Below are 230,686 nucleotides of genomic sequence, written 5' to 3'. Positions count from 1 at the left end.
AACCGCGCGGGTGCGGTGGTTTACTTCAAGGCGCCGAGGGACAGCCCCTTGATCAGGTACTTCTGGAGGAACGGCAGCAGCACCAGCACCGGCGCGAGCGCCAGCAAAGTGGCGGCGGCCAGCGGCGCGATATTGACGCCGGCATGGGTTTCAAGGCTGGCGAGCCCGACCGCCAGGGTCTGGCTGCCATGGTCGCTGAGGATCAGCGCGTAGAGGAACTCGTTCCAGCTGAGGATGAAGCCCAGCAGGCCAGCCGCCAGAATGCCCGGCACAGCGACCGGAATGGTGATGCGGGTGAAGGCCTGCCAGCGCGTCGCGCCATCGGTGCGGGCAGCTTCCTCGAGCGAGCGGGTTTCGCCCTCGAAGAAGCTCACCATCATCCACGCCATGAAGGGAAGGTTGATGGCGATGTGGGCGATGATGATGGAGACATGCCCGCTCACCGGCAGCAGCGTGGTGAAGACGAGGAACAGGGGCAGCACCAGCACGATGGGCGGCAGCATCTGGCTGGCCAGCACGGCGATCAGCAGCGGCGAGCCGCCTGTGCGGAAGCGGGCCGCCGAATAGGCCATCATGGTGGCGGCGGGCAGCGACAGCGCCGTGGAAACGAAGGCGATGAACAGGCTGTTGGAGAACCAGGAGGTGAAGTCGTAGTTCGTGAACACCTCGACGTAATTGTCGAAGCTCACGCGCCCGATCTCGGGTGGAATCTTGTAGGCCGTCAGCTTGTCCGTCAGGCTGACCCTCAGCACCCAGAGCAACGGCAGGACGATCGCGGCGGAAAAGCCGATCAGGATCGCGTGCCGGAGGATGGTGCCGAGCCTTGGCATGGGCCTAGTCCATCCTCACGCCGCCGGTGACGTTGACGCCCTGCCCGGTCATGAAGCGGGAGGCGTCCGAGGCGAGGAACAGGACGACATCGGCGACGTCCTCCGGCTCCTCTATGCGGCCCAGCGGCGTCAGGGAGACATACTCCGCGAACACCGCCTCCGGCGTCATGTTTCGCAGTTCCGCCTCCCAAAGGATTTCGCGGTCCTGCATGGAGGTGCGCACGAAGCCGGGGCAGACGGCGTTCACGCGGATGCCGTGCGGCGCCATCTCGCGGGCCAGTCCCTGCGTCCAGCCCAGCACGGCGAACTTGGACGCCGAATAATGTGCCAGCAGCGGCGCGCCCACCTTCGCCGCCAAGGAAGCCGTGTTGACGATGACGCCCTTGCGCCCGGCGGCGAGGAAGCCGCGGCAGGCGATCTGGTTGGTCAGGAACACGCCGCGCGCGTTGACGTCGAAGTTGAAGTCCCAGTCCGCGTCGGTCAGGTCCAGCGCCGGACGCATGGACGAGACGCCGGCATTGGCGATGACGATGTCCAGGCCGCCCAGCGCGGCCTCCGCCTCGGCGAAGGCAGACTCGACCGATTGGCGCTTCGTGACGTCGACGGTGATGCCGACCCCGTCGGTCAATTCGAGGGCCAGGGCATCTGCCTTGGCGCGATCGATATCCGCCACAGCCACCCGCACGCCGGCCTTGTTCAGGGCACGCGCGATGGCAGCGCCGATGCCGGTTGCGCCACCCGTCACGATGGCGGTTTTTCCTGAGAGATCGAATACGCCGGACGTCATCGGAACCCCATTTCGATGCCGGATGCTTCCACGAATATGACCAAACTGCAACACGAAATCTCACATTCTTGTTGCGAGTATGTGCGGCTTTGTGCGACTTTCTTGGGCAGGGTTGATCGGGAACAAGCGTGAAGCCACAGGAAATCCCCACCGAAGAAGCTGCATCGAGCCGTGTTCCGGCGCAGGTGCGCCGTGGCCAGATCCTGGAGATCGCCACCCGTAACGGCTTCGTTTCGGTGTCCGGCATCGCCGAGACCCTCGGCGTCTCGGAGATGACCGTGCGGCGCGATCTGGAAGCCCTGCAGGAGCAGGGCCTCGTGGACCGCACCTTCGGAGGCGCCGTGCGGCGCGAGGTCTATGAAGCCGAGGAACCGGCCTTCGACCGCCGCCGCCGGGACCATGGCTCAGCCAAGGCCGCAATTGCCCGCGCAGCCGCCGCTTTGGTGAAGCCGCGCGAGACGGTGGGCGTCGACGTCGGCACCACGGCCCTCGCACTGGCCGAGGAACTGACGAGCCGCGCCGACCTGCGCCTCTTCACCAACAATCTGCGCGCCGCCATGCAGCTCGGCTCGGGCCGCAGTCCGGTCTATGTGCCGGGCGGGCAGGTGCGCGATGTGGAGATGTCCATCGTCGGAGCCGCCGCCGTGGCGCAGCTCCGCACCTATTTCCTCGACCGCGTGTTCATCGGCGTCTCCGGCATCACGGAGAAGGGCCTCTACGACTATTCCGTCGAGGACACGGAGGTGAAGCGCACCTTCATCGAGCAGGCGGAAGCCGTCGTCGTGCTGTGCGACAGCAGCAAGTTCGACCGCCGTTCGCTGGCCTTTGTCGGCGCGCTCGACGAGGTCGACGTGCTCATCACCGACAAGGCTCCCCCACCCCATCTCGCGGCGGCTCTCGAGGCTGCCAAGGTCCAGATCATCGTTGCAGGCGCGGCTCCGGCCGCCGACAGGAGGTAATCCCATGCCATTCGACTTCTTCGGTTCGCGCAAGAAGGGCGTCATCTCCATGGCGCATATCGGAGCACTCCCCGGCTCCCCGCTCTATGACGCCGATGGCGGCATGGAGAAACTGATCGACGGCGTGGTCTCGGACATCGAGAAGCTGCAGGCCGGCGGCGTCCACGCGATCATGTTCGGCAACGAGAACGACCGTCCGTATCAGTTCAAGGCCCCGCCGGAAGCGCTGGCCGCCATGACGGCGGTGGTGATGGCGGTGAAGCCGATGCTGAAGGTGCCCTTCGGCGTCAATTATCTGTGGGATCCGCAGGCCAGCGTGGCTCTTGCCTGCGCCACCGGCGCCAGCTTCGCCCGCGAGATCTTCACGGGCCTGTTCGCCTCCGACATGGGGCTGTGGCAGCCGAACGCCGCCGACGCGCTGCGCCTGCGCCGCAATCTCGGCCGCGACGACCTCAAGCTGCTGTTCAACATCAACGCCGAGTTCGCCTCCTCCATCGACACGCGGCCCATCGAGCTGCGCGCCAAGAGCGCGGTGTTCTCCTCGCTGGCCGACGCCATCCTCGTCTCCGGCCCGCTGACGGGCCAGCCCGCAGAAACCTCCGACCTGCGCAAGGTGCGCGAGGCGGTGCCGGACGTTCCGGTGTTCGCCAATACGGGCGTGCGCATCGAGAATGTGCGCGATGTGCTGGGCATCGCGGACGGCTGCGTCATCGGCACCCATTTCAAGGTCGACGGCAACACCTGGAACGCCGTGGATGCGGACCGCGTGAAGCGCTTCATGGACGTGGTGGAGACGCTGTCCTGACATGAGCACGCCCGCTTACGTCATCGGCCTCGACATCGGCACCACCTCGACCATCGCGATCCTGGTGGCCCTGCCGGACCGCGTGGTGTCCGTGGCCTCGCGCCCGGTGGTCCTGTCGTCGCCGCATGTGGGCTGGGCGGAAGAGGACCCCGGCGAATGGTGGGCCAATGCCGGCGATGTGCTGCGCGAGGTCATGGCCGCGGCGCCCGAGGCCCGCGAAAGCCTTGCCGGGATTTGCGTCACCGGAATGCTGCCGGCTGTCGTGCTGCTCGATGATGATGGACAGGTTCTGCGTCCCAGCATCCAGCAGAGCGACGGCCGCTGCGGCGCCGAGGTGGCGGAGTTGGCGTCGGAAGTGCCGGAGCGGGATTTTCTCGCCCGCACCGGCAACGGCATCAACCAGCAGCTCGTCGCGGCCAAGCTGCGCTGGATCGAGCGGCACGAGCCCGATGTGTTCGGCCGCATCGCAACGGTGTTCGGCTCCTATGACTACGTGAACTGGCGGCTCACCGGCGTGCGCGCCGTGGAGCACAATTGGGCGCTGGAAGCCGGCTTCGTCGATCTGGCGGACCACCAGATCAGCGACAGCCTTGTAACGCTGGCGCACATCCCCCGCTCTGCGGTGCCGGAGAAATATGTCTCGCACGCCGCGTTGGGCCATGTGGCGGCGGAAGCCGCCGCGCACACGGGCCTGCCGGAGGGTCTTCCTGTGTTCGGTGGCGCGGCCGACCACATCGCCTCCGCCTTCGCGGCCGGTCTCGTGGCGCCGGGCGACGTGCTGCTGAAGTTCGGCGGCGCGGGCGACATCATCGTCGTGTCGGACACCGTGAAGCCGGACCCTCGCCTGTTCCTCGATTACCATCTGGTGCCCGGCCTCTACGCGCCGAACGGCTGCATGGCCTCCTCCGGCTCCGCGCTGAACTGGCTGGGCGCGTTGCTGCGGCCCGATGCGGCGGGCGAGCGCCCGCACAAGGAGCTCGACCGGCTGGCCGAAGCCGTGCCCGCCGGCAGCGACGGCATGCTGTGCCTTCCCTACTTCCTCGGCGAGAAGACGCCGATCCATGATCCGCTGGCGCGCGGCACCTTCACCGGCGTCAGCCTCAGCCACGGCACCGGCCATTTCTGGCGCGCGCTGCTGGAAGCCGTAGCCTATGCGTTCCGCCACCATCTCGACGTGCTGAACGAGATCGGCCACCGCACCGAGCGGCTGTTCGCCTCCGATGGCGGTAGCAACAGCCGGGTGTGGATGCAGATCATGGCGGATGTCGCGGGCCGCCCCGTGCACACGCTGAAGGACCATCACGGCTCCAGCGTCGGCGCCGCGTGGGTGGCGGCCATCGGCTCCGGCCAGGACGTGCGCTGGGACGAGATCGGCCGCCTCGTCGGTTACGGCGAGGTGTTCGAGCCGAACCCCGCCAATGTCGCTGTCTACGAGAAGGGCTACAGCGACTTTAGAGCGCTCTACGAGACCCTGAAGCCCTTCTTCCATCGGGATGCCGCGCAATGACCCCGCTTGCGGTGGCCTGGGATATCGACGGCACGCTGCTGGACAGCGAGCCGGTCCACCTGGCCGCCCTCGTCGCGGTCTCCCAGCGCTATGGCCTCGATCTTTCCGGCGATCCCCCGGACCGATTCCTTGGGCAGCATCTCGGATCGGTCTGGACCGCACTGAAGCCCTCCTACCCCACCTCCCTGACGCAGGAGATCTGGGTTCAGGACATTCTCGGCGAATATTCGAGTCGCGCGCGTGATCTTGTCGTTATCGCGGAGATGCTCGACGCCATGCACGCCCTGCACAGGCTCGGCGTTCCACAGGCCTGCGTCTCGAATTCGGAACGCTTCATCGTGGACACGAACATCGACGTTCTGGGGATCGGCGACCTGATCCAGTTCTCGATCAGCCGCGATGACGTGTCCGCGGGCAAGCCCGACCCGGAACCCTACAGGCAGGCGTGCCTGCGCTTCGGCCTCCTGCCCTCGCAAGTGATCGCCGTGGAAGATAGCGACACCGGCGCATCATCGGCGATGGCTGCCGGGCTGCACCTCGTGCGCTTTCACCCGGAACGCACCACGACAGTGGCAGAGGAACTGCTCGGTCGGTTCGCTGCGACAGCAGGCTAGACGCAGCCTACGCCATTCGCCCGATTGCGGCTTTCGCAACACGCGCCGCACCCTCCAGCCAGCAAAATGGGAGACGAGAGATGTGGCGTGACATGGAGCCGGACGAGGTCGTCGAGGTCACCATCGCCGGCGGGCATAAGGTGGTCGCCTATTCCTTCGGCTCGGGACCGGAGGTGGTGTTCTGCCTCAACGGCGGACCCGGCCTGCCCTGCGATTACCTGCGGGACTCGCACTCCTGTCTTGTCGATCAGGGCTTCCGCGTCGTCGCATTCGATCAGCTGGGCACCGGCCGCTCCGACCGCCCGACAGACACCGCGCTCTGGACGATCGGGCGCTATGTTGAGGAGACCGAAGCGGTGCGGCAGGCGCTGGGCCTTGGCGCGGTACATCTTGTCGGACAGTCCTGGGGCGGCTGGCTCGCCATCGAATACGCCCTCACCCATCCGCACGCGGTCAAGACGCTAATCCTCGAGAACACTGCCGCCGACCTGCCGCATCTCGCTCGGGAGCTCGACCGGCTGCGCGGGGCGCTGGGCTCCGAGACGGTGGCCATGATGCTCGCCCACGAGGCCGATGGCAGCATCGATCATCCCGAATATCAGGCCGCCGTCACACTCCTGAACTACCGCCATGTCTGCCGGCTGCAGGAATGGCCGGCGCCGCTGAAGCGTTCCCTCGACGACTGGAACATGGGGCCATACGGCACGATGCAGGGGCCGAACGAGTTCCTCTACATCGGCAACCTGAAAGACTGGGACCGCACGGCGGACCTGCACCGCATCACGGTGCCTGTGCTGATCACGGTGGGTCTTCACGACGAGATCACACCCGCCTGCGCGGCCCGCATGAAGGCCGGCATGCCGCAGGCCGAACTCCACGTTTTCCCCAATTCCAGCCACATGCCGTTCTACGAGGAGCCTCACCTCTTCTACCCCATCCTCACAAACTTCCTTGAGCGCCATCGCAGCTAGTAGCGCATCACGTCGGGTTTTTTTGTTGCACTTGCCACATTTTTCGCGGCATTTACCACGAAGACGGCGGGAGGTGGCGGATGCTGTATGACGATGCGTTCCTGAGCCGGCTTGAAGGGGGATTGCGTGAAAAGCTCCCGTCCTGGGGGCTGGACGAGGCCTCCCCGCTACGGCTGCTCACGATCTCGGAGAACGCCACCTATCTGGCAGAGGATGAAGCACGCGGGCGCAAGGTCGTGTTCCGGGTGCACCGGCCCGCCTATCACAGCGAAGCCGAAATCCGCTCGGAACTGGCGTGGACGGAAGCGCTGCGAGCAGACGGTGTCGTGGACACGCCCCACCTCGTTCCGGCTCTCGATGGCACGCAACTCTGTTCCTTCGTGGATGGCGGGCAGACTCGTTTCGTCGCCGCCTTCGAGTTCATGAGCGGGCGAGAGCCCGACACCACGGATGATCTGGTGAAATGGTATGGCCGGCTCGGCGCCATCAACGCCACGCTGCACCACCACAGCCGCGCCTGGACGAGACCCGCCGGTTTCACCCGCAAGATCTGGGACACCGCCACCACCATTGGACCGGACGCCTATTGGGGCGACTGGCGAGACGGGCTCGGCCTGACCGAAGACGGACGCGCAGTGCTGGCGCGGACGGGCGCGCTGCTGGAGCGGCAGATCGCCGGCTATGGCCGCACATCGGAGAACTTCGGCCTCATCCATGCCGATATGCGCCCCGCCAATCTGCTGGTGGACGGCGAGCGCCTCGGCGTAATCGACTTCGACGATTGCGGCGAGAGCTGGTTCATGTTCGACTTCGCGGCAGCCGTGTCGTTCCAGGAATCCGAAAGCTACATCCCTGACCTGATGGCCGCATGGGTGGAGAACTATCGCCGTGTGGCCCCCCTCAGCGCGGCCGACGAGGCCATGCTGCCGGTTTTCGTCATGCTGCGGCGCATGCACCTGACGGCCTGGATTGCCTCGCACGCGGAGACGCCCACCGCGCAGTCCATGGGTGAGCCCTATACGGCTGCGACCGTCGACCTTGCCGACAGCTATCTCTCCACTCACGCCTGACGCGTCCGAGGCACCTGTGACCCAGATCAGCGAAATCCTGTCGCTCAACCGGTTCGATTCCAGCAAGGCCGAAGGGCTGGAGCCGGATGTCGCTTCCCTCGTGGCGCGGCGCGCATCCAGCTTCGGCGCGTCCTCGGTGCTGTTCTACGAGCAGCCGTTGCACATCGTGCGGGCAGAGGGCGTGTGGATGCATGACGCGCACGGCCGCAAGTTCATGGACGTCTACAACAATGTGCCGTCCGTCGGGCACTGCCACCCGCATGTGGTCGAGGCCATCGCCCGCCAGGCGGCAAAGCTCGCGACCAACACCCGCTATCTCTACGACAACGTGCACGATTATGCGGAGCGCCTGCTGGCGACCTTCCCGGCGGCTTTGAGCAATGTTGTGTTCACCTGCACCGGCAGCGAGAGCAACGACCTTGCCCTCCGCATGGCGAAGAAGTTCACCTGCGGCGGCGGCTTCATCGTCACGAACACCGCCTATCACGGCAACACGGAAGCGGTGATGGCGATCTCGCCCTCCTCCTTCCGCGACCGCGTCGTGCCGGCCCATGTGCGCACCGTGGCACCGCCGGATGGCTACACCGATCCGACTGGCGATGTCGGCGCGCGGTTCGCCGCCGACGTCCAAGCCGCCATTGCCGACCTTGAGGCGAACGGCATCCGCTTCGCCGCCCTGATCGTGGACTCGATTTTCTCGAGCGACGGGATCTTCGCCGACCCGCCGGGCTTCCTGAAGCCTGCGGTGGACGCGGTGCACGCAGCCGGAGGCGTGTTCATCGCCGACGAGGTCCAGCCGGGCTTCGGCCGCACCGGGCTGAACATGTGGGGCCACCAGCACCATGGCGTGGAGGCAGACATCGTCACCATGGGCAAGCCGATGGGCAATGGATTTCCCATGGGCGGGGTCGTCACCCGGCGGGAGATCCTCGATCCGTTCTGTCAGGAGACAGGCTACTTCAACACGTTCGGCGGAAATCCGGTGGCCGCCGCCGCAGGCATGGCCGTGCTGGACGTCATCGAAGGCGAGGGCCTGATGCGGAACGCGCATGAGGTGGGCGGGCATCTTCGTGCAGGGTTGCGCGCGCTGATGGCCGACTTTCCGGGCGTGGGCGATGTCCGCGGCGCGGGCCTGTTCACGGGCATGGAATTCAGCCGCCCGGGAACGCGCGAGCCGGACCGCGACACCGCCACCTATGTGATCAACGCCATGAAGACGCACGGCGTGCTGATCGGTGCGGCGGGCGCGCACGGCAACACCCTGAAGGTGCGCCCGCCGCTGTGTTTCAGCCGCGACAATGCCGAGCATTTCGTGGACGTGATGCGAACCGTGCTGGCGGCGCGCTGAGGTCCGTCAGGCCAACGCAACGCGAAGGCTGCGGGGCTGCCGCTTCCCCTCACCCCATCGCGTCGAGCGCACCGGGCGATTCCGGCAGGATCTGGCCGCCATCGACCACGATGGTCTGGCCTGTGACGTAGTTCGCTTCCTCGGAGGCGAAGTAGAGCGCCGCATTGGCAATGTCTTCGACCGAGCCCATCCGCTTCATCGGCACGCACGCTGCGGTCTGGGCGATATATTCCTCGCCGATGAGCTCCATGCCCTCGGTCAGGATATTGCCGGGCAGGACCGCATTCACCGTGATGCCGTAGGGCGCGAGTTCGATGGCCGCGGTGCGCATGAAGCCGAGTTGCCCCGCTTTGCTGGCCCCGTAATGCGACCAGCCGGGATAGCCTGTGATCGGCCCGGTGATGGATGAGGTGATGACGATGCGGCCCGCCGGGCTGCGCTTCAGGGCCGCAAGGCAGGCCTGAACCGCCAGGAACGTGCCCTTCAGATTGGTGTTCATCACGAGGTCGAAATCGGCCTCGGTCATGTCGGCCAGCTTGGCGGCGGGGAAGATGCCAGCATTGGCGCACAGCACATCCACGCTGCCATAGCGATCAAGCGCCGCGGCTGCCATGGCCGCGCACCCGTCCGCGCTCGACACATCGGCCGCGAAGCCGGAGGCATGCGGCCCGATCTCGGCCGCCACCAGATTGGCCTCGTCCAGCTTTCGCGACACGACAAGGACGTTCAGCCCCGCCTCTCCGAAACGCCGGGCGATGCCGCGCCCGATGCCCTTGCTGCCGCCCGTGACGATGACGGTGCGGCCCTGTAGCGACTTCAACATGTGACCCTCGGCGGTTTGGCACGATTTAAGCAAGGAGGCGGATGCAGCACGCACAAAGGCGCCTGACCACGCCCGACCATGCCGTACCAACAAAATGTTGTAAACCTGGCATCTTGATGCAAGACTTACAACATCGTGGGCGGAGCCGATGCTGGCCTGCACGGATCGGACTTGGAGACAGGCGATGAGAGGCTATTCCCGACGTAATGTCCTTCAGCTGATGGGTGCAGGCGCCGTCGCGCTCGGCGCGCCGCTGGCCGCCACGGGATCCGCCTTCGCAGCCCGCGAGAAGGAGCTGAACATCCTGTGCTGGGAAGGCTACAATTCGGCCGAGGTGCTCGACCCCTTCCGCAAGACTACGGGCGCCACCGTCAAGGCGGAGAGCCTGACCAACGATCCCACCATGATCAACCGCCTGCGCGCGGGTGAGACCGCCGTCTGGGATCTGATCAATGTGAACAATCCGTGGGCACGAAAGGTCATGCACCCGGCAGGCCTCATCAAGCCGCTGCCCAAGGCCGAGTTCGAGCCCTACTTCGAAAAGATGCTGCCGCAGTTCAAGCCGCCCTACCGCTGGGCCATGAGCGACGACGGCAAGGACCTGCTGGGCATGGCGCAGCGCTTCGGGCCCTACAGCTTCGTGGTGAACACCAAGAAGATCAGCCGCTCCACCGCCGAGGAGCAGGGCTGGGACCTGTTCAACGATCCCTCGCTTGCCGGCAAATACGGCATCCAGGAATCCGACGACTGGAACGTCTTCAACATCTTCCTCGTGGCGGGCATCGACCCGTTCAAGGAGCACACCCCCGAGGAGATGCAGAAGTTCAGCGACACGGCGGTGCGCATCTTCAAGGGCGCCAAGCTCGTGGGCGACATCGCCAGCATGAACCAGGCGCTGGTGGCCGGCGAAATCGACCTCCAGTTCACCGGCGGCACCTATTCCGTCTCCCCGGCGCGGGCCGATGGCTATCCCGAACTGCGCGCCATCACACCGCTGAAGGGGCCTCTCAACGGCAAGGGCGGACTGTCCTGGATCGAGATCACCTCCACGGTCAACAATCCCAATCTGTCGCCGATGGCTGTGGAGTTTCTGAAATACGTCCAGGCTCCCGATATCGCGCACAAGGTCGCCTTCGCGGAGGGCACCTTCAACCCGGTGTCGCAGATGGGCGATCCGAAGTGCTTCGGGCTGTTCACCAAGGAGGAGCTCGACGCCATCCAGTGGGACAGCCTGGAGGAGGAGATGTCCCGGTGCGCCGAGTACGACATCGTTCCCGACTACGACAAGGCACTCGACCTGATGACGGCCGCAAAGCGCCAGCGCGGCTGACGCGCCAAGGCCGGGGCAGCATGCGCCGCCCCGGCTCCCCGGAAGAGCAGTGGAACAGTCCAGTATGACCCTAGCCATGGCCGCACCGGATCCCGCCACCGTTGAGGCGGTGCCGGTCCCCACGCCGCGCCCCGTGCTGCAACTCGTCGGCGTGCGCAAGACCTTCGGCGCCTTCTCCGCGGTGGAGCGCATCGACCTCGACATCCGCGAGGGCGAGTTCCTGACGATCGTGGGGCCTTCCGGTTCCGGCAAGACCACGCTGCTGCGGATGCTGGCCGGCATGGAGGCGCCGAGCGAAGGCAACATTACCCTGCGCGGCGAGCTCATCAACGACCTGCCCGCCAACAAGCGCCCGACCTGCCTCGTCTTCCAGTCGCTGGCGCTGTTCCCCCACAAGACCGTGGGCCAGAACATCGAGTTTCCGCTGAAGGTGAAGGGCGTGCCGCCGGCGCAGCGCAAGGAGCGTGCGCTGGAACTGCTGCGCATGGTGCGGCTGCCGGAGGCCTATTACGGAAAGAACGTCATGAAATGCTCGGGCGGCGAGCGGCAGCGGGTCGCACTGGCACGCGCCTTCGCCTACGACCCGGACGTCCTGTTCTTCGACGAGCCTCTTTCCGCACTCGACTACAAGCTCAAGAAGGTGCTGGAGAAGGAGCTGAAGGATCTCCACAAGGAGAGCGGCAAGACCTTCATCTACATCACGCACTCCCTCGAGGAGGCCATGGTGATGTCGGACCGCATCGGGGTCATGCAGGCCGGGCGGCTGGTCCAGGTCGGCACGCCCGAGGAGATCTACACCCGTCCCGCCAACCGCTTCGTCTCGGAGTTCGTCGGCGAGGTGAACGTCGTCGGCGTCTCGCGTGAGGGCATGCGTTGGACCGCGGACGACAGCGGGCAGGAGATCAGGCTCGCTCTGCCCCGGCAGATGGCAGACGCCGCACGGGCGGCCGTGGTGATCCGTCCCGAGTTCATGCGCTTCGTGGACGCCGCCTCCACTGCCGACAACGTGCTTCGCGGCCGCATCTACAACGAATACTCGCTGGGCTCCCGCATCCAGTACCAGGTGCGTGTGGGCGAACGCACGGTGCTGCTGGAGCTCTCGCGTGCACAGGCCTGGCGCGGAGCCCCGGACGCCGACGTGCTTGTCGGCTGGGACGCCGCCGATGCCATCGTGGTCGAGGCCTGAAATGGCCGACATCGCGCTCGTGGATCACGCCTCGGCCGCCGGGGAGCAGCCGCCACGCTCGTTCGCCATCCCCGCGGGGCTGCGCTGCGCGAGCCCCGTCATCCTGTTCCTGCTGCTGGGCTTCGTGGCGCCGCTCGTCACCGTCGCGGCCTATGCATTCGCCACCCCGCGCAGCTTTGATGTCTTCCGCTCCTTCACCCTCGCCAACTTCGCCGAGATCCTCGACCCGGCGAACACCGTGTGGATGTCGTTCGCATGGGCGCTGGCCTTCGCCTTCGCCACCGTCGTGGTGCTGGCGGTGGTGGCGTATCCCATCGCCTATGGACTGAACCGGGTGTTCGGGCGCTGGGCAGGCTTCGTCAGCGTGCTGTTCGTCTTCCCGCTTTTCGTTTCGGAGAATGTGCGGCTCTACGGCTGGGTTCTGTTCTTCCTCAAGAACGGGGTGCTGGACGGCACGCTGAAGCTGCTCGGCTTCGCCGGCGGTCCCGAGGTGCTCTACACACCCGGCATCATCCTGTTCGGCATGGCCTATGTTTACCTGCCCTTCATGCTGTTCCCGATGACGCTTGGCCTCGCGATGGTGCCGCGCGACCTCGTGGACGCGGCGCGCGATCTCGGCGCGTCCCGCACGATGATCTGGCGCGAGATCGAACTGCCGCTCGCCATGCCGGGCATCCTCATCGGCATGCTGCTCACCTTCGTACTGGCGGCGGGTGCGGTGGCCGAGAGCAAGATCCTGGGCGGGCAGTCCGTCATCATGATCACGCACGATATCGAGATCGCCTTCACCTACGCGCAGAACTGGCCGCTCGGCTCGGCGCTGGCCGTCCTGCTGATGATCATCGTGAGCGGGCTGGCCTTGCTGGTGATGTCGAAGCTCGATCTCGACCGCATCCTCGGGCGCAGGTAACGACGATGGACACGCCCGGCGCACGCCGCACCCGCTTCTTCATCGCAGCCTGGACCGCCTTCGTCGTGCTGGTGGTCTATCTTCCCATTGTCTGCGGCGCGCTGGCGGGACTGTCGAAAGGCCGGTATTTCGCCTTTCCCGTCCGCGCCTTCACCGTGGAGTGGTGGCAGAAGACGAAGGACAGCTTCGAGATCGGCGTCCTGGTCCAGAACTCGCTGACGATCGCCGCCATCGTTACCGTGATCTCGGTGCTGCTCGCCTTCTTCGGCGCGCTGGCCTTCGCCCGCTACGACTGGAAGGGCCGGCGGCTCTACCAGAAGCTGATCCTGCTGCCGATCTTCTTCCCTCAGCCGGTGCTCGGGCTGGCATTGCTGCTGTGGTTCAACGCCATCGGCGTGATGCCAAGCTGGCAGACCGCCGCCATCGCGCATCTGGTCTGGATCGTGCCCGTGGTGACGCTCGTCATCGCCATCCAGGTCTACAGCTTCGATCCGGTGCTGGAGGAAGCGGCGTTCGATCTTGGCGCCAGCCGCCTGTTCATCCTCCGTGAGATCACGCTGCCCATCCTGTGGCCGGGAATCTGGTCGGGCGCCTTGTTCGCCTTCCTGCTCTCGTGGGGCAATTTCCCGCTCTCGCTCTACACGGCCGGCGCAGACTCCACGGTGCCGAAATGGCTCTATTCCAAGATGGTGGCGGGCTACTCGCCGATGGTGCCCGCGCTGGGAACGATGAGCACGCTGGCCGCCGCCGTCCTGCTCCTGACTGGCGGATTGGTCGTCATGCTGCTGCGGCGCCGCTCCGCCGCCACGCAGTAGGGTTCAGGCCACCACCACGTCCACGCCTTTCGGCACGATGCTGCGCGACAGGCCCTCGCTGAGCGGCCGATCCGTGACGAGATGGCCGATCTCGCGCCAGCCGGCGTAGCGCGCGGGGAAGATGCGGTCGAACTTGGAATGGTCAGCCACGATCACGGTGGTCGCCGCACGCTGGGTCATCGCCGCGTAGACGGCGCCGGCCTCGATCAGCGCGTCGGTCGGACCTTCTCCCGTCAGTCCGCTCGCGCCGAGGATGGCGAAATCGGCATAGAAGCTGCTGAGGAATGTAACGGTCTGCACGCCCACCGTCGCGCCTTCGGTCGCGTGGTAGTCGCCGGGCAGCATCAGGATCTTGATGGTGGGATTGATCGCCAGCACCGTCGCCACCCCGAAGGAATGCGTGATCACGGTGATGTTCTTGGTGATCGCCGCAATGCGCCGCGCCGTGTGCACCGTGGTGGAGCCGGAGCCGATCATCAGCACGTTGCCGGCCTTCACGAGATCGGCCGCCACCCGCCCGATGCGCTCGCGCTCCGCCACCAGCAGGCTGTGACGTTCCGTGACGTTCGGCTCGGTGGAGAGCGTCCGCACCGCGCCGCCATAGGTGCGGCTCAACAACCCCTGCCCCGTCATCTCGTCGAGGTCGCGCCGTATCGTTTCCGTCGAGACCTGCATTCGCGCTGCCAGTTCGGCGATGCGGAGGCTTGGGCTGCCATTGAGCTCGGCAAGGATCAGCGCCTGCCGCCGTGACTTGGCGGCCGTCATGCTGCGTCGGCGTTCTGTGTCGTCATCGCGCAAGGATAAGCCCTACCTTCTTCAGAGGGTAGGTGGAGCCTGTCACTTCGGTCAGCGGCCCGTCCCCGCACACGGTATATGGCGCGTCGCTCAGGCCCTGAGCGGCGCCAGCACGTCGAGATCAAGAGCCGAATGGCGGTCGAGCCGTCCTTCGGCGGGCGGAAGCGGGTATTTCAGGCCCGTCGCGCAATTGAAGAGAACGACCCGTTCCCCGCGCTCGACGAGGCCGTCGGTAACAGCCTTGCGATAGGCTGCCAGCGTCGCCCCGCCTTCAGGGCAGAGCAGCAGCCCGTCCTGGCGCGCGGTGTCATCGACCGCGTTGAGGATCGCGTCGTCGTCGACGGCCAGGGCACGACCGCCCGAGGCGCGCACCGCCCGCAGGATCAGGAAATCGCCGACTGCGCGGGGCACGCGGATGCCCGCCGCCACCGTGGCCGCATTCTCCCAGCGCTCGGCATGCTCCTCGCCTGCCTCGAAGGCCCGCACAATGGGTGCGCAGCCGGAGGCCTGCACCGCATACATGCGCGGCCGTGCCGAGCCGATCCAGCCAAGGGCTTCCAGCTCATCGAAGGCCTTCCACATGCCGATCAGCCCCGTGCCGCCGCCGGTGGGATAGAAGATCGCGTCCGGCAACTGCCAGCCGAACTGCGCCGCCAGTTCGAGGCCCATCGTCTTCTTGCCCTCGATGCGGTAGGGCTCCTTCAGGGTCGAGAAATCGAACCACCGCCCTTCCGCCGCACCGCGCCCGACGATGGCTCCGCAGTCGTCGATCTGGCCGTTGACGCGCCAGACACGAGCGCCCTGCGCAGCAATCTCGCGAACGTTCACCTCGGGCGTTTCCTCCGGGCAGAGCACGATGGTCTCGATGCCCGCGCGCGAGGCGTAAGCCGCCAGCGCGCCGCCGGCATTGCCGTTGGTCGGCATGGCGATGCGCTTTACGCCAAGCTCGCGAGCCATCGCCACGGCCAGCGCAAGACCGCGCGCCTTGAAGGAGCCGGTCGGCAGGCGTCCCTCATCCTTGACCAGAACCCCCGCGCCTCCCGAGACGGGGATCGGGATGAGGGGCGTCTCGATCTCGCCCAGCGCGATGATGTTCTCCGCATGGCGCACCGGCAGGAGTTCGCGCCAGCGCCACAGATCCGTCTGGCGGGAGGAGAGCTCTTCACGCTTGAGCGTGCGGGCAAGGGCCTCAAGGTCGTAGCGCACGAGAAGAGGGCGTCCGGCTCGCGACAGGCCATGCAATTGGCCGGCCTCGTAGCGCTCGCCTGTCAGGGAGCATTCCAGATGGCTGACGAAGTTGGGCCGCTCGGCCGTCACGTTCTGGTTGATCGTCATATGCGTCTCCCTGCCCTACCGTATCTGCGGTTCAGCTCTTCGCGGCCAGTTGCGCATCCATGAGAATGGGAGCGCGCTGTGAGACGATGGCGCGCTCAAGAAGATCGAGGCGGTCCTGCCCCCAGAACGGCTCGTCACGATAGAAATAGTAAGGGGCCCCGAACATCTGCCGATCCTTGGCCTCCCGCGTCAGCGCAAGTTCACGGGCGCGGAGGTCCTCGTCGCCCTCAGCCGCCAGAAGGTCGCGCCCCGGGAGGCCGCTCCTGTCCGCAAGCTGCACGAGCGTGTCGGGGTCCGCGATATCCAGTTCGTCGCCCCACACGGCCTTGAGGCCGGCATGCGCAAAGGCTGCCACATCCAGCCCCTCGCGCAGGGCGGCCAGTAGCATCCGATGACCCAAGGAAGGGTCTGCCGGGTAGAATCTTGGATGAAGGTTGAGCGGAATACCCCGGATCTCGCGCCAGCGCTGCATCTCGACAAGCCTGTAGGCCTGCCGCTGCAGCGGCCTTTCCTTCACCGGCTTGCCGCCTGCATGGGCGAACACCTCCATCAGATTGATGGGGCGGTACGACACCTCGACGCCGTGCCGCGTCACGAGATCCTGAAAGGCAAGGCTGCCGACATAGGACCACAGCGAGATGAAGCTGAAATAGTAGTCGATCCGGGGGTGCTGCGGGTCGGTCATGGCATTAGCTCCCGATATAGGCTTCGCGGATGCTCGGCTCGTTCGCGATCAGGGCCGAGGGGCCGTCGAGCACGGTACGGCCCTGGTCTATCACATAGACATGGTCCGCCAGTTCGAGCGCGATCTCCACATCCTGCTCGACGAGGAGAAGGCTGGTGCCGCCGTTGCGGACGGTCTTCAGGGTTTCGGCCAGCTGGTCCACGATCGCGGGCGCAAGACCCAGCGACAATTCATCGATCATCAGCAGGCGGGGAGCGGCCATCAGCCCACGCGCGATGGCGCACATCTGCTGCTCGCCGCCCGACATGGTGGTGGCGTCCTGCCGCCGCCGTTCCGCGAGGCGCGGGAACAGCTCGTACATGCGTTCGATATCGGCCCGGATCGCCGCGCGGCCGTCGCGGCGCAGATAGGCGCCGAGCATCAGATTGTCCTCGACATTGAGGCCCGTGATGAGGCGGCGGCCTTCCGGCACGTGGGACAAGCCCAGCTGCACCGCAGTTGCAGGCGGCGAGTCCGCAATGTCCTCGCCGCCGAACGTGATGCGCCCCGCAAGGGGTCGCAGCAGCCCGGACAGGGTGCGCAGGATCGTGGTCTTGCCCGCACCGTTGGAGCCTATCAGGGCCACGGCCGCACCGGGCTGGACGGCGAGGTCCACGTTCCAAACCACCTGAACGTCGCCGTATCCGGATTGCAGGCCGGAGACCTGGAGCAGCGGAGCGCTCATATCCCGGCTCCTGCGAGGCGGGCGGCATAGCGGCGGCCAAGATAAGCCTCCACCACCGCCTCGTCGGCCATCACCTCGCGCGTGGCGCCGTCGGCGATCAGACGGCCATGATGCAGCACGACGATGCGGCTGGCCGCACGGGTGACGACTTTCATCAGGTGTTCGATTAGCAGGACCGTGACCCCTCGTGCCGCGATGGACAGGATGAGCTCCAGCGCATGGTCGATCTCGGCGGTGTTAAGCCCTGCATTCACCTCGTCCAGCAGCAGGAGGGTGGGGTTCAGGGCAAGGCTCTTCGCCAGCTCGAGCCGCTTGCGGCCGGCGAGCGTCAGGGAGGCGGCCGGCTTGTCCGCCTGATCCGACAAGCCGCAGAAATGGAGATGCTCGGCGGCCTTGCCGCGTGCGGAGGCCAGGCTTGTCTCGCCGCCCGCGAACAGGGCGGCGGCCGCAACGTTCTCCAGCACCGTCATGGCGGGAAAAGGCTGCACGATCTGGAAGGTGCGGGCGATGCCGCGCCGTGCGATGCGGTCCGGCCGCATGCCGGCGATGGATTCCCCCCGGAAGTGGATGGTGCCGGCGCTTGGCTTGTGCACGCCGGTAATGACGTTGATCAGGGTCGTCTTGCCGGCGCCGTTCGGACCGATCAGGCCGACGACCTCGCCCTGCTTCAGTTCCAGCGTCACGTCGTCCAGAGCCTGAAGGCCGCGGAAGCGCTTGCCGAGATGCTCGATGCTGAGAAGCGGCTCGGTCATCGTGCAAACCTCCCCTTGAGCCAGCCGACGAGCCCGCGCCCGCGCAGTTGCCGAAGGCCGCCCGGCAGGAACAGGACCAGCAGGACCACGAGCAGCCCGAGAATGCCGGCGTGAAAGTCGAGAAGATTGCGCCAGAGCAGCTCTTCCAGCCCCAGATAGACCAGCGCGCCCAGCACAGGCCCGGACACGGTGCCGACGCCGCCCAGCAGCGCCATCAAGATCGGCTTCACGGAAAGTGCGCCGTCGTAGACATCGGTCGGGTCGATATAGGTCACCCAGGATGCATAGGCTCCGCCGGCCAAGCCTGCGAACAGGCTGGACAGGACCAGAGCGATGGTCTTCGCCCGGCGTGTATCGATGCCGATGATCTGTGCGGCGTCCTCGTTCTGCGCGATGCAGCGCAGGGCGACGCCCAGCTTCGAGCGATCGAGCCAGAGGCTTGTGCCGAATGTCGCGGCGGCCAAGATGAGCATGGCGGCCAGGTAGACATAGGCATCGTCGACGACCGAGCCTCCGATCAGCGGCAGGTTCATGCCCATGCCGCCGCCGGTCACATCGGTCCAGGAATTGGTGAGTTCGCGCAGCACGTCGGCCACGACAAGGCTTGCGATGGCGAAGTAGCGTCCCCGCAGGTGGAGGATGGCCGATCCAAGAAGCGCCGCGAAGCCTGCGGCGAGCAGGCCCGCGCAGCCCCAGGCGAGAAGCAGCGGCACGCCATTGGTTTGCGCCACGCCCGTGGCATAGGCGCCAAGGCCGAAGAAAGCGGCCGTCGCGAAGGATGGATAGCCCGCGAAACCGCCGATGATGTTCCATGCCATCGCGAGCGTGGCGTACATGCCGAACATGGTGGCGAGGCGCAGCACGTAATTGTCGGCCTGCAGCGCGACGAGCGCGAGCACCGCCAGCGCAGCAATGGCAAGGACGGCGTTGCGCGGGTTCATGCGAAGCCCCTCCGGCCCAGCAGGCCCGAAGGGCGCACCATCAGCAGCACGATCAGCAGCATGAAGGCCACCGTGACGGCGTGCTCGGGTCCGAGGAACAGCGCGCCGTAGCTTTCGATGACACCCAGGGCGAACCCGCCAAGCACCACGCCGGGAATGCTGCCGAGACCGCCCAGCACGCAGATGGCGAACGCCTTGCCGAGATAGCCGGCCGATGCCAGCGGCGAGATGGGGAAGATGGCGCTCAGCAGGGCGCCGGCGCTGCCGGCCATGAAGGCGCCGAGCCCGAAGGCGATGGCGTAGGTTCCCGAGACGTTGATGCCCAGCAAGGCGGCCGCGTCACGGTCCATGCGAACGGCAATGATGGCGCGGCCAAGCTGGGTCGAGCGCAGCCAGATCCAGAGCGCACCCACGATGACGAGCCCAGTGAGCGTCGCGTAGACGCGGTCCACAGGCAGGATGATGCCGCCAAGCTCGAAGACGCCGAGCGGCGGATCGAGGATGACCTTGCGGAAGTCCGCGCTGAACAGCGCGATCATCGCGTTGTCGAGAAACAGGTTGAGGCCGAAGGTCAGCAGCAGCGTGATGAGGAAGGGCCGCGACATCACGGGATTGATGGCGAGGCGCTGCAGGGCGTAGCCGAAGACGAAGAGCACGAGACCCGCGACCGGCGCGAACAGGAAGGGGTTGATGCCCCATTGCTGGTGCGCGAAGAAGGCGAGGTAGCCGCCCAGCACGATCATGGAACCGTGCAGGATGTTGATGACGTTCAGCACGCCCCAGACAAGGGAGAACCCGGCGGCGATGCAGGCGTAAAGCCCCCCGATCGCAAGCCCGTTGACGAGAACCTGTAGCCAGAGCATGCGGGACATATCCTGCGGCCGCGATCCAGGGGATCACGGCCGCGACCTGATTGTTGATGGTTACTGGGCCAGCCCGGCCTTGAATTCGCCGGTGGCAATCTCCGCCGGATAGATCACCTGCACCTTGCCGCCCTGGAGCTGGAGAACCGGCGGGACATAGGAGTTGGCGATGCCGGAGGGCGCGAAGGAGATGGGACCGAAGAAGGTCTTGAACCCGCCCTTCTTCAGCTCAGCGCGCACCGCGTCACGATCCGTGGACCCCGCGCGCTCGATGGCAAGCTGCAGAACGACACCGACAGCCGAACCCGAAGCCTGGGTGAAGTCGGGATCGCCGTTGTACTTGGCCCGGAAAAGCTCGACGAATTTGGCCGACGATCCGAACACGTCCTCGCTCTGGTACTTCACCACCGGGTGGAACCAGCTTGCGGTGGTTACATTCTCGGCCAGCGGACCGACAGCGTTGATCCATTCCTGGTAGGCCGGGCCGTTGATGAGCGTCAGCGCCTTGCCGGTGACGCGCAGCTCGGCCGCCTGCTTTCGGACGGTGATGAGGTCGTTGATGTAACCCGTCACCACGATCCAGTCCGGGTTTGTGGCGCGCAGCTGCGTCAGCGCGGAAGAATGGTCGAGCGTCCCGATGGCGTACTTCTCGAAGAAGACCACCTCGAGGCCGCGCTTCTTGGCGCTCTTCTCGAATTCGTTCGCCAGCGAGAGCGGATAGAGGTCGTTGCGGGCCAGGATGGCCACACGCTTCACATCCGGGATCTTGGAGGTGATGACATCGGCCAGCGGCTCGCTGAAGGTGCTGTTGTCGGTGTAGACGCCGTAGAGGTTCTGATAGCCCTGGTTGAACACCTCGGCCGACGAGGCGGAGGAGGCGATCATCGGCACCCCGTACTTCTCGGCCACCGCGCTCGTCGCCTTCGCGGCTCCGGAGCCGAACGGCGAGAACAAGAAGTCCACCTTATCGTCGGTGATCAGCTTCTCGGCCAGCTGCACGGCGCGTGGCGTCTGCGACTGGTAGTCGTAATAGCGCAGCTCGACCTTCAGCTGCTTGTCGCCGACCTTGATGCCGCCGGCATCGTTCACCTGCTGCTGCCAAAGCTCATAGCCCTGCTTCAGCTTGGTGCCTTCCGGCGAGAGCGCGCCGGTCACCGGCAGCGGTGCTCCGATTTTCAGAACATCCTGGGCCTGTGCCACCGAAAGACCGCCGACGAGGCCAATGGCCATCAGCAGGTTACCTAGCAAGAGCTTCATCACGCATAATCCCCGCAATTTCAGGGCCCTTCCGTATACCCACAGACAACGTATGTGAAGTCTTGATAATATCATTTTTGATCTGTGTTTTTTCGTTGCGAGCATGTCGCGTCGGTCATCGAGCGTTACGTCCGTCCCACATTGGTGACGTGCACAACGACCGGCAGCATCGCCACCACGAAAATGAACCGGACGATGTGGTGCACAGAGATGAAAGCCGGGTCCAGGCCAAGGATAAAGCCCAGGATCGTCATGCCTTCCATCGCGCCCGGCAGATAAGCGAGGAGCACAAGCTCCAGCGGCTGGTCGAAGAGCGCCGAAGCTGCCGCCGCGGACACCAACGAGACCGCCACGCCTATGCCGAACACGACGGTGACCGCACGCATCGAGCCGACGAGTTCTCGCAGGGTAAGCCTCGAAACCTGCGCACCGATCATGATGCCGACCACCAACATCGCGGCGTTCAGGATCACGGCGGGGATTTCGCCTTGCACGCTCGCCGTCGCGTAAAGCCCGCCGCTTGCCGCGAGAGATCCCACCATGAGGCCGGCCGGCAACCGGCACAGCAAGGCCAGCACCCCACCCATTGTGGAGACCGCTGCCAGCAGGGCGAGATCACCCGGCGTGATCGACGCATGGTAGGTCGGCAGGGCATCCAGCCCGGCAGGTGGATGAGGGAAGATCAACGGCACCGTGGCCATCAGCGTGACCAGCCGGACGGTCTGCGAGAGGATGATCTTCTTGTGATCGACAGGGAAGTCTGCCGCCGTCGCGATCACTGCCGGCAGCGCACCGGGAGCCGTCGCGAAGAAGGCGGTGCGGACGTCCCACTTCTCGACGCGCCACAGATACCATGTGGCCCCCACCATCATCACACCGAGCGAGATGATCGAGACGGAGATCGTGCCGAGCCACACCGCAGCATGCCCGACGACCTCGGCGGTGATCGCCGAGCCGAAGGTCATGCCGAGAATGACATAGGACGTGTTGATCGCCGCTGATGGCAGTGCGAACCGCCCTCCAAAGGCAGCGACCAGCGCCGCTCCGGCGAGGCCGCCGTTGAGCCATGCGGCCGGAAAGGCCACGAGGTCCAACGCAAGGCTGATCGCACAGGACACGAGTACAGCCGCAGCAAGCCAGAGCCATCTCCGCACCGAAACCGCATCCATGCCGTTCAACCGGCGCGTACAGGCGAGGACCGGCTGGTCCGGATCATCCGACGAGCAGCTTTGGATTGTTCATCAGGCAAGTGCCGCACCCATCGACTCGATCAATTTCTGACACGCCGCGAGTTCATCGACATAGACGAATTCGTTCGGCTTGTGCGCTCGCCCGATATCTCCGGGTCCGCAGATGATCGAGGGTAGGCCGGCCTTCTGGTAGAGCCCCGCCTCCGTCCCGAAGCTGACGGCACCAAGCGTCGGCAGACCCGTGAGTTGCTCTATGAGGGTCGCGAGCGGAGCGTCGGACGGAAGCGACAGCGCGGGGTAATCGCTCAAGGGCTCCCAGGTCACGTCGATCTTGTCCGTTCTGAGGGCATCCGCGACAGCACGAACCTGCTCAAGAAGCGATGCCGGATCGATGCCGGGAATGGCGCGGGCCTCGATCTCGGCCACGCAGAGGTCCGGGACGATGTTGAGCGCCTGCCCTCCCCTCAAGGTGCCGATCTGCATGGACGAGTAAGGCGGCTCGAAGACTGGATCGAAAGGCCCTTCGGCGAGGCTTTCCGCAGTCGCAACGGCACGCGAGAGCACCTGCACCATCGCGTGGATCGCGTTGGCCGCCTGGTCGGGACGCGCCGAATGACCCGACTGGCCGTGCACGACAACGCGCGCCGCCGCCTTGCCCTTGTGGGCGCGCACGCCCCTCATTCCGGTCGGCTCGCCGATGAGCGCGCCGAGGGGCGGTGCGCAAAGCTCCGGCAGGTGGCGGATGAGATGAGGCACGCCGCGGCAGCCCGCCTCCTCGTCATAGGAGAAGGCGAGGTGGATGGGCCGCTCCAGCCGCTGTGCGCGCAAAGCGGGGACGCTGGCGAGAACCGCTGCCAGGAAGCCCTTCATGTCCGACGTGCCGCGCCCGTACAGCGTCCCGCCGTCCTGCCGTAGCTGGAACGGGTCGGAAAGCCAGCCCTCTTCGCCGGCTGGAACGACGTCCACATGGCCTGAGAGGATGTAGCCCGGGCGCTCAGCCGGCCCGATCGTGGCGAACAGATTGGCACGGTCGCCTTCGGGCCCCGGCAGCACCGAAGCCGCGACCCCATGGCTTGCAAGGTACCCGACAATCCAGTCCAGGATTTCGCCATTTGGCGTTCCGACAACAGAGGGAAAGCCAATCAGGCGTTCCAGGATCTGGACCACGTTCATCTGCAAGCTTCCCCAAAGTCGAAGATGAAGGGGACGAACAAGACGTCGCCCCTCCCGGACGGCGGCTCTGCTATCGTGCCGCCTTGCCCTCGAAATAGTCGGCGCGCACAGCGGCGCCGATCAGGTTCACGATCAGCCGTCCTGCCGTGATACAGGTAATTTGGTTAACGTCGGTCGCCGGCGTGATTTCGACGACGTCCATTCCCAGCACGCGCCCCTTCTTCACCAGCCCATGGATGAGGCTGCGGGCCTGCATGAAGGTCATCCCGCCGGCACACGGCGCCGCGACGCCCGGCGCGATGCCCGGCTCGAACGCATCGAGATCGACCGTGATGTAGTAGCGGCCGCCGTCCGGGATCATGTCCAGCACATGCTGGATGCCGCGTTCATGGAGATCGTAGGCCGAGATCAGGTGCGCACCATAGGCCTTCGCCGCATCGAACTCCTCCTGACGGCCGCTGCCGCTCGCGTGGAGGCCGATCTGGAAGATCTCGCCGACATGGCTCATTTCCGATGCGCGGCGGATGGGGCTGGACAGCCCGTGCGTCACCCCGTTCACCTCCTCCCGCCAGTCGAGATGCTGGTCGATCTGGATGAGCGTGATCGGGCCCTGATCGTCCAGTGCCTGGATGATCGGAATGGGGATCGAATGATCGCCGCCAAGCACGATGGGCATGGCACCGGATGCCACGATCTTGCGCACCGCCGCCTCGGCCCGCGGAATGTGGCTCTTCAGCTCGCGCGGATCGGCATAGACGTCGCCACAATCGACCGCACGGATCGGCCGGTTGTCGTAGAGCGGGCCGCCCACGTCGAAGTCGTAGCGTTCGATGGAGCGAAGGATGCGGTCGGTGGCCCGGCGCATCGCAAGCGCTCCACGGCTCTGGTCATTGGCGATGTCGGCGAAGGTGTAGGACTCGCCATAGGGAATGCCGAGGAACGCGATGTCCGCGTTGATGGTGTCCAGGTCCGCGCACGGCTCCGAGTACAGGAACGTCGTGTGTTCGGGCCTGGCGGGGATCGTCAGTGGCATCTTTGCCTCCTTGAACAAGTGCGGATTTCGTCGCGCGCGAACGCCGACTGCGGTTTCGGAGAGTTGAGAGGGCCTTCGGCTGTGATGCGAGCTTCAAGGCTCGTCAGTGGCCGAGCACCTGGGACAGGAACAGCTTGGTGCGTTCATGCTGCGGATTGCGGAAGAACTCTTCCGGCGGCGCCCGCTCCACGATCTGACCGGCATCCATGAAGATCACCTGGTCGGCCACCTGACGGGCAAAGCCCATCTCGTGCGACACGCAGATCATCGTCATGCCCTCTTCCGCGAGGCCGACCATGACGTCGAGGACTTCCTTGATCATCTCCGGGTCGAGCGCCGAGGTGGGCTCGTCGAAGAGCATGACCTTCGGGTTCATGCAGAGCGAGCGAGCAATGGCCACGCGCTGCTGCTGACCGCCCGAGATCTGGCTGGGATATTTGTTCGCCTGCTCGGGGATCTTGACGCGGGTGAGATAGTGCATCGCGATCTCTTCCGCTTCCTTCTTCTTCATCTTGCGCACCCAGATCGGCGCAAGCGTGCAGTTCTCGAGAATGGTGAGATGCGGGAACAGGTTGAAGTGCTGGAACACCATGCCGACTTCGCGCCGCACGACATCGATGTTCTTGGTGTCTCCAGTCAGTTCGGTGCCATCGACGACGATCCGGCCCTTCTGGTGCTCTTCGAGCCTGTTGATGCAGCGGATCATCGTCGACTTGCCCGAGCCTGACGGTCCGCACACCACGATACGCTCACCGCGCCTGACGCTGAGGTTGATGTCGCGCAGGACGTGGAAATCGCCGTACCACTTGTTGACGTCGACGAGTTCGATGATCTCCCGAGCGTCCTCGGAAGAAAGCTGGCGTTCTGTGCCCGGCAGGGATGGAGAAGGATGTGGCATCTTCAGACTAGAGCCTTCCTGTGGCGGGCATGAACCCGGACGATGGTGAAGCGTGGCACGCCACGCGCAATGTCGGCACGGTCAAACCACCAGCCTGCGCTCGAGCCAGCGGCCGCCCAGCGAAATCGAGAAACAGATCACGAAGTAGATGAGCGCCACCGCGCCGTAGGCGACGAAGGGCTGGAACGTCGCATTGGCGATGACCTGGCTGGCCCGTGTCAGTTCGACGAAGCCGACAATGCTTGCCAGCGAGGTGTTCTTGACGATCTGCACCATGAGGCCGATCGTCGGCGGCACCGAAAGCCTCAACGCCTGCGGCAGGATGACCAGCCGCAACTGATGCCAGCGGTGAAGGCCGACGCTCGACGAGGCCTCCCACTGGCCGCGAGGCACGGCCAGAACGCAGCCATACCAGGTCTCCGTGAGATAGGCGCTGCTGTAGACGGACAGGCACAGGCTGGCAGCCACGAGCGGCGATGTCTGGAAGCCGACAAGCGCCAGGCCGAAATAGACAAGGAAGAGCTGCATGAGCAGCGGCGTTCCCTGGAACACCTGCACATAGACCCGGATCGGCCCGGCGGCGAAACGCGGGAAGAACAGCCGGAGAACCAGCAGAAGGAGGCTGACGCTTGCGCCGCCCGCGAACGCGATCAGCGAAAGATAGATCGTCCACGGAACGGCATAGAGCAGGTTCCGGAACACGTCCCATGTCGTGAAGTCGTTCATGCCCGGCCCGCCGCTGCAAAGTTCCCGAACAGGAAACGACGGCCCATCCAGACCAGCATTTCGCGGAACAGGATGGCCAGGAAGAGATAGAGGATCGTCACGACGATATAGGCTTCGAAGTTCCTGAACGTGCGGCTGGCGATGACGTTCGCCGCATAGGAAAGCTCGGCCACGGAGATCTGGCTGCAGAGCGCCGAAGCGAGAAGGATGATGACCAGCTGGCTGGTCATGGCCGGCCAGACGCGCTGGAAGGCCGGCGGTATGATGACGAGGAAGAAGGCGTGCGCCGGCTTCAGGCCCAAGGCGCCCGCCGCCTCATACTGTCCGCGAGGCGTCGCCTCGATGCCGGCACGGATGATCTCGCAGGCATAGGCGGTCAGGTTGATTGTCAGCGCCACGATGGCCGCCGTGAAGCTGTCCATCCGCAGGCCGAGAGTCGGCAGGCCGAAGAAGACGAAGAAGATCTGGCCGAGGAACGGTGTGTTCCGGAAGAACTCGACATAGGACCGGATGATCCAGCGCAGCCATCTGGGCGCACGCAGGCTTCCCCATGCGCACAAGGTGCCGAGACCTACGCCGAGGAAGGACGAGATGAGCGTGAGGGTCACGGTCATCATCAGGCCGTTCAGCAGGCTCGGCCAGGCGGCAAACACGTCCTGAAACGCGGCTAGGGTCATGGGCGGATCATCCCAGCGTTCGGCATGTCAGGTGACACGGGTCAGGAGATCGCGGACCGGCTTGTCCGCATCCACTGCGTCCAGGGAGTCCAGCAGCCTCCGGGCGCCGTCGCTTCCAAGCGAAGGCTCCGCGCACGCCATGAACTTGGCACGCAGACCTTCCGGCGTCAGCGGATTGGCCGCGGCGCCAACCGCATGCGAGAGATAGTCGGTGTGAGCGCGCCCATCGCGGGTCAGCACAGCCACGGCGGCGCCTTCAGGTGCCGCGGCACATCTCTCGGCGTCCCACATCGGCCCGCTGACCATGCGCACGCGCTCCATCATCGCGCGCAGAGACGCGCTGTTGACCACCTCGTCGCCGAGTTGGTCGAGGCCCGGCGCGCCGCAGCAGATCGTCGCCGCGATGGCGAACTCCATGCTGAACTGAGCTTCCCGCGACGTTGCCGGCCGAGAGTGCTTCAGATTCGCCACCACCACGGGGGGCACGTCGCACAACACGGACTCGATGTCGTCCGCCGACAGTCCTTCGCGCCTGACGATGGCGGCCACGGCATCGACGGCCGCATGCGAGGACAGGCATATCGGGTACTTCTTGACGTCGATGCCGGGATGCTCGAGCCGCCAGGCGCGGCCCAGATCGCGGAAGGCGGTCTCGTCGAAGACGCCTTCGGTGTGAAGGGCGGCAAAGCCGGTCGGGTGCGAGAATACATTGCCGGGGCCGGTTGCACCCGCCGCAGCGAGGCAGGCCCATTTCACGCCGGCTTCGGCGGCTCCGCCCGCGTGCAGCGCCTTGGCGTCGGTGCCGAAGCAGGCCTTGCTTCCGCCCGCTCCCACTGTGACGAGGCCGATGCAGGAGCGCATCTGCGCAGGCGACATCTTGAGAAGATAGCCGGCTGCAACGCCAGCACCGATGGGTCCGAGCAGGCCGGTCGTCCACCAGCCCTTCTGGTAAAGGTCGAGCCCTGCTGCGGCGCCGACGGCGTATTCGCACTCCGCCCCGACGGTGATCGCCGTGATGAGGTCGGCGCCGGTGGCGTCCAGTTCCTGGGCCAGCGCCAGAGCGGCTGGAATGATGACGGCCGAGCCATGCACGAAGCCGGCATAGCAATTGTCGTCGAAGTCCAGCGCGTGGGCCGCCACGGCATTGCAGAATGCCGCAGGGGCGGCGGACAGCTTGGCGCCCGATCCCAGCACGTCGGCTGGGCCGGGACGTCCCGCCCGTTCGACATAGCTTCGGGCGGTGCCGGCGACATTGGTGCCGGCACCGGCCACGGCGACACCCAACGTGTCGATCACGCAGGCCTTTACGATCTCCCGGATGCGGGCGGGAACGTCGTCATGGGCCAGATTTCCTGCCCATTCCGACAACGCCGCCGACCCGTCCTGCACATCGTGCTTCATCGCTGATTGCCTGTATCTTCCACGCAGGACCTGCCGCGACGTTACTCGGGAAGATCGCCGGCAGGTGCGCCCAGCCACTTGCGGGACAAGCGGTCGATCTCGTTGCTGGCCTTCGCCTCGCGGATGATCTCGTTCACCTTCGCCAGCAGCCTGGTCTCGCCCTTCACCACGCCGACATAGCAAGGCGCGTTCGCCAGAACGATCTTCAGTTCCAGATCGAGGTTCGGGTTGCGCTGCTTGATGGCGGCCGCGACTGCGGTGCCCGATGCGAACATCTCCGCCTGGCCCGACATGAATGACGCGATGGTGCTGTTGTTGTCCTCGAACCGCTGGATCTTGGCAGCGGGCGCAAGGGTCTGCAGTTCCTGATCCTGCATCGAGCCGCGGGTCACGGCGATCGTCTTGCCGCCGAGGTCCGAATGCTCCTTCACCGGCGGCTCCTTCTTGCCGAACACGGCGTCGAAGAACGGCGAATAAGCGATGCTGAAGTCGATGACCTTGGCGCGTTCCTCGGTCTTGCCGAGCGAGGAGATCGTCAGGTCGGTCTTGCCGGACTGCAGGTAGGCGACGCGGTTCGGCGCCGTCACCGGCACCAGCTCGAGCTTCACGCCGAGCTTGTCGGCGATCAGCTTGGCGACATCGATGTCCATGCCGCGCGGCTGCATGTCCGGGCCGACGGATCCGAAGGGCGGATAATCCGTCGGCACCGCGACGCGAATGGTGTTGCGGCTGGTGATGGTGTCCAGCGCATCCGCCAGAGCGGGAGCAGCTGCCGCGAACGAGGTCATAAGCCCAATGGCCGCGGCGAAAAGAAGACGTGCTTTCATGACTGCATCCTCGTCGTTGTCTGATGGATCTGCTGGAACTGCACCGTGAATTAAGCGGCCTAGTCGGGGATCACCGCCGTTGCGTCGACCTCGACCAGGTACTCCGTGCGAGCGAAGGCCGTGACGACGATGCCCGTGGAGACGGGGTACACGCCCTTCAGCCAACGGCCGACGACGCGGTAGACGTCCTCGCGATAGCGGGGATCGGAAATGTAGATCGTCAGCTTGCAGATGTGGTCGAGCTGGCTGCCGCATTCCTTCAGCAGCATGTCGATGTTCTGCATCGCCTGCTCGGTCTGGCCGGCCACGTCGCCGATGCAGACGCACTCCGACGTATCAAGATTCTGACCGATCTGGCCACGCAAATAGACCGTCGTCCCACGCGCAATAACAGCCTGGCAGAGATCGTTGTCGATGCTCTGCTCCGGATACGTTTCCTTGGTGTTGAACTTGCGTATTCTCGTATGGGCCATGTCACCGATCCTGGGGGCAGACGTCATGAGCGATCCAGTGCTTGCCGAGGCCCGCTATTAGCTCGCTGCTCCAAAAATGTTACGGAAGGTTCAAACTTCCGAAAAGCGCTTTTTTTGCCACGGAGGTTTCGTTTTTTGATACCTTTAGGCCATGCTCAAGCTCGACTTCGATGAACGTGATCTTCGCTCGCTCCGCGTGTTCTGCGCTGTCGCGGAGGCTGGAGGCTTTACGGCCGCCGAGAAAAAGCTCGCGATGTCCAAGCCCTCGATCAGCCGCCACGTCCGCGACGTCGAGAAGAGGCTGGGGGTAAGGCTCTGTGAACGGGGACCAGGCGGTTTTAGCCTGACGCCGGAAGGCGTCGTGGCCCTCGACCTGGCATCGGCAGCCTTCCAGGCTCTAGGGCGAATTCGGCCCGAGATCGACGCCGTTCACGGTGTCCTGTCGGGGAAATTGGCTATCGGGATTGGGGAACACACGCTCACCCATCCCGACTGCAAGCTGCCCGAGGCGCTGACGGAGATCAGGCGTCTGGCTCCCGGAGTGGAGCCGCAGGTGCTGGTGATGACTTTTGCTGAACTTCGGCAGTCCTTGAACGACGGTCGGGTCGATCTCGTCATCAGAGGGCGGTATCCGGATGACCGCAACGTCTTCCACATACCGTTGTACCGCGAAACCCACAAAATATACGTCAAGGCGGGCCTGAAGGATGCAGATACCACCAAGCTGCCTCTGGTCTACAGGCAGCATCCCTACGTGGAGCGTGCGATACAATCGGGCCGTTACTATCGCGGCCCCAGCGTAATGGGCCTGGACTCTGTCGCGGCAATGGTCGCAACAGGTTTCTACCAGGGCTTACTGCCCACCCATTACGGCGACTCGATCAGCAAGAGGTTCGATATCATGATCGATTCAAAAGGGCCGGTCTACGAACATACGGGATGCGCGATCTTTTCAACCTCGCGCCCCCTCACCCAGCGAACCAACGCGTTCATCCGAATACTGAAGAAGCTTCATCCTTTCAGTGAAGTTTCCTGAGACTTCGGCACGGTTAACGGCTTCCAGGGCGGTATCGGAAGAGGATGTAGAAGCGGCGCCGCTTGACGATCGCCCCACCGATGAAGGGGGTTGCGGTCCTGCCGTGGTGCAGGCATCGATTTTCGGAAATGATGGCTCTGTTCAGCGTACTCCATCTTATCCAAGCATCGTGAGCAAACACCTGAAACATATCTTCGGCATCGAGAACGGCGCCTTTGCCGCCGCAGAACCCAACCTGATCGTGCTGCAACCATGAGCGTTCGATCGGACGGGCCGTGGCGGATCGGCGTGCTGTTTTCCAGCACGGGCGTGACGGCCGGAGTCGAAACGGCGCAGCTGCGCGCGACCTTGCTTGCCGTCGATGAGATCAATGCTGCGGGCGGCGTGCTCGGCCGTTCCGTGGAAGCCGTCGTTCGCGATCCGGGATCGGACCCCAAGCGCTTTCGCGCGCTGGCCGAACAGCTCCTGACGCGAGACGGCGTCCGCCTGATTTTCGGCTGCTACATGTCGAGCGCGCGCAAGCTCGTCCTGCCGGTCGTGGAGCAGCACCATGGGCTGCTGTTCTACCCCACGTTGTACGAGGGGTTCGAGTTCTCGGCGTCCTGCATCTACACCGGCGCGGCACCGAACCAGAACGCCCTGCAGCTTGCCCGCTACCTGCTCGACACCGGGCGGCGGCGGCTGCTCCTGATCGGCTCGAACTACGTCTATCCCTACGAGTCGAACCGCATCATGACCGATCTGGTGACCGGCGCGGGCGGCACGGTGGTGGACGAGATCTATGTGCCGGTGGACGCAACCGCCCGCCACTTCGAGCGCGCCGTGCAGCGCATGCGCGACACCGCTCCCGACGCCGTGTTCTCGACCGTCGTCGGGGCGCCGACCACCCTGCTCTATCGCGCCCACCGCGATGCCGGCTTCGATCCCGCCGCCATGCCGATCGCCAGCCTGACGACCGGCGAGGCGGAAGTCGCCGACATGGGCGCAGCCTCTGCGGAAGGGCACATCACCGCCGCGCCGTTCTTCGAAACCTTGACCAGCCCGGCCGCGCAGGCCTTCGTCTCCGCATTCAAGGCGCGGCACGGCGCAGAGGCTCCAGTACCCGCAGCCGCAGAAGCCGCATATCTCCAGGTGCATGTCGCGGCCGACGCGCTGCTCCGCGCCGGCAGCGACGATCCGCAGGCGCTGCTGCCGCAACTCCGCGATCGCGATTTCCCCGCGCCGCAGGGCCGAATCCGCATCAGCGGCGAGAACAACCATACGCATCTCTGGCCGCGGGTCGCGAAGGTCGACGCCGCCGGGCGCTTCCGGGTGGTGTGGGACCCCGGCGTGCGCGTGAAACCCGACCCCTATTGCGTGGTCCAGACGCTCAACGACTGGTCCGCCGACGCCTTGCCGGCAACCTAGGGGCTCCGCGGTGGCACTCGAGATCCTCAAGGAGTTGCGGGGCCTCAAAGTGGCCGTCATCCACCCGCCCGACGAGGACGGTGTCGGACTTGTCGATCACCTGCGCCGGATCGGCTGCGCGGCCGAGGCGCAATGGCCGCTTCCCTCCAGCTTTGCGCCGGGCACGGACGTGGCCCTGCTCGCCATCGACGCGGACAACCGGCTTGCGGTGGAAAGACTGCTGAAGAGCCACGATGCAGGTGGTCCGACACTCATCGCCATCGTGTCCTATGAGGATCCGCGCACGCTGCAGATGGTGATCGAGAGCGGCGCGCAGGCTGTCGTGGAGCGGCCGGTACGCCCTTTCGGCGTGCTGACGAGCCTGATCCTCGCCCGCAGCCTGTGGCTGAAGCGCGCCGAGGCCGAGAAGCGGATCCGCCAGTTGGAGCGCAAGATCGCGGGCATGCAGAAGACGCAGAAGGCCAAGACCATCCTGATGACGAGCCAGGGCCTGAGCGAGGATGAGGCCTACGCCACCATCCGCCGTCAGGCCATGACCAAGCGCGTCTCCATCGAGGACATGGCCGCGTCGATCATCAACGCATATGAGCTGTTGAACGGCCGCCCGAAAAATGATTAGGCTTTAGCCATGCTCAAGCCGCGTGCACTTGCATGCGGCGGGCGTCGGCCCACCAGAGTTGTTGGCCCGACCCGCGCTCCGGCGCGTGCACGTTTCCGGCGACAGAGCGGTCTGCCCTTTTCCAAACCATCGGGACGGTGATCCCGCCCAATCCATGCCGCTGCGCATGGTGGGCCATGACCGCTGTTCCATGTCTTCAACGCCTGAGAAGAGACGAGGACAAGCATGTTTCACGGAGACGTTTCGTCCAGCAAGGACACAGTCGGCGTCGCGGTCGTCAACTACAAGATGCCAAGCCTGCATACGAGGGCGGAAGTTCTTGCGAACGCCAAGAACATCGCCAAGATGATGAAGGGCATGAAGCGCGGCCTGCCGGGCATGGACCTGTGCATCTTCCCGGAATACTCGACCCACGGCATCATGTACGATGCGGGCGAGATGTATGAGACGGCCTCCACCATTCCCGGTGACGAGACCGAGGTCTTCGCGGAAGCCTGCCGCGAGACAAAGTGCTGGGGCGTGTTCTCGCTGACGGGCGAACGCCACGAGGAGCACCCCCACAAGGCGCCCTACAACACCCTCATCCTGATGAACGACAAGGGTGAGATCGTCCAGAAGTACCGCAAGATCATGCCGTGGGTGCCCATCGAGGGCTGGTATCCCGGCAATTGCACCTATGTCTCGGAAGGCCCCAAGGGCCTCAAGATCAGCCTCATCATCTGCGACGACGGCAACTACCCGGAGATCTGGCGCGACTGCGCCATGAAAGGCGCCGAGCTCATCGTCCGCTGCCAGGGCTACATGTACCCGGCCAAGGAGCAGCAGATCATCATGTCGAAAGCCATGGCCTTCGCCAACAACTCCTATGTGGCCGTGGCCAACGCCACCGGCTTCGACGGCGTCTATTCCTACTTTGGCCATTCCGCGATCATCGGCTTCGACGGCCGCACGCTGGGCGAATGCGGCGAGGAGGAGATGGGCGTGAACTATGCCCAGCTCTCGACCTCGCTGATCCGCGACGCCCGCAAGAACATGCAGTCCGAGAACCACCTCTTCAAGCTGGTCCACCGCGGCTACACCGGCATGATCAACTCCGGGGACGGCGACAAGGGCCAGGTGGCCTGCCCCTACGACTTCTACCAGAAGTGGATCAACGATCCCGAGGGCACCCGCGAGATGGTGGAAAGCTTCACCCGCAAGACCGTGGGCACCGAGGAATGCCCGATCGACGGCATTCCGAACGAGTCGACCAGCCACCGATGAGGATGAGGCGGCGCGGGAGCGATCCCGCGCCGCTCCCCTATCGCCGCGCCAGCCGGAAGTAGAGGTCGGACAGCCGCGCCGGCAGGTCGGCGATGCGGCGCACCGGCATGTGGCGGGCACGGCCAAACACGGCATCGCCCGCTCCTTCCGCGCCACCGAGCGTGACGCCGAACACATCCACGCCGGCAGACTTCAGCCCGAGAATGGCGTGGCGCGCATCGGCCACCAGGTCGAGCGGGTCCGGCACGTCCACGTCGGAAGGTTCGCCGTCGGTCAGCACGAGGACGAGCTTGCGATGGGTGCGCAGAGCGGTCATCTCAGCCCCCGCATGGCGGATGGCGGCGCCCAGCCGCGTCGAGAGGCCGGGCGTCAGGCCGGCCAGACGGGCGCGCGCGGCGGCATCGTAGCGGGTGCCGAAGTCCTTCAGCCGCATCACGCGCACATCGTCGCGCCCGGATGACGTGAAGGCCCGCACCGCGAAGGGGTCACCCAGCGCCTCCAGCGCTTCCGACAACAGCCCGACGGCGAGCCGCTCCACATCCAGAACCGACTGTCCGGACGGGGTACGGTCCCCTGTCGAGCGCGATACATCGACAAGGATGAGAACACCGAGGTCACGCGTGAGCTGGGCGCTGGTGCGGAACACGCGCTCGTCTGGCATCAGTTTTCCGCGCAGAAGGATCGCGGCGTCCAGCGCGGCATCGAGGTCGAGCTCCGGCCCCTCAGCCTGGCGGCGCAGGCGGGTGGGACGGCCAAGCTTGGCCGCCTTCACCAGCCGCAGGATATTCGCCCGCAGGGGTGCCGCACGCTCCAGTTCGGTATCGAAGGCACGGCAATTCGCGGCGGCGGTCTCGACTTCGCGCACCGACGTCCAGTCCGGGCGCTCCAGCCCCGCCGCGCGGTCCCACTCCGGATATATCGCGATGACGGGCGCCCGGTCGCCTGCCGGTGCCGTGCGGGCACGGCCGACATCCTGCCGCTCAGGCGGCGCATCGCGGTTTTCCGGGCCAAGCTCTTCCTCGCGCTGATCCCGGCGCGAGGCATCGACAGGAAGATCGATCTCGGTGGGCGGGGCATCGGCACGGTCGCCAAAGTCCCACAGACCAAGCGTGTCGTCGCGATAGACGGGCTCGACCACGTGATCGACTGCATTGAGTCCGATGCGCATCTGGCCAAGATCGCGGCCGAGGATTTGCCCAAGTTCGTGGCTGATTGCGGGATCGTTCATGCGCGGCGCCGCTTCCGCGAAAAGGCGGCGGCCCTTCGCCACCCAGTAATCACCGTCGTCATAGGCGGGATCGATGAGCGCGCGGGCAAGGCGCGCCATCAGGCTTGCTGCGTTGGACATGCCGTCGGCCGCGCGCGCGGTGTGAAACGGCAGCCAGAGGCGGCACAGACCGGGCATGGATCGGATGGCCAGCGTCTCCACGCGGGCATCCTCAATGACCGAGATCAGCGCGATGGCCAGCGGCTTGTACTTGCCCACCGGGAAGCGCGGACCTCCGAAGGCGATGTGCGCACCGGCATGGGCCACTGCCGCGCGGTACACAGCGGGAGCATCCTCCGCGCTGACCCCGGGATAAATCTCCGGCAGGCGGATGACGTGGCCTGCGAGATTGCTGCGCCGCATGGGAGGCCCGTCGTCCGCCGGCACGCCTCGCAAATCCGGCACGCCGCCCCAGAGGGCCGTGGCATAGGCCTTCACCCCGCGCTCGACGTCGGAAAACGCCTTCGCACCACCGGCGCGGGCGATGAGGTGACGGGCACGCGGGTCCGCAAGGCTGAAGAAGGCGATCTGTTTCCGGGCGTCCCGTCCGCTGGCGCGCAGCCCGGCGGCGATGAAATCGTCGAAGCCCTGCGCTCCGGTACCATCCAGGATTGCGGCGGTGTTCTCCACGATGGGGCTGATCGCGCCGGGTGCGACGCGGGCCAGCTTCACCAGCCCGGGAAGCCAGAGCGCAAGGCTGCCGGGCACCAGAAGCGCGGCGGCCGGCAAACGCTCGGCAGCCGCCTGCGCCGGCTTCGCGCCCGCCTCCCGACAGATCTCCGCCAGCAGCACGCCGGCCTCGGCAAGCTGGGCGACCGGCACGCGCCCGGCGCACTCCAGACAGGCGCGCCAGTATGCGCCGAGGCAGGCCGTGCCGGCATTGACGTTCAGCAGCCGCAGCGAGGCCGAAGTCCACGCGCCAAGTGCCGCGGCATCGGCCTGGCGTGCGAACACGTCCTCGATACGGTCCAGCAGAGGCGGGAGGCCGGCGCGCTGTGCCACCATCCGCCTCAGTTCGGGCATATCCGACGAGGAGCGCAGAACAGGCGCCGCCAGCGTCATATCAGGCGATGCATGCCGCGACGGCACCCGACAGGGCCTCACGCATATCGGCGTCATCGGTGATGGGCAGCACGATGGCCGAGCGTGTGGCGGTCTCGATGGGCATGCCCGCCCGCACCAGCCGCCCGGCATGGATCAGCATGCGTGTGGAGGCGCCTTCATCGAGCCCCTGCCCGCGCAGGTTCCGCGAGCGCGCGCCGATCGCCACCAGCACATCGGCCAGCCCGCTTTCGACACCCGCCTCGCGCGCCACGATGGCGGCCTCCACGTCCCTTTCGGGATAGCTGAACTCGATGGCGACGAAACGCTGCTTGGTGCTCTCCTTGAGATCCTTCACGGCGCTCTGGTAGCCGGGATTGTAGGAGATGGTCAGCGCGAAATCCGAGTGCGCCTGGATGACCTCGTTGTGCTTGTCGAGCGGCAGGACGCGGCGGGCATCGGTCAGCGGGTGGATGACGACCGTGGTGTCCTGCCGCGCCTCCACGATCTCGTCGAGATAGCAGATGGCCCCGTGCCGCACGGCGGTGGTCAGGGGGCCGTCGTGCCAGACCGTGCCCTCGGGCGAGAGCAGGAAGCGGCCCGCGAGGTCCGATGCCGTCATGTCCTCGTGGCAGGCGACCGTGATGAGCGGGCGACCGAGCCGCCACGCCATATGCTCCACGAAGCGCGTCTTGCCGCAGCCGGTCGGCCCCTTCAGCATCACGGGCAGACGATCGCCGTAAGCTGCCTCGAACAGGGCGATCTCGTCCGCGACGGGCCGGTAGAAGGGCTCATCAGCTATGCGGTAGTCGTCAAGGTTCATCACGCGCACCCATCGCAGCAGGCAGAAACGCAAAAGGACGCCCGGCCCTTGCGGGCCGATGGCGTCCTTGCCAATCCTCGGGACGGCGCGACATCCTCGGCGCGCCGTCATTTCCCGTAAGTTCCGCCTTATTCCCCGCCGCCGTCAAGCCTGCCGGGCCCGGCGCTCCACTACCCTGAGCAGCCGGCTTCTGTGGTAGTGTCGACACCAGCCTTGATGACGACCGGGTTCCGGCGAAGCCGTAGAACCGCTCGCCGGGTCAGGATCCAGTCGCAGAGGGCTGGCGGCGACCCTCTCACGCGGAAGGCTGGTCCTCGCGCGAGCGGCTGCAAGGCCGAATGAACTTCTTTCGACGATCGGGGAAAAGATGCGTATTTTAGTCGGCTGCGAGATGACCTACGAGTTCACGCAGGCCACGCCGATGATCGCGATGCTCAATGTGCATGCATCCCGGTTCTCCGACCTTGAGCGGCCGGACTATATCGTCACCACTCCGTCCGTTCCTCTTGAGGGCTATCGCGACATCTTCGGCAATTGGTGCACGCGCATGACGGCACCTGCCGGTCGCTTCACGCTCCGCACGGAAACTGTGGTCCGCGATTCCGGAACCTGGGATCCCACCAGTCCCAATGCCGAACAGGTATCGGTCGAAAGGCTTCCGACCGATACCCTGCTCTACCTTCTGGGCAGCCGCTACTGCGAGACGGATCGCCTGTCGGACACGGCATGGACCCTGTTCGCCAACACGCCTCCCGGCTGGGCTCGGGTGCAGGCGATCTGCGACTTCGTGCATGACCACATCACTTTTGGCTACGCGCACTCACGTCCCACCAGGACGGCAGCCGAAGCATTTGATGAAAAGATCGGGGTCTGCCGCGATTTCGCGCATCTGGCGCTGACCTTCTGCCGGTGCCTCAACATCCCGGCCCGCTATTGCACGGGATATGTCAGCGATATCGGCCTACCCCTGCCCCACGCACCTGGTGACTTCGCCGCCTGGATAGAGGTGTTCCTGGACGGTGCATGGCACATGTTCGACCCGCGGAATAACGATCCCCGGATCGGACGCATCCTGATGGCATATGGCAGGGACGCCGCCGATGTCCCACTGACCCTGACCTTCGGGCCGAACGCGCTGGTGGAGTTTCGCGTCACCACGGAGGAAGCGGCGGATGCCATGTGAAAGGCGCGGCTGCGCTCCGCGAACCAGCCTCGCTTCCTTGCAACATGAGCGCATTGCCGCGAGACTCCCGGCGACCCGCGCCGCTTGACGCCTGCCTCGCGAAGGCAGATGCGGCACAGCACAGGATGAAGCGATGAAGATCTGCAGGTTCGGCGAGGCTGGCCTTGAGAAGCCGGGGTTGATCGACGCCGAAGGGGCCGTTCGGGATCTTTCCGGCATCCTGGAGGACATCACACCCGGCACCCTCTCAGCCGCCGGGCTCGCCGCTCTGCGTCAGGTGGATCCGGCAAGTCTGCCCGTCGTCGTCGGATCTCCCCGCCTCGGCGTTCCCTTCACGGGAACACAGAAATATGTCGGCATCGGCCTGAACTATCGCGATCACGCCCGCGAAGCGGGTCTGGCCGTGCCGAGCGAGCCGATCATCTTTCTCAAGGCTCCCAGCGCAATCTGCGGGCCGAACGACGACACCCTGATGCCGGTCGGCGGAGAGAAGCTGGACTGGGAGGTGGAACTCGGCGTCGTCATCGGCACCACGGCCCGAAACGTCGCGGAGGACGACGCCCTCGACCATGTGGCGGGTTATTGCGTGCTGAACGACGTCTCCGAACGCGCTTTCCAGATGCAGTCCGCCCAATGGGACAAGGGCAAGGGCTGCGACACGTTCGGCCCCACCGGCCCGTGGCTTGTCACGCGCGACGAGGTGGAGGACCCGCAGGATCTGGAGCTTTGGCTTGAGGTGAACGGACAGCGGATGCAATCGAGCTCCACCGCGCAGATGATCTTCGGCGTGGCGGCCCTGATCTCCTATGCGAGCCGCTACATGACCCTCGTTCCCGGTGACATTATCGCCACCGGCACGCCGTCGGGTGTTGCCTTGGGCAGGCCGGATGCCTGGCTGAAGCCCGGTGATATTGTGCGGCTCGGCGTTGCCGGGCTCGGGGAACAATGCCAGCGGGTGATCGGCTGACGCGATGCGGCTGGCCGGCTGCCAGCCGGCCAGCCTCGGTTACCTCGGTCACCGCTCCGTTTCCAGAAGATCACCGAGGCGCCATCGGGTGATCGTGGCGATCTGGCGAAGCGCCTCCGCAATCTCTTCGTCGCGGCTTGCCGTCATGCGCCGCCGCAAGGCCTCGATGATACTGTCGATGGTGTTCTCGCGCGCGGCGATGATGAACGGGAACCCGAACCGCTCTTCATACTGCCGGTTCAGGAGGTCGAGCAGCTCGCCCTTCTCCTCTTCCACCCCATCGAGGCCGGCAGCCTTTTGCTCGGCCTGCGATTCCACTGCCAAGGCGGCCTCGCGCCTGCTGCGCGAGGCGAGCCTGGGATGGGCGCGCAAGAATGCGATCTGGTCGTCCACAGAACGGGCCAGCACCACACTCATCATCGCAGCATGGGCCGCGTCGAAGTCGGCAAAAGGACGTGCGGCACCTGCTCCTTCGGCCACCCACGGCGAGTGCTCGAACACGGAGCCGAGCCGCCGCACCAGTTCGTCGCCCGGCAAGGCGTTCAGTTCTGTCAGGGACATACGGCGCCCATCAGAAACGCTCATGCCTCCCTCTTCGTCTTGCGGCGCCGGCCTTGTGGCGCCTCTGCCGCCGAGATGCGGGCGAGCGCACGCGCCATCGCTTCCCCCGTGAGCCTGTTGTGGTCTTCCAGACGCTCCGCGAGGTCGAGCCGGGTCCGCGCCCGCAGGGCGATCATGATGCGCTCGTGCTCGCGGTAGGATTCGGCGAGCCGGTCGGTCACCTCGTTCACCGCGAAGCGATAGCGCCAGATCTTGTGCTGGAGCGCCTCATAGCTTTGCGCCAGCACCGGATTTCCCGCCGCCTGCGCAAGCCTCTGGTGGAACGAGAAATTCAGACGGGTATAGGCTGCGTGATCGTCTCGCTGAAGGGCCGCGCCGAGCGCCGCATGCAGGGCATCGAGCTCCGCCACGTCGGAATCGCTCGCCCTTTCACCGGCCAGAAGCCCGATCAGGCGTTCCAGCGCACCCTTGGTCTCGAAGATCGGCCCAAGTGCGCCCCGGTCCACCGGCGCCACCACCGCCCCCCTGTTGGGGCGAAGGGTGACGAAGCCCTCGGCCGCCATGACCTTGAGGGCTTCGCGCAGGGGGGTGCGCGACACACCGAACCGGGCGCATAGCTCCGCTTCGGGTATGCGGGCGCCGGCGGGTAATTCGCCGTCCAGGAGAATCGCCCGTAGCTGGGGCACCACGATGTCGTGCAGCGTGGCCGCCGACCTTTCGTCGTCGAAACCGGTGGCGTCCGATGTATCCGTGGTCGGAAGGCGTTCCATGGCTTGTCAGTCCCGGACGCGCGGCGCGGCATCCCCTCCCGGTATGGAGAACATGCGGCCGTACTGCGCAAGCGGCTCCATCGGGATGCCGAGCTTCCTCAGGCAAGCCCAGAGCGTGAAGGCCACGGAGTCGAGGACCGGGATGCCAAGACGCTGCTCCAGCGCCGGCGCGATCAGCGGCCCCCGCATATTGGTGCAGACAATGGCGATGGCGTCCGGCTTCGCTGCGCCGACTTCCAGGCACATGGTCTCGATCTCCGCTTCGGACACCTCTGCGAAGGAGTGGTTGTCCGACCGGCCGCTGTGCCGCTCCGCAACTGTCTCGATGCCGATGGCCTGGTAGTTCGCGATGATCTTGCGCTGAACGTCCTCGGTATAGGGGGTCACGAGACCGAGCCGGCGGACGCCGGTTTCCTGCAGCAGCTCGTTCAGGCCAAGGATCGCGCTCGTCGCCGGGATCCCGGTGCGTTCGGTGATCGCGGCGCAAAGGCGCCGGTCGGTCTCGAACCCCAGCCAGCTTGCCGAAGTCCCGTTCCAGGCGATGACGTCCGGCCGGGCATCGGCGAGCAGATCCGCTGCCTGAAGGATCGGCTCAAGGGCGAACTGCTGGTTCGAGTGGGCATCGAGCGCGATCTTCGTGACCTGGAAGCGGCCGAAGTGGACGCTGACGTCCGGGAAGAGCGGCCAGGCCATGGCGCTGGTGAAGGGCTCCACCACCGTGTTGGACGACGGCGTGAGCATGGCGATGACGCCGCGCGCCCGATTCTCGCTGTTTTGCATTCAAAATGTCTCTGCTTAGAAGAGATTCATGTGATGGATCGATGATCGTCTGATCAGCTTTATGCGCCCGCGCCTTGTGTCCTGACAAGCCGAAGATCGTGTACGCAAAGCCGGATTTAACGGGTACACCACTCTTGAAAGTGCCTAAAGATGCATCTGTCGGCAAAACTTTTAGTCACGCGTCCTGAGCCGGCACCTCGGCGGGCCGTGCTTAAATTTTCCTGTTTCAGTCCGTGCAAAGCTCTGCAAGTATGCAGCCATTATGAATTCAAAAAGCGCGAGGTCTGATTGATGAGAAGGGCTATACCGTTCGCCGCGGCTGCCGTGGCCTTGCTTGCTGCCACCACATTCGCCTCGGCCCAGACGCCGTTGCGCGTTGCCGGCAATTTCTCCCAGAACAACAAGCAGGTGGACATCGAGCGCGCCTTCTTCGGTGAGCTCGGCGAGAAGTCCGGCGTGCCGATCCAGATGAACTACAACCCCATGGACGTCGTGGGCGTGAAGGCTCCGGATGCGCTGCGCATGCTGCGGGGCGGATCCTTCGATGTCATGTCGGTGCAGATCGGCATGGCCTCGCGCGACGATCCCTTCTTCGAAGGTGTGGACCTCATCGGCGTGGCTCCCGACATGGCCTCGCTGCGCAAGGTCGTGGACGCCTATCGCGAGGCGTTCGACGAGCGGCTCCAGAAGCGCTTCAACGCCAAGGTGCTCACCCTGTGGCCGTTCGGACCGCAGGTGTTCTACTGCAATCACCCCATCACGACCTTGGCAGACCTCAAGGGCCTGAAGGTGCGCTCCTTCACCCCGTCCATGTCGGCGATGCTCGAAAATCTCGGCGCCACGCCTGTCACCCTGCAGTTCTCGGAGGTCTATCCGGCCCTGCAGCGCGGCGTCGCCTCCTGCGGCGTGACTTCGCCGACATCCGGCAACACCGGCAACTGGCCGGAAGTGACCACGCATCTCCTGCCGCTGGCCGTGTCCGGCTCCGTGCAGGGACACTTCATCAACCTGAACACCTGGAAGAAGTTCTCGCCTGAGCAGCAGCAGAAGCTGACCGAGCAGTTCAAGGCGCTCGAGGACCAGTTCTGGCAGCTCGCAACATCTGCGAACGACGATGCAATTGCCTGCAATACGGGGCAGGACAGCTGCTCCGGCCACAAGAAGTTCTCGATGAAGCTTGTCGAGATCTCCGACGCCGACCGCCAGAAGATCAAGGAAGTGGCGGAGAGCACGGTCCTCCCGATCTGGAAGAAGACCTGCGACGCAGTCGACCCGCAGTGCTCAGAGAACTGGAACAAGACGGCCGGCGCAGCCGCGGGCCTGACCATCAAGTGACATGGGGGGCGCCGCCCAAGAAGCGGCGCCCCTTTTTTCCGCGGGACGAGCCATGAACGCAGACAATCCTGTCCTGAAGACCCTGACGCCGATTGCCCGGCTTCTGGCCCTGCTCGCCGGCTACCTCCTGCTGGGACTGGCCATCCTCGTCACCGCCGAGATCCTTCTGCGGCGCTTCATGAACATCTCGCTTCAGGGCGGCGACGAGTTCGGCGGCTATGTGCTGGCGATCCTCGCGGCCTTCGGCTTCTCCTACGCCCTGATCGAGCGGGCCCACACCCGCGTCGAGATCCTGGTGGAGCGCGTCGGCTGGCGCACGCAGTCGCTGCTGAACCTTGTCTCCTCGTGGTGCATCGCCGTGATGGCCGCGTTCATGGCGTGGCGCGCCTATGCGACGCTGGACGAGAGCCTCGAGTTTCAGTCGCTCTCGGGCACCCCGCTGATGACGCCCCTGTGGCAGCCGCAGGGGATCTGGTTCGTCGGCCTTCTGTTTTTCGGCGTGGTCGCCACGGCCATCGCGGTGCACAGCACCCTTCTGATCCTGCGCGATCCCCGCCGCCTCAACCGCCTCTACGGCATCAAGACGCTCGACGAGATCATCGAGGAAGAAACCGTGATCACCGAGGACAACACGGGAGCGATCAAGCCATGATCGGCGTGACCGGAGCCGGCATCGGCTTCCTGATGATGCTCGGATTGATGATGATCGGCCTTCCGGTCGCCATCTCCCTGTTCCTCACCGCCTTCGTCGGAGCCTGGGCATTCCTGGGCTGGCCGACCCTCATGGGGTTCGGCAACCAGATGTGGAGCGGGCAGAACGACTTCATCCTGACGGCCATCCCGCTCTTCGTGTTCCTCGGCGAAATCCTGGTGCGTTCCGGCGTCGCCAACGGCCTCTACCGCTGCCTGTCCGACTGGCTGAACCGGCTGCCGGGCGGGCTGCTGCACTCCAATATCGGCGCCAGCGCCATCTTCGCCGCGGTCTCCGGCTCGTCGGTCGCCACCGCCGCCACGATCGGCACGGTCGCCCTGCCGATCATGAAGGAGCGCGGATACGATGCGCGCCTGACCACCGGCTCCATCGCCGCCGGCGCCACGCTCGGCATCCTCATCCCGCCTTCGATCAACATGATCATCTATGGCTCGATGACGAACACCTCCATCGGCCAGCTGTTCGCGGCCGGCGTCGTTCCGGGCCTGCTGCTGACCGCGCTGTTCATGATGCTGATCGCCGTGATGTGCGTTCTGCGGCCGGAACTCGCGGGTCCTGCCCTCCCCTCGCGGTCCTGGTCGGAGAAGATCGCGAGCCTCGGCGACATCTTCCCGCCCTTCGTGATCTTCGTCGTCGTCATGGGCACGATCTATCTTGGCTGGGCCACGCCCACCGAGTCGGCGGCCATCGGCGTCATCTGCTCGCTGCTGGTCGCGGTCGCGAAGCGCCGCTTCTCCATGGCGCTGCTGCACGAGAGCATGATCGCCACCGTGCGCATCTCCTCCATGATCCTGCTGATCATGGTGGGCGCGCAGTTCCTGAACTTCGTGATCGGCGTGCTGGGGATTCCGCAGGCGCTGACCACTATGGTCTCGCAAACCGGCGCAGGGCCCATCGAGATCATCCTGCTGCTGATCGTGTTCTACCTGATCCTCGGCTGCTTCATGGAAACCCTTTCCATGATGATCGCAACCTTGCCGGTGGTGTTCCCGCTGGTCGTGCATCTCGGAATCGATCCGGTCTGGTTCGGCATCTTCCTGGTGCTGATGATGGAAGTCGGCCTCATCACGCCACCCATCGGCATGAACCTCTATGTGGTGCAGGGCGTGCGCGGCACCGGCTCGATCATGGACGTGATCTACGGCTCGATCCCCTTCGTCGTCCTGATGCTGGCTTTCACCGGCCTGCTGATCGTCTGGCCGCAGATCGCGCTCTGGCTGCCGCAGCAGTTGTTCCAGTAAAGCGATGCACATCCTGGAAGCCGCATTCCTGATCACCGACGCGGATGCGCCGGTGATTGAGAACGGGGCCGTAGCCGTGGAGCACGGACGGGTCGTGGAGACCGGGTCCGTCGACCATCTACGCCGGCTTTATCCAGACAGCACCCGCACCCTGCTCGGCGATGCCCTGATCCTGCCCGGCTTCGTCAACGCCCACCAGCACGGACGTGGCCTTAGCCAGATCCAGCTCGGCTATCCGGACGACGCGCTGGAGCCGTGGATCGCACGCCGCCGTGGCCGCGGGAGCCCCGATAGCTATGCCCTCACAAGGCTGGCGGCGCTGGAGATGCTGGCGAACGGCGTCACGGCGACCCTCCATGCCAATTACAGCTACGCCACGGGTGACTACGAGGCCGAACTCAGGGGCTCCATCCGGGCCTATGAGGAAACGGGCCTGCGGGCCACGATCTGCGTCGGCTATGCCGACCGTGGCGGACTGGTCTATCCGCCGGCTGATGAAGCAGCTTTCGCGGCGGGGCTGAGCCATGACGCCCGGTCCCTGCTGCAGGCGGCGCCCCCGGCCTATCTGCCGCTGCCCGAAACGCTGGACCTGATGGCCCGGCTGCGCGCCGAATATCGCGGCCATCCCACACTGCGCTTCGCCTACGGCCCTGCGGGACCGCAATGGGTCAGCGACGAGGCGTGGCGTGCGCTGGCACGCGACGCGGCCGAGATCGGGGTCGGCCTGCATTTTCATCTGCTGGAATCTCCGGTGCAGTCCGCCTGTGCCGGGAGGCTGTACCCCGGCGGCTCCCTCGCCCACCTCAAAACGCTTGGTGTCTTCACGGCTCCGGCAAGTGCGGCGCACTTCGTACACGCGGGCCCACGCGACATCGCAGATGCAGCGAGGCTCGGGCTTGTCGTGGTGACCAATCCCGGTTCGAACATGCGGCTCTTCAATGGTGGGCCGCCTCTCGGCGCCATGCTGGACGCCGGCGTCGAACTCGCGCTCGGCACCGACAATTGCGCGCTGGACGACAACGAGGACTACCTTTCGGAACTGCGGCTTGGTGGGCTCTTGATGCGGAGACCGGGAGCCGATGCCAAGCACGCAGCCCGGCGGCTCCTGCGCACCGGGACCGAGGCAGGAGCGGCAGCTGCGTTCCTGAAGGAGGAGATCGGCGCTCTCCGGCCAGGCATGAAAGCGGACCTGATCGCTCTCGACCTCGCCAATGTGCGCGGTGCCTATCTCGAAGCCGAGGCCGATGTGCTGGATGCGGTTCTGGCACGCGGTTGCGGACGCGACATCGCTCTGACGATGGTCGAGGGTCAGGTCTGCTACCGGCGCGGTGCATCCAGCGAACAACTAGACGCCGCACGCACCGATGCCGCCGTCACGGCCATGCGTGCACGAAGCCGGCACCCAACCGCCAGCAGCGCGGCCGAGACCATCGTCGATGCGGTCCGCAAGCATTACGCGGCAGAGACGTGATGGGCCGCGTCCTCGTCACCGGCGCGTCCGGCTTTGTCGGGCTTGCAACCTGCGAGGCGCTGGTCGCCGAAGGCCACGGGGTCATCGGCTATGACCGCGCCCGGCCACCTTTCCATGCGGATTGGATGGACGGCGTCACATTTGTCGAGGGAGACATCCGGGATGCGGACGCCTTGAAGCGCGCGTTCTCGGACCACGATGTCACGCATGCCGTGCATGGTGCCGCCGTCACGCCGGATGCGCTGAGGGAGCGAACCTCCCCGGGCGAGATCCTCGAGATCAACGTCATTGGCTCCTGCCGGCTGATGGAAGCGGCGGCGGGGCACGACCTTCGCCGCATCGTCTATCTGTCCTCCATCTCGGCCTACGGAGACGCCGCGCCGGCAGCCAATGGGCGCTTCGATGAGGCCGAAAACGCCATGCAGCCCTCGGCGCTGTACGGCATCAGCAAACTGTCCGCAGAACTCGCAATGCGCAGGCTGGCCGTGCTGAACCAGCAGGATCTGCGCATCCTGCGCCTTGGTCCCTTGTTCGGACCCTGGGAACGCGCGTCCGGCACACGCGACGTGCTGAGCCCACACCACCAGATCGCCCGGGCAGCCCGGACGGGAGCACCCTGCGTGCTGCCGCGCGAGATGCGCGGGGACTGGCTCTATGCGCCGGACGCTGCCCGCCGCATCGCCGGCGTCCTGTCCTGCCCCGATCTCGCTGGCGATGTCTTCAACCTTGGCGGCGGCGACATCAGCACGCTCGTTGACTGGTGCCGGGCTTTGCAGGATCTGATCCCCGGCTTCGCGTGGTCTATCGATCCAGAACGCTCCACCCTGCGCACCAACTACGCAACCGACCGGCCGGCGCTCGACAATGCCCGCCTCGACGCGGCCTGTCCGGCACACCGCACCCCGATCCTGCGCGCCGCACGCGAAACCTTGACCTGGCTCGATGCCTTCGAGCCCATCTGAGCTGAAAGCACATCACCATGACCAAGCGTCTTGAAGGCCGTAGCGCGATCATCACGGGAGGATCCTCCGGCATCGGGCGCGCCATGGCCCGCCGCTTCGCCCGGGAAGGGGCTCATGTCGTCGTGGCGGACATCACCACCGAGGCCGTCGAGGGAGGTGCGCCGGTCTGCGACGTGATCGTGGAGGAAGGCGGCAGCGCGCTCTTCCTCAAGACCGACGTCTCCAGCAAGGCCGAGGTGGACGCGCTCGTTGGTGAAACCGTCGGGCGCTTCGGCCGACTCGACATCCTCGTCAACAACGCCGTGCTGCGTGCCGGCAAGCCGCTCGCGGAAACCGAGGAAGAGGACTGGGACCGCGTGATGGATGTCAGCCTGAAGGGCGCCTATCTGTGCGCCCGTGCCGCCGTGCGGCAGATGCTGACGCAGGAGATCGTCGGCGAAGCGCGCGGGCGGCTGATCAACATCTCATCGCAGCATGGCCATATCAGCGCGCCCGAAGACTTTGCGTATGGCGTGAGCAAGGCCGGCAATGCCTATATGACCCGCCAGATCGCAGCCGATTACGCCCGCGATTACATCATCTGCAATGCGGTTGCGCCGGGCAAGATCCTGACCGGCAAGGGCGGCCGTGCCGTAGAGCCCAAGTGGATCGAGTATTCCCATCAACGCACGCCCTGGCCCCGGCTGGGAACGCCCGAAGATGTTGCGAATGCCGCACTGTTCCTGGCCAGCGACGAGGCGACCTTCCTGACGGGCCACACGCTGTTCGTCGACGGCGGATGGATGGCTGCCTGACCATCCTGCTTTTCAGGCGCGAGCGTTTAGCCAGCGTTCTCGCATCCGACCTCTCCCGGGCGCCAACTCGAAGAAGGCTCATTCCTGCAGCCTTCCTAACTGCGCTCGAATTGCATACATATCGAACACGGGCCGCTAGGGAGTTTTGAACGTGTATGATCTCGTCATCAGCAACGGTGTGGTTGTCACAGCAGGAGATCGCACCCGGTGTGACGTCGGGATCCTGAACGGCAAGGTCGCTGCGCTGGGCACGGACCTCAAGGGTCGCGAGATGATCGACGCGGAGGGCAAGTTCGTGCTGCCCGGCGGCGTCGATTCCCATGTCCACATCGCCCAGCCCAGCGGCGGCGGCATTGTCATGGCGGATGACTTCGAGACCGCCACTCGCTCGGCGGCAGCCGGCGGCACGACGACCGTGATGCCCTTCTGCATGCAGGAAAAGGGAACGCCGCTCCGGGAAACGCTGAAGGCCTATCACGCCAAGGCCGATGGCCAGTCCTATGTGGATGTCAGCTTCCACCTGATCATCAGCGAGCCGGACGAGCAGCTCCTGGGGCAGGATCTGCCGGCTTTGGTCGAGGACGGCTATACCAGCTTCAAGATCTTCATGACCTACGACGATCTGAAGCTCAACGACCGCGAGATCCTCGACGTCATGGGCGTGGCACGCGAAACCGGCGCGCTCGTCATGGTGCATGCCGAGAACCATGATGCCATCCGCTACATGACGGAGCAGTTGGAGAAGGCGGGCCGGACGGCTCCTAAATATCACGCGACCTCGCGCCCCTCCGTCGTCGAGCGCGAGGCGACCCACCGGGCGATCTCGCTGGCGGAACTGGTCGACGTGCCGGTCATGATCGTCCACGTCTCCAACCGCGAGGCCATGGAGCAGATCCGCTGGGCGCAGCAGAAGGGCCTGCGGGTCCTTGGCGAGACCTGCACGCAATACCTCGTGCTCACCGAAGACGATCTCGACGGTCTCGGCATGGAGGGCGCCAAATATGTCTGCTCGCCACCGCCGCGCGATGTCGCAAGCCAGGAAGCGTGTTGGGAAGGCCTTCGCACCGGCGTGTTCTCGGTGTTCTCATCGGATCACTGCCCCTTTCGCTATGACGACGAGCAGGGAAAGCTGACGCCGAAGGGACGGACGAGCTTCCGCTGGGTGCCGAACGGCATTCCCGGCGTGGGCGCTCGCCTTCCCGTCCTGTTCTCGGAGGGCGTGATGAAGGGGCGCATGACGCTGGAGCAGTTCGTGGCCGTCACCGCCGCGAACCCCGCGAAGACTTACGGGCTCTATCCTCGCAAGGGCACCATCGCGGTCGGAGCGGACGCGGACATCGCGATCTGGGATCCCGAACAGCGCGCGACGCTGCGCCACGAAATGCTGCAGGATGGCGCGGACTACACGCCGTATGAAGGACGTGAAATCGTGGGCTGGCCTGTCACCACGTTGGTGCGCGGACGTGTGGTCATGCAGGGCGGTGAGCTTGTAGGCGACAAGGCGCACGGCCAGTATCTTCCGCGTGAGCGTTCGCCCTTCGCCGTCCGCCCGGATGAAAGTTCAGCCCGATGACGGAGGCGCCCGGCGACTGGAGTGCCGGAGGCCGCACCGAGAACCTCTCGAACCTCGCCTACAAGTCGGTGGCCGAGCTTATCCGCGGGCGCCGGCTGCGCGGCGGCGAGACCATCGTGGAGTCCCGGCTGGCCGACCAGCTGAACATCTCGCGCACGCCCTTGAGAGAGGCCCTGCAGCGGCTGGAGGGCGAAGGTCTTGTCGTGAAAGGCAATGGGCGCTCCTTCAAGGTGCGCCATGTCGACCTCGGCGAATACCTGCAGAGCCTGCGGGTCCGTGAGATCCTGGAACCCGAGGCTGCGTCCATGGCCGCCGGGCACATTCCGCTTCAGCAACTGGCCGAAGTGCGCGCCGAGATCAATTCACTGCGCGACGCGACCGGCTACCACACCGATGCCCATTGGCGCTCCGACGACAACCTGCACGAATTGTTCAACAGGCACAGCGGAAACGAAGTTCTCGCCGGAGTCGTGCGCAGCCTGCGGGTGACCACGCGCCTCTTCGAGATCGCCCGCCTCGCCGATCGTGTCGAGCCGGACTCGGCCGAGCATCTTGCGATCCTCGAGGCGCTGGAGGCGGAAGACGCGAAGGCTGCCCGCCGCGCCGTGCAGAACCACATCCGCAGCATCGGCGACTTCGCCATCGCCACCGTGCGCTGAGCGCGCAACGCGGAGGTGCGGCGCTCCTCAGTGCCGCAGGATCTTGGAGACGAAGTCCTGGGTGCGGGGCTGCGTCGGTGCATCGAAAATCTGCGCTGCGGGCCCGGTTTCGACGATCTTGCCGCTGGCCATGAACACCACCCGAGATGCCACTTCGCGGATGAAGCCCATCTCGTGCGAGACGATCATCATCGTCATGCCCTCGTTCGCCAGCACGCGGATCGAGTCCAGCACTTCGGAGACGAGCTCCGGGTCGAGCGCCGCCGTCACCTCGTCGAGCAGCAGGATTTCAGGGCGCAGCGCCAAGGCGCGCGCGATGGCGACGCGCTGCTGCTGGCCGCCTGAAAGCTGGTCGGGATAAGAGTCGAGCTTGTCGCCGAGGCCGACCTTCGCCAGCAGCACCCTCGCCTCCTCCTCGACCTCGGCCTTCGGCCGCTTCTTGATCTTGGTCGGCGTGATCGTGACGTTCTGCAACACGCTCATGTTCTGGAACAGGTTGTACTGCTGGAACACGATGGCGATGCGGTCGCGCAGGCGGCGCACATCCGCGGCCTTTGCATAGTCCACCGGCTGACCGTCGAGCTTCACCGAGCCGCTGACGGGCGGCAGAAGCCCCATCACCACCCGCAGGATCGTGCTCTTGCCGGAGCCGGAGGGCCCGATGAGCCCGATCACATCCCCACGGGCGACACTGAGATCGATGCCGGAAAGAACGGTGTTCTTGCCGTAGCGGGCTTCAAGGCCGGTGATGTCGAGATGGTGCAAGGCGGATCTCCAGCGCAGCGCCGAGGCGCGCGAGCGGATAGGAAATGGCGAAGTAGATGAGCAGCACCACCCCGAAGGCGAGCGCGGCGGAGAAGCCCTTGTTGTTCAGCACCTTGGCCGCATAGGTCAGCTCCACCACGCCGATCTGCGACGCAAGTGCCGTGTCCTTGATGAACATGACGAAGAAGCCGAAGGCCGGTGGCAGGATCACGCGCCATGCCTGGGGAAGGATCACGTGGCGGATGGTCTGAAGCTGCGAGAAGTTCATGGCTTCCGCCGCTTCCCACTGATTGCGGTGCACGGAATTCAGCCCGCCGCGGATGATCTCGGACAGGAAGGCGGACGCGATGAACGTGGTCGTCACCGCCGCCACCACGAAGAGCGGCACATCGCTGAAGAAGATCTGAAAGCCGAAGAACGCCAGCATCAAGGTCACGAGGAACGGGACGCGGCGGAAGATCTCGGTGAAGGCAAAGGCCAGCACGCGCAGCGGCAGCAACAGCCGCCCATCAGAGATGCGCGCCACGGCCAAGAGCAGGCCGAACACGCTTCCGAGGATGACGCCCAGCGCGGAGAGCGCGAGCGTGGTGCCGGCCGCCCCCGCCAGGAACACCCAGTTGTAGTAGGTGGCAAATTCCGGCCACTCATAGGCAATCTGCGACAGCATCAGATCAGCTTTGTCCGTGCGCGGAAGGCGAACCGTCCGAACGCCGCCAGGAGGACCGAGGCGATCAGCGTGAGAACCACATAGATCCCGGCCGTCACGGTGAAGACCTCGATGGACCGGAACGTCATCGAATTGATGTTCAATGCCTGCCCCGTCAGTTCCTCGACGCCGAAGACGGCGGCCATGGAGGTGCCGAGCGTCATGATGATGAAGTGGTTCGACAAAGGAGGGAACAGCACCTGCGCCACATGGGGCAGGATGACGTAGCGGATCTGCTGGAGCCGGGAGAAGCCAAGCACTTCCGAGGCTTCAAGTTCCGAGCGGCGGGAGCTTTCGAAGCCGGCGCGCTGGATCTCTGTGAGGTAGGCGCCGGCGTTCAGCGTCATGCCAAGCAGGACGGCATTGAACGAGGACAGCAGGATGCCCGCGTCCGGCAGCGCGAAATAGAGGAAGAAGATCTGGACGAGCTGCGGCGTGTTCGTGAAGAAGGTCACGTAGGCGCCCACGATCATGGACAGCCAGCGCGGCCCGAAACTCTTGATCGCCGCGCCCAGCGTGCCGATGAGCAGTCCGCCGCAGAAGGCCAGCACGGCGATCTGAAGAGCAAGCCATGCCCCGTCCAGCAGGCGGGGCAGGTAGGGCCATATCTGGCCATATTGCAGGACATAGCCCATCACGCGGTCCGCTCAGCTTGAGACGTGCCGGCCAGTACGACCGGCCGGCACGCATCCACCATCCAGGGATCAGAAGTACGGGGAGACCTGGACGGGCTCGATCATGTCCATGCCGAACCACTTCTTCCACATCTCGGCCGTCTTGCCGCGCCGATGCATCTCGAACACCGCGACGTTCAGCCAGTCCTTCAGGCCCGTCGAGTTCTTCGCGACGCCGAGACCGCAATAGTAGACGTCGACAGGCGTCTCCACGATCTTCCACTTCGTGTTGCGGTGCTTCTCCATGTGCTCGCCCATGAAGTCCATGACGTCGATCATCGCCGTGCCACGGCCCTGCGCCAGCGCACGGACCGCATCGGGATAATTGTCGAGCAGCGTAACCTTTGCGTTCTTGAGGTTTTCCTCGATGAACTTGACCGGGGTGGAGCCGCGGACCTGCACGAAGGTGACCTCCGGCTTATCCATCTCCTTCCACTCTTTGTATTCCTGACCTTCGGTCGTCAGGATGCCGAGAACTTCCGTGTGCGCGGGCACCGTGAAGTCGATGACCTTGGCGCGCTCCGGATTGCGCGTCATCGCGCCCATCACGAAGTCGATCTTGCCTGAGACCACGAAGGGGATGCGGTCCGGCGACCCGACCTGCACGACCTCGAGTTTCACACCGAGCATCTTTGCGATCTCGGTGGCGAAATCCACATCGAAGCCGACGATCTGGTTCTTCTCGTCGAACTTGCCGAGCGGCGGCAGCGTGGGGTTCACGCCCACGCGGATGGTGCCGGAGGAGATCACTTCATCCAGCGTGCGGGCGGAGGCTGGCGCCAGTGTGGTGGCGAACGCCGTGAGGGCAATAGCGCCGAAAAGGGCAAGCTTCTTCAGCATCGGTCCGGTTCTCCTCGCCACACAGTGGTGGGCACGCCATCCAAAGTTCAAGCTCAGGCCGTTGCCTGACCGTCCACAATCTGTATACATATTGCCGCCGTGTAAAGTGCAAAAGAAATGCGCGCCGCCGCTTTCCTGGGCAGTCCGCCTCTGGCTGGCCATGCATCTTGCACCTTCTTCGAGGACCTGACCCACATGCCGCAACCGTTTACGGACCGCATCACAGGCATTCACGCAGCGACAATCGTGCCGATGCGCCCCGACTTCTCGCTGGACGAGGAAGGCCTTGCCCGGCACATCGCGGATGTGACGCAGGTGAAGGGCATGAACGGCCTTCTGCTCAATGGTCATGCGGGCGAGAACTTCGTGCTCACGCGCGCCGAGAAGCGCCGGGTGGTGGAGATCGCGCGCGAGATCGCGCCCGGCACGCTGATCGTCTCGGGCGTAAACCAGGAATCGAGCCTTGAGGCGGCCCATGAGGCACGCGAACTGGAAGACGCCGGTGCCGACGGGCTCCTGGTGTTCCCGCCGAACAGCTGGGCGCTCGGGCACGACGAAGACTGCGTCATCCTCCATCATCAGCACGTCCGCGACGCCAGCACTCTGCCCCTGATGCTTTACGGCGCCCCGGTGGGGGCCGGTGCCCTCGCTTATTCGGCCGGGCTTCTCTCCCGCCTCTCCGAGGATCCGCGCATCGTGGCGATCAAGGACGGCAGCTGGGAGGTCGCGGCCTACGAGGCCAATCTGCGCCTTCTCCACGCCCAGAGGCCGGATTTCAAGGTGCTGGGCTCCGGCGATGAGCACCTGCTGACCTGCTACATGATCGGGAGCGCGGGCAGCCAGGTCTCGCTTGCCGCCGTCATCCCTGAGCTGACGATCGCCCTTTGGACAGCGGCACAGGCCGGCGACTGGGCGGAAGCCCGCCGCGTGCATGAGCGGCTGTACCCGCTATCGGTCGCGATCTATCGGGATGCTCCGGGCGGACGCGCGACCGCACGCCTGAAGACCTGCCTGAAATTGCTCGGCAAGCTGGACAACGACGTGCTCCGCCCTCCCCAGTTCGTATCGACCAGGCGTGAAGTCGACGCACTCGAAAAAGCGCTCGATCACGCACTCGCGTGACCTCCATGCCCGCATACGGAGAATGAAGATGACCCAGATCCGCATCACTGCAGGCCCCTTCGAGTTCGAGGGACGGCTTGAGGAAGAGGCCGCGCCGAAGACCTGCGCGCTGTTCCTGAGCCTGCTGCCCTACAAAGAGCGCATCATCCATGTGCGCTGGAGCGGCGAAGGCTGCTGGATTCCCCTCGGCGAGACTGATTTCGGTCTTGGCTTCGAGAACGCGACCAGCTTCCCGGCCCCCGGCCAGTTCATCCTCTATCCCGGCGGCTTCAGCGAGACGGAACTGCTGCTCGCCTATGGCGGCGTCTGCTTCGCGAGCAAGATGGGCCAGCTCGCCGGCAACCACTTCCTGACCATCACCAAGGGCGGGGAAAATCTCGAGAAGCTCGGCAAGATGACGCTCTGGAACGGCGCGCAGGATATCCTGTTCGAGCGCATAGGCTGATCGTCACTTCAGAAAGAACCGGCGTGTCCAAGATCCACGACGTCATCATCGTTGGCGGCGGCATAGGCGGCCTCAGCGCCGCCTGGCGGCTGCGGCACCGCGACGTGCTGCTGCTGGAGGCCGACAGCCGGGTCGGCGGACGCCTGAAGTCCGAACAGCGCGGCGAGTACTGGCTCAACTTCGGGGGACATCTGTTCGGCGAGGCGTCCTCACCGGCTGGCGGACTTGCCGATGAACTGGGCCTTGACGCGCGGCCGATCCCGGGCGACCGGATGGGCATCGCCATGCACGGCAAGCTGGTGGCTGGCGGGCGCTCCGAGACCTTTCCGTTGCGGCTGCCTCTGGGGCTCCGCTCCCGGCTATCCTTCATCAAGATGGGCTTGAAGCTGCGCACGGGGGTGATGCGCCTTCTGGCGGTTCAGCAGAAGGTCCCCGGCGAGGATCCCGCCGCCCGCCGTGTCCGGCAGTTGTCCTTCGACAATGCCCGCACGCTTGCGGATTATGTCGGGACGCTGACGCCCGAGGTGGATCTCATGCTGCGCACCATCACGGAGCGCACGGCCGCCGATCCCACCGTCATGGCCGCCGGATATGGCCTCACCAGTTTCGGGCAGGTCTGGTCCAAGCATTCCTTCGGCCGCAACCTGTTCGGCGGATCGTCGCGTCTGCCTGAAGCCATCGCGCGAGAGCTCGGCGACAGGATCGTCACCTCAGCCGAAGTCACGTGCATTGAAGCCCACGGCGGACACGTCGTTGTCGATTATGTACGCGGCAGCGAAACCTGCAGGGCCATGGCGCGCCATGTGATCGTCGCGACCACCGCGAACGTCACGCACCGCATTGTGCGCGGCCTTCCGGAAGACACCCGAAGCGCTCTCGGCCAAATCCGCTACGGCGCCTTCCTCTCGGCCGCCGTCCTGACCGATGAAACCGGCCCCATGCCGTGGGACAACAGCTACGCCATCGCCACGCCCGGCCTGTCCTTCGGGGTCTTCTTCAACATGGCGAGCACGCTGCGCATAGGCACCCGCAAGAGGGGCGGCAGCCTGATGCTGTTCCGGGGCGCGCGCGGCGCCGAGGAACTGATGAAGGGCAGCGACGAGGACATCGCGGCCGCATTCCTCACCGATCTCGACCGCCTCTTCCCCGGCACGCGTGCGGTGGTGCGCGAGATAAAGGTGCAACGCTGGCCCCTCGGCGCCCCTTACTCGTTCCCGGGGCGCGCCGAACTGCAGCCCGCCCTCACCCGTGATCTCGGCCCCGTGCATCTGGCAGGCGACTATCTCGAATTCCCATGCATGGACGCGGCGATCGCAACAGCAGGTGAGTGCGCCGATCGCATTCTTGCGCTCCTCCGCGAGGACGCGGGCGCCTTAGCCCCTTAAGAATGGCAGGAGCCCATCGGCGTCCGTTGTTCAACCCGCTTCGCGCCAGCTATATTCACCCTGTTCAAGGAGTTCGATATGGCGAAGTTTGCGGGACTGCGGATCATCGAGGACGATGATGAAGGATTCATCTTCATGTTCGAAACCGATGACGGAAAGACGCTTCGCTTTAGCGCCTCCCCGGAAGATGTCGACACCATCGTCGATGCGATCGACGAGCTTTACGAAGATGAAGACGATGCGGCTGTGGGCGACGAGACTGAGCCCGACGACACCAACAACTAGCGCTCGTCGGGGCGTTGCTGAGAGCGATCGCCCATAAACCATACCGGGTCAGGAACGGCGAGGCTTCGAGGTCCAAGCTGAGCGTTCCTGACCCCAGGCCATGGGTCGCAGACCATTCCACGCAGAAGCAATGGTCATTTGCAGCCGCGAATTGCTATTTGTTATGGGCTTTTACTCCACCAGCCCTCTATCATCCCCTCATCGCCGCGCCCTTCCCCAAGCGTATGCGGCGACTGAGTGACAGGCGCACTCCCGCTAACAGGAGTGCGGTGATGGCTGCCAGTTCCGTCACGGATGTCCTGATCCGCAGGCTCGAGACGATCGTCAAGCTCCCGCAAGACGAACGTGACGCCCTTGCCACGCTGCCCTTCATGACCAGAGAAATAGGGGCCGGGCACGACGTCTTTCGGGAGCACGACAGCCCCATTCAATGCTGCCTGATCCTCGAAGGTCATGCCTTTCGCTACAAGATGCTGGATGAAGGGAAACGACAGATCCTCTCGTTCCACATCGCAGGCGACATACCCGACCTGCAGAGTCTTCATCTCGACGTGATGGATCATGGCCTGATGACCCTTTGTGCAAGCAAGGCGGCGTTCATTCCCCACAAGGTCCTGCGCCCGTTCCTCCACGCCCATCCTCGGATTGCCGACGCTTTCTGGCGCGACACGCTTGTCGACGCAGCGATCTTTCGGGAGTGGGTTGCGAATGTCGGGCGCCGGACGGCTTTCGGCCGGCTGGCCCACCTGCTGTGCGAAAGCTTTACGCGGATGAAGAGTGTCGGGCTTGCGGAAGCCCAATCCTTCGACATGCCGGTCACTCAGGAGCAACTTGGAGACGCGACCGGCCTTTCCGCCGTCCACGTCAACCGGACGCTGACAGATCTTCGCGACCAAGGTCTGGTCGAGTTGTCGCGACACCGGGTGATCGTAAAGGACTGGCAAGGCCTGCAGGATGCGGCAGGTTTCGACCCGGCCTATCTTCATCTACAAGGCGGATGAGGGGATGGGCTTCCAACATTCGTGGCCGGATACCTTGGGGACGGCCAGGTTTTTCTGAAAGCGTTCGCGCGAGGTGGAGCGCACCTTTGGCGGCGGTGAGACACCCCCGCTCCTGCGGGGATGTCTGATCTTTCGAGGACTCAGTCTTAGTTGGTACCGCCCGCTGCCGGTCCGGGCGGCGTAGCGCTGGTGGTGGCATCCTGATCGACGCCGCCGACCTCACCCGGAATCGTGCACCCACCGGAGCCGGCGGTGCACACGGTGCCCTGGCTGCCTGCTTCAGTCGCGGTCGACGCACGGCCCTGTTCCGTGACGGTTCCCGCACGACCCTGTTCCGAAGACGCCCGGGCGCCATCCTTGGTGGTCTGGCTGCGGCCGATATCGGAGTTGGCCGGGTTAGCGGCCGACGGGTTCTGCGCAAGGGCCGGAGCCGCTGCGAACATGGCAAGAGCAGGAATGAGGAGGAACTTCTTCATGGTCTGTCTCCTTGGAGGGTAGCTGGACAATCCCGTTAAGGAAGAGGAGTTCCCCAGGGTGCGAGCTGGCCGCAAGGCGTACAGAGGCGGCAGCGCGAACGGCATCCTGGAAGCAAACACCTCCACCCTCAGAGAGGTATCAGCATGAACAAGGGGGATCTGCTTCAGCCGGGCTGGCGTGAAAGCCTCCGGCGCGTGAACGATGTTGAACTACATGTGATCGAGGCGGGCACAGCGGGGGCGCCGCTGGTGATCCTGCTGCACGGCTTTCCCGAGTTCTGGTGGGCGTGGAGACATCAGATCACGCCCCTGGCGGAGGCCGGCTACCATGTGGTTGTTCCGGACATGCGGGGCTACAACAAGAGCGAGGCGCCACAGGACATCGCTTCCTACGATCTCGACACGCTGGCCGCGGATGTGATCGCCCTCGCCGAGGCTTACGGAGCCCGGCGCTTCCACCTCGTCGGCCATGATTGGGGTGCGGTGATAGGGTGGTGGACGGCTGCGCGATATCCCGACCGGCTGGACCGTGTCGTGCTGATGAACGGTCCGCACCCGGACGTCTTGGGAAAGCAGGCTCTTAGGCATCCGACGCAGGCGCTCAGGAGCAGCTATGTGGCGTTCTTCCAGCTGCCATGGCTGCCCGAGGCCATGCTGGGCCGCTTCGGCTTCGCCGGCCTTCTCTTGGCGATGAAGAGAAGCGCCAGAGCGGATACGTTCGAGCCGGGCGCCCTGAACCATTACGCCGAAGCCTGGGCGCATCCCGGTTCGCTGACGGCCATGCTCAACTACTACCGTGCGTTACGCAAACGGCCGCGCGCCCGCGAGCCCGCCCGTCTCGCTCCACCCACCCTGATCCTCTGGGCAGATCATGATCGCTTTCTGGAGCGGCATCTCGCGGAAGCAGGCCTGGCGATTTGCGACAACGGCAGGCTGGAAATCGTGGAAGACGCGAGCCACTGGCTTCACCTCGACCAGCCGCAGCGCGTCAACGCTCGCCTCATCCGTTGGCTGCGGGACGAGAACTGAAGAGATGCCTGATTCCAGTCGTGTACATTGCCGGACGGGCGTGCAATCTCGGCAAAAGCCGGTTTAACCCTGCCCGCGCAATCCGCCCTAGCTGGCAATATCCGGAGGGTCCGTGGCCGATACTTTCCCGAATGGCACGGTTCACCAGGCGCCTGAGGACCTTCAGGTCGCCGTGCGGGCAAACCGGGGCGCATTCCTCCTTTGGGACGGGCTGACGCCACTCGGCCGCAACGAATTCATCTGCTGGGTCGAAGATGCGAAACAGCCTGCGACACGCCAGCGCCGCATCCAGCGAACTTGCGAGGAGTTGCTGGAGGGAAAGAAACGGCCCTGCTGCTGGGCGGGCTGCATCCATCGAACGGACAAGCCGCCGAGCCGATGGCAGCAGGCGGTCTTGGTAGATCGGAAAAAGGGAAGCGGCGGCTAAATCGGGCTTGCTGACGTGCTCCATGGCGCGTGGGGCACGTCAGAAGATGCTCCCGACGAGCCAAGGCTTCGGCAGGCGAAGCACCGGGCCGAGCGCAAGAGGCCGCGGAGCTTACCGGCAGGGCAGCCGCTTCGGCACCCAGTTCCGGGCGAGATCCTGGGCGATGGCGATCTGCGCGCCGTTCATCTTCGTGGAAACGGAGTTCCGGATCCTGGAATAGGCGTCTCGCTCGTCACGTCCTGCGCCGGCTGCGGCAAGGTTCAGCCATTTGTACGACATGATCACGTCGGGGGGCACGCCTCGACCCTTGTCGAAGAGCAGGCCGAGCAGGTACTGCGCCGTCGGCTCGCTGGCCTCGGCGGCACAGGTGTACCAGTGCGCGGCGAGCACGAAGTCCTGCGGCACGCCCCTTCCATATTCGTGGAAGTAGCCGAGCAGCCCCTGCGCGCGCGCATCTCCCGCCTTGGCCAGGACCACCGTCTCGGCAACCGTTACGGCAAGCTCGCGCGCCTCGTAGGGGATGAACACGCGGGCAGCGGGGTCGGCCGCCCGCGCCGCACCGAGCGTGGAGCAGGCCGCAAGCACGGCAAGCAGGAGCAATCGGCAAAGCCGCGCGCGAGCGGGGGCAGGCAAGGACATGTTGTTGGCTGCGGCTGTCATGACAGTGGAAACCAGTTCTGCAGGCACCAGCCCGCCCAGATGGCCGGCGCGAGAAAAAGGCCGAAGGGCAACCGTCCGGCACGGCGCAGCCGCCGCCCGCCCAGCTTCTGGCGCAGCACATAGGCGACCAGCGCGGAACCAGCGGCGAGGTCGATGGCCCACGGCATCGCCGGCCAGTCGAGCCAGACGCCCATTGCGAAGGCGAGCTTCACGTCGCCAAGCCCAAGCCCCTCCCGGCCGCGCCAGGCGCGGTATCCCACGCGGAGGGCCAGGAACATCGTCGCCAGCACCGCGCCACGCAGCACTGCGAGCGCGATGCCCTCGCCTGCCGTCCAGCCCGTCGCCCCCGCATGGATCAAGCCGAGCACGACAGCGGCGAGCGTCAGTTCATCGGGGATGATGAAGCGCCGCCCATCGACAAGGGCGATGGCCGCGAGCACCGGAACGAGGCAAGCCGCCAGAAGGCCGGGCAGCCCGCTCGCCGTCGCGAGGCTCGCGCCCATCGCCACCAGGACGACGGCGGCCACCGGGCTCCAACGCAGAAATTCCTCCGCCGGCAGCCGCGGCAGGCGCACACCTGATGTGCCCGGCAGATAGGTCATCAGAAGCGCCCCGGGCCGCCGGCGTTCATCGTGCCGCGCAGCTTCGTCCTCAGTTCCTCGGCGACCGTGCTGGCATCGAACGCGTCGCGGATGATCTGCGGCCGGATGAAGATGATCAATTCGGTGCGCTGGCCCGAGCGGCTCTTGTGCGAGAAGGCGCTGCCGATGCCCGGCAGGCTGCCAAGCACGGGAATACCGCTGCGGCCGGAATTCTGGCGCTCGCTGATCAGGCCCGCGAGCAGCACCGTCTGTCCGTCGGTCACAGCCACCGTGCTCTTGACCTTCCGCTGCGAGACGGTCGGCGTCAGCGTGGATGTGCGCCCGCCATTGGCGACATTGCTGATCTCCTGCTCGATCTCCAGACGGACCTGGCCGTTCACGTTCACGCGCGGGACGACCTTCAGGATGATGCCGGTGTTCTTGTACTCGATGGTGCTGACGACGGTATTGTTGCCCGAGAGCACTGTGGCGCTGCCGGTGGAGACCGGCACCTCGTCGCCCACCTGAAGCACGGCGGTCTGGTTGTCGACGACCACGAGCGACGGGTTGGAAAGCACCTTCACGTCGGTGACGTCGTGCAGCGCATCCAGGATGAAGCGCGGCTGGCCGCGCGGCCCGGCCAGCAGGTTGAAGCCCGGCACGACCTGGCTGATGAACGAGCCCGAGACATCGCTCGCAAGCGTATTGCCGACGGAACCGTTGTTGCGCCCGAGCCCGAGATCCTTGCTGGTGAGGTAGAACTGCACGCCGTAGCTGAGATCGTCGTTCAGCGTCACCTCGGCGACCGTGGCTTCGATGGCTACCTGCAGCTGTGGCTGGTCGAGTTGCAGCAGCGTGCGCTCGATGGTGCGGTACTGCTCCTGGCTGGCATAGACCAGCAGGCTGTTATTGGCCGTGTCGGCCGTGATCCGCACGCCCGGCAGGGCTCCCGGGCCGCTTCCGCCGCCGTCGCCGAGATCGGCTTCCGCTTCCTCCGCCTCCGGAGCCACGCTGGCGCCGGAAGATTTCTTGCCCACGCCCAGCTTGTCCTCGGTCGTGAGCGGTCCGTCGCCGGATGCGCCGCTGGTGGTGACGTCCTCGCCCGAGCCCGGCGCGAACTGGTTCTCGGCCGTGTCGAGACCGCCGCTTCCGCCGACGAACAGGTTGCTCAAGAGCCTCGCCGTCTGCTTGGCGTCGCCATATTTCATGCGGTAGACGCGCACGCCGGTCGTGGCGTCGGCGCGGTCCAGCCGGCTGATCCATGTCGCGGCGGTGCGCAGCAGATCCGGCCTCTTGCTGACCACGAGGATGGAGTTCAGCCGCCCGATCGCCTGGAACTTGACGAGGCTCTGGCTCAGCCCGCCTTCGCGGGCATCGAGCAGGTTCTCCAGTTCCTTGACGATGGGGTCGGGCGCGCTGTTGCGCACGGGATAGATGCCGACCGATTGACCCCGCATCCAGTCGGCGTCGAACTGCAGCACGGTGTCGATGGCCGTGCGCCTCTCGGCTGCGGTGCCCTGGACGAGAAGAAGGTTGCGCGCCGGATCGGATCGCACGGCGCCGCTGCGGGTGGCGAAGGTGTCGAGCAGCGGCATGAGCGCCTGCGCAGAGGTGTAGCGCAGGGGAATGACGGACATGCCATGCCCTGGCTCCACTCGCGTTCCGTAATCGGTGGATCCGCTGCCGCTGGCTTCCGCCAAGGGCACGATACGGTAACCCGTCGCGTCGCTCAGCAAGGCGGCATTGCTGGTGCGGAGCGCGTTTTCGAGCACAAAGGGAAGATCCTGCTTCCGCATCGGGCGGCCGGAGCCGAGGCTGATCGTGCCCTGCACACGCGGGTCGATCATGTAGGCGGTGCCCATGATGTCGCCGAGCACCACCTTCACGACGGCAGTCAGGGGCGCGTTCTCGAAGGCAAGATTGTAGCCTTCGCCTTCAGCGCCGCTCGCGGGAGAGATGCCCTTGAAGACGGGCCCGCCCGAACCTGCATAGGCAAGGCTGGACGACTGGTATTCCACGGCCGTGCGATCGTCGCCTGGAGCGGACTGGACAGCGCCTCCACGCACCTCCCGTGGAGACAGATCGAGCGAGCGGATGCTGCCGAGAACTCCTTGGCCACTGGGTTCGCTGGCTTTGTGGGCGGTGCAGCCCCCCAACGCGAAGAGCGCAACGGCCAGGCAACCAAAGGTTAATGCCCCAGGCACTTGCCGGGGCCTGCTCGGCCACTGCTTCCCCATTTCAAGCCCGGCACCTGTCGTTCCCGGCATCTAGCCAGGGTCAGGCGCCGCCCCCCATACGCGAACGATCCATCTCCTTACCCGCGCTGTGTGACACATTTATTGGATCGAGCGCTCGCGTCCCCCGCAGGGCATTTGTGCTGAATCTGCAACGGAATGCGTTGTTGCCCGGGTGTCATCGATACGCCGCAAAAGCTTCATCGACGGAGCGGATTATGCCGGGCGTGGCACACCTCGCGAGTCCCGGAGCCTCTCCGGACACGCGGTACGGGCCCCATCTGTTTAGCGGGTCCGGCTTCGGCAGCACCCGGCTAATTAGTTAACGCACATCGCGTGGAAGCATCCGCGCCGGGCTGTCCAGACCGATGACGATCCACAGTGCCGGCACTTTCATGAGCTTCCTCGCTCAGACTGGCGGCTTGTCATCCGGGCAAGCTGGCACGTCGGAGGTACAGAGCCTGCGGGCGGCGTGGGAAGCGACGGAACTCCCGGCCGGCGACTTCGCCGATCTCGTTGCGCTCTTCTATGGCCTGCCCAGGATAACGCTGCCCCAGTTGATGGCGGCTACTCCGCAACTCGCGGGGTTTTCCACGCGCTTCCTGCGCGAAATGGGTGTGATGCCGTACCGCGCCGCGAACGGCACGCTCTGCCTTGCGACGGGTGATCCCAGCGATCTGGCCGCGACGCGCGCGGCAGAACTCGTGCTCGACTCCACGATTGCCCTGACAATCGCCTCCTTTGAGGACATCGCCTCGGTTCTTGCCCAGCGGCTGGGCGAGGCTGACGCCCCGCTGGAGGAGGCTGCGCCCTCCACGGTGGAGCCGCTGGTCGAGGATCTGGAAAACCTGCGGGACCTCGCAAGCGGCGCTCCCGTGGTCCGCGCCGTCAACGACATCTTCGAGAAAGCCATCGAACTTCGCGCCAGCGACATCCACATCGGGCCCTTCCGCAACGGCATCGAAGTCCGGATGCGGGTCGACGGCCTCTTGCGCACGGTGACGGCTCCTGCCGGCGTGCTACCGCGCGCCATCATCTCGCGCATCAAGATCCTGGCCGGCCTCGACATCGCCGAGCGTCGCCTGCCGCAGGACGGCGCGGCGCGCCTCAAGCTCAGCCGCGACGAGCTTGACGTGCGCGTGGCCATCATGCCGACCCAGCACGGCGAGGCCGCCGTCATCCGCCTCCTGCCCCGGGATCGCGGCCAGCTGTCCGTCGAGAAGCTTGGCCTCGCCGCGCACGACCAGGCCAAGCTGACGGACCTGATGACCCTGCCCCACGGCATGATCGTGGTGACCGGGCCGACCGGCAGCGGCAAGACGACGACTTTGGCCACCATCCTGTCCGCGCTGAACGAGCCCAGCCGCAAGATCCTGACCATCGAGGACCCCGTAGAATACGAGATCCGGGGCATCCACCAGTCGCAGGTGAAGCCCTCGATCGGCCTGACCTTCGCCACCGCCTTGCGCGCCTTCGTGCGCCATGACCCCGACGTCATCATGGTGGGCGAGGTGCGCGATGCCGAGACGGCCCATGTTGCGGTGCACGCCGCGCTGACGGGGCATCTCGTCCTGACGACGCTGCACACCGAGACCGCCGCGGCCGCCGTGCCGCGCATGCTGGATCTCGGCGTCGAAGCCTTCCTGCTGAAGTCGGTCCTCCGGGCCGTCATCGCCCAGCGCCTCGTGCGCCAGCTGTGCGAACGCTGCCGTCGTGCCCGCGTGCTGACCGGCTCCGACCTCGTCGCCGATCCACGCTATGCGGCGGTCGGTTTCAAGCCGGGAGAGACCGTCTACGAACCCCATGGCTGCGAGCGCTGCGGAGGCGCAGGCTATCGTGGCCGCGTCGGCGCCTTCGAGATCCTCGTCTTCGACGAGAGGCTGCGCGAGATGATCGAGGAAAAATCCGGCGGCACAGCGCTCGACCGCGCGGCCGTCGCCGGCGGCATGACGACGATGTTCGACGATGGCATGGCAAAGTGCCGGGCCGGCATCACCTCGCCGGCCGAAGTCCTGCGCGTCACCACGCTCAGGTGACGGCGATGGCGACCTTCACCTACCGGGCCCTGACGCAAGGCGGCGAGTTGGTCAGCGGCTCGATCCAGGCCGCGAGCGCCGACGAGGTGGCGCGCCGCATCGAATTCCTCGGCCTCGTACCTGTCGAGACGCAGGCGGCCGCCGCGCCTTCGGGCGAGCGGTTGGGGCTTTCCTTCGGCGGCACGCCCAAAGCCGGCGACGTGACCCTGTTCACCCGCGACCTTGCCCTGCTGCTCCGCGCTGGCGCCCGCCTGAACACGGCGCTGGAACTGCTGGGGGACGATTCCGACCTCGGCCGCATGAAGCGTGTCGCCGGGCGCATTCGTGCCGATGTCATGGGCGGCGGCACCTTCGCGGAGGCGGTTGCCGCGCATCCGCGCCTGTTCCCGCCCGTTTATGTGGCGCTGGTCCGCGTCGGCGAAACCTCCGGCACGCTGGACCGGACGCTCGAACTGCTCGCCGCCGAGCGCAAGCGGGCCGAGGAGATGCGGCGCAAGCTGGTGGAGGCGCTGCAATATCCGGCTTTCGTGCTGGTTGCCGCCGGAGGGGTGCTCGTCTTCTTCCTGCTGTTCGTGCTGCCGCAGTTCTCGACCGTGCTGCGCGACATGGGCGCAGAACTCGATGCCTCCGTGCAGATGCTGCTCGATCTGTCGGACCTGATGCAGGCGCATGCCACCGAAATGGGATTGATCGCGGCGGCCATTCCGCTGGCTTTGTTCGTGCTCCTGCGCCGGGCAGGCTCCCGGGCGGCGCTCATCGGCACGGCGGCCCGGCTGCCGCTCGTGCGGACGGTCTTCGCCTATCGCCGGTCCGCCGTGTTCTGCCGGAACCTCGGCATCCTGCTCGGCAATGGCGTCACGCTGACCAATGCCCTGCGCATCGTGGTCGAGGTTCTCTCCGCAAGCGACGACGCCTCGGCGTGGGCGGAAGCCACCGACCGCGTGCGCCACGGCGCTCGCCTGTCCGAGGCTTTCGCACAGGATTCCGTGCTGCCACCGATGGCGATCCGCATGCTGCGCCTCGGCGAGGAGACCGGGCAGTTGGCCGTGCTCTCCGACCGCATCGCCGACTTCTACGAGGAAAAGCTGCAGCGTTCGCTCGCGCGCATCGCCGCGATCATCGGGCCGGCAGCCATCGTCACCATCAGCGTGGTCGTGGGCGGACTGATCGTCTCCGTCATGACCGCACTGCTCTCGGTCAGCCAAAGCATCGGATAGGTACAGTGGACACGCCCGCACAGACCCTTGAACGCTCCCGCAGCCTTCGCCAGAAGCGCCGGCGCCGGCAGGCCGGCTACACCTTGGTGGAACTGCTGGTCGTCATCACCATCATCGGCCTCATCGTCGCGCTCGTCGGGCCGCGCGTGCTCGGCTATCTCGGCGACTCCAAGGTGAAGACCGCCCGCATCCAGATCCAGGGCTTCACCAGCGCGCTCGACCTCTACTTCCTGGACACCGGCCGCTACCCGTCCTCGTCCGAAGGGCTGACCGCACTGGTTCAGCGCGGCCCCACCGTCTCGAGCTGGAACGGTCCCTATCTGAAGGGCGGCTCCGTGCCGGCCGATCCGTGGGGCCGCCCCTATGCCTATCGTGCGCCGGGCGGCAGCGCGCCCTACGAGATCATCTCGCGCGGCTCCGACGGGCAGGAAGGCGGCACCGGCGACGCCGCCGACATCGTGAGCGGCACGCGCGGATGACGCATGGCTGCCAGCAACGGTGCGGCGCGGACGCGGATTCCCAGGCGGGGTTCACGCTGCTCGAAGTCGTGTGCGTGCTGGCGATCGTCGCGACCCTTGCCAGCCTGGCGCTGCCGGCCATGCCGTTCGGCACCTCGCGCCAGCGGCTGCAGGCCTATGCGCTGGAAGCCGCCGCGCTGCTCAAGGCCGACCGCAATGCGGCCATGCGGCGGCAGGAGGCTGTGGCGAGCCGCGTGGATGCGGGCGGCCGAACCATCCGTTCCGGTGCGGGCGGGCGCACCGTCCGGGTGCCGAAGGACGTCGCGATGCGTGCGATCCTGCCCCGGAACTGCGCCGAGCGGGCGGCGGCTTCCACCATCCGCTTCTTCCCGTCCGGCATGTCCTGCGGAGGGACGCTGCGGCTGGTCCGCAACGGCGCGGGCTATGAGGTTCGCGTCAACTGGCTGACCGGCGGGGTCGACGTTGTCGCTGCGAAAGGCTGACCTCGACGGGCCGTGCGCCGGTTTCACGCTTCTGGAAGTGCTTGTCGCGCTTGCGGTGATGGCAACCATGCTCGGCTCCATCGGCGCGCTGGCCGGATCGAACGCCCGCGCCTCCCGGTCGCTCGACGGGCGTGCCGCGCTTGTGGCCACGGCACGCGCCGTCGAGGCCGGCATCCCGCCACGCGCCGGCCTCGAACTCGGAAGCCTTGACGGCGAGGTCGACGGCCATCAATGGCAGGCGCAGGTGCGCCCCATGCCCGACGTGAAGCTGGCGCCGGACGCCCCTTGGGTGCCGCGCCGCGTTTCCCTCCGCGTCCGCTCGCCTTCCGGCGCGGTCATGACCCTGGAAACCCTGCGCCTCGTACGGAACGCTGCACGATGACGCCGCATCGTTCTCAAGCCGGCTTCTCGCTGGTGGAAGCGCTGGTCGCCACCGCGCTGATGGGGCTTGTCCTGACGGGGCTCACGCTCATCACATCGCAATGGATGCCCAACTGGCAGCGCGGCCTGTCGCGGGTTCAGGCAAGCGAAGCGCTGGGCTTGGCCGTGGACCGCATGGCCGCGGACCTCGCAGCCGCCGAGTTCGTGCCGGAGAACCGCGAGGCGAAACGCCCGATGTTCGAGGGCACCGAAACCGGGGTCACGTTCGTGCGCAGCGCTCTCGCCCCGAACGATCCGCCCGGTCTCCAGATCGTTCGGCTGGCCGACACCGGCACCTTGACGAGAAGTGCCATGGCCTATGTGCCACTCCGTCCGGAGGCACGCGCCCCGGCACCGGGCGAGCCTGTTGAACTGCTGCCGGCGACCTATCGCGTCCTGTTCTCATTTGCCGGGCGGGACGGTGTGTGGCGCAGCGCCTGGCGCGATCAGGACATGCTGCCACGTGCCGTGCGCATCGTGGTGCGCGACGCACGGTCGGGCCGCACGTTTGCCGCGTCCACCGCAGCGGTGATCCGCGCCGAGATACCGGCCGGCTGCATCGCCGACGAAAGCCGCGAGGGTTGCGGGCCCGGGCGGCAGGAGAATGCGCAAGGGGAAACCCCGTGAGCCGCCGCCCGAACGCCCTTCCGCGCAGGCACCGCGAGGGCTTCATCCTCGTCACGGTGCTGTGGATGCTGGGCGCGCTTGCGGCGCTTGTCTCCGTTTACACCGCCTACATCTCCGACACCGCCATGGCAGCCGCCGTCCGCGACGACGGATTGGCGGCAGACGGGCTGTTCACCGCCGGCATTGAGATGGCTGCACTGCAATTGGTGTCGGCTCCGAAGGACAAGCGGCCCTTGCAGGGCTCGGTGTCCTTCAGTCTCGGCGAAGCCCGGATCACGGCCGATTTCCGCAACGAGGCCGCACGCATCGACCTCAACACAGCCGAGCCCGGACTGCTGGCCGCGCTCTTCACAGCGCTCGGAGCGGAGGCAGATGCGTCAAAGGCCTACGCCGCGCGCATTGCAGCCTGGCGGTCGCCACAGCAGGGCGCTGGTAGCGAGGCGGAAGCGGCGGTCTATCGCGCCGCGGGATTGGGCTATGGACCGCGCGGCGGCCCTTTCGTCCATCCGGACGAGCTGTGGCTTGTTGCAGGCCTGCCGGCCGCCCGCGTCGAGGCCGCCCTGCCGCACCTCACGGTCTACAGCGGAGGGGCCGAACCGTCGGCCAGCGTCGCCGATCCCCTCGTCCTCGCGGCGCTCGATCTATCGAAGACCCCCACCAGCCGGACACCGGCCGGCGCAGGGGCGCAGGCTTCCGCTCCTCCTGCAGGGAGCGCCAGCGACGCCGTGCGCATCTCCATCAGCGTGCACCTGCGCGACGGCGAGCCAAGGCGGGCGAAAGCCGTCATTCTGGTCCGAGACTTCGGCGACGATCCCTATCGCGTGCTGTCATGGCGCGATGACATGAACCACCAGCCAGCCTTGCGGGCGGAGCCCAGCCGATGAGCGTGCGCATGATCGTGGACGGCTTCGCGGCCTGGCTCGACCTCGTGGCCGAGAGCGTTGTCGCTGGCCTTTCCCGCCTGCGGACTGGCGAGCCGGTGCAACTGGTCGAAACCGACGGCGCGGTGTTCAACCTCCGGGGCGCGGGCGGTGCGGACCTCCGGATGCCCCTCGACGGGGCGCCCGCGCCGGCTCTGCGGAACCGCGACATCGACCTCCTGCTGCAGCCCCGCCATTTCCTCTACCGTCCCCTCGAACTGCCGAAACGCGCCGGCGACTACCTTCAGGGGATCGTGCGTTCGCAGATCGACCGCCTGACGCCGTGGCCGCCCGAGCACGCCATGTTCGGATGGACGGTTCCGGAAGACGCTTCGGACGACCGGATCCGCCTCTCCGTGGCCGCAACGTCCCGCGCGAGGATCGAACCCCTTCTCCACGATCTGAAAACCATGGGCGCACGCTCGGTCCGCGTCTTCATGCAGAATCCCGATGGCGGAGCGCCGATCAAGGTTCATGAGCAGGCTGGATCCGGGGCGCTCGGCGTAGGGCATGTGCGGAACGCCCTCTTCGCAACCGTGGCCGGACTGGCCGTGGCCGCTGCGGTTGCGGCCCTTGCCTCCGACATGCTGGGCAGCCGGTTCGCCAGCGAGCTGGAGGAGCGCGAGCAGCAGATAGGCGTCCAGCGGCGCATTTTGGCGGCAAGTGCCCAGCAGGACGCGCCGGGCGTCCGCGAACTGGAGCAGCGCAAACACGAGGTGACGCCGACCGTCCTTGTGCTCGATGCGCTGGCCCGCGCGCTTCCCGACCACAGCTACGCGACAGAGGTCTCGATTGCCGAAGGAAAGCTCGATGTCCTCGGCATATCCAGCGACCCTCCGGCGCTCATTGCAATGCTGGAAAAGGTGCACGGCTTCTCGAGAGCCAGCTTCGCCGCTCCGACGACACAGGTAGACGACGGTGCCGGCGAGCGCTTCCACATCCAGATCGATCTCGCGAATGCAGCCGGGGCGGCGCAATGAGGCCGCGCATCCTCTCCGGCAGCACGGCCGGCCCTGCCGCGATTGCGGCCTTCGTTGCGCTGAGCGCCCTTCTGGCCTTCGTCACTTTCGGTGCGGTCGCCGACCTGTTGGCGCAGCGACGCGCGCTGGACGAGGCGTCCCACATCCTCACCCGGCTTCAGGAGCGGAGGGCCACCCCCGCCGCAGCTGCCGCGCTGCAGTCCGAGCGGCCCGAAGGATCGCCGTTCCTTCAAGGCCCCACCTTGACCACGGCCGGCGCGTTCCTGATGCAGCGAGTCTCCGAAGCGGTTCAGGCGGCAGGCGGCCGCATCACCTCCTCACAGGTGGACCTCGGCGGAACAGAGATCCAGGACGGCTTCGTCAGCGTCACGGCAAGTGTGGAACTGGCGCAGGAGCATCTACAGGCCCTGCTCTACGACCTGGAGGGAGGGATGCCCTTCCTCTTCGTGGATCGCCTGGACATGCGGGAAACCGGCACGCCGGAAGCCGTCGGTAACGCGACGTTGCGCGTGCAGTTCACGGTTTCGGGTCGCTGGGAAGGTGTGCGATGAGAACACACTTGTTCGCTCTCGCTGCGATTGCCGCCATTCTGCCGGCCTTGTCCGCTGTCGCCGTTGCGCAGGCGGTCGGTACCACGGGCGCCGTTTCGATCGAGCGCGGGGGCAATCCGCTCTGGGCGGTTCCGCTGGACGATCTCGAGGCCCAGAGAGAGCGCCCGCTCTTCTCGCCGACGCGCCGTCCGCCTCCCGCGCAGGAGATTGCCGCGCCGCCTCCCGCAGCGCCGCCCGCCGCGCCCGCTCCTCCTGCTTTGCCACCCCTCCAGCTCATCGGGACCATCAAGGTCGGCGGCGGAGGATACGGCCTCTTCACCAGCACGATCTCGCAGGTCACGATCACCCTGCGGCCGGGCGAGGCGTTCGGGGGCTGGACATTGCTCTCCCTGCTTCCGCGCAGTGCAGTGGTCGCCAGCGAAGGCCGAGAGGTGGTGCTGGCTCTGCCGGAGCCGGATATCGCCGCCGTGCCAGGGCCGCCCGGCGCACCGTCCGACAAGCCGGACCCGGTGAACGAGCCGATCTTCTATCCCGAACACTGAGCCGCGATCTGTGTCCGCAGGTCATCGGAGCGTCATGGGCCATGTGGAAAGTGCCGGCCAAAGCGGCCCCGTCCGCATCATCGATCAGGGCAGCGCGTCGTGAGTCAGACCCAGTTCATCGGATTGTTTCCCATACCTGTCGTGCGTGTGTCGGGATTGCTGGACGAGGACTTGATCCAGTCCATCGTCGCGAGGACCGACGCCACCCAGCAAAAAGAGATCAACGCCTATTCGGAGGGGCTGTCTCATTCGCCCATCAAGGGCACGGATGGCGATGACCTGCTCGCCCGCGTGGGTGATCTCGTGATGCCAAGTGTCGTGCAGTTCGGCGAGGTTCTTTTCGGCGAGGCACTGAACTGGCAGATCAAGGAGATCTGGAGCAATGTGCTGGAGACCGGCGGCCGTCAGGCGGTCCATACCCATGCCAACAGCTTCATCTCCGGCGTCGTCTACCTGACCGCCTCGCATCCGTCCGCGAACATCGTGTTCCACAAGAGCCTCGGCGGCACGGACTACATCTTCAGCAACCACAACAAGAACGCCGCCGTGAACGCCTATAACGGCAGCAAATGGGCGATGCCGGAGATCGTGCCCGGGGATCTTGTGCTGTTCCCGAGCTACCTTCTGCACGAGGTTCCGGTGAACAAGGGGCCTCGCCGCATGTCCGTTGCCTTCAATGCGATCCCGGACCGGCTCGACAACCTCGGCTATTCCGTCCGCTTTTCCTGAAACCTTTGCAACGAGAACAGTGATGAACCACCGGACCGTCCTGGCGGCTTTCGCCCTCGCAATCGTTGCCGGAGGCAGCGCCTCGGCACAATGCACCTTCGACCAGTCCTACCCCAATGCGAACGATGTCATCCAGGACGCGCAGGCGGCCATGTACCTGCAGTTCATGCCGGGCATCGACCTGCAGCAGGTGCGCATCATCGATCTGGAGAAGAAGGAATACCCGACCGACTGGAAGCCGACGGCGGACGACGAGGTCTTCCGGGCGGATTTCCGGCCTGCGGCGCCGCTGTCTCCCGGCAGCTACCTGATCGAATGGCTGGGAGACCACAAGCGCGGCGGGCATGTCGACAGCGGCTCGGTGTTCTTCACGGTCGCATCCGGGAACGGACCCTCCGGGCCACGGACACTTAGCCCCGCGGTAGGGTCAACAGTAAGCTCCGCGCCTCGGACCGGGCCGGGCTCACCCTATCCAGCATTTCTAGGAGCCGGCGCGCCGCGGCGGGATCCGTAGCGGCAAGCCGCCGGGCGATGGTGATCAAGGGCTGATAGGCCGGGCTGAACTCGGGGCTGATGGCGACAAGTTCAAACAGGCGCGGGGCGAGTACGGACATCAGGTCGGGCTGAGCCGGTGCAGCCAGCGTCTGAACGCCCATCTCAAGGTAGAGGTCGCGGGCCTGCCAATAGGCGGCGAGGCGGTCCTGATCCTCCTTGCCGGCGGCGAGCACATCTTCGGCTTTCGGCTTGAGCATCCGCAGAAGGGTCACCAGCCGGTCACCGGGCGTCTCGCGCGCGGCGTAGGCGATGCGCGGCGCTTCGGCGGCGACGAAGGGTTTGTCGTCGGTGTTGAGCGGCCCGGCACCGGCAAAGCCGCGCAGGTCCTTCGCCCCGGCAAGGTGGAGACCGAACAGCGACATCCCGTCATCGAGACCCAGTTCCGTCAGGCGTCCGCGCAGCGCGTCGCTGGTAACACGGCGGTTCAGCCAATCGGCCTCGAAGCTCTGGGGCTCCGCACGTCCGATCAGGGCGATCAGCGGGGTTTCCACGCTGAGCTGCGCCAGATAGGCGCTGGACTCGGGAAAGACATCGAGGAAGGTGCGCGTGATGAGCCGCAGGGTCTCGATGTCGAGCTGATGCAGCGGCAGCCATTGGCAGAAGATGCCGCCTGCGGCCAGTTTCGCCCGGATGGCCTCGAAATGCTCCCGGGCATAAAGGGCGCTCGAGCCGTCCACCGAGGGGTGGTAGAGGTCCGCGACCACCACGTCATAGTTCTTGTCGCTTGCGCGCACGAAGCGCCGGGCATCCGCCACATGCACGCTGATGTCCGGGTTCTTGCCGAGTTGCGGCGCGGTGCGCGTGAACATCGGGAACGACTCCACCACCTCCGGGACAAGCTCGACGCCTTCCGAGACGAGGCCGGGATAATCGCCCGCGGCCGAGAGCGTGGCGCCGGTGCCGAGGCCAAGGAACAGGGCCCGCTTCGGATCGGGGTGCAGCAGGAGCGGAATATGGGCCTCGCGGTGGTCGGAGCGGACCGACGCGCTGCCGCCCATCCGGAAATGATTGTTGACCTGCAGATGATGCTCGCCAGCGGCATTGCGGATCACGCTGACCGTGGCCATCACGCCGTCACGGTGCCAGACCACCTCGCCGCCCGGTGGCGTCCACACGAAACGCAGCGACAGCGGCGAGACAGCGAGCGCCAAAGCGGCGACTGAGACAGCACCGCCGGCCAGCAGTGAAGACCGCCGCAGATCCGGCAACACCAGCAGATAGGCTGCGGCGACCAGCGCGAAGCAAAGCTTTGCGCCGATCAGTGGAAGCAGAACCGGCCCGAAGATGATGGGCGCGAGAGCCGCCCCGAACATGTTCACGGCCAATGCGGTGCCGATCCCGCCTGCCCTGTCGCTGGCGGACTGCGCCAGTTGGGTGAACAGCGCTCCCATGGCGATGGTCGGGGGCAGGAAGACCACGACCGCGATCAGGAACTCGGCGGCGAGCCGCCCGCCAAGGGTCGCGGGGAGTGCCACTTTCAGTGCCGCCAGAACCTCGTCCGATATCGACAGGAGCACCGCACCTGCGGTGCAGGCCAGTGCGGTCGCCAGAACCAGCACGCGTGTCAGGTCCGGGCTGCGCGCCTTGGCCAGACGGCCGTGGAGCGCTGCACCGAAAGCGGTGCCCGCAAGATAGACCGCAAGCAGGATGGAGAAGGTGTAGACGGTGTTTTCGAGGATCTGGCTGACGACCCGGATCGTCAGAACCTCGTAGCCGATGCCGAGCAGGCCCGTCAGGAAGAGCGGCGCCAGGTAGGCCCGGCCGCCGGTGGCGACCCTCGGGCGGGCCCCGGCCGCGCCCTCACCGTCCTGGAACCACAAGGCCGCCGCGCAACCGAGATTTATCAGAGCGCACAAACCCAGAGTGCCGGACAGGCCGAGTTGGGGAATGATCAGGAAGGTCGTCGCCAACGTGCCGAGAACGGCGCCGGCGGTGTTGGCGGCGTAGACGCGGCCCACCGCACCGCCGGGCAGGCGAGCGGCCAGCACCGCCTCGAGCGCGGGCAAGGTGCCGCCCATCGCCATGGTGGCCGGCAGAAGCAGGACGAACGGAAGCCCGAAGGCGAACAGCCATTGATGGAGCGCGCCCGCATCGACGGGGAGAAGCGCCGCAATGATATGGCCGGCGAAGCCCGAAAGCGGGATGAGGGCAAGCGCCCAGGCGCCGATCACGACTTCCAGCGCCGCATACCACCGCCCGGGTACAGGGCTCCGGGAGATATGGCGCCCGGGTGTCAGGCTCCCGAGTGCGATGCCCGCGAACATGGCGGCGACGACACCCAGCACCGCGATAAATTCGTGGCCCAGCGACACGGCCAGCAGGCGGGACCACACCACTTCATAGCCCAGCCCAGCAAAGCCGGAGCATGCGGCAACTGCGGTGATGGCTAGCGCGCGGTTGCGAACCGGGGCCACCATGGCGGGCGTGGCGATCGTGTCGGACATGTTTGAACTGGACCTGCAGAAACAAAACAGACCGGGGGCACAGGGCCCCCGGTCGTTCTCAAAGGTTCACACGTTGCCGTGCGATCCCATCAGCGGCGGTTGGTGCCCGCCAGGCGAGTTGCCATCGCGTTGTTGGACTCGACCAGCAGTTCCGGCTGGCCGGCGACGCGGATGAAGATGGGGTTCGTGTAGAACCACAGATCAGCCCAGGCGGCGACGTCGTAGCTGGAGAGCTTCTGACCGTTACGCACTTCCATGTGCGGCGGGCAGGCAGCATCGAGGCAGGGGACGAACGGTCCCTGCGCCGAGTTCTCCGGATCCCAATCGTTCAGCGGATTGCCGCGTGCATCAGTCTCGGCCGGCGTGCCCGGGGGCAGGTTCGAGCCGCGGACGCGGATGTACTGGCTGGTCTGCACGCTCGGGATGTTGACGACCATGGTGCGCTTGTTGCCGCTCACCTGCCAGTTGCCCTGGTTGAAGGTGGCGAGCACGGAGGCCGACGGGTTGGTCCCGTTGGTGTAGTTCGCGCTGCCCGCTGCAATCGGACCCGTGACATTGCCGCGGATGAAGTCGACATGGCGGAGCGTCGGCTTGTTGAGAGGCTCCTGGATGCCGATCTGCGCCAGCGACGGGTTGTTGAAGCTGTAGGGAGAATGGTTGTTCTCCGTCGGCAGGTTCACCTCAAGGGTGAGGCGCACCGTGCGGCCGCGCGGCACCACCAAAGTCTGGCCCATCTTGGCAGTACCGGCGGCTGCATAGCCGACAACTTCCGCCTTGTAGGTCAGTTCGCCGGTGATCAGGTCACCCATGGTGGAGAACGAGTTGCCGGAACGAACGCCGTTGACGACAACCTGCGGACGCAGGGTCTCGCCCTGGGCCGGACGCGGCACGAACAGCTTCTGGTACTCGCCCGGGTAGAAGTCCGCCGTCGTGGAGGTCTCGTAGATGCTGAACGCACCACGATTGTGCCAATCGGAGGAGGCATAGAAGTACCAGTTGCGGCCTTCGCCCAGCATTGCGTCCCAGACGCCGCCGATCTTGGCGCCGTAGATACCCGTGCCGCCAAAGGTCGTCACGCCGACCGAGTCGCAGCCCGTGCCGCAGAAGCCGGCGCGGTATTCGCCGCGATTGTTGCTGGCCTGATGGCCCGGCTGCGTCTCGAAGCCAACGGCAACCGTCGGGCCCGCATTGTTGAAGTCACGGAAATGCTCGACGTTGAACCCGTTGTTGCCGTTCGGGTTGAACACGCCGGCGCGCTCCGTGTGAGCCGGCACGTAATAGCTGTCGAGCGGGTACTTGTCCTGAAGCCAGCGAACCGAAGGAACGGCCTTCTGGTTGTGGTTGATCGTGCCGGAACCCGTGCCTGTCGCGTTCGGAACCTTGTCAGTCCAATTGTGGCCCGCCTCGGCGCCCTTGCTGAAGTCGGTGTCGCTGCGATCGAAGCGGTATTCGAACTCCGCCACGCCCTTGGCATCGCCCGTGTCGCCCTTGTAGTTCTGCGGGCGCTGGTTGCCGATGGCCGCCATGCTGACGTGTTCGTGGCCGGGAACGTTGGTCTCGACGCCGGCATACAGCATCGGCTGCTGCATCTCGCGGGCAAGACGGACGAGCTCCGGATAGATGATTTCCTCCGCGCTCTGCCAGCGCCACATGGAGCGATGGCCGCTGGAGGTCGCAACGTCGCCCTTTACGACAGTGGCCGGAGCCTCGTCCCAGAACTTGCCGGCACTGCCGCCGGCGGAGCCATTGCCCTCCGGATCATCGACGCGGCAATCGCGCGGGCTGCTGCCGCCGTGATCGGCTGCGCCTAGCCATTCGAGGCCGTAGGTCTCGATGGACTTCTTGACGAGCGTCTCGACGGAAGAGCGACCATCGGAGCACGGCGTGTGGTTGTGGAAGTCGCCTGCCATGTAGCTTTCGGCTGCGGATGGCGTCGACGAGATGGACATCGCTCCGGCCGCTGCGGCCAGTATCGATGCGCCCGTAATCAGTTGATGGGCAGCGTTTTTCACTGGAGACCCCCTGTAAAGTATCCCAATGGGCGGTCAGTACCGGGCTTGTGTGACCTGCCGCTGTCAGTTCTGTGAAAGCCGCAGGACATCTCCCGAACGAGCGCGGATCGCGTTCTCCAAGTTCGGACGGGCAGTCGGGACAAGCATCCGCGACTGTCATCTGGACGACATTCCACGTGCTTAGTTCACCTGCCCGGGGCTGACCGGCGCTGCGATCGTCGGCGGCAGAGTCGATGGGGTAGAAGACGTGAACATGTCCGGGGCAGAGCCTGCTTCCACCACGCTTGCAGATAAGGGCGGAGGAGCGAGGGCGCGCTTTGTGTGGTCCTTCGGCAGCCTCGTGCGTGAGCCGCTGATCCAGTTCCTCGCCATCGGCGCGATCATCTTCGCCGTTCATGCGGCGGTGACGCCGTCGGTCAGCAAGGAACGCCTCATCGAGGTGACGCCCGAGGTGCGTTCCGACATCGTCAAGGCGTTCAAGGCTTCGAACGAGGGCCGCGATCCCGCGCCCGACGAACTGAAGAGCCTCGTCGATGTGTGGGTGCTGAACGAGATCACGTTCCGCGAGGCGCTGGCTCAAGGGCTCGACAAGGGCGACGAGATGATCCGGGACCGCATCACCCACAAGATGCGGCTGCTGATCTTCAACGGCATCGACATCAAGGAACCGACCGATCAGGAACTGGCGGCCTGGTATGAAAAGAACCGCTACCGCTACGACGTCCCGGACCTGGTCAGCTTCATCGAAGTCCCTTTCACCGGCGAAACGGCCGAGGCCGATGCGCGGCGGGTGCTGGAGGAGATCAAGGCGGAGCGCGAGCACGAGGACATTCGCAGCCGCGCGCATCTCTTCGCTGAACGCCCCCTGCTGTCGCTGGCAGATTCCTTCGGCACCGCCTTCATCGACAGCCTGAAGGCGATGATCCCGGGCGATTGGCAGGTGCTGGCCTCCGACGATGGCTGGCACATCGTCCGCCTCGACACCGTCAAGCCTGGCCGCAAGGTGGACCTCTCCGAGGTCGAAGCGCAGGTCGCACAAACCTGGAAGGACGAGCGGCGCCGGATCCTTGCCATCGCGGCAACGCGGGAGCTTGGCAGCAATTACGTGATACGGCGGCCCGCATCGTGATCCGCCACGTCGCCCTTGCCCTTCTTGCAGCCCTGACCGTCCTGACGACGCTGCTGCCCGCGCGCGCCCATGAAGCCAGCATGGCCGTGATGACGCTGCGCGAGGTGGAACCGAACCGCTATGTCGGCCACTGGACGATGCCGCCGGCAGACATCAGCGCGCATCCGATCTTCCCGGAGCACTGCACCTGGGAGATGCCGCAGCTGGATTGCGGCTCCCGTGGCCTGTCCGGGCCGCTCAGCTTCACCGGTCTCGGAAAGAACCAGTCGGTCGCCACCATCCGCGTGGTTCCGCGCGAGGGCGATACGCAGGCATACACGGTCAGCGTCGCGAAGCCGGTCGTCACCATGGCGCAGAACCCCGGCACCAACCCTGCCGTCTGGCTCGATCTCGCGGAGACCTATGTCAATCTTGGCATCGACCACATCCTGCTCGGCATCGACCATCTGATGTTCGTGCTGGGGCTGATCTGGCTTGTGGGTCGCGGATGGCCGCTGGTGCGGGTCATCACCGCCTTCACCATCGGCCACAGCCTCTCGCTTGGGGCGGCGGCCTTCGGCATCGTCGGCATTCCCGAGCGTCCGCTCAATGCCGCGATCGCCCTCAGCATCGTCTTCGTGGGCGTGGAGATCGTGAAGCTCCAGCGCGGCCAGATCGGGCTGACGGCGCGCTATCCCTGGACGGTCGCCTTCGGCTTCGGCCTGCTGCACGGCATCGGCTTCGCCACCGCGCTGACCAATCTGGGCATTCCGCAGAGCACGCTGCCGATTGCACTCCTGTTCTTCAATGTGGGCGTGGAGATCGGCCAGCTTGCCTTCGTCGCCGCGGTGCTCGCGCTGCTCTGGGCGCACCGACAGGCCAATGCGCTGCTTCCGCGCTGGGGTGCGGCCATGCCCGCTTATGTGATCGGCAGCATCGCCTCGTTCTGGTTTTTGGGCCGGCTTTAGGCCGGGGTTGAGAGAAAGAGAAGTCCATGAAGTTCGCGCCGTCAAAAGCCAGCCTTCAGCTTGCCTTGATGCTGGCCGCCATCCCGCTGGCACCTGCGTTCGCCCACACCGGAACGGGCGTGGCCGGCGGCCTGACCAGCGGTTTCCTGCATCCGCTGACCGGCCCCGACCATCTGGTCGCCATGATCGCTGTCGGCCTCTGGGGCGCGCAGCTCGGCAAGCCCGCCATCTGGGTGCTGCCGATCACCTTCCCCCTCGTCATGGCGATTGGCGGCCTGATCGGCTTGTCCGGCATGGAACTGCCGCTCGTCGAGTTCATCATCGCATTCTCGGGTCTGGCACTTGGCGCAATGGTCGCGCTGAACGTGCGCCCTCCCCTTGCCATCTCCTCTGCGCTGGTTGCGCTGTTCGCCATCTTCCACGGCTACGCACATGGCCGCGAACTTCCGGAAGCCGCGGACGCCACGGCCTATGCCGTCGGTTTCGTGGTGGCGACGGGGATGCTCCATCTCGTGGGCATCCTGATCGGTGCGCTGATCACCCGGCCGGCTGGCGCCGGGATCGTGCGCGCGTGCGGAGCCGCGATCGGCTGCGTAGGCCTGTACTTCATGCTCGCCGCTGCCGGAGTCGTTGGATGAACAACGGCCTCCGCTGGGCTACTGCCGCCGGCATGCTTCTGGGCATGCCGGGTGCGGCACAGGCCCACCTCGTCGATACCCGGCTGGGAGATTTCTACGGCGGCGCCCTGCACCCGCTGACGGATCTGCAGCAGATGCTGCCCTGGGTCGCTCTTGCGGCGCTCACCGCCTTGCAGAGGCCGGAACGGGCGCGATGGGTCGTGCTCTGCTTTCCGGTTTCACTTCTCATCGGCTGTGTGGCGGCTCTTGCCTTGCCCGAACCACCATTCGCGCAGTTGCTGGATGTCTCGCTGGTCGCCTTCACCGGCCTCGCCCTGGCCGCCGCGGTCGCCCTGCCGCTGCCGGCTCTGCTCGGGATCACGGCATTGATGGGCGTGCTGCATGGCTACGAGAACGCCCGGGCGATGGCCGCCGACACGGACCAGATCCTGTTCCTCTCCGGCGTCACCCTGATCGGCTACGCCGTGCTGACGCTGCTGATCGGCGCGGCCGCCGCCTTCCTGCGGGGCAAGGAAGGATGGCGCCCCATTGCCTTGCGTGCAGGAGGGAGCTGGGTCGCGGCCGTCGGCATCATGGTGCTGGGCCTGCAACTCTTCTCGCCGGGCGCCAACTAGAGCCACCTCGGATGGAGCTCGGAACGGCCGCCTCGGGGCGGCCGTTTTCGCGTGCGTAGGGACGCTGTTGACGGTCCGGCTCAAGCACCCAAGCCGCTACCCGCAGAGTTGCGGTGAGACCTGAGCGCCCGTCGGCCGAACGACGCCTTGGCCCACGCACATGAAAGAAGAGCTCCGGCTTTCACCGGAGCTCTTCGCTAGTCTGTTGAAGCTGCCGGCGAACCGGCACGTTCTCAGAAGTGGTAGTTGATACCGGCCTTCACGACGTGCAGTTCGTCCTCGGCGTCGCCGACCGCGCCGAATTCGCCGCCGTCGAACGAGAACTCAACTTCGTCTTCGAAGCGGATGTAATTGTATTCGATCTTCGCGGAGACATTGCTGGCGAAGGCGAATTCCACACCGGCGCCGACCGTCCAGCCGAGACGCGTGTCCTCGAAGGTATCGGTGGAGATGCCGGCTTCTTCGGCGCCTGCGGTGTACTCGGCCAGACCGAACGCAGCGCCGCCCTTGACGAAGAGGAGCGCACGATCGAACGCCACACCGGCCCGGCCGGTTACGGTGCCGAGAGCCTTGTACTCGGTGGTGCAATCGTCATCGAGGAGCAAGCAGCTCGGTGCGATTTCACCCGCGAGGCTGCCGCTGCCATCGATGTCGGCCCAGGTGCCCTCGGCCTCGATGCCGAAGACGAAGTTGTTGACCTGCCTGTTGAAGCCGAGGGTGAGGCCAACAAGGCCGCCTTCGATGTCATAGGTCGGAGCGTCGAAAGCGAAGCCTTGGTCTTCAAAGTCCGTCAAGGCGCTCTCGCCCGAAGCATAGCCGCCGTGGATGCCGGCATAGAAGCCGTTCCAGCTGAAGGCCTCTTCAGCGACCATGGCCGGAGCGGCCTCGACCGGATACGGCATGTCGGCGGCGTGAGCGGCGCCCGCGGACATGATCGCGAGCAGGACATTGGTAAGCAGTAGACGCTTGTGCATAACGCACCCCCTTGGATTACCCACGGGGTTCATAGCCCGAAGCCAGAGCCGTTACTGCAGCATTTCCGCAACAGGCCGATGTAGTGAAAATGTCATCTTTCTGACAACTCCGTCGTATACTTTAGGAACCCTCCACATACTAAAGTAGACTGTAGCTCGCGGGCTCGTGCGCAAGCTCGGAGACTCAGCCGCTGCGGAGGAACGCCTGCGAACTGTCTCAGCCCGATGACCTCTGCCCTGCGGGACAGCACTGCCCCACCCGCACCGGGCTATGTTGGGAAAGGCTCCCCCCGCGGGGTGATATTCACCTTTTACGCATCAGGGCGGCCAGTTGCCCGCCGGGGCTGACGATAGATCACCCGACTATACTTAAGTTGCGGCCTTCACCGCTCTATGTGCGCAGTCTACCATCATAATATTCACCGCCTCGCCCGCGCCAGAAACGTAAATACCACACCACGGGCCAGCATCCGCCTCTCGATGGCCGATCATCTTCTTCCACCGCGCGATAGATTAGACTTCTTCTAATGCTAATCTACGCCTCATCTGGTTGCCTCCGTGTCAGAACCTGTTATAGGGCCGCTGTTGCTGCAGACTTGGGATCTGTTTCTCCGTTTCGTGGACGGACCGGGTCGGGCAGCGCAAAGCGCCTTTCAGGGGATTGGGAACATGCATCGCGCCAAGGGTCGGGTTGAGCAGTTGCTCACAGCGGGCGGTCACCGCCACTTGCGGCAGACATTTCTGTCCGGCCTCAGCCGTTCGGCGCTCACGGCACCCTTCATTGGCGGTCTGCTGCTGGGTACGCTCCTCGCCTCGCCCGCTTCGGCTCAGACGGCCGCCGGGGCCGTGGACGTCGAACTGGAAACCATCGAGGTCCAGGGCGCCGAGCAGAGCGGCGAAGGAGCGGCCACGGGACGCCTCGGCGAGGTGCCTCCCGCCTATGCCGGCGGTCAGGTGGCGACAGGCGGTTCGCTCGGCATCCTCGGGACCCGCAGCGTGCTGAACACCCCCTTCAGCACCGTCAATTTCACGGAAAAGCTGATCCAGGACCAGCAGGCCCGGACCGCCGCCGACATCCTGATCAACGATCCCTCGGTGCGCCTGACGACGGGCAGCAACGGCTTCGACGATACGTTCCAGATCCGTGGCTTCGGCGTCTCGTCCGGCGATACGGCGTTCAACGGCCTCTATGGCCTGATCCCCTCCAACCGGGCGAACGCGCAGTACATCCAGCGCATCGAGCTCCTGAAGGGTCCGGCCGCCTTCATCAACGGCATTCCTCCGGGCGGCAGCGTCGGCGGCAGCATCAACATCATCAGCAAGCGCGCGGTCGACGAGCCGTTCACGATTGTAACGCCCAGCTTCATCAGCGAGGGCAATATCGGCACCGCCATCGACTTCAATCGTCGCTTTGGCGACAACAAGGAGTGGGGCATCCGCTTCAATGGTGTCGGCCGCACGGGTGAGGCCTCCATCGAGGACGGCGACTGGACGTCCGGCGTCGGCGCCCTGTCCGTCGACTATGACGGCGAGCGCTTCCGCTGGGCACTCGATGTCATCACCCAGAACGACTACACGGACAATTTCCGTCCGCAGATGACGATCCGCCCGACGGTGCCCTTCATCCCCCGTCCGCCGGATGCGCGCAGCAACTGGTATCCCGGTACGGAACTCGAGCAGCACGATCATACGATCGCGACCTTCGCCGAGTATGATGTCACTGACTGGCTGACGGCCTATGCCGGCTATGGCCATCGCTGGGGAACGAACGAGCAGGTCTTCCCGGACTCACGTACAGCTGCTGTTCCGGCCACGCCGACATCTCCTGCAATTCCGGCCTCCAACGGAATGGATGAGAACGGCAATTTCCGTGTTCTCAATGGTTTCTATGACTCCGAAACTTCAACCGACAGTGCCAATGCCGGACTGCGCGCCAAGTTCGACACTGGCGCCATCTCTCACTCCTTGAACGTCGGCTTCACCGGCTACTTCCAGAAAGCTGACAACGCCTACACACCTGGTGCGTTCTCGGTACCGTCGAACATCTACAACCCGTCGCCGCTCCCGCCGATCACGGCAGACCGTATCGATCCCTACGCAGCATCAGAAACGACGTTCAAGAGCTACGCGGCGTCGGACACCATGTCGTTCTTCGATGATTTGGTTCTGTTCACCGCTGGCGTCCGTCATCAGCAGATCAGGCAGCAGAACTTTCGCACGAACCCTCAACGAGATGACGAGACTGACGCCACCTCGCCGTTGTTCGGTATCGTGGTGAAGCCTCTGCAGAACGTGTCCATCTACGCCAGTTACGCGGAAGGCCTCAGCCAAGGCGCGGTGATTAACGCCCCTTACGCCAACGAGGGGGAAATCCTCGATCCTTTCAAGTCGGAACAGCAGGAAGTCGGCGTGAAGGTGGACTGGGGCCGCATCACGACCACAGCCGCCATCTTCCAGATAACCCGCCCGACGCTGATCACGACGGCAGACAACTTTCGGGCCTATGACGGCGAGGAGCGGCGCCGCGGCCTGGAGCTCTCGGCCTTTGGCGAGATCGTCCCGGGCCTGCGCGGCATCGCCGGTGTCACGTTCCTCGATCCCGAACTCACCAACCCGGCCAACGCAGCCCAGCGCGGAAACGACGTTGCCGGAGTGCCGGACTTCACGGCGTCCGCCAGCCTTGAGTGGGATACGCCCTGGGTTGACGGACTGTCTGTCAACGGTCGCGTCATCTACACCTCGGGCTCCTACCTCACCAACGACAATGGGTTGGAATTCCCGGACTGGACGCGTGTCGATCTTGGCGCACGCTACGAGACGGTCGTGCAAGACACTCCGGTCACTGTCCGCCTCAATGTCGAGAACGTCTTCGACGAGACCTACTGGCTCACCACCGGCAATTTCGTGACCGTGGCGTCGCCCCGCACCTTCGTTGGCTCCGTCGCGATGAAGTTCTGAGTGAAACTCCGAGGCCGGGTCTCCCAAGGGAGCCCGCCTCGGACCACGTCCAAGTCTCTGTCTACAGCCCCGCGCCGCCGGTGGCTTGCAGCCTCGCTCACTGACTCGTCAGTCAGCCAAGAACAGGCCCGGTCCGATGCTCTCTTTGAAAACCCTCATCCGCGCGGCGGTGCTGTGCCTGACACTCGGCGCATCTTCCGTTGTCATGGCGGAGGAAGCCTCCTACCCCATCACCATCAAGCACGCTCTCGGCGAGACCATCATCAAGAAGAAACCCGAGCGCGTGGCGACGGTCGCCTGGGCGAACCATGAAGTGCCGCTGGCGCTGGGCATCGTGCCGGTGGGCTTCGCACGGGCGCCCTTCGGCGACGATGACGGCGACGGGGTGCTGCCCTGGGTCGCGGCAAGGCTGAAGGAGTTGGGCGCGCCCACTCCGGTCCTTTTCAACGAGGGCGACGGCGTCGACTTCGAGGCCGTGGCGGCGACCCAGCCGGACATCATCCTCGCCACCTATTCGGGCATGAGCGCGAAGGACTACGCGACCCTGAGCCAGATCGCGCCCGTGGTCCCCTATCCCGAGGCGCCATGGTCGACCGAATGGCGCGACATGATCCGGATCAGCAGCACGGCGCTCGGCCGGGCGGCTGAAGGAGATGCGCTGGTCTCGAAGATCGAAGCGGAGATCTCTGACGCCGCGGCCCAGCACCCGGAACTGCGCGGCAAGTCCGCGATGTTCGTCACCCACCTCAGCGCGCGGGATCTGAGCAAGATCGGCTTCTACACGCCGAACGACACCCGCGTGAAGTTCTTCAATGATCTGGGCATGACATCGCCCAAGACCGCGCTCGATGCAACGGAGCCCGGCAAGTATTCCGGCTCCATCAGCGCGGAGAAGATCGACCTGTTCGACGATGTCGACATCTTCGTCACCTATGGCGGTCCCGACCTTCTCAAGGCGCTGCGCGACAATCCGCTGACCGGCAGGATGCCGGCCATCAAGAGGGGTTCGGTGGTCGTGCTCGGCAGGAACTCGGCCGGCACCGCCGCCAATCCGACACCGCTGGCGATCTCCTGGGTGCTGAAGGATTACGTGGCCCAGCTTGCGGAAGCCGCTCGCAAGGTTCCGTGAGCGGTCAGGTTCCGGGTCGATGTTCAGCAAGGTTCCCTCAGGTCGCCGGGGCGGCATCCGCAGCCTCGCGCTCATAGCCTTGCTGGCCCTGCTGGCCTTTCTCGCGGCTCTCTCCGTCGTCGTCGGCACGCGCGAGGTGTCGTTCGCCGATATTCTGGTCGCTTTGGGCGGCGGCACGGAAACGGTCGGGCAGTCGGCGGTTGCCACCCGCATCCCACGCATGGTGCTGGCCCTCCTCGCCGGTGGAGCGCTGGGCCTTGCCGGTGCCGTCATGCAGGGCGTCACCCGCAATCCGCTGGCCGATCCCGGCATTCTCGGCGTCAACGCCGGCGCGGCGCTGGCCGTTGTCGTCGGCGTTGCCTGGTTCGGCATCACCTCGTCCGAAGCCTATCTCTGGAGCGCATTGCTTGGCTCGGCGTGCGCGACGGTGTTCGTGTTCCGGATCGGCTCGCTGGGGCCGGGCGGAGCCACGCCGCTGAAGCTCACCCTTGCGGGCGCCGCCACCTCCGTCGCCTGCGCATCACTGCTCGTCGCTGTGATTCTTCCGCGAGGAGACATCGCGGGCAGCCTCCAGTCCTGGCAGAACTATGCCGGCAGCGTGGGCGGCGCGACCTTCGAGCGGATCGTCCCTGTCCTGCATTTCCTGGCGGCGGGCTTTGCGATCAGCCTGCTTTCCGCGCGCAAGCTGAACTCCCTTGCATTGGGCGACGATGTCGCGGCCGGGCTGGGCGAGAACGTCGCCCTGACCAGGTTCATCGCTTCGCTTGGGGCCGTTCTGCTGTGCGGCGCGACCACAGCCTTGTGCGGACCCATCGCCTTTCTCGGCCTTGTCGTGCCCCATCTGTGCCGGCTGCTGATCGGTGTCGATTACAGGTGGCTCCTGCCGTTTTCCGCAGTGGGCGGAGCGTGCCTGCTGCTCGCCGCGGACATCCTCGGCCGCGTCGTCGCGCGCCCGGGCGAAGTCGAGGTCTCCATCATTACGGCGCTGATCGGGGCGCCTTTCTTCATCTGGATCGTGCGCCGCCAGAAGGTCCGTGAACTGTGACGATGGACAGCGACACCATCCGGGCCATCGCGGGCCGGCGCCGGCAAAGGCGGGGCAGACGGCGCCTGACGCTGGGCGTTCTCCTCGCTCTCGTCGTGTCGCTGTTCATGCTGACGCTCACTTTGGGCCAGTCCTTCACGCCTCCGCTGACCGTGCTGCGCGTCCTGTTGGGCGAAGATGCCGGGGCAGCGAACTTCCTCATTGGAACGCTGCGCCTGCCACGGGCCGTGATGGCTGTCCTGGCCGGTTTGGCGTTCGGCCTCGGTGGCGTGGTCTTCCAGATCATGCTGCGCAATCCGCTGGCCAGCCCCGACATCATCGGCATCACCTCCGGGGCCAGCGCCGCCGCCGTGCTGGCCATCGTCGTGCTGTCGCTCAGCGGCCCGGTCGTCTCCGTCATCGCCGTGGTGGCCGGGCTCGCGGTCGCCTTGCTGATCTATGTCCTGGCCGTGCGCAACGGCGCCGCCGGCACACGTCTCATCCTTGTGGGCATCGGCATGGCGGCCATGATGAACAGCGTCATCGCCTATGTTCTGTCGAGCGCGCCCGCCTGGAACCTGCAGGAAGCGCTGCGCTGGCTCAGCGGCAGCCTCAACGGCACGCAGTTGTCCGACGCCCTGCCCCTGTTCCTTGTGCTCGTGGTGCTGGGCGGGCTGCTCTTCACCCAGCGGCGGGATCTGGAAGTGCTGCGTATGGGCGACGACACCGCCGCCGCTCTTGGCGTGAAGGTCGCGAGAACCCGCATCCTCGTCATCCTTGCGGCCGTCGGCATGATCGCCTCCGCAACATCGCTGACGGGGCCGATCGCCTTCGTCTCGTTCCTCTCTGGACCGATCGCCGCGCGCATCGTGGGGGGCGGCGGATCGCTGCTGCTGCCGGCAGCGCTGATCGGCGCCGTCCTGACGCTTGCCGCGGACTATACGGGGCAGTTCCTGCTGCCGAGCCGCCTGCCCGTCGGCGTCGTGACGGGCGCGCTCGGTGCGCCTTACCTCCTCTATCTCATCATCCGCATCAACCGGAGCGGAAGGTCGCTATGACGGATCACCCCCGCCACGTCCTCAAGGTCAGCCAGCTTTCGGCGAGCTATGGCGACACCGAGATCCTGCGGACGCTCGACCTCGACGTGCCGCCCGGCAAGATCACCGTGATCGTCGGCGCCAACGCCTCGGGCAAGTCCACGCTGCTGCGCACCATGTCGCGCCTCATTGTCCCCACGAAGGGGCAGGTGCTGCTGGACGGAAAAGCCATCCACCAGACGCCGACGCGCGAACTCGCCCGCACCATCGGCTTGTTGCCGCAATCGCCCATCGCGCCGGAAGGCATCCTCGTCGACGATCTTGTCCGGCGCGGCCGTCACCCGCATCACGGTCTCTTCTCCTCGTGGACCCGCGCGGACGAGGACGCTGTAGAGCATGCGCTGAGGGCGACCCACACGACCGATCTCGCAGAGCGCTCGGTGGACGAGCTCTCCGGCGGCCAGCGCCAGAGGGTCTGGATCGCCATGGCCCTGGCCCAGCAGACCGAGATCCTGCTGCTGGACGAGCCGACCACCTTTCTCGACATCAACCATCAGGTCGAGGTTCTCGATCTTCTGGTGGACCTAAACAGGTCGCGTGGAACGACGGTCGTGATGGTGCTGCACGACCTGAACCTCGGTGCGCGCTACGCCGATCATCTCGTTGCGCTGGCCGGCGGCAGGGTGCATGTCTCCGGCGCGCCGGGGGATGTCCTGACCGAAGACACGGTTCGCACGGTCTTCGGGCTGGAGAGCCGCATCTTGACCGATCCGACGGCGGGGCGGCCGCTCATGGTTCCAATCGGCCGGCATTGCATGCTGGATGGCCACGCATCGCAGAGGGGAGAGCAGCCATGAGTGATGTGCAGGAATTCAAGCTGGACGGCATGGCCCTGCCCATGGATCCCGACCACATGATGGACGAGATGGGCGAGCACTTCGTCGAGCACGCGGAGGTCAGCCGCACGGCCGATCTCCTGCTGATGACGAGCGATTACGGCCGCGTCACCATCGAGCGCGTGGACCAGAGGCTCGCGATCGCCCTCTCCTGCCCGTCGGAGGAGGCCCTGCAGGTGGTGCGCAACAGCATCGCCGAACACATGTTCTACTTCGCGGGCGAAGACCCTCTGGAACTGACCTGGGCGACGCCGGCCTCGCGGGACATTGTCCCAAACCTCCATGAGGTGACGGTGATCGGCGCCGAGGACGTCACGCCGCATATGCGCCGCGTGCGTTTCTCCTGCGCCGACGTCGCGCCCTTCATCGGCGGGGCCATGCATGTCCGCGTCCTGGTGCCGCCGAAGGGCCGCGCGCCGGTGTGGCCGGGCTATGGCGAGGATGGCCGCATCGCCTGGCCGACAGGCGAGGACAAGCTCGTGGTCCGCCCCTACACGATCAGGGGCGTCGATCGCGAACGCAGCGAGCTCTGGATCGACTTCCTGCAGCATCCGACACCCGGCGTCGCGACACCGGGCGCGGACTTCGCGCGTGATGCCAGGCCGGGAGATCTGATCGCTCTGCTCGGCCCCGGCTCCGGCAGCCTGCCCGAAGCGCGGTCGATCCTGATGATCGGCGACGAAAGCTCGGTGTCGGCCATCGCGCGCATCGCCGAGGAAGTTCCCGAAGGCACCAGCATCCGCGCCATCATCGAGGTCTCAGACGCAGACGAAGAGCAGCCGCTCATTTCAGACGGCAGGATCGACGTGACGTGGCTGCACCGCGACCGCTACGCCGCCGGAGCGACGAACGTCCTTCGGCAAGCAGCCACCGAGGCCATCACGGCGGCCGATGCCGGCACCTTCATGTGGGTTGCCTGCGAGAAGGAGGATGTTCGTGCCATCCGGACGCTGCTGAACAGCCGGGGGCACAACCGGAGCCTGAGATATGCCGCCTGGTATTGGGAGAAGTGAGCGGAGACCCCTCGGTCAACCGGTATTACTCGCGTCGGCGGGGCTGAGATCCATCATGATGCTTTGTTGCGGCCGCAGGGTGACCTTCATCATCGGCTGAGGCGAAGTGCTGCTCCCGTTCCGCAGGCGGAACGCTGGCAGCAGAACCGCGAGGACGGTCACGGCTTCCATCACCGCGAACGCGTTACCGATGCAGACACGGGGACCTCCGCCGAAAGGCATATACGCATAGCGATGGCGGGCTTTCACGGCATCCGGCGCGAACCGGCGGGGGTCGAACATTTCCGGATCCGTCCAGAGCTTTGAGTGTCGGTGCACGGCATAGATCGGCACGTAGAGGACGGCACCTTCAGGAACGGTGTGCTCTCCGATCCGGAAGTCGCGCAGTGCGGTTCGGGTGATGATCGGCGCCGGCGGATAGAGCCGCATGGCTTCGGAGAACACCTGCCGGGTGTAGACCAGATCAGCGACATGCTCGGCCCGCAGAGGCCCTCCACCTGTCACCGACGCAATTTCGCGAAGCGCCTCGGCCTCCACGTCCGGGTGCCGGGCGAGAAGGTGGAATGTCCAGGCAAGACCGAGCGCCGTCGTCTCGTGACCTGCCGTGATGAAGGTCATCAGGTTATCGACGATCTCGTCATCGATCATCGTTCGACCAGTCTCCGGATCCCTGGCGTGGAGGAGCATCGCCACGAGGTCCTGCCTTGGATCATCCTGCTGCCGGCGCTCCGCGATCATGGCGGCAAGACTGGAGCGCAGATAGTGCACGGCGCGTGCCGCACCTCTTCGCCCGGGGTGCGGCATCCATGATGGTGCTCCGAGGATCGCCAGTGCGAACATCCATCCGCTCGGCTTCAGGTAATCGGTTATGGCACGCTCGGCGCGCTCGACATCGATAGCCCCGCCACCGGACATCATGGTGTCCACGATGATGTCGAACGTCGTCCGCATCATCTCGTGTCCAATGTCGATCCGGCGGGCCCCATCGCGCAACCAGCGGTCCCGCGTCCGCTCGGCAACCGCGATCATGGCCGGCTGAAGCGCCAGCAGCATCTCGTGCCGGAAGGCACCCGCGACGGACTGGCGCTGCCACCGCCAATGCGGGCCATCCGAAGTCAGGAGCCCTTGCCCCAAAGCGGGGCCGAGGGCGCGCCTTACCTCCACACCTTTCTCAAGTGCGTCCGCGTTCTTGACCAGCGCCTCGTGGATCAGGGCGGGATCGGCGATGTGTATCCTGGTCTTCCCTGCGAGCCGCGAGAATACGATTGGTTCGCTGAAGATCTCCGGGGGCAACGCTTTCAACGGGTTGCGGATGATGGCGCCGAGCACGTTCAGCATGGTCGCAGGACCGGATCGGGCGACCGGGCGGTGCGGCCCGGCTACCGGCAAGGTGTCATCGCTCATCGCTCGCTCCATCATCGCTGAACGCGAAAACAGATTGAGTGTCTTCGACGGCAATCAACCGCCCTGAGTTCAACGCGGCCCACGGACGCCATGGCGCCAGACGTGTCATCGTGATTGCCGAGCAAGCCTCAACTCGTCGGCTGCATGTCATTGTCCGAAGCCTCACCCACCGACGGCAATGCTCCGGTCCCGGGAGTGTTGTCCGGATTGGTCAGTTCCGGTTTTGCATGCGGCCCTGCGGCGGGCATTTTCGGCTCGTCGCCGCCACTGCTTTCGTTTGCTTGATTGTCCCCGGCCATGACCAAGTCCTAACCCAATGGCGCACGTTGTTTGGGTGAACTGCGTTCATCTGGCAGCTGTTGCGGTACCGGACTGTACGTACGGCACCTCATCACAGCCGGCGGACGGCGCGACATCGCGCAGGGACAAGGCACGGATCTAGGCGGGCCGCTTCCTGAGCTCCGTCACGGCAAAGGTCTGGGCGATCAATTCCGCCTCCCCGAACACCGTCATGAATGCGATGTCGCCGGCGTCTCGTCCGGTGGCGACGCGGACGAGGCCTTCCACCGGAGCGCGTCCGGTCGGATCGATCAGCTGCCAGCGCCCGCCTACATACACTTCGGCGACGGCGTGCATGTCCGGCGGGTCAAGCTTCCATGCATAGGCGCTCACCGCACGCGCAGGGATGTTCGCGGCGCGGCAGAAGGTGATCGCGAGATGCGAGAAGTCGCGGCAGACGCCAGCGCGTTCGGTGAACGTGTCCAGAGCGGTCGAGCGACCGTCGCTGACGCCGCGCCGGTAGTCGATATTGGTCCACAACCAGTCGAGCATGGCCTGGATCTTGTCGCCGCCCGCCAGAGCCCCGAACTGCTGCTCGACAAATCCGCAGAAGCGGTCGGAAGGACAGTATCTGCTTGGCAGCAGATAATTGAGTGCTTCCGGTGGGAGGCTGCGTATCGGCGTCGCCTTCACGCCGGACAGGTGAAGCGGCGTGCGGGTAAGCTGGACAGCCGCGGAATACAGCACGTCCACATCGCCGATGGCCGTAAAGACGGCGCGCCGCTCGCCCGTGTGGAGATCATCGAGACGCGCCACCCCGTCGGTGCTGATGATCTGGAGTTCCTCGCGGCTGACCGATTGGCTGCGGGTGCGCGCGGCCTCGATCAGCAGGAGCACCTCGGCTGGCTGCGAAAAGCGATAGGCGAGGCTCGCCTGCACGAACAGATGTATAACTTCGACGCACACGGCCCGCCTCCGGATGGGGGAACAAAGCCGCCCGATTCCATCCGGGATGCATGTTACCGGGCCATGTGTGACAAAGGGGCGGGAATTCGATCCGGCCGGCGGATTTTTGTCGATCGGCGCCCGGTGCGGCTCCGTCCCCCACCATGCCGCGGCCTGCTTGCCCGACGCACACGCGGTGCCCGCAGGGTGCGGTTTCGTTCAATCCGGGTGTGACACTTATGGGTCCTGCCCTGCTCGGATATGGTCCGGGAGGGATTTCGGGCTGCCGGAGCAGGGGTCATGAAGCTTCCGCTCACCAAACCCGCTGATTGCGGAAGCTTTCATCACACATGCCAAACGCGTTCGTCAGAAAGTTGGGCCAAGGCACCAGGCTGAGCGCCAGCGACGAGAAGGTTCTCGAGCCGCTGCTTCAACACGTGCAAAGCGCCGAAAGCGGGCGCGATCTTGAGGTCGAGGGGCTGTCATCCCGTTCTCTCGTGCTCGTGCTGGACGGGTGGGCGTGCCGGTACAAGCAGCTTGAGGATGGTCGAAGACAGATCATCTCGCTCTTCGTTCCCGGAGACCTGTCGGAGCCGTTCGGAACATTGCCGTCTCTCAAGGACAGCTCGATCGGGGCCCTCACGCCGGTCACTTACGCAAGGCTGCAGCCGGAAGAGCTTCAGCGTATCGCCCGGGAGAATGCGGGCATTCACCAGGCGCTCTGGTGGGATCTGCTGGTGACGATGTCCATGCAGGATGAGCGCGTGGTAAGCCTTGGCCGGCGATCGGCATCCGAGCGGCTCGGCCACCTCTTCTGCGAACTTTGCGCAAGGCTTGATCTGGTGGGGCTTGCGGAAGGCAATACATTCGACATGCCGATGACACAGGCGGACCTCGGCGACCTGCTGGGACTTTCCACCGTGCACGTCAACCGGTCGCTTCAGGAGCTTCGTGGCTCCGGCCTGATATCGCTGCGAAACCGCCGCCTCATCATTCATGACGTTGAGGAACTAGGGGCGATCTCGCTTTTTGATCCCGCCTACCTGCATGTTGGCAATGGATTGCCCGCCAGCCAGCCGGGACGCTCCACATCGTAACCCTCAACCAGCCGCAGGACCCTTCGCATGGATGCGAATGACGCCACACGCATAGCGGAACTGGAAGCCGACAATCTTCGGCTACGCCGGCTGTTGGATGCGCGCGGTGCGCCGGAGGAGCTCAGGCACCGGCTGAGAAGCACGGTCGGCATGCTCCGCGCCATCATCCGCAGGTCAGCGGAAAGCCGCGCAGGCGACATCGAGTCCTATATCGCTCACATCGAGGACAGGATGGATGCCATTGCCCGCGCGCAATCGCAGGCCGACAGCCGCGGATGGATAGATCTGCATGACCTGATCGCCGAGGAACTGTTCCGCTATGGCGCGGGAGAAGGCGAAAGAGCCGTCCTTGATGGCCCGTGCGTCCGTCTTCGTCCGCGTGCAGGCCAGATCCTGGCGCTGGCGTTCCACGAGCTTGCCGTCAACGCCATCGAGCACGGCGTCCTCGGTCATGCCGAGGGCCGGGTGCGGGTTGATTGGTCGCTGCAGGACGGCGGTCAGCGGCTCGGGCTGCTCTGGCAGGAACAGGGAGCGCGGGTCCAGGCCGAGCCCGTGCGTTCCGGCTTTGGCACCGAGGTGCTTACCCGTATGCTGCGTTATGAACTGAAGGCGGAAACCGATCTCGCCTTCGAGCGTGACGGGCTGCGCTGCAGCATCACAATGCCCATGAGCGACGCCGTCGGCACGGTTCACGTGCCTTAAGGGGGCACGACGCACGATGGCATGGCGCTGCGCGGTGACGTGCCGGCTTCATACGCTTTGATGTGGACGATCGGCGCTTTCCATGGGTAGCTCGATTGAGGTGCGCCCGCGACCGGCGCTTTGAGGGGTCATGACCGAGAAAACCAAACAAGACCCCGCCTTTGAGGCGCTCCTGCACCACATCCAGGAGAGCCGTGGGCTCGATTTCCGCGGCTACAAGCGCACCAGCCTCAAGCGCCGTATCACGCTGAGGATGGAGGCCGTCGGCGTGGATGATTTCGGAGCCTATCAGGGGCGTCTGGAGGCCGATCCCGGCGAGTTCGAGAACCTGCTGAACACCGTGCTGATCAACGTCACGTCCTTCTTCCGGGACGCCGAGGCGTGGGACGTGCTGAAGACGCAGGTGGTGCCGCTGCTCATCGCCCGTGCCGAGCCGGACCGGGCCGATCCGCATCTGGAGCGTCGGCTGTGCGTCGGGTCAGGAGCCCTTCTCCATCGCCATGCTGCTGGCCGAGCAGCTCGGCCCCGTCGAGTTCTGCCAGCGGGTGAAGATCTACGCGACGGACCTCGACGAGGACGCGCTGAAGGCCGCCCGCGCGGCGACCTACAGCCCACGGGACGTGGAAGACGTGCCGGCGGGATATCTCGAGAAGTATTTCGAGAAGACCAGCAATCACTACGTCTTCGATCGCGCTCTCAGGAAATGCGTGATCTTCGGACGGCACAATGTCGTCCACGATGCACCCATCTCGCGGATCGACCTGCTCGTCTGTCGCAACCTGCTGATCTACCTGGAGGGCGAGACGCAGTCGATCGTGCTGCCCCGCCTTCATTATGCGCTCAGCGGCGAGGGCTTCCTCTTCCTCGGAAAGGCCGAGACCCAGTTGGGCCGCTCGCCTCTGTTCCGGCCCGTGGAAACCAAGCACAGGATCTTCAGCAAGGTCGCCCAGGAATGGCGAAGGCCGTCCCCGTCGGGCTTCGGCGGCAGCCGCATTTCCCGGGTAGAGGCCCAACTGCCAAGCACGCAGCTTCTCGAATCCGTGCTCAACGAATCCGGAACGGCCCTGCTCGTCGTGGATGAAAGCGGGGCGGTGGCAGTCGCCAACAAGCCCGCGCGCCACCTGCTCGGCATTGGCGACGTCGATATCGGACGGCCCTTCCAGGACCTGCCGATCTCATACCGCCCGATGGAACTTCGCGGCCCCATCGAGGAGGTGTTTCGCCAGCGGCGCAGCATCAAGCTCGAGGACCAGGAATACCGCCTCACCCAGACCGAGGTGATGCGGCTGACGATCGACATACGGCCTCTGTGCCGCCCCGATGGCAGCGCCCATGCGGTCGTGCTGCTGTTTGCCGACACCACGCGCATGTACGGGCTGGAGCGTGAGCTCGAGACGGCGCAGGAGAGCCTTGAGAATTCCATCGAGGAGCTTCAGTCCGCGAACGAGGAACTGGAGACCACCAATGAGGAGCTCCAGTCCACGAACGAGGAACTGGAGACCACGAACGAGGAGCTTCAGTCCACAAACGAAGAGCTGGAGACGCTGAACGAGGAGGCGCGCTCCAGCAACGAGGAGATGGAATCGGTCAACGAGGAACTGCGCATCCAGGCCGAACAGGCCACCAGCTACCGGATCTACCTGGAATCCGTACTGCGCAGCATGAACGGCGGGATCATCGTGCTCGACCGCAAGCTCAAGATCCAGAGCTGGAACCGCTGGAACGAGAACGCCTGGGGCCTGAGGGCGGACGAGGTGGTCGGAACCGCACTGAACGATCTGGACATCGGCATGCCCGTCCAGCAGCTGGTGGAAGAGCTCGCCTCTGTGAGTGCCACCAAGAAGGAGCAGGTGGAGCGTGAACTCGAAGGGGTGGACCGGCGCGGCCGCCGCATCCTGTGTCAGGTCACGATATCGCCCCTACGGGACGAGAACGAGGAAAGCCATGGCCTCGTCCTGCTCTTCAAGGACGTGACCGAGGAGAGGCACAGGGAGGAATATGTCCGCTATCTCGGCCGCGTCGTGGGGAAGTCCTTGAACGAGATCTACTTCCTGGATCCGGCCTCGCTCCGCTTCATGCTCGTGAATGAGGGCGCCAGCCAGAAGCTTGGCTACGGCAAGCAGAAATTGCTGCAGATGAGCCTGATCGACGTGCTGGAAGCGCCTGTTGCAGGGGCTTTGAAGACCATGCTGATGCCGCTGATGAACGGGCAGAAGTCGGAGGTCGTCTTCGAAACCACGTTGAGGGCAGCGGACCGGAACTACCCCGCCGAGATCTGCATGCAGTACTTCGCGGAAGAGCATCCGCCGATACTGCTTGCGATGGTGCACGACACGACCGAACGTCAGGAACTGGCGCAGGCCAGCGGCTGATCAGCCGACATCGTCGCCTGTGGCGGTCTTGCGCAAGGTCGACATCGCGTCCTCCAGCACCTCGATCATGCGCGATGACTCGTCTGCCGCCTCCTTCCAGCGTCCCTCGGCACGCGGGAGACCCCGCATGTGGGCGCTGGCCCCCATCTGCTCGAAAAGGCGGATGCGGTCGCGGTGCGTGCGTGCGGCGATGCCCAGAGCTCGTTCCAGCTCATCGCTCTGGGCGGCGGCGAGGCCCAGCGGCGTGAAGGCGTGGCCGACCTGACACCGGAAGCGGATTTCATCCTGGGTGTCGATGCGGTTCAGCACGCCGCCGCAATCGGGGCACGAGATGTGGCTGGGTTGACCCGGGGTGATGATTTCGCTGTCCATGACGGCAAACTCCAGAGCGGCCATTTGATCCTCGACCCTGTATTCGTCCGGCAGAGGAATGCTGGGGCCGGCTTCCTCCGCCACGAGCGATGTCAGGAGATCGCCAAGCCCCGACAGCGGCACGACATGGCTGACATGGTCCCGCTTCAGCGCGTTGCGCGGCATGGATGGCCATGCCGCGTCGTCGGGATCCTGCACCACCGACAGGCCGCCGGCGGCGGTGATCGCGATCAGCCCGTCCGTGCCGTCATCCAGAAGCCCGGTCAGCACCACGCCGATCACGCGCCCTCCATAGGCAAGCGCCGCCGAGCGGAAGAGCGCGTTCACGGCCGGCCGGGTGCGGTTCTCGTTCGGGCCGCGGCGCATGAGGATCTTGCCCTCGCGCAGCAGCATGTGGTGGTCCGGGGCCGCCACATAGATGGTGCCCGTTTCCACGGGGTCGCCATCGGCCGGTGAGCGCGCCGGCAGCGGACCCACACGGTCGAGCAATTGCGGGAGCACGCTTCTTGCAGACGGCGAAAGATGCTGTGTGACGAAGATGGAGGCCGGGAGGTCCGCCGGCAGGCTGGCGCAGAGACGCTGAAGCGCCTCGACCCCACCCGCCGAAGCGCCGATCACTATGATGTCTCTCGTCGTCATCGTGGCTCCTAGCTAAGTGAAACGAAGCAGGAGCTTCGAGAGTTGCATCCATGTTAGCCGCTTGTGGCGGAACAGGTTCTACAGGCTTCGAACGAACCGGGATGCTGGCATGGATTCGCGGGAGCTTACAGGTGCGACTGGCGAGATCCAGAGACTGCTCGACGAGAACGAGCAATTGCGCACATCCCTCGAATCGTCGCTCGATGAGAATTCACGGCTGGCCGAAGACCGGGACCGCCTGCTCCATCGGGTGACTGTCCTCGCGCGTGAGCTGCAATTGGCGAACGCCGCATATCAGCGGCCCTCACCCGCACCGAGCCCTCTGGACGACCTCGGCAGGGAGGCGCTGCAAAGCCAGACGGAGGAAGAACTGCGGGTCGCGTTCGAGGAGCTGCAGGTCGTGACCGAGGAACTGGAGGTCGCGAATGCCAGTCTCCAGCAGACCAACGCGCAGCTCGAGGCGAGGGTACAGGAACGCACCCGTGAGCTTGCCACCATCAACGCCGCCCTGCGCAAGAGCGAAGCTGCCTTCCGCACCTTGATCGAAGGCATCCCGCAGCTTCCATGGCGCTCCCGGCGCGGTGGCGACTGGACGTGGTCAAGCCAGCAATGGACCAGCTACACCGGGCGCTCCCGGGAAGAGAGCCTTGGACCGGGCTGGCTGCTCGCCTTGCATCCGGATGATCGCGCGCGCGCAGAGGCGGCGTGGGCCGCCGCCAATCCCGCGCAGCCGCTCGAGTTCCCGGCAAGGATCTACCACGCCCGGGAGGGCCGCTACCGGCACTTTCACACCCGCGCGGCGCCGGTGCTGACCGAGGATGGGGCGGTTGCCGAATGGCTCGGCACGTGCACCGATGTCGACGACATCCTGCAATTGCAGCAGCGCCAGCGCGTCCTGGTGGACGAGCTCCAGCACCGCACCCGCAACCTGATGTCGGTCGTCCAGGCCGTGATGCTGCGGACCATCAAGGGCAGCACGTCGCTGGAGGAATTTCAGCGGTGCATGGACGACCGGATGCAGGCGCTGGCCCGTGCCCAGGGCCTTCTCTCCCGCAGCGGCGGGGGCAAGGTCACGTTCGACGCGCTGCTCCACGAGGAATTGTCGGCTCATGTCGACATCGATGAGGAAGGCAATGGCGCGCAGGTTTCGACCAGCGGCGCGCGCGGCATTCCCCTGCCGTCATCCTCCGTACAGACGCTGGCCTTGGCGTTGCACGAGCTGGCGACCAATGCCACCAAGTATGGAGCCTTGGCGACGGCCGATGGCCGGCTGGATGTTCAATGGGACGTGCTGCCGGGCGGCGGAGACGCTCCGCGCCTGCGCATGGAATGGACCGAGAGTTCGGTCGGAGAGATGCCCTTGCTCGGTGCCGAGGCAAAGGGCGGCGGCTACGGCCGCGAATTGATCGAGCGCGCCCTGCCATACCAGCTCGGAGCGCGGACCAGCTACTCGTTCGGAGCGGATGGGGTGCGATGCATGATCGAGGTCCCCGTATCCGCCGGAGAAACGCGTCTGGAGGATCAGGCATGAGCGACGGCGCGCTGAAAGACCTTCGGATTCTCGTGGTCGAGGATGAGTACCTGCTCGCCGAGGATCTGCGGGACGTGCTTTCGGCAGCGGGAGCCATTGTCGTCGGCCCGTGCCCGACCGTTGCGGATGCCATTGCCTGTCTCGACGCGGAGACACCGCTCGACATCGCGATCCTGGACGTGAACCTTCGTGGCGAGATGATCTTCCCGGTAGCCGAGCTGCTGGATGCCCGCGCGATCCCGTTCATCTTCACCACGGGCTACCAGCAGGAGTCGTTCCCCGAGAAGTTCTCGCGGGCCGCGCATCTGGAGAAGCCCGTCGCGGCCGACAAGGTCGCCAGTGCCGTGATGGAACAGGTGCACCGCTCCGCCTAACCGGCGAGGGAATGGCTGCCGCGAGCACCTGGCTCGCGGCCTCCTGCAGCTAGTGCATGGCCGGCTGGTGCCGTCCCGCGCTTGAGTGGATCGTGGGGGACGGCACGTCCTTGGCTCCGGCCACGACGCCGTTTTCGACGATCGTCTTGTAGGCCGCTTCCGGAAGGCCGTAGCTCTCGCCGGCAATGGCCTGAAGCGCTGCCCGATCTCGGATCACCACCGTTCCACGGGTTGCCTTGATCAGCCTGTCGCCCTCGAGGACGTGGAGGGCCGTCGTCACACCTGCGCGCCGGACACCAAGCATCAGAGCCAGCGTCTCATGGGTGATGCGGATCTCGTCCTCGCCCAGGCGGTCCTGGCACATGAGAAGCCAGCGCGCGAGCCGGGGTTCGATGTTGTAGCGGCCATTCGCAAGAGCGGTTTGCTCCACCTGTATCGCGAAACATTCCCTGAATTTCAGGAACAGATCGCGCGCCTCGTTGCACCTCTCGATCAGATCGAGAAAGTTCTCCCGCTCGATGCGCAGGGCGGATGCGGGGATCTGCACAAGGACCTTGTGAGAGGACGTGGCCAGTCCGGAGAGGACCTGCAAACCGCTCATCGCCTCATTGCCGAGAAGCCCGACCTCGATCTCCTCATGGCCCGACGCCGCGATCACGGACGCGATGCCTCGCTCGAAGAAATGTATGTGCCGGATGGGGCTGCCAGGCTCCTGCAGAACGCTTCGAAGAGGCAATTCCACCCGCTGCAGGAAAGGGCGGAAGCGAGCAGCATCCTCATCGCCGAGAAGGTTGAGGAGCTTGTTCGTGGTGCCGAGATCGTCCATGGGAACCTCGCTGGAAACATTCGATGGCCCTGCACGAGCCACGACTTCTCCACCCATATTCCGGCTCTACGATCCCGGCGGCCTTAACAAAGGTTTAGTTCACCGCCCGATTTCAGATTCATCGATAGGTCCCGGTGAAGCTCAGGGACAACTTACCGCAGCGCCCGCTTAAGCTCGCTCTTCGACATCTTGGATCGTCCGGGAATGTTGCGGGCTTGTGCCTCGGCATAGAGGTCGGACTTGGTTTCACCGCCCTCTTTTGCGGCCTTCGCCGTGTCTCCATGGCGCTCCTTGGCTTTCGTCTTCTTCAGGCTCTCCCGGTTCTTCTTCGGGGTCTCCTGGTTCGAGGCGCCGGCTTCGCGAAGGCCGATGGCGATGGCCTGTTTCGGATTCTTGACCTTGGGCCCATCGCCGTTGATGCGCAGTTCGCCGTGCTTGAACTCGTGCATCACCCGGGCGACGGTTTCCTTCTGTGCCTTGCTTTGCTGCCGAGCCATGGTTCGCCTCCGCCTTCTGCCCTTCCAACGGTCAGGGCGGGCATCGGTTCAGAAGAGCCGGGCCAAGCGCCATCAGGGTTCCAAACCGCGCCGAGACGCTCGCATGCGCGGTGTTGATCCGGGAGCCGGCCGGACGTTGCCCGGGAGGATCACCAGCCGAGGTCTGCCGGATTTCCTGCCAGGCACTCGCGATCGGCTGTCGGCTTAACCTTCGTTAAGGCGGCACATCGCGCCGTGATCTCTCATGCCCGTCATAGGGAGGCCAGCATGGAAACACGAACCGCTTATATCCGAACCCTCGGGCAAGCCTGGGTGGTCCAGCGGCCGTCCGAGAAGCCGCAGCTCTTCGCGACACGTGACGCGGCCGTTCGAGCCCTGTTGATGTGGGCCAATTCCGCGCATCCGGCTCCGACCGTGATCCAGGTCCAGATTGCAGCAAAGGATGGGGCACCGACACGGGTGGCCTTCGAAGCCGTACCGGGCGCCCTGGTCTTCAGCGGCTCCCCTGCGGAGATCGAACGCACCTCATGATGAATGGCGGCCGACACCTTTCAGGCACCCGGCGACGTCTTCGCCTCAGAGGGGCATGTCGGCAGTTGTACTGCGGACCGGCCTGAACACCTGCGGCGCCGTCCTTGCGAAGGTTTGCCGGCCGGCCTTGAAGCCTGCCACGGGCGCCGCCCCTTCTGCGACCGCGGTGATCGCGTCCGCCGTCCGGAGCGCGACGAAATCAGCAGCGGCACCGACATGCACGCCGTAGTGCTCCAGGTTCATCAAACGTGCGGGGGCCGTGGTGACAAGATCGAGGCAGGTGCGGAAACCTGCCGGATCGACCTGTGCGACATTGGCGTAGAAGTTCGCCATCCGCATCAGCGAGGCATCGCCGAAGGGCGTGAACGGGTTCAGCACATTGTTCGTGGCCACGGAGCAGTTGACGCCGTGCGCCATCAGCCGATGGGCCGGCGTCAGCCCACGCGGCACATCGTGGCTGCATGCGCGCCCCATCAGGTACAGGTCCGTTGCCGGAAGCACCGTCACCGCGACACCGCATTCGGCAAGCCGCCGCGCGATCGCCTCGAGCATTTCAGGCGGCACGGCGGATAGCTTGGTTACATGCCCGATCGCCACCCGCCCGCCCCACTTTGCCCGTTCGGTTGCGGTGCAGATCAGGTCAAGATGCATCCAGGATGGATCGAGATCGAAGTCGAGATGAAAGTCGAGGTCGAGATCGTAGCGGCCCGCGAGGCTGAAAAGGATCTCGATCTGCCTTGCGGGATCGGTGTCCGTATAGGGACAGCCGCCGAGCAGGTCCGCGCCGGCCTCGATGGCCTGGATCAGCAGATCTTCGGTCCCGGGCAGGTTCGTCAGCCCCTCCTGCGGGAAGACGCAGATCTCAAGATCGAGCGCCCAGGCATAGTCGCGCTTGAGGCGCCGCACGGCTGCGAAACTTCGCAGGCCCACCGTGGGGTCGATCTCCAGATGCGTCCGCATATGGGTGGTGCCATGGACGATGGCGCTTTCGAGCACACGGGCGCCGCGCGCATAGACATCCTCCTCGGTGAACCCCTCCTTCAGGCGGGACACGGCGGCGATGGCTGCGGAAAGGTCGCCGAGCGCGGGATCGCAGCGGTCGAGAAGGCACGCCTTGTCGAGATGCACATGGCTATCGACGAAGGCGGGGATGATGAGCGCGCCACCGAGGTCGAGGTGCGGATGGTCGCCGGCTATGCCGGGAGCGATGTCCACGATGCGGCCGTCCGCGACGCCGATATCGAAGCGGCCGATGCGGTCCAGCAGGCAGACGTCGCGAAGCAGGAGTTGAAGCGGCATGTCCCGTCACGAGATTGCGGGTGGTGACGTCACAATAGCGGAACTCCCGGCAGCCACACCGCCCATAAATTGCGCAAACTTGCCGAATGAAAGTGCATGCATGTTACGGATGAGAAGCTAACCTCCGCCCAAAGGAGAGCCCCATGACCAGCAACACGCCAGACGCCGAAATCGTGCGCGCCTATCTCACCGCCAGCATGATCCCCGATCCGGATGCGGCGGCGGCCTATATGAAGCCGGGAACCGAGATCACCTTTACCGGAGGGCGGATTTTCGATCATCCCCGTGGCCCCACGGCGTTCAATGCCGGCCGCTACAAGTGGGTGAAGAAGCGCATGGATCGCTTCGATGTCGCTCCGGGCGATGGGGAGACGGTGGTCTACAGCGTCGGCACACTCTACGGGGAATGGCTGGACGGCACCCCGTTCGAAGGCAACCGGTATGTCGACCGCTTCGTCGTGCGCGACGGAATGATCGTCAAGATGGATGTCTGGAACGACAGCGCCGAACGCCTGTTGGTCGCCCACGGGCTGGTCGAGCCCTAAACCGCCTTCTGTCTGGATGGAGCCGCAGACATTCGTGCGTCCCGGCGCAGGCCGGGACCCATACGCCGTGAGGAAGCGGCTCCTTCCTCGCAGGGAGAGGCCCAGCGCAATCGAGGCTCAGAGCGTATGGGTTCCGGCCTCGCACGCTCGTTGGAATATCGCCTAACCCGCCGCTACCCTTCGGCTGTCCTCGGCGTAGGGGGCCAGGATGTCCATGATGTCCAAGTCCCGGGCCTTGCCGGACTGAAGCAGCGCGCGGTCGGCAACCGCCTCGATGTGGTGCTGCATCAACGTGATCGCGTGCTCGGCATTGCCCTCTTCCAAAGCGCGGATGATTTCGCGGTGTTCGTTCACCGCGCATTCCGATGAATGCGGCCGGCTGAACAGCGAAAGCGTCAGGCAGCAGCGGTAGGAGATTTCGCCGACATAGCGGATCAAAATGGGGCTCTGCGTCATCTCCGCCAGCAGGATGTGGAACTCTGTCGCGAGGCGGATCGAGATCGGGTTCGGGCCGCCATGCGCGGCCTCCTCCGCATCGACATGGGAATGCAGCGCGGCGATCTGCGCCTTGCTCAATTGTCCGGCAAGCTGGCGGACGACGAGGCGCTCCAGCTCAACGCGAACATCGAATGCGTCGCGCGCCTCCTGCCAGCTCGGCGTCGCGACCACCGCGATGCGGTTTCTCCGCAGTTCGACCAGACCCTCGGCCGCAAGCTGCCCCAGCGCATGGCGCGCGATGGTGCGGCTCACTCCGAAGCGCTCGCCGAGCGCATCTTCCGGCAGCTTGGTGCCCGGCTTCAGGGCCTGCTCGATGATGGCGCGGCGCAGCGCGCGACAGATAGGGCTGACGCGATCCCCCCTCTTGCCGTCGCCTTCGCGTTCTCCTGCCAATGCCCGGTCCCCTTCATTTCTCCTTTTAGATAGCGCCGCGAACGCTCCACCCGCAAGCGGCTCCGCGCAAACTGGCATCCTGCTTGCATGCACTTCTCGTCATGAGCAGCATGCAACATCAACAAACAGGCACCCCGCACCAGACCGCCATCGAACTGTCCGGCGCCGGCGTCACCTTCGGCCGTGGCAATGAGCGGGTTGCAGCGCTGTCCGCCACCACCATGCGCATCCCTGACGGGGAGTTTGTCGCGCTCGTCGGCCCGTCCGGCTGCGGCAAGTCCACCATCCTGCGGCTTGCGAGCGGCTTGATCCAGCCGACCGAGGGCGCCGTGATCGTGGGCGGGCGCGAAGTGGCGGCCAAGGCGCTGCGCATCGGCATGGCCTTCCAGAACCCGACCATGCTGCCGTGGATGACCATCGAGCAGAACATCATGCTGCCGCTCAAGATCGTGCAGCCGTTCCGCTCCGAGTTCCGGGCGAAGAAGCGCGGCGAGTTCCGCGACCGCGCACACGCCCTGCTGGAACAGGTCGGCCTGAAGGGCTTTGCCAAGAGTTATCCCTGGCAGCTTTCCGGCGGGATGCTTCAGCGCGCCAATCTCTGCCGGGCGCTGATCCACGAGCCACGCCTCCTTCTCCTCGACGAGCCGTTTGGCGCTCTTGACCAGTTCACCCGCGAAGAACTGTGGATGATCCTGCAGGATCTGTGGCTCACCCACCGGCCGACCGTTCTCCTGGTCACGCACGATCTGCGCGAGGCGGGCGTCCTCGCCAGCCGCATCTGCGTGATGAGCGCGCGGCCGGGCCGCGTCATCGACGACAGCCCCGTGGAGTTCCCGCGCCCGCGCACCGTCGCCCAGACTTTCGAACCAGATTTCGTGGCGCTCAACCTGCGCCTGCGTGCCCTCATCGTCGAGGCGCGCACCTCCTCCCAGCCAGCGGTGGCGTCATGAACGATCTTCGTCTGAAGCAGAAGGTCTGGGCCGGCCTGCTCATCGTCGGTTTCTTCGTCGCCTGGGAGGTGTTCTGCCTCGTATCCGGAATGTCCGACCTGATCTTGCCTCGCCCGACCCAGGTGTTCGACACGCTCATCGCGCGCCTGCCCATCCTGTGGCCGCACATCGTCCAGACGGTGATGACCACCATGGTCGGCTTCGTGCTGGGCGTGGCGCTGGGCGTGCTGCTCGGCGCGGTGATCGGCGTCTCGCGCGTTGCCTACGACACCGCCTACCCGCTGCTGATCGGCTTCTCGTCCATCCCCAAGGTGGCCGTCGTGCCTATCTTCGTCCTGTGGTTCGGCTCCGGAACGGTGCCGGCGGTGCTGACCTCGCTGTCGATCTGCTTCTTCCCCATCGTCGTCAACATCGCGACGGGCCTCGCCACCACCGAGCCTGAGATGGAGGACGTGCTGAAGGCGCTCGGCGCCTCCAAGCTCGATATCCTGTGGAATGTCGGGCTGCCGCGCACGATGCCCTTCTTCTTCGCCTCGCTGAAGGTCGCCATCACCTACGCCTTCGTCGGAACGGTGCTGGCCGAGACCGTCGCCTCCAACCGCGGCATCGGCAATGTGATGATGAGCGCGTCGTCCAATTTCGACGTGCCGCTGGTCTTCGCCGGCCTCTTCATCCTCGCGGCGCTGGGCGTCGCCCTCTACGTCGCCTTCTCGCTCATCGAAAGCCGTGTCACCGGCTGGGCCACCCGCAAGAACGACTTCGCGGCGGCCTGATCAAACCCGCCCCCGCCTCCACAGGAGAACACCGATGCTGAAAGTGCTGACCGCAGGCCTCGTCGCAACCGTCATGATGACGGGCGTTGCGCTGGCGCAGGAGACCACCATCCGCTTCACCCTGGGCTGGAAGACGCAAGGTTCGGACGCCGCCTTCTTCCTGGCCAAGGACAAGGGCTACTTCAAGGAAGAAGGCCTCAACGTCACCATCGACCAGGGCGAGGGATCGGGCGCCACCGTCACGCGCATCATGGGCGGCGCCTATGATGCCGGCTTCGGAGACGTCAACGCCATCATCCAGAACTCCTCGACACGGCCCGAAGACGCGCCGGTCATGGTCTACATGATGTGGAACCAGCCGCCTTTCGCCGTGGTGACCAAGACCACCAGCGGCATCGAGAAGCCGGAGGATTTCCAGGGCCGCACCCTGGGCGGCGCGCAGGGCACGCCCACCACGCGCCTGCTGCCCGTCTTTGCCAAGAAGAACGGTCTGGACATGTCCAAGATCAACGTCTCGAACATGGCGCCGAACCTGCAGGAGCCGATGATGATCCGCGGCGACATCGACGGCGCGCTGGTGTTCAACATCACGAGCTACTTCAACCTCGTGCTGAACCGTCAGGACCCGGACAAGGACTACCGCTGGTTCCAGTTCGGTGACTTCGGCCTCGATCTGTATTCCAATGGCCTCATGGTCTCGCGCAAGCTCATCAAGGAAAACCCCAAGGCCGTCGCCGGCCTCGTCCGCGCCACCAATCGCGCGCTGATGGAAATCGCGGGGGACCAGGATCTCGGCATGAAGGCTGCGGTGAACTTCGACAACCTCATAAATGTCGAGGTGGAGAAGCGCCGGCTGCAATTCTCGTTCGAGAAGCTGATCGTCTCCGACGAGATGAAGGAGATCGGCGTCGGCGATATCAAGGACGACCGCATGGCGCGTGCCATCGGCTTCGTGGTTGAAGGCTACGACCTCAAGCGCACGCCCACCCCGGCCGAAATCTTCTCGCGCGAGTTCCTGCCGGCTCGCGGCGAGCGCAACCTCGTCTACACGAAGAACTAATGCCCATGCCCGCCCCGCAGACACATACCGACGCTTCCGACGCCTTCTGCGGGGCGGGCGATCTTCGCGGAGGTGGTGTCCGGATCACCCAGACCGACGGCGTCATCACCGCTGTCGAGCCCTGTCCCGGAGCGGCCGAACACCGGCGGCTCCTCATCCCGGCACTGGTCAATGCGCACGACCATGCGCGTCCTGCCATGTCGTCCTTCGGCGCAGCCGACATGCCGCTGGAACTCTGGCTGCCCCGCGCCTCCTTCGCCACGCCGCCGGACCCACATCTCGCCGCCGCCGTGTCTTTTGCGCGCTCCGCACGCGCCGGCTGTGGCTCCGTCATGGTGCACTACACCCGCCCCAGCGGCCGCATGGACATGATCGGAGAGGCGCGCGAGATCGCCCGCGCCGCCGGCGATGTCGGCGTCCGCATCGCCTTTGCGCTCGCGGTGCGAGACCGCAATCCCCTCGTCTACGGTGACGAGAGCGGCGTGCTTGCCGAAATGCCCGATGACGCCCGGCACACGATCAACGCGCTCTTTCGCCGCCCCCCGCCGGAGCCGCGCGCCTATGTGGACCTCGTCGATGCCATCGCGGCCGAGATCGCGGGTCCGATGGTTGACGTGCAGTACGGCCCGGCCGGAGTGCAATGGTGCTCGCGCGCTTTGCTCGAAACCATCGCCGAGCGCTCGGCCGCCACCGGGCGGCGTGTGCACATGCATCTGCTCGAAACCGGCCTCCAGCGCGCCTGGGCAGACCGCGAATTCCCGGAAGGCGTCGTGGGTTACCTCCGCGACATCGGCCTTCTCTCGCCGCGCCTCACTCTGGCGCACTGCGTTCATGCGACCGCGGACGAACTCGACATGATCGCGGAGGCGGGTGCCACCATCGTCACCAACTTCTCCTCCAACCTCCACATCCGCTCCGGCGTCGCGCCCATCGCCGATGCGCACCGGCGCGGCTGCGCGATTGCGGTCGGGATCGACGGGCTCGCCTTCGACGAGGACGACGATGCGCTGCGCGAGATGCGCCTCGTCCAGGCCATGCATGGCGGCTGGGGCTTCGGGCGCACCTGGACGCAGGAGACGTTCCTCGAAGCGACGGTGGCCAATGGCCGCCGCTCGGTCGGAGCGCCGGGAGCGGGCCGCATCGCACCGGGAGAAGCTGCCGATTTCGCGGTGCTCGACCTTGACGTGCTCGACCGCGACCAGATCATGCCGGTGGACCCGGTGAAGATGCTCTTCGCGCGCGGCAACCTCTCCGCCATACGCGAGGTGGTGGTCGCGGGGCGGACGATCGTGCGCGACGGGCAACCAACCGGGGTGGACCTCGACGCCATGCAGGCCGATCTGCGGCGCCTGTTCAGGGCGGACCGCAATCCCGCGCTCGAAGCGGCGTGGCCATCCTATCGGGAGGCCCTCACCCGCTGGTACGGCGCCTTCGCGGGCTGCTGCTGATGTCCGTGCTCGCGCGTTCCACACGCGGCATGGTGACGAGCCCGCATGCGCTCGTCAGCGAGGCCGGCCGCCGCGTGCTGGCCGAGGGCGGCAATGCCATAGAGGCGGCCATCACCATGGCGGCGGCCATCGCGGTAGCCTATCCGCATTTCTGCGGCATCGGCGGAGACACCATCTGGCTCGTCTCGGACGCCGAGGGCGATGTCCTCGCCCTCACGGGGATAGGACAGGCGGCGCGCGACCTCCCGCAATTCGACGCGGCGATCCCCACCCGTGGTCCCGGCTCCGCGCTGACGACGGCCTGCGCCGTCGACAGTTGGGCGATGGCTCATGATCATTCGCAAAGCCGCTGGGGCGGAACGCGCAGCTTCGCCTCTTTGCTGGAACCGGCGATCACCCTTGCGGCGGACGGCATTCCGCTCAGCGCCTCGCAGGCCTTCTGGCTGGACTTCCGCCGCCACGAGGTGGAGGGCTGGCACGGGTTCGGCAACATTTTCATGCCCGGCGGGCAGCCACCGATCACCGGCGAGACTTTCCGGCAGCCTGATCTCGCGCGCAGCCTTGAGGCCATCGCCCGCCATGGCGCCCGCGAATTCTATGAAGGCGAGCTTGCCCGCCGCATAGCGCAGGGCCTTGCAGAGGCGGGATCACCGATCACCGCCGCCGATCTTGCGGCGACGCGAACGCGGCAGGAGGCCCCGCTCAGCCTCGACTACCGCGGACTGACCCTCCTCGCTCCGCCGCCGCCGACACAGGGCATCACCACGCTTGCTATCATGGGCGTTCTCGCGGAACTGGGGTTCGACGGCGTCGAGGAAGGCAGCGCCGCCTACTACCACCGGCTGGTCGAGGCGGTGAAGCAGGCCTTTCTCGACCGAGGCATGATCGCCGACCCCGATTTCGCACGCGTGGAGATCGACCGCCTCCTCTCGCCCGAGCAGCTGGCGGCGAAGGCGCGCGCCATCGATCCGGACCACGCGCTCGCCTGGCCCCAGCCCTTCCGCACCGGTGACACCGTCTATCTTGCCGCCATGGATGCCGAAGGGCGCGGCGTCAGCATGCTGCAAAGCACCTATTATGACTGGGGAAGCGGCGTCGTTGCCGGCGATACGGGCATCATCTGGCAGAACCGCGGGGCGGCCTTCAGCACGGACGCGGCCAGCTCCAACCTCATCGCACCGGGCAAGCGGCCGTTCTACACGCTCAATCCCGGCATGGCGCTACGTGATGGGCGGCCGCACATCCTCTATGGCACGCAGGGCGCCGACGGCCAGCCGCAGACGGTCGCCTCGATCCTGACGCGGTTGATCGACTACGGCATGGACCCGCTCGAGGCCCTGTCTCGTCCCCGCTTCCTGCTGGGCCGGACCTTCTCCGACAGCCGCGACAGCCTCAAGATCGAAGAGGATGTGGGCGAGGCGTGCGTGGAGCGGTTGGGGCAACTCCGGCACGAGATTTCGGTCATACCCGCGTCCAGTCCACTCAGTGGACAGGCGGGTATCATTCACCGGGATGCGCGCGGCACGATCACTGGCGCACATGACCCGCGAAGCGATGGCTGCGCGCTCGGGCTGGAGAGCTGACGCGGATCAGGAAGACCTGGAGCTCCGTACGATGTCACGCCCTCGCGGGTTTCGACGGGCGCCCAGGGCAAGGGCCGCAGCCGCAACGCCAACGCCCAGCGCTGCCGCGAGCAGCTTTCCACGGTTCATGGTCGCCCAGAGCTGCGGACTCCACGTATGGGATTGCGCATCGAAGCGACCATGCGCGCCGCGATCTCCCGGGACGGGTTCGTAGAGGTTGTCGCGGTATCCGGGCTCGCGCGGCTCCTCCGCCTGCTGACCCGACACCGCCGTCGCCGCGAGGTGATGGTCGAGCAGCGGCGATGCCAGATGGTCGCCCCAAATCGCCTGCAAAGCGGGGAAGCCGACGACCACCTCTTTCCTGCGGCTCGCGGCCGCGAAGATGATCGCGCGCGCCGCGATCTCCGGCTGGAAAGGCGGGCTCGCCGGCTGGGCCTTGTTCGGCAGATTGGTGCGTATCCAGTCGAACTGGGGCGTGTTCACGCCCGGCAGCTGGACCATGGTGATGCGCACATCGCTCTTCGCGTGGATCAGCTCCGACCTGACGGAATCCTGGAAACCCTGCAGCGCGTGCTTCGCGCCGCAATAGGCGGACTGGAGCGGTATCCCGCGATAAGCCAGTGCCGAGCCGACCAGGACGATCGTGCCGTGGTTGCGCGGCAGCATGCGCTTCAGGGCCGAGCGGGTTCCGTAGACCTGCCCATAATAGGTCACCTCCGTGACGCGACGGAAATCCTCCATGGCCATGTCCATGAAGCGCATCAGCACGCCGGCGAAGGCGCAGTTGATCCAGATGTCAATGGGGCCGAAACGCTCCTCGACCCTTGCCGCCGCGTGCTCCACGGCATCCGCATCCGCTACATCGAGGGGCAGGATCAGCGCCTCGCCGCCCGCGGACCGGACGTCCCGGGCGGCGCCTTCGAGCCCTTCGCGCCCCCGCGCGATCAGCCCGATGCGGGCACCCTGCGCCGCATAGGCCCGCACGACCGCGCGGCCGACGCCCGCCGAGGCTCTGGTAACGACCACCACGGGTCCGCGTCTGCCTTGCTCTCTCATCTGGCCTCCCGGAACGTCGCAGATGCCCCGTGCAGCGACCTGTTCATGAAGGGGAACGTTGCGAAGACGAGGTGGTCTCCGGTGCTCACGCCATTGTCATGAGCGGCGGGATGTCAGTCCCTGACTTCGCCGCCCACCTGATCCGCTTCCTGCGGAACGCGCTTCAGTGGCGTGAGCGCCTTGAGGGTGATGAAGGTCACCACAGAAAGAAGGATGGCGATGTCGTAGGCACCAAGCCCGATAGCCGTCCCGATGGCGCCCGTGCTCCAGAGGCTGGCTGCGGTCGCCGTGCCCCGCACGGAGTCCTTGAGCCGCAGGATGGCGCCGCCGCCGATGAAGCCCATTCCGGTGATGATGCCCTCCACCACGCGTGCCGTTCCCTCGGGGTGGCCGTTCAGGACCGTTTCCGCAGCCTGCACGAAGCCGCAGCTGGCAACCGCGACGAGCGGAAACGTGCGCAGCCCGGCGCTGCGCTCCTCCTTCTCGCGGTCCCAGCCAATCGGAAGAGCAAGCACATAGGCCGCGAACAGCGCCACGAAGTGGGGGACGAAGTCGAACGTTGCGGTGGCGAGGAATTGCTCGATCATCACGCCAGTTTGCCCCAGCCGGCCCGGGGGTCAATGACCCACGGCTAGTGGCAACTGGATGCGAGAAGTATCGGAAGCCCCGTGATGATGGTGGCGGCCAAGGCAGCAAGATTGGCGGCCGGCAACAGAACGCCCAGAAATGGCTTCACCGGCTCAAGTCCTTGCCGCACCCGCTGCCTGGCAAGCCAGACGACCACGCCCCCCAGCAGGATGAAGGCCAGCCAGACGATGGCCGTCGCGATCTTCTGGAGCGACGTCGGGCCGATCCCGACGCGGTCCCAGCCCAGCCAGCAGCCGAGCGAGAAGACGGCATAGACCGCCGAGAACGCGGCGCTCCAGACGACGAATCCGCTGATCGCCAGCAGAAGGTCGGTCGCCCGCGCGCCTCTCATCGCAGTGCCGCCGGGAGAACGTAGAGCACGATCAGCGACACCGCTCCCACCAGGGCAGCATGCATCTGCCAGAGAGCCGCGATGCGCAGGTCCGAGGCACGGCGGGCCGACACGAAGCCAGTGAGCATGCGGTAGACGCAGAAGCCCCCGAAGACCGCGCCCAGGCCGGCGTGGAAGCCCGCATAGGCGAGAAGGGCGCCGCTCGTCGCCGAATAGGCGTGGGCTGTCGGATCAGGCAAGGACACGTAGCCAAGATAGGCAAGCCCCGCCACCGCCATGACGCTGCTGGCTCCCGAGAGAGCGGCCCAGAAAACCGGCCGGCCATCCGTCCGGACAATCTGGGCAGCCCGTGCGGCGGCGACACCCGCGGCAACAAGCGCAAGGGCTGTCGCAAGGGCCGGCATTTCCCCGCTGGCGATCATTTCCGACGGAGGCCAGCCCGGAGCGGAGACGACGAGGAACAGGAACGAGAAGACAAGGCTGACAAAGAGGGTGCTGTCGGCGAGGAGCACGAAGATCATGGCCCATAGGGACGGTGCATCACCCGATTCCGCATGATGCGGAGCCGTTTCGCCGTGCCCGATGTCGAGCAGCCCGTGGTCCCGGCGTTCGCCGGTGCGCGTCCAGGCGAGCAGCAGCACGAGGACGGCCACTGCCGCCAGCGGCGTCAGCCAGTACTGCTTGAAGAGCAGCGACAGAAACACCACGCCGGTCGCAAGCGCGCTCCACAACGGGAGGAACGTGTTGTTCGGCAATACGATGAGTTGCTGCACGTCGGCGCGCACGATGCTGGTGCCGAGCGTCTCCATCCACCCATTTCGCGCGAACGGCAGATAGCCGCCGCCCGCCGCCAGCCGGCGCGGAAGATCGGGATCGGCCCGCAACGGTTCGCGGCTCGACACGCGCGGCAGGGACGCGATGCCGTAGCTCGGCGGCGGGGTGGCCGTGGCCCATTCCAGCGTCTCCGCCTTCCACGGGTCGCGCGGGCTGCGCGGTCCAAAGCGGCTTTGCAGCAGCACATCCATCGCGAACAGCGCGAAGCCCATGGTCAGCACGAAGCCGCCGAAGGAGGACAGCAGGTTCAGCATGTCCCAGCCATGTTCGGCGGGATAGGTGCTGATGCGGCGCGGCATGCCCCTGAGGCCCGTCAGGTGCATCAGGAAGAAGGTGAGGTTGAAGCCGATGAAGATCAGCGCGAAGGAGAAGTACCCCAGCCGGTAGACCGTGGTTCGGCCCGTGAAGTGCGGCAGCCAGTAATAGGCGGCGGCCAGCATGGGGAAGACGAAGCCGCCGACCAGCACGTAATGGAGATGGGCCACCACAAAGTAGGTGTCGTGCGCCTGCCAGTCGAACGGCACCACGGCCACCATGACGCCGGTCAGGCCGCCGAGCACGAAGACGAAGAAGAACCCGAACAGGAACAGCATGGGCAGCTTCAGCTGCGGCCGCCCGGCCAGCAGGGTCGCGATCCAGGAGAAGATCTGCACGCCGGTCGGGATCGCCACCAGCATGCTCGCGGCCGAGAAGAAACCCAGCGCAAGATGCGGGATGCCCGTCGTGAACATATGGTGCACCCAAAGGCCGAAGCTGAGGAAGCCCATGGCGATGATGCTGACGACGATCCAGCTGTAGCCCGTCAGCGGATGGCGGGCGAGCACCGGGATCATGGTCGAGATCAGCCCCGCCGCCGGCAGGAAGATGATGTAGACCTCGGGATGGCCGAACAGCCAGAACAGGTGCTGCCACAGCAGCGGGTCCCCTCCCCGCACGGGATCGAAGAACGGCCAGTCGAACACCCGCTCCACCTCCAGCAGGATGGAGCCCAGGATGAGCGGCGGGAAGCCCACCAGCATCATCATGGCGGTGACGAGCATGTACCAGGCGAAGATGGGCATGCGGTCCAGCGACATGCCGGGTGCGCGCATCTTCAGGATCGTGACCACGATCTCGACCGCGGCACCGATGGCCGAAATTTCGACGAAGGTGATGCCGAGCAGCCAGACATCCGAGTTGATGCCGGGCGTGTAGGTGCTGGACGACAGCGGCGTGTACATGAACCAGCCGCCGTCCGGCGCCGCGCCCGCAAGCAGCGCGACGATGAGGATCGAGCCGCCGAAGATGTAGCACCAGAAGCCGTAGGCGCTGAGGCGGGGGAAGGCCATGTCCCGCGCGCCCAGCATCTTCGGCAGCAGGTAGATCGCCAGTCCCTCGAACATGGGGATGGCGAACAGGAACATCATGATCGTGCCGTGCATGGTGAAGATCTGGTTGTAGATCTCCGGCCCGATGAAGGCGCTGTTCGAGGTCGCCAGTTGCGCGCGGATCAGCATCGAGAGCATGCCGCCGATGGCGAAGAAGATGAAGGCGGCGATGATGAAGCGGCGACCGATCACCGTGTGGTTGACGGCGGACAGGCGGCCCCAGCCGGGCGGCGTGTCCCAGATCGCGGACAGCGCCTTGTGCAGGGCTATGGGGGACAGGGGGGCGCTCATGGCGTCACCGCGCTTGCGCGGGCAGCATCCGCCACGTCGAAGCTTTCGGCAGCTACGGCCTCGACCGTGAGGAACATCGTGGAGTGGCCGACACCGCAGAATTCCGCGCAGACACCGCGATAGGTGCCCGGCCGGTCGGCCATCAGCCTGATGATATTGGTGTGGCCCGGAATGGCGTCCATCTTGCCCCCGAGCCGAGGGATCCAGAAGCTGTGGATCACGTCGGCGCTGGTGACATGGAGATCGACCGGCCGACCGGCGGGTATGCGCAGCACGTTCCGCGAAGGCGACGAGCCATCCGGTGCGCTGAATTCCCAGCTCCACATGCGCGCGGTGCCGTGGATTTCGAGCGCGTCCTCCGCCGGCTGAGGCCGCAGCCGGTCGCCCTGAAGCAAGGCGTAGACGAGCAGGGCCGACAGCACCACGGTCGGAAACGCCAGTCCGCCCCAGAGCGGCCAGCGTGACCAGTGGACCCGGGCCAACGGGCGCGAGGGCAGGAAGGCCGCGGCCACAAGCGTGAAGACGATGAGGGAAATGACAGCCGCGCCAGCCAGCATCACCCACCAGAGATCCGCAATGGCGCTGGCGGCAGGTCCGGCGGGATCCAGCGTCGACAGCGGCCCGTCGCAACCGCCGAGCCCAAGCGCGGCAAGCCCGGCACCTGCCCCCCGGAACCACACGGCCGCGGCGCGCGTTCGGCCAGCAGCGCCGAACATCCAGCGAGGGCCCGCATGACCGAGACCAATCCCGTCATCGAGGAAGTCACGAAGCACGACACGACCTCGGTGGTGGCGGTGGCCGGCCATCCCATTCATGCGATGTCGGTGTCCTTCCCCATCGCGCTGGTCATGGCGACGCTCGGCTGCGATCTGTTCTACTGGTGGACGGCCGACCCGTTCTGGACGCGCGTGGCGCTGTGGTCGAGCGGGTTCGCCTTCTTCCTCGGCATCGTTGCCGGCGTGTCGGGAACCGCCGAACTTCTCCTGGTCGCGGGCATCCGCAAGCGCTCCGCCAGCTGGACCCATGCCGTCGCCGCCATGACGCTGCTCTCGGTGGCGGGATTGAACTGGGGCTACCGGATCGAGGACCATGAAGCGGCCGTGCTGCCGATGGGGCTGATGCTCTCCACGCTCGCAGCGATCTTCGTCGGCATCGCGGGCTGGCATGGCGGCAAGCTCGTCTTCGATCATGGAATCGGGATCATGGTTTCGAACAATGACTGAAGCGCTCCCGGCTGGTGCATCACCGCCGGCAGGGCGTTGAGATCAAGGGCGGGCTTGGCCAGGACGATCAACAGGATTGCCGAGACCACGGCCATGGTGAGGCATGTGGCCACCACGTTCCGCGTGAGCGAATAACCGTTGTCGTCCTCGAAGACCCTCACGATGACGAAGCCATGGCGGACGTGGAGCAGCGCCAGCAGCCCGACCACGAGCAGCTTCAGCGCAAACCACGGCGTGAATACCTCCTGCACGAAGATCAGCGCCGTGCCGGTCCCGATGGCGGCGAATGCTGCGGGCGAAACCACGTAGGTGTAGCTGAATCGGACGAATCTCTGCAGCCGCCAGAGGTCGGGGCCGGCAGGATGGTTGCCGCGAAGCGCGAAAAGGCTCGGCAGGACGAGCAGGCCGCCGCACCAGATGACCAATGCACAGATATGAGCAGCCTTCAGCCAGACGCTCATTGCATACGGGATCCTGCCTGCCGCGAAGGCGCCTGAAATGAGTAACGCTTCCTACTAAGCGGGGCGCCGGCGGGGTGCCAACAACGTTCGTCAAACTTCTTTGTGAAGTGACGCCGCCTGAGAACGCAACACCACGCGCGCGCTCACTCCTCCCGGAAGGTCCGGGCGACCTGGTCGGTGAACGGCTTCGTCAGATAGCTTAGCGCGGAGCGCTGGTCGGTCGTGATGTAGACCTCGACCGGCATGCCCGGCACGAGCTTGCGCGCGCCCAGCCGGGCCATCTGCTCGGCACTGACCTCGATGTCGGCGACGAAGTACATCTCTCCCGTCACCGTGTCGCGGGTGGAGGCTGGGGAGACATAGGCGACCTCCCCGAGGATCTCCGGCGTCTCGTTGCGGTTGAATGCGGAGAACCTCAGCCGCGCCGGCTGGGCCAGCGCCACCTGGTCGATATCGGCGGGTGACAATCGGGCCTCGACACGCAACGCGGCGTTCTCCGGCACAAGCGTGATCAGACGCTCCGCCGGGCTGATCACGCCGCCGATCGTATGGACCGCCAGTTCATTGATGTAACCGGCAAGAGGCGCACGGATATTCGTGCGCGACAGCCGATCCTCGATGGCCATCTTGCGGTCCGTGAGTTCCGAGATCTTGGCGTCCACGGTGGAAAGCTCACGCTGCGCCTCCGTGCGGGCCGTCTGGTCCAGTGCCATGATCTGGAGCCGGATCTCGCTCGTGGAGGCGTAGGCACGCGCAATGCCGGCTTCCACCTCGCCCCGGCTGCCGAGAAGACGGGCGGCTTCGCGGTCGGTGTTGTAGACGCGCAGGCTTTCGACCAGCCCCTTCTGCAGGAGTTGCTTCAGCTTGCCGTGCTCGCTTTCGACAAGCTTGATCTCGTCGACCTTGGCAGTCCGCTGGGCCTCGAGGCCCGCAACCTCCTTCTCGATCTGGTTGATGCGGAGCTCGAGCTGTTCCTTCTGGCTGCGGCGATGAGCAAGGTTGCCGCGAAACAGGTTCGTCTCGCTCATGATGACGGCGGCCGCCTCGCCCCCCTGGTCCGCGAAGCCGGGAGGAAACTCCACCTCCGCCAGCATGTCGCGTTCAGCCCTGAGCCGGGCGCGCCGCGCGATGGCTTCGACCATCTGGGTCTTGATGATCGACAGTTCAGCCCGGGTCTGCATGTCGTCGAGACGCAGCAGCACCTGCCCCGCGGTGACGAAGTCGCCCTCCCGTACGGCAATCTCACTGATGATGCCGCCGTCGCGATGCTGGATCGCCTTGAGGTTGCGGTCCACCTTGACCGATCCTTGTGCGATGATCGCGCCGGAGAGCTGCGCCAGCACGGCCCAGGCTCCGCATCCGGCAATGAGCATGAGGGCGAAGACAATTCCCGTCCCGATCCGGCCGCGAAGGCCGAAGCTGCTTTCTGCAGCGGGTCTGGAGCGCATGTCTGCCATCGGTCGACCTCCTCAAGCCAGGTTTTCGGAAATGAAAAGAAGATGATGACCGTCCAGGTTGATGACGAGCTCGTATGAGGTGTCGCCATCGAGGTCGGCCTCGATCCGGGTCTGCTCGAGTTCGTTCACCCGCTCGCTGTGGTAGCGGATGCGGTCGCTGCTGCGATCGCGCTCGCCATAGATGTCCTGGAAGAGCTCGGCGACCTGCGGGGTCAGCTGGTAGCCGGGCAGCTGGATGCAGTCTCCGACCGCGAAGTCGTGGATGCTGGTTCCCGAGCCGCTGCTTCCGCCGGTGAACCTGTAGAGATCCTCACCGCCGCCGCCGCTCAGGTTCACGGCATCGCCGTTGACGACGAAGATGTCGTTGCCGGAGCCGCCGATGACCTCCTCGATGCTTTTCAGAAGATCCGCGCCGATCTCGACCCCCATGGCCTCGCCGGTCACAAGATCGACGATGATGCCCTGCGAGGTGGCGGAGTAGTCCATGACGTCATGGCCTTCGCCGCCGTCACAGAGGTCATCCGCCGCGTCGGCGCTTCCGACCAGCCGGTCGTTCCCGGTGCCGCCGAGCAGGGTGTCCGAACCCAGCCCGCCATCGAGCAGGTCATCGCCGGCCCCGGCCGAGAGAAGATTGCCACCCTCGTCTCCCGTCAGGCTGTCATTGCCGCTGCCGGTGAACACCGCCTCGATATCGTGGAGGAGATCGGCGCCGATCTCGACACTAACCGCTGTGCCGGACCTCAGATCGACCACGATCCCCATCGTGGCCGCCGACATGTCGGCGCTGTCCTTTCCGGCCCCTCCGTCGATCTGGTCGGCTGCGCCGTCCATGCTGGCGACAAGCACATCATCACCCTCGCCTCCGAGCATCCTGTCGGCACCCTCGCCGCCGTCGAGCACATCCTCGCCCGCTCCGCCCTGCAGAATGTCTGCGCCAGCGCGGCCCAGGAGCACGTCATCCCCGTCGCCTCCGACAAGCTGATCGTCTCCGTCGCCACCATCGAGAAGGTCGCGCCCCGCCGCGCCGTCCAGCATGTCATTGCCGGCTTCGCCATGGAGCAGGTCGTCGCCATCCTCGCCGAAGACGCGGTCATCGCCCGCCCCGGCCCACACCGTGTCATTGCCGGCGCCGCCGAAGATCAGGTCCCGGCCCTCTCCGCCGGAAATCACGTCATTGCCGAGGCCCGCGAGCACATGGTCGTCGCCGCTCCCCGCCCAGATAGTGTCGTGGCCCTCGCGCGCATCCACATTGTCGTCGCCGTCGCCGCCGGAGACGTGGTCCGCCGCGGCGGTGCCGAGGAGCACGTCGTCTCCGGCTGTACCCTCGACAGTGTGGTACGGAACGAGGCGGAGCTGGGCCGAATGCAGCACGCCGGACAGGCCGTCCGTCACCCGGTAGGTGAACTCGACGAAGCCGCTTGCGTCCTGCGCAGGCGTGTAGAGCCAGCCGCCCGGCACCGGGTTCAGCGTACCCGAGGATGCAGCAAGCCCGGCAACCGAGAGCTTGTCCCCGTCTTCATCGCTCGCGTTCAGCAGGAGGCTTGCGAAGGCGATGAAGGTCGCCTGTGCGCTGAAGAAATCGCCGAGATAAACCGTCCCGGTGGATCTGGGGGCGCGGTTGGCGGCGCGTGGATCGGGATCCTCGTCCTCCCCCGGCTCCACGCCCGGTGCAACGGGCATGTCGCCGCTTGGTCCTGCATCACTGCCACCTGTGCCGCCGCCGCCACCGGACCCGACGAGCCCGAGATTGTCGTTGCCGGCCCGGGACTTCACCTCGAACGATCCGTTGCGAAGAGCCACCGAAACCTCCGCGGCGCGGAAGGAGATCGGAGGCGAGTCGAGCATGACGAAGGCTGGTGCCTCGTGCTCGACATAGGCGCCGCCAGAGCGCGCGGAGGGCTCCTCCTCGTCGCGGTCCTCCTCGGCCGGCGGTTGGACGAGAGCCGGCCCGCCTGACGCAGCGGTTAGGACCCCATGCTCGTCCTCGGGGGCAGGCTGGCCTGCCTCCGCACTGCGCGCCTCCGGCGGCTCTCCGGCCACCAGCGTGCGGACGTACAGAACAAACGCCGCCAGAAGGAGGGCCACCTGCATCGGCACTTTCGAGAGGGCCGCAGCCTTGGTGATGTAGCGCTCGCGCAGGGAGGCGGGGCCGGTGTCCTGCGCCTTGGTTGCCTTGATCCCGATCATGCTGGCACCCTCATCTGAGTTCGCCGCGCAGCCGCGGGCTCGCTGACTGCGCCATTCACAGAGGAAATGATCTCGTCCTTCGGTCCGAAGGCAGCGAGGCGTCCGGCCTGCACGACGGCGACGAGGTCGACAGCCGCCAGCGCGCTCGGCCGATGCGCCACCACGATGACGATGCCGCCGCGGCGCCGCACGCCGAGGATCGCCTGGGTCAGCGCCGCCTCGCCTTCGCCGTCCAGATTGGAATTTGGCTCGTCGAGCACGATCAGGAACGGATCGTTGTAGAGGGCGCGGGCAAGGCCGATCCGCTGCCTCTGCCCGGCGGACAAAGACGTGCCCTGCGGCCCGATCTGCGTCATGTAGCCTTCGGGCAGGCGCACGATCATCTCATGCACGCCGGCGCCTCTTGCCGCCGCGACGATGGCGCGCGGGTCCGGGCTTTCCTCGAAGCGCGCGATGTTCTCGCCGATGGTCGCGTCGAGCAAGGCCACCTCCTGCGGGAGAAAACCGGTCCAGCGCCCAAGCTCCTGGTCGCTCCATTGGCCCAGTTCCGCGTCGTCCAGGCGCACGCTTCCGCGAAGCACCGGCCACACCCCCGTGAGAGCGCGCACAAGGGTGGTCTTTCCACCTCCGCTGGGTCCGATGACGCCGAGACCATCGCCCGCCTTCAACTCGAAGCCGACTTCGCTCAGCAGCACGCGGCCAGAGGCGGGCGCCGCAATCGTGATGCGCTCGACCTTCAGGGAAGAAACCGGCGCGGGCAGCGGCATGGGAGGCTTGGCCCCTGCCAGCGCAACGACGGTTTCCCGCAGCCGCTTCATCGCGGAGCGGGCGGCAACCACGCCCTTCCAGTTCGCGATGGCAAGATCAATGGGGGCGAGCGCGCGCGAGGACGCGACGGAGCAGGCGATGATGGCGCCGGCCGACAGTTCGCCCTTGATCGTCAGATATGCGCCGAGCCCCAGCAGCGCCGATTGCAGCAGCATCCGCAGCACGCGCGCGATGGCGCCGAACGTGCCGGTGATGTCGTTGGTGCGCGTCTGGAGAACGAGGTGCTCGTCGTTCGCGATGTTGAAGCGCTCGACGGCCCGATGGGCGAAACCCATGGCCTTGAGGATGTCGGCGTTGCGGGCGTTGGAATCCGCGATGGCGGACCGCGTGATGACCGCCTTGAGGGTTGCCGCGTTCAGGCGGCGCGTCATCAACTCCGTCACGAGGGTCAGGACGGACAGCACCACCGCTCCGGCCAGCGTAAGCCCGCCGAGGAAGGGGTGCAGCAGGTAGACGAAGGCGAGATAAATCGGGATCCAGGGCAGATCGAACAAGGCGATGGGAGCCTGACTGCCGAGAAAGCCGCGGACGGTATCCACATCGCGCCCGCGTTCCAGGGACTCAGCGGTCGAGAAGCCGAACCGGGGCATGTCGATGGCGACGCTGTGGGCCAGCGGCGCGATCTTCTTGTCCAGCCGCGCACCCACGCGCACCAGCACCTGCGAGCGGATGACGTCGAACACGCCCTGGAACAGGTAGAGCCCGATGGCGATGACGGAGAGCGCCACCAAGGTCGGCACGCTGCCGGCGGCGAGCGCCCGGTCGTAGATCTGCAGCATGTAAAACGAGCCGGTCAGCGCCAGCACATTGATCACGCCGGAGATCAGGAAGAGGAAGAGCACGACGCCGCGGAAGCCCGTGATCAGTTTCGCTGCGTCCTCTTTTCGCGAGGCTTTCGTGTTGGTGCGCATGGCACGTCTCTTGTGGCTGCTGGGGCGGTTGAGGGGCCGGTGCGGGACCGGCCCCTCGATGGGTCTGCGTCAACCGATCAGAACTTGAAGTCGGTTGCGTCCAACTCGTGCGTACCCTTGAGGCTGAGCTTGAACTCGGCCGCGGCGTCGCCGCCGGTATTGCCCTGCACCACGGTGTAGTCGCCGTCCGCGCGGGTCTCATAGGACACCATCAACTGCGCCGCCGCGGTGAAGCTCGGCCCAGCTACCAGGGTGAAGGCCTGGTTGCCGGCAACGCCCGCGTTCGCGTCCATGCCGGTCAGGTCGAGGACGTCCCCGGCCTGGAAGTTGAGGATGGTGTCGTTGTTGGCGGCTTCGGCGCTCAGGAAGCGGAAGACGTCATTACCCGCGCCGCCGTCCATGATGTTGACGGCATTGCTGGCTGTGATGTCGTCCGCGCCGGAGCCCGTGACCACGTTCTCGACGCCCCACAGGGTGTCGCTGCCAGTCTGCGAACTCCAGGCGCTGCCGCGACCGCCGAGGCCTGTCCCGAGATCGACCTTCGCCGTGGTGGTGACGGCCGACATGTCCAGCGTGTCCACGCCCGCGCCGCCATTCGGCTCGTCGCCGAAATAGGTGTCGTCGCCATCGTTCTTCGACGCCACCAGCAAGTCGTTGCCCGCGCCGCCCATTACGAGGTCGTTGCCGGCCCCGGCATCGATCAGGTCGTCACCGGCATCGCCGAACAGGCGATCGTCACCGGCATCGCCATGGATCATGTCGGCGCCTGCGCCGCCGAAGACGTGATCGTCGCCCAGGCCAGCCGAGATGACGTCCCTACCCTCGCCGCCATGGACGAAGTCGTTGCCGTCACCGGCCACGATTGCGTCGGCACCGGCATGGCCCATGATGACGTCGTCGCCGCCGAAGCCGATCAGGTTGTCGTCGGCTGCGGTTCCGGCGAGCACGTCGGCTGCCGGGGTGCCGACAACGGGCGGGGTGGTGCCCGTGCCGGTTCCGCCGCCATTGCCGGTGCCGGGACCGTCTGTGTCGTCGTCCTCGCCACCGTCTACTTCGTCGTCATCGTCGTCCTGACCGTTGCCATCGTCATCATCTTCGTCTTCGTCGTCGTCTTCGTCATCCTCGCCTCCACCGACCGGAGGCGTGTCATCTTCGTCGTCTTCATCTTCGTCGGTGTCATCATCGTCATCTCCGCCGACGGGCGGTCCGTCACCGTCATCCTCATCCTCGTCTTCATCGTCCGTGCCGCCCGTTGGGCCGTCATCGTCGAGATCGGCGCTGAAGATGTCCTCCGGCAGATTGGTGAGGCCGGTGTTGCGGGCGATGATGTCCGCAAAGTCCTGCCCATCCACGAAGTCCTCGTAGAAGTCGAAGTTGTCGAAGCGGTCGGTGTAGTAGAACCGATCGCCCTCCTGCAGACGGTCGAACTGTTCGTGCAGCACCACCCAGAAGGTCTGGCCGACCATGCCGCCATTGATGTGCTGCTCGGCAAGGCCACCGACCCAGAGATCCACGCGGTCGATCCCCTTGACGATCTTGGCGCCGTTCGTCCCGTCCAGCAGCGCAATGCTGGGATTGGCCGCCACGAAATCGGCGATCTCCTCAGGCGTATCCAGCACAAGGTCCGGATAGGCCTGCTTCATCTGTGCGATGACCGATGCGCTGAGACCGTTGCGGGCCTGGAAGTCTTCCCAGGAGGCGTAGGGGTCCATGTTCCCCGCGAAGCCGATGGCTTCCCTGATGTACGGACTTCCCGAAGCCTTCAGGTCGGCGCGGACCTGGTTGAGCGTGCCGAGCCCGACATCGCGTCCACGCGCCACGTTGAAGGAGAACAGGTCGGCGTTGATGCGCACGAGATCGTTGCGCACGGCGTCGACGATGTTGAAGTCCACCTCTTCCGCCTGCTGGGTGGCAATGCCGCCGAGGATCGAGCCCACGCCCAGCTGTGCATAGCCCGGCTGGGGCACGTAGCCCGGAGGCAGCGTGCCGGTGAACACCGAGGGATCGTTGCTCGGGTTCAGGAACGCATCGAACAAGGCCACCTGCTTCGGCTGCCCGTTCTCGTCCAGAACCGTCATGGTCTGGCCGATCAGGGAGTGCCCGACCCGGTACACGGCGGACGCGAACTCATGGGAGATCCGCGCATCGACATCCGGGTTGTAGCCGTCATGGCCATGGGTGCCGAGGCCGCGCATGCCACCAAGAAGCGCATCCGCGAACTCGTCGAAGACGACCCGCTGATACTCCGCCTCGTTCATCATCTTGGCGGCCTGGAACACCTCTTCCGGGGTGCCGTCGAACCCGGCTTCGACCAGATTCTCCACATGGTAGTTGTGGTTGCGGGCCCAGACCGTGTGCATCGCCGTCAGCGCGAAGTTCTCATTGGCCCGTCCGTCGCCCGCCACGTAATGGTCGAGCAGGCTGACGAATGGATTGGTGTCGAGCAGCAGCGGGAAACCGCTGCCCATGAAGTTCGACACAGCCGCGTTCAGCACGTCCGGATCGAAGCTGCCGGTCGCCTCGTCGAAGAGGTTGCCCGTCGCCGTCTCGGAAATCGGGAAATTGCTGTAGTAATCGTGGAAGCTGATCGCTCCGTTTGGCAGCGATGCATCGTGGAAGACGGTGTTCGCCTCCCAGTGATGCTGGATCATCTCGCGCAGCGTGGGCAGCAGCTTGAAGCCGGGGCTGGAGGGATCGTCCGCTCCCGCGAGCAGCCGCATCCCGACACCGCCAACACCATCGCTTTCGCGCAGGAACTGGCCGACCAGTTCGTTGGAGCCATAGGCCTGGTTCTGGTCCACATAGGGCGAGGTCTTGTTGACGTGCTGCGGGATGCCGTTGGCATCGAGCCCGTCGACTTCCGCCCGCGTGAGGTCCGCCGGATTGTCCGTTCCCGGGGCGCGAAGCGAGCCCGGACCGCCGATCTCGATCGTGCCGAAGACAGAGTTCTTCGGTACGAAGTCCAGCCCGTGATCGAAGTACTGGCCGAACGCCATGAAGAAGATGTTGGCGTCATTGGCCTGCTTGGGCAGGTCCGCTTCCTGCGTGCCCAGCAGGTTGCTGATGGCGCGCGCATCCAGTCCCTCGAAGATGGGGTTGACCTCGCGGTTGTTGCCGGACGCGTTCAACTCGCCGTAGCGGGCCGTCGTCAGGCGGATGAAGTGCTGGTCCGCAGAGCCGTAGTCGGGGTTTGCGGTGTTGTTGCCGGTGCCCTCCAGATCACGGATGCCGGCATGGCCCTCCGTATCGTCTTCGCCGTCGAATGCGTTCCGTCCGTTGACCAGGTTCTTGAGGCCCTGCAGGTCACGGGCCGTCAGCGCAAACGCGCCCTGCCCGCCGCCACCTCCGCCTTCGCCCGGCTCAGCGGCTGGCGCCTGCAAGGTCACCGAATGCGTGCCCTTGGTGTAGGTCGTCGTGCCATTGGCATTCACGGTGCGGGCGTAGTCCGCAAGCGTCTGACCGTTCGGAAGTTCGATCACGTCCTGCGGCCGCAGCGTGCCGACGATCGTGTCATTGCCGCCATTCGTCCGCAGCACGATGCGATGAGCAGATTGCAGCGCCGTGATGTCCACGGTGTCGTTCCCGGACGATCCGTTGATGTGGATCGTGTTGAACGCAAGGCTCGTAGGATCGAAATTGCCGCGCGTCGTGACCGTATCGGCCCCCGGCCCGGTGTTGACCGTGATCTCCTCGATGTTGTCGAGTTCGGCGATCACCGCTCCATTTCGGGTGATGACGATCTCGGCCTCCTCCCGCTGAATCACGATGCCGTCTGCCAGCGCCGCGGCGCGTGAGCGGACCACGAAGGCCTCCGCCGTTCCGTCGCCGTTGACGACGAAGGCATCCGTGCCCGCACCGCCGTCCACGAAGTCGCGGCCGTCCTGCGAGATGGTCGCGCCGAAGAGGGACGCCGCGTTCCAGACCGCCGTGTCGTTCCCGCCACCGGCGAAGACGATGTCGTTGCCCGTGCCGGCATCGAAGGTGCTGGCGGCATCATTGCCGACGAGGATGTTGTCGGCAGTGGTGCCGTCCACGGTGCCCGTCGCGTCGCGGGTCAGTGTGACGCCGCCCGTGTCGGTTGCGTTGGCGGCGCCCGAGCCATCGGTCGCCGTATAGGTGAAGCTGCCTCCGGCTATCCCGGTGTCCGTCACGGTCAGGGACCCGTTCGCGCGGGTCACCGTCAGGCCGTTGAAGGCGCTCACGGCGGTCACGGCGAGTGCAGCTCCCTCGGGGTCGCTGTCGTTGCGCAGCAGGGCCCATTCCGGCAGGACGAACGAGCCCGTCGCGACATTGGTGATGACGGTGTCGTTGTTTACCGCGGGCTGGTCGTTGACCGCCGTTACATTGACGGTGGCCGTTGCGACATTGCTGTCGAGCATGCCGTCACTGACCGCCACCTGGATGGTGCGCGGAGCCGTGTCGGGATTGTTCGTCGTGTTCTCGAAACGCACGGCCTGGATGGCCGCCTCATAGGCTGCCGGCGTGGCCGTACCCGAGAGCGTCAGCGTGATGACCCCTGCGACCGTTGTGTTCACGTTGGCCGAGATGCCGTTCGGCAGATTGCCCTGCACGAACAGGCGGTCGCCGGTCTTCGCGTTCGTCAGCACCACGCTGGCCGAAACGATCCCGTTGCTGTCTTCAACGATGCGCGGGTCGGAACCAACGGCCGCCGCGGCTCCGTTCTCGGTATAGGCGGCGTTGATGTCGATGGAGGGCGGGTTCGCTGGCACGAAAACATTGGCGGTGATCGCCAGATTGTCGATCGAGAAGCTCTCGCCCGTGTCGAGCGCGTTGTTCGCGCGGAAGCGGATGGCGGCGTTGTCGGTGAACGGAACACCCGTCGGTAGCTGGACGGTGATGTTGCCGCCATTACCGCCGTCGAAGGTGCGGAGGGTGACGAAGTTCACGCCATCCGCCGCGAAGTCGAAGAAGATTTCCTCGTTGTCGCCAGAGAACAGCCCGCCAACACTGGCGTCGTTGACGGAAAACGTCACCGTGGCCGATCTGGCACCGGACAAATCGACGTGGCGCGTCACGGCGGCATCATCGACACTGCCCTGGGAGAACTGCAGGACACCGCCGGCAACCCTCACGCTGCCGCCAGTGGCGCCGCCCGCATCCAACGTCTCCGTCCAGGCGGTCTTGAAGTTGGTATTACCACCATTGTTCGTGTAGGCGGCGGTGTTGAAGTTGTCCGCAAGGCTGCGCGTAGCGACGTCGAAGCCATTGAGTTGCAGGCTCGGCGGCGAGAGCGTCACGGTCTGGTCGGCGAACTGCAGCCGCTCCATGTTGTGCAGGCGGTCCACGCCATCCGACACGAAGTTCGTGCCGACAGGGCGGTTGGCGGTATCAAAGCCCGTATGGGAGACGATGACGGAGCCATCCGGCCCACGACTGATCGTGTAATTGGCCCGCACATCCCAGTAGACGGCCGTGTCGATGTCGCCGACACCGTCGTCCTTGAGGATCTCGCGCACGATCTCGAGTTGGCCGGGCTGGAGGGTGCCGTCCAGCATCAGGGCCTGCAGCGGCTTGCCGCCGAACAGATCGGCTCCATTCGGGCCGGTGACCTTCGCGGTCATGCCTTCCGCCGAGCCCAGAACTGCGCCGGATGCGTCCTTCACCGCGATACGCACGTTCAGCCAGCGATCGCCGTCGATGATGTCGTCGCCGCCACGACCCTGGATGGTGTCGCTGCCGCCGCCGCCCAGCAGCACATTGCCGCCGACAAAGGCCATCTTGCTGTCGCCGCTGCCGTCGGCCTCGTACTGGACCTGCTCCAGCAAGTCGGCCGTGACGATCTGGGAGAGGTTCCTGATCCGCGCGATGCCAGCCTGATCGAGCTCGTGCCCGGTCATGGTGTTCTCGGCGCCCGCGAGACCGCCGCCAGCCTCCGTTGCTGCGTCTCCCCGATCATCGCCCCGGAGAACGTCGTTCCTGTCCCATCCGGACAGCGCCTCCACCGCGTCGAAACGGTCACGCAGGATGTCCTGCTCGTCTGTCGTGAAGATGGGCTTGGTCAGGTCGTCATTGGCCGCGACCGTGTTGCCCTTGTGGATGGCCCAGTCGAAGCCAAGCATGCCCTCATTGCGCATGACGCTTTCGCCCTGGACCATGATGTCGTCGCCGGACTCCGCGTCGAAATCGTGCTCGTCCGAGCCCGCGAACATCACGTCGTGGCCGATGATCCGCGAATTGAAGAACAGCTGCGAATTGTCGCCCGCCGTGGTGTCGAAACCGCCGCCGCCCTCGATCCAGTCGTCACCTTCATTGCCGAGCAGGAAGTCCGCGCCCTCACCACCGATGATGAAGTCGTTGTCGGTTCCGCCGAAGGCTTCCTTTCCGTCGGGCCCGGTGATGATGAAGTCGGATCCCTGGTTGCCGAAGATCAGCGCTAGTCCGCTGCCGCCGTGGATGACGTCGTTGCCGTCCTCGCCGTGCAGCATGTCCACCTCACCTATGTCCGTGCCGGAATTGGTGATGATGTCGTTGCCCTTCCCGCCATGGATCTTGTCGACGCCGTAGCCGGCCTCGATGCGGTCATTGCCATCGCGGCCCCAGACGGAATCGTCGCCGCCGCCGGCGATGATGTGGTCATTGCCGTTGGTGCCCTGGATCAGCACATGGTCGTTGCTGTTGACGCGGATATACTCGGCCACGCCATCAGTATTGGCGTCGCGGCGCTCGATCATGGGCGAGATCGCCTGCAGGAACGGATCTTCCTGCGTGGGATCGACATAGCCGAACTTCTGCTGTTCGTTCTTGTCCATGTAGAGGACATGGTCCGGCACAGAGAAGACGTCGCCGGGCAGTGCATAACCTTCCTCGCCGAGGTCCGTGTTGTTCAGCAGCATCTTGGCGAAAGAATTGTTTTCCAGCTCGTTCAGGAAATTGAGGCCCTGAACGCGCGACAGATAGTAGAAGCGGTCCGCGTTCTGCAGGTTCTCCATCTGCAGTTCGAAGACGAACGAGAAGGTGGAGCCCAGCATGCCGCCGAAGGCCATCTTCTTCTCGGCCAGGCCACCCACCCACAGATCGACAAGATTGAGACCGCCGAGCAGCGAGTAGCCGGCGAGCGGGCCGGTTGTCTCGATGGCCGCGTACTGGCCGCGCGCATTCAGGAAGTTCTGGCGGTCCATCTCGTCGAGAGATGCATGCCCGAAGACGAGGTTCCAGGCCGCATCGCGCTTCGCCTCGGGCGTGCTGGCGGAGGTGATCGTCTCGTGCGTTCCGTAAGCCGCGATGAAGTTCACGACCGAGGCCGGGTTCTTCAGGTTGAGCGCGAAATCCATCCAGCTTGTATAGGGATCGAGCTGTGTGTCGCCGTTCGCGATCTCCTTGAACTGCTCGCGCGCCAGGTTGAGCGGCGGGATGCCGGCCTCACGCCCGCGTGCGATGTTGAGGGCCGCCAGATCGAGCGGGATGCCAAGCAATTGGTTGCGCAGGACGTCGGTGACGAATTCGTCGATCTCGTTGCCGACCTGGGAGGTCATGCCGCGGATCACCGCGCCGGTCGCCTGATCATGGTCGAGCGTAAACGTGCCGGACGAGGTCGTGACCTGCCCGCCAAATTCGATCGGGTTCAGGAAGGCGTCGAACAGATCGAGATCCGCCCTGCTGCCGTCGTCCAGCACCCGATCCACACTCTCGTTCAGCATGGAGTGGCCGAAGCGGTACACGACATGCGCGAACTCGGCGAAGATGGCCGGGTTGATGTCCGTCGACGGGTTGAAGACGAAGACGTCGACGTCCGGCTGGATCTTGCGGGCGAACTCCTCGAAGACGAGGTGCTGATACTGCATTTCGGTGGTGAAGCGGGCCGTCTGGAAGAGGCGCTCGCCGTTCCAGTCCAGCGTGGCTCCGGCCGTCGGCAGCGCCGCCAGCGGCACGTCCAGCCATTCATTGATGAAGTCGAGGTCTCCGGACGCCAGCACCTTCTGCTTGATCTGGTCGATCATGCCGTTGTGCTCGGAATGGAAGACGTGGTGGACGGCCGTCAAGCCGATATTCTCGTTGCCGCGTCCGTCGCCCGTGATGAAGTGGCGGTCCAGCATCTCGTTGTCGTACGCGGTCCCCGTGCCCCGCGCATTGAGCGGGCCGGCTGAGCCGTCGGCATTGGCGTAGCCGAGCGCGGTGTCGCCGTCCTGCTGCAGCACGCCGCCGGTGACGACCGGAACTGCCGCGTGGGCAATGTCGTCGAGGAAGGCATGGCCGGTGCGCACCGCTCCCAGCGCGCTGGGACTGATCGGAGCCGCGAGATTCCCTGCGACGAAGACATCATCACCGCCGCCGAACATGCCATCGGGTCCGAGCCCGACCACGAGCTGGGGCATCCCGTTCGCACCGGGAACGAAGCGTCCGTAATCGTCCATGACGAACAGCGGCACGGAGCCGATATCCGCATCGGTCAGCAGGACGCCGAGCTTCTCGGCCGCCTGCTCCTTGACGTCGGCCCAGGTGGCCAGCCCGCCATCGGCGCCCGAGAGCAGGCGCCCTGTGGCGACGGGCCTGCCTTGCGCGTCGAGTTCATACTCCCGCATGAAGAGCTGCTTGGAGGCATTGGAGGAATAGGTCTGGTTCTGGTCGACCCATGGGGTCGTGAGGTTTGCAGCCCCCGTCGTGGAGCGCGTCAGCACCATGAAATTCGTGTGCGGGCTCGCGGGATTGTAGAGCGGGTCGTCCACGCTGAGCGGGATGTAGACGGTGCCGTTCTTCTCCTTGGCAACAAGATCCAGACCGTGGTCGAAGAACTGGCCGAACAGCGTGAACCAGGAATTGAACGAAGCCGACAGTCCCTCGTCCGGCGCAACGTTCGGCAGCATGACGGATGTGCCGTCCATCTCGATGCCGTGGGTGGTCAGCAGCGCGTCGACCGTGGGCGCCTCGCTTGCGAAAGCCATGCTCTGCAGCGCGGTGGCGCCGGGATTGGCGGTGCGATAGTCCGCCATCGCCTGCTCGTACGCGACCTGGATCTGCGCAATCGCGGGCAGGATCGCGGCCGGCGCGGCGCCGGCGTGAACCAGTGCGGCGTAGATCACGGCGGGATTGCCCAGCGTCTGGTCTACGATCAGGTTCGAGATGAGGCGGGGATCGGCATCGACGACCGTGCCGCCACCGAGCCCCTGCGAGGCCGGCGGTGGAGCGCCATGCTCCCCGTAATTGCCGTCGGCGAAGACCACCTGGCCGGGACTTCCGGCCCCGAAGGTGATGCTGTCATCGTTCTCGTTGCGCCAGAAAGGGTCGGTCAGGCGCGGGAATGAGCCGTCGGCAGCGCCCCATTGCTCGCGTCCCTCCACAAGATTGTTGAACCCGCCGTCGACGGTGCGCAGCCCGTAGGGCGCGAGAGGGTCGCTGATGGCGAGCAGCGCGCCGGCCGTTCCGGCAGAAACGACATTGCCGTTTCGGTCTACATAGATCTGGTCAAGGGGAGTTCCGGCGGCGTTGGCCTCGGAGATCTTGATCTGGCGAAGAATAAACTCGAGATCCCCTTTGATGATGTCGACCATAGCCCTCTCCCCTCGTGCCGAATACTGGCGCATGACGGCGGGAGATCACGATCGATGGTCCCGGCGTTTCCAGGAGATGATGACGACAGCGGTTCTCGTTCGTTAGCTCACAAGGTCGCGCGATTTCTGGGGCGTCGGTCGCATGGCGTGTTGCGACCTCTGAAACCGGGAGTGGTGGGACGAAGAGACCCGACCTTGGTCTCGAATGCCGGAAACTCCGGCACACACAGGAAAGCCGCTGAAAACAGCGGCGTCCTATTCTGCAGGCCGCCTATAGAGCTAGTGCAGAGGAAGCTGCGAGGCTTCGCTTACCTGCATCTGCTGGGCTGCGATGACGACCTCCAGCCGGTTGCGCGCATGCAGCTTCTGCATGATCACCGTCATGTAGTGCTTCACCGTCTTCTCGCTGATGCAAAGACTTTGCGCGATCTCCCGGTTTGTGCGGCCGCGCAGCAGGAGCTGGACGATCTGCTGCTCCCGCAGGCTGAGCCGGGCCTTCTCCGTCGTCACCTTCAGCATCGCTGCCTGGCGCAAGGCCGCGATGACCTTGGTGGCGAAGCACTGGTTGATGAAGGTCTCGCCCCTCAGGACGCTATCAACCGCGGTCAGTACTTCGCCCTGAGTGCTGCCCTTCAGCACGTAGCCGCTTGCGCCGGCTTCCAGTGCCCGCACGGCGTCGTCGATACTGGCGCTTGCGGTGCAGACAATTACACGCGGAACGCTGGCGATGGCGCAGATCTCGCGGATGGCGTAGAAGGCGTCGCCCTCCATCATCAATTCCATGATGACGAGATCAGGCTCGTGGAGACGCGAAAGCGCCACTGCATCTGCGGCGGATCCGCCAGTGGCGACAATCGACAAGCGAATGTCGGCGGCAAGGACGTTCCTAAGACCGTGCAGGAAAAGTGGCTGCCCGTCGAACAGCGCGACCGACGCCTCTAGCATTTGTGCAACCCTCCCCATTATGGTGTTGCCGCATTCTTATGCAACCAACGCTAGATCCGATCCCGGATCGCGTAAATATGAATCTTTTGTGACTCATTGCGTGGTTAACATTGGTTAAGAGTGCACAATCCGATTCCACGCCGGACTCCCGACCGTTCAGGCAGATGACGTTCGCGCGGCGCGCCGGGAGGTTGATCATCCCGCAGCTCTGCACGCGCAGGATGCTGGCAAGGATCCAGGATCGGGACCGCCGCGTCGCCTGAACGCCGGCCCCGATGATTTTCACGCGCCGACGCCGTCACCGATCTATAGAGGCACTCGCAAGATCCGAGATCGGGAACAGGAGCCGGCAGGTGGACCAGCAGGGCGGTGTGAAGCAGGGGGCGTCCGGCTCCGATGTCTCCTATCTTGTCGTGGAGCGCCTAAGCCGCCGCTTCGGAGATGTGGCGGCAGTCGACGATGTTTCCCTCACGGTCGCACGTGGCGAGATCATCTGCCTTGTCGGCCATTCCGGCTGCGGAAAATCATCGCTGCTGCGGCTCGTTGCCGGTGTCGACCGGCCGGATCGCGGACGCATCCTTCTGGATGGCGAGGAGATCGCCGGCCCGCGCAGCCATGTCGAGCCGGAGGACCGGCGCATCGGGTTCATGTTCCAGGACTATGCGCTGTTCCCGCATCTCAGCGTCACGGACAATGTGCGGTTCGGCCTCGCTCGACTGGACAAGGCACGGGCCGCCGCACGCGCCGAGGAGGTCATCGGCCTGCTCGGCATCCCCCATCTCGCCGGGCGTTTTCCGCACATGCTGTCCGGTGGCGAGCAGCAGCGCGTGGCGCTGGCCCGCGCCCTTGCCCCTCAGCCGCGCATCCTCCTGATGGACGAGCCGTTCTCAAATCTCGACCGCGGCCTGCGCGACGGCCTGCGCACGGAAACGCTTGGGGTGCTGCGGGAACTTGGCACCACGGTGCTGATGGTGACGCATGATCCGGAAGAGGCGCTGTCCTCCGGCGACAGGGTCGTCCTCATGCGCGGGGGCAGCGTTGTGCAGGAAGGTTCAGGGCGCGAATTGTACGATCGGCCCCGGAATGCCTATGCAGCGGAGTTCTTCTGCAGCTTCAACAAGATCCCCGGCACCTGCAGCCAGGGCTTCCTGGAGACGCCGCTCGGGCGGTTCGCCGCGCCGGACCTGGCGGAGGGCGCCCGGGCAACCGCACATATCCGGCCGCACAGCCTGCGCATTTCCGACGAGCATGCGCAGGGCCTCGAATGCCGGGTGCTCGACATCATCCTCATGGGCGAGATCGAGGAAGTCCGCCTGCTCGCTTCAGGCGTGCCCGAGCCCCTGCGGGTCCGCTCCACGGTACGTTGCAGCCTCCGGCCCGGCGATGCAGCGACGGTGCAGCTGACATCCGCAAATGTACTCATCTTCTGAAGAACGCCTGTGTAAAGGCCAACACAATCTCCGCTTTCCTTGAATTATAACAATTATAATCAGCGAACCCGCGCATCGAGAAGCGTTTACCTGAGCACGGAAACGTGGTTCCTCCGGCCGTTCCTTGGCAGCATCTTCAATTGCGCCAGATCATCTGGGAGGATGGTTCATTGATCTCGTCAGCAGCACTGCGGCCCGCCCTTCTTGGAGCGGCCATGTTCATCCTGGGCGGCACCGGTGCCATGGCCGCCGAACTGAACCTCTACACGACCCGCGAGCCCGGTCTGATGAAGCCCCTGATCGACGGCTTCACGCAGGCGAGCGGCGTCAAGATCAACACCATCTTCTTGAAGGATGGCCTCGCCGAGCGGGTTGCGGCCGAAGGCTCCCGTTCCCCGGCCGACGTGCTGATGGAGGTGGATTCCGGCAAGCTCATCCAGCTTGTCGAACAGGGACTTACCCAGCCCGTCGAATCCGCTGCCCTCGCGGACGCGATCCCGGCCAATCTGCGTGATCCGGCCGGCAACTGGTTCGCCCTGTCGCTGCGCGCCCGTGCGCTCTACGTGAAGCGCGACCTCGACATCTCCAGCTTCACCTATGAGCAGCTCGCCGATCCGGAGTGGAAGGGCAAGGTCTGCATCCGCTCGGGCCAGCACCCCTACAATGTGGCCCTGACCGCGTCGTACATCGCCCATCACGGCGAAGAGGCCACCGAAACCTGGCTGAAGGGCGTGAAGGCCAATCTGGCGCGCAAGGCCGGCGGCGGCGACCGCGATGTGGCCCGCGACATCATGGGCGGCCTGTGCGAGATCGGCATCGCCAACTCCTATTATGTCGGTCTGATGCGCAGCGGCCGGGGCGGTCCTGAGCAGCAGAAGTGGGCGGAAGCCATCAAGATGGTCCTGCCCACCTTCAAGGACGGCGGAACGCAGGTGAACATCAGCGGCGCCGCTGTCGCGAAGAACGCGCCCAACAAGGCGGATGCCGTGAAGTTCCTGGAATACCTGGTGTCCGGCGAGGCGCAGAAGATCTACGCCGAGGCGAACTACGAGTATCCGGTGAATGCCAAGGCGAGCGTCGATCCGCTCATCGCGGAGTTCGGCACCCTGAAGGCGGACAATGTGGACCTGGCGAAGAGCGCCGGCTTCCGCAAGACGGCGAGCCAGCTGGCTGAAAAGGTCGGCTTCGACAACTGACAAGGCGGACGGAGCGGTGCCAGCGCCGCTCCACATCTCCCGATGACGATTGCATTGCAGGACAAGGTTACACGCAGGCGGCTCCTCAGGGGGTTCGCGGGAGATCGTGCCTGGCTCGCCGGCTCCGTGCTGGTGGCGGCTCTCGTCTGCCTGCCGATCCTGTCGCTCGTGCTGATCGCAGCCGGGGGCAGCCAGGGCCTCTGGGGGCATGTGATCGCCAATGTGCTGCCAAGCGCGGCTCGCGACACCCTGATCCTGCTGGCCGGCGTCGGCGTGCTGGTCTGCACCATCGGCACGGGCACGGCCTGGCTGGTGACGGCTTATGATTTCCCGGGCCGGCGCAGCCTGCAATGGGCGCTGCTGCTGCCCCTGTCGGTTCCCACCTACATCATCGCCTACGCCTATCTCGATATCCTGCACCCGGTCGGGATCGTCCAGACCACCCTGCGCGACCTGCTGGGCTATGCGAGCCCGCGTGACTTCCGCCTGCCCGACATCAGGTCCATGACGGGATGCATCCTGCTGCTCGGCCTCGTGCTTTACCCCTATGTCTACCTGACCACGCGGGCCATGTTCCTGACGCAGGCGGCGAACCTCATCGAGGTGTCGCGCACATTGGGCACGAGGCGGGGCGCCGTGTTCCGCCGCGTGGCCGTTCCCCTGGCCCGCCCGGCCATCGTGGTTGGCATGAGCCTGGCGCTGATGGAGGCGCTCAACGATATCGGCGCCTCGGAATTCCTCGGCGTGCGTACGCTGACCGTGTCCATCTACTCGACATGGGTCAGCCGCTCGGACCTGCCGGGTGCGGCGCAGATCTCGCTCGTCATGCTGCTGATCATAGTGGGCTTGCTGGCACTTGAGCGCTGGGCCCGCCGCGAACAGCGCTTCGCCGCCACGGCGCAGAGGCCGCTCCCCCTGCAGCCGGTCCGGCTCACGGGGCTGCAGGCGGCCGGAGCCCTGCTGTTCTGTGCCACGCCGGTGGCGCTCGGCTTCGCGGCGCCCGCGGCTTATCTCGTCCACGGAGCCTATGCCAGATTCAGCTTCGCCGGCATTTCCGAGGCCATGATCCGGCAGATCCTGAACACGGTCACGGTCTCCGCCATCGCCACCCTCTTCGTGCTGGCCTGCGGACTTGCCGTCGCCTATTCCGCGCGTCTTGGAACGGGACGCACAGGCATCGCCGCAGCACGTGCCTCGACGCTGGGCTATGCTGTGCCGGGCACGGTGCTCGCCATCGGACTGCTGGCGCCGGTGGGCCTTGCCGATGTCCTGATTGCGGATACCGCAGAGGCCGTGTTCGGCATCTCGACAGGCCTCCTGCTTCTCGGCGGCGGCGCGGCCCTCATCATGGGCTATGCCGCCCGTTTCATGGCCATCTCAACCGGAGGGATCGAGGCTGGGTTCAGCCGGATCTCGCCGTCGCTGGATCACGCCGCCCGCATGCTCGGCCACGCACCGACGGCGGCGCTCCGCCGCGTGCACCTGCCGCTGTCGCGCACCGCAATCGCCGCCACCGGGCTTCTGGTCTTCGTGGACTGCATGAAGGAACTGCCGGCGACGCTCCTGCTCAGGCCGCTGAACTTCGACACCCTCGCCACCTATCTGTATGGCGAGGCGGCGCGGGGCACATACGAAGAGGGATCCATCGCCGCCCTCCTCATCGTGCTGATCGGAATCGTGCCGGTGGTACTGCTGTCGCGTGTCGGCTCCACCGCGATTCCGCGCGTTCCGGGGAGGCGCAGCGCGGAAGCGCCGGCCAGCGGCGGTCTGCATGATCCGGTCGTGCCCGGGCTCGATGCCTTGGGATCCCGCTGATCCGGTTCAGCGGTCCCGCTCGACCCGGTAGACGTGCTCCTCCGTGGCCGTCATCCGACGATAGTCCCAGGCTCCATTCAGCCGCCGCCGCTTGAGCAATCCGCATGCCGAAGTCCCGTCGGTCAGCCGTTTCGGCAGCAAGACTTCGACATCGTGCCAATCCTCGGTGCAGAAGAACACGATCATTGCCTCCCGCGCGCGTAACAGCTGGCGGTGGAAGCCGGCGGCAGGCTGCCCTCGCAGGAAATCGGGCTCGTTCGTCATAGGGCCTCCTCCGCAAGCAAGGCGCTGGTGGAAGGCTCCCGGCCCCCATGCTGCGCAACGAGCGCGCGCAGTTCGGGCAGGCAGGAGCCGCAATTGGTGCCGCATGCAAGAAGGAGCCCAAGCGCGCGTTCGTCCGTGACGCCTTCCTCCCGCAAGGTGCGCGCGATGCGCGCCTCGCCGACGCCGAAGCACGAGCAGACGATGCGGCCCTCCGGCGCCTGTGGCAGCGCCGGGCGCGCGGCCAGCAGCGAGCGGCGGTCGGGCTCGGTCAGCGGCTCGCTCCCTGCGAACAATGCAACGAGCCAGCGGGCATCGGGCACGGCCCCGGAAGGCCCCATGATCAGGACCTCTGAAAGCCGACCCCCAGAGTCCAGCCGTGCGGATCGGAAGACGCCGCGCTGGCGGTCTTCCAGACGAAGGCTGTCCTCGCCACCGCCCAGCAATTCCTGAGCGAGGGCTCTCCCCTCATCCAGCGGCTCCGTCCCGCCAAGGCGATAGAGATAACCACCGGCGACCGCGCTCCGCGCCCAGTAGCCCAGGGCTTTCAGCCGCCGCCGGTGCCTGGAGAGGAAAAGCCCCTCCCAGCGCATCGGAAAGGGCGCAATGGCAGCCGGCGTGTGCTTCAGCTCGGGCTGGCCGGAGACTGGGTCGCAGGCCGGATTGCACACCCGCCCGGCCGAGGCACGGGAGGCGAATGCGTCCGTCCAGTGCATGGGCAGGAACACCTCACCCGTGCGCTGTTGATCCGTGATCCTGACCCGGCCCAGAGCGCGGCCCCAGAGGCTCCGGACCTCCGCCAGCCCACCCTCCGTGACCCCGAACATGGCTGCATCCGCAGGGCTGACATCGAGCACAGGCTCGGCAGTCGCGGACATCAGCCGAGGCACCTCGCCGGTGCGCGTCATCGTGTGCCACTGGTCCCGTACGCGGCCTGTGTTGAGCATCACCGGTTGGTCATGGCTGACCGGGTTGGCAGGCGCCTGCTGCCGCACCGGGACGAGACGGGCGCGGCCGTCTGCTGTGGGAAAGCGCCCGTCCCCCAAGAGCCGCGGGGTGCCGTGACGAGCCCCCGACACGACCGGCCACTGCACGGGGCGCAGCGCCTCGTACCCGGCGTCGGCGATATCAGCGAGGCCGCCGATGTCGAAGACGCGCCCGCCGGTGTTCTCGAACGCCGACAGTGCGGCATGTTCGCGGAAGATGTCCGCCGGGCCACGGTAGGCGAAGGCCTCCGCATGGCCGAGGCGCCGCGCCACTTCGCTGATCATCCACCAGTCCGGTTTGGCCTCGCCCGGCAGCGGCATGAAGGCGCGCTGGCGCGAGATGCGGCGCTCCGAATTCGTGACCGTGCCGTCCTTTTCCCCCCATGCGGCAGCCGGCAGCGCCACATGAGCGTGGCGCAGGGTGTCGGTATCGGGCACGCAGTCCGACACGACGAGGAACGGACACGCACGCAAGGCCGCGCGCACGCGGTTCGCATCCGGCATGCTGGCGGCGGGGTTGGTGCCCATGACCCAGAGCGCCTTGATGCGGCCGGCCCCGACCGCCTCGAACATCTCGACGGCGTTCAGGCCCTTGCCGGTAGCGAGGCGCGGCGCGTTCCAGAACCGGCGGACACGATCCCTGTCGTCCGGGTTCTCGAACGCCATATGCGCGGCAAGCTGGTTGGCGAGGCCGCCGACCTCACGCCCGCCCATGGCGTTGGGCTGGCCGGTGAAGGAAAACGGCCCCATGCCTGCGCGCCCGATGCGGCCTGTCGCAAGATGGCAATTGATGATCGCGTTGACCTTGTCGGTGCCGCGCGAAGACTGGTTCACGCCTTGGGAATAGACGGTGACGACCCGCTCGGTGTCGGCAAAGGCACGGTAGAAGGCCTCGATGTCGTCCAGAGCCACGTCGCAGATCGCCGCTACGGAGGCGACATCGCCATCCTTCCAGGCGGCATCGAGAGCTTCGGAGAAGCCGGCGGTGGACGCGGCGACGAAGCCCTCATCGACCTTGCCGTCCCGGGCGAGAAAGGCCAGCAGCCCGTTGAACAGCGCCACGTCGGTACCCGGCTTCAGGCCGAGGAACAGGTCGGCATCGGCCGCCGAGGCGGTGCGGCGCGGATCCACGCAGATGATGCGGGTGCCGCGGCGGGCGCGTGCATCCACCATGCGGCGGAACAGGATGGGATGGCACCATGCGGCGTTGGAGCCGACCAGGACGATCAGGTCCGCCTCGTCCAGATCCTCATAGCAGCAAGGCACGAGATCCTCGCCGAAGGCGCGCTTGTGCCCGGCGACCGACGAACTCATGCAGAGCCGCGAATTGGTGTCGATATTGCCGGAGCCGATGAAGCCCTTCATCAGCTTGTTGGCGACGTAATAGTCCTCGGTCAGCAACTGGCCCGAGACGTAGAAGGCCACGCTGTCGGGGCCGTGCTCGACGATGGTCTCGGCGAAGCGCGAAGCCACGCGATCGAGCGCGCGGGCCATGTCCGTCCGCACACCGTCCACCGCCGGGTGCAGCAGGCGATTTTCTAGCCCCAGCGTTTCGCCCAGCGCCGATCCCTTGGCGCAGACCCTTCCGAAGTTCGTCGGATGATCGGTGTCGCCGGGTGTCGCCACGGCAGGACCGCCGAGCACGCCGCAGCCGGTGCCGCAATATGGGCAGGTGGTGCGGACCGGATCTCCCGGCGCGGCGTGCGCGGTCATGGCTAGTAGACGTCCGCCTGATAGCGGTGCGCCGCCTTGAGGCTGGCGATATAGGCCTTGGCGGCAGCGGCATCGCGCCCGCCATGCGTGGCCACCACGTCGTGCAGCGCGCGGTCCACATCCGCCGCCATGCGCTTGGCGTCGCCGCACACATAGAAGTGCGCGCCACGCTCCATCCAGGCGAACAGCTCCGCGCCCTCCTCGCGCATGCGGTCCTGCACATAGACCTTGCGCTCGCCGTCCCGCGACCAGGCGGTGGAGAGGCGGGTCAGCGTGCCCGCCGCCTGCATGGCTGCGAGTTCGTCCTCGTAGAAGAAGTCGGTCTCGCGGCGCTGGTGGCCGTAGAACAGCCACGCCCCTCCCGCCGCCGCCGTTGCCATGCGCTCCTGCAGGAAAGCCCGGAACGGCGCGATGCCGGTGCCCGGCCCGACCATGATGATCGGCACCTCGCCGCTCTCCGGCAGCGCGAAACCGTGCGCCTTCTGCACGTAGACCGGCAATGCGGCGCCCTCGGCGATGCGGTCGCCGAGGAAGGTGGAAGCGACGCCCAGCCGCTCGCGCGCACCCACATCGTAGCGCACCGCATCCACGGTCAGCGTCAATTGACCCGGCGCGGCCCTAGGGCTCGACGAGATGGAGTAGAGGCGCGGCTGCAGCGGATCGAGCGTGGATAGGAAGGCGCCCGGCTCCAGCACGATGGACGGGGACCGCTCCAGCGCCGCCAGCACGTCGGTCGTTTCGAGATCGCCGTCGGGGTCCTCGCCCTCGGCCATGCGCGCGAAGCGGATCTTATCGTCGGCGTCCTCGGCCATTTCACCCAGCAGCGCGAACAGGGCATCGGGCGCGGCACCGAGCGACGTCTCGCGCAGCAGCACATCCCGGACGGGACGCCCCTCCAGCTCCACATCCGTGGGAAGGCCGAGGCGGGCCAGTACGGCATCCACCAGAGCGCCGTCGTTCAGCGGCATCAGCCCGAAGCTGTCTCCGGCGTTGTAGTCCAGCCCTTCCGGAAGGGCGAATTCGACATGCCAGGTCTCCTTGGCAGAACCTTCACCGTTCAGGCGGCGGCGCGACAGGAAAGTGGCGTCGACAGGATGCTCGCGCGACCGCCCGGGCTTGGGAGGTTCGACATGGGCCGGAGCGGGCGTTGGAGCGGCAGGAGCAGCCGAGACGACCCCTCCGTCCAGCTCCTCGGCGAGCCGCTTCAGCATGCGAAGCGTCTCCTTTCCGCCGGGCTGGCACAGGTTCAGCCGCTCCTCCTTGCGTGCGGCGAGCGCGTCCGAATAGTCCTCGCAATTGTAGCCGCACTGCCCGCAATCCTGCTGGGCCATGGCCGCCATCATGCGGCGGCGCAGCGGCCGCGCCTCGGCGAGCGACATGCGCTCCGCGAGCGGCATGGCCGGATCGTGCCAGGGTGCGCCGTCGTCGGCCTCCTCGCGGTTCTCCGCCTGCGCCTGTTGTTCGGCGGAAGGACCGCCGGGCAGGAAGGCCGCAGCCTGTTCGGGCGAGAGCATGGAGGGCGCTTGACCATCCAGTGACAGGAGGCCCGCGAAGAAGCCGTTGAGCCAGGAGCGCTGCTCCGCCGAGAACGGCGCGTTGTCTGGAAGGACAGGCGTGAAGAAGGGCTGCGGCTGCACGGTCATTGCGCCGCCTCCGCGAAGATGGCTTCGAGAGCCGGCAGTTCATGCCGGCGCGTGAAGTGGGCGAAGGTTTCGTCCGGGCCGGCGCGGTGCGCCATCCAGGTCTTCAGCATGCGCTCGATGAGCGGCGGAGCATCCTCCGCCTTCACGTCCTTGAAGAGCTCGCGGCCAATGGCGGCATCGGGACCGAAGCCGCCGCCGACCACCACATTGTAGCCATCGACGGTGTCTCCATCGTCTGAGACCGCGACCCGCGCGCCGATCAGGCCGATATCGCCGATGTAATGCTGGGCGCAGCTGTTGTGGCAGCCTGTCAGGTGGATGTTGATCGGCAGGTCCGCCTCGACTCGTTCGTCGCACCAGTCGGCGATTTCTTCGAGGTGCTTCTTGGTGGCGGCGGCGGCGAAGCGGCAGCCCTGCGATCCCGTGCAGGCCACGAGGCCGGCCCGAACAGCGCTGGCTTCGGTGCCGAGGCCGAGCGCCTGCACGGCGGCAACGGCAAGGCCCGTGTTCTCGTCCCGCACGCCGGAGATCAGGACGTTCTGCCAGACGGTGAGGCGGATATCGCCATCACCCAGATCGGCCGAAATCTTGGCCAGCCCGCGCATCTGCCCGGTGCTGAGCCGGCCGGCCTTCAGCACGACACCGACCCAGTTCAGCCCCGCCTGCTTCTGCTTGTGGACGCCGATATGGGCCTGCCGGTCGGGCACGGGGCGTTCCACGACCGCCTCGGGTGGAAGCCGCGTGAACGGGCGGCCGAACCTGGCCTCCGTCTCGGCCATGTACTTGTCGAAGCCCCAGGCATCGAGCACGTATTTCAGCCGCGCCTTGGTGCGGTTGGTGCGGTCGCCGCTCTCGATGAAGACGCGGATGATGGCGTCGGCCATGCGCACCGCGTCCGCCGGACGCACATAGATGCCGGTGCTGCGCGCGAAATCCTTGTGGCCGGTGATGCCGCCGATCGCGACGCGGAACCACACTCCGGCCTCGACCCCGAAGCCCTCGCGCACCTCCACGGCCTGGAAGCCGATATCGTTGGTGTCCTCCAGCGCGGCGATGGTGCCGGCGCCGTCGAAGGCCACGTTGAACTTGCGCGGCAGGCCGAACAGCGAGCGGTCGTTCAGGATGTGGTGGTGCCATTCATTGGCATAGGGGCGGGTGTCCAGCAGTTCCTGCGGATCGACGCCCGCTGTCGGCGTGCCGGTGATGTTGCGGATGTTGTCGGCACCCGCGCCCTTGGCGGTGAGGCCGAGATCGCTCAGCCCTTCGAGGAACGCGATGCCGCTTTCCGCGCCGATCTCGCGCACCTGCAGATTGGCGCGGGTGGTGATGTGCGAGTAATCGCCGCCATGGGCGTCCGCGAGATCGGCCACGCCCGCGAACTGCCAGTGCTTCAGCACGCCGTTGGCGATCCGCATCCGGCACATGAAGCTGTCCTGGTTCGGCGCGACGTAGAACAGGCCGTGATACTTCCAGCGGAAGACATCGACGCCCTTGGGATAGACGCCGTCCACGGCGGCCTGCTTCATCCGCGCATAGGCGTCGAAGGGGTGCTCCTCGCGCTTGGCCTTCTCCTCGACTACGAGCTTCTTTCCCTCGGCTTCGAACCGGGCCTGCGCCTTCAGGTGCTCGGCCTCGGGGCCGGTGAAGACCACGGCTTCGGGTGCAGGTGCGGCAGGGGAACCAACCGCCGTGCGTGTGCCGATGGGCGGCATGCCGCGCTGCACGCGCATGGCTCCGAGGCCGGAAACGAAGCCTTCCAGATAGCGCTTCTGTTCGGGTGTGAAATCGCCGCTCATATCCGCCTCACGCCGCCGCACATAGAAGGGGGCCGAAGATCAGGTCGTCGCGCTGGCGGGAGATGTCCGCGCCGCTCGCGATCAGGTCGAAGAAGAAGTTGCCGTCCATGGTGTCGCCGTAGAGCACCGCGCCGACGAGCCGGTCATCCCGCAGCACGAGCCGGCGGTAGACGCCGCGCGCAGGGTCGCGCAGCACCACCTCCTCGCGATCAGCGCCCGGGGCGAAGTCCCCTGCCGAGAAGAGGTCTATGCCGGTGACCTTGAGGCGCGTTGCCGTCGCGGCAGGCAGGTAGGCCCGCTTTGTGCCGGCCAGCGTGTCCGCCAGCACTGCCGCCATGTCGTAGAGCGGGGCGACGAGGCCGTAGCAGGCACCGGCATGCTCCACGCATTCGCCGACCGCGAGGATCGACGGGTCCGAGGTCTGCATGTGATCATCGACGATCACGCCGCGCCCGACATCGAGCCCGGCCGCGCGGGCAAGGTCCGCATTCGGCCGCACGCCAACGGCCATCACGACAAGATCGGCTGCGAGAACACGCCCGTCCGCAAGGCGCACGCCCTCTGCCCGGCCCGCGCCGAAGATGTCTTCGGTCACGGCAGAGGTGAGGACCGCGATGCCGCGCCCTTCCAGTTCCGCCCGCAGGAGGCTGGCCGCCTCGGCGTCGAGTTGGCGCTCCATCAGATGGGGCATCAGATGCAGCACTGTGACGGCCATCCCGCGCTGCAGCAGCCCGTTCGCAGCCTCCAGCCCGAGCAGGCCGCCGCCGATGACGACTGCCCGTGCGCCCGGCCGCGCCGCTGCTAGCATGGCGTCCACATCGGCCGCATCGCGGAAGGCGATCACGCCCGGCAGATCGCGGCCGGGCACCGGCAGGACCACGGCATGGGAGCCGGTCGCCAGCACCAGCCGGTCGTAATCAAGCGTCTCGCTGTCGCCGAGGCACAGCGTCTTTGCGTCCCTATCGACGCCCGTCACGGGCGTGCCGGTGCGCAGCTGCACGCCGTTGGCTGCGTACCACTCCCGGCCATGGGAGATGATGTCCGCGAACCGCTTCTCGCCGGCCAGCACCGGCGACAGCATGACGCGATTGTACGCGGCGTGCGGCTCGGCTCCGATGACGGTGATGCGGAAGCGGCCGGGCGCGCGCCGCAGCACGTCCTCGACCGTGCGGATGCCGGCCATGCCATTGCCGACCACCACGAGATGTTCGGCAGGCCCGGCGGATGCGGAGGGGTTCGTCACCACCCGCTCCTCAGGCCGCTTCCACGAAGCGGTGACGCTCGTAGAGGAATTTCAGCACGGCCTGCCGGCAACGCAGGTAAGTGGGGTCCGTCACCAGATCGAGGCGCTTGCGCGGACGGCGCAGCGGCACGTCCAGCACTTCGCCGATGCCGGCGGAGGGGCCGTTCGTCATCATCACGATGCGATCGGACAGCAGCACGGCCTCGTCCACATCGTGGGTGATCATGATGGCCGTGTTGCCGAGCCGCTGGTGGATCGCCATCACCGAGTCCTGCAAATGGGCGCGGGTCAGCGCGTCCAGCGCGCCGAAGGGCTCGTCCAGCAGCAGCACCTTGGGCTCCATGGCGAGCGCGCGGGCAATGCCGACACGCTGCTTCATGCCCCCGGATATCTCGGATGGGCGCTTGTCCTTGGCATGCCCCATCTGGACGAGATCCAGATTGTGCATGGTCCAGTCGTGCCGCTCCTTGGAGGAGCGCTTGCCACGGAACACCTTGTCCACGGCCAGCCGCACATTGTCGTAGACGGTGAGCCAGGGCAGCAGCGAATGGTTCTGGAACACCACCGCGCGGTCCGGGCCGGGTGCATCCACAACCACATTGTCCAGCAGCACCACGCCGGTCGTGGCGTCGGTCAGGCCGGCGATGATGTTGAGCAGCGTCGACTTTCCGCAGCCGGAATGGCCGATGATGGAGACGAACTCGCCGCGCTCGACCTTGAGGTTGATGTCCTTCAGCACCTCGGTGGAGGCGAGCCCCCGCGAAAAGGTCTTGCCGACGAGCTCGATGGAGAGATGGTCCTTGCTCATGGCTGTGCTCCTCACGAGGCCGTGGTGCCGCGGGTGACGGAATGGGCGAGGAGCGCGATCAGCCGGTCGAGGACGAAGCCGACGAGGCCGACATAGATCAGCGCCACGATGATGTCGCTGATGAGCGACGAGTTCCAGGCATCCCAGATGAAGAAGCCGATGCCGACGCCGCCGATCAGCATTTCCGCCGCGACAATGGCCAGCCAGGACAGGCCGATGCCGATCTTGAGGCCCGTGAATATGTACGGAGCCGCAGCCGGGATCATGATCTTGGCGGCATATTCCAGCGCGTTCAGCCGCAACACTCGCGCGACGTTCCGGTAGTCTTCGGGAATATTGCGGATGCCCACCGCCGTGTTGATGACGACAGGCCAGACCGCCGTGATGAAGATCACGAAGATGGCGGAGGGCTCGCCATCGCGGAAAGCCGCCAGCGACAGCGGCAGCCAGGCCAGCGGCGGGACCGTGCGCAGCACCTGGAAGATCGGGTCCAGCCCGCGCATGGCCCAGGTGGACTGGCCGATCAAGGTGCCTACAGCCACGCCCACCACGGCGGCAAGCGCATAGCCCACCATCACGCGCTGGAGGCTCGCGAGCAGGTGCCAGAACAGGCCTCGGTCGAGTCCGCCCCGGTCGAAGAACGGATCGGCGATCAGCTCCCAGCTGTCGCTCAGCACCTGCGACGGCGGCGGCAGGCTTGCGCCCTCGCTGCTGCAGGCCAGTTCCCAGACGAGGACGAGCACGGCCAGCGTGATCATGGGCGGCGCGATGCGCGCCACCGCGCCCCGCAGGACGGGCATCACCCGCGAAGGCCTTGCCGAGGCCTTGCTCGGCAAGGCCAGAACAGGCGCTGCGGGCCGCAGGGGCGTTACCGCCTGAACATCGTGCGTGACTGCAGGAAGGCTCATCGTGCCGCTCCCCTTCTTGGCCGGTCAGGCCTGCATGCGGGTGATGGAGAGGCTGGCGAGGTAATCCGCCGGCTTTTCGGGATCGAAGACCTTGCCGTCGAAGAAGGTCTCGACGCCGCGCGAGGTGGAGGCCGGGATGTCGCCGGCCTTCACGCCCAGTTCCTTCGCGGCCTCCTTCCAGAGGTCCTCGCGGTTCACCTTGGCGACCATGGCGCGGGTGTCGGTGCCCGGCGCGAACTTGCCCCAGCGGATGTCCTCGGTGAGGAACCAGAGATCGTGGCTCTGGAAGGGATAGGAGGCCTGGTCGCGCCAGAACTTCATGAGGTGCGGGCTGTTCGTTTCGCTGCGGCCGGTGCCGTAGTCGAAGTTGCCCTTGATGCGCTCGATGATGTCTTTCGGCGGCACATTGAACCAGGAGCGCTTGCTGACGATGGAGGCCATCTCGTCCTTGTTGGCCATCTCGTCGCACCACATCTGCGCCTCCTGCACCGCCATCAGCAGCGCCTTGGTCGCGATGGGGTTCTTGTCGACCCAGTCGGCGCGCATGCCGAAGCTCTTCTCGGGATGGCGATTCCACAGCTCGCCCGTGGTCAGCGCGGTGTAGCCGATGCCCTGGTGGATGAGCTGCTCGTTCCACGGCTCGCCCACGCAGAAAGCGTCCATGGTGCCGACCTTCATGTTCGCCACCATCTGCGGCGGCGGCACCACGATGGTCTCGACGTCCCTGTCCGGATCGATGCCGCCGGCGGCCAGCCAGTAGCGGAGCCACAAATCATGCGTGCCGCCCGGGAAGGTCATCGCCACCTTGGCCGCCTGCCCTGCCGCCTTCTTCTTCGCAAAGGCCTCCTTCAGCACCGACGCATCGAGGCCGGCCTTCAGGTCCGCATATTCCTTGCCGATGGAGATGGCCTGGCTGTCGAGGTTGAGCCGGGCGAGGATGTACATCGGCAGCGGCACGCTGTTCTGCGTCACCTTGCCGGCCGAGATCAGGTAGGGCATCGGCGTCAGGATGTGCGCGCCGTCGATGCCGCTGCCGGCGGAGCCGAGCACGAGGTTGTCGCGCGTGGTGCCCCAGCTCGACTGCTTCACCACCTCCACATCGGGCATTCCGTGCTTGGCGAAGAAGCCCTTCTCCTTGGCGATGATCAGAGCGGCGGCGTCCGTCAGGGCGATGAAGCCCAGCACCGCCTTTGTCGTCTCGGGCGCCGCCCCCCAGGCGGTGGAGCCGAACGGCAGCAGCGTGTTGGCTGCAGCGAGGACCGCAGCCGTCGATCCCGCTCCCAGGAAGCCACGCCGCGTCAGCCCCGCACCTGTCTTGATCCCGCTCATGCCCATCCCTCACGTGCCCAGAAACGAAAAATGCCGCTGCTCCTCCCGCGCATAGCGCAGGCGAAAACAGCGGCATCGCTTATTGAAGCACCCGTCGTTGGGCGCAGAATGCGCTCTCCCGTGGGACGGAGCGCTTGCATCTCTCGGTCGGACCCTGGTCCGCCTCGGCAGCGGTCAGGAAGATCGTTCTTCCGTCCCCGGCGCCTCTCCTAAAGGATGAGAGACGGACCCATCCGTAGCAAGATCAACTTTTGTGCATGACTGCTGATTGTGCAGTCAGTTCGGCCAGATACCCGCCCAGATCGTTCGGATCGAACCGTGGACCCATGAACGCGCCCACGCCGTCGCCCGCATCCGCGCCCGACATACTGGCAACAGCCGCATCATGGAGGCGAGGCGAGAAGCACCCGCGCACGGTCTCCTCATCCCGACCGGACAGCGCCAGCTGCTTCCAACGCGCCATCTGGGCGTACATCCAGAGTGCCCCATCGGGATCCGGCCGCGACGCCGGAGGCCCAATCGTGAGGTAGCGGGCGTTCTCACGGAGACGGCCGCTGCCATCCACGCGGAGCCTGCCTTCCAGTGCGCGCAGGACGATCTCGGCCGGCACGTCCAGCCGCCCCGGCGCGGCCAGCATCTGCGCGAGGTCCACGCGGTTCTGGGGCATGGAGCACCATGTGGCGGCCCTGATCAGCGCCCGCGTCAGGGCTGTCGTCGCTTCCGGGTTCTGCGCGGCCCAGTCTGTGCGCAGCGCCAGCACCTTCTCGGGGAGGACGGCGATGATGTCCGTTCCCAGATGCAGGATGCGGCCGGCCCCCTCTTCCACGGCCAAAGCCGGCCAGGGCGAGCCTGCACAGAATCCGTGCAGCCGTCCGCTGCGCAGGCCATCGACCATGTAGGGCGGCGGCGTCACGACGAGCCGCACATCCTCGTCGGGATCGACGCCGGCGGCAGCCATCCAGTATCGCAGCAGGTAATTGTGGTTGGAGAACGGGAAGGTCATGCCGAAGTGCAGCGGCTCCCCGCCCGCAGCCCTTCGCGCCGCCAGCAACCGTCTCAGCGCCACGCCGGATAAGGCGGGATCGGCGAGGTCCCCGCCTCCGGCATGCGCTTGCAGGGCGGCATGCACATCCTCCGCCAGCACGATGGAATTGCCGTTCTGGCCCAGCACGATGGCGGCACTCAGCGGCACCGGCGGCGAGTCGATGCCGAGCGTGCCGGCGATCACCATGGGGGCAAGGAGGTGCGCGGCGTCGAAGTGGCCGAAATTCAGCCTGTCGCGCATGTTCGACCACGACACCTCGCGCACGAGGTCGAGCGTGATGCCCTCCTCGGAGGCGAAGCCGCGATCCGCCGCCGCGACAAGCGCAGCCGCGTCCACCAGCGGAATGAAGCCGGCGCGGATCCTCATTTCAGCAGCTCCGCCGCCGTGATTACGGATTGCGCGATCTCGCCGACCTTCTTCTGCTCCTTCATCGCCTTGGAGCGGAGCAGGTTGTAGGCCTCTTCCTCCCCGAACCCGCGTGCCCGCATGAGGATGCCCTTGGCGCGGTCGATGAGCTTGCGCTCGGCGAGCGATGTCTTCGCAAGATCGAGCTCCCGCCGCAGCCGGTCGAACTCCTGGAAGCGTGCAACCGCCACATCGAGAATGGCCTTCACCCGTCCGGGCTTCAGCCCATCCACCACATAGGCGCTGACACCCGCCCCGACTGCCGCGCGCATGGCCTCGGTGTCGCTCTGGTCGACGAACATGACGATGGGCCGGGGCCGTTCGCGGGTGGCGACCCGCAATTGCTCTATCGTGTCGCGGTCCGGCAGATCGAGATCCACGATCAGGACGTCTGGCTCGGCCTGCCGCAGAAGGCCGAGGAGGTGGCCGGCCTTCACCGAGGCAACCTGCACCTGGAGGTTCGGATCCTCTTCCAGAGCCTGCCTGACCTTGTCTGCCCGCTCCGGATCATGATCGACGACGAGAACGCGCAACACGGATCGATTTCCAGCCCCACCGTCCACAACAAAGCAAGGAGCGGGCCAGCGCTTGGGGGAACCCCTTCTTTAACTCGGCGGGCCGGGGTAGCTTCCGGCCACCGACGGGGATGGCGACCAAAGCCTCCTCTGGGCACCACAACGGCGAGCGATGTTCCGGTTCATCCACAGCAGCGACCTGCACCTCGGCAAGAGGTTCGGCAATTTCAGCGGCGACCTTCCGGTCCGGTTGCGCGAGGCACGGCACGGCGCGCTTGCGCGGCTTGCAGCTTTTGCCCGTGAACATGGCGCCTCCACGGTTCTCCTCGCCGGCGACACATTCGACACCGAAACACCGTCGCCCGAGATACGCCGGCAGGCATTGGCCGAGATGCGCCACCATGCGCCGCTGCGCTGGGTGGTCCTTCCCGGCAACCATGACTCGCTTCAGGCAAGCGAATTGTGGAGAGGCTTGCAGACGGAAGCGCCGGAGAACGTCATCCTCGCGATGGACTGCCAGCCGCTCACCCTTGCGCCCGGCGTCACAGTGCTCTCGGCGCCCTGCACCACCCGCCGTCCCGGACGCGATCTTACGGAGTGGATGACGGGTGCCGCCACGCCGGAGGGCACGTTGCGCATCGGGCTCGCGCACGGCGCGGTGCAGAGCTTCTCCGAGGAAACCGTGGCGACGGACGTGATCGCACCCGACCGCGCCCGGCGCTCGGGGCTCGACTACCTCGCGCTGGGCGACTGGCATGGTGCCGTGGCCGTCGACCCGCACACGCATTACAGCGGAACGCCCGAGCCCGACCGGTTCAAGCACAACCGTCCCGGAGCCGCGCTTCTTGTCAGCGTCGAAGCGGCCGGGGCGGTGCCCGAGGTGCAGACCCTCGTGACGCAGAGCTTCTCGTGGCGGAGCCTCGACCTTCATCTCCTCGACGGCATGGACTCGGTCTCCGCGCTTCAGGAGCTCCTGCCGGAAGCCCGGCACCGCCGGCAGGCACTGGTGCGCGTGATCGCTTCGGGCCGCAGCCGGCTGGCGGGCCGCACGGCGCTGGCGGCCGCGATGGCGCATGCGGCTCCGGATTTCGCGTATCTCGATCTGGACGACGCCCCACTCGCCACCGAATGCGAAAGCGCGGATCTCGACATCATCGACCGCGCCGGCGCACTGCGCGAGGCCGCCGACGCGCTGCTCGCGGAGGCCGATGATCCGGCCCGCTCGACCGCCGAGCGCGAGATCGCGCGTGCCGCGCTAACGCGCCTGTTCTCCCATTGCGAGACCATCAACCAATGAAGATCCGGGCCTTGCGCCTCTTCAACGTCAAGCGCTTCGCGGGGCGCGGCGTTGCCATCGAGGATTTCAGCGACGGCGTGAACGTGCTGTGCGCCGCCAACGAGCACGGCAAATCCACCAGCTTCGAGGCCCTGCACGCGCTGTTCTTCCAGCCGCATACGGGCACTCCGGGCGATGTGCAGAGGCTGCGGCCCTATAGCGGCGGCAATCCGCTGATCGAAGCCGACATCGTGACGGCGGACGGCCATTTCCGCCTCACCAAGCAGTACTACAGCGGCAGGCGCGCCTCTGTGACCGACCTCGCGACGGGGCGGCTGGTCGCGCAGGCGGATGAGGCCGAGAGGTTCATTGCCGGGCTGATCCGGGGCGGCAATTCAGGGCCAGCCGGCCTCCTTTGGGTGCGCCAGGGCATCACCGGCATCGAGAAGCGCAGCAAGTCCGAGGAGGACGGCGACAAGCTGGTGCGGGCAAGCCTGCTCGAATCCGTGCAGGGGGAAGTGGAGGCAGTGACCGGCGGGCGGCGCATGGCCGAGGTGCTGGCGGCATGCGCCGAGGAACTGGCGCCTCTCGTCACCTCCACCGGAAGGCCGAAGACAGGCGGGCGCTACGCGGCGGCGATCGCGGAGCACGAACGCTTGGTGGCAGAGGAGCAGCGGCTCAAAGCGGATGTCATCAAGCTCCGGGAAGCCTTGGATCGGCGCGCGGCGCAGATGAAGCGGCTTGCGGAGATCGAGCAATCGGACAGCCGGGACGAACGCCGCAATGCCGTTCTCCGGGCGCAGGCCGTTTTCGACAAGGCCAAATCGCAAAGCGATGTCCTGAAGACGGCGGAGGCCCAGTTGGGACTGGTTCGCCAGCAGCGGGACATCATAGGGCGCGATCTCGCCGCCTTTCGTGAAGCCTTGGGCGAAGCGGAGCGCATCAGGACCGAGCGCGTGGACGTGGACGCGCGCCGCCGCACCGCCGCGGAGCAGCGCGACGCCGCCATCGCCGCCATCGAGAAGGCCACGCTGGAAAGCGATGCCGCCGAACGCGCGGAGAAGACGGCACGGGAGCACCTCGCGCGCATCGAAGCCGCATCGCGAGCACGCGAGGCTGCCGAGCGCCTGCACGAACTGGAACAGCGGCTGGCAGATGCCGAGGCCACGCGAGCCGATCTCGAACGGGGCGAAGCGGATCTGGCCTTGCTGGATCTGCCGAAAGGCGCCGTCGACGAGCTGCAGAAAATCGAAATCGACATCGCGCGCTTCAGGGCCGTGGAGGACGCGGCACGCCCGTCCGTCGCGATACGTTACGAAGCGGATGCGGGGGAACGCGTATCCCTCGACGGCCAACCACTCGCCGACGGCGAAGAGCGTGGCTACGAGGGCCAGGCACAGTTGTCCGTGCCCGGCATCGGCCTCATCACCCTGCGCTCGAACCGTCCGCAGAGCGTCAACACGAAGCTGGCGGCGGCGGAAGCGTCGCGAGGCAAACTGCTGGCATCCATGGGCGTCGCGAGCCTCGCGGAGGCGAGACAGCGTCAGGTGGATGCACAGCGCAAGCGCGAGCAGATCGAAGGATTGCGCAACCGCATCCGCGCTCTCGCGCCCGATGGATTGCCGTTGCTGCGCGAAGAGATCATGCGCAGGAGGGAGGCTGGTCTCGCGGCTGTGGACGCCGAGGGCGATCCCGAGCAGGCGAAAGCCGCCCTGACAGCTGCGGAACATCGACGTGAAGTGGCACGCGACGCCCTTCGTCAGGTCCAGCCTCTGCGCGGCAGCGCGGAGGAAGCCCTGATTGCGGCACGAACGGCTGCGGCGGGCCTGGACGCGCATGCAATTCACGTGGATGCGGTTCTCGGCCTCGAGGAAGCACGCAAGGAGCGCGAAGACGCGCTCGCCAAGGGGCTGGCCGATCTTGAAACCCGCCTGTCCGAGATGGAGCAGGGGGTCACGGCCTTGCGCGCCTCGCTGATCGACCTTCCTTCGGCGGAAGCAGGCTTGCAGCGTGCACGCTCGGTGGAGGAAACGGCGACGCGGGAAGCGGGCGCGCTGCGCGAAACCATTGCAGGCCTCAACGGCCTGATCGTCCGCAATCAGGACGAAGCCATCGAGGAACAATGGCGCGAAACCGCTGAAGCCCGGGAGGCAGCCGCGCGTAGGGTCGAGGCGTTCCGTGCGGAAGTCGCGGCCCTGCAAAGATTGCAGGCGGCACTGGAGACGGCGCGTTCCGGCGCCCGCGATCTCTATCTCAAGCCGGTGATGACGGAACTGCGCCCGCTGCTCGGTCTTCTCTTCAACGACGTGTCCATCACATTCGACGAGAAGACCCTTCTGCCGCAGACCATCCTGCGCAACGGCCAGGAAGAGGATGTCGAGCGGCTGAGCGGCGGCATGCGGGAGCAGCTTTCCGTGCTGACCCGCCTCTCCTTCGCACGGCTGCTGGCACGCGACGGACGCCCGGCGCCGGTGATCCTCGACGACGCGCTGGTCTATTCGGACGACGACCGCATCGAGAGCATGTTCGACGCGCTGCACCGCCAGTCGCGCGACCAGCAGATCATCGTCTTCTCATGCCGGCAGCGCGCCTTCCTGAAGCTGGGCGGCACCTCGCTGCGCATGACGGACTGGGTTCCCGCGTGAAAAAGGGTATAGCTGCGCCATGACCGACAGCAGTGACGACTACGTCTACGACGAAGCCACCGGCGAATGGCTCAGCCCGCAGGAGAGCGCCGCGGCCGCGCAGCCCACAGGCGTCGAAGTCCGCGATGCGATGGGCACGCTCCTGAGCGACGGCGACAGCGTGACCCTCGTCAAGGACCTCACGGTCAAGGGCGCGGGCCAGGTGCTGAAGCGCGGCACGATGATCAAGTCCATCCGCCTCACCGGCGACGATCAGGAGATCGACTGCCGGTATCCGGGGATCAAGGGCCTCGTCCTTCGCGCGGAGTTCGTGAAGAAGGTCTAGCCGGCTCGCGGCCTGTTCAGACCGCGAACTGCGTGTCGTGCAGGCGGCGGTAGACGCCGCGCTGTGCGACGAGGTCTGCGTGCCGGCCCTGCTCCGCGATGCCGTCCTGCGTCACCACCACGATCCGATCCGCGTTGCGGATCGTCGCCAGCCGATGCGCGATGACGAGCGTGGTGCGCCCCACCGCGAGTTGTTCGAGGCTCTGCTGGATCGCCTGTTCCGTCTCGCTGTCGAGAGCCGAGGTGGCCTCGTCCAGGATCAGGATGGGCGGGTTCTTCAGGAACATGCGCGCGATGGCGAGGCGCTGCTTCTGCCCGCCGGACAGTTTGACGCCACGCTCGCCGATCAGGGTGTCCAGCCCGTTCGGCAGGGCCGCGATCACCTCGGTCAGGCGCGCACGGCTTGCCGCCTGCAGGATATCGACCTCGGAAGCATCCAGCCGCCCATAGGCGATGTTCTCGCGGATGGTGCCGGCGAACAGGAACACGTCCTGCTGCACGATGCCGATCTGGCGGCGCAGTGAGGCGAGCGTCATGTCCCGGATGTCGATGCCGTCGACCGTGATCCGGCCGGACTGAGCCTCATAGAAGCGGGGCAGCAGCGAGCAGATCGTGGTCTTGCCAGCACCCGACGGACCGACAAAGGCTACCGTCTCCCCCGCCCGCAGATGCAGGTCCACGCCGTTCAGCACCGGGGTCTTGCCGCCATAGCCGAACGTTACGCCCTCATAGCGGATGTCGCCCTTGAGGGCCGGCACGTCCACGGCGCCGGGGCGATCGGCGATATCAGGCGCCGTTTCGAGCAGCTTCAGGTAGCCTTGAAAGCCCGCAATGCCCTTCGGGTAAATTTCCAGCACCGCGTTGATCTTCTCGATGGGCCGGAAGAACACCGTGACCAGCAGGAGGAAGCTGATGAAGCCGCCATTCGTCAGTTCGCCCCGGATGACGAACCATGTGCCGGCGATCATGATGACCACCTGCGTCAGCCGCATGCCGAGATAGGACAGCGACATGGACGCCGCCATGATGCGGTAGGCGTCCAGCTTGGTCTTGCGGTAATTGGCGTTATCGCGCGCGAAAAGAGCCCGCTCGTGGTCCTCGTTGGCGAAAGCCTGCACCACCCTCATCCCGCCGACATTCTCCTCGATGCGGGCGTTGAAATCCCCCACCCGGCCGAACAGCTTGCGGAAGTTCTGCGTCATGCGGCTGCCGTAGAGGCTGGTCAGCCAAGCCGTGACGGGCACGATCACGGCCGTGATCAGCGCCAGCTCGACATTGACGGAGAGCATCAGCAGGAAGGCGCCGACAAAGGTCATCACCGCGATGAACACGTCCTCGGGCCCGTGATGGGCAACCTCGCCCACCTCCTCGAGGTCCTTGGTGATGCGGGCCACGAGATGGCCGGTCTTCTGCTCGTCGTAGAAGCTGAAGGACAGCTTCTGCAGATGGTCGAACGCCTTCCGGCGCATCTCCGTCTCGATGTTGATGCCCAGCATGTGGCCCCAATAGGTGACCACCACCATCAGCCCCGTATTGAGCAGGTAGATCGCCAGAAGGCCGCCGGCCGCCAGCAGGATCAGCGTCCAGTCCTGCGCGGGCAGCAGGTCGTCGATGAACAGCTTCACCGCCATCGGAAAGCCGAGTTCGAGCAGCCCCGACAGCACCGCGCAGGAGAAGTCGAGCGCGAACAGCCCCTTGTAAGGCGCGTAATAGGCGAAGAAGCGTTTCAGCAGGTCCATGTCACGCCGATGCGGTGCCGGGAGGTGGAGGAGGCACGGGCGTCCAGCCGATCCTCGAAGTCGAGGCTTGATAACTCCGCCGCCACGGGGCCGCAACGACCCGCAGGCGTTTGGCTGCCCTGCATTTGGAAGGGAAATGCTCCCGGCGTGCCGAACCTGCGGGCGCGGCGTGATCACAAACCGTACCGAACACGCCCGCAAGCCTTGACCACACGAGTGCCTGGGACGATTCTAACCTGCCGAAGGCTTCAAGGCCTTCTGGGCCGCGTGCGAGCGACAGCCCCCGTCCAGCGCGGCAACAGCACGCCTCCCGGAGCTTCGCTCAAGATGACATTCCTGGCCATGCCGGCCCCACTTGAAGGCGTTCTCGAACGCCGCGGCGAGATCGTCGCTGCCCTTCAGAGGATCGTGCCCGGCGAAGGCGTCGTGCATCATCCCGATGGGCTGCGCCCGTTCGAGAGCGACGGCCTGACAGCCTACCGTCAGATGCCCATGGTGGTGGTGCTGCCGCAGACGGTGCAGCAGGTCTCCGAGGTGCTGCGCTATTGCTACGAGATGGGCATCCGGGTGGTGCCGCGCGGCTCCGGCACCTCGCTCTCGGGCGGTGCGCTGCCGCTCGAGGACAGCGTGCTGCTGGTGATGTCGCGGTTCAACCGCATCCTCGACATCGACTTCACGAACCGCGCCGTCGTGGTGCAGCCGGGCGTCACCAACCTCGCCATCACCAAGGCCGTCATGCATGCCGGCTTCTATTACGCGCCGGACCCCTCGTCTCAGATCGCCTGCTCCATCGGCGGAAATATCGGCGAGAACTCCGGCGGCGTTCATTCGCTGAAATACGGCCTTACCACCAACAATGTGCTGGGGCTCGAGATCGTGCTTATGAACGGCGAGGTGGTGCGCCTCGGCGGCAAGCATCTCGATTCCGAGGGCTACGACTTCCTCGCCCTGATGACGGGATCGGAGGGCCTGCTCGGCCTCGTCACCGAGGTCACCGTGCGCATCCTTCAGGCACCGGAGACCGCACGCGCCGTGCTGCTCGGCTTCCCCACCAGCGAGGGCGCGGGCGCCTGTGTTGCCGCGATCATCGGCGAGGGGATCATTCCGGCCGGCATGGAGATGATGGACCGCCCCGCCATCCACGCCGCCGAGGACTATGTCCACGCTGGCTATCCGCTGGATGTCGAGGCGCTGCTGATCGTGGAGCTCGACGGCCCGCTGGGCGAGGTCGATCACCTCATCGCCCGCGTCGAGGAGATCGCCCGGAACGAGGGCGCCACCCATCTGCGCGTGTCGCAGTCGGAAACCGAGCGGCAGGTGTTCTGGGCCGGGCGCAAGGCCGCCTTCCCGGCCATTGGCCGCATCTCGCCCGACTATTACTGCATGGACGGCACCATCCCCCGCAAGGCGCTGCCGCTCGTGCTGCGACGCATGAAGGAGATGTCCGAGCAGTACGGGCTCGGCGTCGCCAACATGTTCCACGCGGGCGACGGCAACCTGCACCCGCTCATCATGTACGACGCCGCCAAGGAGAACGACCTCGAAAAGGCGGAGCACTTCGGCGCGGATATCCTCAGGCTATGCGTCGAGGTCGGCGGCGTGCTGACCGGTGAGCATGGCGTCGGCGTCGAGAAGCGCGACCTGATGGAAACCATGTTCAGCGAGGATGATCTTGCCGTGCAGCAACTCGTCAAATGCGCGTTCGACGAGAAGGCGCTGCTGAATCCGGGCAAGGTATTTCCGCAGCTCTGCCGCTGCGCGGAGCTGGGCCGCATGCACATCCACAAGGGGGCGCTTCCCTTCCCCGACATCCCGCGGTTCTAGGCCATGGCCAGCTTCACCCCCCGATCCGAAACGGAAGCCGCCGACCTGCTGCGCGCCTGCGCCTCGCGCGGCGAGACGGTCGAGCTTATCGGCCACGGCAGCAAGCGCGGCTGGGGCCGTGCCGTGGTGGCCGACCATGTGGTCGATATGAGCGCCCTCTCCGGCATCACGCTGTACGAGCCCGATGAACTGGTGCTCTCGGCGCGTGCCGGAACGCCGATGGCGGAGATCGAACGCACGCTTGCCGAGCACGACCAGTCGCTGGCCTTCGAGCCCATGGACACGGGGCCGCTGTTCGGGCGTGAGCCGGGTTCCGGCACGCTGGGCGGCATCCTGCTCGGGAATATCAGCGGGCCGCGCCGCATCAAGGCCGGTGCCGCCCGCGACCACGTGCTCGGCCTCAAGGGCGTCACCGGCGCAGGGACGCCCTTCAAGGCCGGTGGACGCGTGGTGAAGAACGTCACGGGTTATGACCTGTCGCGCGGGATCGCTGGATCGTGGGGCACGCTCGCTCTGGTGACCGACATCACCTTCAAGGTGCTGCCGCGTCCGCAGACCGCGTCCACCCTCGCCGTGCTCGGCCTGCCCGATGCGGCGGCGGTGGAAGTGCTGTGCAGCGCCATGGGCTCATCGTGGGAAGTTTCTGGAGCGGCCCACATCCCGGCCGGAACATCGGCCCTGCTGCCAGCAGATTTCGGGCTCTCGGGTCAATCCGTCGCCTTGCTCCGCGTGGAGGGCTTCGGCCCCTCGGTCACCTACCGCACCGCCAAGCTTATCGAGGGACTGGGAACCAGCGCGAACATCACCGTGATCGAGGAGCCGCGCTCCACCGCCCTGTGGCAGCACCTGCGCGACGCGCTCTTCTTTGCGGGCGGGGAGACGCCACTCTGGCGCCTCAGCGTAACGCCGACGCGCGCGGCCGAGATGGTCGAGACGATCGCGCGCTCGGCCCGGGTCCGCCATTTCTATGACTGGTCCGGCGGGCTGGTCTGGCTCGAAGTGCTGGACGATGCGGCGGACGCCCAGTCCGGGACCATCCGGGCTGCCGTGTCCGCGGCCGGTGGCCACGCCACTCTGGTTCGCGGAGCGGGCAGGTTCCCCGATATCGCGGCCTTCCAGCCGCAGCCGCCCGCGCTCGCCGCCCTCGCCGGCCGCCTGAAACACAGCCTCGATCCCGGGGGTATCCTGAACCCCGGCAGGATGACCTGACATGCGCACCGAATTCTCAGCCGCACAGCTGGCCCAGCCGGAACTGGCCGAGGCCGACGCCATCATCCGCAAATGCGTGCATTGCGGCTTCTGCACCGCGACATGCCCCACCTATCTGGAACTCGGCAACGAGCTCGACAGCCCGCGCGGCCGCATCTACCTGATGAAGGACATGCTGGAGAACGACAAGCCGGCCAACAAGGAGATCGCCCTCCATCTGGACCGCTGCCTGTCGTGCCTCGCCTGCACCACCACCTGCCCCTCGGGCGTGGACTACATGCACCTCATCGATATGGGCCGCGCCCATGTGGAGCGCACCTACAAGCGCCCGCTAGGGGACCGGCTGACGCGCGCGCTCGTTTCGGCCGTTCTCCCGCATCCCCGCCGCTTCCGACTGGCGCTGGGTGCCGCCCGTCTCGGGCGCCCGCTTGCCGGCGCCTTCGATGCACTTGGCGGCCCCTTCACCCGCTTGGCGGCGATGCTGCGCCTCGCGCCGCACGCGCCGCTGAAGCGGGCGGACACCACTGCTCCCGAACTGGCGATGCCCCGGCGCGCCCGCGTCGCCATCCTCGGCGGCTGCGCGCAATCCGTGCTCGATCCCGGCATCAATGCCGCCACGCGGCGGCTGCTGGCGCGGTTCGGGGTGGAGGTGTTCCACGCCGCCGGGGAAGGCTGCTGCGGAGCGTTGCCGCACCATATGGGCCGCGAGCAGGAGGCGCTGGCGCTGGCCCGCAACAATGTCGATGTCTGGGCCCGCGAGATCGCCAGCGGCCTCGACGCCGTCATCATCACCGCCTCGGGCTGCGGCACCACCATCAAGGACTACGCGCACCTGCTCCAGCGCGATCCCGACTATGCCGAGAAGGCAAAGCTTGTTTCGAGCAAGACGCTCGACATCACCGAATACCTGATGACGCTCGACCTTCCGCAGCAGGCGCGGCGCGGCACGGCGGTGGCTTACCATTCCGCCTGCTCGCTGCAGCACGGCCAGAACGTCACGCTGCCGCCGAAGCTGCTTCTGGAGCGCGCGGGCTTCACCGTGCGCGACGTACCGGAAGGCCATATCTGCTGCGGGTCTGCCGGCACCTACAACATCCTGCAGCCGGAGATCGCCGGGCGGCTGAAAGAGCGCAAGGTGCGCAACATCGAGAGCATAGCGCCCGACATCATCGCCGCCGGCAATATCGGCTGCATCACGCAGATCGCGTCGGGCACGGCGATCCCCATCGTGCACACCGCGGAACTGCTGGACTGGGCCTATGGAGGTCCTGTACCCGACAAGCTCTCCAACATGGATTCCAGAACGGCAGATGCCGCCTGAGGCAATGCCGGAGCAAGCCAGATGATCATCTCGTCGCCAACCGACTACCGCGAGGCCGCCCGCCGCAAGGTGCCGCCCTTCCTGTTCCACTATGCCGATGGCGGCGCCTACGGCGAGTACACGCTGCGCCGCAATGTGGAGGACCTTGCCGGTCTCGCGCTCAAGCAGCGCGTGCTGCGCGACGTGTCCACGCTCAGCCTGGAAACGGAATTGTTCGGCCAGAAGCTGGCCATGCCGGTGGCCCTCGCACCGATCGGCCTGTGCGGGATGTATGCGCGGCGCGGCGAGGTGCAGGCTGCACGGGCGGCGGCACGCAAGGGCGTTCCGTTCACGCTGTCCACCGTCTCGGCCTGCCCCATCCACGAGGTGCAGAGCCAGAGCAGCGCGCCGATCTGGTTCCAGCTCTATGTGCTGCGCGACCGGGGCTTCATGAAACACGCTCTGGAGCGGGCGCAGGAAGCCGGCATCACCACGCTTGCCTTCACCGTCGACATGCCGGTACCCGGCGCACGCTACCGCGACCGCCATTCCGGCATGTCGGGCAAGGGCGGCCCCATGCGCCGCATCTTCCAGGCGCTCCGCCATCCGCAATGGGCGTGGGATGTCGGCGTGAAAGGCCGGCCGCACGATCTCGGCAATGTCTCGCTCTATCTCGGCAAGCCGACCGGGCTGGAAGACTACATCGCCTGGCTCGGCAACAATTTCGACCCGTCGATCTCATGGAAGGACCTCGAATGGATCCGCGAGTTCTGGAAGGGCCCGATGATCATCAAGGGCATCCTCGATCCCGATGACGCCCGGGACGCGGTGCGCTTCGGGGCGGACGGGATCGTGGTGTCGAACCATGGCGGGCGCCAGCTCGACGGCGTGCTGTCCTCGGCCAAGGCCCTGCCGGCCATCGCCGATGCGGTGAAGAGCGACATCACAGTGCTGGCCGATTCCGGCATCCGCACCGGGCTCGACGTGGTGCGCATGATCGCACTCGGCGCCGATTGCGTGCTGCTGGGCCGCGCCTTCCTCTGGGCGCTCGCGACGGCGGGCGAAGCCGGCGTGACGAACCTGCTCGACTTGTTCGAGAAGGAGATGCGGGTCGCCATGTCGCTGACCGGCGTGCGATCCATTGCGGAGATCACCGGCGACATCCTGGCGGATCCTGCGTTCCAGGCCGCAAGTGCGGTGGACGCCGCCGTGCGGACGGCCCCCCGGCCGGAGCCGACCGAAGCCTAGGTTCAGGAACCGTCGTTCGGGATCGCCAGCAGTTCACCGCACGCCTTGCAGTGCACAGCGTCCGGCTCATGCCGCATGAGCGCGCATTTGGGGCAGGCGAACGTCACCTTGCGAGGCCGGAAGATGGCTTGCGCCAGCTGCACGAACAGCGAGATGCCGATGATCATGGCAACGATGGAGGTCAGCTTGCCCCAAGTGCCGGGCAGGGTGATGTCGCCGAAGCCCGTGGTCGTGACGGTCGCGACCGTGAAGTAGAGGGCGTCCACATAGGTGTTCAGCCCCTCTACCTGCCCGGCGAAGCTCGTATAGACGAAGCCGGTGGTGACGAAGAGGAAGGTGATGAGGTTGATCACCGCCCGGGCGGCGCTTTCCCATTCCGCCCATCCGCTGCGCCGCAGCGGCCGCCAGATGATCTCCGTGCGCGACAGGGTCCATAGCCTGAGGATCCGCAGGAAGCTGAGATTGACGAGCCACAGAGGCGCCAGCAGCGTTGCCAGCACGAAGATGTCCACCCAGACGTCGAGCCGCCGCGCCCAGCGGATCGGTTCGCGCGCCGCAAGCCCCCGCGCCACGAGGTCGGCGGCCACGAAGGCGGCAGCCGTGTAGTCGATCCAGTAGAAGATCAGCCGGTTGCTGAGCAGGGGCGTGGCCAGGAAGAAGACGATGATGGCCAGGTCGATGGCCATGACCGTCCACTGGAAACGCACCGCAGCCAGCGAGTGGCCGTAATAGAGGCTGCGAAGACGCGTTCGAAGGCTGTGCATGAGGTTCCGTGCGGCTTCACCGGCCTCCAGTGGGGCGGTCGTCCCATCATTTAGTCTGATCGGCGGGTTTGCGCACCGGCCTTGAAGCCGGTCGGGAGCCCGGGCGCGACTGGCTTCAGCGCAGCAGGTCTAGGCCGGCTTCCCGCGCGCGGCGTTCAGGTCCACGGTCGCATCCGGCATGTAGGACATCACCAGCCCCGTCAGCGTCTCGATGGCAGGATCCGTGTTCTGGCGCCGCCATGCCATGTGCAGTTCCGCCAGCCGCTTGGTGTGCATCGGACGCAGAACCACGCCGTCGAAGCGCAGATTGGCCGCCGAAGCCGGCACTAGTGCCAGGCCGAGCCCCGCCCGCACCAGGCCAAGGACGGAGTGGATCTGGCTGATGAACTGCACGTAGGAAGGCTGGATGCCGGCCTCCCCGAAACTCGTTGCCAGAAGATCGTAGAAGTAGCGCGCCTCATAGGGCGAGTAGGCGATGAAGGGCTCGCGGTCGAGGTCTTCCAGCGTGACATCGGCCGCCGAGGCAAGCCTGTGGTCGACGGGCGCCGCCAGCACGAGCGGCTCCCGCACTACGCAGAACGAATTGAACTCCCGGCGGTCGAAGGGTGCGCGGATGAGGCCGATATCGATGCGCCCGGACGTCAGCGCCTCGATCTGGTCGGCCGAGACCATCTCCCGCAGCACGAGATCGATGTCCGGCGCCTCGGCCCGGAACAGGGTGATGAGCCGGGGCAGGAACTCGTAGCCCGAAACCGCCGTGAAGCCGAGGCTGACGGAGCCGGCCTCGCCGCGGGCCGTCCGGCGGGCGGCCAGAGCCGCCGCATCGGCAAAGCGGAGAAGACGGCGTGCTTCCGGCAGGAAATTTTGGCCGGCCCGCGTCAGTTGTACGGAGCGGCTGGTGCGGTCGAACAGCCGGACCTCGAGAATATGCTCGAGCAGCTGGATCTGCCGGCTGAGCGGCGGCTGGGTCAGGTTCAGGCGCGCGGCGGCGCGGCCGAAATGCAGTTCCTCGGCGGCGGCGACGAAGCAGCGTAGCTGGCTGAGCTCGAACATCTATTCAAAAATGGTATCGATCAATGCCTAAACTAGTTCGATGCTGGATCGGATGTCCACTACCATGCGTCCCACGCGGCACTGCTATGTGCACGGCACAGAGGCGGCGTCGGTTAACGGCGTGCGCCCGGAAACGCGTTCTGGGAGGAACGATATGGTTTTGAATTCGATCAAGGCCGCGCTTGCGGTGGCTGCACTGTCTGTCGGGATGTCCGCGCCGGTCACGGCTCAGGAATTCCAGCGCCCCGTGCGCCTCATCGTCCCCTATGCCCCGGGCGGCACCTCCGACATTCTGGCGCGGCTGATCTCGCCGAAGCTGTCCGAAGCCATCGGGCAGTCGGTGGTGGTCGAGAACAAGCCCGGCGCCGCCGGCAATCTCGGCGCCGATGCCGTAGCCAAGGCCCGTCCCGACGGCCATACGCTGCTTCTCGCCGATGTGGGTTCCGTGGCAACGGCTCCGAGCCTGTTCCCGGACCTGACCTACAATGTGGAGAAGGATCTGGCGCCGGTCGGCATGGTGATGTTTGGCCCCTATGTGCTGGCGGTGAACCCCTCGACCGAGCTCAAGTCGGTCAAGGAACTCACGGACTACGCCAAGGCCAATCCGGGCAAGCTCGCGGTCGCCACCTCCGGCGTCGGCGGCATGAACCACATCACCTCGATCCAGGTGGCCAAGGGCCTCGGCATCGACTGGAAGATGGTCCCCTACAAGGGTGGCTCCGCCGCCTCGCGCGCCGTCGTCGCCGGCGAAAGCAATGTGATCATCAACGGCGTCACCGCCACCCTGCCCTTCGTCACCAACAAGCAGATCACGGGCCTCGCCGTCACGGGTGACGAGCGCATTTCCAGCATCCCCGACGTGCCCACCTTCAAGGAAGCCGGACTGGCCGCCGAGGGCGCAGGCACCTGGCAGGGCATCATGACCACGGGCGGCACGCCGCCGGAGATGGTCGCGCGCCTCAACAGCGAACTGCAGAAGATCCTGGCCACGCCGGAAATCCAGGAGAAGATCGCCGAGCAGGGCGGCAAGGTGCGGCCCGGCACCCCGGACGAGTTCAAGACCTGGATGTCGGACAGCATCAAGTCCTACGGCGAGATCATCCGCGAAGCCGGCATCAAAGTCGGCGGCTGACGGAGCGCATCATGACCGGACGCAAGATCGACCTGCAGGACGCGCTGTTCGGCGCGTTCCTCATCCTGGTCTCGGGGGGCACGCTCCTCGCCACCACGAAGCTGTCCATCGGCAACGCCGCGGAGATGGGGCCCGGCTACATGCCGCGCGCCATCGCGCTGATCCTCATGGCGTTCGGTCTGTTCTTCACCGCAAAAGGCCTGTTCCGCGGCGGCGAAGGCCGCGGGATAGAGCGCATCCACCTGCGCCCGCTGCCGGGCATCCTGCTCGCGGTCGGCGTGTTTGCCCTGCTGGCCGAGAGCGCCGGCCTCGCGATTGCCTCGCTGTCCACGGTGGTGATCGCAGGTTTCGCGGGTCCTGAGCACAGGTTCTTCGAGAGCGTGATCTTCTCGGTCGTGCTGACCGCCTGCGCCGTTCTCCTGTTCGTGAAGGTGCTCAACCTTCCGATCCCCGTCTGGCCCTGGTGATCGGAACACCGCGATCATGGATCTCTTCACCAATCTTGCCCTTGGCTTCTCGACGGCGCTGACGCCCGAGAACCTCATGTTCTGCCTGATCGGCGTGCTGATCGGGACCGCGATCGGCGTGCTGCCGGGCATCGGGCCAATCCCGACCGTGGCCCTGCTGCTGCCCTTCACCTTCGGGCTCGATCCGTCCTCGTCCATGATCATGCTCGCGGGCATCTTCTACGGCGCGCAATACGGCGGCTCGACCACCGCGATCCTGGTCAATGTGCCGGGCGAGACCTCTTCCGTCGTGACCTGCATCGACGGGCACGAGATGGCCAAGCAGGGCCGCGCCGGCCCGGCGTTGGCCATCGCCGCGATCTCGTCTTTCTTCGCCGGCAGCGTAGCGACGGTCGTCATCGTTGCACTCAGCATCCCGCTCTCGATCCTGGCGCTGAAGTTCACTGCGGTCGAATATTTCAGCCTGCTCGTGCTCGGCCTCTTCGCGGCGGTCATCCTCGCCCACGGCTCGGTGGCGAAGTCGCTGGCGATGGTCGTGCTCGGCCTCCTGATCGGACTTGTCGGCATCGACGTGAACTCCGGCGCCGCCCGCATGACCTTCGGGATCCCGGAGCTTTCGGACGGGCTCGATTTCGTGCCGGTCGCCATGGGCCTGTTCGGCCTCGGCGAGATCATCGCCAATCTGGAGCGCAAGCAGGAGCGGGTGCTCATCAAGCAGTCGATCCGCGACCTGATGCCCAGCAAGGCGGACCTCAAGGCTGCCTTCCCCGCAATGCTGCGCGGCACAGCCATTGGCTCCATGCTGGGCGTGCTGCCCGGCGGCGGCGCGGCGCTGCCGCCCTTCACCTCCTATGCGGTGGAGAAGAAGCTGGCGAAGGACCCTTCCCGCTTCGGCAAGGGCGCCATCGAGGGCGTGGCCGGCCCCGAAGCCGCCAACAATGCCGGAGCGCAGACCAGCTTCATCCCGCTTCTGACGCTCGGCATCCCTGCCAACGCCCTGATGGCGCTGATGATCGGCGCCCTGATGATGCAGGGCATCCAGCCCGGCCCGCAGGTCATGACCGAACAGCCCGAACTGGTGTGGGGCCTCATCGCCAGCATGTGGACGGGCAATCTGATGCTGCTGATCATCAACCTGCCGCTCGTCGGCATCTGGGTCTCGATGCTCAAGATCCCATACCGGCTGCTGTTCCCCGCCATCGTGCTGTTCTGCTGCATCGGCACCTACGGCATCTCGAACAGCCTCTTCAATGTGTGGGTGATGCTGGCCTGCGCGGGCATCGGCTACTTCTTCATCAAGATCGGCGTGGAGCCCGCACCGCTCCTGCTCGGCCTCGTCCTCGGCCCGCAGCTGGAGGAGAACTTCCGCCGCGCGATGATGCTGTCCGACGGCGACGCCACCGTGTTCCTGACCCACCCCATCAGCGCCGTGCTGCTCGGCATCGTCGCCCTGATGCTGGTCGCGCTGATGTCACCCGCCCTGTTCCGCAAGCGCCGCGAAGCGCTCGCCGAATAGCGGACCTTTCCCACTACCGAGAAGGCCACTGCCATGGATCTGCCCATCAACCACTTCAAGCGCGCCATCATGGCCGGCGAGCAACAGATCGGGCTGTGGAGCAGCCTTGCCAGCAATGTCACCACGGAAGTGCTGGCCGGCGCCGGCTTCGACTGGCTGCTGATCGACGCCGAGCATGCTCCCAACGATGTGCGCTCGGTGCTCGGCCAGTTGCAGGCCATGATGGAATACCGCACGCAGCCCATCGTCCGCGTGCCGATGAACGACAAGATCGAGATCAAACGCTACATCGACATCGGCGTGCAGAGCTTCCTGATCCCGATGGTCGAAACCGCCGACGAGGCGCGCGCGGCTGTCGAGGCCACGCGCTTCGCGCCCGACGGCATGCGCGGCTTCGCCGGCGTCTCCCGCGCATCCCGCTTCGGGCGCATCGCCGATTATCACCGTCGCGCGCATGAGGAGATCTGCATCCTCGTCCAGGTGGAAAGCGAACTCGGCATCGAGAACATCGAGGCCATTGCGGCTGTCCCCGGCGTGGACGGCGTCTTCATCGGACCCGGCGACCTCTCCGCCGCGATGGGCCACCTTGGCAATCAGGGCCACGCGGACGTGGTGGACCTGATCGAGAAGGCGATCCGCCGCATCGTTGCCGCTGGCAATCGTCCCGGCATCCTGACCGGCGACGAGACGCTGGCGCGCAAATACATGGCCGCCGGCTGCCTGTTCACCGCAGTGGGGCTCGACACGGGCATCCTCGCGCGGGGGGCGGAAGCCCTTGCCCGCAAGTACAAGGGAGCCTGAACGCTTCAGCAACCGGGAGCCGCAGGCTGTGCCCTGCGGCTCTCCACACCGGGGTGCGGCGCGCCCGGTCCAGCGCGGCTAGAAGGTCACCTTGATCGAAGCTGCGCTCCGCACCGCCGCGCCGTGATGCACGGCCTCGATGTTGTTGCCGTCCGGGTCCAGCACGAAGGCGGCGTAATAGCCGGGATGGTAGGCGCGTTCGCCCGGCGCTCCGTTGTCGGTTCCGCCGGCGGCAAGGGCTGCGTGGTAGAACGCGTCGACCATTTCCCGGCTGCCGGCCTGGAAGGCAAGATGATGGCGGCCGGTGAGATGACCCTGCGCCGCCTCGCTCTCAGAGGATGAGATGAAAAGCTCATCCGCCCAGAAATAGTCTTTGGCCGAGCCGCCGAGCGGAATGCCCAGAACATCGAAGACGGCTTCGTAGAACCGGCGGCTCGCAGCCAGGTCGGCAACGACGAGCTGGATGTGGTCGATGAGGCGGCCACGATAGATCTCGTTGGTTTCCATGCCATTCCTCCTTCGCGCCGCATGCTAGGAGCGCCGGCGGACGCGGTCCAGCGCTCAGCTTCCCTGACGGCTGTAGACGATGATGGAGAGATAGCTCATGGGCGAAACGACGAGCCGTTCGGGCCCGTGCAGCGCCCCTGAATCGAACAGGATCGAGTCTCCGGGATGGAGGTGATAGGTCTGGTCGGCATGCCGGTAGATTACCTCGCCGCTCAGCATGTAGATGAATTCCGTGCCGGCATGCTGGAAGCCCGAGAACGGCTGCGCCTCCTCGCGCAGCGTGATCAGGTAGGGCTCGACGACCACTTCCCCGCCGAGCATGCCGCCGAGAAGCTGGTAGATGTGCCCGACCTTGCTGCCGCGCCGCTCGATGACGACACCCTGCCCCGCCTTCACATAGGAACAGTCGCGCCGCTCCTCGAAGCTCGCGAACAAGGTGGTGATCGGCACGCTGAGGGCGCCGGAGATGGCCTGCAGAGTGGCGAGGGAGGGCGAGATCTGCCCGTTCTCGATCTTCGACAGCATGCCGGCCGAAATGCGGGCCGCCGAGGCGAGATCGGAGACCGAGAGCTCATGCGAACGCCGTAGCGCCCTCACCTGCCCCCCGATGGCGCGCTCCAGCGTGCGGGCGTTCTCGGTAGAAGGAGCGCCGGAGCCCGTCGGCACCTCTGCATGGATCATCTGCGGGAGCGGCTCACTCGGCGGCATCTGGGCCTTCGGTTTTGGACGGCATGGCTGTGCCTAGCGGGGATCGGGCAAGTGGGAAAGCGCCGAAGGCCCACCGGGTTAGCGCATGCTGAACCGTCTCCACAACGCAGCCACTGCCGGGTGGATCCAAGCTGCCGCCGTGGCGCTCGGCTTTCTTTTAATCGGAAGCCCCGGGGGATCGTCCCATCGTCTCGGTGCGTTGTACCGTTTCAGGGAGCACGATCATGGCGCAGCAGGTAAAACCCCAACGTGGAATGGCGATGGCGATGGGAGTGGGCGTCATCCTCGTTCTGGCCCTGGTCATCTTCTGGCTCTCGTTCGACCGTGCTCCGGTCGAGGCCACGGCGCCAGCGGATCCGGCACCGACCAACAGTCCGCAACCGCGTTAGCCTCCATAGGCGAGAGGTGTCTTTTCTTCTCCTGCCGACAGCATCTACAATCCTCCTGCGTTCGCGCTCCTCAGGAGCGTGAACCGGGTGCGGGATGAGCGGATGACTGAGATTTTGCGGGTGCCGTCGCACGAACCGGAAGTTCTTGAGGCGGCAGCGCGCCGCCGAGGCCAGGACGGTCGCAACGCGACCACGGCCCTGAGCAGCGTTGCGGTGCTTGGGGTTCAGGTGGCCAGCCGCAGCCGGCAGGCCGAGGAACTCAAGCTCATCGCCGCCATCATCCAGAGCATGCCGGCCGAACTGCGCTCCGTCATCACCAAGGCATGGTGCGACAGCGAAGCGCCGGCCGCCTACACCCTGACGCTGTGGCGCTGCCCGGACGATGTTGCGCGCTCCGTCGCCGAATGGTTCGAGAAGGGTTGCGTCGAACTGGCCGACGGACACAACGGCATACATGTCGAGCGCGCCGGCGGGCGCGGCTTTGCTCTCGACCCGGCCTAGCGGCCTAGCCTGCCAATCCGTCGAGCAACCGCCTTATGGCGGCCAATGCGTGCTCCTGCCCGTTCTCGCTCGGCCAGATCAGCCGCCCGTCCTTCAGCATCGTGCCCTCTGGCGGCTTGAAGCCCTTGAGCTCGCCGCCGGCTCGGAACGCGAAGGCCGCGGCCTTGGGGCCGAGGTCGATGCGCGCGATCCCGGCACGCAGCGCAGCCGTCCTGATGCCGGCAAGATCCAGCAGATCTATTGTCTCGTCCGGCGGCGGACCGAACCGGTCCTCCAGTTCTTCGGCAAAAGCCTCGACCTCGGACGCGTCCTGCAAGCGGGCCAGCCGCGCATACAGATTGAGGCGCAGAGTGGCGTCGGGGATGTAGCTTTCCGGCAGCGAGCCTCGGCTCGACAGGTGGAGTTCCGGCGTCCAGTCCGGGCCCGAAATTTCCCCTCGGGCGACGAGCACCGCACGAGCCAGCAGCCTCTGGTACAGCGCGGTTCCCACTGTCTTCACGTGGCCGGCCTGATCCTCGCCCAGCAGGTCGCCCGCACCTCGCATGTCGAGATCGCGGGTGCTGATGGCGAGGCCCGAGCCCAGCCGGTCGTGCGCCACGAGCGTTGAGAGCCGCGCACGGGTGGCATCGGGCACTTCCGTATCCGGATCAGTCAGCAGGTAGGCGACGCCTTGCGAGCGCCCGCGGCCCACCCGTCCGCGCAGCTGGTGCAGTTGCGCCAAACCGAACAGGTCGGCCCGCCAGACCAGCATGGTGTTGGCGCGCGGCACGTCCAGCCCGCTTTCGATGATGTTGGTGGCCAACAGCACGTCGCCGCGTCCGTCCGCGAAGTCTACCATCACCTCGTCCATCTCATCGCCCGGCATCTCGCCATGAGCGACGCGAAGGTCGAGCTCCGGTGCGAGTTCGGCGAGCCGGGCTTGGAGGTCTGCAATTTCCTCGATGCGCGGCACCACGACGAAGCTCTGCCCCCCGCGCCGCTTCTCGCGGAGCAGCGCGGTGCGTGTCGTGGCCGGGTCGAACGGGGCGAGGAAGGTTCGGATGGGCCGGCGGCGAGCGGGCGGCGTCGCGATGACGCTGACATCCTCGATGCCGATCATCGCCAGTTGCAATGTGCGCGGGATCGGCGTCGCGGTCATGGTGAGGAGATGCGCGTCCGGCGCGAGAGAGCGGATGGACTGCTTCATGGCCGCGCCGAATTTTTGCTCCTCATCGATGACGAGCAACGCAAGATCGTGGAAGCTCACGCTCTTGCCGGCGACGGCATGTGTGCCGACGACGATGTCGATGGATCCGTCCGCAAGGCGCTCGCGCACCTCTTTCGCCTCGGCGCCCGAAACCAGCCGCGACAGATGCGCGACCTCGATGTCGGTGCCGCTGAAGCGGCGCTTGAAGTTCAGGAAGTGCTGGCGCGCGAGGACCGTGGTCGGCGCGATCACGGCCACCTGCTTGCCGGAAAGCGCCACGGCCGCCGCTGCCCGGAGCGCGACCTCCGTCTTGCCGAACCCCACATCGCCGCACACCAGCCGGTTCATCCGCCGCCCGGAGGACAGATCGTCCAGCACGGCGGCGATGGCAGCCGACTGGTCGGGCGTTTCAGGATAGCGAAAGCGTGCCGCGAAGCGGTTCATGGCGGCGCGCGATGGCTCGGCAACAAAGCCCGGGGTTTCGGCACGCTCCCGAGCGACCTCCACCAGGTGTTCCGCGGTGCGGTCGATCTCCGCGCTGAGCGCAATCCGTCTCTTGCTCCACGCATCCGTGTGGAGCCTGTCGAGGGACACTGCCTCTTCCTCGGCGCTGTAGCGCCAGATGCGGCCGAACTCCTCCACCGGAGCCAGAATGCTGTGTCCGCCGTGATATTCGATGCGGACGGCGTCGCAGGTCAGGCCGGCGACCTCGACCCGCTCAAGCGCCCTGAGGACGCCAATGCCGTGGTCCTCGTGGATCACCACATCGCCGACGCGCAGGTCGGGGTCTGCGAGAAGGCGGCTTGTGTCCTCTTGACCGGCGGCGGCCACACGGCCGCCCAGCACATCCGAGGCCGCCACGAGCAGGAGCCCACCCTCGCGGTCGATGAAGCCCTCATCCACATCCAGCTCGAACTGGAGCAGGTCCGGCGGGCGCTCGGCTTTTATGTCGATCCAGTTCTCGATGTGCTTCGGAACACGGTCGAGACCCCGCTTCAGCGCACGGCGCAGGGGTCGCAATTCCTGCGGCATTCCGGCGACGACAACCCGCATGCCCTCGTCCAGCCGCTCCCCGACAAAGCGGGCAAACGCCGCTGCGGGACCGGCCTGCCGTGCAAATTTGGGCGGGGCTTCAAGGCCACCGAGGCCGAGGTCGACTTCCGGCCGGGAGGCAAGCCCGGCTTCGACCTCGTCCGCCGTGAGGTAGAGCCGGTCGGGAGCGAGGACAGTGCCCTCGCCGGCTGACCCGAGACTGCGTTGGGACTCGTAGGCCTCCTCCACGCCCTCCAGCACCTCTGCACATCGGGTGCGGGCCAAACTGTCGAGAGCCAGCCATCCGTCCGGCAGCACCGTGAGAACATCGCGCAGTTCGGCACCCAGCAGCGGTGCGCGGTGCTCCATGCCCTCCTCGCGGACGGCGAGGCTTTCGCCGGGATCATCAGGGCTCAGCACCAGTTCGGATGCCGGACCGATCACCAGTTCCTGTACGTCGTCTTCGGTGCGCTGGCTCACGGGCTCGAAGCGCCGCATCTCGGCGATGACGGCGTCTTCTTTCAGCGTAATCCGGACGGGTGCTTCCGCGGCAGCCGGAAAGATGTCGATGACTTCGCCCAGGATGGAGATTTCGCCCGGCTCGTCCACGCGGTCGTCACAGGTGTAACCTGCGGCGTCCGCGAAAGCCGCGATCTCGTCACGCGTAATCCTGTCGCCGGTCCGCAACGTCCGGAACCCGGATTCGATGCCCTTAGCCGACGGAACGCGCTGGAGCAGCGCCTCTGGACTGGTGACGAGCACGCAGGGTCCGCCTCGATACTCGGCAATCCGCGCCAGCACGGCCATGCGCCGGCCCATGCTTTCGCGCGAGGGCGAGGCGCGGTCATAAGGCAGGCAGTCCCAAGGCGGGAACACCAGCACGTCCACGTCCGGCGACAGCCTCCGGAGGGCCCGGCCGACCTCGTCTGCGCGCCGCTCGCTGCTGGCTACATACAGGCCAAAGCCTTGATCCGTCTCCGCGTGGCTTGCGAGCCGCATGGCGACCGCCGAGCTCGGCGGTCGCGAGGGAGCGGACTGACTGTCCGGCAGAGAGACGGAGGATGGGAGGAGCTGGGCATCGGCATGGGCCGGGTCCGCGCTCTTGGCGGCTGGCAAGGTCACATTTACCCCCGACATGCGGGACACGCGTTACAAGTCCTGCCGTCGTGGCGGGCTAGGCGATGCTTCAGTTTTCGTCGTCGTGACGCACCGTCTCCCGCGCGGCGACCTCGCTCAGCATGAGCCACGCCATTGCGGTGCCGGCGATCATGCCGACGGCGGAAGTCAGCACGACCCAGTAGGGGTCCATCAGGTAGCTCATCTCGGGTCCTCGGAATGTCTGGGGAAGGCACATCGAGCGCCTTGAAGCATGGTCCGGAAATGCACCCTGCGCCGGGTTCGTTCCATCCGTGTGCAGATACGAACGGGACCCTGCTCGGCGAAACCAAAGCGGCCGTTCGCCGGTTGTAGAGGGTCCGGGCCAGCGGATCTGCGCTGGCCGGAAGCCGCGCGAAGCGGAGATGGGAAAGCTGTCCGTGGGGCTTGTTCGGCACGCTATTCAGAAAGAGGTCGGGCGTCTGGTCGGCGGCCGATCAAGGAAAGTGGAAGACGCCTCTTCGAAGCCGCAGGGCCTCTTCGAAACCGACGCCGTGATCCGGCGCGTGCATGGCGATTTCACAAGCATGATGATCGGCGGCGTGTCCGCGCTCATGCTGCAGATGCTTCATCCGGGCGCTTTGGCGGGGGTGTGGGACCACTCGAACTTTCGACATGACATGCCGGGCCGCCTGCGTCGCACCGCGCAGTTCATCGGCACCACGACCTACGGATCGCGTGAGGATGCCGAACGGCTGATCGAGCGGGTCGCCCTCATTCATCGCCGCGTACGCGGAGAACTGCCGGACGGCACCCCCTATTCCGCCGATGATCCGCGTCTGCTCACCTGGGTGCATGTCGCGGAAGTCAGCAGCTTCCTGCGCGCCTTCCTCCGCTATCGCGATCCCCTGCTCTCGCCCCGCCTGCAGGACCGCTATCTGGATGAGAGCGCGGAGATTGCCCGCCGCCTCGGCGCCGAGGACATTCCGCGAAGCCGGCGGGAGATCGCGGAATATCTCCGCGAGATGCGCCGGGAGTTGCGCTTCGATGAGCGCACCCGTGAGGTGCAGCAGGCGCTGCTCAGCCAGCCCGCGGCTTCGGCCTCCGCCCTGGCACCGTTCCAGACGCTTGTCTTCGATGCCGGCATCGAACTGCTGCCGCATTGGGGGGCGCAGCTTCACGGGTTCAATTTCGGCCCGGGGCGCCGTGCGGCCATCCGGGCCGGTGCAGCCGGCATGGGCGCGGTGCTTCGCTGGGGCCTCGATGCCCCCGCACCCGGGGCGAAAGTTCGCCCGGGGCGCCCGGCCGCAGGTCAACCCGCTACGGACACCTCGTCGTAGCCGGCATCGCGGATCGCCTCGCTGACTGCGCCCGGCTCCGCTGTTTCGCTGTTCACCCGGACAGTGCCGGTCGCAAGGTCCACCTGGACCTCGGCTGCGGGATCCAGATCCCTTACGGCTTCGGTGACAGCCTTCACGCAATGTCCGCAGGTCATCCCGGCTACGTTGAACGTCATCATCAGCGTTCCTCCTCTCCCCCTGTAGATGGGGTCTCCCCCAAGGGTAAGGTCAAGCATGCCTTTGCACTCGGAGTCGCCTTGACCTTACCCCAAGGGGAAACCCTATCTATTCCGCAGAGGTAGGGATCATGAGCAAGATCACGGGCCAGCAGAACGACACCATCGACCTTTCCGTGCAGGGCATGACGTGCGCCTCCTGCGTGCGGCGCGTGGAACGCGCGCTCGAGAAGGTGCCGGGAGTCGCATCGGCCTCGGTGAACCTCGCGACCGGCCGAGCGCGCGTCACGTATGAGCCGGGGAACGAACCCGCCGCGCAAGCCATCGCGGCCATTGCCAAGGCGGGATACGAGGCCCGGCTTGTCGGGGGAACCGAACGCCGCCGCCGGGACGAGGAAGACCTGGAGGACGCCCGCACGCTGCGCCGGGACTTCATGCTGGCTTTGGCCCTTTCGCTCCCGGTGCTCATCCTGGAGATGGGTTCGCATATGGTGCCGGCACTGCACCACCTCATCATGTCCTCCCTTGGCGAACGCACCAGCTGGCTGGCCCAGTTCGTCGTGACGACGATCATCCTGGCCCTTCCGGGCCGGCGCTTCTTCGTCAGGGGCGTGCCTGCACTGCTGCGCGGCGGCCCGGACATGAATTCGCTCGTCGCCATCGGTACAGGCGCGGCGTGGATCTACTCCACCATCGCGACCCTTGCGCCGGATCTGATGCCCGGCGGCACACGCAACGTCTACTTCGAGGCGGCAGCCCTCGTCGTGACCCTGATCCTGCTCGGCCGCATGCTCGAGGCACGCGCGCGGGGACGGACCGGTGACGCGATCCGCCGGCTCGTCGGTCTTCAGCCGGACACCGCCCATGCCCTGCGCAACGGCATCCCGGTCGATGTGCCGGTCGCTGAACTCGCCGTCGGCGATCTCGTGGTGATCCGCCCGGGCGAGCGGATCCCCGTTGATGGCGTGGTTACGGAGGGTTCCTCCTATGTGGATGAGGCCATGATCACCGGCGAGCCCGTGCCGGTGGCCAAGGCCGTGGGCGCCGGTGTCGTGGGAGGCACGATCAACAGCAATGGCAGCCTTGTCTTCCGCGTCACCGGCGTGGGCGAGGACACCGTTCTCCAGCAGATCATCCGCATGGTCGAAGACGCACAGGGAGCGAAGCTGCCCATCCAGGCGCTGGTGGACCGCGTCACGGGCTGGTTCGTCCCCGTCATCCTCGTCATCGCCGCGGTGACGTTCCTGGCGTGGCTACTGCTCGGCCCCTCGCCCTCGCTGCCGCTCGCCTTGGTCAACGCCGTGGCCGTCCTCATCGTGGCGTGCCCGTGCGCAATGGGCCTCGCCACCCCCACCTCGATCATGGTGGGAACCGGGCGCGCCGCCGAACTGGGTGTCCTGTTCCGGCGGGGCGATGCGCTGCAGACCCTCGGCTCGGCGGACATCGTCGCGTTCGACAAGACCGGCACGCTGACTTATGGCCGGCCTGAACTCACGGACTTCATCGTCACGGGCGGCGCCGGCGAAGCCGATACGCTGCGCCGGGCCGCTGCCCTGGAGGCACGGTCGGAGCATCCCATCGCGCGTGCCGTCGTCGACGCCGCAGCGGCACGAGGCCTGGACATCCCCGAGGTGTCAGCCTTCGAGGCGCTGCCCGGCCACGGCGTGCGGGGCATGGTCGAAGGCGTGCGGATTGAGGTCGGCGCGGCGCGCATGATGGCCCTGTCCGGCCTAGGCGTGGACCACTTCGCGCAGCACGCCACAAGGCTGGCCTCGGAGGGCAAGGCTGCGCTCTACGTGGCCGTGGATGGAGACGTCGCCGCCGTGTTCTCGGTGGCCGATGCGGTGCGTGAAGGCGCGCCTGCCGGGCTGCGGGCGCTGCACGAGCTGGGGCTCGAACTCGCGATGATCACCGGCGACGATGCGCGCGTGGCGAATGCCGTGGCGCGTCCTCTCGGTATCCGGCAAGTGGCGGCGGAGGTGTTGCCCGCCGGCAAGGTGCAGGCCGTGAAGGACCTTGCCGCGCAGGGTCGGAGCGTCGTCTTTGTCGGCGACGGCATCAACGATGCGCCGGCCCTGGCCGAGGCGACGGTCGGCATCGCGGTCGGCAGCGGAACCGATGTCGCCATGGAAAGCGCAGATGTCGTCCTGATGTCTCCGGATCCCGGCAAGGTGGCTGAGGCCGTCGAGATCTCGCGTGCCACGCTGCGCAATGTGCGCCAGAACCTGTTCTGGGCCTTCGCCTACAACGTGGCACTGGTACCCGTGGCCGCCGGCGCGCTCTACCCCGTCAACGGGATGCTGATGTCGCCCATCTTCGCGGCGGGCGCCATGGCGCTGTCCAGCGTGTTCGTCGTCGGCAATGCGCTGCGGCTGCGTGCGTTCAGGCCCGGCACGCGCCTGCCGGCGTAAGTGCCGTCAGCGGGTCTGCCCCGGCAGGTCGACTTCATTGATGCAGACCGCAAGGCTGCCAAGCATCAGGGTTTGCAGCCGCTCCAGCTCGGCACCCTCGGGCATGGCACCGCCGATCAGCAACAGCATCAGGCTCTGCGCCTCGCTCATGGCCATGCGATCGGCAACCTTGTTCGCGATGCAGGTGCAGGACTGGTCGATCAGATCCGGCGGCAGGAGAGCGGCGTGCGGCTCATCCTTCAGCTTCTGGCAGGCGGCGATGCCAGCGCCCACGAAGGCATTGCGGAACTCGCCCCGAAGGCCGGGACCTGACGAACCCTGCGCCAATGCACCGCCCGTGGTCAGCGCCAGCACCAGAGCCGCGGCCGTCATCTTCACTGTTCGCACCGATTCCGTCTCCCTTGCCGGCACAAAGTGCCGAGCGGCCGTGGCAGCAACGTGGCGCTGCCTTACTTCACCTGCCGCTTTTCCAGCTTACGCGCCAAAGTGCGCCGGTGCATGCCGAGCCGCCGGGCAGCCTCGGAGATATTGAAGCCCGTCTCGGCCAGCACTTCGTGGATATGCTCCCATTCCAGCGTCTTGATCGAGGTCGGCCGCTGCGACAGCGCCACCCCGGCATTGCCACCGGCCTTGCTGAACGCGGCCTCGATGTCGTCGGTGTTCGAGGGCTTGGCCAAATAATGGCAGGCGCCGAGCTTGATGGCCTCCACGGCCGTGGCGATGCTCGCGAAGCCGGTCAGCACCACGATCAGCATCTCCGGATCGTGCGCGTGCAGCGCTTCCACGCAGGACAGGCCGGACGCGCCCGCGAGCTTGAGGTCCACCACGGCGTAGCCCGGATTGTGATCCTTCAGCAGCCCGTTCATCTCGTCCAGCCCGGCCGCCACGAGCACCCGGTATTCGCGTCGCTCGAAGCTCCGCTTCAGCGTCTTGGTGAAGGCCTCATCGTCATCGACGATGAGCAGGAGCGGCGTCTCATCGGTCATCGCGTTTCCTTGCCACGGCAAGCGAGTGGAGGGGCATGGTCATCGTCACGGTCGCGCCTCCCTGCGGGCGGTTGACGGCTTCCACATGCCCGCCAAGCTTGCGCATGGCGTTGACCAGCAGGAAGAGGCCCACTCCGCGTCCTCGGCTTCCCTTGCTTGTCTTATAGGGCGTGCCGAGGTCTTTCAGCATGTCCGGCAGGAAACCGGGGCCTTCGTCGCTGACCGCCAGAACGAGGGACTCGGCTTCGCGCGCCGCCGTGAAGCGCACGCGGCCCGGTGAAACCTCGTGGGCATTGTCCAGCACGTTGAAGATGACCTGCTTCAGCCCCGTGTCCGAGACGATCCTGAGATCGTCCTTGCAGCGATTGTCGTAGGCAAGCTGTGCGCCGCCACGGGAGGTGCGCCACTCGTCCACCAGATCGTCCAGGAACCGGCACAGGGAGGTCGCGGCTGCGGATTCGCTGCGTGTCTCGCCCGCCTGCAAGAGCGTGCCGGTCACGATGGCCTTGCAGCGCTGCACCTGCGCCTGCATGTCCTCGATTTCCTGGCCGAGCTCGGGATTGCGCTTCAGCGCCGGCATGCGCTTCCAGTCTCCGAGAATGACGGACATGGTGGACAGCGGCGTTCCCAGTTCGTGTGCCGCGCCCGAGGCCAGCAGGCCCATGCGCACGATGTGGTCCTCTTCGGCCCGGCGCTGCCGGAGGTCGGCGAGGCGCTCATCCCGCTCGCGGACGTTCTGCGTGATGCGTTTCACGAACACGATGATCAGGACCGCGTTCAGCGCGAACGAGATCAGCATGCCATCGACGTGCAGGCTGAACAGGCTGGACTCGAGGTCCGGCGGCAGATCGAGCGGCACGTATTCCAATGTCAGCCCTGCAAAGCAGAGGGCGATGATCGCCGCCAATGCCCAGGTCGTCCACGCGTCGAGAAGGACGGCGGCAAGAGTGACTTGCAGCAGGAACAGGAAGACGAACGGATTGGTGGCGCCGCCGCTGAGGTAGAGCTGCGCCGTCAGGGCCGCGACGTCGAAGATCAGCGTTCCGAAGATCTCCTCATTGCTGACCTCCGCCTTCCGCCAGAGGCTGAGCAGGCTCAGGAGATTGAGCAGAACCAGGCCGGCAAGCACCGCGGCCATGGGCCGCCACGGCAGCTCGATCCCGAGGCCGAAGTAAACCGCGAGGATGGTTGCGATCTGGCCAATCACGGCGGTCCAGCGCAGCTGGATCAGCAGGAGCAGGTTCTTGCGCCGGGCCAGCGCTTCTTCGTTGATCGGCCGGGTGAAGGAGCCGGCTTCCGCGCTGTTCATCCGCCCAGCCTAGCCGCTTTGACGCGCGGCAAGCCACCGGCGGCGTTCATCCCGGACGATCCAGATCGCCGCACCCGCGAGAAGCAGCGCCAGACCGTACCAGGTTGCGGCATAGACAAGATGGTTGTTGGTGAAGCGCACCACCGTCAGGCCGCCGCGCGGCAAGCCGCCGGGATTGGGCGTGGCGTCGGCGTCGATGAAGAATGGTGGCGGCTGCTGGAGGCCGCGCGCGGCGAAAATGGCTGCTACTTCGCGGGAGTACCAGCGGTCTGCGGCCGCGTCGTTCTCGCGCAGATATCCACCCCCGGGCTCGGTCAGGCGCAGCAGCCCCGTTACGACGACCTCGCCCTGCACCTGCCCCTCGGAACGAGTTGCGGGGTCGCGACGATCGCTGGGCACGAAGCCGCGATTTATGAGGAAGGTCTCCCCGGACGGGGTGCGCAGCGGCGTCATGACCCAGAAGCCCGGACCCTGCGCAGTGGTTGCCTGAACCAGAGCCTCGGCCCCGTGCAGGAAGGTGCCGGAAACACGAAGCCTTCGGTACTCGTCCGCATCCCGCCCAATGCCGGCCCATCGATCCGCGGAGGGCGGCGGCACCGGCTCCGCATGGATGCGCTGGTCGACGCGCGCGATCAGGTCGAGCTTCCACGAGAGGCGGAACACCTGCCACGTACCGAGCGCGAGCAGCGCTGCCAGCACGATGAGGACCAGGCCGCCGAGCACCGCCAGAACGAGCGGCGACCGGCGGCGATCCGTGAGCGTGTCCTCGGCCGTGGCCGTGGCTCCCCGTTACGGCAGGTTGCGCACGTCGCCGGGCGACATGGGCATCATGTTGGAGTTCATGTGGTACATGACCCAGATCGAGCCTGCGAGCGTGATGACCACGATCACAATCGTGAAGATCAGCGCCAGGAAGGTCCAGCCGCCTTCGGACTTCGTGTTCATGTGCAGGAAGAAGATCATGTGAACCACGATCTGCACCGCACCGAGGCCCATGACGATGAAGCCGGTCAGCCGCGCATCGCCGATGACATCGCCCATCACCAGCCAGAACGGGATGGCCGTCAGGATCACGGACAGGATGAACCCCGTCACATAGTCCTTCATGGACCCGTGGCCGTGCTCTTCGTGGCCGACCTCGACGTGGATTGCCTCGCCCTTCGCGCTCATCGCAGGACACTCATCAAGTAGACAAAGGAAAATACGCCGATCCAGATGACGTCGAGGAAGTGCCAGAACATGCTGAGGCACATCAGCCGGAGCTTGTTCTCGGGGATCAGGCCGCGCTGGCCGAGCTGCACCATCAGCGTAAAGAGCCAGATGATGCCGAAGGTGACGTGCAGTCCATGCGTGCCGACCAGCACGAAGAAGGCCGAGAGGAACGCACTGCGCTGCGGCGTGGCGCCTTCATGGATCAGGTGCGAGAACTCGTAGAGTTCTATGCCAAGGAAGGCGAGGCCGAAGAGGGCCGTGATCGCCATCCAGAACAGCGTCGGCGACAGCCTGCCTTTCTGCATGGAGAGCATGGCGAAGCCGAACGTGATGGACGACAGCAGCAGCATGGCGGTGTTGATCGCCACGAGGTTGAGGTCGAACAGGTCACGCGGCCCCGGTCCGGCGGCGTAATTGCCGCCATAGACCGCATAGCAGGCGAACAGGATCGCGAAGATGAGGCAGTCGCTCATCAGGTAGAGCCAGAAGCCCAGAAGCGTGCTGCCCTCGTGGCCGTGTTCCTCGGCCTCGTAGAAGGTCAGTTCTTCATCGGCTGCCGCCGTGTTGTGCGTCGTTGCCATCGTGTCAGGCCTGCTTTGCCAAGATTTGGGTCCGCTGTTCCTCGGTGCGCAGCACTTCGTCTGCCGGGATGTAGAAATCGCGGTTGTAGTTGAAGGTGTGCGCAATGCCGCCGATGAGGATCGCCAGGAAGCTCAGCGCCGCCAGCCACCAGATGTACCAGATCATGGCAAAGCCGCAGATCAGGGCCAGTGCGGACAGCACCACGCCGGTGCCGGTGTTCTTCGGCATGTGGATCGGGCGGTAGCCTTCCAGCGGACGCTTATAGCCGCGCCGCTTCATATCGTACCAGGCGTCCATGTCGTGGACGCGCGGCGTGAACGCGAAGTTGTAGGCCGGCGGAGGAGACGACGTCGCCCATTCCAGCGTGCGGCCGTCCCAGGGATCGCCCGTCAGGTCACGCAGTTCCTCGCGCTTGAAGTAGCTGACCACGATCTGCACCACGAAGGACAGGATGCCACCGAGGATGATCACCGCGCCGATCGCCGCGATGACGAACCAGATCTGCAGGGACGGATCCTCGAAATGGTTCACGCGGCGCGTGGTGCCCATGAAGCCCAGCACGTAGAGCGGGGTGAAGGCCACCCAGAAGCCCACGACCCAGCACCAGAACGAGATCTTGCCCCAGAACGGATCGAGCCTGTAGCCGAAAGCCTTCGGATACCAGTAGTTCACGCCCGCGAGCAGGCCGAACACCACGCCGCCAATGATGACGTTGTGGAAGTGGGCAACGAGGAACAGCGTGTTGTGGAACACGAAGTCCGCCGGCGGGATGGCCAGCATTACGCCCGTCATGCCGCCGATCACGAAGGTCAGCATGAAGGCCACCGTCCACATCATCGGCAGTTCGAACCGGATGCGGCCGCGATACATCGTGAACAGCCAGTTGAAGATCTTGGCCCCCGTCGGGATCGAGATGATCATCGTCGTGATGCCGAAGAAGGAGTTCACGCTCGCGCCCGAGCCCATCGTGAAGAAGTGATGGAGCCAGACAAGGTAGGACAGGATGGTGATGACAACGGTTGCGTAGACCATCGAGGCATAGCCGAACAGGCGCTTGCCGCAATACGTGGAGACCACTTCCGAAAAGATGCCGAACGCCGGCAGGATCAGGATGTAGACCTCCGGGTGACCCCAGATCCAGATCAGGTTCACGTACATCATCGGGCTGCCGCCGAGATCGTTCGTGAAGAAGTTGGTGCCGACATAGCGGTCCAGCGTCAGCAGCGCGAGCGTGGCCGACAGCACCGGGAAGGTGGCGACGATCAGCACGTTGCTGCACAGCGAGGTCCAGCAGAACACCGGCATCTTCATCAGGCTGAGGCCCGGCGCCCGCATCTTGACGATGGTGGCGATGAGGTTGATGCCCGAAAGCGTCGTGCCCACGCCCGCTATGTTCAGCGCCCAGAGGTAATAATCGACGCCGACGCCCGGGCTGTAGGCCGCTCCGGAAAGTGGCGGATAGGCCAGCCAGCCGGTGCGCGCGAACTCGCCCACGAACAGAGAGGCCATCACCAGCATCGCGCCCGAGACCGTGAGCCAGAAGCTGAAATTGTTCAGGAACGGGAAGGCCACGTCGCGCGCGCCGATCTGAAGCGGCACCACATAGTTCATCACGCCCACGACGAAGGGCATGGCCATGAAGAAGATCATGATCACGCCGTGCGCGGTGAACACCTGGTCGTAATGGTGCGGCGGCAGATAGCCCTGCACCTCGCCGAAGGCCATGGCCTGTTGCGCGCGCATCATCAGCGCGTCGGCGAAGCCGCGGAGCAGCATCACGATCGCCAGGATGACGTACATGATGCCGATCTTCTTGTGGTCCACACTGGTGAACCACTCCTTCCAGAGATAGCCCCAGAGGCGGAAATAGGTCACCGCTCCCAGCAGCGCGCCACCGCCGAGCGCCACGGCAATGAACGTGATCACGAGAATGGGCTCGTGATACGGGATGGCTTCGAGCGTGAGGCGCCCAAAGATCAGCTTCTGGAGATCCGGATTGGAGAACATGCTCTTGCTCGTTCAGATCGTTCGGTGGGGCCGGACTAGTTGTGCTGGTTCAGCTGGGCGGGAGCGGGGGTTCCGCCCTGGTCTCCGCCCGGCATCTCATGCCCCTGCCCATTGTCCGGCTGGGTCTGCTGCTGGTTGACGCCCGGCGTCAGTTCGTCGGGCTTCATGCCTTCGGGCTGCTCGTTGCCGAAGGGCACCCGTCCCGATGCGGGGAAGGTTGCGCCGGGCTGCTCGTGCCCCTCATGCGAACGGTGGCCGTCATAGGTCAGGCGTTCGCGGTTGTGTTCGCTTTCGGTCCCGGCGCCGCCCTGCGCATCGATGTGCATCATCTCGTTCATGCACATCTTGCCGGGCGTGGCGCACAGATTGACGATCTGGCGGAACAGCCCGTCCTGCACGGATGAGAAGTAGCTGACCGGGTGGGCCTCGGACGGCTTTTCGAGCTTCTCGTAAACCCCTGCATCGAGGTTCGAACCCTCCGCCTTCACCTTGGCGACCCACTGGTTGAAGGCACCTTGGTTCATGCTGTGGAACTTGAAGGTCATGCGGGAGAAGCCGGCGCCGCTGTAGTTCGCGGACATGCCCTGGAACACGCCTTCGCGGTTGCTCACCGCGTTCAGCTGCGTCTCCATGCCGGCCATCGTGTAGATCATGCCGGCCAGCGCGGGCACCGAGAAGGTGTTCATCACCGTGGAGGAGGTGAGATGGAAGCGGATCGGCCGGTCCACCGGCGCGGCGAGCTCGTTCACGGTGGCGATGCCCTGCTCGGGGTAGATGAACATCCACTTCCAGTCGAGCGCCACCACCTGCACTTCGAGCGGCGCCACATTGCCGGGGATCTGCCTCTGCGCATCGAGACGGCCCAGCGGCCTGAACGGATCGAGCAGATGGGTGCTCATCCAGGTGACGGCGCCCAGCGCGATGATGATGAGCAGCGGCGCCGTCCAGATCAGGACCTCGAGCTGCGTCGAGTGATGCCAGTCGGGATCATAGGGTGCATCGGTGTTCGACGCCCGGTAGCGGAGCGCGAAGACGACGATCGCGATCATCACCGGAACGATGATCAGGAGCATCAGCACCACGGAGATGATGATCAGATCCCGCTGCTGCACGGCGACGTCGCCGGCCGGATTCATGACCGCGAAATTGCAGCCACCCAGCAGAGCGAAAATAGGGAGCGTTAGAAGGGCGCGCGAAGACTTCACGAGCATGACCATCATCGGTGAGAGTTGCTGGCTGAATACTCATTGCCGACGCAGCGAGGTATTGGACGTTTTGTCCATGCCCGTTCGTTTGACGTCAGCTGCCGTGCATCTTATCCGAATAGTGAACAGGCCCATAGTCCGGCACTTTTCGCCAGGCGTGTCGGGGCGGTTACATCTTTGGGGGTTCGTGGCATGGCCACCGTCAGTTCGGAAGTGGCATCGTCCTCACCGCTGGAGCGCGACGCGCGCCTGGTCCACGCGGACGGGCACAAGGTTTCGCCGGGAGAACTGGCGCTCGGCGTGATCATCGGGCGCACAGCGGAGAGTTTTGACTTCTTCGTCTACGGCATCGCCTCGGTGCTGGTGTTCCCGGCCCTGCTGTTCCCGTTCGCGGAACCGGTGGAGGCGATGCTCTACTCCTTCGCCATCTTCAGCCTTGCCTTCATCGCCCGCCCGATCGGCTCCGTGCTGTTCACGGAGGTGGACAGGCGACATGGACGCGGCGTCAAGCTGACGATCGCGCTCTTCCTGCTCGGCGGCTCGACGGCCTCCATCGCCTTCCTGCCCAGCTATGAGGCCTATGGCGCGCTGCCCATCGTCGTGCTCGCCATCTGCCGCATCGGCCAAGGCCTCGCGCTCGGCGGCGCGTGGGACGGGCTCGCTCCGCTGCTGTCGCTGAACGCCCCGGAAAAGCGCCGCGGCCTCTACACCATGATGCCGCAGCTCGGTTCGCCGTTCGGCTTCATCGTGGCCAGCGCGCTGTTCTATTTCTTCTACGCCAATCTCGCCCAGGGCGACTTCCTGACCTGGGGCTGGCGCTATCCCTTCTTCGTGGCCTTCACCATCAATGTGGTGGCCCTTTTTGCGCGCCTTCGACTTCTCGCGACCGAGGAATATGTCGAGCTCCTGCAGAAGGGAGACCTCCTGCCCGAGTCGGTGTGGACCATCGTCTCCAGCCAGTGGAAGTACATCCTGATCGGGGCCTTCGTGCCGCTCGCCACCTTCGCGCTGTTCCACATCGTGACGATCTTCCCGCTGTCCTATATCGACCTCTACACGGAGCGTTCCGTCGCGGACTTCCTGTTGCTGCAGCTTGGCGGCGCCGTGCTGGCATCGATCGGCGTGGTGCTTTCGGGCCTGATCGCGGACCGCTTCGGCCGCCGCAATCTCATCGCGGCCTGCGCGGCGCTCATCGCGCTGTTCGGCTTCGCCACGCCATCGCTTCTCGGCGGCGGACCCGAGGGCGAAACCATCTTCGTGCTTGCCGGCTTCAGCCTGCTCGGGCTTGCCCTCGGCCAATCGACGGGCGCTACGGCGTCCAACTTCCGTGGCCGCTCCCGCTACACGGGCTCGGGCCTTACCACCGACATCGCCTGGCTCATCGGCGCGGGCTTTGCCCCGCTGGTGGCGCTCGGCTTCTCCAGCCGGTTCGGGCTCGTCGCGGTGGCCATCTACCTGCTGTCCGGCGCGGTCAGCACGCTCGCCGCCCTTTACGTCAATCGGCGCCTGCAATTGCACGCCGCCTGATCCGGGCTTCAGCAATCATCAAAAGGCGGCGCAGGACCCTGCGCCGCCTTTTTGTCTGATCAGGCCGCCTTCAGCGTCTGCATGTCGATGACGAAGCGGTACTTCACATCGCTTTTCAGCATGCGGGCAAAGGCCGGCTCGATGTCCTGCATGCGGATCATCTCGATCTCCGAGGTGATGCCGTGCTCGGCGCAGAAATCCAGCATCTCCTGCGTCTCCGCGATGCTGCCGATCAGGGAGCCTGCAAGGCTGCGGCGGCGGAAGATCAGGTTGGCGATGTTCGGCGACGGATGAGGCGTGGACGGCACGCCCACAAGGGTCATCGTGCCATCGCGCTTCAGGAGGACAAGGAACGCGTCGAGGTCATGCGACGCCGCCACCGTGTTCAGGATGAAGTCGAAGCTGCCGGCATGGGCGGCCATCGCCTCCGGATCGCGGGAGATCACCACGTCATGGGCGCCGAGCTTCTTCGCATCCTCGACCTTGCTGGGGGACGTGGTGAAAACGACCACATGCGCCCCGAGCGCCGCCGCCAGCTTCACGCCCATGTGGCCAAGCCCGCCAAGGCCCACCACGCCGACCTTCTGGCCCGGCCCAACCTTCCAGTGCCGCAGCGGAGACCATGTGGTGATGCCCGCGCACAGCAGCGGGGCAACCGCTGCCAGATCTTCCTCCTTGTGGCTGATCTTCAGCACGAAGTGCTCGTCGACGACGATGTCCTCGGAATAGCCGCCGTAGGTGTTCTCGCTGCCGCCGAAGACATTGCCGTTATAGGTGGCGATGAAGCCGCACTCGCAATACTGCTCCAGCCCGTCATCACAGGAGATGCAGGTGCGGCAGCTGTCCACCATGCAGCCGACGCCGACCAGATCGCCCGGCTTGGCCTTCGCGACGGCGTTGCCGACCTCGACCACGCGCCCGACGATCTCGTGACCGGGAACGCTGGGGAACAGCATGCCCGGCCATTCGCCGCGCACGGTATGCAGGTCGGAATGGCAGACGCCGCAGTACAGGATGTCGATCTTGATGTCCTTCGGACCGACCGCCCGACGCTCGATGCTGAACGGCGCCATGGGCGAGGTCGCGGACTGGGCCGCATAGGCTTTGATGGCCATGTCTGTCTCCGGGGTTTTGGGTGACCGGCCTCGAACGCGGCCGTTTCCATCTACATTGCCGGTCTTCGGGCCATGGCAAGACGCGGCGGTCGCACGGCTCAGCTGATCTCGTCCTCGGCTGCGGCAAGACCGGTCATGCGGCCGCCATGGAAGATCAGCGGCCTGCGTGTGGGGTCCATGCTGAACCGCAAGACTTCGCCGATATAGAGGTCGTGGTCGCCGGCAGCATGCACCGCGTATTTCCGGCACTCGAAGACGGCGGCCATGTCGGCAAAGGTGGGAGATCCGTTCTCCCCCCAGAGATATTCGACGCCCTCCCATTTATCGCCGCCCGTGGCGGCGAACCTCCAGGCCAGCGGGCCGTGGTCCTCGGCCAGCACATGCACCGCGAAATGGTCCGAAGCCCCGAAATCCGGCAGGCTCCGCAGCTTTCGGGAAAGCCCGACGAGCACCAAAGGCGGCTGCAGCGACACCGAGGTGAAGGCGTTCGCCGTCACGCCCACGCGCACGCCGTCCGGCCCCGTCGCGGTGACGATGGTGACACCCGTTGCGAACAGCCCCAGCGCGGACCTCAACTCCCGCACATCCTGTAACGTGGATTCACTCACCGGCTGGCCGTCCTCGCTCCGCACCGTCTTGCCGTGCGGCTCTGTCCGCTGGGGTTGAACACAGCCGAGGCCGACCTGTCCACGCCGGAAGCTGGAACGCCGGCGCGATCACGCAAGGTGCGGTCGGTTCCTTCGGCATGGACCTTTGCACCTGAAACGCGTCATATGCCGCGCCGTCAGCGGCATGTTCCGCTGCCGCACCAAGGGGATGCCCGATCCATGAGCCTTGCGCCGCCGCCAGCCGCCGCTTCCGGCGTACCGTTCGAAACCGCGATCAGCGCTGCGGGACTGGGTCCTTTCCAGTGGCGCCTGCTCGCCATTTTCGGGCTGGTGTGGACGGCGGACGCGATGCAGGTGCTGGCCATCGGCTTCACGGCACCTTCCATCGCGGCAAGCTTCGGCCTCACCATTCCCGCCGCGTTGCAGACCGGAACCGTGTTCTTCCTCGGAATGCTGATCGGCGCCTCGGTTTTCGGGCGCCTGGCCGACCGCTACGGACGTCGCAACGTGCTGATCGTGACGGTGCTGATCGATGCGGTTTGCGGCCTTGCTTCGGTTTTCGCGCCGGACTTCACCTGGCTGCTGATCCTGCGGTTCATGACCGGTGTCGGCGTCGGCGGAACCCTGCCGGTCGACTACGCAATGATGGCCGAGTTCCTGCCCGCAAACCGGCGGGGCCGCTGGCTGGTGATGCTGGAAGGCTTCTGGGCCGTCGGCACCATCCTCGTGGCCCTCGTGTCATGGGGTGCGCAACAGGCGGGCGCCGAGGCTCCCTGGCGCATCATCTTCCTTGCCACGGCGGCACCGGCATTCGTGGGCCTGTTCCTCAGGCTCTGGATCCCGGAATCCCCGTTGTTCCTGTCCCGGACGGGGCGCACCGCCGAGGCGGACGCCGTGCTCGCACGGGTCGCGCGCGCCAACGGCAACCCGCCCCCGCCGCCGGTGATCGGCGACAGCACGCCACGCGCACCCATCGGCGCGCTTCTGAAAGCGCCACTTGGGCGGACCACCCTCCTGATCCTCGCGGCATGGCTGCTGGTGTCGATGTCCTATTACGGTGTGTTCGTCTGGCTGCCCTCGCATCTGGCGGGGCAGGGCTTCGGCTTCGTGCGCGGGCAGTTGTTCCTCGTCCTGGTGGCCGTGGCGCAGGTGCCGGGTTACGCGCTTGCCGCCTATGGCGTCGAAAAATGGGGACGCCGGCCCACGCTTATCGGCTTCCTCGTGCTCAGCGCGCTGGGCTGCATGCTCTACGCCATTGCCGGTACGCCGGGCACCGTTGCGGCAGCCATGCTGGTGATGAGCTTCGCACTGCTCGGCACATGGGGCGCGCTCTACGCCTTCACGCCGGAGATCTTTCCGACGACGCTGCGCGCCACGGGCATGGGCGCTGCGGGTGCCACGGCCCGGCTCGGCGGCCTGCTGGCACCCTCGCTGATGGCGCCCATCGTCACCGCCAGCTTCGCGCTGGCACTGGGGCTGTTCTCCGGGCTGCTTCTCATCGCGGCGGTCGCCGTGGCCCTCATCCGGGTCGAGACGCGGGACAAGCCCCTGTCCTGACGGCAACGGGCGGTACGAACCACCCGTTGCCGATTGTCGTCAGTCGATCCGCTTGCCGGCTGTTTCCGCGGCGATCATGGCTGCGGTCAGCGTGACGCAGGCCAGCACGATCAGGTAGACCGAGATCGCCCAGGTGGAACCGCCGGCCCAGGCCAGCAAGGCGGCCGCGATCAGCGGCGTGAACCCGCCGCTCAGCGCCGCGCCGACCTGGAAGCCCATGCTGGCGCCGGTGTAGCGGAGCCGCGCGTCGAACAGCTCCGACATCCACGCCGCACCGGTGCCGAACATGATGCCCTGCCCCAGGCTCAACGCCACCGCGACCGTGGCGGCGATGATGGTGGGATCCCGCGTCTCGAACAGCGCGAACATCGGGAACGCGAAGCCCATGGAGAACAGGCACGCCACCACGAACAGCGCCTTGCGGCCGTAGCGGTCCGAAAGCCAGCCGAACAGCGGAATGGTGAAGAGCTCGATGAAGGCGGCGATGAGGATGCCGTTCAGGATGACGCTGCGCGGCAGGCCGAGTTGGCCGGTCACGTAGGAGATGGAGAACACCGTGACCACGCTGACATAGGCGATCTCGGAAACCTTGAGGCCGACCGCCGTCAGGAACACCTTCGGATAGCGCGTCAGCACCTCCATCACCGGCATCCTCGACACGGTATTGTGCTGCTTGACCCGGCTGAAGGCCGGCGTCTCATGCAGGCGCAGACGGATGAACAGGCCCACGGCAACGAGGATGGCGCTGGCAAGGAACGGAACGCGCCAGCCCCATGACAGGAAGTCTTCCTCCGGCAGTTGGGACACCAGTGCGAAGGCTCCGATGGAGCTGAGCACGCCGAGCGGATAGCCAAGCTGGACAAGGCTTCCGAAGAAGCCACGCCCTTTGTCCGGCACGCTCTCCACGACCATCAGGACCGCGCCGCCCCATTCGCCGCCGATGCCGATGCCCTGAACGAGCCTGAGCGCCACGAGAAGGATCGGTGCCAGCACGCCCACCTGCTGGTAAGTCGGCAGACAGCCGATGAGGAAGGTGCCGAGGCCCATAATGATGATGGTGAGGGACAGCATGGCCTTGCGGCCCAGCTTGTCGCCGAAATGGCCGAACACGATGCCGCCGAGCGGGCGCGCCAGGAAACCCACGGCATAGGAGCCGAAGGAGGCGATGAGCCCGACCGAAGGATCCATGCTGGGAAAGAACAGCTTGTTGAACACGAGCGCCGCAGCGGTTCCGTAGATCAGGAAATCGTACCATTCGACCGTGGTGCCGATGACGCTCGACCAGACGACCTTCCTGCGCTCGGCGTCCGATAATGCCCCTGTAGACAATGTGCTGGAATGTGGGTTGCCCCCTAGAACCGCAGCATCCGACATCTTGTGTCCCCTATGTTGGAATTATTTCCATCAATGGAGAAGCAAGGGCCGTGCCAGACGCTCCGTTAAAGGTCGAGCGTCACACCATTGCGGGCGCGAGAGACGCACGGCGCCATGCGCGATTGCCGGTCATGGAGCCCCAACACGCTGTCGCGGTGGATTACCGCGCCATCGGTGTAACCGCAGATGCACGATCCACAGACACCGAGCTCGCACGAGGATGGAAGGTCGAAGCCGTGCTCCTTGAGCACGTCCAACGCCGACCGCTCCATAGGCACGCGCAGCACCGCGCCCGTGGAGCGGATGGTGATATCGAACGGCTCCGGCTTGAAGTTCTCGTCGAAGACGGGCTTGAACACCTCGAAGTGCAGCCGCTCGTCCGGCCAGCCGAGGGACGTTGCGGCCGAACGAACCGCATCCGTGAGGCGCCCCGGCCCGCAAGCGTAGATATGGCAGCCCGGCTCCTCATCGACGCTGCGCAGCACGGCGTCCGCATCGAACCGGACGCCACCCCCGAAATAGGTGACGAGCCCGTTGCCCGCGACGGATCGAACGTCACCCAGCAGGGCGGCCTCGGCGGCGCTTCGGGCACAATAGTGGAATTCGACGGTGCCGCCGCTTCGGACTGCCTCACGTGCCATGGGCACAAGCGGCGTGACGCCGATGCCGCCCGCTATGAAGACGTGCCGCCTGGCCTGGGGATCGAGGGCGAAGTGGGAGCGCGGCGCGGACACCCGCACCGCGTCGCCAGCCTTCAGGGTGTCGTACAGCCATGCGGAGCCGCCACGGCCCGCCGGCTCGCGCTTCACCGCGATCCGGTATGAGGAGAGGTCCGCCGGATCACCGCACAGAGAATACTGCCGCACCTTCCCGTCCGGCAGCAGCGCATCGACATGCGCCCCGCCCGTCCAGGCTGGCAAAGCGGGGCGCGAGGCGTGGCGCAGCACGAGCACCGCCACGTCCTGCGCGTCCTCGATGCGCTCGGCCACCACCATCTTCATGATCACGCGCGCGCTCACGGCCGCATCCTAAGCGTCGAGCGGTTCGATGGGATCGCCGGGGCGGATCGTGCCGCCGCTCTCGATGGTGCAGTTGAGGCCCGAGCGATTGTAGAGCGGCAGGAACACCGGCGAGCCCAGCAGTTCCTCCAGATATTTGCAGGGGAAGTTGAGCCGGCCGCCCCGCAGCACCGTCTCTCCGACGCGGAAACGCTTGCCGACCAGATGGTTCAGCGGCACGCCGCGCGTGGTGAGGTTGCGGCGGTGGTCGATGGGCGCCAGCGTGATCGGTCCGCTCTGCAGGGGCGGATCGTTCTTGGCGAGCGCCTCCAGCGCCTCAATTTCGATCAGCGTCACTTCCCGAATGTCCGGCTTCGGCGAATAGGTGCCGGTGCCGAGGAAGTAGCGGTCCCCCTCGATGCCGCGACCCGCGACGAGGTTTGCCTCCGACAATTCCTCCATCTCATGGGAAGCGGCTTCGGCGATGTGGATGTGGAGCAGCGTGCCCCCGGTCCAGATGGTCATCGGCTCAGCCGTTTGCCGCGAGCGCGATGCACTCGATCTCGACGAGGACGTCACGCGGAAGACGGGCAACCTCGATGGTGGAGCGCGCCGGCAGCGACTGCCCGAACGTCTCGGCATAGATGCCGTTCATGGTCGCGAAGTCGTTCATGTCCTTGAGGAACACGGTGGTCTTCACCACGCTCTCGGGTCCGGCACCTGCGGCCTTCAAGACCGCCACGACATTGGCGAGCGACTGCCGCGTCTGGGCCTCGATGCCATCCGGCACCGCACCGTAAAGATCCATGGGAAGCTGGCCCGACACGAAGACGAGGCCGTTGCCGGCGATGGCCTGGGAATACGGACCCGCTGCCTTGGGCGCGGCCTCGGTGGCGATGATCTGACGCGGGGACATGGAAGGCTCCTGTGACACAAGGAACCTATAGTGGACGGAATTCCACTGCGTGAGAAGCCTGAACTTACCGCAGTTTGCCGCTGTCGATGATCAGGAAATACTCACACTCCCCCTCGCCCACATTGGTGAAGGCGTGCGTGGCGTCGGCCTGGAAATAGAGGGAGTCGCGTTCAGCAAGCAGGACCCGCCGCTCTCCGACGGCGGCCTCCAGCCGGCCGCGCAACACGTAGATATATTCCTCCACTCCTCGCCTGTGCGCCACGAATTCACCCGTGGAGCTGCCTTCCGGCAGGGTGTTCAGGACCCAGTCGATGCCGCGCGCAGGAAGCACCGGCGAGATGCAGCGCCGGGTATAGCCGGATTCCGCATCGGACAGGATCGGCTGGCGCGCAGCGGGGATCACGATGATCTCCTGCTCTTCCGGGTGGGCCATCAGCTGCGAGAACGTCGTGCCCAGCGCCTCCGCCAGACGGGACAAGGTGCCGGTCGACGGCACCGTCTCGCCACGCTCCACTTTCGAGATCATGGACCGGCTGACGCCCGAAAGGGCGCTCAGGCCTTCGAGCGAGAGAGCCCTCAGCTTGCGGTGGCGGCGCACCTCCTCCGCCAGCACCCGGAGCTGTTCGGACACGTTGTCGTTTACGCTGCTACGCACGGCCTCGGACAAGCATCGCTCCCGCTAATCACGCCCGACCATAGCGGGGCATCCCCATGCTCTCCAGCCCGGATGCTGCACGCATCACGAGGCGATGGCGAGGTTGCGCTCGTAGTTCAGGCTGGGCGCAAGCCAGCGCTCGATCTCGGCCACGTCCGCGCCCTTGCGTGCGGCATAGTCCTCGACCTGGTCCTGCTCGATGCGCCCCACGCCGAAATAGGCGGCGTCGGGGTGGCTCAGATACATGCCGCACACCGCCGCGCCGGGATACATCGCCATGCTCTCGGTCAGTTCCAGCCCGGCATTGCGCTCGGCGTTGAGCAGCCGGAACAGGGTGGTCTTCTCGGTATGGTCCGGGCAGGCCGGATAGCCCGGCGCCGGGCGGATGCCCTGATATTTCTCGGCGATAAGCTCCTCGTTGCCGAGGCTCTCATCCGGCGCATAGCCCCAGAACTCCTGACGCACGCGCTGATGCAGCCGCTCGGCGAAGGCCTCCGCCAAGCGGTCGGCCAGCGCCTTGGCCATGATGGAGTTGTAGTCGTCCTTCTGCGCGTCGAAGCGCGCCACGATGTCGTCGAGGCCGACGCCCGCGTTCACCGCGAAGGCGCCGATGTAATCGGCCTTGCCGCTCGACTTCGGCGCGATGAAGTCGGCCAGCGCGAAATTCGCGCGGTCGTTGTCGCGCAGCATCTGCTGGCGCAGCGTGTGGATCGTGGCGATCACCGTGCTGCGGCTGTCGTCGGCATAGACCTCGATGTCGTCATCGCCCACGCTGTTTGCCGGCCAGAAGCCCAGCACGGCGCGCGCTTTCAGCCGGCGCTCCAGCACGATGCGCTTCAACATGGCCTGCGCATCGGCATAGACCGACCGCGCCGCCTCCCCGACGATCGCGTCGTCGAGGATCTGCGGGAAACTGCCGGCCAGTTCCCATGTCGCGAAGAACGGACCCCAGTCCACATATTGCGCGAGTTCACCGAGGTCGTAGCCGTTCAGCGCCCGAATGCCGAGGAACTTCGGGCGCGGCGGCTGGTACTGGGTCCAGTCAATCTTGGCTTTGTTGGCGCGCGCACCGGCGATGGTCTGGCGCGGGCCCGACCTCTTGCCGCGTCCGTGCTTCTCACGGATGCCGCGATATTCGTCCTGCACGCCCTTGATGTAGTCGACGCCCGTCTTCTCGCCGAGCAACTGCCCCACCACGCCCACGGCGCGGCTGGCGTCGGGAACGTAGATGACGCCCTTGCCGTAGTTCGGCTCGATCTTGACGGCGGTGTGCACCCGGCTCGTCGTCGCGCCGCCGATCAAGAGCGGCATGGTCATGCCCTTGCGCTGCATCTCGGCCGCGACATAGGCCATCTCGTCGAGGCTCGGCGTGATCAGGCCGGAGAGGCCGATCACGTCGACCTTCTCGGTCACGGCAGCGTCCAGGATCTTGGCCGCCGGCACCATGACGCCGAGGTCCACCACCTCGTAATTGTTGCACTGCAGAACGACGCCGACGATGTTCTTGCCGATGTCGTGGACATCGCCCTTCACCGTCGCCATCAGGATCTTGCCGGCGGTCTGCTGCGTGTTGCCGGAGATCAGCTTCTCTTCCTCGATGAAGGGCAGCAGGTAGCCCACCGACTTCTTCATCACGCGGGCGCTCTTCACCACCTGCGGCAGGAACATCTTGCCGGAGCCGAACAGGTCTCCGACCACGTTCATGCCGTCCATCAGCGGCCCCTCGATGACGTCGAGAGGACGCGAGGACATCTGGCGCGCTTCCTCGGTGTCGGCGTCGATGAACTCGGTAATGCCGTTGACCAATGCGTGGACGAGGCGGTCACGCACCGGCTGCTCGCGCCAGCTCATGTCCACTTCGGCGGCCGCTCCGGCCTTGAAGTCGCCGGCCACTTCCAGCAGCCGGTCGGTGGCGTCATCGCGCCGGTTCAGCAGCACGTCCTCGACGCGCTCGCGCAGATCGGCGGGGATGTCCTCGTAGGGCGTCAGCTGGCCGGCATTGACGATGCCCATGTCCATGCCCGCGCGGATGGCGTGGTACAGGAAGCAGGAATGGATGGCCGCGCGCAGCGGTTCGTTGCCGCGGAACGAGAACGACACGTTCGACACGCCGCCCGAGACATGAGCGTGCGGCAGGTTCTGGCGGATGCGCCGCGTGCCTTCGAAGAACTCGACGGCGTAATTGTTGTGCTCCTCGATGCCCGTCGCCACGGCGAAGATGTTGGGGTCGAAGATGATGTCTTCCGGCGGAAAGCCGATGCGCTCCGTCAGCAGCTTGTAGGAGCGCTCGCAGATCTCGAACTTACGGTCGGCGGTGTCGGCCTGGCCCTGCTCGTCGAACGCCATCACCACCACCGCCGCGCCGTAGCGCATGATGAGGCGCGCCTGCCGCAGGAAGGGCTCCTCGCCCTCCTTGAGGCTGATGGAATTGACGATGGACTTGCCCTGGACGCATTTGAGCCCGGCCTCGATGACGTTCCACTTGGAACTGTCGATCATCACGGGGATGCGGCTGATGTCGGGCTCGGACGCGACGAGGTTCAGGAAGCGGACCATGGCGGCCTCGCTGTCCAGCATGCCCTCGTCCATGTTGATGTCGATGACCTGCGCCCCGCTCTCCACCTGCTGGCGGGCAACGGCGAGCGCGGCGTCGTAATCGCCGTTCAGGATCAGCTTCTTGAAGCGGGCCGAACCGGTGACGTTGGTGCGCTCACCGATATTGATGAAGCTGGCGGTGGAGACGTCGTTCACGAGCGGGCCTCGAAGGGTTCAAGTCCGGACAGGCGCATCCTGCGCTCGATTTTCGGCACCTCGCGCGGCGGCAGTCCGTGGACGCGCTTGGCGATGGCCCGGATGTGCGACGGAGTGGTGCCGCAGCAGCCGCCCACGATGTTGACGAGGCCGGAATGGCTCCATTCATGGAGATGCTCGCCGGTGGTCTCCGGCTGCTCGTCATACTCGCCGAACTCGTTGGGCAGGCCGGCATTCGGGTAGGACGAGACGAGCGTGTCCGCCACGCGCGAAAGCTCCGCCACATAGGGGCGCATCTGCTCGGCCCCGAACGCGCAGTTCAGCCCCACGCTGAACGGGTTCACATGTCGGATGGAATTCCAGAAGGCTTCCGTCGTCTGCCCGGACAGGGTGCGGCCCGAAAGGTCGGTGATGGTGCCCGAGATCATGATCGGCAGTTCGAAGCCCACCTCGTCGAACACTTCCTGCACGCCGAACAGCGCGGCCTTGGCGTTGAGGGTGTCGAAGATCGTCTCCACGAGGATGATGTCGACGCCGCCCTCGATCAGCGCGTGCGTGGCTTCCTTGTAGGCAAGGCGCAGCTCGTCGAACGACACATTGCGGAAGCCGGGATTGTTGACGTCCGGCGAGATGGAGGCCGTGCGGCTGGTCGGACCCAGCGCCCCGGCCACGAAGCGCGGGGTGCCGGTTTCCTCTTCCATCTCATCAGCCGCCTCGCGTGCCAAGCGGGCACCTTCGCGGTTCAGCTCGGCCGCGATGTGCTCCAGCTTGTACTCGGCCTGCGAGATGGTGGTGGAGTTGAAGGTGTTGGTCTCGAGGATGTCCGCTCCGGCTTCGAGATATTGCCGGTGGATGGCCTTGATGACGTCCGGCCGCGTCAGGGTCAGCAGGTCGTTATTGCCCTGAAGGTCCACCGGATGGTCCAGGAAGCGCTCGGCCCGGAAGTCCTTTTCCTGAAGCTTGTAGCCCTGGATCACCGTGCCCATCGCCCCGTCGAGGATGATGACGCGCGTCTTCGCAAGCTCGTCGAGAGCGGCGCGGCGTTCTTCGCGTGTGGACATGGGATTACCTCGGCGCGGATACGATGCGGGATGACCCGCCTCGGGCGCCCGGTCTATCGCAAAAAGGCAACAACAGCCAAGAAGCGTGACCGGACAGCCATAAAACGGTGATTTCTCAAGGTGATGAGCCCGCGCCCCCTTTGCAATGCGGCGCGATCTGCGGGATGAGCATGGCTGACGGTTCCTCGCAGGAGGATCAAAAGGGAACGCGGTGCGGGGCTTGCCCCAACGCCGCGGCTGCCCCCGCAACTGTAAACGGCGGTCCCGCGCCACATGCCACTGGAGAGATCCGGGAAGGCGGCGCGGGAAGACACCCGTGAGCCAGGAGACCTGCCGTCACGCATGGTCATGCGCGAAAGCATCGGACGGGGTGTGCCGGTGGGTTGTCCTGAAGTGCCGGTCTGCCCGTGGGCAGCGGGCGCGAGGGATGGCGCTCGCGGGTGATGCACCATTTCGGCGTTCCGCCCAGGGCTTGTTCATGTTCCGCGCTTTCCTCCTGTCCTCCGTCGCGCTGTGCGCCACGCTCACCACCGCTCACGCGCAGACCACGCCGGTCGTGAATGGAGACACTGTCTCCGCCGATCTCGAGGAGATCGTGGTCACGGCCAACCGCACGCCGACGCCGGCGAAGGCGGTGGGCAGCGCCGTCACCGTCATCACCCGCGAGGAGCTGGAACAGCGGCAGGTGCGGCTCGTCTCCGACGCCTTGCGAAGCGTTCCCGGCGTTGCCGTGAACCGCGGCGGCGTGCTCGGCGCGAAGACGCAGGTCCGCATCCGTGGCTCAGAGGGCAATCAGACGCTTGTCCTGCTCGACGGCGTGGAACTGAACGATCCTTCGGCCGACAGCGAATACGACTTCGCCAACCTCCTGGTGCAGGACATCGAGCGCATCGAGGTGCTGCGCGGCCCCCAGAGCGCCCTCTACGGCTCGGACGCTGTGGGCGGTGTCATCAACATCATCACCCGGCGCGGCGAGGGCAAACCCCGTCTGTCCGCGTTCGCGGAAGGCGGCACCCGCAACACGGCCGCAGGCGGCGCGTCCATAAGCGGCAAGGAAGGACGGTTCGACTTCCTCGTCAGCGCCCAGGGCCTTCGCACCGATGGCTTCTCCACCGCATCGGAATGGCGCGGCTTCAGCGAGAAGGACGGCTACGAGAACGGCACCGCCTTCGCGAAGTTCGGCTTTCAGGCGCTCGACAATCTGCGCTTCGACTTCGTGGGGCGCGGCACCGACTTCGAAGGAGAGTCGGATGACGATTTCGGCAACGGCCCGTTCGACAGCGATGCCGGCGTCGACGGCAAGCAGTTCTTCGGCCGGGCACAGGCCAAGCTGGACCTGATGGACGGCCGTTGGGAGCACATCCTCGGCGCCAGCCGCTCGCATCTCGAAACCCGTTTTCTGTCTGCAGGCGATCCGACCTACGAGAACGTGGGCGACAAGACCAAGCTGGATTACCAGACCAGCTTCTCCTACCGCTCCGACGCGCTGCCCGACCTCTCGCACAAGGCGACCTTCGCGGCCGAGCATGAGGAGGACGAGGCGACGACCGACAGCTCGTTCTCGAGCTTCGACCGCTCCATCTCGCAGACCGGCCTTGTCGGCCAGTACCAGCTCGGTGTCTGGGACGACCTGTTCCTCACCGGCAGCGTGCGGCACGATCAGAACGACCTGTTCGGCGACCACACCACCTATCGCCTGACCGGCGCCTACACCTTCGAAGCCACCGGCACCAAGCTCCGCGCCTCGTATGGCACCGGCATCAAGAACCCGACCCTGTTCGAGCTCTACGGCAGCACCCCGACCTATAACGGCAATGCCGATCTGGAGCCGGAGAAGGCGCGCGGCTGGGACGTGGGCGTGGACCACTCGTTCCTCGACAACCGCCTGCTGCTGGAAGCCACCTATTTCAACCAGCGCATCGAGGACCTGATCCAGGGCAGCGGCCAGACATCAAACAACCTCGAGGGCACCTCGCGGGTGGACGGCGTTGAACTGGCGGTTTCGGCGAGCCTGATGGAGAACGTCACGCTGCGGGCAGCCTATACATGGACCAACGGCGAGAACCCGACGGGCGAGGAATTGCTGCGGCGGCCCGAGCACATCGCCAGCCTCGACGTGAACTACAGCTTCCTCCAGAACCGCGCGAACCTGAACCTTGGCGTTGTCTACAATGGCGACCAGCGGGATACGATCTTCGACGCCTTCTTCAACCCCGTCGGGGTCGACCTTGGAGACTATGTGCTGATCAACCTTCGCGGTGGCTACAAGGTCACTGAGAACGCCGAGATCTATGGCCGGCTCGAAAACCTGCTCGATGAGGAATATGAGGAGGTCTATGGCTACGGCTCGCTTGGCCGCACTGCCATCATCGGCGCGCGCGTGAACTTCTGACGCGGACGCGGCCGCGCAACGGAACAGGGATGATGCGCTTCCTCCCCATCGCCGCTCTTGCCATGGTGGTCCCCACCGTGGCGACGGCTGCGCCGCAGCGCATCGTCTCGCTCAATCTCTGCGCGGATGAACTGCTGCTCAGGCTCGCGCAGCCCGGGCAGGTGGCCTCCGTCACCTGGCTTGCGCGCGACGAGCGGCAGTCGACCGTCGCAAATCTGGCCGGCGGCATTCCTGCGAATGGCGGGGCGGTGGAGGAGATCCTCGCCGCTCGCCCCGATCTGGTGATCGCCGGCACCTACACCACGCGCACGACAGTGCGTCTCCTGAGACTGGCGGGGCTCGAAGTGCTCGAACTGCCGCCGCCCACCACGCTGGAGGAAAGCCGGGAGGCCATCCGAACGGTTGCCGCCCGGATCGGCGCGCAAGAACGCGGGGAGGCCCTTCTCCTCGATCTGAACGAGAAATTCGCCGGCGCCGCAAGCGTGCAGGCTCCCATACGGACCGCGGTGATCGGTGCCTATGGCTTTCCCACCGGACCGGGTTCCCTGCTGGACGACCTGATCGGCAGAGCCGGTTTCACCAACATCGTCAGGGTGCAGGACGAGAACCGCGAATTTTCGCTGGAAGACGCACTGCTGCTGCGCCCGCAGGCGCTCATCATCGATGCGGAGCCGGGCGGCGGTCCCGCCCTGGCGAGCGAGATCGTGCACCACCCGGCCCTCAGAAAGCTCGCGGCGGACATCGCGATCGTTTCCCTGCCGTCGCGGCTGTGGACCTGCCCCGGGCCCCAGCTTGGCACAGCCGTCGACGTGCTGCGCCGCGCCGCCGAAGGCATCCATCGCCGCCAGCGCGGCTACTGACCCATGCACCCGCGCCTGCTCATTCCGCTTCTCGCCGTTCTGATGGTGGCGCTGATCGCCACGTCGGCGGTCGTCGGCAGCCATCATCTGGACATCGGCTCCGCCATCGCATCGCGTCTTGCCGGCCGGCAGACCGTCGAGAGCGTGGTGTTCTTCGAACTGCGCCTGCCGCGCGCCGCACTGGCGGCGATGGTGGGTTTCAGCCTCGGCATATCCGGCGCGGCCATGCAGGGCTGGCTGCGCAACCCACTGGCCGATCCCGGCGTCATCGGCGTGTCGGCGACGGCGGCGCTTGGCGCGGTCATCGCCTTCTATTCGGGGCTCGCGGCCATCTTCTCCCTGGCCCTGCCGCTGGGAGGCATCGGCGGCGCCATGGTGTCCACGCTTGCGCTCTACCTGCTGGCAGGGCGCGGCGCCGGAACCACCGCGCTTGTCCTTGCCGGTGTTGCGCTGGCCAGCCTCGCGGCCGCCCTCACCGCCCTTGCCCTCAACCTGTCCCCAAACCCCTACGCCACGGTCGAGATCATGTTCTGGCTGATGGGCGGGGTGACCGACCGCAGCGCCGATCATGTGCTTCTCGCCTTCCCCCTGATGGCGCTCGGCTGGCTGCTGCTCTCGCGCTGCGGCCCGCCGCTCGACGCCCTGACCCTTGGCGAGGACACCGCCCGCTCGCTCGGATTCGATCTCCACCAGCTCCGCGCGCAGGTTATCGCCGGCGTGGCGCTCGCGGTCGGCAGTGCCGTGGCCGTCTCGGGGGCCATCGGATTCATCGGACTGATCATGCCGCATCTGCTCCGTCCGATCCTTGGAAACAGCGCAGGCCGGCTGCTGGTGCCGAGCGGGCTTGGCGGCGCGGTGCTCCTCTTGGCGGCCGACATCTTCATCCGCCTCATCCCCGTGCAGCCGGAACTCAAGCTCGGCGTCGTGACCGCGCTCCTGGGTGCGCCGTTCCTGTTCGCGCTCGTCTGGCGCCTGCGGAGCGAGCCCTGATGCGCATCGACGCCGAAAACCTCACCCTTCATCTTGGCGGACGCAAAGTTCTGGACAGCGTCAGCCTCAGCCTTGGCGGCGGTGAACTCGTCGGCCTGGTCGGTCCGAACGGCGCCGGCAAGACCAGCCTCCTGCGCGCCCTTGCCCTACTGGTGGAGCCGACGAGCGGCCAGGTGACCTATGACGGCACCGCGGCCGAGAGCGTGCCCGGCGGGGAGCGCGCCTGCGAGATCGCCTATCTTGCCCAGAATGCGCCGGTGCACTGGCCCCTGACGGTGGAGCGTATCGTCGAGCTTGGCCGTCTTCCCTATCGCGGCAGGGCCGAGGCCGCCCGCGACCGGGAGGCCGTGGAGGCGGCGTTGCGCGCCGCGGGAGCAGAGGCGTTGCGGCACCGCACCGCCGACACGCTCTCGGGAGGGGAGCGCACCCGGGTCCTGCTGGCGCGTGCGCTCGCCGTGGAAGCGCCGATCCTACTGGCCGACGAACCCAGCCAGGCGCTGGACCCCTATCATCAGCTGGGCACGATGGAACTGCTCCAGGCGCAGGCCCGCAACGGCACCGGCGTCCTCGTCGTGCTTCATGACCTTGCGCTTGCATGCCGCTATTGCGACCGTCTCGTGCTGCTGGCAGAGGGCCGCAAGATCGGCGACGGCAGTCCAAGGGAGGTGCTCAATGATCGCGATCTTGAGCGCGCCTATCGCATCAAGGCACTGCGCGGCAGCCATGAGGGTCGCTTCTTCGTGCTGCCCTGGAGCAAGATCGGCCCGCCTACCGAGGACGCACCCGGATGAAGCTGTACACCCGCAAGGGCGATGATGGTGGCACGGCCCTGTTCTCAGGCCGGCGGGCCGAGAAATGGGACGCGCGCGTGGCTGCCGTGGGCGACCTCGATGAACTCTCCGCCGCCATCGGCCTCGCACGGCTGGCAGATCCCGCCTCAGCGCGGGAATTGCACCGCATCCAGAACGAGATCTACGGCATCAGCGCCGCTTTGAGCGCCGAGGGACGCCATGACGATCTCGCGCCCGGGGCCGACGCCGTCCTTCGGCTCGAAGCCTTGATCGACGAGATCACGGACCGGCTGCCGGTCCTGCGCGACTTCATTATTCCCGGACGCGCCGAGGCCAGTGCCCGCCTGCATCTGGCCCGCGCGATTGCACGCCGCTCGGAGCGGGGCATTGCCGCTCTCGATGCACCTGCCCCGGCCCCTGCCGTCCTCGCCTACATCAACCGGCTGAGCGACCTGCTGTTCGCGATGGCGCGCGATGCGGATCATCGCGAAGGCCTGGGCGATGCCGAACTGCGCAGCGCGGCCGATGAAGAGGCTTCGTACTAATACGTTGGTCTGGAATGTGCGCGTGGCGACTGGAAGTTCCGCGCTGCGTCTCCACATCGGTGACAGTCGCTGACCCTCGCGCCACATCCCGCTCGTGGCGCGCCGGCTCCCGGCTCGGAACCACCGCCCAGAATGACCAGCCCCTACGTCCGCCGGCCGCTCGTGCTCGCTTCCATCATGGCCTCCATGGCCATGATCGCGATCGAGGCCACCATCGTCTCCACGGCCATGCCGCAGATCGCAGCGCAACTTGGCGACATCCAGCTCTACGCCTGGGTGTTCGGCTCGTTCCTGCTGACCCAGACCGCGATGACGGTGGTGTTCGGGAAGCTGGCCGACACCTATGGCCGCAAGCCGATCATGCTGATCGGCATCGTCATCTTCCTCATCGGTTCGGTGCTGTGCGGCTTTGCCTGGTCCATGCCGAGCCTGATCCTGTTCCGCCTTGTGCAGGGCATCGGCGCGGGTGCCATCCAGCCCGTCGGTCTCACGGTCGTAGGCGATCTCTACTCGGTGGAGGAGCGTGGCAAGATCCAGGGCTATCTCGCCAGCGTCTGGGGCGTCTCCTCCGTCGCCGGGCCGTTCGTGGGCGGTCTTCTGGTCGAAAACCTTGGCTGGGCCTGGATCTTCTGGATCAATATTCCCATCGGCCTGCTGGCCGGGGCCGGCTTCATCGCCTTCCTCAAGGAGGACGTGGAGCGCAAGCCCCGCAGCCTCGACGTGTCGGGTGCGGCGCTGTTCATCCTGGCGGTGGCCTCGCTGATGTACGCGTTGACGGAAGCTGGCGGGGGAGACGGCACGATGGCAGCCGTAGCCGCACTGGTGTGCGCCGTGAGCGTTGCCTTGTTCCTCGTTCAGGAGCGCCGCGCCAGCGATCCCATGATCGCGCTTGGGCTCTGGACCCGGCGGATCATCGCGACCGTGAATGCAGCCACGCTGCTCAGCGGCATGGTGATGATCGGCCTCACCACGTTCCTCCCAATGTTCGTGCAGGGCGTCCTTGGCCAGTCAGCGCTGATCGCGGGGCTGACGCTGACGGTGATGGTGCTGGGATGGCCCGTCGGCGCGACCCTCGCTGCGCGGAACTTCAAGCGCTTCGGCCTGCGGCCGACCCTTATGTTCGGCGCGATGCTGCTGCCCCTCGGTGCAAGCGTGCTGCTGTTCCTGGAACCCGGATCGTCGCCCAAGCTGGCGGCGCTCGGCTCCATCGTGATCGGCCTTGGGCTTGGCTTCTTCAGCACCTCGGCCATCGTCATCGTGCAGACCAGCGTCGGCTGGGCGGATCGCGGCTCGGCAACGGCCTCGAACATCTTCTCGCGAAATCTCGGCAACACACTCGGCGCGACCGTGCTGGGCGCGGTGTTCAACTTGACCCTTGCGGCGGGCGGCGGCGGTGCGGCGCCGGTTGAACTCGACCAGATCCGCAATCTTCTGGAAGCCGGCAGCGCCGCCCTTTCAGGAGACGTGGCGCAGATCGCCCTGAACCATTCGCTGCACCTGACCTTCTGGGGCGTGTTCCTGATGGCAGGGTTTACCCTCCTGCTGGCGCTGCTCGTACCGGTTCCGCCGAAGGCTGCACCTCAGGAGCAGGTCTCACCGTCTCCGGCGGAATAGGCCGCTAGACACAAAAAGCGCGGCCAAGGCCGCGCTTTTCTTGTTGTTCATGGCAATGGCGGTCAGCCGTTGCGGCGTTCGTCCGGCGGTATGACGACCCAGCTTTCACCATCGAACACGAAGCTCGGCAGACGGTCGATGCCAACCGCTTCCCACGCCGGCTCCTCGTCATCGGAAGCGAGCGGCACCATGCTGCCGTCCTCCTCGTCGAAGAGCCACACGCGGTAATCGTGGTCGAGGAGCTTCAGGCCCTTGTTCTCGACCTTCAGGACGATCTCGCTGCTCTTCACGGCACGGATGACGTCTCGGGTGCTGACGGGTTCCATCGCCACCGCCTTGATCGTGGTCGCCTTGGTGGTGACGCTTTGGACGGCACGGTCCGCATCCGTGAAGCCGATCCACGAACCACCCGCCCGGTCCAGGCCATTTGCTGCCGTGCGGATCGAGCCGGCCATGTCCGCCGTCAGAGGTGACCACATCCAGGCCATCAGCGACGTGCTCTGCGAGCCGACATCCAGCTGGGTGCGGGACACATCGCGCCCGCCGCCTGCGACGAGCGCGTCGCGCGTGCGGTCGAAAGCGATGATGTTGGTGCCCGTACCGCCGGAGACCCTGTCGAAGCCGCCGCCGCCGGAGATCTGGTCGTCGCCGCCATCCCCGCAGACTTCGTCATCGCCAAGAAGGCCGAACAAGACGTCGTTGCCCTCGCCGCCCCGGATCACGTCCGCATCCACCTTGTAGGCGGCGCGAGTGGAGCCATTGACCGCATTGTGGGAATGCAGGCCGCCTAGCGGGCCGAAGCCGTAGATGTAGTTGAACGCCGAGACTGTGGTCGCGCCAACCTCGCCGACGCCGAACAGGCGCACGCCGGTGACCATTCCGACGCCGGCACCGGTGGTGATCTGCGGCAGCATGACGCCGAAATCACCGACCACGATGTCGTTGCCCGCGCCGCCATCGATCGTGTCGCTGCCGATCACGATGTGCCCCATGGCAGGCTTGTACTTCAGGCGCGCATCCGTGCCAGCGGCGTCGAGCCACCAAAGATTGTAGCCACCATCGGTCGACCAGTCGCGCGTGCCCGCGCGCTCCAGCTGAGGCTGCACACCCCAGGCTTCGGCACGTGCCGTCCCACCGATGCCGTTGCCGAGGAACAAGCGGTCCGTGACCTTCACGAGCAGGGTCTGGCCCGCATTGGTCACAGCCGTGGCCTCGGCCGCCTGGTTCAGCACCTCCATCAGCACCGGCTGGAGGATGATGCCATTGTCGCCGATCAGGCTGTCATTGCCGATGCCGCCGCTGATGATGTCGTTGCCGACCTGCAGGGCGAACGGCATCGCGTATTCGAACAGCTGGTTTGCAAGGGCGGCAGACGCCGCCTTCAGCGGATGGTTGGCCGCAAGATGCGCAGCGAGCGCGTTGTCACGGGCGGTGTCCTGCGCCGCGAGCGCACTGGCGATCGCGTTGTAGTCCGCCGTGCTGAGCCCCGCGGTCGCGGTGTTGGTGCTGGAAACACCCGGCAGAACCACCACACCTGCATCGCCGACCACCATGTCATTGCCGTCGCCGGCATCGATCTGGTCGTTGTTCAGGACCAGCAGATGCGTCGCCGGCCGCAGCGCCGTTGCCGTGCCCTTGCCGCCTGCCGCACCGAAGGCGCTGATCTGGGCCACAGCCGCTTCGCGAGCGGTGAAGGACAGGTCCGCGACCACTTCCTGCATGTCCTGCAGGAAGCCATGCAGCTTGAGCGCGGCATCCCTCGTGCTGCCCGCGACGCCGGTCAACGAAGCCGTGCCCGGAACCACGATCAGGCCGCTGTCGCCGAAGATGGTGTCCGTGCCGCCGCCCCCGGTGATCACGTCGTTGCCGGCCCGGACCGTGTAGGGAGACGTCGACGTGCCAGCCGCGTTCTTCGCCGCGTCCTGCGCGAAAGACAGGGTGGAGAAGTCCGTCAGCAGGGACATCATGGACTTGGACAGGCCGGCCAGTTCCGCGTCCATGGCGGCAAAGCCGGTATCCCGCAGCGGCATGATCTGCCCGTGATCGCCGAAGATGGTGTCGTCGCCGTCTCCGCCGTCGATGATGTCATTGCCCATCGGCGCCTGCGAGGCGTGGACGAGGTCCGGCACCAGCGAGGCGTAGACCTGCAGGCTAGATCCGTCTGCCCGGGCGATCATTCCGCCGGTGATCAGGTCCGCGAGCGGCCCCGTCACATTCGGCATGACCTCGATCTGCGGCGCGTTGGGCGTCAGCAGCGAAGGCAGCAGGTTGACGTTGGGGACGATCAGTTCGCCATCCACCGGCAGGCTCAGATTGAGCCCCGGTGCCTGGCCGATGAGGCGCACGGCGTTGATGATCTTCGGCAGATCCGTCGCGAACTCGGCCGTGTTGCTGGCCCGGTCACCGAAGATGGTGTCGTTGCCGGCACCGCCGCGGATCGTGTCGTTGCCGATGCCGCCGATCAGCACGTCGTTGCCGTCGCCGCCTTCCAGAACATTGTCGGATGCCGGCGCCAGATCCACGGCGATAGCCTGCGTGCTCCACGAGTTGGAGCCGCCATTGATGATCTTGCCGCCTGCCGCGTCGAAGGCGCCGGTCATCAGGATCAAATCGGCGCCCAGGAGCTTCGCGGACACATTGCCCGAAGCCGCCGCGTTCGCCGCCGTGTCCATCTGGACCACGCCGGTGACGGTGCCGATCTGCTCGATGATGACGTCGCGGTGCCAGCTGCCGTCGGTGTTCAGGACCGCGCTGCCGTTCGCGTTGAGGGCACGCACGATCTGGCCTTCCTCGGCCAGCACGATGTCGTTGCCCAGGCCGCCGCGCAGCGTGTCCGAGCCGAGGCCGCCGATGATCTCGTCGATCCCATCGCCGCCCTCGATCAGGTCATCCCCGCGCTGGCCGAACAGCATGTCGTCGCCGGCCTCGCCGTAGATGCTGTCATTGCCGCCGATCAGGTCGATGTTGTCGAAGCGAACGACCTGGCGCTTGACCGTGTTGGCGAAAGCCCCCGGGTTCATCGCCCAGGTAACGCCCGCCCAGCTGTCCACCAGCACTTCGCGGAGCACGACACCGTTGTCGCCGAGGATGGCATCGCTGCCCGCGCCACCGTGGATGGTGTCGTTGCCGTCGCTGCCGCCGGCCACGTTATGGCCGCCGATCAGGTCGTCATCGCCGTCACCGCCCAGGATCGTGTCGTCGCCCTGCTGGCCGAGCACCACGTCGCTGCCCTTGCCCGCATCGATCCAGTCATTGCCGCCGCCGTCGCCGGCTCCGGTGAACACCGAAATGGCACGCTGGTTGACCGGCAGCGCCACGTCGTAGAGGCCGTGATCGCCGAGCAGGACGTCATCGCCGTCTTCGCCCCAGATCTGGTCCGCGCCCGTGCCGCCGAACACGAGATCGCGTCCCGCACCGGCCTTGATGACATCGTTGCCGCCCGCGTTCGGGTCGGTCGACCATGCGCGCATCAGCACGCTCGCGCCGTTCACGACCGCGAATTCAGCCCGGCCATTGTCGCCGAGGATCAGGTCTGCGCCGGCTCCCGTCGTGATGATGTCGGCACCCGCGCCGCCCATGACGATGCTGTCGCCGTTGCCGGTCGTGATCGTGTCGTTGCCGCCGATCTCGGGAGCGATGGTGTGGATGATCGTCAGCACGCCGGCTGCGTCGAACACCGCCACGCCGCTGTCGCCCAGCACGATGTCGCTGGCCGCGTCGCCGCCGACGAAGATCGTGTCGTCGTCTGCGCCGCCGAGGACGACGTCCGCCCCGCCTTCGGAGCGGATCTTGTCCTTGCCACCGACACCCGGGTCGATGGAGTAGACGAGGCTGCGCACGCCCGCGAGGAACTCCGCGCGGCCATTGTCGCCGAGGATCACGTCATTGCCGGTACCGGAAACCACCTCGTCGGCGCCGGAGCCTGCGATGACGACATTGTTGCCGGCGCCCGTCTTGATGAGGTCATCGCCGCCGAAAGCCGTGTCCGTCGAGGTCACACTGACGATGACGCCGTTTGCGAACAGCGCCCGGCCATTGTCGCCAAGGACGATATCCCCGGCATCGGCTGCCGATCCGCCCAGGAGGTCGATGCTGTCCGCGCCCGAACCGCCCATGACCACATCGGCACCGCCGGTGGAGGTGATGATGTCATTGCCGCCGACAGCCGGTGCGATCGTGAAGATCTCGCTGCGAACGCCGGCCACGAAGCGTGCCGTCCCGTGATCGCCAAGGATCACGTCGTTGCCCGTCCCGGACATCACTTCGTCCGCGCCGGAGCCGGCGATGACGATGTTGTTGCCGTTGCTCGTCCAGATCTTGTCGCCGGCGCCGGTCTCGACGTCAGTCGAGCTGATCTCGCTGATCACGCCACCCGTGAAGACGGCACGGCCATTGTCGCCGAGCACGATGTCGCCGAGGTCCGCGTTTGTGGTGCGCAGGTCGATGCTGTCCGCACCGGCTCCGCCAAACACCACGTCCGCACCACCCGTCGAGGTGATCGTGTCATCGCCGCCGACAGCCGGTGCGATCGTGAAGATCTCGCTGCGAACGCCGGCCACGAAGCGTGCCGTCCCGTGATCGCCAAGGATCACGTCGTTGCCCGTCCCGGACATCACTTCGTCCGCGCCGGAGCCGGCGATGACGATGTTGTTGCCGTTGCTCGTCCAGATCTTGTCGCCGGCGCCGGTCTCGACGTCAGTCGAGCTGATCTCGCTGATCACGCCACCCGTGAAGACGGCACGGCCATTGTCGCCGAGCACGATGTCGCCGAGGTCCGCGTTTGTGGTGCGCAGGTCGATGCTGTCCGCACCGGCTCCGCCAAACACCACGTCCGCACCACCCGTCGAGGTGATCGTGTCATCGCCGCCGACAGCCGGTGCGATCGTGAAGATCTCGCTACGAACGCCCGCCACGAAGCGCGCCGTGCCGTGATCGCCGAGGATCACGTCGTTGCCGCCGCCGGTGACCACCTCGTCCGCGCCGGAACCGGCGATGACGATGTTGTTGCCGTTGCTCGTCCAGATCTTGTCGCCGGCCCCGGTCTCGACGTCAGTCGAGCTGATCTCGCTCAGCACACCGCCGGTGAAGACGGCACGTCCATTGTCGCCGAGAACCACGTCGCCAAGATCCACACCCGTGGTGCGCAGGTCGATGCTGTCCGCACCCGCCCCGCCGAACACCACGTCCGCGCCGCCCGTAGAGGTAATCGTGTCATCGCCCCCGACATCCGGCGCGATCGTGAAGATCTCGCTGCGGATTCCGGCGACGAAGCGCGCGGTGCCGTGATCGCCGAGGATCACGTCGTTGCCGTTGCCTGTTACGACGAGATCGGCGCCGGAACCGGCGATCACCACGTGATCTCCATCGCTGGTGCGGATTTCGTCGGCGTCGCCATAGCCGGTGTGAGTCGAGGTGACCTCGACGAGAAGGCCGCTCACGAAGGTAATCGCGCCGTTATCTCCGAGGACCAGGTCGCCTCCGGTGTCGCCCGCCGCGCGCAGGTCGATCAGGTCGCGTCCCGAGCCGCCGATGACGATGTCCCGCCCACCCGTGGAGGTGATCGTGTCGTCACCGCCATGCTCCGGCGCAATGGACATGACGCTCTCGCGCACGCCGTTCGCACCGAACAGCGCACGGCCATTGTCGCCGAGAATGACGTCGCTGCCGCCGCCGGACACGACGGTGTCGTTGCCGGAGCCCGCGATGACGATGTTGTCGCCGCCGCCGGTCGTGATCGTGTCATTGCCGCCGAAGGCCGTGTCGGACGAGGCGATTTCCGTCACAAGGCCGCCGACGAAGACGGCATAGCCGTTGTCGCCGAGCACGACATCACCGGCATCGGCCGAGGAGCCGCCGCTGATCTCGATCGTGTCGCTGCCCGAGCCGCCGATGACCACATTGCGGCCAGCGATGGTGGTGATGAGGTCGTCGTCGCCGTTGGCGGCGCCGGTGCTCTCGACGCGGACGAGCACGCCCGCCTCATAGGTCGCACGTCCCTCGTCGCCGACGATGAGATCGGTGCCGCCGGTCGAGACAACCTTGTCGCGGCCACGGCCCGCGATGACCACATTGCGGCCGTCGCCGACGCGGATCAGGTCGCCGCCGGCCACCAATTGCGCGCCGCCGGTCAGCGAGGTCACAAGAGCAAGCTGCGTCACGCCCAGAGCGGCGTCGTAGGTGAAGACCACGCGGCCATTGTCGCCGATGACGATGTCGTCGCCTTCCGCGCCGTCGATGTCGTCGCCGCCGACGCCCGCTGCGCCCTTCACAGCAGCCGTTTCCAGGCCGCCGATCAGGATGTCGTTGCCGAGGCCGCCGGTGATGATGTCCGTGCCGCCGACATCGAGATTGGTCGACTCGAACTCCACGAGGATGGGTGCGCCGAACACGTCCAGCTTGCCGGTGACGAGACCGTCCTCCAGCTGACGGATCTGGCCATGATCGCCGAAGATCACGTCGTCGCCGTCATTGCCGGCCAGCGTGTCCGAGCCGGCCGAGCCGGTATCGTCGATCGTCAGGATGCGCGTTTCGCGGTCCACATCGAACGAGCTGTCGCCGAAGATGCGGTCATCGCCGCCACCGCCGGTGATGGTGTCGTCGCCCTCGCCGCCGGCCAGCCAGTCATTGCCGCTGCCGCCCTTGATGATGTCGTTGCCCTTGCCGCCATCGGCCACCACGAAGCCCGTCGCCGCCGAGGCGTCGATGATGTCGTTGCCGAAATTGGTGAAGGCGCGTCCGCTGCCGTTCGGATTGCCGGGCGTGGACGAATAGCGGCTGCCATCCACCGAGGTGTCGCCATACAGCACCAGCGGACCGGCGCTGCTCTTCACGATGATCGTGTCGTCGCCGCCGCCGCCATGGACGATGGTGAGTGTGTCCGGATTCGTGGCGTTGATCGTGAAGGTGTCGTTGCCAGTGCCGAGCAGGAGCTCGACGGTCTCCACCTTGTCGAAGGTGATGCCCCGCTCGAAGTCCCCGATCTCGGTCTGGAGCGGCGCGCCGGACATGCCGAGCCCGCGAATGGTGCTGGTGTGGACGCCGTTGACGAGCTTCGTGTCGAGCACGCCGTCCGTTTGATCCGCCACCGCGCTGTCGTTGTAGAGCGTGATGATGTCGATGGCCGGGCCTGCATCCACGCCATGATCGGGCGACGGCAAGGCGGGATTGCTCTCGCCGGGCAGGGTCACCGCCGCGGCCAGGCTGCGATCCTTGTCGCCGACATCGCCGTGGATGATGAGCGGACCCGCGACCTGGCTCAGCAGGTGATCCTGGCTCGAGAAGGTGCGCTCATAGCTCGGCACCTGCACGGGATTTTCGACCGCGCTGAGGGTGATCGTGATCGGCTGGTTCCAGTTCGCCGCCGTGAAGCGAACGGTCCCGGTCTGCGCGTCGAAGCGCGGATCATTGCTGGAAGCGCCGGTCTGGCCGTCGGTGATGACCTTCACCTCGACGTACCATTCGCTTCCCGCGCCTGCCGGAGGCGGAGCGGTGAGGCCGATGTCGTAGGTGTCGGTATGGCCCTCGGACACGGTGGTGCTGCCGCCGCTGGGGGTCACCGTGATGGACGCGGAATCGCTGTCGGCGACCTGCACATTGATGCGCGGCTCGTCTTCCAGCGTGAACCCGGCATAGAGGCCACCGGTCAGGCTGCTCGTCACATCATGCGTGATCTCGGCATTGAAGCGGTTCTCCACCACGCCGTCGGCCGGGGAGCGCACCTCAACCGTCTGCGCCATGCTCCAGTTCGCGGAGGTGAAGGTCAGCGACAGTTCATTGACCCAATTGCCTGTCGTCTTGTCGAGGAACTGGATCTGGCTGCTGGCGCTGCCGACCTTCACGGTCACCGTCTCGCCTGCGGCCGGGGCGCGCGTCAGCGCAACGCTGTAGTCGTCGGAGGCCTGGCCCTCGGTGATCTTCGTGCCGGCATTCGTCTCGCTGACGATGAGGCCGGGCTTGTCGTCGTCATGGACCGTGACGAGCACGTTCGGGATCACGGCGCCGTTCACGGCCGCGCTGGTGCTGATGATCGAATGGCTGATCGCCACGTCTTCCGCGCCTTCGAGGCCGGGATCGTCGGTCGCCCGCACATAGATGGTGGCTTCCTTCAGGCCCCCGTCCTTCGTGACCCAGCCATTGGCCGTGTAGACGAAGGCGACGGTGAGAGCGTCGGAGAAGGCGCCGTTCGCGGAGGTGGCGATGCCGATGGTGGCGCCGTTCTTGTCGCGCACGGCAGAGGAGGCCTGTGCCGCCGAGACGGTGAGGTACGCCATGGTGCCGATCGCCGCCGCCTTGTCGGGCATGGCGATGGTGTAGCTGTCGACCGAGTTCGGATCGTTCTCGCGAACCTGCGTGCCGCCGTCCGTCTGGACGACCGCAACCGCGCCGCCGCCGCCCGCCAGGGTCAGGTCGATGCCCGGCGCGAAGATGCCGTTGTAGCGCGGATCGCTGCTGCCCACCGTGTGGTTGACCACGCCGGACGTGCCGCCGCTGGTCGCGGAGACGACCGTCTTCAGCACGTCGCCCACGATCTCGAAGCGATCGCTGCCCGCGCCGCCGATGATGGTCGTCAGCGTGCCGGGATTGGTCGAGAGAATGTAGAAGGTGTCATTGCCCTCGAGGCCGTCGACCTCGACGGCTTCCTCGACATTGGACAGCTTGATGGTGAGGCCGGCGCCGTAGATGCCGTCGGCGGTGACGACGAACACGTCGTCCTTCTCGGAGCCGAGCGCCACCACGGTGTCGAAGCCCGAGCCGCCGTCGATGTCCACCGGCGCATTGATGTTGTACTCGATGATGTCGTCGCCGCTGCCGGCGTTCAACCTGATCTTGGCGCCCTCTGCCAGAGCGAAGGCACGCACCACGAACTCGTCGTTTCCGGCCTCGCCTTCGAGGCGCAGGTCGGCATGGTTCGAATAGACCTGGAAGCGGTCGTCGTCCTCGCCGCCATAGATGACGGTGGCGTAGCTGATGCCCTTCGACAGCCAGCCAACCGTTGTCTGGGTGGTCTCGAACAGGTCTCCCGGTGCAACGCCGGCGGCCGCATCGCGCTGCGAGCCGAACACCTGCCCGACCTGGAACAGGTCGTCGCCGCGACCGCCATCCACCGTGGTGATGGCAGCATTGTCATCCATGAAGAAGCTGTCGTCGCCGTTCCCGCCCTCGACGATGAGGCGGCCATTGATGCTGGAATTGTAGTTCACGCGCTCATGCGCGGCCTTGAACGCTGTTCCGTCCTTCTGGAGCATGGCCACGAAGTTGTGGCGCATGAGGAAGGTGTCGGCGGCGTCCGTGCCCTTGATGCGCAGCACGTCCACGCCGTCGTCGCCCGCGCCGGTATCGTCGACGTTGATGATCACGTCCGACGTTCCGGACAGCTGGATGTCGTACAGGTCCGTGCCGCCCTCGCCGTCCAGCGAGAGCTGGTCGCGCACGCCCGCCCGAACCACGTTCAGGGAGAGCAGGTTGACGACCTCGATCACATCGTCGCCGGCACCCGACTTGACGGAGATATTGCCGTTGATGTCCGCGAATTCGAGGTGGATCAGGTCCGTGCCGCCGCCCGTCGCGATGTTGAAGGCGGGACCGTTGAAGCGGCCGTAGAGCTTGATCGTGCTGCCGGTGGCGCCGGTGATGAAAGCGCCGTCGGCCCAGTTGCCGCGGATGTCGAGACGCTGCTTGGCGTTCACGATGGCGATGGCATCTACGATGACGTCACCACCTGCGTTCAGAGCGATGCTTGCGTTGGCGTTCAGGCTGCCGCCCTGGAGCAGGATGTCCTCGCCCGCCGAGGCCGTCATCGAGGTCCCGGCCCGCAGATGCGCGCCCTTCGTCGTGGTCAGGTTGCCGCCGGTGCGCAGGTCGATGGTGGTGACGGCATAGAGCTTGGCGTTGGTGATCAGGGTGTCGCCGCCGGCCTGTGCGTCGATATAGGTCCCGGCATTCAGCAGCGCCGTCTTTTCGACGATCAGATCGTCGCCGGCGGAGAGCTTGATGAAGGTTGCGGATTCGAGGATCACGCCGGCCTTGATGGTCAGGTGATCGTCATCGGCGCCGGTGTCTCCGGCGGTCTTCGTGATGCTGTTGGCCTTCTCGTTCTCGGTGACGGTGATCGGGCTCGATGTGCGGATGTCGAGCTTACCGCCGGCTTCCATGCCGTAGGTGCTCTCGATCACGCCGCCGATCGTCAGGCCGCCCTTGTTCCAGATGAAGGTGTCGCCGCCCGACTTGGTCTCCATGCCGCTGACGGTGGAGATGATGCGCTTGCCGCCGCTGACGCTGTCGTCGGAGCCGATGTCCTTGCTTGCGACGAGGAACGTGGCGCCTGCCGCGATGTTCGACTTTTCGTCGTCGCGTCCGTTCAGGATGCTGCCATTGAGTGCCGCGATGAAGGCCGCGCTGCGCGGGCCGTCATAGCTGGGGGCGCGTGCGGTGCCCGCGCCGGCCAGGATGAGGATCAGGTCGCCCGCCGTCTCCACGAGGTAGAGGTTCTCGTAGTCGGTGGTCGCCGTGACCGAGCCCGTGCTGCCGTTGTACGAGCTGTCGATCTCCACCTCGTCACCGGCCAAGCCAATATTGTGGACGGCGTTCAGCGCGATGTGGCGGCCCGTGACCACCACGTCGGTCTTCGACCCCACGGAGGCATCGAGGATGGACGCAGCGGACTTCAGGCGCACGTCTCCCGTCTTCGCGAGGATGGCGGCCAGGCGCAGGTCACCGAACGTCTCGAACAGATGGACATCCACCTGCGCGGTCGCCGTAACCGTGGACGCTGCCGCGGCATCGATCTCGAGATAGTTTGTCGCGCTGCCGATCGAGCCTTCGCGCGAGGTCAGGACGATGTTGCCGTTGTCGGTCTTCACCTTGACGGTGTCGGTGTTCAGGGCGTCGCTGATGGAGCCCTTGGCCGAGAGGTGGATTTCCCCGGCGCGTGAATAGATCGCCTCGATGTTGAGGTTGCCGAGCGGCGCGTCGATCCAGATGCCGTCCTGCGCGCGGGCCGTGAGGGCGCCGTTGCCGACGAGATCGACATTGATCGCCCGCGTCGCGCTGCCGATGGCGCCATCACCCGCTTCGAGGATGATGCTGCCGCCGCGCACGATGACATTGCCGGCGGTGGCGGCGGAGTTGACGATGTCACCATCGCCCTTCACCCGCACATCGCTGCCCGTGGACGTGGTGCCGGCCTGCACCAGGACGAGCTTCATGTCCTGCTCGGAGCCGATGAAGACATGCTTCGACGCGGTCACCGAAATGGTGCCGTCGACCGCGAGGTCCACGTCCTCGCGCTGCAGGATCAGCACCGTCTTCACGACAGGCGCCACTGTGACGGTGGCCGCCGTGCCGGCGGTCAGGGTCTGGCCTGTCTTGAGGGTGATGACGCCGCCGCTGACGGACGCGATCTCGTAGGACGTGCCGGCTGCACTGGCGTTGAGGCCGTTTGACAGCTGGATCTTCATGCCGGGCTGGAAGTCCCGCGCATTCCAGGTGCCGGTTGCAAGCGTGATGGTGCCGGCGCCGTTGACGTTGCCGAAATTGACCACCGCCGACTGGCTGGCGGGATTGTTGACGGCCTGTCCGACGGTGACCGTGCGGGCGGATTCCACCTTCAGTTCCTGCGTGACGGTGATGACGCCGCCGGAGACCGACTGGATCACGTGGTACTGGCCGGCTTCCGTGGCATTGCCGGTGGCGCCGTCCACGAAGAGCAGCATGCCCGGCTTGAAGCTGGTCGCGTCCCAGCTGCCGCTGGCGAGCGTGATGGTGCCGCGCCCGCCCGCATTACCGAACGAGACGGTGCGATCCGACACGCTGGCCAGGAACACCACGTCGGTGCGCTCGGCGGCGGCGAGCGCGGTCTTCTGCGCCTCGGTCATGCCGGTCGAGGGCAGCGGCAGGTCGATGCGGACGGCATCCGACGACAGGGTGCCGACGCCGCCATTGTCCACCTCGATGACGAGGTTGCCGCCGACATCGATGTTCGCGGCCTCCTTTGTGGTGGAGGTGTCCGGCACGGCCTTGAGCAGGCCGGCGGAGAAAGTGTTGAGCAGTTGCTGCTCGGTCCACACCTTGATGCTGCCCGTCAGGCGGTCGCGGTCCGCCTGCGAGATGGTGTAGGTGAAGTCCTTGTTGTAGGCCGCGACCGTCGCCGGGTTGTAGGCCAGGAACTGGGCGTGCAGCGTGTGGTACTGCGCGGTGCGCAGATCCTCGATGGTCTTGATGGCCGCGTTGGCCTCGGTCTCGGTGGCGTAGGCGGCGCGGTAGTACGCCTTCTCGGCGTCAGACAGCGTGACCTTCTGCGCCGTGCTGTAGGCGACGTCGCCCTGCGCACGGCGGAAGTTCCAGTAGCTTTCGTACTCCTGCTGCTTGAGGCTGGCGAACACGTCCAGCGCCTGCTGCTGCTTGGCGCGGGCGGCGTCCTCCGTCAGCGACAGGTCGGCCCACACGCCGGCCTTGAGATCGGCCAGCGAACGCTCGTCGCGCTCGGACACACCATTGGCGTCGAGCAGGTTTCCGGAGCCAACCTTGATCCATGCACTGCCGGTGGTCTTCAGCGACTCCAGGCGCAGGTCGCCGGACGTCTCGGCAATGAACACGTCACCGCCGGCGGTCAGGTTCAGCACATTGCTGCGCATGGCGCCGGTGTCGAGGACGAGAGGCGTGGTGGTGGAATTGCCCACGCCGCCGCCGGCGTTCAGCGTGATGCTGGCTCCGGTGATGTGCGCGGCGCTGAGGCCGGAGGTCGCGGCAGCCGCTACCTTGATGGCGCCCGGAGCCGTCAGCGTGACATTGCCGGCGGCCGTGACCTTCTTGATCGCCATTTCGCCGCTCATCTCGGCGATGTTCACGGCACCGTTCGTCGCGGTGACCTCAAGATAGCCGCCCTTGCCGTCGACAAGGTTGACCTGCACGGCCTGTGCGCCGGTGCCGACTCCATTGGTGCCGGTGAGCACGACATTGACGCCGCCAACCACCGCGGTCTCGGTCAGCTGCTCGATCGCCTTGTTGGAGATGATCGTGGTGGTGCCGGTCTCGTTCTGGATGGCGCCCTGCAGCAGGACGCGCCCGCCGCTCTCGGACTTGATCGTGACGTCGGACGTCTCATCGCCGATGAAGCGGATGCCGATGGTGTTGTCAGCCGCGATGGACTGCGTGGCCAGAACGCGGGAGCCCTGCTCCGTCACGGTCTTGGTGTAGTAGGTCTTCTTTCCGTACCAGGTGCTCGTGGTCCACGAGGTGGAGGGATACACGACCGGCGCGCCATCGGCGCGCTCGCTGACCGAATAGCCGTAGCCGTTGGTGCTGTTGTTGTAGAAGTAGGAGCTCGCGGCCACCAGCTCGGGCTCGCCCTTGGCTTCCTGCTTCGTCCACTGCAGGCTTCCGGGATCGGCCGCCAGGGCGTCGATGCCCAGCCAGCTGGACGTGCCGTACTGGTTGGTCGTGCGGGTGACCTTGTCCTTGCCGACCTGCCAGCCGAAGCGGGTGTCCTGCTGCGGCGTGTAGGCCGTCTTGCTGTGGTTCGGCACGGAGACGACGCCGGACTCATCGATCGTGTCGTTCACGAGGGTCACGAGCCCTGCCCGCACCGTCACCGTGGCCGACTTCTTCTCGTAGACGGTCTGGTAGTACGGGTGGGTGGCGTCGACGCCGGTGCGGCCCTTGTCGTTCAGCACGATGAGGCCGGCGCCCCGCTGCGAGACGTCGAGCCGCTTCACCAGCAGGTCGTAGCTGGTGTTGTTGGTGATGTTGACGTCGGAATAGCCACCGAGCGCCTGGATCTCGCCCGTGCCCGTGTTGAAGATCTTGCCCGTCAGCGTCACGGACCCGCCGGTGGAGCGCATCTCGCGCACGACGATGCGCTGCTCCTTGGTGTCGTACTGGACGATGAAATCGTTATCGACCACCGAGGTCAGCGTCACGAGCCCGGTCCTGCCGGAGCGGATGATCTGCTCGATCTCAAGGCGCGCATCATTGCCCAGGGTCAGCGTGTAGTTGCCGTCGCCGCTGCGGATCAGACCGTTGACGTTGATGAACTCGGCATTGATCGTGATGGTGGAGCCGACAAGGTTCGGCACCGCCGGCAGCGCCGGATTGGTGAGGCCCGGGATGGCGGCTCCGCTATTGTTCAGGTTGGCATTGCCCATTCCGGTGCCGGACGCATTGTTCGGCAGGCTGTCGGCAGCCGAGGCATCGGTGTTCGTGGTGGTGGCACCGCTCCACGCCGCCGTGGGATCGCTGCCGACCATGTAGATCGAGCCCGGCTTCAGGCCGATCGTCACGGCGCCGCCGACCGTCTTCAGGGACTGGATCGCCGTGAAGATGCCGCCGCCGGTCACGAGAATGTCGCCACGGGTGATGGAGGCATCGATGGTGACGCTGGCATTCGGCGTCAGGTTCGTGATCGTGCCGCCGACGATGATGGACGGTCGGACAATCGACGCACCCTGATCGATCTCGCCGTCGAAGGTGTTCTTGATGGTGATCGAAGGCGCGTCGCCCGTGCCGCCGCCCAGCACGATGGTGCCGAATGCGGAAACCCTGGCGCTGACCGATGCGACCGAGCCGTCCAGCTTGTCGAGGTCCTGGTTGTCCTCGGACGCACCAACGGCGTTTATAGCGTCGATCTGCTGCTTCGGCGTCGCCGTCTGGCTGGCACCGACCGGCTGGATCTTGGTGCCGTTGATGCTGACGCCACCGTTCTGGGTGGGGATCGTGATGTCGCCCACGCGCAGGGAAGCGATGGACTTGTTCTCGATGTTGACGCTGGCATTGCCCGGCGAGTCCAGCTTTCCGGTGCCGGACAGCTGGTCGGCGCGCACATCGATGATGCCGGCCTTGGCGGTGATCGGGTCCATGACCACGGTGACGATGCGGCGGTCCACCGCGACATACACGTCCTTGCCGTTGTCCTTGTAGACCTCCATCAGGCCGTCGGCCACGAGGGACGCGCGCAGGCGGTTGATCTCGCCCGTGTAGAAGGCCTTCAGCTCAGCATTGCCGTCGCTGGCATAGCGGGCGAGCTTCTCTTCCTTGTCGCGAAGATCGGCGAACAGGTTCGACTGCACGCCTTCCAGCGCCAGGTGGAAGGGCGCCGGGCTGTTGTTGCCGACCGGCACCATCTCGCCATTGGTCCGGTAGTACAGGTCCTCGGACGAGCCGTTCATCCGGTAGGTCACCGTGATGATGTCGTCGGCCGTGTACTCGTTGCCCTGACTGTCGAACTCGACGCCCTTGTTCAGCACCACGCTGACGATCTCGACGGCCACGTTGCGACCGACGCCGGTCTGCACGGTGCCGTTGACGGTGACGGTTCCCACCGCGCGGGTGAAGGAGGTGCCGTTGAACACCTCAGCGCCGCTGCTGCCCAGCATCGCATCCACGCCGTCGGCGGCGCCGCTGAGCCAGTTGACGGCCTTGCCCTTGGCGGACACCTGCGCGAGGCCGTTGCGCTCGGCGTAGAGCTTGGCATCGCCGCCCGTGCGCACCAGCGCGTTCGCGGCGATGGTGACGGTGTTGGCCTGCACCAGGAAGCCGTGCGCGTCGATGTCGTCGATCGGGATCGGCGTGCCGGCGAAGCTGTCGGAACGCGCGTCGATGACATAGGCGTCGCGCACCATGTCGGCGTCCATGCCCGCCAGCAGGTTCATGTCGCCCTTGGAGAACAGGCTCGCGCCCGTGCCCACCGCGATCTCGTTGACCGGGCGCACATCGACCCTCGCCATGGCGATCGCGACCGTCGCGATGCCGCCATAGGTGTCGACGCCGACGACCGTCGTGACATTGCCCTTGCCGCGGGCGGACAGGGTGATCTCGCCGATGCTCGACAGATCGGCGTCCCCGATCTCGATGCGCGACAGATCCTGGATCGTGTGGATATCGGAGGTCGCGCCCACGCCCGAGCCCAGCGCACCGCCGGCAAGGAACGTCACCTTGTCGTGCGCATCGATGTCATTGAGGGCGCCGAGGGTCAGGTCGCCCGGAGCCGAGGCCGAGCCGGTGACGGCAAGGTTTGCGCCGTCGGCCACCACGACCTTGGTCGCTAGGTCGATGGCGGTGGTGCTGCTCACCTCGGCGCCGGAGGCGAGGCCGAGCGTCATGCCGTCCACATTGCCATCGGCGATCAGCGGCTTGCGCACGCGGTTGACGGCATCGGCGCCGATGTCGCGGGCCTTCACCACGGCATCGGCCTCGAACGTCGTCGTGACTGCCGAGCGGATGTAGTTGATGCCAACGGCGCCTGCGCCGGAAATGGCGCCGTAGGCGTTGGTCAGGATCTGCGTGTTGACGGTGGAGACGTGCTCCGCCGAAAGGTCGAACGAGCCCGCGCCGCGCGTCGAGACATCCACGACGGCGTCCGCACCGATGGTGGCGGTCGTCACCGATATGGTGCTGGTCTTGGGCTCGGCAGAAGCGCCGGCCAGCACGCCGCCGGCTCCCGCCGTGGTGTTGGCGCGGTTGTCGTCTGAGCCCAGTGCCCTGACGGTGACGCTGCCGGCCGTGACTTCGGCGTCGTCTCCGATCCGCACCGAAGTTTCGGTATTGGATTCCGAGTTGGCCTTGGTGATGCCGGCCGCGATCAGGCCTCCCGCCGTGCTGTTGGAGTCGGCGCGCTGGCGCGTGTTGTTGGTGGCGCTGGCGACAACTGCGCCCGTGATGTTGAGCACCGAATTCGCGGCGATCAGGCTGCTGACCTTCGACATGTTCTCGGCGCGCGTGATCGTGGCATCGACGCCGATGAGGCCGCCGGCGCCGCCGGTTGCCTTCGCATCGGCCGAATAGCCGGACGCGGCGAGTGCTTCCGTTGCCGTGACCGAGACGCTGCCGGCGGTGATGCTGCCGCCGAGCGTGGCCGATACGGTGTTCGCCACCGTGGCGGTGGCCTTCGAAACGCCCACGGCGGCCGTGCCGGCATTGAAGCCGTAGGCCGTCGCGACCGCCTGCGGGGTCGCGAGCGAGGACACGCTCACGGCATCGGCCGAGAGCACCGTGGCCGTCAGCGACGCGCTGACCGTGTTCTGGATCCTGGTTTCGACGACGGAGCCGCTGGCCGCGAGGCTGACGAGGCCGAGCGCAACGCTGGCCGAGCCGACCAGTGCGCCCGCGCTCGACGTGTCCTGCGCGCTGACGGTGATGTCGTCGCCAACGGTCAGGCTGCCGCCCGTGATGGCGGCTTCAACCACGTTCGTGATGTTGTTGGAAACATCGGCGCCGCCGCCGGCAATCGCGCCGCCGAGGCCGATCGCCACGGACAGGGACGCTGCTGCCGCCGTCGCGTTGATGGTGGAGCCATTGATGGCCTGCACCGTGACATCGTCGTTCGCGGACGTGGTGTCCGTGACATTGACGAGGGTGTCCGTGATACGGGCGGAGACCTTGTTGCCGATGGTGTTCTCGGCCAAAGCCACCGAGACCGAGGCTGCGACCGAGACCGTGCCGATGGCGCCGGAAATCGAGGCCGCTGCCGCTGTCGCGGTGATGGCGGAGGTGTCCTGCGCACGGACCGAAAGGTTGGCTGAGGTCACGCTGGTCGTGGTGGAGTCCGCGCCCAGATAGGCGCTGGTTTCCACATGCACGTCATTCGTGGTCTCAACGCCCGCGCCGGCGAGGCCGACCGCAACGGTGCCCGCACCCGCGACGGCGACGGCGCCCGCCACCACATCGGCGGTGATGGTGGCCTTGCTGGTCGCACCCAGCGCAACCGCGCCGGAAGACCGGACGGAGGAGCCGGTGACGTAGGCCAAGACCTTGTTGCGATCCGTCGCGCCGTTGCCGACGCGGTTGAAGGCCAGCGACATGCCGACCGAAGCCGCGCCGCCGACCGTGCCGCTGAAGGCTCCGGACGCGGATGCCGCCGCGATGAGCGCCTCGATCGTGGACTCGTCGCTCGCGCTGACAGTGACTGCGCCGATCTTCTTGCTGTCGGTGCCGAGCGCGCTGCCGGTGATGTAGGCCAGCGTATCGCCCGTCACGACATTCTCGGCCTGCGCGCCGGCGCCGGCCGCGCTGATCGCCACGGTTCCGCTGCCCGACACCGCAAGAGCTGCGGCGACCGAGGTGGCCTTGATGGTCGAGTTGCGCTGCGCCGTGACGGCGAGTGCACCCGAGGTGGCGACGGAGGACACGTCGACCAGGTGGGCCGACACATCGTTGTCGATGGTGTTCCAGGCCAGCGAGACGCCGACGGTGGCGCCCACCGCGACATTGCCGGAGAACGCCGCGCTAAGGGCCGCCACGCCGACATCGGCGGTGACCTTGGAGGTGTCCTTGGCTGTGACGGAGAGGCTGGCGGCATCGACGCTGCCGCCGGAGATATAGGCGGAGGTTGCTATGGCGATGTCGTTGGTCGCGCCGGCACCCACGCCGGCCACGCCCACGGACACACTGCCGGAGGCGGCCAGGGCGGCAGCGCCGGCATAGACCTTGGACACAATGGTGGCGTCGTTGATGGCCGACAGCGTCACCGCGCCCGAGGAGTTCAGCGTCGAGCTTGAACCATAGGCGGTGATCGAGCCGGAAATGCTGTTCAGCGCTGCGGAGGCGCCGACGGCGATGCCGACGCCGTTGCTGCTGCCGATGCCGGCTGCGGCAGCCGCCGAGCCGACGATGGCGTTGATCTTCGACGTGTCGCTTGCCGAAATCCCGATGCTGGAGGGCTTTGTGGTGGCCCCGATGGTGCTTGTGGCGATGTGCGCATCGACCGAGCCGGTGATGGCGTTGGTGGATGCTGCGCCGCCAGCGGCGACGGCGACGCCGTTGGACCCCGCTGCAAGCGACACTGCAGCTGCAACCGCAACCGCATCGATCTCCACATCGCGCACCGCCGAGACCTTTAGGGCACCCGAGACGTTCGCGGAGGTGACGCCGCTCAGATAGGCCGTGACATCGTTGCCGATGGTGTTCTCGGCGATGGCGGCGCCGACCGTGACGCCGACGCTGGTGCTGCCGGAGAAGGCGGCGCCGACCGCAGCGGCACCCGCATCCGCATCCACATTGGACGTGTCCTTGGCGGAAACGGAAACGCTGCCGGCGGTGATGGTGCCGCCGGTCACATGCGCAAGCGTGTCGACCGCGATGTCGTTGCTGGAATACACGCCGCCGCCGGCGACGCCGACCGCGTTGGAGCTGCCGGCCGCAAGAGCGACCGCGCCCGCGAACACCTTGGAGGTGATGTCGGCGTCTTCGACGGCCGAAACCGTGAGCGAGCCCGACGGCGCCAGGGTCGAGCTGTCGGCATAGGCTTTCACCACGCCGTTGATCTCGTTCTCCGCCACGGACACGCCGATGGCGATGCCGATGCCGTTGCCGCCGGTGCCTGCCGATGCCGCACCAGCCGCAGTGCCGACGATGGTGTCGATGTCGGACGCGTCGAGCGCCGTAATTTCGATGCCCTTGGCGTTGCCGGTCGTGGTCAGCGTGCTGCCTTGGACATGGGCATCCACGGTGCCGTCGATGTCGTTGGTCGCCGTGGCGCCGCCAAGCGCGACCGCGATGCCCGTCTGCCCGCCGATGGCGAGCGCGAGCGATGCCGCGACCGCCGTCGTCTCAATGGTAGCGTCACGCTCCGCGTGAACGCGGATGTTGGGCTCCGTCACCATCTGGCCCGGCAGCGTGATCGCTGCTCCGGTCGCCGTGATCGAGGCGCTGTTTGTGACGGAAGCGGTGACATTGCTGTCGATATCGTTGAACGCGAGCGTCAGACCGATGGCGGCGGCCGTGGCGTTCTGGCCGGAGAAGGCCGCCGCAACGCTGACGGCGGCCGCTTCCACGTCCAGCGTGGAGGTGTCGGACGCGTCCACGGCAATGCGGGTGGCATTGATCGTGCCGCCGCTGATCGTGGCGCTTACATCGCGCGCAACGCTGTTCTCGGTCTCGACGCCGGCGCCACCCAGCGAGAAGCCGGTCTTCTCCGCGCTGATGCCGATGGCAACGGATGCGGCCGCAACGCGTGCCTCGACCGAGCCTTCCGCCGAGGAGGCGACATTCACGGCGCCGCTGCTGCGGACGGTCGAAGAGCTGATGGAGGCCGAGGTCTTCGCCCGGTCGGATGCCGTGCCAATGCCGTTCCAGGCGATCGACACGCCAAGGCCAACCGCTGTGCCGGCTCCTCCGGAACCGAACGCAATGCTGCCTGCGACGGAGATGATGTCGGCGTCGATCTGCGAATCGTCGGTGGCGGAAACCGTGACGGCGCCGGTCTTGGCGCTGTCGGTCCCGAGCACGCTGCCGGAGATCGTCGCGGTGGTCTCGCCCAGGATCTGGTTCTGCGCGAAGGCGCCGCCGCCGGAGAGGGCGAAGCCGCTCTTGCCGCCCGCCGCCGCCGAGAAGGCCACAGCCGCGGACTGTGAATCGATGATCGCCGTGCGATCGGCGGTGACGGACACCGCGCCGGGGGTCGCAAGCGTGCTGCCGGAAATCGTTGCCGCGACATCGGTGTCGATGGTGTTGCGGGCCAGCGACAGGCCGATGGAGGCAGCCTTGCTCTCCTCCGCCGCGAAGGAGGCGGTGACGGCGACCGACTGGGTGTCGGCATGGATCGTGGAGGCGTCGGAGGCGGAGACCTCAACGCCCCCGGCTCCGGCGGTCACACCGGCGACGCCGCTGACGGTCGGCGCGCTCTCGATGCTGGCCGAAACGCCGTAGGCGATCTTGTTGGCCGTGTAGAGGCCGGACACGCCGACGCCCTTGGCGCCGCCCTTGCCGGCGGCTGCGCTGAGAGCAACCGAGGTGGCGGCGATGCTGGCGTCGATGTCCGCCGTGGAGGTCGCGGTGACGTCGATGGCGTCGCCCGCCTTCAGGACCGCGTTCTTGGCATAGGCCTTGATGCCGAAGCCTTCCTTGCCGGACGGGTCGGTCTCGGTGAGGTTCAGGGCGTCGTCCTCGTCCGTTCCGAGCGAGGATGCGCGCCAGCCGATGAGGTTCAGCGCCACGGAGACACCGATGGCCGCAGCCGTCGCGCCTTCGGCGCTGGCGCCGCCCGTCACCGCGATTGCGGCGACGTCGGACTGGATGCTCGACCCGTTTGTGGCCGTGATCGCGATGTCGTCGGACGCCTTGAGCGAGCCGCCGAGCGCATGGGCATCCACCGAGCCGAGCACGGTGTTGATGGCGACCGCGCCGCCGCCGCCGATGGCCTTGCTGCTCTTGTAGGTGCCGTTCAGGGTGACGGCGGTTGCGGCCACGCTGGAGGTGATCTCGCTCTTGTCCGTGCCGAGCGTATTGGCGGCATCCACCACCACGTCACCGGCCTGCGCATCGACGGTAGAATTCTCCACGTTCGCGCCGACATCCACGTCGATCGTGTTGCGCGCGGTGCTGAGGCCGATGCCCAGCGCGAGCGGCGCCTTCTCTTCGTTGATGCTGGCGGAAGCGCTGATGGAGGTGCCGCTGACATCCGCATTGATGGAGGACAGGTTGAGGGCACGGACCTCAACATTGCCGCCCTTGGCGATGACCGAGGAATTGTTCTCGATGCTGGCTTCCACCTGAGCCGCGATGCGGTTCAGCGCGATGATGGCGCCGATGCTCTTGCTGCCCTGAAGGCTGAGGCTGGTGGTGGCGCCCTCTATGACGGCGTCGATGCTGGTCCTGCCGGTCGCGGTGACATGCACATCGCCGGCTGCATTCACCGTCGCACCCGAGATGGCGGCGCTGACGGCGACCGGCTGCTGCTCGCTTTCCAGCACGCCGAACAGCGCATCCACGGTGTTGAACAGGAAGTTCTGCGGGACCACGCCCAGCGTGTTGAAGGCAAGCGTGACGCCCACGGCGGTCGCACGGCTTTCGGTGGTGGAGTCGATGGTGGCGTGGATGTGCGAGGCGTTCGACGCCTCCACATCGACATCGCCGCCGGCCGTGGTGTCCACGGTGCCGCCCTGGATGAGAGCCTTGGCGCTTGCGAGGACGGAATTGGTCGCGATGATGGCATTGACCGCCATCGACTTCGACTTCATGCCCTCGGCTTCGAACGCGCTGCCACCGGTCGCGATGGAGACCGCGTCGATATCCGCATTGATGGTCGCGATCTGCTGCGCGGACACCCGCACGGCGCCCGCCGCGTCCACATCGGCGCCCTTGATGAGGGCTTCGGCCAAGCTGCGCACATCGTTGCGCACGAAGATGCCGCCGGTCGCGCTGGCGCTGGTGCCAGGAACGTTGAGGCTCGGCAGGTACTGCGTCAGTTCCTCGGCGGCGGGATCAACCACCCGCCAGGAGGTGGCGTCGGTGTAGTCGGCCGCACCGAGATCCAGCAAGGCCGGGTTCTGGCCGATATACTGGTACAGCGTTCCCGAAGCGCCCTTGGCCTGGGGATAGCCCTCGGCCACGCGCACCACCGCATAGGGCTGCACCGTCTGCGAACCCGAACGCGTCGTGTACTGATACTCGCCCAAGGTCGACTGAAGGAACTTGGCCAGAAGCGAGACGCCCGCATCGCTGCTCACATCGGCGATCTGCGTCAGCTTCGTGGAGGCGTCGATGGTCGAGCGGTCCTTCGCCTCGACCTTCAGCGCGCCGCCGGAGCTGATGTCGTGGGCCGACGCCGTTTCGATGGCCGCACGCGCGCCGCCGTTCACCAGATTGCTGGTGATGACCGCGCCCGTGGCCGAAGCCGAGGCCTTGTAGAGCGCGCTGCTGGAGCCGGTCGCTTCGTTGCTGATGCTGGAGAGGATGGAGGCGTTGTCGTCGGCCGTGACCGTGATCGCACCGTCTGCCGCCAGCGAGGAGTTCGTGACCAGCGCTTCGGCAAGGGCGACGCCGGTGCCGGGCTGCTCCTGGAACTCGGAGGACCCGGCAAGGGTGTCGAGCAGGCGATAGAGGACGTTGGTCGTTCCCCAGTTCACCGTGTTGAAGGCGATGGTGGTCGCCTTCGCGCCGCCGCCTTCATTGGTGATGCCCGCCTTCAGGGTCGAGACGATGCTGGCCGTGTTCGTTGCCGTGACATCGATGCCGCCATCGGCGGTCAGGCTGCTGCCCGTCACCTCGGCCTTGGCGTGATTCTGGATGAGGTTCGTCGCGATGGTGGTCGACTTGGCCGACGCGCCATGGAACATCGAACCGAACTTGAACGGCACTTCGCCGAAGGCGCTGGCGCCCTCGGAGCTGATCTCCGCATCCAGCACGGAGGTGATGGTGGCGGTATCGCGCGCCGCAACCGCGACATCGTCGCCGGCCGTGACGACGGCGTTCTTCACGGAGGCATCCACGCCGCCGCGCACATCGTTCACCGACACGACCGTGCCGGCAGCCGAGCTCTTGGTCAGGCCAAGATTGACGCCGAGCGGGTTTGCCTGCGTGGCTGCGACAAGCTTCCAGTCGCCGAGATCGCTGAAGTCGGCCGAGGCGAGATCGAGCTCCGCCGCGGTGCCCATATACTTGTAGGTCTCGCCCTCCATCTTCACCCACTTGGAGGTGTCGATGTAGTGCGCCACCGAAAGATCGACGGAGCCGGCTGCGCCGATATAGCGGTAGACATCGCCATCCGCGCCGCCCACGAGCACCCGGTCGCCGGTTTTCAGCGCGGTCGCGCCAGCCGTGCTGGCGTAGTCGTGCGCGGTGTAGCCGGCGCCGACGCGCACGAGATCGCCGAACACGAGGGGGCGAACCTTGGCGCTCTCGCCGTCGTCCGGCGTCGTCGTGAAGTCGATATCGGCATTGGCGTCGATCGTCTTGCCGATGATCGACAGGCCGCCGTCCGAGGTGGTGGAGGCCGACGAAACGATCTTGGTGTTCGCGTTGATGCGCGCGGTGTTCGAGGCGTCCACATCCACGGAGCCGCCGGCGCCGACGCTGGAGCCCGTGACCGCCGACGTGTTGTCGATATAGGCCTTAACGACGCCGCTGATCTTGTTCGACGACAGGACGGTATTTGACGCGCCGCTCTTCGCCATCAGCAGTGCCGACTTCTCGGAGACCGCCGCGTTCGACACGGTTGCGTTGATCGAGCCGGTGTTCGCGGCGGTGACCGCGACATCGCCATCGGCGTCCACGTCGGACGCGGTGATGTAGGCCAGCGTCTGCGAGCCGGGATCCACGCTGCCGAGGATGTCGCCGCCGATCAGCGTGCCGATGGTGTTGAACAGCACATTGTCGCCGGCCCAGCCGATGCTGTTGTAGGCGACCACCGTCGCGGAGTTCTTGTCGCCGCCCGAAAGCGAACTGCGCAGGCGCGCGTCGATCTCGGCGCTGTTCGTGGCCTGGACCAGCACGTCACCGGCCGCGCCGGTTCCGCGCGCCGTGATGTCGGAGGCGTTGGCGTAAGCCTGCGCGCCGCCGAGCACGCGGTTGGTCACGATCTGCTTGCCGCCCGTCTTGGTGTCGGCGCCGAAGGGCAGGATCTTGCTGGTGATGCCGCTGCCGCCATCGACCTGGAGATTGGTCTCGGCATAGGCGACGATGGCCGCGCTTTCGTCCGCGACGATCGCGACATCGCCGGCATCGGCCGTGACGGCCGAGCTGTCCACGAAGGCCTGCGCGCTGTTGCGCACATCGTTCAGCATCAGCAGGATGGCCGAGGCGCGGGCATTGGACGAGGTCACATTGCCGACGTTCTCGAGAAGGCTCGTCTCCTCGACGACGACGCGCTTCCAGGCGGTGGCGTCGGTGTAGTCGGCGGTCGACAGGTTGAGCGGCTGCGTGCCGTTGCCGATGTATTCGTAGACCTCGCCGCGAATGCCCTTGGCGGTGTCGAAGGTGCTGCCGATGCGCACCCGGTCGCCCTTTTCCAGGCTCTGCGAGCCGGAGCTGGTGGTGAAGCGGTAGGAGTTCGCGATCGTGGTCTTGGCGGAGCTGATCCAGTTCGCCGCGACGTTGGAGACGGTGATGCTCTGGACGAGCTTGCTGTCGGCCACGATGGTGGCGTCGTCATCGGCTTCGACCAGAACGCCGCCGCCGGCGGTGATGGTGGAGCCGCCGACGACCGATGCGCTCGCGCCCGCCGCGATCTTGTTGCTGGCGAGGAAGATGCCGGAGGCGGCGCCCGTCGAGCCGAACGTGGATTGCAGGACGGCGGTCTGGGCGTCCTCGACGACGAGGTCCTGGCCCACGGTGGAGTGGATGGAGGTGGTGGAGCCGGCGGTGACGTCCACGTCTCCCGCTGCGTTGATGGTGGCGTTCCGCACCTCGGCATGGGCCTGATAGGGCGTCTGGCTGCCGAAGATGGCGTCGCCGGCTATGGCGTCCACGGTCTCGAACAGGACGTTCCCGGAGGTCCAGCCAATGGTGTTCAGCGCGATGATGTAGGTGCTGGCGGGACCGGAGGATTTGGTCAGCGCGATGGCGGTGATGGAGCCCTTGGTCTGCGCATCCACCAGCACGTCGCCGCCGGCGGTGGTGGTGACGGTGCTGTTCGTGATGGAAGCGTTGGCGCCGCCCAGCACGTGGTTGGTCGCGAAGATGACGGCCGTGCCGCCCTTGTCGTTCAGCGTGCTGTCCTCGCGTGCCGAGATGTCGGCGGCGGCGAGCGCCTGCACGCGCACATCACCGGCTGCATCGACCACGGCACCCTTGATGCCGGCGGTCACCTTGTTCTGCACGTCGTTGAAGACAAAGCTGCCCGCCGTGTCGCCGGCCGGCAGGATACCCACGGACGGCACGATCTGGTCCAGCACCCAGGTCGCGATCTCGGTGTCGATGTCGGTCTGCGCCGGGACCTCCTTCCAGAGATCCTTGTTGGCGTACTGCGCCGTGCCGCCCAGCGCGACGTTCGCGGGCGTGCCCATATACTGGTAGATCTTGCCGGCATCCCCGGCATTGCCGACCCACACCCGGTCGCCGAATTCCAGTGCCTTGGTGCCCGAAGCCACGGTGTAGTCGTAGCCGCCAGCCAGCAGATTGGCGTATTTTTCGACGAGGGCGGCGCTCTGGTCGAGCGTGCCGTCGCGACGGCCGCCGTCCGAGGAGCCCGTCGTGTTGACCGCGGCCAGCATCTCGGTGGCAGACCGGATGGCGGAGCTGTCCTGCGCGATCACCGACACATCGCCGCGCGCATCCACATCCGTGCCGAAAGCGGCGGTGCTGTTGTCGATCAACGCAGACGTGGCGGCGTTGATGTCGTTCGTGGACAGCACGATGCCGACGGACATGCCGGCCGTGACGGCCTCCGCGCCCGTGGAACTGGTGGAATTGGTGACCTTGGACCGGATCAGGCCCGTGGAATCGGCCGTGACCGCGATGTCGCCGGCGGAGTTCACGTCGCTGTTCGTGATCGCGGCGCGTGTCGCCAGCGGGGTGCCGATTCCTGCCGGGCCGTTCAGCAGAGCCTCGGCCGCATCGTCCACGCTCTCGGAGTCCAGAAGCTCCTTGATCGTGCCGAACAGGTCGGAGTCCGGCTGCCCGATGGAGTTCAGAGCAACCGTCGCACCGAGCGCCGTGCTGCCGGAGGTGGTCATGCTGGACGCATTGACCGCTTCGATGGTGGCGGTGTTCGTGGCCTCGACCAGGACGTCGCCAGATGTGGTGACGACGCGCGAATCCTCGATGCGCGCATCCGCGCCGCCGAGGATGCGGTTCACCGCAACGACGCCGTTGAGCGCGGTGCCCGACGCGCCGCCGAACACCGAACCAGCCTTCGCATTGGCCGTGATGTCGGTTTCCGCGACGATGGTCTGCGCCGCTTCCGCCGACACGGACAGGCTGGCGGCCGTGAGCGCTGCATCGGAGACGCGCGCCTCGGCGCCGCCATCCACCCGGTTGAGAACGATGATGGCACCGGCGCTGATGGCGGTGCCGGCCTTGAAGTTGAATCCTTCGGGCAGGATCTGCGTCTGCGGCACTTCCTGCCAGTAGCGCAGGTCGGAATAGTTCTGGGCCGCGAGGTCGCGCGTCCCGTTCTCGCCCATGTAGCGGTAGATGGAGCCGGGATTGCCCTCCACCTTCTGCCAGTTTGCGGTGTCGAGATAGTTCTGGGCAACGAGGTCGAGCGATCCACCGGCGCCGACATAACGGTACATCGCGCCGACCTGCCCGCGATTGGCCGGGAAGCCGTCCTTGATCTCCACGATGTCGCCCGCACCGACGGTCTCGAACTTGGTCTCGGAAAGGCCGAACAGGTCGAGGGCGGTGGTGAAATCGCTCTTCAGCGCGACCGTCTGGCCGAACGCGATCGCCTGCGTTCCGTCCGTGGCCGAGAAGGTCGAGTCCAGCGTGTAGCGCAGCAGCTTGTCTGCGAACCGGGCCAGCCCGTCGGTCGAGGAGACGCTGGAGGCGATCAGCTTGGCATGCGACAGCACCGCGCCTTCGTCACGCGCGGAAACCGTGGCCGCACCCGTGGAGCGCACGGTGGCGCTCGACGCGCCGGAATTGTCGATATAGGCCCGCGTCGCCCGCGAAACCGTGTTGGAGCCGACGACCGCGCCTGCGGTGCGCGCCGCGCCAATGCCGAAGCTCTTGCTGTCCGCGCGCGAAATGTTGCTGACATTGGCGTTGATGACGCTGCGTCCAACGGCCATCACGGCGAGAGCGCCCGCGACATCGACGGAGGAATTGCTGATCCGCGCAACCGTGTCGGAGCCCGGCTCGGTGGTGAAGAAGCCCGTGCCAAGCAGCTGGTCGACGACGCCCGAGACGGTGTTCGAGAGCGTCTGGGTGGATTCGAAGCCCACCACGTTCACGGCGATGGCGCCGGTCACGGCATTGGCTCCGGCGCCCGTGGTGGCGGCACCCGCTTCGGCGTGTGCGTCCAAGATGGACGTGTCGGCAGCCAGGACGTTGAGGTCGCCGCCGGCCGTAACGGTGACGGTGCTGGTGTCCACCGCGGCCGTGACGGCGCTGGTCACCTGGTTGAGGGCCAGCGTGCCGGCGAAGCTGAGGCTGGTGAAGGCGAGGCCCGCGCCAAGGCTGGCGGAGGTCACGACATTGGTCTGGGCGTCGGCGCTCACGACCATGCCGTTGACGGCGCGCACAGTCACATCGCCGGCCGAGGTGACGCGTGAATCCACGACGTCGGCCGTGACGTCCTTGTCCACGAGGTTGATGGCCGACGAACGCTCGAAGGACACGCTTATCGTGAACGGAAAGCGCGAGGCATTGATGAGCACGGCCTCGCCGGTGGCGGACACCGTCGAGGTGTCCTGGGCGGAGACGGTCACGCCGGCGGCGCCGGCGCCGACAACGCTGTCCGTGATCCGCGCGCTCGTCGCGCCCGTCAGGCGGTTGCCGGCCTGATGACCCGACGCGGACACATCGGTGTCCGAGATCGCGGTGACGGAGACGCCCGAAGCCGTCGCGCGCACGCCGTTCAACCGCGCGGAAGCGGTCTCGCTGATGCGGTTGGCGGCGGTGTCGGAGGCATCGGCGTCGATGTCGATGAGAACGTTGCCCGTGCTGCCGGCGGCGAGCTCGAGGCGCCCGGCGGCGTCGATGGTCTTGGCGGCGGTGTCGACCGGGCGCACCGCGTCCGCCGAACCGCCGACCACGACGGCCGTCGTGCGGGTCACTTCGTTGGCAGCGTTGACGGCCGGGAAGTAGCCGACGCTGTTGAGGACCGGCACGGCCTGCGCCTTGTTGGTCGTCAGCTGCTGGCTGATCAGGGTCACGTCATCCGCGGTCATGCGGACGGACGGACCTCCGGCCCCGAGAACTGCGGAGCC

At 66.1% G+C, this 230,686-nt stretch carries 183 protein-coding genes, 2 pseudogenes and 1 riboswitch (1 of these 186 only partly in view); of the genes and pseudogenes, 95 read left to right on the top strand and 90 right to left on the bottom strand.

Annotation, left to right across the window (positions count from 1 at the left end):
• Positions 1-20: 20 nt before the first annotated feature.
• Both SCD90_RS07940 and SCD90_RS07935 read right to left on the bottom strand, forming a co-directional pair.
• The gene (locus SCD90_RS07940) at positions 21-830 is read right to left on the bottom strand and encodes a carbohydrate ABC transporter permease (protein WP_319844111.1); all 810 of its coding nucleotides are present in this window, start codon (positions 828-830) and stop codon (positions 21-23) included.
• Positions 831-834: 4 nt separating this feature from the next.
• Complete coding sequence (locus tag SCD90_RS07935) at positions 835-1,617, bottom strand: SDR family NAD(P)-dependent oxidoreductase (protein ID WP_319844110.1); 783 nt, start codon at positions 1,615-1,617, stop codon at positions 835-837.
• Between the two features lie 128 nt (positions 1,618-1,745).
• On the opposite strand from SCD90_RS07935, the gene SCD90_RS07930 reads away from it, so the two are divergent.
• From SCD90_RS07930 to SCD90_RS07900, 7 genes are all read left to right on the top strand, one after another.
• The gene (locus tag SCD90_RS07930; protein ID WP_319844109.1) at positions 1,746-2,576 is read left to right on the top strand and encodes a DeoR/GlpR family DNA-binding transcription regulator; all 831 of its coding nucleotides are present in this window, start codon (positions 1,746-1,748) and stop codon (positions 2,574-2,576) included.
• A gap of 4 nt (positions 2,577-2,580) precedes the next feature.
• The gene (locus tag SCD90_RS07925) at positions 2,581-3,381 is read left to right on the top strand and encodes a BtpA/SgcQ family protein (protein ID WP_319844108.1); all 801 of its coding nucleotides are present in this window, start codon (positions 2,581-2,583) and stop codon (positions 3,379-3,381) included.
• A 1-nt stretch (position 3,382) separates the two neighbouring features.
• Positions 3,383-4,888 carry an FGGY-family carbohydrate kinase gene (locus tag SCD90_RS07920; protein ID WP_319844107.1) on the top strand — a complete coding sequence of 502 codons (1,506 nt, stop codon included), beginning with the start codon at positions 3,383-3,385 and terminating at the stop codon, positions 4,886-4,888.
• Complete coding sequence (locus SCD90_RS07915) at positions 4,885-5,502, top strand: HAD family hydrolase (protein WP_319844106.1); 618 nt, start codon at positions 4,885-4,887, stop codon at positions 5,500-5,502. The genes SCD90_RS07920 and SCD90_RS07915 overlap by 4 nt, the downstream gene beginning before the upstream one ends.
• An 80-nt stretch (positions 5,503-5,582) precedes the next feature.
• Positions 5,583-6,473: a proline iminopeptidase-family hydrolase gene (locus tag SCD90_RS07910; protein ID WP_319844105.1), complete on the top strand. Its 891-nt coding sequence runs from the start codon at positions 5,583-5,585 to the stop codon at positions 6,471-6,473.
• 80 nt (positions 6,474-6,553) lie between these two features.
• Positions 6,554-7,543 (top strand): phosphotransferase enzyme family protein, encoded by a 990-nt coding sequence (locus SCD90_RS07905; protein ID WP_319844104.1) that lies wholly within the window; start codon positions 6,554-6,556, stop codon positions 7,541-7,543.
• Between the two features lie 16 nt (positions 7,544-7,559).
• A complete protein-coding gene (locus tag SCD90_RS07900) occupies positions 7,560-8,891 on the top strand; it encodes an aspartate aminotransferase family protein (protein ID WP_425265657.1) in 1,332 nt (443 codons plus the stop codon).
• A gap of 49 nt (positions 8,892-8,940) precedes the next feature.
• Here SCD90_RS07900 and fabG read toward each other — a convergent pair whose 3' ends face one another.
• Complete coding sequence (fabG, locus tag SCD90_RS07895) at positions 8,941-9,714, bottom strand: 3-oxoacyl-ACP reductase FabG (RefSeq protein ID WP_319844103.1); 774 nt, start codon at positions 9,712-9,714, stop codon at positions 8,941-8,943.
• 184 nt (positions 9,715-9,898) lie between these two features.
• Between fabG and SCD90_RS07890 the strand changes: the two genes are divergently transcribed.
• The 4 genes from SCD90_RS07890 (at position 9,899) to SCD90_RS07875 (ending at position 13,955) form a co-directional block, all read left to right on the top strand.
• Positions 9,899-11,044 (top strand): ABC transporter substrate-binding protein, encoded by a 1,146-nt coding sequence (locus SCD90_RS07890; RefSeq protein ID WP_319844102.1) that lies wholly within the window; start codon positions 9,899-9,901, stop codon positions 11,042-11,044.
• Positions 11,045-11,108: 64 nt separating this feature from the next.
• On the top strand, positions 11,109-12,230 hold the full coding sequence (locus tag SCD90_RS07885; RefSeq protein ID WP_319844101.1) for an ABC transporter ATP-binding protein: 1,122 nt from the start codon (positions 11,109-11,111) through the stop codon (positions 12,228-12,230).
• A gap of 1 nt (position 12,231) precedes the next feature.
• Positions 12,232-13,140, top strand: coding sequence for an ABC transporter permease (locus SCD90_RS07880; protein ID WP_319844100.1), 909 nt, complete (start codon positions 12,232-12,234; stop codon positions 13,138-13,140).
• 5 nt (positions 13,141-13,145) lie between these two features.
• Positions 13,146-13,955, top strand: coding sequence for an ABC transporter permease (locus SCD90_RS07875; RefSeq protein ID WP_319844099.1), 810 nt, complete (start codon positions 13,146-13,148; stop codon positions 13,953-13,955).
• Positions 13,956-13,958: 3 nt separating this feature from the next.
• Here SCD90_RS07875 and SCD90_RS07870 read toward each other — a convergent pair whose 3' ends face one another.
• From SCD90_RS07870 to SCD90_RS07790, 17 genes are all read right to left on the bottom strand, one after another.
• A complete protein-coding gene (locus SCD90_RS07870; protein ID WP_319844098.1) occupies positions 13,959-14,720 on the bottom strand; it encodes a DeoR/GlpR family DNA-binding transcription regulator in 762 nt (253 codons plus the stop codon).
• Between the two features lie 120 nt (positions 14,721-14,840).
• Positions 14,841-16,085: a threonine synthase gene (locus tag SCD90_RS07865; RefSeq protein ID WP_319844097.1), complete on the bottom strand. Its 1,245-nt coding sequence runs from the start codon at positions 16,083-16,085 to the stop codon at positions 14,841-14,843.
• A gap of 31 nt (positions 16,086-16,116) precedes the next feature.
• Positions 16,117-16,770, bottom strand: coding sequence for a 2-hydroxychromene-2-carboxylate isomerase (locus SCD90_RS07860; RefSeq protein ID WP_319844096.1), 654 nt, complete (start codon positions 16,768-16,770; stop codon positions 16,117-16,119).
• 4 nt (positions 16,771-16,774) lie between these two features.
• On the bottom strand, positions 16,775-17,494 hold the full coding sequence (locus tag SCD90_RS07855) for an ABC transporter ATP-binding protein (RefSeq protein ID WP_319844095.1): 720 nt from the start codon (positions 17,492-17,494) through the stop codon (positions 16,775-16,777).
• Positions 17,491-18,246 (bottom strand): ABC transporter ATP-binding protein, encoded by a 756-nt coding sequence (locus tag SCD90_RS07850; protein WP_319844094.1) that lies wholly within the window; start codon positions 18,244-18,246, stop codon positions 17,491-17,493. The genes SCD90_RS07855 and SCD90_RS07850 overlap by 4 nt, the downstream gene beginning before the upstream one ends.
• Positions 18,243-19,187, bottom strand: a complete 945-nt coding sequence (locus SCD90_RS07845) for a branched-chain amino acid ABC transporter permease (RefSeq protein ID WP_319844093.1) — start codon at positions 19,185-19,187, stop codon at positions 18,243-18,245. The genes SCD90_RS07850 and SCD90_RS07845 overlap by 4 nt, the downstream gene beginning before the upstream one ends.
• Complete coding sequence (locus SCD90_RS07840; protein ID WP_319844092.1) at positions 19,184-20,050, bottom strand: branched-chain amino acid ABC transporter permease; 867 nt, start codon at positions 20,048-20,050, stop codon at positions 19,184-19,186. Before SCD90_RS07840 ends, SCD90_RS07845 begins: the two co-directional genes overlap by 4 nt.
• Positions 20,051-20,110: 60 nt before the next feature.
• A complete protein-coding gene (locus SCD90_RS07835) occupies positions 20,111-21,307 on the bottom strand; it encodes an amino acid ABC transporter substrate-binding protein (protein ID WP_319844091.1) in 1,197 nt (398 codons plus the stop codon).
• A 125-nt stretch (positions 21,308-21,432) separates the two neighbouring features.
• The gene (locus SCD90_RS07830; RefSeq protein ID WP_319844090.1) at positions 21,433-22,476 is read right to left on the bottom strand and encodes an AbrB family transcriptional regulator; all 1,044 of its coding nucleotides are present in this window, start codon (positions 22,474-22,476) and stop codon (positions 21,433-21,435) included.
• Between the two features lie 72 nt (positions 22,477-22,548).
• Entirely contained in the window at positions 22,549-23,670 is a 1,122-nt protein-coding gene (gene argE, locus SCD90_RS07825) for an acetylornithine deacetylase (protein ID WP_319844089.1), read from the bottom strand.
• Between the two features lie 70 nt (positions 23,671-23,740).
• Positions 23,741-24,703 (bottom strand): agmatinase, encoded by a 963-nt coding sequence (locus SCD90_RS07820; RefSeq protein ID WP_319844088.1) that lies wholly within the window; start codon positions 24,701-24,703, stop codon positions 23,741-23,743.
• 103 nt (positions 24,704-24,806) lie between these two features.
• Positions 24,807-25,601 (bottom strand): amino acid ABC transporter ATP-binding protein, encoded by a 795-nt coding sequence (locus SCD90_RS07815; protein WP_425265656.1) that lies wholly within the window; start codon positions 25,599-25,601, stop codon positions 24,807-24,809.
• A gap of 81 nt (positions 25,602-25,682) precedes the next feature.
• The gene (locus SCD90_RS07810; RefSeq protein WP_319844087.1) at positions 25,683-26,327 is read right to left on the bottom strand and encodes an amino acid ABC transporter permease; all 645 of its coding nucleotides are present in this window, start codon (positions 26,325-26,327) and stop codon (positions 25,683-25,685) included.
• Positions 26,324-27,004, bottom strand: a complete 681-nt coding sequence (locus tag SCD90_RS07805; RefSeq protein ID WP_319844086.1) for an amino acid ABC transporter permease — start codon at positions 27,002-27,004, stop codon at positions 26,324-26,326. The genes SCD90_RS07810 and SCD90_RS07805 overlap by 4 nt, the downstream gene beginning before the upstream one ends.
• 27 nt (positions 27,005-27,031) lie before the next feature.
• Positions 27,032-28,405: an MmgE/PrpD family protein gene (locus SCD90_RS07800; protein WP_319844085.1), complete on the bottom strand. Its 1,374-nt coding sequence runs from the start codon at positions 28,403-28,405 to the stop codon at positions 27,032-27,034.
• A 41-nt stretch (positions 28,406-28,446) separates the two neighbouring features.
• On the bottom strand, positions 28,447-29,232 hold the full coding sequence (locus SCD90_RS07795) for a transporter substrate-binding domain-containing protein (protein ID WP_319844084.1): 786 nt from the start codon (positions 29,230-29,232) through the stop codon (positions 28,447-28,449).
• 59 nt (positions 29,233-29,291) lie between these two features.
• A complete protein-coding gene (locus SCD90_RS07790; protein ID WP_319844139.1) occupies positions 29,292-29,705 on the bottom strand; it encodes a RidA family protein in 414 nt (137 codons plus the stop codon).
• A 151-nt stretch (positions 29,706-29,856) separates the two neighbouring features.
• Here SCD90_RS07790 and SCD90_RS07785 point away from each other — a divergent pair, with 151 nt between their 5' ends.
• The 5 genes from SCD90_RS07785 to SCD90_RS07765 all read left to right on the top strand — a co-directional run bounded on the left by SCD90_RS07785 (position 29,857) and on the right by SCD90_RS07765 (position 34,030).
• Positions 29,857-30,741, top strand: a complete 885-nt coding sequence (locus tag SCD90_RS07785) for a LysR family transcriptional regulator (RefSeq protein ID WP_319844083.1) — start codon at positions 29,857-29,859, stop codon at positions 30,739-30,741.
• Positions 30,728-30,997, top strand: coding sequence for a hypothetical protein (locus SCD90_RS07780; RefSeq protein ID WP_319844082.1), 270 nt, complete (start codon positions 30,728-30,730; stop codon positions 30,995-30,997). The genes SCD90_RS07785 and SCD90_RS07780 overlap by 14 nt, the downstream gene beginning before the upstream one ends.
• Positions 30,994-32,148: a transporter substrate-binding domain-containing protein gene (locus SCD90_RS07775; RefSeq protein WP_319844081.1), complete on the top strand. Its 1,155-nt coding sequence runs from the start codon at positions 30,994-30,996 to the stop codon at positions 32,146-32,148. The genes SCD90_RS07780 and SCD90_RS07775 overlap by 4 nt, the downstream gene beginning before the upstream one ends.
• A 10-nt stretch (positions 32,149-32,158) precedes the next feature.
• On the top strand, positions 32,159-32,767 hold the full coding sequence (locus SCD90_RS07770; protein ID WP_319844080.1) for an ANTAR domain-containing response regulator: 609 nt from the start codon (positions 32,159-32,161) through the stop codon (positions 32,765-32,767).
• Positions 32,768-32,992: 225 nt separating this feature from the next.
• Positions 32,993-34,030, top strand: a complete 1,038-nt coding sequence (locus tag SCD90_RS07765) for an aliphatic amidase (protein ID WP_319844079.1) — start codon at positions 32,993-32,995, stop codon at positions 34,028-34,030.
• Positions 34,031-34,067: 37 nt separating this feature from the next.
• On the opposite strand, the gene SCD90_RS07760 is transcribed toward SCD90_RS07765, so the two are convergent.
• Positions 34,068-36,359 (bottom strand): nitric oxide reductase activation protein NorD, encoded by a 2,292-nt coding sequence (locus SCD90_RS07760; protein ID WP_319844078.1) that lies wholly within the window; start codon positions 36,357-36,359, stop codon positions 34,068-34,070.
• Position 36,360: 1 nt separating this feature from the next.
• Positions 36,361-37,161, bottom strand: a complete 801-nt coding sequence (locus SCD90_RS07755) for a CbbQ/NirQ/NorQ/GpvN family protein (protein WP_319844077.1) — start codon at positions 37,159-37,161, stop codon at positions 36,361-36,363.
• Positions 37,162-37,528: 367 nt separating this feature from the next.
• On the opposite strand from SCD90_RS07755, the gene SCD90_RS07750 reads away from it, so the two are divergent.
• Together SCD90_RS07750 and SCD90_RS07745 are read left to right on the top strand one after the other, a co-directional pair.
• A complete protein-coding gene (locus SCD90_RS07750) occupies positions 37,529-38,344 on the top strand; it encodes a transglutaminase-like domain-containing protein (protein ID WP_319844076.1) in 816 nt (271 codons plus the stop codon).
• Positions 38,345-38,477: 133 nt separating this feature from the next.
• Complete coding sequence (locus SCD90_RS07745; protein ID WP_319844075.1) at positions 38,478-39,311, top strand: fumarylacetoacetate hydrolase family protein; 834 nt, start codon at positions 38,478-38,480, stop codon at positions 39,309-39,311.
• Positions 39,312-39,359: 48 nt separating this feature from the next.
• On the opposite strand, the gene uraD is transcribed toward SCD90_RS07745, so the two are convergent.
• From uraD to SCD90_RS07730, 3 genes are read right to left on the bottom strand one after another with little or no spacing between them, the layout of a single operon-like run.
• Positions 39,360-39,896: a 2-oxo-4-hydroxy-4-carboxy-5-ureidoimidazoline decarboxylase gene (gene uraD / locus SCD90_RS07740; RefSeq protein WP_319844074.1), complete on the bottom strand. Its 537-nt coding sequence runs from the start codon at positions 39,894-39,896 to the stop codon at positions 39,360-39,362.
• On the bottom strand, positions 39,893-40,642 hold the full coding sequence (locus tag SCD90_RS07735; RefSeq protein WP_319844073.1) for a GntR family transcriptional regulator: 750 nt from the start codon (positions 40,640-40,642) through the stop codon (positions 39,893-39,895). Before SCD90_RS07735 ends, uraD begins: the two co-directional genes overlap by 4 nt.
• A 6-nt stretch (positions 40,643-40,648) precedes the next feature.
• The gene (locus SCD90_RS07730; protein ID WP_319844072.1) at positions 40,649-41,422 is read right to left on the bottom strand and encodes a maleate cis-trans isomerase family protein; all 774 of its coding nucleotides are present in this window, start codon (positions 41,420-41,422) and stop codon (positions 40,649-40,651) included.
• Positions 41,423-41,713: 291 nt separating this feature from the next.
• On the opposite strand from SCD90_RS07730, the gene SCD90_RS07725 reads away from it, so the two are divergent.
• From SCD90_RS07725 to SCD90_RS07690, 8 genes are all read left to right on the top strand, one after another.
• Positions 41,714-42,757, top strand: a complete 1,044-nt coding sequence (locus SCD90_RS07725) for a TRAP transporter substrate-binding protein (protein ID WP_319844071.1) — start codon at positions 41,714-41,716, stop codon at positions 42,755-42,757.
• A 52-nt stretch (positions 42,758-42,809) separates the two neighbouring features.
• Positions 42,810-43,409 (top strand): TRAP transporter small permease subunit, encoded by a 600-nt coding sequence (locus tag SCD90_RS07720; RefSeq protein ID WP_319844070.1) that lies wholly within the window; start codon positions 42,810-42,812, stop codon positions 43,407-43,409.
• Positions 43,406-44,710, top strand: coding sequence for a TRAP transporter large permease (locus SCD90_RS07715; protein ID WP_319844069.1), 1,305 nt, complete (start codon positions 43,406-43,408; stop codon positions 44,708-44,710). The genes SCD90_RS07720 and SCD90_RS07715 overlap by 4 nt, the downstream gene beginning before the upstream one ends.
• Positions 44,711-44,714: 4 nt before the next feature.
• A complete protein-coding gene (locus SCD90_RS07710) occupies positions 44,715-46,181 on the top strand; it encodes an amidohydrolase family protein (RefSeq protein ID WP_319844068.1) in 1,467 nt (488 codons plus the stop codon).
• Complete coding sequence (locus SCD90_RS07705) at positions 46,181-47,143, top strand: NAD-dependent epimerase/dehydratase family protein (protein ID WP_319844067.1); 963 nt, start codon at positions 46,181-46,183, stop codon at positions 47,141-47,143. The genes SCD90_RS07710 and SCD90_RS07705 overlap by 1 nt, the downstream gene beginning before the upstream one ends.
• 17 nt (positions 47,144-47,160) lie before the next feature.
• Positions 47,161-47,937 carry an SDR family NAD(P)-dependent oxidoreductase gene (locus tag SCD90_RS07700; RefSeq protein ID WP_319844066.1) on the top strand — a complete coding sequence of 259 codons (777 nt, stop codon included), beginning with the start codon at positions 47,161-47,163 and terminating at the stop codon, positions 47,935-47,937.
• 145 nt (positions 47,938-48,082) lie between these two features.
• Complete coding sequence (hydA, locus tag SCD90_RS07695; RefSeq protein ID WP_319844065.1) at positions 48,083-49,510, top strand: dihydropyrimidinase; 1,428 nt, start codon at positions 48,083-48,085, stop codon at positions 49,508-49,510.
• Positions 49,507-50,169, top strand: a complete 663-nt coding sequence (locus SCD90_RS07690) for a GntR family transcriptional regulator (protein WP_319844064.1) — start codon at positions 49,507-49,509, stop codon at positions 50,167-50,169. The genes hydA and SCD90_RS07690 overlap by 4 nt, the downstream gene beginning before the upstream one ends.
• 27 nt (positions 50,170-50,196) lie before the next feature.
• On the opposite strand, the gene SCD90_RS07685 is transcribed toward SCD90_RS07690, so the two are convergent.
• The 4 genes from SCD90_RS07685 to SCD90_RS07670 form a co-directional block, all read right to left on the bottom strand.
• Entirely contained in the window at positions 50,197-50,934 is a 738-nt protein-coding gene (locus SCD90_RS07685) for an amino acid ABC transporter ATP-binding protein (RefSeq protein WP_319844063.1), read from the bottom strand.
• Positions 50,906-51,601: an amino acid ABC transporter permease gene (locus SCD90_RS07680; protein WP_319844062.1), complete on the bottom strand. Its 696-nt coding sequence runs from the start codon at positions 51,599-51,601 to the stop codon at positions 50,906-50,908. Before SCD90_RS07680 ends, SCD90_RS07685 begins: the two co-directional genes overlap by 29 nt.
• The gene (locus SCD90_RS07675; protein WP_319844138.1) at positions 51,601-52,275 is read right to left on the bottom strand and encodes an amino acid ABC transporter permease; all 675 of its coding nucleotides are present in this window, start codon (positions 52,273-52,275) and stop codon (positions 51,601-51,603) included. The genes SCD90_RS07680 and SCD90_RS07675 overlap by 1 nt, the downstream gene beginning before the upstream one ends.
• Positions 52,276-52,344: 69 nt before the next feature.
• Positions 52,345-53,154 (bottom strand): transporter substrate-binding domain-containing protein, encoded by an 810-nt coding sequence (locus tag SCD90_RS07670; protein WP_319844061.1) that lies wholly within the window; start codon positions 53,152-53,154, stop codon positions 52,345-52,347.
• 195 nt (positions 53,155-53,349) lie between these two features.
• Between SCD90_RS07670 and SCD90_RS07665 the strand changes: the two genes are divergently transcribed.
• The 5 genes from SCD90_RS07665 (at position 53,350) to SCD90_RS07645 (ending at position 57,392) form a co-directional block, all read left to right on the top strand.
• Positions 53,350-54,276 carry a dihydrodipicolinate synthase family protein gene (locus SCD90_RS07665; protein WP_319844060.1) on the top strand — a complete coding sequence of 309 codons (927 nt, stop codon included), beginning with the start codon at positions 53,350-53,352 and terminating at the stop codon, positions 54,274-54,276.
• Between the two features lie 28 nt (positions 54,277-54,304).
• Positions 54,305-54,721, top strand: a complete 417-nt coding sequence (locus SCD90_RS07660) for a DUF3830 family protein (protein WP_319844059.1) — start codon at positions 54,305-54,307, stop codon at positions 54,719-54,721.
• A gap of 23 nt (positions 54,722-54,744) precedes the next feature.
• Positions 54,745-56,106, top strand: coding sequence for a protoporphyrinogen/coproporphyrinogen oxidase (locus SCD90_RS07655; RefSeq protein WP_319844058.1), 1,362 nt, complete (start codon positions 54,745-54,747; stop codon positions 56,104-56,106).
• A gap of 78 nt (positions 56,107-56,184) precedes the next feature.
• Entirely contained in the window at positions 56,185-56,391 is a 207-nt protein-coding gene (locus tag SCD90_RS07650; RefSeq protein ID WP_319844057.1) for a hypothetical protein, read from the top strand.
• 272 nt (positions 56,392-56,663) lie between these two features.
• Positions 56,664-57,392: a Crp/Fnr family transcriptional regulator gene (locus tag SCD90_RS07645; RefSeq protein WP_319844056.1), complete on the top strand. Its 729-nt coding sequence runs from the start codon at positions 56,664-56,666 to the stop codon at positions 57,390-57,392.
• A gap of 146 nt (positions 57,393-57,538) precedes the next feature.
• Here the strand turns inward: SCD90_RS07645 and SCD90_RS07640 are convergent, their stop codons facing one another.
• On the bottom strand, positions 57,539-57,868 hold the full coding sequence (locus tag SCD90_RS07640) for a hypothetical protein (protein ID WP_319844055.1): 330 nt from the start codon (positions 57,866-57,868) through the stop codon (positions 57,539-57,541).
• Between the two features lie 144 nt (positions 57,869-58,012).
• On the opposite strand from SCD90_RS07640, the gene SCD90_RS07635 reads away from it, so the two are divergent.
• A complete protein-coding gene (locus SCD90_RS07635; protein ID WP_319844054.1) occupies positions 58,013-58,897 on the top strand; it encodes an alpha/beta fold hydrolase in 885 nt (294 codons plus the stop codon).
• Between the two features lie 112 nt (positions 58,898-59,009).
• Positions 59,010-59,324 carry a YdeI/OmpD-associated family protein gene (locus SCD90_RS07630; RefSeq protein ID WP_319844053.1) on the top strand — a complete coding sequence of 105 codons (315 nt, stop codon included), beginning with the start codon at positions 59,010-59,012 and terminating at the stop codon, positions 59,322-59,324.
• A 111-nt stretch (positions 59,325-59,435) separates the two neighbouring features.
• On the opposite strand, the gene SCD90_RS07625 is transcribed toward SCD90_RS07630, so the two are convergent.
• From SCD90_RS07625 to gspD, 3 genes are read right to left on the bottom strand one after another with little or no spacing between them, the layout of a single operon-like run.
• Complete coding sequence (locus tag SCD90_RS07625) at positions 59,436-59,963, bottom strand: tetratricopeptide repeat protein (protein ID WP_319844052.1); 528 nt, start codon at positions 59,961-59,963, stop codon at positions 59,436-59,438.
• Between the two features lie 17 nt (positions 59,964-59,980).
• Entirely contained in the window at positions 59,981-60,586 is a 606-nt protein-coding gene (locus SCD90_RS07620) for an A24 family peptidase (protein WP_319844051.1), read from the bottom strand.
• Complete coding sequence (gene gspD / locus SCD90_RS07615; RefSeq protein WP_319844050.1) at positions 60,586-62,583, bottom strand: type II secretion system secretin GspD; 1,998 nt, start codon at positions 62,581-62,583, stop codon at positions 60,586-60,588. Before gspD ends, SCD90_RS07620 begins: the two co-directional genes overlap by 1 nt.
• A 584-nt stretch (positions 62,584-63,167) precedes the next feature.
• Here gspD and SCD90_RS07610 point away from each other — a divergent pair.
• The 12 genes from SCD90_RS07610 (at position 63,168) to SCD90_RS07555 (ending at position 72,296) form a co-directional block, all read left to right on the top strand.
• Positions 63,168-64,835 carry a GspE/PulE family protein gene (locus SCD90_RS07610; protein WP_425265655.1) on the top strand — a complete coding sequence of 556 codons (1,668 nt, stop codon included), beginning with the start codon at positions 63,168-63,170 and terminating at the stop codon, positions 64,833-64,835.
• Between the two features lie 5 nt (positions 64,836-64,840).
• Positions 64,841-66,052 carry a type II secretion system F family protein gene (locus SCD90_RS07605; protein ID WP_319844049.1) on the top strand — a complete coding sequence of 404 codons (1,212 nt, stop codon included), beginning with the start codon at positions 64,841-64,843 and terminating at the stop codon, positions 66,050-66,052.
• A 5-nt stretch (positions 66,053-66,057) separates the two neighbouring features.
• Positions 66,058-66,531, top strand: a complete 474-nt coding sequence (gene gspG, locus SCD90_RS07600) for a type II secretion system major pseudopilin GspG (protein WP_319844048.1) — start codon at positions 66,058-66,060, stop codon at positions 66,529-66,531.
• Positions 66,528-67,013 (top strand): GspH/FimT family pseudopilin, encoded by a 486-nt coding sequence (locus SCD90_RS07595; RefSeq protein ID WP_319844047.1) that lies wholly within the window; start codon positions 66,528-66,530, stop codon positions 67,011-67,013. The genes gspG and SCD90_RS07595 overlap by 4 nt, the downstream gene beginning before the upstream one ends.
• A complete protein-coding gene (locus tag SCD90_RS07590; RefSeq protein ID WP_319844046.1) occupies positions 66,994-67,395 on the top strand; it encodes a prepilin-type N-terminal cleavage/methylation domain-containing protein in 402 nt (133 codons plus the stop codon). The genes SCD90_RS07595 and SCD90_RS07590 overlap by 20 nt, the downstream gene beginning before the upstream one ends.
• Positions 67,392-68,060: a PulJ/GspJ family protein gene (locus SCD90_RS07585; RefSeq protein ID WP_319844045.1), complete on the top strand. Its 669-nt coding sequence runs from the start codon at positions 67,392-67,394 to the stop codon at positions 68,058-68,060. Before SCD90_RS07590 ends, SCD90_RS07585 begins: the two co-directional genes overlap by 4 nt.
• Positions 68,057-68,944, top strand: coding sequence for a type II secretion system minor pseudopilin (locus tag SCD90_RS07580; protein WP_319844044.1), 888 nt, complete (start codon positions 68,057-68,059; stop codon positions 68,942-68,944). The genes SCD90_RS07585 and SCD90_RS07580 overlap by 4 nt, the downstream gene beginning before the upstream one ends.
• On the top strand, positions 68,941-69,960 hold the full coding sequence (locus SCD90_RS07575) for a PilN domain-containing protein (protein ID WP_319844043.1): 1,020 nt from the start codon (positions 68,941-68,943) through the stop codon (positions 69,958-69,960). The genes SCD90_RS07580 and SCD90_RS07575 overlap by 4 nt, the downstream gene beginning before the upstream one ends.
• Positions 69,957-70,511, top strand: a complete 555-nt coding sequence (gspM, locus tag SCD90_RS07570; protein WP_319844042.1) for a type II secretion system protein GspM — start codon at positions 69,957-69,959, stop codon at positions 70,509-70,511. The genes SCD90_RS07575 and gspM overlap by 4 nt, the downstream gene beginning before the upstream one ends.
• Positions 70,512-70,519: 8 nt before the next feature.
• Positions 70,520-71,053, top strand: coding sequence for a hypothetical protein (locus SCD90_RS07565; protein WP_319844041.1), 534 nt, complete (start codon positions 70,520-70,522; stop codon positions 71,051-71,053).
• A 99-nt stretch (positions 71,054-71,152) separates the two neighbouring features.
• Entirely contained in the window at positions 71,153-71,782 is a 630-nt protein-coding gene (locus SCD90_RS07560) for a putative 2OG-Fe(II) oxygenase (RefSeq protein ID WP_319844040.1), read from the top strand.
• A 22-nt stretch (positions 71,783-71,804) separates the two neighbouring features.
• Entirely contained in the window at positions 71,805-72,296 is a 492-nt protein-coding gene (locus SCD90_RS07555) for a copper resistance protein CopC (RefSeq protein WP_319844039.1), read from the top strand.
• Here the strand turns inward: SCD90_RS07555 and SCD90_RS07550 are convergent.
• Both SCD90_RS07550 and SCD90_RS07545 read right to left on the bottom strand, forming a co-directional pair.
• Complete coding sequence (locus SCD90_RS07550) at positions 72,193-74,781, bottom strand: spermine/spermidine synthase domain-containing protein (protein WP_319844038.1); 2,589 nt, start codon at positions 74,779-74,781, stop codon at positions 72,193-72,195. The two genes, SCD90_RS07555 and SCD90_RS07550, sit on opposite strands and share 104 nt — an antisense overlap.
• Positions 74,782-74,870: 89 nt before the next feature.
• Complete coding sequence (locus SCD90_RS07545; protein WP_319844037.1) at positions 74,871-76,793, bottom strand: hypothetical protein; 1,923 nt, start codon at positions 76,791-76,793, stop codon at positions 74,871-74,873.
• Between the two features lie 253 nt (positions 76,794-77,046).
• On the opposite strand from SCD90_RS07545, the gene SCD90_RS07540 reads away from it, so the two are divergent.
• Genes SCD90_RS07540 through SCD90_RS07525 form a run of 4 tightly spaced genes read left to right on the top strand, consistent with a single transcriptional unit; the run spans position 77,047 to position 80,121 of the window.
• The gene (locus SCD90_RS07540) at positions 77,047-77,922 is read left to right on the top strand and encodes a peptidylprolyl isomerase (RefSeq protein ID WP_319844036.1); all 876 of its coding nucleotides are present in this window, start codon (positions 77,047-77,049) and stop codon (positions 77,920-77,922) included.
• The gene (locus SCD90_RS07535) at positions 77,922-78,869 is read left to right on the top strand and encodes a HupE/UreJ family protein (protein ID WP_319844136.1); all 948 of its coding nucleotides are present in this window, start codon (positions 77,922-77,924) and stop codon (positions 78,867-78,869) included. The genes SCD90_RS07540 and SCD90_RS07535 overlap by 1 nt, the downstream gene beginning before the upstream one ends.
• A gap of 26 nt (positions 78,870-78,895) precedes the next feature.
• Positions 78,896-79,507: a HupE/UreJ family protein gene (locus SCD90_RS07530; protein ID WP_319844035.1), complete on the top strand. Its 612-nt coding sequence runs from the start codon at positions 78,896-78,898 to the stop codon at positions 79,505-79,507.
• Positions 79,504-80,121 (top strand): HupE/UreJ family protein, encoded by a 618-nt coding sequence (locus SCD90_RS07525; protein WP_319844034.1) that lies wholly within the window; start codon positions 79,504-79,506, stop codon positions 80,119-80,121. The genes SCD90_RS07530 and SCD90_RS07525 overlap by 4 nt, the downstream gene beginning before the upstream one ends.
• A 233-nt stretch (positions 80,122-80,354) precedes the next feature.
• Here the strand turns inward: SCD90_RS07525 and SCD90_RS07520 are convergent, their stop codons facing one another.
• Entirely contained in the window at positions 80,355-81,095 is a 741-nt protein-coding gene (locus tag SCD90_RS07520) for an outer membrane protein (RefSeq protein WP_319844033.1), read from the bottom strand.
• Positions 81,096-81,764: 669 nt separating this feature from the next.
• Between SCD90_RS07520 and SCD90_RS07515 the strand changes: the two genes are divergently transcribed.
• The 6 genes from SCD90_RS07515 to SCD90_RS07490 all read left to right on the top strand — a co-directional run bounded on the left by SCD90_RS07515 (position 81,765) and on the right by SCD90_RS07490 (position 89,152).
• Positions 81,765-84,053, top strand: coding sequence for a TonB-dependent receptor (locus tag SCD90_RS07515; RefSeq protein WP_319844032.1), 2,289 nt, complete (start codon positions 81,765-81,767; stop codon positions 84,051-84,053).
• Between the two features lie 136 nt (positions 84,054-84,189).
• Positions 84,190-85,182: an iron-siderophore ABC transporter substrate-binding protein gene (locus tag SCD90_RS07510; RefSeq protein WP_425265654.1), complete on the top strand. Its 993-nt coding sequence runs from the start codon at positions 84,190-84,192 to the stop codon at positions 85,180-85,182.
• Between the two features lie 19 nt (positions 85,183-85,201).
• Positions 85,202-86,227, top strand: a complete 1,026-nt coding sequence (locus SCD90_RS07505; RefSeq protein WP_319844031.1) for a FecCD family ABC transporter permease — start codon at positions 85,202-85,204, stop codon at positions 86,225-86,227.
• Positions 86,228-86,229: 2 nt separating this feature from the next.
• The gene (locus SCD90_RS07500) at positions 86,230-87,264 is read left to right on the top strand and encodes a FecCD family ABC transporter permease (RefSeq protein WP_319844030.1); all 1,035 of its coding nucleotides are present in this window, start codon (positions 86,230-86,232) and stop codon (positions 87,262-87,264) included.
• Positions 87,261-88,100 (top strand): ABC transporter ATP-binding protein, encoded by an 840-nt coding sequence (locus SCD90_RS07495; RefSeq protein WP_319844029.1) that lies wholly within the window; start codon positions 87,261-87,263, stop codon positions 88,098-88,100. The genes SCD90_RS07500 and SCD90_RS07495 overlap by 4 nt, the downstream gene beginning before the upstream one ends.
• Positions 88,097-89,152 carry a DUF2218 domain-containing protein gene (locus SCD90_RS07490; RefSeq protein WP_319844028.1) on the top strand — a complete coding sequence of 352 codons (1,056 nt, stop codon included), beginning with the start codon at positions 88,097-88,099 and terminating at the stop codon, positions 89,150-89,152. The genes SCD90_RS07495 and SCD90_RS07490 overlap by 4 nt, the downstream gene beginning before the upstream one ends.
• Before the next feature lie 15 nt (positions 89,153-89,167).
• Here the strand turns inward: SCD90_RS07490 and SCD90_RS07485 are convergent, their stop codons facing one another.
• From SCD90_RS07485 to SCD90_RS07475, 3 genes are all read right to left on the bottom strand, one after another.
• Positions 89,168-90,556: a cytochrome P450 gene (locus tag SCD90_RS07485; RefSeq protein WP_425265653.1), complete on the bottom strand. Its 1,389-nt coding sequence runs from the start codon at positions 90,554-90,556 to the stop codon at positions 89,168-89,170.
• Positions 90,557-90,684: 128 nt separating this feature from the next.
• Positions 90,685-90,855, bottom strand: coding sequence for a hypothetical protein (locus tag SCD90_RS07480; RefSeq protein WP_319844027.1), 171 nt, complete (start codon positions 90,853-90,855; stop codon positions 90,685-90,687).
• Positions 90,856-90,994: 139 nt separating this feature from the next.
• Positions 90,995-91,801, bottom strand: a complete 807-nt coding sequence (locus SCD90_RS07475; RefSeq protein ID WP_319844026.1) for a transglutaminase-like domain-containing protein — start codon at positions 91,799-91,801, stop codon at positions 90,995-90,997.
• Positions 91,802-92,217: 416 nt separating this feature from the next.
• Here SCD90_RS07475 and SCD90_RS07470 point away from each other — a divergent pair, with 416 nt between their 5' ends.
• From SCD90_RS07470 to SCD90_RS07460, 4 genes and pseudogenes are all read left to right on the top strand, one after another.
• Entirely contained in the window at positions 92,218-92,877 is a 660-nt protein-coding gene (locus tag SCD90_RS07470; protein WP_319844025.1) for a Crp/Fnr family transcriptional regulator, read from the top strand.
• Between the two features lie 27 nt (positions 92,878-92,904).
• The gene (locus SCD90_RS07465; RefSeq protein WP_319844024.1) at positions 92,905-93,579 is read left to right on the top strand and encodes an HWE histidine kinase domain-containing protein; all 675 of its coding nucleotides are present in this window, start codon (positions 92,905-92,907) and stop codon (positions 93,577-93,579) included.
• A 130-nt stretch (positions 93,580-93,709) separates the two neighbouring features.
• Positions 93,710-93,880, top strand: a pseudogene (locus SCD90_RS16605) (hypothetical protein); the annotation flags it as partial.
• A 124-nt stretch (positions 93,881-94,004) separates the two neighbouring features.
• Positions 94,005-95,951 carry a CheR family methyltransferase gene (locus SCD90_RS07460; RefSeq protein ID WP_319844023.1) on the top strand — a complete coding sequence of 649 codons (1,947 nt, stop codon included), beginning with the start codon at positions 94,005-94,007 and terminating at the stop codon, positions 95,949-95,951.
• Here SCD90_RS07460 and SCD90_RS07455 read toward each other — a convergent pair whose 3' ends face one another.
• Complete coding sequence (locus SCD90_RS07455) at positions 95,952-96,962, bottom strand: chemotaxis protein CheB (protein WP_319844022.1); 1,011 nt, start codon at positions 96,960-96,962, stop codon at positions 95,952-95,954.
• Positions 96,963-97,071: 109 nt separating this feature from the next.
• Here SCD90_RS07455 and SCD90_RS07450 point away from each other — a divergent pair, with 109 nt between their 5' ends.
• Both SCD90_RS07450 and SCD90_RS07445 read left to right on the top strand, forming a co-directional pair.
• Positions 97,072-98,493 (top strand): sensor histidine kinase, encoded by a 1,422-nt coding sequence (locus SCD90_RS07450; RefSeq protein WP_319844021.1) that lies wholly within the window; start codon positions 97,072-97,074, stop codon positions 98,491-98,493.
• On the top strand, positions 98,490-98,867 hold the full coding sequence (locus SCD90_RS07445; protein WP_319844020.1) for a response regulator: 378 nt from the start codon (positions 98,490-98,492) through the stop codon (positions 98,865-98,867). The genes SCD90_RS07450 and SCD90_RS07445 overlap by 4 nt, the downstream gene beginning before the upstream one ends.
• Before the next feature lie 49 nt (positions 98,868-98,916).
• On the opposite strand, the gene SCD90_RS07440 is transcribed toward SCD90_RS07445, so the two are convergent.
• Both SCD90_RS07440 and SCD90_RS07435 read right to left on the bottom strand, forming a co-directional pair.
• Entirely contained in the window at positions 98,917-99,735 is an 819-nt protein-coding gene (locus tag SCD90_RS07440) for a Crp/Fnr family transcriptional regulator (protein ID WP_319844019.1), read from the bottom strand.
• 110 nt (positions 99,736-99,845) lie between these two features.
• Positions 99,846-100,190, bottom strand: coding sequence for a DUF6496 domain-containing protein (locus tag SCD90_RS07435; protein WP_319844018.1), 345 nt, complete (start codon positions 100,188-100,190; stop codon positions 99,846-99,848).
• Between the two features lie 267 nt (positions 100,191-100,457).
• Here SCD90_RS07435 and SCD90_RS07430 point away from each other — a divergent pair, with 267 nt between their 5' ends.
• Entirely contained in the window at positions 100,458-100,721 is a 264-nt protein-coding gene (locus SCD90_RS07430; RefSeq protein ID WP_319844017.1) for a hypothetical protein, read from the top strand.
• A 45-nt stretch (positions 100,722-100,766) separates the two neighbouring features.
• Here SCD90_RS07430 and SCD90_RS07425 read toward each other — a convergent pair whose 3' ends face one another.
• Positions 100,767-102,020, bottom strand: a complete 1,254-nt coding sequence (locus tag SCD90_RS07425) for an amidohydrolase family protein (protein WP_319844016.1) — start codon at positions 102,018-102,020, stop codon at positions 100,767-100,769.
• A gap of 143 nt (positions 102,021-102,163) precedes the next feature.
• On the opposite strand from SCD90_RS07425, the gene SCD90_RS07420 reads away from it, so the two are divergent.
• On the top strand, positions 102,164-102,565 hold the full coding sequence (locus SCD90_RS07420; RefSeq protein WP_319844015.1) for a nuclear transport factor 2 family protein: 402 nt from the start codon (positions 102,164-102,166) through the stop codon (positions 102,563-102,565).
• Between the two features lie 162 nt (positions 102,566-102,727).
• Here SCD90_RS07420 and SCD90_RS07415 read toward each other — a convergent pair whose 3' ends face one another.
• Positions 102,728-103,456, bottom strand: coding sequence for a GntR family transcriptional regulator (locus SCD90_RS07415; protein ID WP_319844014.1), 729 nt, complete (start codon positions 103,454-103,456; stop codon positions 102,728-102,730).
• A 110-nt stretch (positions 103,457-103,566) separates the two neighbouring features.
• On the opposite strand from SCD90_RS07415, the gene SCD90_RS07410 reads away from it, so the two are divergent.
• The 5 genes from SCD90_RS07410 to SCD90_RS07390 are packed head-to-tail and all read left to right on the top strand — an operon-like array spanning position 103,567 to position 109,270.
• Entirely contained in the window at positions 103,567-104,406 is an 840-nt protein-coding gene (locus SCD90_RS07410; RefSeq protein WP_319844013.1) for an ABC transporter ATP-binding protein, read from the top strand.
• Complete coding sequence (locus SCD90_RS07405) at positions 104,403-105,179, top strand: ABC transporter permease (RefSeq protein ID WP_319844012.1); 777 nt, start codon at positions 104,403-104,405, stop codon at positions 105,177-105,179. Before SCD90_RS07410 ends, SCD90_RS07405 begins: the two co-directional genes overlap by 4 nt.
• Before the next feature lie 34 nt (positions 105,180-105,213).
• Entirely contained in the window at positions 105,214-106,239 is a 1,026-nt protein-coding gene (locus SCD90_RS07400) for an ABC transporter substrate-binding protein (protein WP_319844011.1), read from the top strand.
• A 5-nt stretch (positions 106,240-106,244) separates the two neighbouring features.
• The gene (locus SCD90_RS07395; RefSeq protein ID WP_319844010.1) at positions 106,245-107,687 is read left to right on the top strand and encodes an amidohydrolase family protein; all 1,443 of its coding nucleotides are present in this window, start codon (positions 106,245-106,247) and stop codon (positions 107,685-107,687) included.
• Positions 107,687-109,270, top strand: coding sequence for a gamma-glutamyltransferase family protein (locus SCD90_RS07390; RefSeq protein WP_319844009.1), 1,584 nt, complete (start codon positions 107,687-107,689; stop codon positions 109,268-109,270). The genes SCD90_RS07395 and SCD90_RS07390 overlap by 1 nt, the downstream gene beginning before the upstream one ends.
• A gap of 6 nt (positions 109,271-109,276) precedes the next feature.
• Here SCD90_RS07390 and SCD90_RS07385 read toward each other — a convergent pair whose 3' ends face one another.
• The 5 genes from SCD90_RS07385 to coxB all read right to left on the bottom strand — a co-directional run bounded on the left by SCD90_RS07385 (position 109,277) and on the right by coxB (position 114,513).
• The gene (locus SCD90_RS07385; protein WP_319844008.1) at positions 109,277-110,326 is read right to left on the bottom strand and encodes an SDR family oxidoreductase; all 1,050 of its coding nucleotides are present in this window, start codon (positions 110,324-110,326) and stop codon (positions 109,277-109,279) included.
• A gap of 113 nt (positions 110,327-110,439) precedes the next feature.
• Entirely contained in the window at positions 110,440-110,913 is a 474-nt protein-coding gene (locus tag SCD90_RS07380; RefSeq protein WP_319844007.1) for an MgtC/SapB family protein, read from the bottom strand.
• Between the two features lie 44 nt (positions 110,914-110,957).
• The gene (locus SCD90_RS07375; RefSeq protein WP_319844006.1) at positions 110,958-111,305 is read right to left on the bottom strand and encodes a hypothetical protein; all 348 of its coding nucleotides are present in this window, start codon (positions 111,303-111,305) and stop codon (positions 110,958-110,960) included.
• A complete protein-coding gene (ctaD, locus tag SCD90_RS07370) occupies positions 111,302-113,797 on the bottom strand; it encodes a cytochrome c oxidase subunit I (RefSeq protein ID WP_319844005.1) in 2,496 nt (831 codons plus the stop codon). The genes SCD90_RS07375 and ctaD overlap by 4 nt, the downstream gene beginning before the upstream one ends.
• Positions 113,794-114,513, bottom strand: coding sequence for a cytochrome c oxidase subunit II (gene coxB / locus SCD90_RS07365; RefSeq protein WP_319844004.1), 720 nt, complete (start codon positions 114,511-114,513; stop codon positions 113,794-113,796). Before coxB ends, ctaD begins: the two co-directional genes overlap by 4 nt.
• A 15-nt stretch (positions 114,514-114,528) precedes the next feature.
• Between coxB and SCD90_RS07360 the strand changes: the two genes are divergently transcribed.
• On the top strand, positions 114,529-115,020 hold the full coding sequence (locus SCD90_RS07360) for a DUF2231 domain-containing protein (protein WP_319844003.1): 492 nt from the start codon (positions 114,529-114,531) through the stop codon (positions 115,018-115,020).
• Here the strand turns inward: SCD90_RS07360 and SCD90_RS07355 are convergent.
• The 6 genes from SCD90_RS07355 to SCD90_RS07330 form a co-directional block, all read right to left on the bottom strand.
• Positions 114,984-115,481 carry a CopD family protein gene (locus SCD90_RS07355; RefSeq protein WP_319844002.1) on the bottom strand — a complete coding sequence of 166 codons (498 nt, stop codon included), beginning with the start codon at positions 115,479-115,481 and terminating at the stop codon, positions 114,984-114,986. The genes SCD90_RS07360 and SCD90_RS07355 overlap by 37 nt on opposite strands.
• A 143-nt stretch (positions 115,482-115,624) precedes the next feature.
• Positions 115,625-116,938, bottom strand: coding sequence for an HlyD family type I secretion periplasmic adaptor subunit (locus SCD90_RS07350; protein WP_319844001.1), 1,314 nt, complete (start codon positions 116,936-116,938; stop codon positions 115,625-115,627).
• A 12-nt stretch (positions 116,939-116,950) separates the two neighbouring features.
• The gene (locus SCD90_RS07345; protein ID WP_319844000.1) at positions 116,951-119,125 is read right to left on the bottom strand and encodes a calcium-binding protein; all 2,175 of its coding nucleotides are present in this window, start codon (positions 119,123-119,125) and stop codon (positions 116,951-116,953) included.
• A complete protein-coding gene (locus SCD90_RS07340; RefSeq protein ID WP_319843999.1) occupies positions 119,122-120,864 on the bottom strand; it encodes a type I secretion system permease/ATPase in 1,743 nt (580 codons plus the stop codon). Before SCD90_RS07340 ends, SCD90_RS07345 begins: the two co-directional genes overlap by 4 nt.
• A 77-nt stretch (positions 120,865-120,941) precedes the next feature.
• Positions 120,942-130,370: a peroxidase family protein gene (locus SCD90_RS07335; protein ID WP_319843998.1), complete on the bottom strand. Its 9,429-nt coding sequence runs from the start codon at positions 130,368-130,370 to the stop codon at positions 120,942-120,944.
• 279 nt (positions 130,371-130,649) lie between these two features.
• Positions 130,650-131,315 carry a response regulator transcription factor gene (locus SCD90_RS07330; RefSeq protein ID WP_319843997.1) on the bottom strand — a complete coding sequence of 222 codons (666 nt, stop codon included), beginning with the start codon at positions 131,313-131,315 and terminating at the stop codon, positions 130,650-130,652.
• A 353-nt stretch (positions 131,316-131,668) separates the two neighbouring features.
• On the opposite strand from SCD90_RS07330, the gene SCD90_RS07325 reads away from it, so the two are divergent.
• The 3 genes from SCD90_RS07325 (at position 131,669) to SCD90_RS07315 (ending at position 135,756) form a co-directional block, all read left to right on the top strand.
• Positions 131,669-132,745: an ABC transporter ATP-binding protein gene (locus tag SCD90_RS07325; RefSeq protein ID WP_319843996.1), complete on the top strand. Its 1,077-nt coding sequence runs from the start codon at positions 131,669-131,671 to the stop codon at positions 132,743-132,745.
• 215 nt (positions 132,746-132,960) lie between these two features.
• A complete protein-coding gene (locus tag SCD90_RS07320; protein ID WP_319843995.1) occupies positions 132,961-133,941 on the top strand; it encodes an extracellular solute-binding protein in 981 nt (326 codons plus the stop codon).
• 42 nt (positions 133,942-133,983) lie between these two features.
• Entirely contained in the window at positions 133,984-135,756 is a 1,773-nt protein-coding gene (locus SCD90_RS07315) for an ABC transporter permease (protein WP_319843994.1), read from the top strand.
• A 6-nt stretch (positions 135,757-135,762) separates the two neighbouring features.
• Here SCD90_RS07315 and SCD90_RS07310 read toward each other — a convergent pair whose 3' ends face one another.
• The 10 genes from SCD90_RS07310 to SCD90_RS07265 form a co-directional block, all read right to left on the bottom strand.
• On the bottom strand, positions 135,763-136,020 hold the full coding sequence (locus SCD90_RS07310; protein WP_319843993.1) for a hypothetical protein: 258 nt from the start codon (positions 136,018-136,020) through the stop codon (positions 135,763-135,765).
• Complete coding sequence (locus SCD90_RS07305) at positions 136,017-138,716, bottom strand: molybdopterin-dependent oxidoreductase (protein WP_319843992.1); 2,700 nt, start codon at positions 138,714-138,716, stop codon at positions 136,017-136,019. Before SCD90_RS07305 ends, SCD90_RS07310 begins: the two co-directional genes overlap by 4 nt.
• A 2-nt stretch (positions 138,717-138,718) precedes the next feature.
• Complete coding sequence (locus SCD90_RS07300) at positions 138,719-140,359, bottom strand: sulfite reductase subunit alpha (protein WP_319843991.1); 1,641 nt, start codon at positions 140,357-140,359, stop codon at positions 138,719-138,721.
• Entirely contained in the window at positions 140,356-142,155 is a 1,800-nt protein-coding gene (locus SCD90_RS07295) for a NirA family protein (protein WP_319843990.1), read from the bottom strand. Before SCD90_RS07295 ends, SCD90_RS07300 begins: the two co-directional genes overlap by 4 nt.
• A 7-nt stretch (positions 142,156-142,162) precedes the next feature.
• A complete protein-coding gene (locus SCD90_RS07290) occupies positions 142,163-143,398 on the bottom strand; it encodes an NAD(P)/FAD-dependent oxidoreductase (protein ID WP_319843989.1) in 1,236 nt (411 codons plus the stop codon).
• A gap of 10 nt (positions 143,399-143,408) precedes the next feature.
• A complete protein-coding gene (locus SCD90_RS07285) occupies positions 143,409-144,206 on the bottom strand; it encodes an ABC transporter ATP-binding protein (protein WP_319843988.1) in 798 nt (265 codons plus the stop codon).
• 11 nt (positions 144,207-144,217) lie between these two features.
• Positions 144,218-145,114 (bottom strand): nitrate ABC transporter permease, encoded by an 897-nt coding sequence (gene ntrB, locus SCD90_RS07280; RefSeq protein ID WP_319843987.1) that lies wholly within the window; start codon positions 145,112-145,114, stop codon positions 144,218-144,220.
• A 24-nt stretch (positions 145,115-145,138) separates the two neighbouring features.
• Positions 145,139-146,443, bottom strand: coding sequence for a CmpA/NrtA family ABC transporter substrate-binding protein (locus SCD90_RS07275; protein WP_425265652.1), 1,305 nt, complete (start codon positions 146,441-146,443; stop codon positions 145,139-145,141).
• Between the two features lie 244 nt (positions 146,444-146,687).
• Positions 146,688-147,854: a CmpA/NrtA family ABC transporter substrate-binding protein gene (locus SCD90_RS07270; RefSeq protein WP_319843985.1), complete on the bottom strand. Its 1,167-nt coding sequence runs from the start codon at positions 147,852-147,854 to the stop codon at positions 146,688-146,690.
• Positions 147,851-148,429 (bottom strand): ANTAR domain-containing response regulator, encoded by a 579-nt coding sequence (locus SCD90_RS07265; protein WP_319843984.1) that lies wholly within the window; start codon positions 148,427-148,429, stop codon positions 147,851-147,853. The genes SCD90_RS07270 and SCD90_RS07265 overlap by 4 nt, the downstream gene beginning before the upstream one ends.
• Positions 148,430-148,580: 151 nt before the next feature.
• Here SCD90_RS07265 and SCD90_RS07260 point away from each other — a divergent pair, with 151 nt between their 5' ends.
• The 3 genes from SCD90_RS07260 to SCD90_RS07250 are packed head-to-tail and all read left to right on the top strand — an operon-like array spanning position 148,581 to position 152,654.
• Positions 148,581-149,705: a metallophosphoesterase family protein gene (locus SCD90_RS07260; RefSeq protein ID WP_319843983.1), complete on the top strand. Its 1,125-nt coding sequence runs from the start codon at positions 148,581-148,583 to the stop codon at positions 149,703-149,705.
• Positions 149,702-152,329 (top strand): AAA family ATPase, encoded by a 2,628-nt coding sequence (locus SCD90_RS07255; RefSeq protein WP_319843982.1) that lies wholly within the window; start codon positions 149,702-149,704, stop codon positions 152,327-152,329. Before SCD90_RS07260 ends, SCD90_RS07255 begins: the two co-directional genes overlap by 4 nt.
• Before the next feature lie 19 nt (positions 152,330-152,348).
• On the top strand, positions 152,349-152,654 hold the full coding sequence (locus SCD90_RS07250; RefSeq protein ID WP_319843981.1) for an alkylphosphonate utilization protein: 306 nt from the start codon (positions 152,349-152,351) through the stop codon (positions 152,652-152,654).
• A gap of 16 nt (positions 152,655-152,670) precedes the next feature.
• Here the strand turns inward: SCD90_RS07250 and SCD90_RS07245 are convergent, their stop codons facing one another.
• A complete protein-coding gene (locus SCD90_RS07245) occupies positions 152,671-154,386 on the bottom strand; it encodes an ABC transporter ATP-binding protein (RefSeq protein ID WP_319844133.1) in 1,716 nt (571 codons plus the stop codon).
• Positions 154,387-154,719: 333 nt separating this feature from the next.
• Between SCD90_RS07245 and SCD90_RS07240 the strand changes: the two genes are divergently transcribed.
• The 4 genes from SCD90_RS07240 to lldD are packed head-to-tail and all read left to right on the top strand — an operon-like array spanning position 154,720 to position 159,973.
• Entirely contained in the window at positions 154,720-156,216 is a 1,497-nt protein-coding gene (locus SCD90_RS07240; RefSeq protein WP_319843980.1) for an FAD-linked oxidase C-terminal domain-containing protein, read from the top strand.
• Between the two features lie 3 nt (positions 156,217-156,219).
• Entirely contained in the window at positions 156,220-157,425 is a 1,206-nt protein-coding gene (locus SCD90_RS07235) for an FAD-binding protein (protein ID WP_319843979.1), read from the top strand.
• Between the two features lies 1 nt (position 157,426).
• Positions 157,427-158,746 carry a glycolate oxidase subunit GlcF gene (gene glcF, locus SCD90_RS07230; protein WP_319843978.1) on the top strand — a complete coding sequence of 440 codons (1,320 nt, stop codon included), beginning with the start codon at positions 157,427-157,429 and terminating at the stop codon, positions 158,744-158,746.
• 21 nt (positions 158,747-158,767) lie between these two features.
• Positions 158,768-159,973: an FMN-dependent L-lactate dehydrogenase LldD gene (gene lldD / locus SCD90_RS07225; RefSeq protein WP_319843977.1), complete on the top strand. Its 1,206-nt coding sequence runs from the start codon at positions 158,768-158,770 to the stop codon at positions 159,971-159,973.
• A gap of 2 nt (positions 159,974-159,975) precedes the next feature.
• Here the strand turns inward: lldD and SCD90_RS07220 are convergent, their stop codons facing one another.
• Complete coding sequence (locus SCD90_RS07220) at positions 159,976-160,737, bottom strand: potassium channel family protein (protein WP_319843976.1); 762 nt, start codon at positions 160,735-160,737, stop codon at positions 159,976-159,978.
• A 129-nt stretch (positions 160,738-160,866) separates the two neighbouring features.
• Positions 160,867-161,790 carry a LysR family transcriptional regulator gene (locus SCD90_RS07215; protein ID WP_319843975.1) on the bottom strand — a complete coding sequence of 308 codons (924 nt, stop codon included), beginning with the start codon at positions 161,788-161,790 and terminating at the stop codon, positions 160,867-160,869.
• A 154-nt stretch (positions 161,791-161,944) separates the two neighbouring features.
• On the opposite strand from SCD90_RS07215, the gene SCD90_RS07210 reads away from it, so the two are divergent.
• The 4 genes from SCD90_RS07210 to SCD90_RS07195 are packed head-to-tail and all read left to right on the top strand — an operon-like array spanning position 161,945 to position 165,706.
• The gene (locus SCD90_RS07210) at positions 161,945-162,922 is read left to right on the top strand and encodes a Bug family tripartite tricarboxylate transporter substrate binding protein (RefSeq protein ID WP_319843974.1); all 978 of its coding nucleotides are present in this window, start codon (positions 161,945-161,947) and stop codon (positions 162,920-162,922) included.
• Between the two features lie 11 nt (positions 162,923-162,933).
• Positions 162,934-163,389: a tripartite tricarboxylate transporter TctB family protein gene (locus SCD90_RS07205; RefSeq protein ID WP_319843973.1), complete on the top strand. Its 456-nt coding sequence runs from the start codon at positions 162,934-162,936 to the stop codon at positions 163,387-163,389.
• Between the two features lie 16 nt (positions 163,390-163,405).
• Positions 163,406-164,905, top strand: coding sequence for a tripartite tricarboxylate transporter permease (locus tag SCD90_RS07200; RefSeq protein ID WP_319843972.1), 1,500 nt, complete (start codon positions 163,406-163,408; stop codon positions 164,903-164,905).
• Positions 164,906-164,938: 33 nt separating this feature from the next.
• On the top strand, positions 164,939-165,706 hold the full coding sequence (locus tag SCD90_RS07195; protein WP_319843971.1) for an aldolase/citrate lyase family protein: 768 nt from the start codon (positions 164,939-164,941) through the stop codon (positions 165,704-165,706).
• A 78-nt stretch (positions 165,707-165,784) separates the two neighbouring features.
• Here the strand turns inward: SCD90_RS07195 and SCD90_RS07190 are convergent, their stop codons facing one another.
• Both SCD90_RS07190 and SCD90_RS07185 read right to left on the bottom strand, forming a co-directional pair.
• The gene (locus tag SCD90_RS07190) at positions 165,785-166,213 is read right to left on the bottom strand and encodes a VOC family protein (protein WP_319843970.1); all 429 of its coding nucleotides are present in this window, start codon (positions 166,211-166,213) and stop codon (positions 165,785-165,787) included.
• Between the two features lie 54 nt (positions 166,214-166,267).
• Complete coding sequence (locus SCD90_RS07185; RefSeq protein ID WP_425265651.1) at positions 166,268-166,921, bottom strand: helix-turn-helix domain-containing protein; 654 nt, start codon at positions 166,919-166,921, stop codon at positions 166,268-166,270.
• Positions 166,922-167,145: 224 nt separating this feature from the next.
• Here SCD90_RS07185 and SCD90_RS07180 point away from each other — a divergent pair, with 224 nt between their 5' ends.
• A complete protein-coding gene (locus tag SCD90_RS07180; RefSeq protein ID WP_319843969.1) occupies positions 167,146-167,310 on the top strand; it encodes a hypothetical protein in 165 nt (54 codons plus the stop codon).
• A gap of 102 nt (positions 167,311-167,412) precedes the next feature.
• The gene (locus SCD90_RS07175; protein WP_319843968.1) at positions 167,413-167,811 is read left to right on the top strand and encodes a hypothetical protein; all 399 of its coding nucleotides are present in this window, start codon (positions 167,413-167,415) and stop codon (positions 167,809-167,811) included.
• Positions 167,812-167,815: 4 nt separating this feature from the next.
• Here the strand turns inward: SCD90_RS07175 and SCD90_RS07170 are convergent, their stop codons facing one another.
• Together SCD90_RS07170 and SCD90_RS07165 are read right to left on the bottom strand one after the other, a co-directional pair.
• A complete protein-coding gene (locus SCD90_RS07170) occupies positions 167,816-171,166 on the bottom strand; it encodes a DEAD/DEAH box helicase (protein WP_319844131.1) in 3,351 nt (1,116 codons plus the stop codon).
• A 49-nt stretch (positions 171,167-171,215) separates the two neighbouring features.
• Positions 171,216-171,350, bottom strand: a complete 135-nt coding sequence (locus SCD90_RS07165; RefSeq protein WP_319843967.1) for a hypothetical protein — start codon at positions 171,348-171,350, stop codon at positions 171,216-171,218.
• A gap of 280 nt (positions 171,351-171,630) precedes the next feature.
• On the opposite strand from SCD90_RS07165, the gene SCD90_RS07160 reads away from it, so the two are divergent.
• The gene (locus SCD90_RS07160) at positions 171,631-172,464 is read left to right on the top strand and encodes an oxygenase MpaB family protein (RefSeq protein ID WP_319843966.1); all 834 of its coding nucleotides are present in this window, start codon (positions 171,631-171,633) and stop codon (positions 172,462-172,464) included.
• On the opposite strand, the gene SCD90_RS07155 is transcribed toward SCD90_RS07160, so the two are convergent.
• Positions 172,437-172,643, bottom strand: a complete 207-nt coding sequence (locus SCD90_RS07155) for a heavy-metal-associated domain-containing protein (protein ID WP_319843965.1) — start codon at positions 172,641-172,643, stop codon at positions 172,437-172,439. The two genes, SCD90_RS07160 and SCD90_RS07155, sit on opposite strands and share 28 nt — an antisense overlap.
• A 128-nt stretch (positions 172,644-172,771) precedes the next feature.
• Between SCD90_RS07155 and SCD90_RS07150 the strand changes: the two genes are divergently transcribed.
• Positions 172,772-175,051 carry a heavy metal translocating P-type ATPase gene (locus SCD90_RS07150; protein ID WP_319843964.1) on the top strand — a complete coding sequence of 760 codons (2,280 nt, stop codon included), beginning with the start codon at positions 172,772-172,774 and terminating at the stop codon, positions 175,049-175,051.
• A gap of 6 nt (positions 175,052-175,057) precedes the next feature.
• On the opposite strand, the gene SCD90_RS07145 is transcribed toward SCD90_RS07150, so the two are convergent.
• The 8 genes from SCD90_RS07145 to cyoA form a co-directional block, all read right to left on the bottom strand.
• On the bottom strand, positions 175,058-175,429 hold the full coding sequence (locus SCD90_RS07145) for a hypothetical protein (protein WP_319843963.1): 372 nt from the start codon (positions 175,427-175,429) through the stop codon (positions 175,058-175,060).
• 71 nt (positions 175,430-175,500) lie between these two features.
• Positions 175,501-176,037: a response regulator transcription factor gene (locus tag SCD90_RS07140; protein ID WP_319843962.1), complete on the bottom strand. Its 537-nt coding sequence runs from the start codon at positions 176,035-176,037 to the stop codon at positions 175,501-175,503.
• Positions 176,027-177,346, bottom strand: a complete 1,320-nt coding sequence (locus SCD90_RS07135; protein ID WP_319843961.1) for an ATP-binding protein — start codon at positions 177,344-177,346, stop codon at positions 176,027-176,029. The genes SCD90_RS07140 and SCD90_RS07135 overlap by 11 nt, the downstream gene beginning before the upstream one ends.
• Before the next feature lie 9 nt (positions 177,347-177,355).
• Complete coding sequence (locus tag SCD90_RS07130; protein WP_425265660.1) at positions 177,356-178,075, bottom strand: SURF1 family protein; 720 nt, start codon at positions 178,073-178,075, stop codon at positions 177,356-177,358.
• 60 nt (positions 178,076-178,135) lie between these two features.
• A complete protein-coding gene (gene cyoD, locus SCD90_RS07125; protein ID WP_319843958.1) occupies positions 178,136-178,516 on the bottom strand; it encodes a cytochrome o ubiquinol oxidase subunit IV in 381 nt (126 codons plus the stop codon).
• Positions 178,513-179,139 (bottom strand): cytochrome o ubiquinol oxidase subunit III, encoded by a 627-nt coding sequence (gene cyoC / locus SCD90_RS07120; RefSeq protein WP_319843957.1) that lies wholly within the window; start codon positions 179,137-179,139, stop codon positions 178,513-178,515. The genes cyoD and cyoC overlap by 4 nt, the downstream gene beginning before the upstream one ends.
• Before the next feature lie 4 nt (positions 179,140-179,143).
• On the bottom strand, positions 179,144-181,147 hold the full coding sequence (cyoB, locus tag SCD90_RS07115) for a cytochrome o ubiquinol oxidase subunit I (protein WP_319843956.1): 2,004 nt from the start codon (positions 181,145-181,147) through the stop codon (positions 179,144-179,146).
• A gap of 35 nt (positions 181,148-181,182) precedes the next feature.
• Entirely contained in the window at positions 181,183-182,364 is a 1,182-nt protein-coding gene (gene cyoA / locus SCD90_RS07110; RefSeq protein ID WP_319844130.1) for a ubiquinol oxidase subunit II, read from the bottom strand.
• A 180-nt stretch (positions 182,365-182,544) separates the two neighbouring features.
• Between cyoA and SCD90_RS07105 the strand changes: the two genes are divergently transcribed.
• Positions 182,545-183,879: an MFS transporter gene (locus tag SCD90_RS07105; RefSeq protein ID WP_319843955.1), complete on the top strand. Its 1,335-nt coding sequence runs from the start codon at positions 182,545-182,547 to the stop codon at positions 183,877-183,879.
• Positions 183,880-183,938: 59 nt separating this feature from the next.
• On the opposite strand, the gene SCD90_RS07100 is transcribed toward SCD90_RS07105, so the two are convergent.
• Both SCD90_RS07100 and SCD90_RS07095 read right to left on the bottom strand, forming a co-directional pair.
• Entirely contained in the window at positions 183,939-184,994 is a 1,056-nt protein-coding gene (locus SCD90_RS07100) for an NAD(P)-dependent alcohol dehydrogenase (protein ID WP_319843954.1), read from the bottom strand.
• A 98-nt stretch (positions 184,995-185,092) separates the two neighbouring features.
• Positions 185,093-185,602 carry a flavin reductase family protein gene (locus SCD90_RS07095; RefSeq protein WP_319843953.1) on the bottom strand — a complete coding sequence of 170 codons (510 nt, stop codon included), beginning with the start codon at positions 185,600-185,602 and terminating at the stop codon, positions 185,093-185,095.
• A 219-nt stretch (positions 185,603-185,821) separates the two neighbouring features.
• Between SCD90_RS07095 and SCD90_RS07090 the strand changes: the two genes are divergently transcribed.
• Positions 185,822-187,159 carry an MFS transporter gene (locus SCD90_RS07090; RefSeq protein ID WP_319843952.1) on the top strand — a complete coding sequence of 446 codons (1,338 nt, stop codon included), beginning with the start codon at positions 185,822-185,824 and terminating at the stop codon, positions 187,157-187,159.
• Positions 187,160-187,198: 39 nt separating this feature from the next.
• On the opposite strand, the gene SCD90_RS07085 is transcribed toward SCD90_RS07090, so the two are convergent.
• The 6 genes and pseudogenes from SCD90_RS07085 to metH form a co-directional block, all read right to left on the bottom strand.
• Positions 187,199-188,533, bottom strand: a complete 1,335-nt coding sequence (locus SCD90_RS07085; protein WP_319843951.1) for an MFS transporter — start codon at positions 188,531-188,533, stop codon at positions 187,199-187,201.
• Between the two features lie 65 nt (positions 188,534-188,598).
• Entirely contained in the window at positions 188,599-189,552 is a 954-nt protein-coding gene (locus tag SCD90_RS07080) for a PDR/VanB family oxidoreductase (protein WP_319843950.1), read from the bottom strand.
• Between the two features lie 9 nt (positions 189,553-189,561).
• A complete protein-coding gene (locus tag SCD90_RS07075; RefSeq protein WP_319843949.1) occupies positions 189,562-190,056 on the bottom strand; it encodes an MOSC domain-containing protein in 495 nt (164 codons plus the stop codon).
• A 4-nt stretch (positions 190,057-190,060) separates the two neighbouring features.
• A complete protein-coding gene (locus tag SCD90_RS07070) occupies positions 190,061-190,447 on the bottom strand; it encodes a Rid family detoxifying hydrolase (protein WP_319843948.1) in 387 nt (128 codons plus the stop codon).
• Between the two features lie 64 nt (positions 190,448-190,511).
• A complete protein-coding gene (locus SCD90_RS07065; RefSeq protein WP_319843947.1) occupies positions 190,512-191,114 on the bottom strand; it encodes a helix-turn-helix domain-containing protein in 603 nt (200 codons plus the stop codon).
• A 72-nt stretch (positions 191,115-191,186) separates the two neighbouring features.
• Positions 191,187-194,914, bottom strand: a pseudogene (gene metH, locus SCD90_RS07060) (methionine synthase).
• A gap of 161 nt (positions 194,915-195,075) precedes the next feature.
• Positions 195,076-195,266: riboswitch (cobalamin riboswitch) on the top strand.
• A 126-nt stretch (positions 195,267-195,392) separates the two neighbouring features.
• On the opposite strand from metH, the gene SCD90_RS07055 reads away from it, so the two are divergent.
• From SCD90_RS07055 to SCD90_RS07030, 6 genes are all read left to right on the top strand, one after another.
• Entirely contained in the window at positions 195,393-197,306 is a 1,914-nt protein-coding gene (locus tag SCD90_RS07055; protein WP_319843946.1) for a TonB-dependent receptor plug domain-containing protein, read from the top strand.
• Between the two features lie 29 nt (positions 197,307-197,335).
• On the top strand, positions 197,336-198,166 hold the full coding sequence (locus tag SCD90_RS07050) for an ABC transporter substrate-binding protein (RefSeq protein ID WP_319843945.1): 831 nt from the start codon (positions 197,336-197,338) through the stop codon (positions 198,164-198,166).
• A gap of 3 nt (positions 198,167-198,169) precedes the next feature.
• A complete protein-coding gene (locus tag SCD90_RS07045) occupies positions 198,170-199,156 on the top strand; it encodes a FecCD family ABC transporter permease (RefSeq protein ID WP_319843944.1) in 987 nt (328 codons plus the stop codon).
• Positions 199,156-199,947, top strand: coding sequence for an ABC transporter ATP-binding protein (locus SCD90_RS07040; RefSeq protein WP_319843943.1), 792 nt, complete (start codon positions 199,156-199,158; stop codon positions 199,945-199,947). Before SCD90_RS07045 ends, SCD90_RS07040 begins: the two co-directional genes overlap by 1 nt.
• Positions 199,944-200,492: a cob(I)yrinic acid a,c-diamide adenosyltransferase gene (locus tag SCD90_RS07035; protein ID WP_319843942.1), complete on the top strand. Its 549-nt coding sequence runs from the start codon at positions 199,944-199,946 to the stop codon at positions 200,490-200,492. The genes SCD90_RS07040 and SCD90_RS07035 overlap by 4 nt, the downstream gene beginning before the upstream one ends.
• Positions 200,493-200,624: 132 nt before the next feature.
• Positions 200,625-202,106 carry an MDR family MFS transporter gene (locus SCD90_RS07030; protein WP_319843941.1) on the top strand — a complete coding sequence of 494 codons (1,482 nt, stop codon included), beginning with the start codon at positions 200,625-200,627 and terminating at the stop codon, positions 202,104-202,106.
• 62 nt (positions 202,107-202,168) lie between these two features.
• Here SCD90_RS07030 and SCD90_RS07025 read toward each other — a convergent pair whose 3' ends face one another.
• Positions 202,169-230,686: the 3' portion of an LEPR-XLL domain-containing protein gene (locus SCD90_RS07025; RefSeq protein WP_319843940.1), read on the bottom strand. Its footprint extends 1,698 nt past the window's final position; 28,518 of the gene's 30,216 nt are visible here — the last part of the coding sequence; its start codon lies off the right edge, out of view; its stop codon occupies positions 202,169-202,171.

Source organism: Terrihabitans rhizophilus, assembly GCF_033898525.1.
In the GTDB taxonomy this organism is placed as follows: Bacteria; Pseudomonadota; Alphaproteobacteria; order Rhizobiales; family Methylopilaceae; genus Flaviflagellibacter; species Flaviflagellibacter rhizophilus.
Note: the sequence above shows the minus strand (reverse complement) of the source record. Positions and strands in the feature narration are given on the sequence as shown.

Bases quoted from the DNA above. Each gene is read 5' to 3' on its own strand.
- SCD90_RS07940 (WP_319844111.1), bottom strand. From the start codon at position 830: ATGCCAAGGCTCGGCACCATCCTCCGGCACGCGATCCTGATCGGCTTT.
- SCD90_RS07935 (WP_319844110.1), bottom strand. From the start codon at position 1,617: ATGACGTCCGGCGTATTCGATCTCTCAGGAAAAACCGCCATCGTGACG.
- SCD90_RS07925 (WP_319844108.1), top strand. From the start codon at position 2,581: ATGCCATTCGACTTCTTCGGTTCGCGCAAGAAGGGCGTCATCTCCATG.
- SCD90_RS07920 (WP_319844107.1), top strand. From the start codon at position 3,383: ATGAGCACGCCCGCTTACGTCATCGGCCTCGACATCGGCACCACCTCG.
- SCD90_RS07915 (WP_319844106.1), top strand. From the start codon at position 4,885: ATGACCCCGCTTGCGGTGGCCTGGGATATCGACGGCACGCTGCTGGAC.
- SCD90_RS07910 (WP_319844105.1), top strand. From the start codon at position 5,583: ATGTGGCGTGACATGGAGCCGGACGAGGTCGTCGAGGTCACCATCGCC.
- SCD90_RS07905 (WP_319844104.1), top strand. From the start codon at position 6,554: ATGCTGTATGACGATGCGTTCCTGAGCCGGCTTGAAGGGGGATTGCGT.
- fabG (WP_319844103.1), bottom strand. From the start codon at position 9,714: ATGTTGAAGTCGCTACAGGGCCGCACCGTCATCGTCACGGGCGGCAGC.
- SCD90_RS07890 (WP_319844102.1), top strand. From the start codon at position 9,899: ATGAGAGGCTATTCCCGACGTAATGTCCTTCAGCTGATGGGTGCAGGC.
- SCD90_RS07885 (WP_319844101.1), top strand. From the start codon at position 11,109: ATGACCCTAGCCATGGCCGCACCGGATCCCGCCACCGTTGAGGCGGTG.
- SCD90_RS07880 (WP_319844100.1), top strand. From the start codon at position 12,232: ATGGCCGACATCGCGCTCGTGGATCACGCCTCGGCCGCCGGGGAGCAG.
- SCD90_RS07875 (WP_319844099.1), top strand. From the start codon at position 13,146: ATGGACACGCCCGGCGCACGCCGCACCCGCTTCTTCATCGCAGCCTGG.
- SCD90_RS07870 (WP_319844098.1), bottom strand. From the start codon at position 14,720: ATGACGGCCGCCAAGTCACGGCGGCAGGCGCTGATCCTTGCCGAGCTC.
- SCD90_RS07865 (WP_319844097.1), bottom strand. From the start codon at position 16,085: ATGACGATCAACCAGAACGTGACGGCCGAGCGGCCCAACTTCGTCAGC.
- SCD90_RS07860 (WP_319844096.1), bottom strand. From the start codon at position 16,770: ATGACCGACCCGCAGCACCCCCGGATCGACTACTATTTCAGCTTCATC.
- SCD90_RS07855 (WP_319844095.1), bottom strand. From the start codon at position 17,494: ATGAGCGCTCCGCTGCTCCAGGTCTCCGGCCTGCAATCCGGATACGGC.
- SCD90_RS07850 (WP_319844094.1), bottom strand. From the start codon at position 18,246: ATGACCGAGCCGCTTCTCAGCATCGAGCATCTCGGCAAGCGCTTCCGC.
- SCD90_RS07845 (WP_319844093.1), bottom strand. From the start codon at position 19,187: ATGAACCCGCGCAACGCCGTCCTTGCCATTGCTGCGCTGGCGGTGCTC.
- SCD90_RS07840 (WP_319844092.1), bottom strand. From the start codon at position 20,050: ATGCTCTGGCTACAGGTTCTCGTCAACGGGCTTGCGATCGGGGGGCTT.
- SCD90_RS07835 (WP_319844091.1), bottom strand. From the start codon at position 21,307: ATGAAGCTCTTGCTAGGTAACCTGCTGATGGCCATTGGCCTCGTCGGC.
- SCD90_RS07830 (WP_319844090.1), bottom strand. From the start codon at position 22,476: ATGGATGCGGTTTCGGTGCGGAGATGGCTCTGGCTTGCTGCGGCTGTA.
- argE (WP_319844089.1), bottom strand. From the start codon at position 23,670: ATGAACGTGGTCCAGATCCTGGAACGCCTGATTGGCTTTCCCTCTGTT.
- SCD90_RS07820 (WP_319844088.1), bottom strand. From the start codon at position 24,703: ATGCCACTGACGATCCCCGCCAGGCCCGAACACACGACGTTCCTGTAC.
- SCD90_RS07815 (WP_425265656.1), bottom strand. From the start codon at position 25,601: ATGCCACATCCTTCTCCATCCCTGCCGGGCACAGAACGCCAGCTTTCT.
- SCD90_RS07810 (WP_319844087.1), bottom strand. From the start codon at position 26,327: ATGAACGACTTCACGACATGGGACGTGTTCCGGAACCTGCTCTATGCC.
- SCD90_RS07805 (WP_319844086.1), bottom strand. From the start codon at position 27,004: ATGACCCTAGCCGCGTTTCAGGACGTGTTTGCCGCCTGGCCGAGCCTG.
- SCD90_RS07800 (WP_319844085.1), bottom strand. From the start codon at position 28,405: ATGAAGCACGATGTGCAGGACGGGTCGGCGGCGTTGTCGGAATGGGCA.
- SCD90_RS07795 (WP_319844084.1), bottom strand. From the start codon at position 29,232: ATGAAAGCACGTCTTCTTTTCGCCGCGGCCATTGGGCTTATGACCTCG.
- SCD90_RS07790 (WP_319844139.1), bottom strand. From the start codon at position 29,705: ATGGCCCATACGAGAATACGCAAGTTCAACACCAAGGAAACGTATCCG.
- SCD90_RS07785 (WP_319844083.1), top strand. From the start codon at position 29,857: ATGCTCAAGCTCGACTTCGATGAACGTGATCTTCGCTCGCTCCGCGTG.
- SCD90_RS07775 (WP_319844081.1), top strand. From the start codon at position 30,994: ATGAGCGTTCGATCGGACGGGCCGTGGCGGATCGGCGTGCTGTTTTCC.
- SCD90_RS07765 (WP_319844079.1), top strand. From the start codon at position 32,993: ATGTTTCACGGAGACGTTTCGTCCAGCAAGGACACAGTCGGCGTCGCG.
- SCD90_RS07760 (WP_319844078.1), bottom strand. From the start codon at position 36,359: ATGACGCTGGCGGCGCCTGTTCTGCGCTCCTCGTCGGATATGCCCGAA.
- SCD90_RS07755 (WP_319844077.1), bottom strand. From the start codon at position 37,161: ATGAACCTTGACGACTACCGCATAGCTGATGAGCCCTTCTACCGGCCC.
- SCD90_RS07750 (WP_319844076.1), top strand. From the start codon at position 37,529: ATGCGTATTTTAGTCGGCTGCGAGATGACCTACGAGTTCACGCAGGCC.
- SCD90_RS07745 (WP_319844075.1), top strand. From the start codon at position 38,478: ATGAAGATCTGCAGGTTCGGCGAGGCTGGCCTTGAGAAGCCGGGGTTG.
- uraD (WP_319844074.1), bottom strand. From the start codon at position 39,896: ATGAGCGTTTCTGATGGGCGCCGTATGTCCCTGACAGAACTGAACGCC.
- SCD90_RS07735 (WP_319844073.1), bottom strand. From the start codon at position 40,642: ATGGAACGCCTTCCGACCACGGATACATCGGACGCCACCGGTTTCGAC.
- SCD90_RS07730 (WP_319844072.1), bottom strand. From the start codon at position 41,422: ATGCAAAACAGCGAGAATCGGGCGCGCGGCGTCATCGCCATGCTCACG.
- SCD90_RS07725 (WP_319844071.1), top strand. From the start codon at position 41,714: ATGAGAAGGGCTATACCGTTCGCCGCGGCTGCCGTGGCCTTGCTTGCT.
- SCD90_RS07720 (WP_319844070.1), top strand. From the start codon at position 42,810: ATGAACGCAGACAATCCTGTCCTGAAGACCCTGACGCCGATTGCCCGG.
- SCD90_RS07715 (WP_319844069.1), top strand. From the start codon at position 43,406: ATGATCGGCGTGACCGGAGCCGGCATCGGCTTCCTGATGATGCTCGGA.
- SCD90_RS07710 (WP_319844068.1), top strand. From the start codon at position 44,715: ATGCACATCCTGGAAGCCGCATTCCTGATCACCGACGCGGATGCGCCG.
- SCD90_RS07705 (WP_319844067.1), top strand. From the start codon at position 46,181: ATGGGCCGCGTCCTCGTCACCGGCGCGTCCGGCTTTGTCGGGCTTGCA.
- SCD90_RS07700 (WP_319844066.1), top strand. From the start codon at position 47,161: ATGACCAAGCGTCTTGAAGGCCGTAGCGCGATCATCACGGGAGGATCC.
- SCD90_RS07690 (WP_319844064.1), top strand. From the start codon at position 49,507: ATGACGGAGGCGCCCGGCGACTGGAGTGCCGGAGGCCGCACCGAGAAC.
- SCD90_RS07680 (WP_319844062.1), bottom strand. From the start codon at position 51,601: ATGCTGTCGCAGATTGCCTATGAGTGGCCGGAATTTGCCACCTACTAC.
- SCD90_RS07675 (WP_319844138.1), bottom strand. From the start codon at position 52,275: ATGGGCTATGTCCTGCAATATGGCCAGATATGGCCCTACCTGCCCCGC.
- SCD90_RS07670 (WP_319844061.1), bottom strand. From the start codon at position 53,154: ATGCTGAAGAAGCTTGCCCTTTTCGGCGCTATTGCCCTCACGGCGTTC.
- SCD90_RS07665 (WP_319844060.1), top strand. From the start codon at position 53,350: ATGCCGCAACCGTTTACGGACCGCATCACAGGCATTCACGCAGCGACA.
- SCD90_RS07660 (WP_319844059.1), top strand. From the start codon at position 54,305: ATGACCCAGATCCGCATCACTGCAGGCCCCTTCGAGTTCGAGGGACGG.
- SCD90_RS07650 (WP_319844057.1), top strand. From the start codon at position 56,185: ATGGCGAAGTTTGCGGGACTGCGGATCATCGAGGACGATGATGAAGGA.
- SCD90_RS07645 (WP_319844056.1), top strand. From the start codon at position 56,664: ATGGCTGCCAGTTCCGTCACGGATGTCCTGATCCGCAGGCTCGAGACG.
- SCD90_RS07640 (WP_319844055.1), bottom strand. From the start codon at position 57,868: ATGAAGAAGTTCCTCCTCATTCCTGCTCTTGCCATGTTCGCAGCGGCT.
- SCD90_RS07635 (WP_319844054.1), top strand. From the start codon at position 58,013: ATGAACAAGGGGGATCTGCTTCAGCCGGGCTGGCGTGAAAGCCTCCGG.
- SCD90_RS07625 (WP_319844052.1), bottom strand. From the start codon at position 59,963: ATGTCCTTGCCTGCCCCCGCTCGCGCGCGGCTTTGCCGATTGCTCCTG.
- SCD90_RS07620 (WP_319844051.1), bottom strand. From the start codon at position 60,586: ATGACCTATCTGCCGGGCACATCAGGTGTGCGCCTGCCGCGGCTGCCG.
- SCD90_RS07610 (WP_425265655.1), top strand. From the start codon at position 63,168: ATGACGATCCACAGTGCCGGCACTTTCATGAGCTTCCTCGCTCAGACT.
- SCD90_RS07605 (WP_319844049.1), top strand. From the start codon at position 64,841: ATGGCGACCTTCACCTACCGGGCCCTGACGCAAGGCGGCGAGTTGGTC.
- SCD90_RS07595 (WP_319844047.1), top strand. From the start codon at position 66,528: ATGACGCATGGCTGCCAGCAACGGTGCGGCGCGGACGCGGATTCCCAG.
- SCD90_RS07585 (WP_319844045.1), top strand. From the start codon at position 67,392: ATGACGCCGCATCGTTCTCAAGCCGGCTTCTCGCTGGTGGAAGCGCTG.
- SCD90_RS07575 (WP_319844043.1), top strand. From the start codon at position 68,941: ATGAGCGTGCGCATGATCGTGGACGGCTTCGCGGCCTGGCTCGACCTC.
- gspM (WP_319844042.1), top strand. From the start codon at position 69,957: ATGAGGCCGCGCATCCTCTCCGGCAGCACGGCCGGCCCTGCCGCGATT.
- SCD90_RS07555 (WP_319844039.1), top strand. From the start codon at position 71,805: ATGAACCACCGGACCGTCCTGGCGGCTTTCGCCCTCGCAATCGTTGCC.
- SCD90_RS07550 (WP_319844038.1), bottom strand. From the start codon at position 74,781: ATGTCCGACACGATCGCCACGCCCGCCATGGTGGCCCCGGTTCGCAAC.
- SCD90_RS07540 (WP_319844036.1), top strand. From the start codon at position 77,047: ATGTCCGGGGCAGAGCCTGCTTCCACCACGCTTGCAGATAAGGGCGGA.
- SCD90_RS07530 (WP_319844035.1), top strand. From the start codon at position 78,896: ATGAAGTTCGCGCCGTCAAAAGCCAGCCTTCAGCTTGCCTTGATGCTG.
- SCD90_RS07525 (WP_319844034.1), top strand. From the start codon at position 79,504: ATGAACAACGGCCTCCGCTGGGCTACTGCCGCCGGCATGCTTCTGGGC.
- SCD90_RS07520 (WP_319844033.1), bottom strand. From the start codon at position 81,095: ATGCACAAGCGTCTACTGCTTACCAATGTCCTGCTCGCGATCATGTCC.
- SCD90_RS07515 (WP_319844032.1), top strand. From the start codon at position 81,765: ATGCATCGCGCCAAGGGTCGGGTTGAGCAGTTGCTCACAGCGGGCGGT.
- SCD90_RS07510 (WP_425265654.1), top strand. From the start codon at position 84,190: ATGCTCTCTTTGAAAACCCTCATCCGCGCGGCGGTGCTGTGCCTGACA.
- SCD90_RS07505 (WP_319844031.1), top strand. From the start codon at position 85,202: ATGTTCAGCAAGGTTCCCTCAGGTCGCCGGGGCGGCATCCGCAGCCTC.
- SCD90_RS07500 (WP_319844030.1), top strand. From the start codon at position 86,230: ATGGACAGCGACACCATCCGGGCCATCGCGGGCCGGCGCCGGCAAAGG.
- SCD90_RS07495 (WP_319844029.1), top strand. From the start codon at position 87,261: ATGACGGATCACCCCCGCCACGTCCTCAAGGTCAGCCAGCTTTCGGCG.
- SCD90_RS07490 (WP_319844028.1), top strand. From the start codon at position 88,097: ATGAGTGATGTGCAGGAATTCAAGCTGGACGGCATGGCCCTGCCCATG.
- SCD90_RS07485 (WP_425265653.1), bottom strand. From the start codon at position 90,556: ATGAGCGATGACACCTTGCCGGTAGCCGGGCCGCACCGCCCGGTCGCC.
- SCD90_RS07480 (WP_319844027.1), bottom strand. From the start codon at position 90,855: ATGGCCGGGGACAATCAAGCAAACGAAAGCAGTGGCGGCGACGAGCCG.
- SCD90_RS07465 (WP_319844024.1), top strand. From the start codon at position 92,905: ATGGATGCGAATGACGCCACACGCATAGCGGAACTGGAAGCCGACAAT.
- SCD90_RS07455 (WP_319844022.1), bottom strand. From the start codon at position 96,962: ATGACGACGAGAGACATCATAGTGATCGGCGCTTCGGCGGGTGGGGTC.
- SCD90_RS07450 (WP_319844021.1), top strand. From the start codon at position 97,072: ATGGATTCGCGGGAGCTTACAGGTGCGACTGGCGAGATCCAGAGACTG.
- SCD90_RS07445 (WP_319844020.1), top strand. From the start codon at position 98,490: ATGAGCGACGGCGCGCTGAAAGACCTTCGGATTCTCGTGGTCGAGGAT.
- SCD90_RS07435 (WP_319844018.1), bottom strand. From the start codon at position 100,190: ATGGCTCGGCAGCAAAGCAAGGCACAGAAGGAAACCGTCGCCCGGGTG.
- SCD90_RS07430 (WP_319844017.1), top strand. From the start codon at position 100,458: ATGGAAACACGAACCGCTTATATCCGAACCCTCGGGCAAGCCTGGGTG.
- SCD90_RS07425 (WP_319844016.1), bottom strand. From the start codon at position 102,020: ATGCCGCTTCAACTCCTGCTTCGCGACGTCTGCCTGCTGGACCGCATC.
- SCD90_RS07420 (WP_319844015.1), top strand. From the start codon at position 102,164: ATGACCAGCAACACGCCAGACGCCGAAATCGTGCGCGCCTATCTCACC.
- SCD90_RS07410 (WP_319844013.1), top strand. From the start codon at position 103,567: ATGCAACATCAACAAACAGGCACCCCGCACCAGACCGCCATCGAACTG.
- SCD90_RS07405 (WP_319844012.1), top strand. From the start codon at position 104,403: ATGAACGATCTTCGTCTGAAGCAGAAGGTCTGGGCCGGCCTGCTCATC.
- SCD90_RS07400 (WP_319844011.1), top strand. From the start codon at position 105,214: ATGCTGAAAGTGCTGACCGCAGGCCTCGTCGCAACCGTCATGATGACG.
- SCD90_RS07395 (WP_319844010.1), top strand. From the start codon at position 106,245: ATGCCCGCCCCGCAGACACATACCGACGCTTCCGACGCCTTCTGCGGG.
- SCD90_RS07390 (WP_319844009.1), top strand. From the start codon at position 107,687: ATGTCCGTGCTCGCGCGTTCCACACGCGGCATGGTGACGAGCCCGCAT.
- SCD90_RS07385 (WP_319844008.1), bottom strand. From the start codon at position 110,326: ATGAGAGAGCAAGGCAGACGCGGACCCGTGGTGGTCGTTACCAGAGCC.
- SCD90_RS07380 (WP_319844007.1), bottom strand. From the start codon at position 110,913: ATGATCGAGCAATTCCTCGCCACCGCAACGTTCGACTTCGTCCCCCAC.
- SCD90_RS07375 (WP_319844006.1), bottom strand. From the start codon at position 111,305: ATGAGAGGCGCGCGGGCGACCGACCTTCTGCTGGCGATCAGCGGATTC.
- ctaD (WP_319844005.1), bottom strand. From the start codon at position 113,797: ATGAGCGCCCCCCTGTCCCCCATAGCCCTGCACAAGGCGCTGTCCGCG.
- coxB (WP_319844004.1), bottom strand. From the start codon at position 114,513: ATGTTCGGCGCTGCTGGCCGAACGCGCGCCGCGGCCGTGTGGTTCCGG.
- SCD90_RS07360 (WP_319844003.1), top strand. From the start codon at position 114,529: ATGACCGAGACCAATCCCGTCATCGAGGAAGTCACGAAGCACGACACG.
- SCD90_RS07355 (WP_319844002.1), bottom strand. From the start codon at position 115,481: ATGAGCGTCTGGCTGAAGGCTGCTCATATCTGTGCATTGGTCATCTGG.
- SCD90_RS07350 (WP_319844001.1), bottom strand. From the start codon at position 116,938: ATGGCAGACATGCGCTCCAGACCCGCTGCAGAAAGCAGCTTCGGCCTT.
- SCD90_RS07345 (WP_319844000.1), bottom strand. From the start codon at position 119,125: ATGATCGGGATCAAGGCAACCAAGGCGCAGGACACCGGCCCCGCCTCC.
- SCD90_RS07340 (WP_319843999.1), bottom strand. From the start codon at position 120,864: ATGCGCACCAACACGAAAGCCTCGCGAAAAGAGGACGCAGCGAAACTG.
- SCD90_RS07335 (WP_319843998.1), bottom strand. From the start codon at position 130,370: ATGGTCGACATCATCAAAGGGGATCTCGAGTTTATTCTTCGCCAGATC.
- SCD90_RS07330 (WP_319843997.1), bottom strand. From the start codon at position 131,315: ATGCTAGAGGCGTCGGTCGCGCTGTTCGACGGGCAGCCACTTTTCCTG.
- SCD90_RS07320 (WP_319843995.1), top strand. From the start codon at position 132,961: ATGTTCATCCTGGGCGGCACCGGTGCCATGGCCGCCGAACTGAACCTC.
- SCD90_RS07315 (WP_319843994.1), top strand. From the start codon at position 133,984: ATGACGATTGCATTGCAGGACAAGGTTACACGCAGGCGGCTCCTCAGG.
- SCD90_RS07310 (WP_319843993.1), bottom strand. From the start codon at position 136,020: ATGACGAACGAGCCCGATTTCCTGCGAGGGCAGCCTGCCGCCGGCTTC.
- SCD90_RS07305 (WP_319843992.1), bottom strand. From the start codon at position 138,716: ATGACCGCGCACGCCGCGCCGGGAGATCCGGTCCGCACCACCTGCCCA.
- SCD90_RS07300 (WP_319843991.1), bottom strand. From the start codon at position 140,359: ATGACCGTGCAGCCGCAGCCCTTCTTCACGCCTGTCCTTCCAGACAAC.
- SCD90_RS07295 (WP_319843990.1), bottom strand. From the start codon at position 142,155: ATGAGCGGCGATTTCACACCCGAACAGAAGCGCTATCTGGAAGGCTTC.
- SCD90_RS07285 (WP_319843988.1), bottom strand. From the start codon at position 144,206: ATGAGCAAGGACCATCTCTCCATCGAGCTCGTCGGCAAGACCTTTTCG.
- ntrB (WP_319843987.1), bottom strand. From the start codon at position 145,114: ATGAGCCTTCCTGCAGTCACGCACGATGTTCAGGCGGTAACGCCCCTG.
- SCD90_RS07275 (WP_425265652.1), bottom strand. From the start codon at position 146,443: ATGAGCGGGATCAAGACAGGTGCGGGGCTGACGCGGCGTGGCTTCCTG.
- SCD90_RS07270 (WP_319843985.1), bottom strand. From the start codon at position 147,854: ATGAGGATCCGCGCCGGCTTCATTCCGCTGGTGGACGCGGCTGCGCTT.
- SCD90_RS07260 (WP_319843983.1), top strand. From the start codon at position 148,581: ATGTTCCGGTTCATCCACAGCAGCGACCTGCACCTCGGCAAGAGGTTC.
- SCD90_RS07255 (WP_319843982.1), top strand. From the start codon at position 149,702: ATGAAGATCCGGGCCTTGCGCCTCTTCAACGTCAAGCGCTTCGCGGGG.
- SCD90_RS07250 (WP_319843981.1), top strand. From the start codon at position 152,349: ATGACCGACAGCAGTGACGACTACGTCTACGACGAAGCCACCGGCGAA.
- SCD90_RS07240 (WP_319843980.1), top strand. From the start codon at position 154,720: ATGACATTCCTGGCCATGCCGGCCCCACTTGAAGGCGTTCTCGAACGC.
- SCD90_RS07235 (WP_319843979.1), top strand. From the start codon at position 156,220: ATGGCCAGCTTCACCCCCCGATCCGAAACGGAAGCCGCCGACCTGCTG.
- glcF (WP_319843978.1), top strand. From the start codon at position 157,427: ATGCGCACCGAATTCTCAGCCGCACAGCTGGCCCAGCCGGAACTGGCC.
- lldD (WP_319843977.1), top strand. From the start codon at position 158,768: ATGATCATCTCGTCGCCAACCGACTACCGCGAGGCCGCCCGCCGCAAG.
- SCD90_RS07220 (WP_319843976.1), bottom strand. From the start codon at position 160,737: ATGCACAGCCTTCGAACGCGTCTTCGCAGCCTCTATTACGGCCACTCG.
- SCD90_RS07215 (WP_319843975.1), bottom strand. From the start codon at position 161,790: ATGTTCGAGCTCAGCCAGCTACGCTGCTTCGTCGCCGCCGCCGAGGAA.
- SCD90_RS07210 (WP_319843974.1), top strand. From the start codon at position 161,945: ATGGTTTTGAATTCGATCAAGGCCGCGCTTGCGGTGGCTGCACTGTCT.
- SCD90_RS07205 (WP_319843973.1), top strand. From the start codon at position 162,934: ATGACCGGACGCAAGATCGACCTGCAGGACGCGCTGTTCGGCGCGTTC.
- SCD90_RS07200 (WP_319843972.1), top strand. From the start codon at position 163,406: ATGGATCTCTTCACCAATCTTGCCCTTGGCTTCTCGACGGCGCTGACG.
- SCD90_RS07195 (WP_319843971.1), top strand. From the start codon at position 164,939: ATGGATCTGCCCATCAACCACTTCAAGCGCGCCATCATGGCCGGCGAG.
- SCD90_RS07190 (WP_319843970.1), bottom strand. From the start codon at position 166,213: ATGGAAACCAACGAGATCTATCGTGGCCGCCTCATCGACCACATCCAG.
- SCD90_RS07185 (WP_425265651.1), bottom strand. From the start codon at position 166,921: ATGCCGCCGAGTGAGCCGCTCCCGCAGATGATCCATGCAGAGGTGCCG.
- SCD90_RS07180 (WP_319843969.1), top strand. From the start codon at position 167,146: ATGGCGCAGCAGGTAAAACCCCAACGTGGAATGGCGATGGCGATGGGA.
- SCD90_RS07175 (WP_319843968.1), top strand. From the start codon at position 167,413: ATGACTGAGATTTTGCGGGTGCCGTCGCACGAACCGGAAGTTCTTGAG.
- SCD90_RS07170 (WP_319844131.1), bottom strand. From the start codon at position 171,166: ATGTCGGGGGTAAATGTGACCTTGCCAGCCGCCAAGAGCGCGGACCCG.
- SCD90_RS07165 (WP_319843967.1), bottom strand. From the start codon at position 171,350: ATGAGCTACCTGATGGACCCCTACTGGGTCGTGCTGACTTCCGCCGTC.
- SCD90_RS07155 (WP_319843965.1), bottom strand. From the start codon at position 172,643: ATGATGACGTTCAACGTAGCCGGGATGACCTGCGGACATTGCGTGAAG.
- SCD90_RS07150 (WP_319843964.1), top strand. From the start codon at position 172,772: ATGAGCAAGATCACGGGCCAGCAGAACGACACCATCGACCTTTCCGTG.
- SCD90_RS07140 (WP_319843962.1), bottom strand. From the start codon at position 176,037: ATGACCGATGAGACGCCGCTCCTGCTCATCGTCGATGACGATGAGGCC.
- SCD90_RS07135 (WP_319843961.1), bottom strand. From the start codon at position 177,346: ATGAACAGCGCGGAAGCCGGCTCCTTCACCCGGCCGATCAACGAAGAA.
- cyoD (WP_319843958.1), bottom strand. From the start codon at position 178,516: ATGAGCGCGAAGGGCGAGGCAATCCACGTCGAGGTCGGCCACGAAGAG.
- cyoC (WP_319843957.1), bottom strand. From the start codon at position 179,139: ATGGCAACGACGCACAACACGGCGGCAGCCGATGAAGAACTGACCTTC.
- cyoB (WP_319843956.1), bottom strand. From the start codon at position 181,147: ATGTTCTCCAATCCGGATCTCCAGAAGCTGATCTTTGGGCGCCTCACG.
- cyoA (WP_319844130.1), bottom strand. From the start codon at position 182,364: ATGGTCATGCTCGTGAAGTCTTCGCGCGCCCTTCTAACGCTCCCTATT.
- SCD90_RS07105 (WP_319843955.1), top strand. From the start codon at position 182,545: ATGGCCACCGTCAGTTCGGAAGTGGCATCGTCCTCACCGCTGGAGCGC.
- SCD90_RS07100 (WP_319843954.1), bottom strand. From the start codon at position 184,994: ATGGCCATCAAAGCCTATGCGGCCCAGTCCGCGACCTCGCCCATGGCG.
- SCD90_RS07090 (WP_319843952.1), top strand. From the start codon at position 185,822: ATGAGCCTTGCGCCGCCGCCAGCCGCCGCTTCCGGCGTACCGTTCGAA.
- SCD90_RS07085 (WP_319843951.1), bottom strand. From the start codon at position 188,533: ATGTCGGATGCTGCGGTTCTAGGGGGCAACCCACATTCCAGCACATTG.
- SCD90_RS07075 (WP_319843949.1), bottom strand. From the start codon at position 190,056: ATGACCATCTGGACCGGGGGCACGCTGCTCCACATCCACATCGCCGAA.
- SCD90_RS07070 (WP_319843948.1), bottom strand. From the start codon at position 190,447: ATGTCCCCGCGTCAGATCATCGCCACCGAGGCCGCGCCCAAGGCAGCG.
- SCD90_RS07055 (WP_319843946.1), top strand. From the start codon at position 195,393: ATGTTCCGCGCTTTCCTCCTGTCCTCCGTCGCGCTGTGCGCCACGCTC.
- SCD90_RS07050 (WP_319843945.1), top strand. From the start codon at position 197,336: ATGATGCGCTTCCTCCCCATCGCCGCTCTTGCCATGGTGGTCCCCACC.
- SCD90_RS07045 (WP_319843944.1), top strand. From the start codon at position 198,170: ATGCACCCGCGCCTGCTCATTCCGCTTCTCGCCGTTCTGATGGTGGCG.
- SCD90_RS07040 (WP_319843943.1), top strand. From the start codon at position 199,156: ATGCGCATCGACGCCGAAAACCTCACCCTTCATCTTGGCGGACGCAAA.
- SCD90_RS07035 (WP_319843942.1), top strand. From the start codon at position 199,944: ATGAAGCTGTACACCCGCAAGGGCGATGATGGTGGCACGGCCCTGTTC.
- SCD90_RS07030 (WP_319843941.1), top strand. From the start codon at position 200,625: ATGACCAGCCCCTACGTCCGCCGGCCGCTCGTGCTCGCTTCCATCATG.